The organism is Gordonia sp. KTR9 (assembly GCF_000143885.2).
Classification (GTDB): domain Bacteria; phylum Actinomycetota; class Actinomycetes; order Mycobacteriales; family Mycobacteriaceae; genus Gordonia.
The window spans coordinates 1,380,835-1,609,640 of the sequence record NC_018581.1 but is presented as its reverse complement, the minus strand read 5'-3'; the positions used below and the strand labels follow the sequence as shown (position 1 = coordinate 1,609,640).

Here is a 228,806-nt window from a genome sequence, read left to right as displayed (position 1 = left end):
GCGGCACATACGCAGGTGCATCACATCGTGCCGTGGGTGGACGGCGGCCCCACCGACCTCGACAACGGATGCCTGCTCTGCCAACGCTGTCACACCCAGGTACATCACCACGGTTGGCAAGTGATCATGGGCCACGACCGCCACCCCTGGCTGATCCCGCCTGTAGACATCGAGCCCGACCGCCGGCCACGGCCCGCCTACAACCGACGCACCATGCGGCTCGACGACGTGCTTGTGTAGGTCGCTCAAGCCCGAGCTGTCGGACTCGCATTCCGAGTGAGACGACGACGTACCCGTACGCAGAAACCCGGCGACCCGATCGTCACAACAGTTCTTTGACAACTCCACAGTGTGAGAGCGCGGCGCAGTGGCGCTCGTTGCGGCCCATTCTCGCGGGATCTCCCCCCAGCGCGGAATCTCCCCTGGTGTGGGCCGCAACGACGCCGATGCAGAGGCCGGGCACCTCGGACGCCGCATGGCTCACCGCATTCGTCGACTCATCGGCGACGTAGCGGGCGACGTACCCGGCGCGGTATCCGGCAACGCACCCGGCTGCAGGATCGGACGCAGCACGGGTCCGAGGTCGGTCAGCGCATTGGTCCCCTAGCTGTACGCGCGGTGCCGACCCGGGCGCGTCGTCCGCAGCCTTCACCGCGGCGGTGTTCGGTGTCGTTCCCATCGCTGCCCCTCCGAACGCCCTCGAGGGCGGAGGCGCGGCCCTCGTCGTCGATGGTGACCAGACTGTGCGCACCCGCAAGATCGACCAGGGCCGGTCAGGAATCGTGCGGACCGCAATTGGGTGTCGTCTCCACCGATCGGTAGTCTGTTGGGCACTATGGCACCCGATCTGACCAGCCCTGATCCGTCCGGTACCTCCCACGGCGGCGGACGCCCGTACTACATCACCACCGCGATCGCCTACCCCAACGGCGCTCCGCACATCGGGCACGCCTACGAGTACATCTCGGCCGACGCCCTGGCACGGTTCAAGCGACTCGACGGCTTCGACGTCCGGTTCCTGACCGGCACCGACGTCCACGGGCAGAAGATGCAGCAGACCGCGAACGCCGAGGGCATCCCCACCGCAGAGCTCGCCAACCGGAACTCCGACCGGTTCCAGGCGCTGCAGGAGCGGCTGGGGTCCAGCTTCGATCGCTTCATCCGGACCTCAGACGAGGACCACAAGCGGGCATCGGAAGAGATCTGGCGGCGCATGAGCGACCGCGGCGACATCTACCTCGACAAGTACTCCGGCTGGTACGACGTCCGCGACGAGACCTTCTACGGCGAGGGCGACACCGAGCTCAACGAGGCCGGCGACCGGGTGGCCGCCGACACCGGGCACGTGCTGACCTGGACCGAGGAGGAGACCTACTTCTTCCGGCTTTCCGCCTACCAGGACAAACTGCTCGAGCTGTACGAGTCGCGACCCGACTTCATCGGCCCCGACGTCCGGCGCAACGAGGTCATCAGCTTCGTCAAGGGCGGCCTGACCGACCTGTCGGTGTCGCGCACCACCTTCGACTGGGGCGTGCCGGTCCCCGACCATCCCGAACACGTCATGTACGTGTGGGTCGACGCGCTCACCAACTACCTCACCGGCGTCGGGTTCGTCGACGACCCGGAGACGTTCGCCCGCTACTGGCCCGCCGACCTGCACATCATCGGCAAGGACATCATCCGGTTCCACTGCGTGTACTGGCCTGCCTTCCTCATGAGCGCGGGTATCGACCTGCCCGAGCGGGTCTTCGCGCACGGATTCCTGTTCAACAAGGGCGAGAAGATGAGCAAATCGGTCGGCAACGTCGTCGACCCGGAGAACCTCATCGACGAGTTCGGCCTCGATCCGGTGCGCTACTTCTTCCTCCGCGAGGTGTCCTACGGTCAGGACGGTTCGTATTCCGCCGAGGCGATCGTGTCCCGCATCAACGCCGACCTCGCCAACGAGTTCGGCAATCTGACCCAGCGCACGCTGTCGATGGTCGGCAAGTACTTCGACGGCACCCTGCCGGCGCCGGGCGAGCTCACCGAGACCGACGCCGCGCTGCTGGCGCGTGCCGACTCGCTGCTCGACACCGTGCGAACCCACATCGACAACCAGGCGATCCACCTGGCACTCGAGGCCCTGTGGTCGACGCTGGCCGAGACCAACCGGTACATCTCCGCGCAGGAACCGTGGAAACTGGCGAAGGCCGATCTCGAGCGCACCGGCACGGTGCTCTACGTCTGCGCCGAGGTCGTGCGCATCGTCGCACTCCTGAGCCAGCCGGTCATGCCGGAGTCGTCCGGCAAGATCCTCGACCTCCTCGTCGTCGGCGAGGACCGTCGATTCACCGCCGTGGGCACCCGCCTGGAGCCCGGCACCGCGCTGCCGAAGCCGTCTCCGGTGTTCCCTCGGTACGAGAACTGATCCCGCACTCCGAGCATGATCTCGTCGGACGGGGTGGGGTCTGGCTCGCTCGGCCCGAGCGCGGCAGCACCGGCGCTCGACGTGCTGCGCGCCCTGCACGCCGAGACTGCCGCGCGTCGGCTGCCGCCGCCCGCCGCGCTGATCGGTGACTGGTACGACGCCGACGCCGTCATCGCGCCCTCGATCGAACTGACGCCCGGCTGTCTCCCGCCGGATGACCCCGATCGATTCTGGTTCGGCTACCTCGGTTTCCCGGTGCGGCCGCACGACGCGTCGCTGCCACCGAATGTCGGCGGGCACACCGATGGCGTGCTCGTACTCCGCGACGGTCGCTGGAGCTGCGCCGGTACCGGTGTACCCGACTGGGCGGAGGCGGTGGTGCACGCCGCAGGGGCGGCTCGCACCTCTGTCACTCATCGTCGGACCGACACCGTCCCGACGGCGCAATGGCATCCCCCGCAACGTGTTCCGCACCTGGACGCCATCGCGGAGTGCCTCGAGGCGATCCGCGCGGGCGAGGTGTACCAGGCATGCGTGTGCACCCGCTTCACCGGGACACTGACCGGCCGCCCGGTCGACTACTTCACTGATCTCGCCGGAGCCACCGCGCCGGTGAAAGCCGCTTTCCTGCAGGGAGATTGGGGGTCGGTGGCGAGCCTCTCACCGGAGACCTACCTGCGCCGGACCGGCAACATCATCTCGTCGTCGCCGATCAAGGGCACCCTGCCGGCCTCCGCCGACCCCGATGCGCTGGCCGCCTCCGCCAAGGACATCGCCGAGAACATCATGATCGTCGACCTGGTGCGCAACGATCTGGGACGCATCGCGGTGACCGGCAGCGTGCGCGTCCCCGAGCTCCTGACGGTGGTGCCCGCGCCCGGTGTCTGGCACCTCGTGTCGCGCGTGGAGGCGATCCTGGCACCGGGCACGGGCAACGACGCCGTCCTCGCGGCGACGTTCCCCCCGGCGTCGGTCACCGGCACTCCGAAGCTGCGGGCGATGGAGCTGATCGACGGCTGGGAGGCAGACGCGCGCGGCGTGTACTGCGGGGCGATCGGCATGGCCGGCCCCGACCGCGCGCTCGACCTGAACGTCGCCATCCGGACCGTTGAGATCACCCCCGACGGGACCCTCGCCCTCGGCGTCGGCGGTGGGATCACCATCGATTCCGACCCCGCCCGGGAATGGCAGGAATGCCTCGACAAGGCCTCGAGCATCGTGAGGCCGCGCGGTTGGGCATGATCGGCGGCCGCTTTGGGTACGATTCCGCACATGACTGTGCCCATCCGGTCGTCCACCGATCTCACGGTGCTCGATCGTGATCTGCGCCGTGACCACGATGCCTTCATGTCGGGCGGCACGCCACGCTCCGACGTGCCGGGGGATGTCGTCGAATCGTGGGGTCGTGTCCGGTCGGGCCGGCACCGCTCCACCGTCGACGCGCACAACCCGGGTCACATCTCGGACGACGAACTCGAGACCCGCCGCGCCACGCACCCACTGCGCGACGCGGTGCAACCACTCCAGCGTCTGTTCGCCCAGTCCGCGGACGACGCGTCGATGACCTTGGGCGTGTTCGACGCCGACGGCGTGCTGCTGTGGCGTGGCGGTTCGGCCTCGGTGCTCCCGGAGGCCGACCGGCTCGAGCTCGTCGAGGGCAGCCGGTGGGACGAGGACTCCACGGCGACCACGGCGGTGGGCCTCGCGGTTCGCCTGCAGCGCCCGACACGGCTGTTCGGGGCCGAGCACTACTACAGCTCACTGCACGGACTGTTCTGCACCGCCGTGCCGGTGCACGACCACCGCACCGGCGACATGATCGCCATCGCGGGCCTGGCCGGACCTGCGATGGAGATGCAGCCCGCGGCCTCGGCCTTCACCTCCGCACTGGCCGCCCTCGGCGAACACGAGATCACCCTCACCCATCAGCGCGAGCTCGCCGACCTGCGATTCGCCGGTCAGGCCCAGCTCGCCGGCCTGCACGGGCCGGGATTGCTCATCGACGACGACGGGTGGGTGGCCGAGGGGCGCGGCTGCACGCCGCCCGTCCGCGTCGCCGCGCCGACGGACAACATGCGTCAGTTCGTGGCGGGTCTGGGCATCTGTGTGGTCGAGCGCCTCGGCCAGGGCTGGCTGGTGCGTCCGGCCGGCCCATCCGGCCCGGTCCTGGCCGAGCTCTCCCTCGACGGAGAACCGACCGTTACGGTCACCGGCGACGGCGAGCCGTGGCGCACCGTGCTCACCCGTCGGCATGCCCAGATCCTGTTGCTCCTCGCCGATGCCGGCGAGCAGGGCCTCACCTCACAGCGATTGAGCCAGTTGCTCTTCGGCGACGACGGGCACACCGTGAGTGTGCGCGCCGAGCTGTCGCGGCTGCGCCGGGTGGTCGGGGCGCTCGTCTCGAGCCGGCCGTACCGTCTCGCACCGCGCGTGGAACTGCGGGTCAGCCCGGATCAGCTCGACGTCTTTCGAGCACCTGTTGGTAGACGTCGCGTCGAGAGGCACCGGAACCCTGCGTGACCTCCGCGCACGCGTCCTTGAGTCGCATGCCGCCGGCCACGAGTTCTTCGGCCTGGTCAGCGAGGTCGTCGATGTCGGGTTCGGCGGCGACGGCTCCCGCGATCACGACGGTGATCTCGCCGCGTACGCCGGTGCCCGCCCACTCCGCGAGTTCGGCCAATCCGCCGCGCCGTACCTCTTCATAGGTCTTGGTCATCTCGCGGCACACCGCGCCGCGACGGTCCGGACCGAGGATCTCTGCCGCGGCGCTCAGCGTGTCGGCGAGCCGGTGGGGTGATTCGAAGAACACGGCGGTCCGGGGCTGGGAGACCAGTTCGCGCAGCCACGCGGCTCGCGCGCCGGGCTTGCGGGGGGCGAAACCCTCGAAACAGAACCGCTCCGAGGGCAGTGCCGACACCGCGAGGGCCGTCGTGACCGCCGACGGCCCGGGCAGCGCCGTGACCGGGAGTCCGGCGTCGGCGCACGCCACCACCACGCGATACCCGGGGTCGCTGACCGAGGGCATGCCGGCGTCGGTGATGAGCAGCACGGTCTGTCCCTCGGCGATCGCGCTGACCAGACCCGGGGTGCGGGCGGCCTCGACCTGGTCGTAGTAGCTGACCAGCCGGCCACCGATCTCGACCTGGAGGGCCGCGGCAAGCGCACGGGCTCGCCGGGTGTCCTCGGCGGCCACGATGTCCGCGGTCTGCAGCGCCGCACGCAGACGCGGCGAGGCGTCGTCGACCTGGCCCATCGGCGTGGCCGCCAGGACCAGCCGACCTCGACCGTCCGAGGCGCGCTCGGGGTCGGGACCGGGATCGGCGATCACGGCGGGGTCGTCGGGCACGTTCGCATCGTCGTCGAGATCGGGTGTGTCGGACTGGGCGGCGTTCATCGACAGCCAGCTTACGAGGGACCACTAGGATCGATCGGGTGACCATCACCGCCGTGCACGACACCCCGGTGTCCGGCGGCGGCGCACGGCGTCCGATCCCGCCACCTCGCCTGGGCCCGGACGTGCCCGCACCGCTGTTCGGTGCCCCCGACCGCGGTCGTGGACTCGTCGTCGGTGTGGTCATCGCGCTCCTGGCCACCGTCACCCGGTTCTGGGCCCTGACCCATCCCACCGACAAGGGCACACCGGTCTTCGACGAGAAGCACTACGTCCCGCAGGGCTGGCAGGTGCTGTCCGGCGGCAACTGGATCGAGGACAACCCGGCGTACGGGCTGGTCGTGCATCCGCCGGTCGGCAAATGGATGCTGGCCGCGTCCGAGGCGATCTTCGGTTACGGCCCGCTCGGATGGCGCGTGGCGCCGGCCGTCTCGGGCGTCCTGGTCGTCGTGCTGATCTACTGCGCGGTGCGCCGGCTCACGCGGTCGACGCTGGTGGGTGCGATCGCGGGGGTCTTCGCGATCTGCGACGGCGTGCTGTTCGTGCAGTCCCGGATGGGCATGCTCGACATCTTCCAGACCCTGTTCATCGTGGCCACTTTCGCCGCGCTCGTCGCCGACCGCGACCAGGTCCGGGAGCGGATGTACCGCGTCTACCTCGAGGGCCGGATCGCCGACAGTCCCTTCGGACCCCGTCTCGGCTTCCGCTGGTACCGGTTCACCGCCGGTGTGATGGTGGGACTGAACTGCGGCACCAAGTGGTCGGGCATCTACTACGTCATCTTCTTCACCGCCCTGGCGATCGGTTTCGACGTGGCCGCCCGCCGCGCGTATCGCGTCCCGCGTCCGTGGGTGGGCACCCTCGTGCGCGACGTCGTCCCGAGCGGCGCGAGTCTCGCCGTGATGCCGGTCGTCATCTACTTCCTGACCTACATCCCGTGGTTCACCAGCGAGACGGCGGTCTACCGCTACCAGGTGGGCAACACGATCGGTACCGACGGCCCGTTCGCCTGGGTTCCCGGTGCCTGGCGATCGCTGTGGTACTACGAATCCGGCATCCTCGAATTCCATTCGGGACTCACCAATTCCGCGGGAAACCATCATCCGTGGGAGTCCAAGCCGTGGACGTGGCCGATGAGCCTCCGGCCAATGCTCTACGCGCTCGAGAACGGTCCCGACCAGTGCGGCGGGGGCGAATGCGTGCGCGCGCAGATGCTGATCGGTTCGCCCGCCCTCTGGTGGCTGGCGTTGCCGATGCTGCTGTGGGGGCTGTGGTCGTGGATCGTGCGCCGCGACTGGCGGTACGCAGCGGTTCTCGTCGGCTACCTCGCCGGCATCCTGCCGTGGTTCCTCGCCCTCGACCGGCAGATGTACTTCTTCTACGCGACCGTGCTCGCGCCGTTCCTGGTGATGGGCCTGGCGCTGTGCTGCGGTGACCTCCTGCGTTCGGCCGCCGCGACAGCGCGCGCCCGGCCCGAGCGCCGGGCGCTGGCGATCATGGTCGTCGCGATGTACGTGGGTCTGGTCGTCGCCAACTTCGTGTGGTTGTGGCCGATCCTCACCGGTTCCCCGATATCGCCGGGCCTCTGGCGGCAGCAGATCTGGCTGCCGAGCTGGGGCTGACACCGGCGGGAGCGGGCGGGTTCCCCGGACGGTCCTACCGGGAGACCGACGACGGCCGGGTGGACTTGTTGCGATATTTCCGGTGGTACTCGACATAGAGGTCGGCGTTCTTCGCGCGCTCGAGTGTGTTGATCAGCTCGGGGTCGAGTCCGTGCTGGACCAGCCGGTAGCGGCGGTAGACACGGTTCAGCGCGATGGAGAAGAACAGGTACGACAGCAGGATCGGCATGGTCATCGTGATCCGCACCCCCCACGGCCCCGGCACGAACAGCATCGGGAGCACGAGGAGGATGCACGGTATCGACCACCGTGTGACCATCCGCACCGCCGCACCTGGTCCGGTCAGATCGTTGATCACCCAATCCTGCACCGAGACAGGCAATCTGCCGCCGTACCAGTAGGCGACGTAACGCCACCAGACCGGGCTCGAGGATTCGTGTGGCTGGTTCATGGGCGCACTCCTGACTTCCGCGTGTACAGCCACGGTAGCATTTGTCCTAGGACAAAAATATCGAGCCGGAAGTACAGTGTGCGTCGTGATCACCGGGCAGACAGTGAACGCGATCGTTCAGAGCGCCCGCGACGCGATCGTCGCCGGTCGGTTACGGCCGGGCGATTCGTTGCCGCCGATCCGTGAACTCGCCGTCGAGCTGGGCGTCAATCGCAACACCGTGGCCACCGCGTACCGCCAGCTCGTCTCGCTGGGTGCGGCGGACACGCGCGGTCGGGGAGGCACGGTCGTCGCCGACCGACTGCAACCCGGCAGCGAACTCGCCGCTCCCGCAGACGCCGTCGACCTGGCCGGCGGCAATCCGGACCCCGATCTCCTCCCCGATCTGCGCGCCGCGATCGCTGCGGCGCCCTACCGCCCGACGATGTACGGAACCTCCGCCGTGGCACCGGCACTGCGGGCAGCGGCGCCGGTGTTGTTCGGCGATCATCCGCAGGAGGGAGAACTGATCGCGACCCACGGAGCCGTGGACGCGATGGAGAGACTCCTGAACACGCACCTCGTCCGGGGCGACTCCGTCGCCGTGGAGAACCCGTGCTTTCTCGCCAGCGTCGGCACGATCCGCGTCAACGGGTACCGCGCGCTGGCGGTGGAACTGGACGAGCACGGGATGCGTCCCGATCACCTGGCGCGAGTGCTGGACGAGGGTGCGCGAGCGGTCATCGTCACCTGCCGCGGCCACAACCCCGGAGGGATCGCCCTGTCCGAAGCGCGTGCGGGTGAACTCCGTGCGCTCCTGGAGCGATACCCCGAGGTGCTCGTCGTCGAAGACGACCACTTCTCGCTGTTGTCGGTCCACGACTACCACCGGGTGATCCCCGACAACAGCCGGCACTGGGCGGTCGTCCGGTCCGTCGCGAAGTTCCTGGGTCCGGACCTGCGGGTCGCCCTCGTCGATGCCGACCCGACGACCGCCGCCGCGCTCGACGCCCGACTACGCTCCGGCCGCCCCTGGGTCAGCCACCTGCTGCAGACCACCGCCGCTCACCTGCTGACCGATCCGGCGACAACCCGGCTCATCGCCACGGCGCGCGGCGAATATGCCCGTCGCGCGCGACTTCTCGTCGATCAGCTCACCACGCGGGGCGTCGCGTCGACCCTGGGGCCACCGGACGGGATCAACGCATGGGTCGACCTGCCCGACGAGAGTCCCGCGGAGAAGGTCAGCACCGAACTCGCACGCCGGGGTTGGGCGGTGCAACCCGGAACGATCTTCGCCGTCGACGACGCCACACAACGGAATGGTCTGCGGGTCACGACATCCCGGCTCGACCGGGCAACCGCAGAACAGTTCACGACTGCTCTCGCCGACGCGATCTCACAGGTCTGACGACGGTCCGCCGGCCGTCTCACCATACCCACCAGATACGCCGGTGGGCCGCGCATCACCGCGCGGCCCACCGGGATTCGTCGTGCTTGCGGGTCGAGGTCGCTACACCGCGGGACCGGTCAGCCGGTCGGTGCCGCGCTGACCCTCGTCACGTCCCCCGTCGGTCCGATCGGCATCGCCGACAGTCGATTCGGCGGGCGCCGATCCGTTGGTCGACCCGGCCGGCTCCGAACCGTTCGCCTGTTCGACCAGGTCGGGGTCGATCCTCTCGAGATGCCGGACCGCGTCGGCGTCGATCGATTCCAGTTCACCGGTCGCGATGGCGACGGCCTGCTCGCGGACGTGCTCGTCGACCTGGGCCGACAACACGTGACGCGAGACGATCAGCGGGTCGCGCCGGAGGTCGAGGAAGAGCGACAGGCACATGCCGATCATCACCACGACGAACGGCAACGCGGCGATGATCGCCATCGTCTTGATGCCGTCGAGCGCGCCATCGCCACTGATCGCCAGCAGCAGAGCGGCCACGACGCCCGTCAGCACACCCCAGAACACCGTCAGCGAACGCGACGGGTGTTCGACACCCCGTTGCGAGAGCGTGCCCATCACGAGCGACGCCGAGTCGGCGCCGGACACGAAGAAGATGCCGACCAGGATCATCACCAGGGCCGAGGCGACACCGGTCCACGGCAGGTGGGCGAGCACGTCGAACAGCGTGCTCTCGCTGGCCGCGGTGGCCGGATCGAATGCCAGGGTGCCCTCCATGTCCTGATGGATCGCGGTACCGCCGAAGATGCAGAACCAGACCAGCGACACCGTCGTCGGGACGACCATCACGCCGATCACGAACTCACGGATCGTGCGGCCGCGGCTGATCTTCGCGAGGAAGAGACCCACGAACGGGGTCCACGACACCCACCACGCCCAGTAGAAGATCGTCCAGTCAGCCAGCCACTGATGGCCCGCTTCGGTGGTCACCGTCGCGTCGGAGCGGGCCGCGAAGGTGGTGATGTCGGTGAGGTAGGCACCCAGGGTGGTGGGCAACAGGTTCAGGATGAAGATCGTCGGGCCGACGATGAAGACGAACAGTGCCAGCACGACGGCGAGCACCATGTTGATGTTCGAGAGCCACTGGATACCGCGGGCGATGCCCGACACCGCCGACGCGACGAACGCCGCGGTGAGGATCGCGATGATCGCGACGAGCAACATCTTGGTGGGTTCGTTGACCCAGCCGAGGGTGTCGAGTCCCGATCCGATCTGCAGCGCGCCGAGCCCGAGGGAGGCCACGGTGCCGAACAGGGTGGCGAAGATGGCCAGGATGTCGATGATCTTGCCGCCCGGCCCGTTGGCCACCCGCGGACCGAGAAGCCGCTCGAACACGGCGCTCATCAGCTGGGTCCGGCCCAGCCGGTACGTGCTGTAGGCCAGTGCGAGGCCGACGACCGCGTACATCGCCCACGGGTGGAAACCCCAGTGGAACATCGTCGTCGCCATGGCCGCGCGGATGTCGTCTTGACCGATTTCCGGTGGCGGACTTGCGAAATGGTAGAGCGGTTCGTACGCGCCGAAGAACATGAGCCCGATGCCCATGCCGGCGCTGAACATCATCGCGATCCAGCTCACGGTGCGGAACTGCGGCTTCTCCCCGGTCCGGCCGAGGGGAATCCGGCCGTACTTGGACACGGCGAGGAACACGGCGAAGATCACGAAGCCCGTCGCGGAGAGGATGAACAGCCAGCCGAGGTTGTTGGTGATCCAACTCAACACCTCGGTGGTGGTCGAGTTGAGACTCTCCTTGTCCCCGATCCCCCAGATCACGAAGGCGATGACGAGCACCGCGGTCACGGTGAAAACCACCGGGTCCAGTGTCTGCTTCGGACGCCCAGTGATCACATCCTGTTCACTTGTCATCGTTCAAGCCAATCAATCTCGGTGCATGTATTCAAGTTCGTCCGAGCACACGGTTGAGCATCTCAACGATCACGGAATCGTCGAGGCCCAGCTCACGGGCGGTTTCGACGTACGCCGTGGCGGCCGCGAAACCGGCGTCGAGCGCATCGTGGCGACCGGCCCTGATGAACGAACCCTGCCGCCCGCGGGTCTCGATGACGCCTGCCGCCTCGAGTTCCCGGTAGCTGCGCGCGACCGTGTTGGCCGCCACGCCGAGTCGCGATGCCAGGGCCCGCACGGTCGGGAGGCGTTCACCCGTGAGCAGCTCCCCGGATTCGATGAGGTCGATGACGCCGATCCGCACCTGTTCGAAGGGGGGACGGTCGGAGCCGGCGTCGATCCGCAGCGCGTCGAGCGCCGACGCGGTGCCGGTGCCGGCCGGGCCGGTGCTGCTCGGGTCGGGGGCCGACGGATCTCCGGTCATGACGCGAGCCTCACCGGGGATCACGCGCGAGCGGACACGACATGCACCGCGGCCCGCCGCGGCCCGACCCCAGTTCGCGACCCTCGATCTCGATGACCTCGATGCCCGAGTCGCGGAGTCGCCGATTGGTCTCGGAGTTCCGGTTGTAGGACACCACCACCCCGGGAGCGAGGGCCAGGGTGTTGTTGCCGTCGTCCCACTGTTCCCGCTCGGCGGTCACCGGGTCGAGTCCGGTGTCGATGACACGCAACTTGGAGATGCCCATCGCCTCGGCGGCCGCATCGAGGAAGTGCTGTTCGCCGGTGATCCGGACCGCGTCGGTCGCGGCGTCGTGGACGAGGGTGAACGCCGACATGGTGTCGCGGATGTTCGGGTACATCACCACGGCATCGGTGTCGACCATCGTGCAGACGGTGTCGAGGTGCATGAAAGCGCGCGACTGTTCGATCGGCACGGCGAGCACGGTGTGCGCCAGGTGGTCGTCGAACAGGCTGCGCGCCAGCGCTTCTGCTCCGGCGGGCGTGGTCCGTTCGCCGACCCCGACGGCCACCACGCCGGCGGCGAGCAGCAACACGTCGCCGCCCTCGACCGGCGCGACCTGCGACTCGTAGGCCCGCCGGGCGCCGGTGAACCGCGGGTGGTGTGCGTAGATCAGATCGGTCAGCGACGTCTCCCGCGCCCGGGCCGGCAGTGCGAGGGAGGTGATCGCGAACCGTCCGCCAATCCAGAACGAACTGTCTCGGGTGAACAGCAGATTGGGCAGGGGCTCGATCGCGAACTCGGGGCCGTGGTGCATTCGCCGCACCAGTGACGACCGTTCCGCCGAGGGAGTGATCGGCAGCTCGTCGAACGTCATCCCGGCCATCAGCACGTAGGCGAGGTCGGCCGGCGACAGTCCCCGTAGATGAGTGGCCAGATCGTCCGCGAGGTGCGTTCCCAGCCTGCGCGCGCTGACGGCCGCCGCGATGCCCTGGATCCGCGCGGCACCGCTGTGCGCGATGGTCTCGGCGAGCAGGTCGCCGAGGAGGTAGACGTCGACCCCCCGGTCGCGCAGCACCTCCGCGAACGCATCGTGTTCCTCCTGCGCGCGTCCGACCCACGGGAGCCCGTCGAACAGGAGCTGGTCGTTGTTGCGCGGGGTGAGGCGACGCAGTTCGTCGCCGGGCCGATGCAGCATGACCGCCCGCAGTGTGCCGACCTCCGAATCGGCCCCGAGCGCGTAGTCGTACCCGGGCGCGAGGCCCTCGCCGGACGTCACGGGCCCACGCACCCTGCGGTCCGCTGAGCGGGGTGATCGGACTGCCCTGCACCGGTCATCGCTCAACCGTAATTCGTCGTCCGCCCTCGCACAGCACTCATCGGCACCGCGGGGTGCCGTGTCGGCACGGACGGCCGGCTCGGAACGTCACCGATCCTCGGCCGCGTCGCGACGAACCGTTTCCGAGGCGCCGAGCGGATCGGTACCCGGGTCGGGTTCGGCCGGCGTGGCGGATCTCCCGGAATCCTCGGTCGGCGTCATCGTGGGGCCGTCGCCCACGATCGCCGGCGCGGTCTCGCGGGCGAAGACCCACAGGACCAGCGCGACCGCGGCCACCACACCGGTCAGCACGAAGGCGGGTCCGAAGCCGACCCGGTCGGCGACGAACCCCACGATCACGGGTCCGGTGACAGCGCCGAGGTCCGACGACATGCCGTAGGCGGCCAGCGCCGAACCGCCTTGCTGACGGTTGCCGAGGACGTCGGCGAGGGCGGCCTGATGGGTGGGCGCGAAGAGTCCCGAGCCCACGCCGGCGACCACCGACAACGCCAGCGCGACGCCGACGTTCGGGGAGAAGCCGAGCGCGATGGTCGCGACGACGGTGATGACGAGACCGGGCAGCATGATGGGCCGCCGCCCGAACCGGTCCGACAACCGGCCGGCGACCAGGATCGCCAGCACGTTGCCCGCGGCGTAGACCGCCAGCACGATCCCCGCCATTCCCGCGCCGGCACCGAGACTCTCGGTGATGAACAGCGGCACCACCGCGACCCGGACACCCATGGAGGCCCAGCCCTGGGTGAAGTTCGACGCGAGGATCGCGCGATAGGCGCTGTCGCGCAGGGCGGTCCGGAAACCGATCAGCGCACCCGTCGGGCCGTCGGCCTGGTCCGGGGCGATGACCTCTCGCAATTGGGTGGCCACCACCGTCGACGCGACCAGCAGCGCGACCGCGTACACGACGAACGGGACCCGTAGTCCGAAGCCGACGAGCGCCGCCCCGATGAGCGGTCCGGTGATGCTGCCGATGAGGAACCCCGCCGAGAAGAAGCCCGACACCCGCCCGCGAATGTCGCTCGGCGCCATCCGGATCAGCAGGGCCATCGCCGAGATGCTGAACATCGTCGAGCCGATTCCGCCGAGGCCGCGGAAGACCAGCAGCTGCCAGTAGGTCTGGGCGAACGCGCACGCCAGGGTGCTGGCCGCGACGATCAGCAGGCCGGTCAGATAGATGCGCCGCTCGCCGAAGACGGTGACCAGCCGGCCGGTCGCGGGCGCGAACATCAACCGCATGACCGCGAACGCCGACACGACCGCGGTCGCGGCGGTGAACGAGACGTTGAAGGTCCGGGCGAAGGTGGGCAGCGCGGGCGCGATGAAACCGTATCCGAGGGCGATGACGACGTTCGCCGACAGCAGGACCCAGATGCCGCGGGGGATCCGCCTCATGGCAGCTCGGGCAGGTCGTCGAGGGCCCGCGCGGTCAGGGTGCGGCCGAGTTCGATCATCTCGGAGGCCTTGTGGAAGTCGAGGGTGCGAACCGTTCGGCGGGGCACGCGGATCAACACGTCGGGCGGGTAGCCCGCGACCTGATAGCGGGTCAGGGCCTCCTGCATGATGTCGAGCGAGCGACTGAGCACCTCCACGCGTCCCATCCGGGCCGGTTCGTCGACGCCGAACCCGGCCTGCTCGGCGGTCGGGACGGAGGCCGGCTCGCCCGCGGCGTCGACCGCGTCGGCACCACCGTCGGTGGCGATCACCGCCCCGTCGGTGGCGGAGTGCTCGCCGCGCTCGGCCGTGGGCATCTCGTGACCGAGCCGGTCGCGGACCGCTCGGATGAACTCGTTGTCGAGGATCGGCGCCACGTTGCGGCGCAACAGTCCCCTGGCCTTCGGCTCCCGGATGGCTCCGGCCTCCGGCCCACCGTCGGAGCCGATGATGACGCCGATGGTCACATCGCTGGACACCGCCGAGGTGGGGGCCACCGGCAGCGGATCGAGGATGCCGCCGTCGGCGAGCAACCGGCCGCCGTGTTCGTGCGGGCTGATGACTCCCGGGATCGCGATCGAGGCGCGCAGGGCGTCGGCGAGGACACCGCGCTGGAACCAGACCGCGCGGCCGGCGTTCAGGTCGGTGGCGACCGCGGTGAACGGGACGGGCAGGTCCTCGATCGCGGTGTCGCCGAGGATCTCCCGCACCCGCAGCAGGATGCGCTCGGCACCGATCACACCGGGCTTGGTCAGCGAGACGTCGAGCAGTCGGACGACGTCGAGCTGGGACAGATCGGAGATCCAGTCGACATAGTCGTCGAGCTTGCCCGCGCAGTAGAGGCCGCCGACGAGCGCACCCATCGACGACCCGGCGACGGTGACGATCTCGAATCCCCGCGCCTCGAGTTCGGCGATCACCCCGATGTGCGCGTAGCCGCGGGCGCCGCCACTTCCCAGAGCCAGCGCCACGCGCGACGGTCGAGCCATGGGGCAACAGTACCGCCGCTGTTTTCCCTCGCCGAGACCGCAAGCGGCGGCGATCGCCTGCGGTCCGTGCCCACGTCCCCGGATGGTCCGGTCGCCGGGTTCGGGTCGCGGACGCTACTGATCGGTGAGGAGGCGGCGCGGGCCCGGACCCAGTTTGTTGAGTTCGTCCCCCGGGTTGAGGAGGTGGCACTCCCCCAGGGACAGGCACCCGCAACCGACGCACGACCCGATCATGTCCCGCATGTTCTCCAGCAGCGCGATGCGGTGGTTGATGTCGTCCATCCAGCGCTTCGACGCCGCTTCCCACATCGACTTGGGTGGCGATTCGTGGTCGCCGAGTTCGGCGAGCACCTCACCGATCACCGACAGCGGGATCCCGGCGACCTGCGACGCCCGGATGAACGCCACGCGCCGCAACATCGCCCGGTGGTAGCGGCGCTGGTTACCCGAGGTGCGCCGACTGAAGATGAGGCCCTGATCCTCGTAGAAGCGGACCGCCGACGGCGCGATGCCGGCTCGCTGGGCGAGCTCCCCGACCGAGAGCTCCAGCTTCTTCAGCGTCATGGCTCGATGGTAAGCGTCGCCGGCTCCTCGTCCCCGGTCCACGACCGGTAACGAGGAGCCGCCGTACCGCGCGGCTCCGTCAGGTGCGGACCACCATCACCGGGCACTCCGCGTGATGCATCACCTTCTGGCTGGTCGAGCCCAACAGAAGCCCGCGGAAACCGCCGCGCCCGCGACTGCCGACCACGAGGAGCGACGCCTTCGCGCCCGCTGCGTCGAGCAGCGCCTTGGCCGGCTCCTCGGGCAGAACGGACCGTTCGATGGTCACGTCCGGGTAGTCCTGCGCATATCCGGCAAGCCGCTTGGCGAGCACCTCCACCGCATCCTGCGTCATCCGCGCCACCTCGTCGGCGCCGATGCCGTATCCGTGGAGCGCATCCGCATCGAGAGGGGTCCACGTGTGCACCGCGCGGAGCGGGACATTGCGCAGCGACGCCTGCCGGAACGCCTCGGCGACGGCGGCATCGCTGACGGGCGAACCGTCCACACCGACCACCACGGGCCCGGCGTCGTCGCCCTCGGCGGCCACCACGGTGACCCGGCCGTGCGCGTGGGCGGCGACGCTGGTGCTCACCGATCCCAGGAACAAGCCCTTCACGCTGCCGAGCCGACGGGTGCCGACCACGATCATCGCCGCATCCTTGCCCAGTTCGAGCAGCACGCGTGTCGCGTCGCCGTCGACGATCGAGGTGGCCACCGTCACCCCGGGCGCCACATCCTTCGCCGCGTCGGCGGCCGCGTGCACCGCGTCGGACGCATCCTGGCGGATGGCGTCGACCACGTCCTGCGGGATGATGAGGCCGGGGGCGTAGTCACTCGTGCTGGCGTCATACGCACCGACGAGCTTGAGATCGAGACCTTCGGCCGCGGCCGTCCGGGCAGCCCAGCGCACCGCGCCCGTGGCCGCGTCCGATCCGTCCACGCCGACGAGTATCGCATTCATGTTGTGGCTCATCTCCTCTGATCTCGACGCCCCGTGTGGGGTCCTCGGGTTCGGCCGCGGGTCTGCTCGGGGTCGCCCCGCGCGGCCCGGTTTCGGCCCCGCCCCCCATCCTGCCCCGGCGTCGTGGCCGCGGCAATGAGTACGAAGTCCTGATCACGGTGGCTTTCTGCACGATTCGCCCGACGTGTAACCTGGTGGACACCATGACGTCACCGCTTCCGCAGAACGGCACCAACGACTTTCGCGCGATCCTGATCCACATCGGGATCACCGTCGTCCTCGGACTCGGTTTGCTGGTACTCGCTCACGCGTCGTCGGATCCACTGCAGACCGTGCTCATCATCGCCTCCCCCATCGTGGTCCTCCTCGGCGCGAGCGCGATGCTGTATCGCACATACCTGGCCTGGAAGCGCAACGGCCGCTGGCAGGTGTGGCAGGGCGGGGCATGGTTCCTGCTGATCTTCTTCATCGTGATGCTGTTCAATTCCGCACCCGTGCTCTTCGAGTGACCGTCGACGGCGACGGCGACGGCCTGGGCCTGTTCCACCCCGGGCGGGTGGGACCGGACCGGTAGAGTCAGGACTCACCCGAGGTGAGGGAGGCACCGTGTCTGTCGGTCCGGCTCACGACGAACCACTCCCTCCCGGCACTCTCGTCGGGCGTCATCGCGTCGATCGACTGCTCCGCCGGCGCCCGGTGGGTGACGACTATCTGGCAACGGTCCTCCACCCTGGGGCCGGGGACCCACGGACGGCGGGTTCACCTCCCGATCGGGTCATGCTCACCGTCGTCGACCGGAGGACCTCGGCCGGCCCCGGCTTTCGCAGCTGGTTCCCGCTGGCGGTCGAAAGGGCTTCGACGATGGGGCATCCCGCGATCGCGCAGGTCGCCGGTCACGGTTCCGCCGACGGTCGGGCCTGGGTGGCGATCGAACCCGTGCCCGCGTCCGACGCAGCACTGCTGATCCGCCGCCACCCCGACGGCATCGACGTCGATCTCGCGGTACGCATCATCACCGTCGTGGGCGACGCGCTCGATGCCGCACACCGCAGACGACTGGTCCACGGCAACGTCTCCCCGGCCGACATCCTGCTCGCCGAGCCCGGCGACCTGACCGGTTCCGCCGCGGCGACCCCTGGTGTCGTCACGCTCACCGGTTTCGGACTGACCGCCCCAGGACACGACGGCCAGATGCCGCATCCGGCAGGCGATGTCGCCGCACTGGGCCGCACGCTCGTCGAATTGCTCACCGGCACAGGATCGGTCGCGCGGCATCGGGTGTCGGGGGCGGTCTCGCCGGCCTTCTACGCCGTGCTGGCCCGCGCCCTCGACCCCGATTCCGACCACCGCTACCGCACCTGCGCGGAGTTCGTCCGCGCCGCCGAGCTCGCCCTGCATCTCACGCACACCGACGGCGAACCACCGACCGAGGTCATCGCCGCGGGCACGCCCGGGCCCGACCGCGGCGTCCCGCGGGTGTTCACGCCCGCCGGTCATCCGGACCGGCCGACAGAGGTCGACACCGAGCGGCGCCGGGCGGTCGCGACACCGCCGACACCGCCGCCGGTCTCCGCATCGCCGCGTCGACGTCGCTGGATCGCACCGATCCTCGTCGCCGCGGTGATCGTCGCCCTCGTCGTCGGAACGCTGATCCTGCTCGGTGCGAGCACCACCCGGCCGCCGTGGCCGTCGGCCGTCGCTCCCATCGCCACGACCTTCCCCCAACTCCTGCCCGAGACACCGGAGTCGACGGGATGGCGAGGTGCCCGCTGCGAGGCCGTCCTCCGCGACGGGGTGGACGGCATCTCGTGTACCGACGACGCGAACGTCGGGTTCGTGGTGTGGCGCACACCCACGCCTCCGACACGTGCCGCGGTCACCGCCGGCCTGAAAGGCTATCCGGGAGACGAGATCAGCTGGCGGGACGGACCGGCGTCGGCGAGCCGGGACAGCGTCGTGGACGGCTGGGTCGTCACGAATTTCACCGGGTCACCGCGTGCGGAATACACCCTGGTGACCACGTGGCCCGGACACACCGGCCGCGAGATCCTCGACGACTGGTGGCGCACCGCTCCGCTGGGCTGACCGAACCCGACGACCACCCCACCCGCACAGCGACCGGCACGAGCCCTGATCAGCGCCCCCGGAGCGCGTCGATGCGGACCGCGACCTCCATCGCGGTCGACGGCCTCGTTCCGGCGAGCGCCAGACAGTTCGCGATGAGGGTGCGCTCGTCGCGATCCAGGTTCTCCGACAGTGCCGGCGGGGTCGACAGCGCGGCCCGGATCGCCAGCAGCGGTTGGGTGTCCGGCACCTCCCCGTACACCCCGTCGCCGGTGAGGGCGCGATGCAGGCACGCACCGAGCGACCAGATGTCGGTCGCACGCGAGGGCACGTCACCCGCCAGCAGCGCCGGGTCCATGTACTGCACCGCACCGGGCTGGGCGAAGCTCGTGATGGGCTCGTCGGCGGCGAGGACCCGGGCCAGGCCGAGATCGGAGATCTTGCCGCCGGTCTCGGTGACCATGATGCTCGACGGTGTGATGTTGGCGTGTGCGATCCCGGCCTCGTGCAGTGCGTCGACGCCGCGTGCCGCGTCGGCGATCGCCGCCAGCTTCTCGTCCCGGCTGAGCTCGCGCGCCGGACTGCCCAGCGAACCGAGCGGGAAGTACTCCATCGCGTACATGAACTGCCCCTGCAGCACCGCGTCGTAGAGGCCCGCCAGGTACGGCGACACGACGGCGGCGAACGCCCGCAGTTCACGCACCCCTCGTCGGTAGGCGTCGTCGCTGCAGACGCCGCTGAAGACCTTCACCACCACGCGGTCGGTGCCCAGTCCCAGTCGCGCGGGCGGGACGGCGAGGTAGAACGTGCCGTTGCCGCCGATGCCGAGCTTCTCGAGCACCGTGAAATCCGCCAGCTGTTGCGGGATCTCGACTGTCGCCATGTCAGGGCCTCTCCGATGATGAACCGATGTTCGGGCTGGACGTGTCGGACGCCGCTCGCGACGGCGTGGGTTGCGCGGCCGGTGTCGACCGGTAGAGATCCGCGACGCGGTCACCGAGCGATTCCTCGCTTGTCCCGGTGTTGTCGACGACGGTGACCGGAACCGGTGCGCCCTGTCCACTCTCGTCGGCCGCGGCCACGGTGAAGGACACGGACTCGTCCCGATGCCGGCGAGGGTCCTGGATCGACACCGAAACCCCCTGCTCGGCAACGGTGTTGAGGTCGGCAAGCCACCGGCGTCGGGAACCGGAGGCCACGATGGTCAGCGACCGTGACCCGAAGAGCGCCAGCCCGGCGGCCATCAGCACAGCGGTGCGGCCGCTGCGACTGTCGGCGGCGACACAGGTGACGGTGCTGCGACTCGGAGCAACCGCGGCATCGGCGGTCTCGTCGATGACGGCGACCGGAGCCGACCGCAGTGACCCGCCGAGGGAGAGGTCCGCGCTGTCCACGACGATGATGTCGGCATTCGCGTTCTCCGACATCGCGTCGAGGTCGACGGCCGGGTCGGCGCTGAACCGGCACAGGACCGAGACCGAACCCGCGCCGGTCAGCGACGAGCCCAGCTCGTTGAGCTTCTCCACGGCCGAGGCGATCGCAGCGAAGTCCGGCACCACCGGGATCCCGACCTCGAGCGGGCGGGCGGAACGATCCGGCGCAGTGAGCAGACCGGCCAGCACGACGTCGAATCCGGTGACGCAGTCGAGCATTCGACGATGCCGTGCCCGTAGATCCGCGACCGTCCCGACGGGGTCGCGGATCAGCACCAGGACCCGCGGCGCGGTGGCGGTGGCCAGTGCGCGACGTTCGGCTGCCGCGATGTCGTTGGCCACCACCTTGTCCGGGTACACCACCCGCAGCAACGGCTCGGTCAGGATCGTGGTCACGAGCGCCATCACCACGAGCATCGCGAACAGCTCGTCGCTCAGTACGCCGAGCTCACGGCCGGCGGCGAGGATCACGAGTTCGGTGAGTCCTCGCGTGTTCATGAGCACCGCGATGGCCGCGCTCTGCCTGGTGGGTATGGCGCTCACCCGCGCGCCGGCATAGGCACCGACGAACTTGCCCGCGATCGCGACGAGGAGAACCAGGAGCAACTGCCCCAACCCGGCGAGCCCGATCTCGGTGAGGTCGACGTTGAGGCCGGTGACGACGAAGAACATCGGCAGCAGGAGCAGCACGCTCGCCTGCTCGAGTCGCTCGAGGATCTCCCGGTGCAGTTGCTCGGCCCCCACCTTGGGCATGACCCCGCCGAACACGAAGGCGCCGAAGATCTGGTGGATGCCGATGACATCGGTCGCCGCCGCCGAGAGGAACAGCCCGATCAGGATGACCGCCAGGATGTCCGGGGTCAGCCGGCCCGCGGCGTCGCGCCAGACGATCAGCTTCGCCAGCAATGGCCGCACCACGCCGAACATCACCGCCGCGTACACGAGCGTGAGTCCGACGATCTTCGCGACCTCCAGCGGACTGCCGCCCTGGATGATCGCGATGATGAAGGCCAGTAGAGTCCACGCCAGGATGTCGTCGATCGCGGCGGCGGCAAGGCTGAACACACCGGGGACGGTGCGCATCATCCCGCGATCGGTGAGGATGCGCGCGAGCACCGGGAAGGCGGTGATCGACATGGCGACGCCCATGAACAGCACCATCCCGAGCCGTTCGATCTCCATGCCCCCGACCATGTTGTGCGAGGGATAGAGCAGCAGTCCGAGCGCGGCACCGAGGCCGAACGGCAAGGCGATCGAGAACGCCGAGATGCTCGCGGCCGCACGTTCTCGTCCCTTGGTCAGCCGCATGTCCAGTTCGAGACCGACGATGAACATGAACAGCACGAGGCCGATCTGCGCGAGTGCACCCAACAACGGCCGGACGTCGTCGGGGAACAACCACTCGTCGGGGTTGCCGGGCAGGAGTCCCAGCAGGCTGGGACCCAGCGCGATCCCGGCGGCGATCTCGCCGACGACGGCCGGCTGACGGCACGCACGCGCGATCATCCCACCCACTCGTGCAGCGGCGATGACGATCGCGACGTCGAGCAGCAGGAAGGCGATCGTGTGTTTCTCCATGGCCTCGGATCCGTTCGCTCAGATGCGCGCGTGGTGTGACTCGAAGATGAAGTGCCGTCCGCCTATTCGGACGTGCGATCCGGGCACCAGCACGTGGGCACGATGCGGCAGCAGGCGGGTCTCGCGGTTGCCGTTGCTGGGATCGGCGACGAAGGTGCCGTTGGCCGACCCGAGGTCGACCAGCTGCACCGTCCACTCCACCAGCCGGATCTCCACGTGACGCCGCGAGAGCTGACCGGTTTCGTCCTGGACGCGAATGGGTTTGGGCGAGCCCGCCGGTCCGCCACCGGCCGACCCCGGCTCCCGGCCGATGACCAGGTCCTCGTCGAGCAGGAAGGTGAATCCGTTGTCGAGCAGCAACCAGCCCAGCGGCGGCCGCTCCCCCTCGACGAGGAAGGTCGTCAGCTGATCCATCCGGATCCCGCACACCCCGCACAGCCACGACTGCGGATGGTTCAGATGGCCTCGCGAACAACGTATCCCGTGCACCATGGCCCGTGACGCCTCGATCTTGACGACCTCGGTCGCGGGCTTCTGGTGCTCCTCCTTGGGCAGGGGCGCGCGCGGTTCGAGGGGTTCGGCGAACGGGTTCGGCGCGGGTGCGGGCTCGATGTGCGGCCGGCCACCCGGCGGTGTCGCGTCCCGCGGAGCCGGCTCCGGCTGACGAGGTCCGGGCGGCGACAACGGCTCGCGCTCGAAGGGACCGCCCAGCGGAGTCGAGGTGAACGGCAGTGGGTCCGATGCCGGCAGGCCGGCGCCGGGGGCCATCCGTTCGGTGGTACCCATGGGGTCCGGCTCCGGTGTCGCGGAGCGGTGGTCCCCGACGGGTTCGACGTCGAGGTCCGGGCTCGCCGGCCGGGGCGGCAGGTCGTCGAAGGGTGACCGCTTCCGGATCGGTTCGGGCGCAGGGGTTTCGGGAGCAGGAGGTTCGGGCGCAGGGAGTTCGGACACAGGGGGTTGGGGCTTCTCGTCTTCCGAATCGTCGAGATCCCGCAGCGCCTCGGTCGGCGGACCCGGGTCCGGATCGGGTCGGGACGGTTCGACCACCCTGTCCGGCCCCGGCTGTGCCGGTCGCTGGGGCGCCGATCGCTGGGGTACCGCATGGAACTCGGTGCCGCGCAGGCCCAGTGGGGTATGCAGCAGCGCGCCCGCGGCGGGCACCATTCCCTCGACGAGGTCGAATCGCTCCTCGCCGACTTCGGCGGGTTCCGTGCCGGCGAGATAGAGCCCGAGCCCCTCGTACGGCCACGGCACGGCGCGGTCGTAGGTGTCGCCGGCAGCCGGCTCCATCCGCTTGCCGTCGGTCTCCCCGTAGACCCGGCCGGACAGGAAGATCGCGATGCCGGCACTGTCGGGTGCGGCGAACGCGATGTCGACCGGTTCGTCGGCGGTGGCCACCAGTTGCGCCAGCGCCCGCACGAGGTGCCGGCCGCGTCGCGGCATCGAATCCGGCACGGACACCGCTGATTCGATGTCGAGGAGGTCGGTGGTGAACGACGTCGGCACCGTGTCGGCCATCAGACACAGGAACGCCGGCGTGCGGATCACGACCCCCGCGCCGGGGATCAGCGTCACGGTCGGTGTGACGCTGGGAATGTCACCCGGAATGGTCACAGGAACCGGCCTCCCTGGAATCGCCAGTGCGGGAAGACGGCGCGCAGTGGCCCGTTGACCGCCACCCAGACGAGGAGCCACGTGGTCACGAACTGGACCGAGAACACGAAGGGCGACGGTTTCAGCGACTCCGGGATCACTCCCGTGCCGTCGATCACGATCCACACGAGGATGCCCTCGTTGATCGCGGTGAGGAGTCCGAACAGCGTCGGCCAGTCCTTCTCCCAGCGGAACTGCTGCAGGAAGTGGTACAGGAACTCCCAGAGCACCCCGAGGACGATGACGGTGACGAGGACGGTGAAGGCGACTCGGTAGACGTCGGCGATCGACGGGTCCCCCGAGGAGATCAGCCACAGGAACGGGACGAGCACGATCGTCCACAGACCGCCGAGGATGCCGAGCACGAACACGCGGGTCTGGATTCGCCCCCACAGGGTGGGCAACATGTCAGTCGACTCCCTTGTTGTTCATCCAGCGCCACCACTGGGCCGTCGATCGCCAGGGCGTCAGTCGCTTGCAGAATCCCTGCCGGGCGAGGTCGTCCACGATCTCCAGGGCGGCGATCTGCAGACCGAGGAACGTGTCGACGCCGGGAAAGTAACCGCCGAGCGTCGCGCTGCCGGAGGCGTAGAGCTTGCCGTTGCCGCTACGGGTGCCCTTCAGCTCGAAGTCGCGTTCGACGTCCATGCGGCCGACCGGGTTGATGCCGGCACCGGTGTGGTCGAGCAGGTCGCGCAGCAGGCGGTGCTCGCGCACATCGGCTTCGAGTCCGGTGCAGTCGATCACGTAGTCGGCGTAGATCTCGAAGGTCCCGTCGGGTCGGTGTTCCTGCCGGATCGGTGCGTGCGGGTCGACCCGCACCGTGGTCACCACCCCCTGTCCGCCCGCGGCCGGCACCAGGCTCTCGGCCTTGCCGACGGCGACGCGGTACCAGCCCTCGCGGCGCCCGCGGGCCAGTTGTTCCTGCCAGTCGTCGCGGACGGGTGTGTTGGTGCCGCCCATCTGCTTGTACGCCTCGGCGCGCTCGTGCCCCTCGAGCTTGCGCATACGGGCCTTGAGTTGCCCGCCCCACACCGACTTCGGGTAGTTGAAGCCCTGGTAGGCCCAGCCGTCCTTGCCCTTGCGCCGCATGAAGATGTGCGGCCCGTGCGGCTTGTCGTAGTACGTGCGGAAGAGATGCACGATCTGCGTCTGCAGTCCGTATGCGTCGCGATCGTCGATGAGCCGCTGCAGGACCCGGGAGGCGACGATCCCCGCTCCGCGGATCACCACGGTGCCGGGCTTGCGTTGCAGGGACTGGTAGATGTGCTCGTGGGACTCGTAGGCGTTGACGACCTTGCTGGCGTCGCGGTAGGTCTCCCGGAAGGCCTGCAGATCGGGCAGGAGTTTGATGCCGGGGTATCCGATCGCGACATGGACCCACTGACTGCGGAAGGCCACCCGCTTCGTGGGCGAAGTCCCTTGTGGCGGTGTGAGAATAGTGAAGTACCCGCCACCGGCGCGGCGTCGGATCATGCGGACCTGACCGCGGTGCAGGCACTTCAGGTAACCGATGCGCTCGCACTCCTTCTCCATCGAGGCGAACGCCTGCCCGGCCTTCGGTGTGTAGAAGTTCGCGAAGACGGGTTCCACCAGCACATTCCAGAGTGGCTTGAACTTCTTGTCCGCCCACGCCTCCCGGACGGCATAGGAGGGGAAGCCCCAGATGTTGTCCGGGGTCGACGCCGAGTCGGAGCGCAAGCGCTCCCCGCGCGGGATCTGCGACACCCGCGTCAGGTACTCGTAGCTGTGCCACGGCACGTCCTGTGGTCCGAGTACGGCGATCCGATCGAGCGGCACCCCGCTGATCCGCAGATAGTCGACGGTCACGAACGACCCGATTCCGGACCCGACCGTCACGAACGGGACGTCGACGACCGGGATGCCCGCAGCCTCGACCATCGCGTCGGTCCAGACGTCGGTGCCGATGAGCTCCGGGGTCAGATCACCCACGATGCCGGCGGGTCCGGGCGCGCCCCGGTGAGGCGACTGCGGCGCCCGTCGCGGCATCGGGCCGGGTGGGGGCGGCGGGGTCGGCCGTCGTGGGCCGGGCGCCGGTTGCGCGGGACCGGGCTGCCGCGGGCCCGGCGGACCCGGCCGGGGCCCGCCCGGCTGGGGAACGACACGCGTGGGACCCTGCGGCGGCTGGTTCACGACCGGCTCCGGGCCCGGGTCACGTCCGCGGACAGCCCGCGGCGGCGGGCGCAGGCGGAATGCGTCGCGCCCCGCAAGCGCTGGGACGCGCGAACACAACGGGACATCGCTCCTCCAGGTGAGCAGGCACGGGCACGGATGGTGCGGTAACTCTAACCCGCGCACGGGGTCCCGACGGCCTTATATAACCCGAACGAATTACACCCGTCTCACCAGGTCAGCCGCCGAAGTCGCGCGTCGGCCGATGCGGCTGCCGGCACGTACACCGAGCCATTGTGCCGGTACCTAATGTGACATCGAGTGTTGACAAAGTAGGCGTCGCCGAAATACGTTCGGATCATCCGCTGTGGTCTGTTTCACCGACCGAGCCGCCCACCCCGAAGGGATGCGACGATGACGAAAGCACTGACCCCGACCGACCGGGAGCACGGGGCCCCCACCCGCTACGTGCCGCAGCACGACAAGTCCGGCAGCGACCACGACTACGGGCAGGTCCTCGACGATCTGTCCGCAGCCTCGGTCCATCGCAACTTCGATCCCTATGTCGACATCGACTGGGATGCGCCACACATGGCGATCGTCGAGAACGATCCCCGGTGGATCCTGTCCTACGAGGTCGATCCGATCGGCCGTCACCCCTGGTACCAGCAGCTGCCGCAGGACAAGCAGATCGAGATCGGCATGTGGCGTCAGGCCAATGTCGCGAAGGTCGGCCTACAGTTCGAGTCGGTGCTGATCCGCGGACTGATGCAGTACAGCTTCAAACTCCCCAACGGTGCGCGCGAATTTCGTTACACCACGCACGAATCCAAGGAGGAGTGCAACCACACCCTGATGTTCCAGGAGTTCATCAACCGCACCGGGGTGGACGTGCCGGGCGCCAAGATCGGCTACCGGCTGATCTCTCCGTTCGTCCCGCTCGTCTCGACTGTCTTCCCCACCCTGTTCTTCTTCGGGGTCCTCGGCGGCGAGGAGCCGATCGACCACATCCAGAAGGACTTCCTGCGCACCCGTGCGAGCCTGCACCCGACGATGGCCGCGGTCATGCAGTTGCATGTCGCCGAGGAGGCACGCCACATCTCCTTCGCCCATCACCTGATCCGCGAGCAGGTGCCACAGCGCGGACGCATCCAGCGGTTCCTGTTGTCGCTCATGCTCCCGCTGACGATGCGCATCCTCTGCGGCGCCATCGTGGTGCCCCCGCGGAGCTTCGCCAAGCGGTTCGACGTGCCCGACGAGGTCATGAAGGACATCTTCTGGCGCTCACCGGAATCAAAGCGGTTCCTGCGTAACGTGTTCGGCGACGTCCGCATGCTCGGTGAGCAGAGTGGGCTGATGAATCCCGTCTCGCGTCTGCTGTGGCGCGCGCTCGGTATCAGCGGCCGCCCCTCGCGGTTCCGCAGCGAACCCACCTACACCGCGGCCTGAGCCGAACTCCACGCGAGTAGAACCCGAGACCAATGCCTCACGTCGTCACCCAGGCGTGCTGCGGTGACGCGTCGTGCGTGTACGCATGCCCCGTCAACTGCATCCACCCCACCCCCGAAGAGCCCGATTTCGGCATCGCCGAGATGCTCTACATCGATCCCGCCACCTGCGTCGACTGCGGCGCCTGTGTCAGTGCGTGCCCGGTCGGCGCCATCGTCCCCGGACATCGCCTGCCGGCGGGCCAGGAACGGTTCGTCGAGGTCAACGCGACCCAGTACCACGATCCGGTCGACGGGGCCGCCCGCTTCCCCGTCGACCCCGCCCGTCGCCTGCCCCTCGCACCCATCGACCGCCCGCGGCAGCTGGCCGTCGACACCTCGATCTCCATCGGCATCGTGGGCTCCGGTCCCTCGGCTATGTACGCGGCCGACGAGCTGCTGCGGCAACCGCAGATCTCGGTCACCATGTACGAACGCCTCGACCGGCCGTTCGGGCTGGCGCGCTTCGGCGTCGCGCCCGATCACCTGCACACGCGCAAGGTGATGCAGTTGTTCGACGACATCGCGCGCAACCCGCGTCTGGAGATCCTGCTCAACACCGAGGTCGGGCGTGACCTCACGCTGGCCGACCTGCGGGGCCGGCACCAGGGCGTCATCTGGGCCGGCGGCGCCCCGACGGATCGCCAACTCGCGCTGCCCGGATTCGATCGACCGGGTGTGTCCAGCGCGACCTCCTTCGTGGGCTGGTACAACGGCCACCCCGACTTCACCGACCTCGACGTCGACCTGGACACCGAGCGTGTCGTGGTCGTGGGCAACGGCAACGTCGCCCTCGATGTCGCGCGCATCCTCGTCGCCGACCCGGACACTCTCGCCGCGACCGACATCTCCCGTCCGGCCCTGGCGACACTGCGGGCCTCGTCGGTGCACGAGGTGGTCGTGATGGGCCGCCGCGGGCCCGCCCACGCGGCGTTCACCCTGCCCGAGCTCATCGGCCTGGTGGATTCGGGTGTCCCGGTCACCGTCGACGCCGCCGACCTCGCGTTGCCCGCACCTGCCGACCTCGACGCCACCGTCCGCGCCAAACTCGAGATTCTCGCCGAGTGCGCCGCGCGCCCCGAACCCGACGGCCGCCGAATCCGGTTGGCGTTCTTCACCTCGCCAGTGGAGGTGGCCGTCGGCCCGGACGGTCGCGCGAGCTCGCTGATCGTCGGTCGTAACCGTCCCGTCCTCGACGACTCCGGAGTCGCGGTGGGCATCGAACCCACCGGCGACACCACCGCGCTCGGGACCGGACTGGTCCTCACCTCGGTCGGCTACCGCGGTGTCGCGGTCCCCGGTCTGCCGTTCGACGACGCTGCCGGGGTCATCCCGCACATCGACGGGCGTGTCCTCGACGGGACCGAACCCGTGCCGGGCATGTACGTGACGGGGTGGATCAAGCGCGGCCCGTCGGGGTTCATCGGCACCAACAAGACCGACTCCGCGCAGACCGTCGCGTCGTTGCTCGACGACCTCGAAGCGAGCGACCCAGACGTCTCGGCACCGCGCCGGCGTCGGCTCTTCGGCCGACGCCCGGGTGCCGCCTCGCCGTTGCCGGAGTCGACGGCGGGACCGCTGCACTAGATTGCAGCCATGGGGCCCGCGTATCAGCGCACCACCGTGCGCGCCGATCTGTCCGACCTACCCGCCGATGTCGCCGCCACGCTGCGCGACCACGCCGACTCCAAGCAGCTCACCGTCACCGATGACCTGCCGGCGTGGATCACCCGAAGCATCAACCCGCCGTCGACCTCGTTCCTCGGCAAGATCTTCGGACGACGCAGCAATCCGGTCGACCCCGACTCCGAACACCAGACACTGATCGTGCTGCACCCGACCCACCTGATCGTCGTCGTGTCCGGTGCGAAGCGCGGGGTCGCGGCGTTGTCGTGTCCGCTGGCCGTCGCCTCGATGTCGTCGACCCCCTCGGTTCCGGAATCGGACGGATTCTCGGTGACCGGGTTCGCCGGTGACGGCGGGCGTCCGGGCAGCTTCTACCTCGGGACCGGGGAGCCGGCCGGGCCGGAATGCCGCGACGCCGTGCACGCGGCCATCGTCGCCGCGAAGAATCCGTGACCGCCGCGAACACCGCCGTCTCGCGACCCGCCCTCGGTATCACGCTCGCCCTGATCTCGTCGGCGTGCTTCGGTATCTCCGGCGTGCTGGCCCGGGCCATGATCGAGGCCGGCTGGTCGGCCGGCGCGACCGTCACGGTTCGCATCGCGCTCGGTGGTCTGGTGCTGGCCGTACCCGGCCTGCTCGCCTTCCGCGACCGTCGACAGCCCATCCCCGACCGGCCCAGCCGCCGGTCGTGGGCGGTGCTCGTCAGCTACGGGCTCCTCGCGGTGGCGGGCTGTCAGCTCGCCTACTTCTATGCGGTGACCTACCTGCAGGTCGGCGTCGCGTTGCTCATCGAGTACACCGCACCGGTCGCGGTGCTGGTGTGGATGTGGTTGCGGCACGGTCAGCGTCCGGGACGTGTCACCGTCCTCGGCGCGGCGCTCGCCATCGGTGGACTGGCCCTCGTCCTCGACCTGACCGGGGACGTCCCGATCAGTGCTGTCGGGGTGCTGTGGGCGCTCGCGGCGATGGTGGGGGCAGCGGCCTACTTCGTGATCTCGGCCGATGACCGCACGGGCTGGCCCCCGCTCAGCCTCGCCGCCGGCGGCCTGCTGATCGGGGCGCTGGCCCTGGTCGGCGCCGGACTGACCGGGCTCCTGCCGATGAGCACGACGACCGTTCCGGTTCGCGTCGGTGAGCTCGAGGTGGCCTGGTGGGTGCCGCTGGTCTTGCTCGGTGTGGTCTCGGCAGCCATGGCCTACGGGTTCGGCATCGCGGGTGGCCGTCTTCTCGGCGCCCGCGTGATGTCCTTCGTCGCGCTGTCCGAGGTGCTGTTCGCGGTGGTCTTCGCCTGGCTGGTTCTCGACGAGTTGCCGGCACCGATCCAACTCGCCGGCGGCCTGCTCATCGTGCTCGGCGTCATCTGCGTCCGACTCGGCGAAGCCGTCCCGGCGCGGTCACGCGAGTGAGAATCATTGTGCGCATTTGTGAATAATGTTGCGCACGTTGCACATCTGTCCACAGTTCGGCGTGTTGGAAGGGAATGTGTCGCACGTCGCAACGGGCCGGGGTAGTCTCGTGGCCCATGTGGGGGGAGGAACCACGCGCGACGGGGATGTTCTCGAGGTTTGACTACATCGACGCCGCGCTCACAACCGGGGATCGCTTCATCGATCTCGTGCTCGGGGTCGACGACCCCGACACCCGGCTCGCCGATGTCCCCGGCTGGACACTGACCGATTGCGTCGGCCATGTCGCGGTGGCACCGTCGCGCTTCCTCGAACTCGCCCGCGGCGAGGGTGAATGGTGCTCGTCCGCGGTCGACCTGCCCGACTTCAACGCCAAACAGATCGCCAACCTGCCCACCCGGGACGTGCGGCAGCTGTGCCGTCGACTGACCGACGACCTGCATGAACTCGTCGACGAGGTGTCGCACTTTCACGCCCAGGTCCCCAAGATGCACTTCGACGGCGACCGCCTCATCCGGGCCGACGCCGCCCTGGGGCTGCTGATCGGCGAGTTCGTGGTGCACGCCCACGACATCGCCCGAGCGGTCGGCGCCCGCTGGTGGGTCGAGCCCGAGGTGGTCATGATGGTCATTCGTGCCCGCCAGCACATCCTGCCGAGCTGGGTCGATCCCGTGAACGCCGCCGGGCACTCCGGCACCTACGACATCCGGCTGCGCGGGTGCGGCGAACGCCACGTCTACGAGTTCACCGACGGTGAGCTGCAGATCGATCCGCCGGATCCACGCCGGCCCGACGTCCACATCAGCGTCGACCCCGCCACGGCCCTGCTCGCCGGCTACGGCCGCGTGTCACCGGGCTGGATAGGCCTCACCGGCAAGGGGATCGCCTGGGGCGCCCGCCCGTGGCTCGCCTCGCGGCTGGCCCAGCGGTTCCTGCCGGCCTGATCGGCCGGCCCGAACAAGCGACGAGCCCTCCCCGCTCCCTGAGGTGCGAGGAGCGAAAGCGACGAGACCTCCCCGCTCCCTGAGGTGCGAGGAGAGAAAGCGACGAGCCTCGAAGGGCGGCAACCGAAGTCACCGCCCCTCGAGGCTCGCTGCGCTCGCACCTCGGGGGACACAGAGGGCTCGCTGCGCTCGCACCTCGGGGGACACAGAGGGCTCGCTGCGCTCGCACCTCGGGGGACACAGAGGGCTCGCTCCGCTCGCCCTACGGCGAGCATTGTTGTTCGATTGTCGCGGTTGACGCCCCGGTCAGCGACCGGCAGGCGAACCGGCCGGGCGGCTCACGCGGCGTCCCTGCCCGCGGCCGGTTGCTCGCGGCTGGTCGGCGGCACGCGAGTGTCCCGCGCCTCGACCCTGTCCGCCTGTCCGTGCTTCCGACGAGCGCGAACCGCCCGCGCGTGAGTCACTCCGGACCGGGCGGCCGCGGCCCTCGCCGCGTGTGCCGCGTGAGTCACTGCCACCGGCGCTCCGGTTCTCACCGCGGGCGCCGCCGTTACCGCCCTGGCCTCGGCCACGGCCACCGCGTCGACTCCCCTGTGACCGGCCACCCTGCGAGCGACCGCCCTGTGAGCCGCCACCCCGAGCGGAGCCGCCACGAGCGGCCTCTGCCGCGGCGCGTGCTGCAGCGGACACGCGGGGCGCGCGCTCGCCGACGAGTTCGTCGACGGCAGCCGATGTGGCGGCCACGGAGACGGGGGTCACCTTGATCTTGGCCTTGCGCAGCAGCTGCGCGACCTCGCGACGCTGCTCGTGCAGACAGACGGTGACCACGTCGCCGGCCGACCCGGCGCGAGCCGTACGGCCCGAGCGATGCAGGTACGCCTTGTGCTCGGCCGGCGGGTCGACGTGCACGACGAGTTCGATGCCGTCGACGTGTACGCCGCGGGCGGCGACGTCGGTGGCGACGAGGACCCGGATGTCACCCTGACCGAAAGCGGCGAGGTTGCGGTCACGCTGCGCCTGGCTGAGGTTGCCGTGCAGGTCGACGGCGGGGATGCCGGACTCGGTCAGCTTCTTGGCGAGCTTCTTGGCCTGGTGCTTGGTGCGCATGAACAGGATGCGGCGACCGGTGCCGGAGGCGAGTTCGGTGACGAGATCCTGCTTGTCCGACGAGGAGACCTCGAAGACGTGGTGGGTCATCGCGGCGACCGGCGACTCCGCCGAATCGACCGAATGCAACACCGGGTTGTCGAGGAAGCGCTTGGCGAGCTTGTCGACGCCGTTGTCCAGCGTGGCCGAGAACAGCATCCGCTGGCCGCCTGCGGGAGTCGCGGCCAGGATCTTGGTCACGACCGGCAGGAAGCCGAGGTCGGCCATGTGGTCGGCCTCGTCGATCACGGTGATCTCGACCTCGTCCAGACGGACGATGCCCTGGCGCATCAGGTCCTCGAGGCGTCCGGGGCAGGCGACGACGATGTCGACACCGCGGCGGAACGCCTGCTCCTGGCGGGTCTGCTTGACCCCGCCGAAGACGGTGGTGACGGTGAGCCCCACGGACGCGGCGAGAGGTTCGACGACGGCGGCGATCTGGGTCGCGAGTTCACGCGTCGGCGCCAGGATCAGGCCGGTGGGTGCTCCCACGTAACGCTTGACCTGCATCTCGGCCAGACCGGCGACGAGAGGGATGGAGAAGGCGAGGGTCTTGCCGGAGCCGGTCTTGCCGCGGCCCAGGACATCCTTGCCGTCGAGGGTGTCCGGCAGGGTGTCTGCCTGGATCGGAAAGGCGTCGGTCTTGCCCTGCGAGGCGAGAACCTTGACGAGTTCGGCTGGAACACCGAGCGATTCGAACGACACTCCCGGAGACACCGCAGCGGCGTCGGAAGAGGTGGTCGTCGGGTTTTCGAGTACAGCAGTCATGTGGTGTGCAGGTGTCTTCCTGTGCTTGGCACGCGAACAGCACGACTGACGTGCGAGGGCGGTGCCGGTGGCGAACACGCGGGTGCGCGAGCTCGTTCGCCGTATGAAGTCAATGGCAGGTGGCCGACCGGTGTCGGAATCTCCAACCTGCGAGAGAGGCGTTCTACGACGCTAGACGCGGCCGGTACGGGCGCATCACTTTCAGCAACAGTACGCGTCGGTAATCGATACCGCGAATCGCTGTGATGCAGGTCGCGTGTGGAACCGTGGGCGACGGCCCCGGACTGCGCGACCACGGCACGCCATCGAAACCCCTACACGACAACACAGTTGTCAGAACGCCTCGTTCAGCATGACCGCGACGGTGCCGGGTTCGAGTGCGTCGAAGACGTGCTCGACGTCGCCGGGGTAAGAGATGTAGTCGCCGGCCGATAGAACCTGGGCGGCGGCGGTGGGGCCGAGACGCGCACGGCCGCAACTGATCACGACGTGCTCGATCATTCCACGCGCGTGCGGTGCCGACACCCTGGGTTTGCCCGGCTCCGCCCGGATGACGTACAAGTCGCGCCTCGATCCCGGCGCCGCGGTGGACAGCAGTGTGGCCGAGTAGTCGGCATCCGCGGCCGGGATCACCGGCCCCTCGCCGAAACGGATGACCTCGACGGTCGGCGTCGGCGAGTCCAGCAGCGCCGAGAACTGCACCCCCAACGCCGTCGAGAGGGCCCACAGCGTCTCCACGCTCGGGTTCCCCTCCCCCGATTCGAGCTGGGACAGCGTCGACTTCCCGATGCCGGCACGACGCGCGAGTTCGGTCAGGGACAGGCCGGCCCGTGTGCGTTCCCGTTTCAACGACGCGGCGACGAGTTCTTTCGGGTTCACCGATCGTGCTTCGTTCATCAAACCGTCCGATCGTCCATCTTGACGAACACACAACTACTGTTCACTATGATAGTCATGCGTTCGGCTTGGAGAACACTCGACACGGCGACCCTGCGCGCCGTCGTGGTGATGTCTCTGTCGGTCCTCGTCATCGGCACGTCGTACGGGGTGGCTGCGCACGGCGCGGGTCTTGCTCTCTGGCAGATCGTGCTGGTCGCCACGGTGGTGCTCGCCGGGTCGTCGGAGTTCGTCTTCGTCGGCATCCTGGCCGCCGGCGGGGTGCCGATCCTGGCGGCGCTGGCGGGCTTGCTGGTCAACACCCGCAACTTCGGATACGGCCTCGCCGTCGGAAAGCACCTGCGCGGCACCCCCGAGATCCTCCTGGGCGCCCACCTCATCAACGACGAGACGGCCGCACTGGCGACCGCCGAATCCGACCCGCGTCGTGCACGCGCCGCCTTCCTGTTGTGCGGACTGGGGGTTCTCGTCGCGTGGCCGGCCGGTGCGGCCTTGGGCGCCACCCTCGGCGGCGTGGTGGCCGATCCGGGGAAGCTCGGCCTCGACGCCGCGTTCCCCGCCCTGCTCGCCGCACTGGCCATCCCGGCCCTTCGCGACGGCGCGACCTGGGCGGCGGTGACCGTCGGCGCCGCGGTGGCCGTGGCGTCGACGCCTTTTCTTCCCGCAGGATTGCCGATCATCGGTGCGCTCGGAGGGTTCGCCGCCCTGGAGACAGTCCGCCGGTCTCGCGAAGCGTCTCTGCGCGCACCGGAAACCGCCTGCACGGGAACCGACGCCGCCGAGGAAGGCGCCTCGGCCCGGGACATGCTCGGGCACAACAATGTTCGGAGTAGGCGATGAACGCCGGGATCTCGCTGGCCGTCGGCATCACGCTGCTCGCGGTCGGCACCTACGCGATGCGCGCGGCCGGACCTGTTCTGCGGAACCGGATCTCGGTGTCGGAGGCGACCGAGAAGCTGATGGACCGGGCGACGGTCGTCCTGCTCGTCGCCGTCGCGCTGACCGGTACGTTCTTCATCGACCACGACTTCGCCGGATGGGCGCGGCCCGCGGGCGTGACGGTCGGGGTGATCGCGGCGCTGCTGAAAGCGCCCCTCGCCGTCGTGGTCATCCTCGCCGCCGCCACCGCGGCGGGATTGCGAGCACTCGGCGTCGCCTGACGTCCGGGGTCGGGAAACGTCACCGGACGATGGCCGGGCTCGTACAGCTGTCCGGCACGGCGACCAGCGAACACGCCACCGGCAGCCGCGTCGGGCGATAACCGCTGCGCACGCCGCTGTCGCGGGTGATCTCACGGTAGGCGGCGACCGCGTCGGTCGGGTGACGGGTCAGACTCGGATCGCGTTGCGCGTCGACGGTGTACAGGCCGAAACGTGAATCGAAGTCGCCCCACTCGTAGTTGTCGGTGAGACTCCAGTAGTTGTAGGACACCACGTCGATTCCGTCCTGACGCGCGCGCTGCAGCCAGTACACGGTGTCGCGCAGGTGGTCGGCGCGGCGATAACCGTCTGGCCGCCGACCCCGCGGGTCGGTGGCCAGACCGTTCTCGATCACCCGGATCTGCTCACCCGGGAACTGTTCAGCCACATGACGAAGCACGTAGTAGATGCTCTCCGGCGCCTGCGAACTCTTCCAGAACTCGCCCGCCGCACCGTTGGCGACCGAAGCGTCGGTGACCGAGAAGAAGTAGTAGTGGTCGACACCCACGAAATCGAGGGTGTCCCGCATACGTTGCGGGAACACCGATTCGAGCCACGTCTGGACGCCGGCGATCGGGTAGTAGGCCATGTTCGACGACACCTGGGCGCCTGGCTGGACACGATGGATGTGACGGTAGATCGCCCGGTGCGCCGTCACGATCCCGTCCGCCATGAGCCCCACGTTCCGTGGTGCCACTCCCCCGTACATCAGTTCGCGCCGAACGTATTCGGTGGGTTCGTTGAAGGTGATCCACAGCGGATCGGCCCACGAGTACCGGTCCACCACACGCTCGGCGAACCGCACGAGGTCGGCATACATCTGCGGGCGGTTCCAGCCGCCGAGATCGACCGCCCAGCCCGGATGCACCCAGTGGTTGAGGGTGATCATGGGTCGCATCCCGGCGTCGACGACCGCCTGGATCACCCGGTCGTAGAACGCCCAGCCGGCCGGATCGTCCCGGCCTCGCGACGGCTCCACCCGCGACCACTCGACCGAGGTCCGGTAGACACCCACCCCGAGACTCTCGGCGCGGGCGATGTCCTCGGCGTAGCGATGAGTGAAGTCGACGGCATTGCCGACGCGGTGGGCGACCCGGCCCTGATCGCCATAACGCACCCAGTTCGAGTCCAGGTTGTACCCTTCGGACTGGAAACCCGATTGGGCGACCCCGAATTCGAAGGCAGAACCGAGCGACGGCACGCTCGCCGACGCCGCCCCGACGCCGCCGAGTCCGCAGATCGCGATGAGCGTCGCGGCCGCCGCGATGGCCACGACACGCACTCGCCTGGGCCCACCACCGGAACGTCGCCGGTGCGTGCTCAGAACGGACTCCCGGTGATGGGTGCGGCACGATCACACGGAACCGGTCGCGGATTCTCCGGGTCGAGCGCGTTGAGTACGAAGAATGCCGCGCGGCGCGACCCCGCGATCCCCGCGTGCTCGGTGTAGTCGGCCGAACACCCGTCCTGCACAACGATGTTGCGCACGTTCGGCCCGCCCGGCGGCAACCCGAGAGTGTATGGCACGACGAGCTCGTCGTACCGCGTGGCGATGTTGGTGTACCGGATCGACGGCAGGTAGAAGCCACCGGCGGCGATCTTGCGCAGCACCTGGGCACCGGGGTCCAGCTGGGCACATGCCTGGCAGAACGGCACCTGCTCGGGCCGTAGTCCGAGGGACCGGACGATCGGCATGATCACGTCGTTTCCGCCGACGCCGGAACCCCGCCACGCCGGCGCCAGCGACACGTAGTTGTCGATGGCATTCCGTCCGCCGAGGTACTTCGCGTAGTACGCGGGCACCACGGTGCCCTGGGAGTGGCCCACGATGTCGACCTGGGTCGCCCCGGTGGCCCGGCGAACTCTGTCCACGAAGGCACCGAACTGGGCAGCACTCCGCGTCATCTCGCCCATACCGCCGATCGCGCTGATCGGCCACGGCGCACCTGTGACCGCACCATAGGTCAGCGCGAACACGCAGTAGCCCTCGTTCTTCAGCAGGGGGACATAGGTTCCCCAGTTGGTCTGCTGCGACCCGCCCGTCCCGTGGACCAGGATGACCGGATTGGGATGGCGTGCGGACGGCCGGCAGTCCCAGTCATTCGAGCCGGGTAACGAGCCGCCCGGGTCGGTCAGTTCATTCGGGATGCCGGCCAGGAAGTTGTACGTGACCGGCAGCGTGTCGGCACGGGCCGGTGCCACGGACACCACCAGCACCCCGATGACGGCGACGACCAGGCCCCACAGGATCCTCGGCGATCTCATGGACGAAAGCTAACAAACCGTCTCAGGCCGGGACGTGCGTTTGGGTGGACCCGTCGGGGCAGTTCGATCGTGGTGCGGGGAGGGGCACACCCGCGGCTCGCCACTCAGCTCACGACGAGGGTTCTTCGTCGCGATGCCGGACGTCGCGGATGGTCGCGACCGCCGAGGCGAACACGAGTACGAAACCCAGCACGAGAAGCGTGACCGCGGCATAGTGCATGATCTGCTCGTAGTGCCCGACGTCGAACTGCTCGGCCGCTATGCGCAGGCCGACCACCACGAGCCAGGCGAGAAATGCCATCGTCAGAGCCCGACGCTGGAAGACCGCGCTCCGCCGTCGGTGCTCGTACTCACCGAGTTCGTCGATGGCGTCGACGACGATGCCGCTCATCCGTGCGTGTGCCGGTGAGTCATGCGGCAACTTGGCCAAAATATCGACCTTCTGCGCGAGCTTCTGATGCCGGTCGTTGGCGTCGAGTCGTGCGATGACCGCACCGATCACCGCCACGAGCAACGTCCCGGCGAACGTCAGCATCGCGGCGGTCATGAGCGAAATTTACACCGGGCCGCTCGGCAGCGGTGTCGAAGTCAGCGCGACGGGCGTTGCCTTCGACGCGGTTCAGCGGACGGCTGGGGCCGCGTGGCTACCCGCACGGACCAGGATGCGCTCGGCACGTCGATATTCGAGCGAGTGGCACTGACCGCCCGGCGCGGCGGTGTCGCTTGCCTGCCGTAAGAGGATGGCCGCCAGCGACGACGCCGTCCGCGGCGGGATGACCAGGAGCATCACGGTATTGCTTCCGCACGTGAGTGTCATCAGTGGCGGCATCTCCGGCGAGTCCGGTGAATCGAGGCCCGGAAGCCGGCGGAAGCTGCTCCAGTTCACGTCGATTCCGCTGACCTCGCCGATCTGAGGGCGAGCGGCCGCGAGCATGCCCGGCAGTTCCTCGGCGAGGCGCAAGGTGTACGGGTACCAAGCCCCGTTGATCGCGGCGGCGGGATCCAGCCCGAACCGGACCCGGGGCGGGCCGAGCAGCGGCTTCATCGCCGATCTCCGGTGTACGCGAGCCCTTGCGGGCGGATGCTCACGACACGTGAACCGATCATCACCGTTGCCACCTGACTTGGTCACGCGAAGAGTGACCATTCGACACCGGCGACGCCGACAGGGGTCTGTCAGATGTTCGATCCAGTTGCCTGAAGTGTACTCCCGGCACCCGTCACGGGCGCACCGCCGCGACGACGAGTCCGTGTCGTGCGGACCGGCCTGGTCAGCGCGCGTCGCTGACCTCGCGGGCGATACGCAGCGCCGCCGGCACGTGCCCGACGGCGAGGACCACAACCGACGCCCCGAGCCACGGATTGCGCAGCCAGCCGGCCGCGGCGACGAACACCAGCACCGGCAGGACGGCCATCGGAACCGGCACACCCCAGACCGGTCGATACAGAGCCGCCACCGGCCGTCCCGTCCGGAGATAACGAACCCACAGCGTGTAGTAACCGGCCAGGCCGGCGACCGTCGGCACCTGCGCCGAAGCCTCAGTGGCCAGCCGCACACAACGAAACACCCTGCCGGCCGATGGGCCCGCAGGGTGCGTCGTCGTCGAAACTTGTGGAGCTATGGGGAATCGAACCCCAGACCTACTCGATGCGCACCGCCGTTCGAGGCAGTTCTTCTAGTACCGCTCAGAACGTTCTGTCCAGCTCAAGTGGTTGTGATCGTCCGCCTGAGTCTGGGCCTTCGCATCTATTCCACCCATTTGCGGTGGGTAAGCGGTGGGTCGTGTGGGGTCAGCTGTCGCGGTGCAGCTGCCCGGCGAGTTCGGCGACGGCAATTGCCAGCTCGCCTACCGCCTGCGCCAGGGTGGCATGATCTCCCTGATCGTGGCCGAACCCTCTCTGCGCTTCCCCTGCCAGTTCCTTGGCTCGGATCGCGTGACGTTCTACATCGCCGTATGACATGGGTCGACCCTAGGGAATGTCGGCCCCAAAATCCGTCATTTGCGGCGACGTTCGTCTACCCAGTGCACAATCACTGATCGACGACGAAGGAGGCTGTCAATGACGACGACGACCTACAAGGGTTTCGGCTGCGAAGCCGTGCTGGACACCGAAGCGGGGACTGTGACGCTCACGCATGCCGGAATGACGGTGGCGAAGCACAAGAAGGAGTCGTCGCCCTGGGTGATCCCACTCGGGGCGATCACTGAAGTCGAGTTCAAGGAGAAGACCGTCCTCGCGCGCGGATGGGTCCGCTTCATCCTCGCCGATCGCGTCGGCTGGGCGAAGAACGAAATCGAGGATGTCAACGCGTTCCTGTCCGGCAAGGAGAAGGTGGGTGAGTTCGTCGAAGCGGTGAACGCCGCGCGTCAGTTCGTGAAGCCGGCTGCGATGACGGCTCAACCCGCACCCTCGATGGTCCAGCGAATGCAGGCCCGTGGCGACGAACTCAGCGCAAAGGCGGACGCCTTCAACGCGCAGCGCGCTGAGATCCGGGCGGAACAGAGCGGCTTGCGGCCGGACATCCACGAGGCCCGCGAGCGGATGTTCGGAACCATGGGCGTCAGCCGGGAACTGAAGAACCTCGAGTCCCACCTCTGGGGAGCCGAAACGGTCTCGATGATGTGTGCTGGCCAGTACGGCCGCGGTCAAGGACTCCTCGTGCTGACGAACACTCGGCTACTGTTCGTCTTCCACGGCATCATGGGCCAGACCACCGAGGACTTCCCGCTGGACAAGATCTCGTCGATCCAGTGGTCGGCGGGAGTTGTGATGGGCACGATCACGATTTTCGCTAGCGGCAACAAGGCCGAGATCTCGAATGTCGTCAAGGCTGATGGAAAGGCGATCGTCGATCGCGTTCGAGCAATCATGAGCGGGCACGTTCCGGGTCCGTCGGCAACCACGACGACGCCGGCCCCAACTCCAGCACCCACGCCTGCACCAGCCCCCGCGCCAGCCGCACCGACGCCCCCGCCACCACCCTCGGTACCGGCCGATTGGTACCCTGACGCCAACAACCCTGCGCTCCTGCGTTACTGGGACGGCACGCAGTGGACCGAGCACACCGCGCCTCGGGCTGGGTGACCTGACGTTTCGGGGATCATGAGGGTTGGACGCAGCCGACAGGGAGACGGTTCCGGTGGGATGCGAAGATGGCCGTATGCGAACGCGATTGTTGCTCAGTTCCCTTGCCGCAGCGGCCATGGCGGTGCTCGCCGGCCAAGGTGTCGCCTCGGCTGCACCAACCGATGTCTACATCTCGGCCAGTTCGGCCGGGTCGACCGTGACCGTGACCCTGCACAACAACTCAGGGGCTCCGATCGATTGCGGCGTCTTCGGCACCAGGACGGATTGGAACCCAGAGGTCGACCCCTCGTTCGTCTTCTCGAAGGGCATGGGCAACGCGCTCGAGGAGGGCGGCAGTCCTGACTTCTTTCCTGTTTCCACCGGTGACACAGAAGTGCGGTTCCAGCGGGTGCCAGACGGTAATTACAACGTCGACTGGGGCTGCTACCCGAAAGGCGGAGGTCGTGTCTGGGGAACAAAGGCGGCCTTCAGTACCAGTGCCACTACTGAACCGACGCCGGTGACGGTTCAGTCACCGCCACCGCTGTTCGGCAGCCTCGGCTAGATCACTCAACGACGGCCGTCGGCCCGCCCTCCGATTTGGAGGACGGGCCGTCGTCATTCGGTGCGGGAGGCCAGGAGCCAGCCAGCGGTTGCGACGCAGACGATGATCGCGAGGATGTCGACAAGCATGGGGATTGGACGCAGCGCAGGGGCGTTCGGTTCCCCGGGCGACAATTGATCCGTGACCGATCGCGAGACCCTGCGCGCCGCTGCCCATGCCGTGCTGTCGCTGATGCGGCGACAGCAGGCCGCGCACCAGCTGGTGTCTGACGGTGGGTGGGCGGAGCCCGATGCTGAACTACTCGCGCTCGCGGTCGAGTGCGAGGACGTGCTCTACAGCCGTCGCCCCGAAACACCCGATCTGGCTGACCGGCTGGCCGCGGTGCTCGGCGACGACTGGGAGCCGTGACGCTTCCCGCCGCACATCGCGGGTACACCCTAGAATCGCGAGATGCTGCTAACTGGCCTGCTGATTGCTGAACATGCCGAAACGGTCAACAAGAAGATCAACATCTATGGCGGAATCCTGGACACATGGGGCATCCACCCCGAGTCGATGACCGGCCAGTTTGAGCTCATCATGCTGCTGCAGGCGTCCATCGAGGATGAGGGCCGCGATTACGAGTTGAGCATCGAGATCATCGATCCCGACGGTGAAGTCTTGGGTCGGAGCGACCAGACGATCACGGCGGACCTCGGCGACGGGGAAAACCGCGGCCTGCATCAGACGATTCGTACAACGTTCCGCAGGCCCGGGCGCCACGTCTTCATCGTCACTGCGGATGGCACCACCGCCACAGTTCCGCTGACCATTCACATCGACCCGACGGTCTCTCCGTAGCGCCGGAGCCTCAGTCGGGCGTGCCGTCGTCTTCCGCGTGTTCGTGGTGCGCCCCGGATTTTGGGAAGTGATTGACGGACGGGCCAGATGGCCAGGCGTAAACGGGTCTGTTCACTGCTACAGCTGGAACCGGTGAGCGGCCAGTTCGCGTTATGCCCGGGCGAGTGGTCCGAAAGCCGACTCCGCGTGCTGAAGACTCCTCGCGGGGATATGTTGCACCGCAGCGAGGTGCCTCGTCCTCAGCCGTTTGGACAACCCGAGTCTCGAGCGAAGCGGTGTCCAAACGAGTCCGGCGATCTCGTTAGCCTCGTCTCGAACTGCGTCCGCGAACTCAGCATCGATGCCGCCTGACGTGTCGGGATCGAAAAACCCATCGTCTCTGTCGTCCTCAACGTTCGCTCTACTGCGCGAATTCGCAGCGAAAGCGTAGAAGATGTACTGGCGCACGGCCTCACGGGGGATTCGCGCGATCAGTGCAGCCGTCTCAAACCGGTGGATGGCGGCAATGAAATCTTCGAGCCGAACGCCACCGTCGCCTGCCCATCGCTTCGTCTCGACCTCTTCCAGACGGTCGAGCACCTCCGCGCGGACCTGTCGGCGGTCCCGGCCACTCGCGAAGTGCTGCGTGAGAATTGATCCGACACCAAGTGCACCGATGATAGACACGAACGTCGCCCAGTCCATCGGTCGATTGTGACACTCCACCCTGGGATGGCTACCCATGTCGTACGAACGAGCGAATCGGAGTCGCAGGCCGCACCGTCCGCCTGGCTACGGGAAGGGCCCAATGTCGCCAGGGCTCACGCCCGACAAGGCCGCGATCATGCGTTCTAGACCCCAATTTGGATCCAGGAGTGGCAGAGGTGAGGCGCGGACCGAGAATGCGGGGACTCCATCGATCCACGCCCTGAAATCGCTGTGCCTCGCTGCTGGCGCGAGCACTGCGACAACATGAGTCGCATCAAAGTTGAGGTCGCCTACTCGACGCCACTCCCGCTCCCACCAAAACTCCTTGCGGCTCGTTGTCCACGTACCCATCTGTTCAACGAACGGTGTCACGCGATAGATCGATCGAGGGTCGTTCAGTGGTCGCGATTCTGTAGCGATCGCAGCGTTAAGCGCGTTCGTGGGCCAGTCGTATCCGGGTGTGTGGTTGACGTACCAGACTGGATTACATTCATTGCGTCGGGCAAACGTCTTGGTGAAAGCTAGTCCATACGGAGCAAATTTCATCGCGCGATCTTCCGCGAGTTCCTGCGTCATGGTCCACGAGTGCTCAAGTGGGGTTTCGGTGAAGCAGACCACGCGCTGCGTCGCAACGACGTCCGGATCAGCATGTCGCGCTGCCAGGCCATACGCGTTCCTCGCCTCGATTCGGCCGTTCGTTAGGATCGACCACAGCGCTTGTTCCGAAGTTTGCTGGGGCGGGATGTCCCGAACGAAGTGCACGAGAAAGGTACTCAAGTCATTCCGTCGGTGGAGCATTTGCTCGATCGATGTCATCGCCGAATTATGGCTGACGATCAACACAGCGTCCGCAGAACGTGTACAGGAACACGCGTGACGCATACGCACTTCCCGTAGTGGGCGGGTGCCGAGCGTCCCCTGCCCGGACAAACAGTGAGCCTTGGTCGCCTGGGTGGGGCATGATTGCGCAGTGCCTGTGCCTGACTGGATTTCATATGCAACGCTCGGGGTTTCGGCGGTCGCCGCGGGGGGTGCCAGCTGGGCGGCGTTCATAAACAGACGTGCCGTTCGCCTGGAAAATCAACGCGGGTGGGAGCGAGACCAAGTCACCGAGCGATACATCGACTTATTGCGGGCAGTCCAGGACTTCGACTCGGCCATTGTGGAAAACGTGGACCGGACTCTGCATCAGTCGCCGGTACCTGACCTGACGCCTGCGTGGCACGCCGTCGATTCGGCATACGGCAAGCTCATCCACAAGACGACAGAGACGCTCGTCGTGGCGAGAACCCACGTCGCTCCAGTCCTCATGCAGATCTTCACCCTCAAACCGACCGTGATCGTTCCGTTCACACGCAGTCACGGCGTTCCTGAGATCGCCCTGCGGCGTATCGCAGCTGAGCGCAAGTTCGTCGCGCAACTACTGACGGGCCTTACTCTCGCGATTCGGGCCGACCTGGGGTTGAGTACAAAGACACAGGTTGCGGACCTCGCGGAATGGTTGACACAGTTCGAGGAACTCGAAGAGAGATCCGTTGTTGTAGGCACCGCCTGGTCCGACTTCGCAAATGTGTTGGCTGAGTATCAAGTTGAGCCCGCAGCCGGCGCTTTGCCCGACTACACGATCTCAGCACAAGCCATGAGCGAATACAGCGCTCAGCTACCCGCGCTTGAGGACAAAACGTTGTCCGCGATCCTCTTGCGTGACGGCGACCGTCTCTATGCGGCCGTCAATGCATCGTTGCCCGAGGAACGGATGGCTGCGGCGCTCAGGCAGGCTGCTGTGTGTGTGGAAACTGGCCTGCGTGGTGGCAGCCCGGTTGGAGGTGGGTACAGGAATATGCCCGATGGCAGCACCCGCCTTTACGCTTGGATCTAACATCGCGGTCATCGACCCACAGCTTCGTGCGTCCATCCTCCGGGCACTGTCGACGACCGGAATACCGGGTGCACACGGAGTCAGAACGCGCGTAGCGCCTCGAACGAGACACTCGCGACGTCGAGGTATCCGAAGTCGGTGCCGTGGATGGCGTCGGCGTTGAGCATCCCGCCCGCGAGGTAGTCGTTGCCCGGCGCGGCGCGCGAGAAATAGTCAATCACCGGCACCCCCAGTCCCCTCACTGCGGCGACGTACTCGGCTTCGAGTGCGGCCGTGGCCGGGGCCACCGACGCGGCGGTCGGCATCATCGTCTTGAGGATGACGTCACCGGATACTTTCGCCGCGGTGATGATCTGCTGAAGCCGACTCACGTAGTCGGCGGCGGGCGAGGCCAATGCGTTCGCGTCGTTAATACCGAGATCGAGGATCGTCAGGTCGGGCGCGTAGGACTTAATCGCACCGAGCCCACCGAAGTCGTTGGCCGTGCTGTTGGAGCTGTAGGTCACCCAGTCGAGCGTCGTCGACCCACTGATGCCGGCGTTGCCGACGAGCACCTGAGACTTGGTCGAGAGGCGCGGCACGATGTGGGTGATCTCGACGTTCTTCGCTGCAGTCAGCCCGAGGATGGTGACGACGTTGGTCGCCGCGGCTGATCCTGCGGTGACGGTCACCTTGTCGAGGCGCGGCGCGCCTCCGACCGCGGCCGCGTCGGCGTTGACCACCGACCCGCCGGTCGCCTGAACGGAGAACGTACCCGCGGTGCCGCTCGACGGCGCGCGCCGGAAGTAGACATCGAAGGTGTCGGCCAGGACGCCGGGCTCTTGAAAGGTGAGCGCGCCGCCGGTAACACCGGTGCCGCGGTAGTTCGCACCCTTCCCACCGAACCCGCAGTAGGCGTTGGTCCAGCCGTTCATCGCCCACCCGGCACCCGCGGTCCACCGAGTGTCGGCGGAGATCGCCGTCGAGGTGCCGCGGGGCGTGACGAGCCCTGGCGCGGCGGGGATCATGTAGGTGTTGAGTAGTTCGGCGAGTCGCCGCGGGTAGGCCTTCTGCCCGACGTAGGTCGCGGCGGTCGAGGCTTTCGCCCCGGCGGTGGTGGAGTCGCCGACACAGAGTAGGCGCATGTCGCCGTCGCCGTTGCGGACTCGGGCGAGCGCGGCCGCGGTCTTCCGGAAGTTCTTCGCCGAAAAATTGTAGAGGTGGCTCTGCATCCCTCGAGTCGAGTGCGCGTACTTCTTCGCGGCGTCGGCCTTGGCCATGCCGAGGGTTACTGGGTCCATGGTCAGTCCTCCACCGTGATGCTCGTGAGATTGCCGTTGCCGTCGTAGCCGTAGGTGCGGGTGACGCCATCGCGGGTGTCGGTCGCGACCGTGCCGTCCGGGTTGTAGGTGTAGGTCGTCGTGACGCCGTTCTCGGTGACCGTCTGAACGTTCCCGCTGCCGTCGTAGGTGATCCCGGTGTCAGGCATCAGCGGGGCATAAGCCGCGTCGAGTGCTTCTTTCACTTCGGGTGAGTTGACCGCGGCCGCGACCACATCCGGGGCGTCGGCAATCGACAGTTTCCCGCCGAGCTCGGCGGCGACCAACTCCGAGATCGGCTTCTCCTCGTCGGAGGTGTTGTCGACCTTCGACAGGCCGAGGTCGGCCTTCGTGAGGTCGACCTGACCCGACCTCCCGTTGATCGTGAACACGAACCCCAGGCTCTCGTCGACATCTGGCGTCGCGGGGTCGTCGATGTACTCGGCGTCGCCGCGCATGACGAGTACAGCGGCGGATGCGGTGTCGACGCGTAGGTTCTTCCCGGGCGGATGCGGGCCCACCTGGTTGAGCAGGTTGATCCACTTCATCGGTCGCTCACGTCCTTTCGAGGAGTTCGGTCAGCACACGGTCAGCGGCGTGCTCGAGCATCGACAGCCCGCCGAGCGGCCGCCGGTTGTAAATGGCGTGCGTGGACCGGACACCGAGACCGAGGTAGCCGCGTGCGTCTTTCGCGGCCCGGTCGTAGCGTCCCCAGTTCCGCGGGTCCCACCACGCGCCGAGCTGTCGATCGATCTCGGCGCGGACCGTCGGGTTCCCGAGCTTCGCCAGGACGTCGCGCGCCCACGCCGACCGGTCGGCGAGCTGCATCCGCGGGGTGAGTGTCGCGATGACGCGCAGCGGCGACCGCGGCGGGCAGCAGCAAATAACGTCGCCCGGGTGGTTGACCGGGATGACGCGAGAGTCGACGTGCTGGCGGCCGCGTTCCGGCGCGGCGATCCCGTAGTCGGCCAGCCCATTCGAGCCGGGGTTCGACGGGTTCGCAACCGCCACGCACCGCTTCACCTGAGGGAACTCGGACATGATGCCCGAGACGGCGAGGTCGTCGACGATGTCGGCGCCGGCCGAGTATCCGGCGAGGACAACGGTCGCGTCCGGGTGCTCAGCCCTGATGATCGCCAGCTCGATCCGCACCTGCGCGCGGCCGAGCCGTTTCGTGGTGTCGTAGTCCGGGGCGAGCGGGTTGCGCTGCCCGTTGACGAACGCGTACGCCGCCGGATAGTCGACCTCGACGTGCGTCCATCCGGCGCCGAGCCGCTCCACGAACTGCGACAGCATGTTTCCGTCCATCGGCTCGCCGATACCGCGGACCGTGACCACATAGCAGGGCATGTCAGTCATTCATGCCCTCGACTTCCTCGGGTACGTCGACCTCGTTGTCGATGAGCCTCCGTCGCGCGCGAGCGACGTAGGTCCGCAGAGCCAACACCACCCGATCCAGGTGGCTGATCGTCTGGTCACGCTGCCGTAGCCGTTCTTTCAGCTCCGCCAGCTCGGCCTCGTAGTCCGCGATGACCCGAGAGTGCTTCGCCCGGGCCTGGTCGGCGTCGCGGTCGCGGGCCTCCCTCTCCTTGACCAGGTCGGCCTCGAGTTCCTCGATCCGGGCATGCAGCTTGGCGATGTCGTCGAGCTTTACCTTGGATCGCGTCGCCAGGATGCCGGTCACGAGGGCACCGATAGCGGCGAGGAGGCCTCCGAAGGAGGCGATCAGTTCTGGACTCACCGACAGTTCCTTTCAGCGTCACCACGGGCGATCGCGATGTGCAGAATCGCCATGAAGCCCGCGAACGTCCCGTGGACTACAGGAACCGGCGGTTCGGTCAAAACGGCAGAGAAGAGGATGCAGCCGGCGTAGGCCGCGAGGAACGTTGATGCGCCAACGTGAGCGAAGATAAATCCCCGCCTACGCACGACAGCCGCGAGGAGGAACAGGCCGGTCAGAACAAAGCCGAGGAACCACATCGGTCCGATGCTCTCGATCCACACCACCGCAGAGACTTGGCCTGGCTGCAACGGCCGGCGCACCAACTCCTCCGGAGAGATGTACAGCACGCCGACCGCCACCTGCATGCAGCCGGTGACCGCGGCCATCAGCCGCGCGCCCAGCATCAGCCGATGCTGTTGCCGTCGGCCGCGATCGGCTCGTCGCGGATAGAACCCGGCACCACCGCACCCTCGACCACGTTCACCTTCGGTGTGAGGTTCGGACGGGCCAGCAGGGCGATCAGGATCGCTGCGGCGGCGTAAATCTGTCCCTGCTCGTCGGTGGATAGGTCCGCGCCCGCGATGACCACCAATGGCAGCAGCGCCTGCACAACGGCGAGGATGCCGGGGACGACGTTCTCCCGGACCGCGATAAGCACCCAGAGTGCGAGCACCGCGCCGACGAATGTCTGGATGAGTGCCTGGGTGGTCGGCGAGATCGGCAGCCAGAAGCCGGAAACGAGTCCGATGATGGCCATGATCGCCGAGGAGATCATGGCCGGCTCACGGCCGACAATCAGGCGGGCGGGGGTGTGCGTGGGTACGGACATGGTCAGTTCTCCTTGCTGCCGGCGGGGTTCTTCACGACGCCGTGCGGGTCGTAGAAGCCTGGGATGCCAAGCGCGGCGCCGATCGCGGCGAGCGCGTCGACGACGGTGCGGTTTCCGAGCTGCGCCCAGCCCGGGAACGATTTCTCGATGTCGACGACCTTCCGGCCGTCGGGCGCGGTCTTGTAGACGAGGTCCCGCGCGCCGACGAGCTGCTCGCGAACGTCTTTCGTGTCCGAGCCGATCGCCGCGTTGAACGCCCGGGTGAACTCATTGATCTTGTCCACGTCTGTTGCCATGGTGGTGCCTCCAATTCCGAAGAGAGTTCTGAGTTGTGGGATGGACAGGTCGGTGTAGTTGGCGTCGCACGGCCCGAACGGGGCGCACGGCACGCGGTCGGAGTACTGGTGCGCGAACCGGTTCGGGTACGAGTACGACTCGCCCGGTCGGACGCCGTAATGCGGGACGACGAGCGGGACGTTCCCGCGCGACTGCCAGAGGGCGGGGTCGGCGCGGGGGTTGTAGTAGCCGATCACCCGGGATCCGCCGAGCCACTGACGTATGCGGCGGATTTCGTCGTTGATCTCGGCGGAGTGGTCCCGGTTCGGGATGGCTCCCTGCGAGGAGCCTGCACCGGATTCGACGTCGACCATGCACACGATGCGCGGGTCGATGCGGCCGTTGCGTATGACGACCTCGCGCCAGAGGTCGCAGTTCGCGGCGCCCGGGCGGAAGAAGTAGTACGGGATGACGATGTCGAGGTCGCCGCGGTTGAGCGCTGCCAGCGCCCAGTCGAGGTTCCAGGCGGCGTTCTTGTCGCGCTGGTCGCCGCTGTTGGTGCGGAACGAGAACACCCGATGCGGGTACTCGTCGTTCGCGAGACGCTGGAACTGCGAGACATCTGCCCAGAAGGTGCCCATCAGCGGTTCACCGCTTTATCTAGGACCGCGGCCAGTCCGTCGGTGAGCGTGCCGTCACCGAGCTGGCCCCACCCGTCGAACTCGCCGGCGTCGCGAGCCCCGGCGCCGCACAGCTGCTCTCGGTTGTCCTTCGCGTCGGAGCCGATCGGCGCCATGAACGCCTGAGTGAACGCGTTGACCTTCGCGGCATCGAGCGCGGTCTTGCCGACCGAGCCCTTCAGCTTCCCGTCCTCGATGCGGCGATGCACGAAGTCGATCAGCCGATCGGACGCGCCGTCCTTGAACGCGGTGCCGTGGTTGAGCTGGAAGTGCATCTCGTCCTTCCGCGACCAGTCCGCGCCCCAGAAGATGACTCCTTCGAACTCGGCGAGGCCCCGGCGGATTGCAGCCACGCGCTCGGGGAACACGCGGGCCATCCGGTCGCCGCCCCACGGGTACTGCGGGGCGTTGATGTCGAGCGCGGTGCCCGACAGGTGATTCGACGTCGACACGTCGTTCGTGTTCGACCAACCCCATGTCGACGAGACGATCTCGCCCGGGACGTTCGCGTCGTACCAGTGCGCGAAAGCCGACAACGCCTCGAAGGCGTACCCCTTCCGGACCGGCGCGGTGTCCATGAACGCGAGCCCCTGGATCAGCGCGCACTCGTCTCGGTTGACCATGCGCCAACCGTTCTCGGAGTGCGTATTGCCGTATGCAGTGCGGAAACTCATCGTGGGTCAGCCCCTCTCTATTCGGTGGTGGCAGATTCGGTGGGTGTTGCCGGAGGCGGCGGGGGTTCGGCGGGCAGACCGCTACCGGTTGGCCCGCCGAAGCCCAGCGCGCACACCTCGACGAGTGGGGTGTGGCGTTTCCATGGATCGGTGACCTCGGTGTAACCGTTCGGGTCGAGGCCGTAGTTGTATCCCGGTTCGTAGTAGGGGTTTTCGATGGTCCCGACGATGCGAACCCAGTTCGATGGGAGCCCGGTCTGGCCTCCGGATCCGTAGCTGGCGGTGAAGGTGACGCCGGGGATTTCGTCGAGCGCGAATGTGGTGTCGGCCATCAGGCGACCTTTCGTCCGGTGAACACTGGTGACGCTCCGCCTACGTGGGTGATCTGAGAGCGGGCCGGCATCGCGAAGTTTGAAGATCCCGTTGCCCCGTAGCTGTTGCTCGGGAAGACGGGCACCGTCGCCGATGCCCCAACGCGCACCTTCTGTCCCGCAGCGAGGTAGATCTCGGTGGGCACGCCGGACGGGAACGGACCCTCGAGCGGGCTGCCGTCGACGTAGAGCTGCCACGGCGTCAATCGGTAGGCGTTGCGGACGTCGTAGGCGTCGTCACCCGCGACGTCTTGGGAGTTGTCGCGGTTGCTGCTGGTCGCTTTGATGCTGTACCAACCGGATTCGATGATCGTGACTTCTCCGGCGCTCACGTCGACCGTCACGGCGCTTGCGAGATCGGCGATGGTGTAGAAGCCGGTGGGCATCAGCGCAGTGGCGCCGTGGGCGACGGATAGTGCCACTTCGGTGGCCGAGCCTCGCCGCAACCTCCATGCCGGCGTGGTCACTGCGCCTCCTGGCGGGAGCCAGTCTGCCATGGCGAAGGACGCGATGCGCCACGACGCGATCGGTAGGCCGAGGAAGTTCGTGTCTTTGCGCTGTGTGAACCCGGCGCGGCGGAATCCTGCGCCCTTGGAGGCGCTGGCGGGCGAGTCGGTCCAGTCGATGACCGCGGTCCCATTGACGAGCACATAGTAGTTGTCTCCCGAAGTTCGGAGCCGGAGGATGTCGCCCTGATTGTTGGTTCGCGATCGCGAGTACCACGGCGTCCACGTCCAGGCGGTGCCCGAACGGGTGAACCGGCCAATCTGGATCGTCGATCGGTTTGCGCGGGCGAAGACGCCTTGGGTCTTGCCGGGATCGCAGCGCACTTCGACGCTCGTCCACTGGTCGTCGCTGGTCCTGGTGCCCAGCACAATCGACGCCGACTGGGTGTCGGTCTCGTACTCGTACTGCGAGACCTTGTGGTAGTAGCCATCGGCCGATCCCTCAGCGACACCGGCGAATCCGCTGTCGCCACGGATGACGATCTCCGGTGACCCCGCCCAGTCGCTCGACGACAGCGGGTCGCCGTCGGCTCCAGAGAAGATCGTCGACCACGCGAATCCGTTGAAGTCGGGGTTCGATGTCTCGTTCTGCAGGTCCTGGATCTGCTGCTGGGCGGCCATTGCGATCTTCTGCGCGGAGTCGGCCAGTCCGAGCAAGTCCGCGATCTTCTGGCCTGCGTTTGCGATCGCCCCGGCTCCGGCCGCCACACCGCCCGCAATATTCTCGGCGAGTTGCTCGACGCCGGACGCGGCGGCGATCGACACATCCTCGAACCACGAGCCCGCAGTGCTCTCCCCCTTCAGCGTCTTCTGCATGTCGTCCCAGAACGAATCGACCTCGGCGGGAGCGGCATCGAGCCCGCCGGGACGGCCGGTGAAGACCTGCAGCACACGCCGCACGGGCGCGAACAGAGCCTCGATCGCGAGGAGGATTAGATTCTCGCCTTCGTACTCGCCTCGCAAAGCCGCCAACAGCTGGTCGAGGCTGGGCAGGCCGAGGTGGGTGTCGAGCCACGCGGCGAACTCGTCGACGCCGGTGAGATCGATGCCGACGGTGTCCTTCAACCACTGCACGAACGTCGCCCGAATGTGCTTGAGCGCGTCGGTGACCCGGTCGCCGGACGTCTCGATCGTCTTGTCGAGGTCGGTGAAGTCGAGGAGCCCCTGCAGGGGGTCCTTGTCTATGCGGCTGCGGGTCCGCTGGTCTACGACGCGAGGCATGTCAGCTCACCGGGTAGCAGCGAATCGCGAGCTGGGACCATGTCGCGTCGATCGTGTACGACCCCGACCCGCCGGTGCGGCGGGCGATCACCCACACGGTGACGGCCTGATTCGCCGGGATGCGGCCGACCTCCGACGTCGGTGACACAGCGCGACCCGGATCCGCGTCGGACGAGAAGTGCGGCGCGATGTGGCTGACTGTGGTCGTGTCGAGCGTCGACGGGTCGTAGGGGCCGAGCCCGACGATCGGCGCCGACCCCGGCACCGACGGCGAGCCAGTCACCGCCTCGATGCGGACCTCGATCTGCACCTGCGCCGATCCGATGTTGCTGCGACGCCACCGGACGTGACCCATCACGTCCGGGTACCACGCGACCGGCGCCGCAGGGATGACGAGCTGGGCGATGATCTGCTCCCCCGCCGAGTAGCTGCCGCCGGCGAACGCGTTCTGCGGGATCGTGTACATCGTCGCCGCATACGGGGACAGGTCACCGGGCTTGAATTTTGATGCGGCAGAGTCCCATACGATGCCCTGACCATCCAGCGGAGCCGCTGTGTTGTCGTAGTCCGATGCGCCGATGATCGTCGAGTTGTCGCCTTGCGGACCCTCTATGCCCGGGATCTTCAGATGGAAGTGCGGCGACGAGTCCGGGCCGGACACCTCGACCTCGACCTCCCCGTACGGGCCGGACTCTGCCGGCTCGACGAGCTCGGCGGTCATCGACACATCAGGGGTCGGCCCGGGCGGGCCGGCGAGCGAGCCCTGCTCCTGCCGCCAGGCGGTGCCGGTCCAGATGTACCAGAACCCGCCGATGTACCAGGCCCGGCCGGCATCCGGGGCGCCGAGCGTGTTCTCTCCTGCATACAGCGCCGACGAGGTGGAGTAGCCGTGCGCCCACTGCGGCCGGATGATCGGCGACGGGGTGCCCTTGTCTCCCTTCGCACCCTCCAGCGCGTCGAGGGTCAGCACGCCCTCGCTGTCCTCGAGGGTGAGTGTGCCGACGACGGTCTGCGGGTCGCCCGGTTTGCGGGGAATCGCGTAGAACCGTAGGCGGACGGTGCGGTCGCCGATGTGGACGGGCTCGTCGGGCAGAACAGTCATCAGTCCTCCTGATCGGTGTCGTTGACCGCTGTGAACGCGGTGCTGAACTGCTCGGCGACGCGCCGCTTCACCTCGGGCGACAGCCGTTCGGTGAGCGCGTTGACGATCTGACGGGCTTCGGCGTCAGCCTGGGTCTCGGAGTGATCCTCGGGAAGGTCCTCGCGCATCACCCATTCGACGGAGTCAGCGAACTGTCCAGCCTGGTCGGGGATTTTCACTGACACGATGTACGCGCGGTCGTCGTCGACGTAGACGCCGGCGAGAGCGGCGTGCACGGACCACAGCTGCAGCAACGATTCGTCGATGTAGAGGATCGCCCCGTTGGGTGCGACGCCGTCCCGCATCGCGTCGGCGATCTTCTCGGCACGCGCGGTGATTTCCGCGATCTCCTCTTTCGTGAACCGTCGATCATACGGAAAGTCTGCAAATACTCTGTCGCCCAATTGTTTTCGCCTTTCTAGAACATGTCGCCGGCGTTAATGATGGATGCGGCGAAGTTCGCGACGTCGCCGATGGTGCGGAACGCGCGAATCAGGCCGTCTTCTTCGCGGGTGTCGTCGCCGAGAGTGAGGATCGGGCGGGTGGTCTTGCCCTTCTCCCGGACCCGTTTGATGCCCTTGACCTGGTCGGTGTAGAGGATCCCGCGGCGCTCGATGTTGACGCGTTCGCCGAGCCCGAAGTCCTCGCCGAGGACGAACGGTGCGACGTCGCTGACCTCGTGCTCCCACGAGATGTACGCGCGGTTCTTGTAGTCCCCTGCCGCCAGGGCTTGCAGCGTCGACACCGAGAGTCCCGACGCCGCGCCGGACTCGAAGTGTTCGTTTCGGGCGTACGGTCCGGCGGCCGCCGACGCGAACGGGTTGTGGTACTGCGCGAACGCCATGAACACGTCGTCGAGCTGACCCTGGTACAGGTTGTCGAGACCTTCGGTGCCCGCGCTCGTCCCGACCGATGCGCCGACACCGTAGGAGATGACGGTCGCGAGCTGAGACAGCCCGTACCGGATGGCGAAAGTGATTGCCTGGTTGAGCCACTGGGGCGATTTGCCGCCGACCACCGTGGTGACCGCGCGCCGTTTGTGAATGTTCATCACCGACCGGCGGACGTTGCCGTGGTCTGCGTCGCGGTAGGTGAACGGCGACGGTTTCGGCGCGACCATGAGCAGCTTCCGGATGAACGGATCGGGCTCTGAATCGTTGTCTGCGTCGAGGTCGAGCGGCACGATCGTCGACGTGAGGAGGTCATCGAGCGTGGCGGCGACCAGGTTGAGCGCGCCGTCGATCGCGGTGCCGGTCGGACCGTCGACACCGGAGTGGTCTTCCCACGCGAGGATGACACACGCACGCCGCGGCTTCAGCCGCTCGGCGACCTCCGGACCGAAGATCGTGTACGGGGCAGGGTCACCGGGCAGCCACGTGTACGCGCGATTCGTGACGCCGGCGTCCTTCAGCAGCGGAGCCTGCGCCGTTTCGAGGTTGCCCCACCGCGACGACAGAGTGCCCCACCGCGTCTGATCGAGCAGCGGGTTCATCGGCATGACCTGGACCGGCCAGTTCAGGATGTGGGTGTTTTCGAGCCACGTCTTGGGGCTGAAAAGATTCCGCGGGATCGGCGAGAACCCGTTGAGCGTGTAGATGCGGAACAGGTTGATGAACGCCGTCGAGCAGCAGGTGAACGCGGTCGGCCCGCCGTTGAGGAAGATCTTCGGCGCCTGCACCTGCATCGGGCTGATCGGGTTGGCGGCGATCGAAATGAAGTTCGGGTGATCCCGGAAGCTGGTGCACTTCAGCGTTGTTCGGGTTGGCTGGCCCTGCTCGACAACGTCCTCGATGTCGTCGATCCATCCGCCCCACCGCGACTTCCAGTCGTGCGGTTTCGTGCGGTCGGGGTCGACGGTGATCATGAGGTTCTGGTCGTACGGGATGTCGTGGGTGACGAGCTTGCGCAGCCACGCGTACTCGTCGCCCACGATCACGGCTTCCGCGCCGCCGACCTTGTCGTCGAGCTCTTCCCACTCCGCGCGCTCCGGGTCCTCGATTCGGGCGAGGACCCGGAAGTCTTTGTCCCAGATCCGGATGAGCGGTTCGGTCGGAGGCCTCTGCAGGTAGGCGTAACGCCGCGCCTCGAGAGACGCGACCGTCGACGCGGTCACTTCAGAAGGCATGATCGAACCTCTGCGGCACCACGCACCAGATGCGTGCACCGACCCGCGAGTGCGCGACTTGCAGCGTCGCTTCGCTGCCTGCAGGGATCGGCACCGAGAATCCCTGGCCGGTGAGTCGTTCCAGGACGGTGAGTCCGCGCTCTCCCGCGTTGCCTGTGATGATCGACAGCAGTTCGGAGTTCCGGATGAACTGCAGCCACGGGTTGTCGACAGGGTCGGTGTCGGCGATCGCGATGCGGTGCGCCGGGTCGGTGTCGATGAGGGTGTGTTCGCCGTCGCCGAGTTCGATGTCGATGACGGTGGGTGGATCCCTGCGCAGCCGCCGGCCACGAGGGGTGAGTTCGCCGCGGCGGAACAGGCCGAGCACCCCGGGCAGGTCGACGTCGAGGTTGGAGTCCTTGGTGATGATCGCGTTCGGCCCGTCCGGCAGCTTCACGCGGCCGCCGCCCTCGCAGATGAAGTACGCCCACGCCGGGATGGAACCCCGGTTGACGACCTTGATCGGGCCGACGCCGGCGCCCTCGTTCTTCCACATGCCGACGACGTCGGGGCGCCGCCACCGCGGCTGACCGGACACGGCCAGCACCATGTCGTGCATCGACAGGTTGTCGCCGCCGTTGGTGGGGTCGTCCTCGTAGATGACGTTCTCGCTGTCGAGGAGTACCGGCACCCACACCTCGCCGTACCGGCGGGTCGACACCGACCACCACGACGGGTCTGTGTGCGACAACCCGTCGAGGAACCGGCGACGGGTCGAGTACCAGCCGAACGCCGAGTCTTCGACGAGCAGCGCCCGGAACGCAATCTCCGCGCGCTCGTCGACCCACCGCTCGAACCGCGGCGCCGAGTTCGCGGTCTCTGACCACACGCCCTTGCCGGGGATCGACCCGAGGCCGTCGATCGGTCCGTTGATCATCGCGCCCTCAGCGCCCGCATACGGGCCCGTGAGATGCCACACCCGGCCGTCGGGGTTGATGAGCTTGTTCGTGATGCCCTCCGCCCGCAGGCGGTACGGCAGGGCATCCCAGGCGGTGTTCTCCGGTAGCGTCACCCGGTCACCGACCCACCGGCACAGCAGCGTTCAGGCGGGTGCGCTGGTCTGGCATCGCCCGGCGGACACGCTTCGCGATCTCATCCGGGTCGCCCTGCGGGTTGTGGACGTGCAACGACGCGTCGATGGGACGCTGCCCGGAACCGACCAGCCCGGCGAACCCTCCTAGCCCGAACGCGTTCGCGGCCATACCCGGCGCCGTCGTGTTCGGGTCCTGCTGCGGCGGCAGCGGCTTCGTCGAGAACGGCACCGACCGCTTATCGATCCACGGCGGCGGCTCCCCCTGCCCCGACATCCACGGCGGCTCAGTGAACTTGATCCCGAGCAGAGCGTTCGTCATCTTCAGGATGCCCAGCTCCGCGGGGTTCGGCAGCCACGACCCGTCGAGGCCGATCGTCTCGAGGACACCGCCGGCGAGGATCTTGCTCAGCTCCTGCACCTCGGAGACGTCGACGTTCTGTCCGTCCAGGACGACGATGATCTGCGGCTTGTCCGACCCGGCTCCTGTCGACCCGCTCCCCCCAGTCGACGTCGTCGAACCGGGCGCCCCGGTGGTGGGAGCGTTCTTCAGCGCGGCCAGGTCGTCCTTGGCCTGCTTCGCCTCGCGTTCCAGACGCTCGAGGTTGTCGCGCGCGGTCTGCTTCGCCGACTCCTTCGCCTTCGGATTCGCCTCGATCTCGGCGAGTTTTGTGCGCGCGACCGCCGCCTTCTTCTCGGCGTCGTCGGCCTTGTCCTGCGCCTCACGCAGCTTCTTCGGGTCCACTGTGGCCGCCGAGTCCGGCACTGTCGGGCTCGGACCCGGACTCGGGTTCGCAGTGCCTCGACGCTGGATACCGGCACGGAGCTTGTCGTCACTCTCACGACCCGCGAGCCCCGACCCCCATGGGCGACCGCCCTCGGCGTTGAAGATCTTCGCCGCGATCTCGGCCTGCTGCTCCGGGGTGGCCTGCCCGGCCGTCGGTGCGTACTTCGTGCCGCCGTACCTGGCCCACGTGCCCTTGGCGATCTGAAACCCGCCCGACGCTTCGTTGCCGCCTGAGTTTGCGTCGATGACCTCCTGCTTGCGGTCCATTCGGCCGCCCGACTCACGCTTGAGCAGTCGATCCCACTCCGGGTCGGTCGACGAGTAGGTGCCATCGGGGTTCCGCTTCAGCGGGATCGTGTCCACCGTCGGCGCCGGCGGCGACGCTGGCGGTGGGCTCGTGCTCACCGACGTCGCCGCTGCGGGCGCACCCGACGTGAGCGACGTCCCAGCCGCCGAGGTCACCGATGCTCCGGACGACGCGCCCTCCGCGGCCGCGGCTCCATTCCAATTGCCGAAGATGCGTCGCGCGATCCACTCGCCGAGCGTCATCGCCTTCGGGCCCGACGCCGCCTCACCGCTGACCGTCTGCGCCGCAGTGCCCGTTCCGACGGTGACCTGGTCGATGACCGTCGGCTGCTGAGGCGCCGCAGACGAACCGAACGCGAAGCTCTGGCGAGTGTGCACGTGGTCGGTGTGGTCCGCCCAGTCCGCGCCGTAGTAACCCGGTTGCGACGTTCCGGGACCGACCATCTCGCCGTTGGCGACGCCGATCTTCTCCCCGGTCTCAGGGTTCATCCAGATGACCTGCTCGAGTTCACCGCGGATGCTGCGCAGGTACTCGGCGAACCGCTGCATGTTCGACGTCGGTCCGGACCAGTCGATGCCCTTGTTCTGGCCGTCCTTCTCCTGATGGCCCGCGTAGGTGGTCGCCTTCACGCCGAACTGTCGCTCAACGTCCTGGACCCACGGCACGTTGACCGGGCCACTGGACCCCACCGGCAGCCCGTACGGTTCGCGACCAGCGACGCCACCCGTGGCGAATGCCGGGACCACCGCCCGCAGGGCCTCGAGCAGCGGCACACCGCGGTTCAGCCGAGCGAACATCGGCCAGTACTTCGCCGTCGACTTCGCGGTGTTGACGGACTCGCTGTTCGACAACAGCGACGGAACCATGTCGTCGGTCGGCCCGCCGGCGCCGCGCACCATGCCGATCGCACGCTTGAAGAAGTCCGACGGCCGGCCGCCGTCGGCGAGGCGAGGGATATCGGGCAGGCCGAGGGTGAACCCGGCGAACTTCACCGGACCGAGCTCGAAGCCGGGGATCTTGAACTCGATCCTGTTCCAGCCGTCGATGATCCAGTTCACGGCGGCCTTGAACGCATTCTTGATGCCGTCCCACATGCCGGTCGCCTTCTCGGCGATCTTCGCCGGTAGCCCACCGACGAAGTTGACGACGGCCATGAACCCGTCTCGGATGCCGGTGCCGACGTTCTTCACCGTCTCGACCAGCCGGTTCCACACGCCCGAGATGAGGTCACCGGCGATCTGCACGCCGGTCTTGAACGCCTCGATCACCGGCTGGATGAGACCCCATGCGAAAGCGATCGCGTCCTTGATCCCGTTCCACACCGGGACGACGACGTTCTGCCACAGCCAGTTCAGCACTGTGCCGATGCCACGGAACACCGCGAGCCCTGCATCGATGTAGAACTTGATGCCGTCCCACGCGAACCCGATCGCCGCCTTGATTCCATCCCAGACGGGCTGAACCACGCTCTGCCACAGCCAGTTCAGGACATCGCCGATACCGCGGAACACGGCGAGTCCGGCGCCGACGATGGTCTTGATGCCCTCCCATGCGATGGAGAAGACGTTCTTAATCTGGTCCCAGTACTTGGTGACGAGCGCGACGACGAGACCGATCGGGCCGCCGATGATGGAGACGATCAAGCGCCAGTGGTCGCGGACGAAACCGATCATCTTCCCGACACCGTCGGCGATGCCGTCCCACACCTTCTGCAGCCACGGCCACGCGGTGTCGCGGAACCAGTTCACGACGGCCATCGCGGCGCCCTTGATGGCGTTCCACGCGCCAGTGACGATGTTGCGGAACGTCTCGGAGCGCTTGTAGAGCATCACGAGGCCTGCTGCGAGAGCGGTGAGCCCGGCGATGATGAGACCGATGGGGTTTGCGACTAGCGCGAGATTGAGAATTCTCATCGCGATCGCGGCCGCCTTGGTGGCGATCGCCCAGAGCTTGGTCGCTGCGGTGACGATCCGCAGGTTCTTGAGCATCCCGAGGATCTTCCCGCTGGCTCCGGCGAGGCCTGCGAGGATCGCGGGTCCGAACAGTCCGGCGAGACCCACTGCGAGCAGGCCGGCTTCGACCTTGTTTTCGCTGATCCAGCGGACCATCGACGACAATCCGTTCGCGACGGCAGTGACCGCGGTGACGAGGCCCGAGAAGATGCCGAGCAGGACCGGTCCGAGAATCGGGGTGAGCTTCTGCACTACGGCGACCGTGGTCTCGAAGCCGCTGGTGATCTTCGGCCACACCGCGACGAAGGTGTCGCGGATCTTCGTGATGAACCCCTGAATTTCCTCGGAGTTCCACGCCGCCTTGACCTTGTCGCCGAACTTCTGGATCGCCTCGACGCCCTCGGCGCGGAACCACTTGATGCCGGACTGCATCGAACCGAAGAGCTTCGTCACGATCGGTTCGAGCAGGATCAGAACGTTGTTCTTCATCATCTGCCAGGCACCGGACATGGTGGTGATCGCGCCACCGGCATCCAGGATGCCGCCCTCTTGCTCCTCGACCGACTTCTTCAGCTCGTCGACGTTCATCCGCCCGGACTTGATGGCCTGGATGAACTGGCCCGCCGACTTCGTGCCGAACAGGCCGCCGGCCTTCTCGAGCGCCGCGGACTCCTGGCCCGACCGGATGAGGCCCTGCAGTTCGGTAATCGCCTGTCCGAACTTCTCTTTGACGTTCCCGCCGCCCTTGGCGAGGTTGATCATGGCCTTGTTCAGACCGATTGTGACCTGCTCGCCGCGCACACCGGCTTTGTGCAGCGATCCGAGCATCAGCGCGGTGTCGTCGAGCGACATCCCCATCGCCTTGAACTGCGGTGCGCCCTTGCCCGCCATCGCGGCGAGCTCGCCGATGCCTATGCCGGTCGCGGTCGACACCTTGTACAACCGGTCGAGCTGGTTCGACATGTCGCCCGCGGGGACGCCGAAGGCGCGCATCGACTGTGTGAATGCACCGACGTCGACACCCCGTCCAAGGGTGTCGAGCTTCATCATCCGCTTGGTGAGGTCCTCGAGCGGCTGGCCGGTGAGGTCGGTCTTCTTCGCAACGTCGGCGATCGCGGATGCGATGTCGGTCATCGCTTTTGGCGATTCCTTCGCGATACTGCGGACCGACGCGTTCAGTTCGTCGAGGCGTTCCCCGGTGGCGCCGGTGGTGAACGCGATCGTCTTGTTGACGTTGGCGAAGGTGTCGCCCATCTCGATGAGCGATGAGGTGATGCCGGAGATGTTCATGCCGGCGCCGAACCCGATCCCGGCGGCGATGGTCTTGCCGAATCCCTTCGCCTTCGCGGTGAGGTCGTCGTACGCCTGGCCTGCTTTGCTCGCGGCGCGTTGGGCGAGCCCGTTGGCGTCGGCGGAGTTCTTCGACGCACGCGCAGCCTGGTTCTCGGCGTCGGCGGCCTGCTTGGCGGCGGCGGCGTGGTTCTTCTCGGCCTGCGTGAGTGAGCCGGCCGCGTTCTTGTGGCCGTTCTTCGCCTGCGTCAGATCACGTTCGGCTTTCGCCACCTTCTCCTGCGCGGCGGCCAGTCTTCCGGCGTCGGTGACACCGCGGTCGCGGAGCGCCTGCAACTGGGCCTCGGCGACGCGCAGTTTCCCGGCCTGGTCCTCGACCTTCTTGTACGCCTGGGCGACCTTGGTGGTGGCGGCGTCGACCTTCGACTTGGCACCAGCGACACCGTCGGCGATCGCCGACCCAGCGTCCTTGCCGGCCTTCGCGGCCGCGTTCTTCAGTGGAACACCGAGGTGACTCGCGATGTCCTTGGTGATCCCCTCGAACGCGAGGGTCACCGGCAGCATCGCGTAACCGACGTTCTCGCCACCACCACCTTCAGCCACTCAGATCACCACCTTCAGATCGCTTTCGCGTTCGCGCGGGCCTGGGCGACCTGCGCGGCGACGTCGCCGCCTTGCGCGTTGTTGTGTGCTCGAGCGCGCGCGAGTGCTGCCTCGCGCCGCTTCTCGCGGTTGGACTGTTTCTCTGCCCGGTCGTCCGGTGTGGACTCGTCGACGGGTGCGTGACGTTCGGGGTAGTCGATGCCGGCCATCGCCTTCACCAGTTCAGCGAGGAGATGGGCGTGCAGGTCCCACTTGCTGCGTCCGTCCGAGAAGTGCAGGGACAGTGCCGATTTAGCGGGAAGGAAGCGGACGCGGACGTAGATCATGCGCAAGGTGAGTCTGCGCATGCCGTCGGGGTGCCGACGCCATCGGTCGCGGTAGTCGATCGTGTGGAACGCCGACAGGTCCGCTTCGATGAGGTCTTCGTGTAGCTGGAGGAGCGCCAGGAATCCGCGCAGCACCGAGAAGGTCGGTACTGCGCGGACCACCGGCGCGACTATTTTCCCGTCTCGTTGAAACCGGAAGCGTTGGCGACCTTTTGAGACATCTCCTTGAGGTTGCGCACCTTCGGGTGACGGGTCTTGAACACCGCGTACTGGTCGTCACCGAGGACGCCGCGGAGCACACCGGTGGGCGCACCGTTCTCCGCGGCTTCGAGGGTGTCGATCGACCAATCTTCGACGGACGCCGGAACCGTGTACTGGTGGCCTTCGTAGGAGACCGTGATGGTGTCGGCGCCGATGGCCTCCGCCTCGACGGCCGAGGTTGCCGAGACCCCCGAGGGTGCCGAGGCCTTGATGTCGTCGAAGTTCTCCGCGACGAACTCGGAGACCGCCTGCATCTTCTCGACCGACCCCATCTCCTCTTTCTGCTTGGCCATCTACTTGCGACCGCCCTTCGGTGCCGGCGCGGTCTTCTCGACGGGCGCGGGCCCGGCTCCGTCGTCTGTCGGCGGTTCGGTCGGCGCGGCGGCCGCGGTGGTAGCGTCGCCCTGCGCATCGGTCGGAGCCGACTCGACAGCCGCGTCCGCTGCTGCCTTCTCCGTTGCATCGGCGGCGGCCGCGGCCTGGTTGAGTTCGCGGGCGCGCTCGCCGCCGGACTCGACGTCGGGTGTCTCCACCTCCTCGACGACCTTCGCGACCTTCCGCTCCTCGACGAGCACCTGTGCCGACAGACGATCGACGCGCAGTGTGTCGCCCTCCGCGTGGTCGCCGTGGTTCTCGGTGAATTCGATTTCGATCATGGTCAGGCCGCCTTCTGCACTCGGTAGAGCTCCTTGTTGGAGTCGGGGAAGATGCGCGAGTCGAACTCGTAGCCGTCGACCTGGCCCTCGACCTGGTTCCAGTTCGGCGCCCAGATGCGTGCCTTGCGCTTGGAGATGTAGCGCTCGACGCCGCCGTCCTCGTCGACGAGCTGGAACGCGATGTACCGGTTCGCGGGCTTCGGCACGACGATCTTGGTGTCGTCTGAACCCGGCCAGATGAGACCGAACGTGGTCTCGTTGTCCTCGAGTGCGGTGAACTTCCGGGTGTCCTTGAAGTCCTTGCTCGACACCTTCACGGTGCCGTAACCCCACGCGGGGATGTCGGTCTCCGACCACTCTCGCGAGTCCTGGAAACCGCTGTCACCCTTGAGGAGTCCGACGTACTTCCAGTCGGTGGGCCACGGATCGGTGATCGTGGCGGGCAGGGTGGCAGGGGTGGCGCTCGTCGACGGCACCCCGGTTCCGGTGAAGATCAGGACGTCTGCGCCGTCCCACAGCTTGACATTGTCGGCGTTGCCGGCCATGTGCATCTCCTTCTGTTGGTGCTCCGGGCGACGGCGCGCACGGAACGACACCCGGCCGCCGGGTGACGGTCGGGACGAATCTTGTTGGGCCTCAGGTGGTGACGTGGATGCCCGCGGCGTTGGCGCCGCGGGAGATGACGCCGTCGGCGGCCTGCGCGTAGGCCGGGACTACGACCGCAGCGACTCGACGGTCGGTCTGGTATTCCTCGACCTTTACGGAGTCGGGATCTCCGCCGGTCTCCGACATCTGGGCGCGTACGGCGTCCGCGACCTTCTCGGCCGCGGCGATGGCTATCCGCTGTGCCTCGGCGCTTTTCGCGATGCGAGCGATGGCGGCGTTGTTGATCTTGAGCGTCGGTTCGGCCATCAGAGCTCCTCGGTTCGGGCGTGGATGGTCATGAGCGCCGACGCGATGTAGGTGCTGGTCGCGGAGTCACGGCTACCGATGACCCCGCCGGATGATCGGCTGATGACGATGCCGGTCAGCTTCGCGGTGTGGAGCAGGCCGACGGCGGTGCGGACGACGGTCCGCGCGGAATCGGGACCGGCGGCGCGCGCGGTGACCCGAATCGTGTGGTCGGACTTGACCGGCCACTGCACTGGTCCGCTGTCGTCGGCGATGACGACGAGCGGTCGCCCGTCATACGACCAGTTCCGCGGCACACCGGTCGCGATGTCGGCCGACGGCATGGCAGTTTCGAGCCAGTCGGCGAGTCGCGGTGCCGGGTCGGCCTGTACGCGAACCACGCTCATCCCCTACCGCGGGTACAGGTGAGGTCGTAGCCGGACAGTTCAGGATCCTCTGCATCGACGTAGGCGATGGCGTCGCCGACGATCCGGTACCAGGAGCCGCGGACTTTCAGTTCGTGGTCACCGGTGAGTCCGCCGGTGATCGGTGCGAGGACGCGCACGGCCGAGGTGGCGCCGTCGCGGGTGGCGTCGAAAAGTTCGGTGCCGCCGAGCGGGAAGACGCTGCAGTTCTCGATGGGCCACTCAGGACCCGCCGGGACCTCGCGGCCGCGGGTGTCGATGCCTGCCGATGTGCGGGCGTGCACGGTCTCGTCGCCCAGCATCAGTAGTCGCCTGTTGGGAATGACCAGACGGGTTGCGCGCCGACGGGCAGGCCGAGCAGGGTGCGGTGCCAGTCGGACAGTTCGAGTGATCCGCCTGGCGTCGCGAAGGTGCCGGCGTCGGCCTTCGATCGCGGCCCTTCGGTCCGGGTGGTGCTGTAGCTGATGTGCCCGGGCCACCGTCCGGTGGAGAGAGCGGTCTTGACGATTTCGATGGACACGGTCTTCGCTGCGGCCAGTTTGTCGGCGGGGACGTCGTCCAGTCCGAGGGCGTCGTGGAATTCGTGACGGATGAGGCCCGCGACCGAATCGAGGTGTGATTCGGCCGCGGCGCCCTCCGCGGCTGACAACGCGCGCCACTGGCTCGCGATGTCGTCCTTCGTGGCGAAAGCCACCCGTCAAGCCTTCCCGTCCATGACGGCCTGACGGACCGCGCAGTCCTTCGATTCGAGCAGCTTCCGTAGCGCCACCGACAGCTCTGGACCCTCGTCCAGCGTGTCGACGAGACGGTTCGCGAGCTCACCGAACCCACGAGACACCTGCTGCAGATGAGGCGGGAGGTGCCCGTACTCGAACTGCAACAGCAGGTGCTCAGTTGCGGGGTGCGCCATCAGTCCTCGCCCCCGACCAGTTCGATGAGTTCGGCCTTGGTCATTCCCTCGGCCTTGTCGGCATCGACGCCCTTACTGACGGCGTACGCGCGCCAGTCGTCGACGGGTCCGGCCTTGCGGGGACGCTTCAGCTCGTCATCACCATCCGGGTCAGGATCCGAGCCGTCGCCGTCGCCAGAGCCGTCCGGGTCGTCGCCGTCGGGATCGTCCGCGGGTGGGTCTCCCGCGTCGACGGGCTCGACCTCGACGACCGGTACCACCGCGCCGGCCTTGACCAGCCGCTGTTCCTCGGAGCCGGTCAGCTCGATCGTGTCGCCCTGCCGGTACCGGTGGATCTTGGTCGGCTGCCCCTTCTCGTTGCGCGCGAGAACTTCGGTGAACTCGATCGCGACGAGCTGATACGCGGTCACGGGGTGACCAGCCCGGTCAGCCACAGACCGGCCTTCGGCTGGTCGAGTCCCATGGCCCGCTTGTGCGAGGCGTCCGAGCGCCACGTCTCACGCGGGCCACCGTTCGGGCCGTTGCCCTCCGGGTACAGCGCGGTGAACTGCAGCGGCCGCGTGTCGGAGTAGAAGCCGATCGTGCCGCGCTCGAGGATGAGCGCCCGGTCGGCCGGGAACGTCCGCGACTGGATGACGCTGAGTCCCATGAGCTCGGCCGGGATCGCGCCGGTGTAGGCGATCGACTCGCCGGCGACGTTGCCGTTGTAGACGCGAAGGATCTGCTCGTTGTCCATGAGGGTGGCGAGCAGGCCCGGGTGCAGGACGATGGTGTCGGGCTGGAAGCCGTACCACTCGTCTTCGGTGGCTTCGGCCGGCTTGGCCGTGGTCACCTTCTCGACACCGCGGGCGATGTCGGTGCGCGGCTTGCCGTCCGGGTCATCCCATGCGGCCGAGACCGGCATCGTCGGGACCGCCGCCGACTGCAGCAGCGCCTTGGCCTGTCGGTCGTTGGCGCGGATGAAGGTGTTCCGCAGCCCGTACATCTGCTTGTTGACGGCGTCGATGTTGTTCTCGTCCACCATCTCCTTCGACACCCGGATGCCGAGTGCCTTCTTGACGGCGTACGCGACGCGCGGCAGACCGAGCTGCCCGGACGACACCGGGATCTCGCCGAACTCGGCGACGTCCTGGACGTCCTGGTCGAGGAACGTCGGGTCGCCCTCGCGGAACGCGACGACGCTCGACGGGTTCGCTCCGCCGTTGCGGAACAGTGCCTCGGAGATGAACTGATTCTCGATCAGTTCCTTCATCTTCGTGGGGATGAAGAGCGGCTGCTTGATGAGGTCGGAGACGGTGAAACGCGACCCGTCCGAGACGCTCACGATGCTGTTGACCATGTCGTGTGTTCTCCTTCGTGGGCGTGGCTCAGGCGAGCCGGATCAGGCCGGTCGCGTTGAGTGCGACGCCGGCGGGTTCGGTGCACGTTCCGACGATCGTGCGGGCGTCCGGGGTGGCCCCGGCCGGGGTGACGGCACCGTTCGCGGCGGCGATCAGCTTGTCGCCGAAGTTCGCTGCGGCCGCGTACTTCACGCGCACCTCGGTGCCCGCGTACGCGACGGCGACGACGGTCGGGATCGGGACCGCAGACACGACGGTGCGACCGAGGGCGTCGGTGGTGTTGGCCGGCGGGAACTGTTCGGGCGCCAGCGCATCGGTCAGCGCGACGCCGAGCACCTTCGTCGATCCGGCGCCAGCGACACCGATTCGGCCGGCGGCGCGGGCTTCGACGAGCTGGCCGCCGAGGACGGTCTCACCGCTCGCGGGGGTGAAGGTCTTCGGGCCACCCTGGGTGACCTGGACGATTCCGGGCATGTCAGATGCTCCAATTCTGGTAGGTGGCGTCCTTCGAGACGTCGGTGGTGGGCTCGGCGTCGACGGAGTGGCCGACCTGGCCGACGGGGAACGCCGACGATGCGGCGAGCGAGTCGAGCACCTGCTTCGTACCGGCGAAGTCCTTGCGCGCCAGCGTCTTGTACGCGGCGACCGACGGGCGGGCGATCTTCCCGGCCGCGAACGCGGCGTCGACCATCTCGTCGGCGCGCTTCTCGGCCTGCTCACGCTCGAACTGCGCGAACCGGCCGACGGTCGCCTGCATCTCGGAGAAGGCCGCGGCGTCGACGGTGACCGTCTGCGGAGCGGCGGGGTTGGCCTTCGCGGACGCGGCGACGGCGACCTTCTTCTTCTCCGGGTCCTCTTCCTCGGTCTCGGCCGCCGTGTCGGTCTCCGAGGTGTCCTCGGTGGTCTCCTCCTCGCCGGTCTCGACGGAGTCGTCGGCCTTGACCTTCGTCACCACCGCCTCGAGTGCGGATGCCAGGACCGCGGGGTCGGCGTCGTCGGTGAGACCGACGGCCTCACGCAGCTTCGCCAGCTGGTCGTCGGTCAGGCCGCCCGGGTTCGCGTCGCCGCTTCCGGGAGCTGCGGCAGCAACACGCTTGCTTCCTGCCATGTCTCCTCCTTCGGAGTTGTTCCTTGCACGTACCTCGCGCAAGGAGTCGGCTCGCGACGCGAACCGAAGACTGGATGCCGCCACCGTGATCGGCACGGCTGCGGGGTCGGCACCTTGTTCGGGCGCCGGTGGCGGGGGGACGTCGTCGTAGCGGACGACGACGGGGACGGCCTCGCCGAAGACGATGGCGTCCTGCCCGTCGCGTTCGGGATCGACGGTCACCGGGACCCGCAGGCGGGAGCCGTCGATGTCGTTGACGACGATGAGTTGCAGTGGTGCGAGCTGGATTTCCTCGACCCAGAAGTCGTAGCTCGCGGTCTCGTTGTAGGCGCGGCGGATGTCTTCGACCGTCGCCGACGCTGCGATGTTCTTGGGCATCACGGTTCCCTTCTTGGCCGCGATCACTTCGGCAGCCTGCGTGGTGGTGTCGACGTCCCACCAGGCGGCGATGTCGTCGAGTGATGCGATGGCGGGGGCGGTCACGCCAAGCAGCGAGAGCCCGGTGAGGACGAACGGGTGGGTATGTCCGATCGAGCAACGGTGGTTCCATTCGGCCTCGATGGACCGCGACGGGTAGGCGGAGGCGATGACCTCGCCGAGCCAGCCGGGCATGCCCGCGAGGTCGCCGCGGATCGAATATCCGTCGATGACTTCGAGGTTCGTGACCCTGCCGACGGCGGGTTGTCCGTCGAATCGTGGGTCGGTGTGACCGAGCTTGATGATCGGGTCCCGTACGCCGGGGCATTCCAGCGCGGCAACGGCCTCGGCGAGGTCGCCGCGGGTGATCGTCGTGACCCCGGTCGATGCCGACCACTGTCCGGTGCGCGCCAGTTCAACGCCTGCGACGCAGGCAATCTCGACGGCCATCAGAACAGCGCTCCCTGGCCTGTCGGGGTGAGTACTCGGCGGCGCGCAGACGCGGCGACCTCGACCTCGCGCGGCTGCGGGGTCGGTGGCGGCGCAGCGGGAGCCGGCATGGTGCCACCGGCCACCGTCGGTGCGGCGCCGAACGGCGCTCCCGGGGCGGGGAGGCCGTGGGTTTGGCGGATCGCGCGCTCGAGGCTCGGGTCGGGGACGAGCACACCGGCCTGCACGAGCTGGAGCAGCGCTGCGGCGGTCGCATCCTGCTGAGAACCGATCGGATCGAACACCAGGCGGGGCGCGGGTTCCTCGCGGCCCCAGTTCACGTCGACGAGGTCCTCGATGACGTGGGCGTTGAAGATGTCGCGGAACGATTCGGCGAACGTCTGCACGGCCTGGGCGAACACATCGGCCTGCACCGACGCCAGGGCATACGACCCGCCACCAGACAGATTGAGGAAGTGCGCGAGACCGGCAATCGCGATCATCTGATCGTGGTATTCGATCGCTGCACCGATGTCGGGCAGGTTTCCCTGCACGCCAAGCAATTGCAGCGTCGCACCGAACGGCATCGCGCCGCCCGCGCGAGCTCCACCGGTGAAGGACTGCGCCATCTCGGCGAGCTTCTGCAGATCCTTCTGCGTCGCACCGTCGGCACCCGTCGCGATCGGCACACCCATGCCGTTGCGGCGAATCGCCATCGCCTGAATACGCAGCAGCTCGTCCTTCAACAGCCAGTGCTTGTACGACGGACGCAGCAGCGACTTGCCGATCCAGAATCCCGGCTCCATGTCATGCGGGTAGACGACGAGTCGATCGATGGGGATCTCGGAAGGCGCGCTGTGCGGGGAGTTCACGGCGACCACGGGGTTGCCGTACGACGGCGCCCACTGCTGAATCGACAGCAACGCACCCGATTCCGCAACGTTCCACTGCGAGATCGTGCGTTGAGGCCGCGGTGCCAACCGGTCAAGCCAGATCAGACCGTCATCGGCGGTGCGGTAAGCCTGCTCGAACACCGAATGGCCGTATTGGAGCTTCGTGAGCGCCAACACCAGGTGTTGCGGGAAGGAGAAGCGGCCGCGGGTGCGATCCATCGGGGTGGTGTCGTCCGACCCGAGGATCTGGACACCGATGTTCTGCGCGACGTGCTCGGTCACCTCGTCGCGGGCGCCAGCCGGGTCGATCCAGAACTTCGCGCGCCGGATCGGCAGCGTGATCGCCGACAGGAGTGACGACACTCGCGAGTCTTCGCGCTCCATCCGATTGAAGATCCGCACCGACTGAGGCCACTGCAGGTCGGGGACCTGCTCGAACATCTCCCACTGCGAGAATCCGTTCGACTGCTGCGCGAGGACCGCGCCTCGCTCACGGAAGGCGGGTTTCGCGGGCTTCACAGGCTTCGACTTCTGTGCCAAACTACCCACCTCCCTTCACTTTTCACGATCACTGTTGTCAGAACGCTGCGGCGAGCACGTCGAGGTCACCGCTGTACTGATCGGCCGTGTCCTCGCGGACAGCAGCGCCGGCCGACACCGGTGATGCCGGCGCGGTGCGCGGCTTCGAGTGCCGCAACGCCCCCGCGTACGCGCACGCGGCAGACACCAGCGGCGCTGATTCGAGGTCGCAAGCGAACACGAAGTCGCCCTGCGGCAGGTCACGAAGCTGGACGACGTCGGCGGCGAGGTCGAGTTCCGGCTGTCCCGAGTGCGTGAGCGTTCCGTCGTCGATGTCGTCGAGCACGCCACCGCATGCGGCCGCCATCTGCGGGGTGTTCAGCTCCTCGGCCTCGATACCGATCTCGGCGAGCTTCGGAACGATCACCTTTGCCAGGGATCGGCCGTCGACCATCACCGCACCTGGGTCCCAGTCGGTGACCACCGCCGCCACGAACCGCAGCAGCTCCGCATGGGTGAACGGCTGCCACTTCCCCACCTCGACGTGTACGCCGTCGACGGTGCGTTGGGCCGCCGTGACCGCCCAGTGCCGCCGATCAGGCGCCAACGACAACCCGATCACCGGCGGCGCAACGAATTCCGGGGTCCGGTCCTTCAGATCACCCCACCGGTCCATGTCGATGTGGTGGATCCGCTCGACGTCCGGCTCCGGCCAGTCGCCCCGGCCGAGCGCTTCGACGTCGAACGCCTTCCGCCCCGCCTCCGTCGACAGATCGGCCTTGATGTCGTTGATCTTCTCTTCGGTCTGGATGACCCCGAACGACGGATTGGCGTACTCGAGCGTCGCCAGGTCGTCGCGGTCCATCACCCCGGCCAGCTCACACATCTCGCAGCACTCGACATCGCACGGCGCCATCCACTCCGCGAAGTACAGGCGCGGTTCCCGCGACAGACCGCGTTTGCGGACTGCCGACAGCACCACACCGTTCGGGTGCTGGTCCTGGTTGACCGCCGACGATGCGTAGATGCGTTGCGGGTTCTGCGCGGCGAGCTGAGTGAACGCCATCGCCGACGTCTCCGACTCGGTCAGGTTGTACGCCTCGTCGTAGACGATGAGGTCGATGACCGTCAGACCTCGGCCGGCGTCAGCCGAGCGGGTACCGAACGCGATCAACGCGCCCGAGTCGAGTTCGATGATGCCCTCGCCCTGCGAGCACGTTGCTTTCACGACGTGTTTCCGCAGCCACGCACGCCGCTTGATCAGCTTCATCATGCGGCGCCACGCATCTCGCACGGTCTTCCACCGTTGCGCGGTGTACAGGATCGTCTCGTCGAGCTTGAACAGCCCGTACAGGCAGCGGTCGATCAGAATCTCCGACTTGCCGTTCTGCCGGGTGCAGATCAGACAGCACGTCGGGTGCGTCCACCGGCCCTCCGGCGTCATCGAGCAGATCGCGTACTGGGCGTCACGCTGCCACGGCATCGACGACACCCCGATCCGCCGCTTCAGCTCGATCGCCTTCTCGCCGTGCGTCGTGTCCCCAGCGAACACCGACAGATGATGCGGATCCTGACGGCCAGTCAGCGTCGGGAACTCGTCAGAGATCGTCGAGACCATCCGGCTCGTCGTCTCCCGGGACCGCGGCGCGACGCTTCGCGATGTCGGCGAGCAACCGCTGCAGCGCACCGGCCTGCTGGCGCGCCTCCGACAACGCATTGTCGACGCGAACCTCGACGACGGACTCGCCACGCTCCACGAGGTCGAACAGGCCACCCGACCGCAACGCCGAGTGCAACCGGTCGAGACGATCCACCGTCCGGCACGCCTCCACGACCAGCACCGTCAGGTCCGCATCGTCGGTGTCATCGTGCAACTCGGCCCACAACGTGGCACCGCTGGCCTCGAACTCGTCGACGATGATCACGCTATTGCCACCTCCGAAAGCGATTGCGCACGAATCACATTGCACTGCAATGTAATTCGCTGATTGCGGCGGGCAGGGGCCTGATTTGCGATCCCACGCGCGCGGCCCGCGTAAAAAAAGCGGGACTACCTCGGCAGTCTCGGTCTGGGTTGGCGTTGGATATTTCGGGCCGGGGTGGGTCAGTCGATGGGGATGCGGCGGAGGTCGGGTTCGTCGACGACGTCGTCGTCAGCGATCATGACGTCGCCGTCGGGTCCGATTGCGAAGACCTTGACGAGGAGGTCGCGTCCGGCGAGCCAGGCGTGTTCGTCGCGTACGCGGCAGATGTGGGGTCGTGCTGGGACGCGGAGTTTGGGGTAGCTCATGAGGATGCGACTGACCGCGTCGTACATCGGGTGGTCACGGGTGATTTGTTCGCCGAGTAGAGCGCTCATGGCTTGTCCTCCCAAGGCTGTCCGTATGGGTCGAGGGGTCGGCCGATCTCGTCGACGTCGCACTCGGGCGGCCGGTGGTGTTCACGGCATGGGTGGCACCATGGGTAGCCGAAGGCGAGGTAGTCGCAGTCGGTTTCGCCGCAGCCGCACTCGACGGGTGTCACCAGGGCCAGGCCATGATGCGGAGGTCGTCGCTGGCGGGCGCTGGTGTGGCGTCTGCGCCGACGAGTGTGGGCCGCTGGTCATCTCGGTCGCCGTTGCCGCGCCGCCGGTTGCAGGTGTGGTGCAGGAGTCGGTCGGCGTGGTTGCCCTGGGTGCCGAAGTGGTCGCGGCTGCGGGTGTGGTCGGCTTCGAGAGGTTTGCCGTCGAAGTTGTCGTCCGGGTTCTTGAACATCGGTTGGCCGCACCACCAGCAGGGTGCGCCGTCTCGGTGACGGTTGAGGAGCCGTTCGCGGGTCTTGCGGTGCTGGTAGCCGAGGCCGCGTTGGTGAGCGCTCTTGGTGGGTCGACTCATGTGGTGGGCCTCCGTGCTCGCGGATTTGATGATTCGTCGCGCGCACCGCGAGCTGAGCGTAAGGATTCGTTGTCCACGATGTCAAGCATCACTGAGCGGTGTGTCTGCTGGCTGCGGATACTGCGTGCCGTTTGCGTCGCCTGGGGCGGCGTGTGAGTGCGTCGAGGACGTCGCCGCAGAGGTACAGGTTGTCGCCGGTGCGGTTGGTTCCTCGGACGGTGATGGGGTTGCCGCGGCGGTAGGTGAGCGCGTAGACGGTCTTGGGTTTGATGGTCTGGCCGAGGCGGTCGGCAACGATGGTGACGAGTTCGCGTGCGGTGAACAGGCGTGAGCGGAGTTCGCGGTCGATGCGGGCGTCTTGGTCGATGCGTTGGACGGTGAGTCCGCATGCGCCGCAGGTGATTGTCTTGTCGTCGTCGAATCCCCAGAGGTCGCCTTTGCATCGGGTGCAGGAGCCGACGTAGTCGGGTTCGCGTGGTCGCTCGATGGCGTTGCGGGCTGCGCTGATGGCGCCGAGGATCGCGCTGTAGTGGGTGGTGGCGTTGTCGGTGAGGGTGAGCGCGATGAGGTGTCGCGGGCGGTGGAGCCAGGCGGCGGCGTCGTGGATGTCGAGCAGCCTCGTCGCGTCGAAGGTGCGGAACTCGGGTGCGTACGGCACTGGCGTCCACGAGGTGGTGAGCGTGGTGCGTCCCGGGTGTGGGAGGTGGCGTTGGTGGCAGGTGTCGATGATCGCCCGGTTGAGGTTGTCGCGGAGTCGGCGTGCAACTTTCGCGGCGCGCGAGTTGTACGGCAGGGGTTGTTCTTTCCCTCGTCCGGTGGTGACGCGGGGGCCGCTGCCGGTGCGTGTCTGCTGGGTGAGGGTGTCGGTGAGTGCCTCTGCGAGCCAGTCGATGAGGGCGACGAGTTCCCGGTCGAGTTTGTCTCGTTCGGCGTGGGTGATGTGGAGGTGGTCGGTGTTCCGGCCGGTCACGCGATCTCCTCGATGGTGATGTCGATGCGGGGGTTGGTGGGGTCGTAGTCGATGGCGGTGGCGACGTTGAGGACGTGGGTCCAGGAGTCGTCGGGGATGAGTCCGGCGTGGACGATGGCGTCGAGCGCGGCCTTGGCGAAGGGGCCGAGGCCGTCGGCGTCGCGGGGTCTGAGGTCTGGGGCGTGCCAGGTGAATTGCACGCGGATGGGGGTCGTGAGCTTGGGGATGCGCGCCTTCTTGGCGTAGGCCCACACCTCGTGTTGCATGTCGGATTTGGCCTGTCGCACTCGTGTCCAGTGCCAGCGGCGCTGGTCGTTGGCGAGCATGATCGGCCGGCGGATGGGGATGGTGATCGTGTGGGTGGTCACTGGCTCGCCTTCGTCGTCGAGAGCTGGGCACGGACGAGCGCGAGACCTCGGGCGGCGCGTTCTTCGGTGTCGGGGTCGTGGTTGCAGACGCGAGATCCGCGGTACCCGCTGTCGTCGCACAGGGCGCAGGAGGCGATCGCTTCGCGGGCGAGCTCGGCGAGGGCGTGGCGTTCGGACCGCTGAGCTTCGACGCGGGCGCGAGTCTGCTCTGCGTCCCAGTCCTCGCGGGCGCGGCGGGCGTCGGCGCACGCGCCGCAAGCAGGTGGCTTCGCGTCGCCGATGTGCTTGGGGCAGCGAGGGGGTGGGGGTTCGTCGCTGTCGCGTTCGGAAGGTAACCCCTCCCCCTCTACGTAACCAATAGATAGGTCGGGTCGGGTCGGGTCGGGTCGGGGGTAAGAAACTTCTTGCGAACTCACATCCTCTGTCACGCGTGACATACGTTGTGACTTCGCTTGTGACTCACGCTGTTTGTTCGTGCGAGCTTCGCGTGATCTTCGCTGTCTTTCCTTCGCCTCCTCCCGCCGTTTACGCACGTCTGTACTGGTCTCCTGATACTCAGACCAGTCATGAAACTCCCACCCACCATCGACTTCTAACCACAGTCCCGCTGACACGAGTTCACGAGCCGATTTGCGAGTGCCCAACAGCCGCAGAACTTGCGGAGTAATTCGTCCGTCGGTCAGGTGTTGGCACGAATACGCACCGGATTTCACCCAGAGTGCGACCGCCGCGGCGGACAGAGTGGACGTCTTCGGATGCGACCAGAAGCCGTCATCGACCTTGAACCAAGTCATCGGCTGCGTGGTCCTTTCGCTGATCCGGCGCGGCCGGAGTGGTTGCGGACCGTGCCGTCGGCACGGAGGGTGTAGCGGCCGCCGCACACCCGGCAGTAGCCGCGGGTGCGGGACGGCAGGGTCGCGGGTTCGGCTTGGCTGCCGTGACAGTGGTCGGAGCGGGGCTCGACCGAGTGCGGCATGCCGCGTCGGATGGTGCTGCGGTCGAATCCCATCGCGGCGAGGTCGGCGTCGACGGTGTGGAAGTGCACGCCCACGTCCTCGGCGATCGCGGCGACGGTGTGTCCTGCGGCCGCGAGCTCGCCGACGCGGAGTTGTCTTCGGGCGACGCCCATCTCGTCGTCGGTCGGTTCAATCACGGTCACGTCGGATCCCCGCGCTCCGCGATCTCGGCGAACCCCTTGTCGATCGTGTCGGCGTCCAGGCCGAACGCGTCGCAGATCATCGCGAACGTTCGGGCGAGTGCCACGTTCGCGATCGCGACCATGTCGACCTCGGGCATGCGTCGCTGCCAGTACGCGACGACGTCGGCGAACGGAGCGTCCGGGGGTAGCGGCCGGTGCAACGACGTCACCCGATTCACCACACGCATCAGCGATCACCGCCTGTGCCGTTCGGGCCGCCCGGGTAAGGGTGGGTGCAGTTGGGACAGCACATCCGTTCGGCGCACACGGTGAGCAGCGTTTGGCAGTACCCGCACACGACGGGCCGTTCATCCTCGGCGGTATCGAGATACGCGCAGGGGCATCCGATGCCGTCCCAGTTGAAGCACAGCTCTTGCTCGGAGCTCATCGGCGACCCACCTCCTCGTCGTACAGGCGGTCGACCACATCGATCGAAATGGAGACGATCAGGATCATCATCGCCACAAACCACAACCAGTCAGGGACTGTCCCCACGACGCTCGAGACGCAGACGCCCCCCGCGAATCCCAAGAACCACGGCCGAGTTGACCGGGTCGGCGTAGCAGTGTTGGGCATCAGAACAGTCCTTCCGTGTGGCGTTCGCCGACGACTGAGAGCCAGCCCGGGACGAAGGCGCCGGGCAGTCCGCACGTGGCGAGTTGCTGGGCGTCTTCGCGGCCGTAGGCGATCAGCACCGATGGGGCACCCGCGTTTCCGACAGCGGCCGCGCCGTCTTCGCGGTGGAACGTGAGGCGTCCGTGGAGAAACAGCAGGCCGGTGGCTCGTTCCCACACGTGGCGGCGGAACGCGGCGGTCTCGGTGCGGGCGAACAGCAGCGCGGTTCCGGTGCCGTGGTCGGCGAGGCGGTCGATCCATCGCCATGCCTGCGAGTAGGGAGGGTTGCACCAGACGCGGCCGTACCAGGGTTGGGAGAGGCCGTCGTCGCGGTAGGTGAAGTGCTGGGCCGCGGTCGGCCAGCGGTCGGGATTCGGTGCGGCGCAGGGGTCGAGGTCGAACGGTCCGAGTGCGTCGAGGATGTGCCGCGGCGTCAGCCAGGTGTCGGTACCGGTTGCGTTGCTTTCGTGCGCACCCATCGCGCGAGTGAGTGTCATCTTCCGCGTGCCTTCCGTTTCGCGTCTCTGCATGCGTCGCAGGGTTTCTCGCCGAATTTGTGGTGCTGGCGGTATCCGTGGGTGCTGCCGCACTGTCGGTGGTGTCGAGTAGGCAGCTCGAATCCCATCGCTTCCAGGTCGCTGCGGACGATGCGCAGCGGCGCGCCGAGACGGCTAGCGATGGCCTGCGGTGGGAGGCCCTGCACGGCGAGGTCGCCCACCCGGATTTGCCGTTTCGCGATGGCGTCCTGGACGCCGGTGCGGCCCGTCATGACGCCACCTGTGCGTTCTGCGATGCCCGGGCTGATCGGGCTGCCGCAGCGATGACCGCGGAGAGCGCTGCGGGCGCGCGCCGGTGTGCGCGTTCGTAGCGTTTCACCATCGCCGAGACGGTTACGCCCACGCGTCGGCACGCGCTCGTACCGTCGACGCCGGCGGCGAGCAGGTATTCGAACTCGTCGAGGTCGTCGTCGATGCTGCGTGTCACCACAGTCGGTTCGGGGTGGTGGTTCGGGTCGTCGATCGTGTCCTCGTCCCAGTCCAGCGGAGCGGGCCACCCGTTGGCTCGGCCTCGGTTGCGGGCGCGTGCGTCGTTCCCTGGCACCAGCTGAAGCTGGATGAAGAGGTCTGCGACCTCGCGGGCGCGGCGGGCGACCACGTACTCGGCGCGGCCGAGAAACAGTGCGGTGGCGTTGCCCTGCCAGGCCCAACCGAGTCGCCGGCATAGTTCGCGTTGGCTGTACCCGTTGGCGACGAGCGCCTGAAGGCGTCGGGTGGTGCCGAAGGCGGGCACGATCCGTCCGGGTGATGCGACGGGAAATGCAAGCTCGGGAACCGGCACCGCGAGGATCCGGTCGGCTGTGCGTCGGAGCACCTTCTTGGTCGGCCCATACCCGCGTTCAGGGCGCCCAGTCATCAACACCTGGATGGTGTTCGTGGAGACACCGGTCAGTTCGCCTAGGCGTTTGTTGCTGATTCCGGCGTTGCGGAGGGTATGGACGTGGTCGCGAACTGGTTGGGCGTCGACGTGTTGTGATTCCCACCGGCCGTACGCTTTCTGCCGGGTCCGGTCGCGCTCATAGCAGGCGGGACACATCCCGCGTGTGCGCGCGGGCTGCTGCTGGCACGTGACGCACTGGGGCTTTGTCTGTCGGTGGTCGACGCTACGGTCGGCCGCAGCTCCGCCCGCCACATCCGCGGTGGCGGGATTGGGGTGAGGCCCTGGCCGTCGTTGGGAAGCGTCGACCAGGGCCGCGTTCGTAGTGAGGGTCATGACGCTCCACCGTTCGCACGCTCGAAGACTGGACACGATTTCGCTCGTCGATCGTGGGACGGCGCCGATAGAGTTCGTCCTTCAACATCACGAAGGGAACGCAAAGAGTGGCAACACCGAACCCCGAGATCACCCAGGCCGCCACGGAGATCACGGTCTTCAACTGGGTCACCGCAATCGGCAGCGTCAGCGGAGCCCTCATTACTGCTACGTCCGTCGTCGTAGCGGTGGTCTTCGGTATCAAGACGCTGAACCAGACGCGCCGCGATAGCCGCGACCGCTCGCGGCCAATGGTCGCCGCCTACCTCGAGCGTGATCCCCACCCAAGCGGGCTCGGCGCCTACCTCGTGATCGAGAATCTCGGGCAGTCGGTCGCGTACAACGTCCGTGTCACGTTCAGCCCAGCCATCGAAGACACTGGAACTCGTTCTGGTGCGGAGAGCTTCGTGCCTACGCTCCTGCGCCGATACGCTGAACCAATCCCCAACTTGATCCCTGGCGTCGCTCTCCGAAACTTGTGGTACATGCCAGACAGATCCACCACCAACGAGCACAAGGGCTACGTCAATGACGAACCGATCCCGGATCGCGTTACTGCGCGAGTGCGCTACTCCGATGATCCATTGATAAACGCCCGTACCACACACCGATACGACGAGTGCTTCGTACTCGACGTGCAAACGCTTCGCGGCGAATCGATCACCACGCACAGCGACGACCACCTCGGCCTTCATGAGCGCTCCACCAAGGCCATCGAAGCGATGAAGAAAGACGTCAACGCCGTCGCCCAGCGCTGGCTTCGTAAGAACGCTCAGCAGTGACTCGCTGGTTGCGAGATCTGAGTTCATTTCTCCCCGACCCCCAGGCTCTCGGCGACGACCCCCACGAGGTCTCGCGCGGCGGGCGGGGTGACGGCGTTGCCGGCCATGCGGACCTGCTCGCGCCGGTTGCCGAGAACGACGTAGTCGCCGGGGAAGTCCATCGCGGCGATGATCTCGCGGGGCTCGAGCATCCGGAATCGGACGTCGTCGATGTCGACGGTCGGGCGGTCGGCATCGAGAAGTGACTGGTGGCCGCTCGTGGTGATGGTCCGGGCGGGCTCGGCAACCGGGGTTGAATGCTCAGCGCCTGATCCGTTAGAGCTGTTGTTGCGCATCAGGAGTGCGTGCTTCTCCACAGTCGTGACGGTTGGCAGCGGAGCGTCCGTCGACTGCGCGCCACCCTTCCCGTAGTAGGTCGTGACCACGCCATGGTGGTTGCCCGACGCGGTGACAGTGCTGAGCGGATCAGAGACGGGCCGGTGCTTCGATCCGCCGCCGCGCAGCTCGGCCATGAAGGCGAGGCCGGTCTCGCTGCGGGTGGTCATGGTGCGCATCGGCGCCTCGACGGGCGCGGCCTGTTTGCCGTCGCGGCCCTCGACCGGGACGGCGAGCCCGAAATGGTTGCCGCTCGCGCGGATGGTCTGGATCGGTGCCGCGACGTCGCGCACGCGGTACTCGTGGGTGTGTTCGGTGATGAACGGCCCCCAGTACCGGTCGATGCCGGCCTGGATGCGCGCCATGGTCTTGTCGGCGAGCGGGCGGGCGCGGTCGCCGATGCGCTGGCCTTCGAGGGTCCAGTCGATTATGTCGGCGGCCGGCCGGTAGAGCGGTTCGACGATGCTGTTGCGGCACCGCACGTTCGGGCAGCGGTAGACGTACTGGGCGCGGTAGCGGCCCCACGAGCTGTCGGACTTCTTGAACGCCTGCATCGCGGCGACCGGGCCGCAGTCCGCGCAGATGGCGTTCGGGCGGACGACGCGGCCAAGGTCCGGGCGCGGGTTGCCTTTGTGCCAGAACACGACGTACATGCGGTCGCGGGACTGCGGCGCGCCGGGCCCGAACGTCTGGGCGTGCATCGAGTTGAGCATGACGATGTGGTGGTCGTAGCCGAGGCAGTCCATCGCCATCAGCCAGGCGCGGAACGGAACCCAGTGGAAGGCGTCGACGACGTTCTCGACGATGACGGCGCGGTACTGGTGAACCTCGGCGAACCGCGGGACGTCCCACATGGTCGCTCTCGATCTCTCGGCCGCGGCGTCGGGCAGAACTTCGCCGAACAGGTCCGGCTGTGCACCGATCCGTTTGCGGCCCTTCGCAACCGAGTGGTTCGTGCACTCCGGGCTGGCCCACAGGATGTCTGTCGTCGGGAAGTATCGGGGATCGATCTGCGACAGGTCCGCGCATAGATGGTCTGCGTCGGGGTGGTTGTTGTTGTGGGTCTCGACGGCCAGGTCCCAGTGGTTCGAGGCGATCCGGACGGTGACGCCAGGGATGCCGACCGCTCCGGTGGACGAGCCGCCGGCGCCGCAGAAGAGGTCAGTGAGGGTCAGGGTCATGTGTTGGCTCCTGCGGTCGCGGGGGCGGGAGATGTGAGGGTGATCGGTTCGCATCCGGTCCAGTGGAACCAGTTGGCTCCGTCGTGCCCTTTCGGGAGCTGGCAGGGATGGCAGTTGAAGCCCTCACCGACCGTGATGGCGTTGTCGTCGTGCCAGGTGTTGTCACAGGGCTGCCCGCACACTTCGGCGTCAGGATCGAGGAACCGGGCTTCGAGTGTCTCGGGGTCGAACGCGAGATGGCAGTCGTAGCAAACGAAATCGTCGCCGTCGTGCGTGGTTTCGCCGTGGCACGCGCCGCACGCCGGTGCCTGATGATCGGCAGAGGGCAGGGTCATCGGCGCCTCTTCTGCTGGGTGGGGTTGTTCGCCCACATCGGTGGTGTGGTGGTGGGTTTCGGCAGGGCACGCTGCCCGCTCTGTTCGACGGGTTCAGCGGTGTCCTGGACGGTGGTGGTGATCGAGCGGAAGGTGTCGGACATTGCAGCGAACGCCACCTTCAGCCGACGGGCAACCTCGTTGAGTTCAGCGATCGCGGCGACGGCGTTCTGGTGCTTGATGTGGATGTCGTCGCCGTAGGTGAGTCGGTCGGCGCCGTACCCGCATTCGCAGCACATGACGTATCCGTCGGCGGCGTGGACGGGCTGGTGTTCGGCGAGGACCGCGGCCCGGCGGTCGTGCTCGCCGGTCACCGAGCACCCCTCAGTTCTCGAACCTCGCGCGTGAGCCGCGTGATCGTTCCGCGCAGAGGCGCATTCGACGCCTCAGCTCGCCGCGCCCGCTCTTCGACTTCGGCGAGCTTGCCGCCGTCATCGAGGGAGAGGGCGACGTACCCGTGGCCAATGCCGTCGGCGAGCCCCGCGGGCAACACATGGGTGATCCGTCGTTCGACGCGCAGCCACCCCTTCTCCGGCACGGTCATCAGCAACGTGTCGCCGGCCTGGTAGTCACGGTCATGAACGCGGATCTCGACGTTCTTCGTGAGGTCGCGGACGTGGTAATACCAGCGCTCATTGATCTTGAGTTCGTGGATCATTTAGCAGTCCTGTGTCCTCGAGCGGGGTGCGGAGTAGGCGTTGCGGCCGGCGGGGTCGACGATCTGCCAGCGCCGTGAAGCCCAGAGGGGATGTGAGGTGCGTCCGAGCGCGGCGCCGATCGTGGAGGCCGATTCGGGTTCGAGGACGCCGTCGAGATCGTGGAGGGTGAACACCCCCGACGTCATGCCCGCTCCCGGAGCAGCTCGACGACGGCCTGGATCGCGCGGGGGTGGACCTCGGTCATGGTGGCGTCCGGGGCGGCGAGGATGACCCGCTCGTACGCGTCGAGCGCTCGAGCCAGGACAGCGCCGTGTTGTCGGTCGTGGGCTTCGATCTGGTCCGCGCGCTTTCGGAGTGTGGCCGCGTTGGTGAACCACTCGTGGGGATCGGGTGCTCCGTCGTCCATACCGACGCCCTCGAGGACTCCGGCGGCACGACGGAGCTGGTCGGGGTCGGCGTGGTCGATGACCCCGGCGTCGACCACGTCGTCGGGTGACCGCAGCATCCCGGCCGAGTCGAGCGCGATTGCGTGTCTCCGGTAGGTCTCCTTGCCGTTGTCGGTCAAGCTCTCCCACTGCGCGAACCCCGGACCGGGGGGTGTCTCGTCGTCGCAGATGACCTTCGCCGCCTGGTCGATCAGGCGTGTCTGCTCACTCACTGACCTGCTCCTCCTGCGCGGTGGTCTCGTCGAGGATGCTGGCGACGGTGTCGGTGAGCACCTTCTCTCCGTCGTCTTCGTTGGCGAGCTGTTCGAGCATGCCGATCACCGTGGTGGCTTCGTCGGCTGTCAGCGGGGTGTCGTCGCCGATCGTGCGTGAGATCAGAGCCTCGGTGACGGCCTTCCGCTTGGCCTTGAATGTTGCTGCTGTGCCGCCGATCCCGGCGCGCGAAAACAACTGATTGAGACGACGCATGTCGTCCTTCGACGGGGCCGCAGTCTCGGACTCGGTCGACTCCCCCACCGCTTCGGCCGCCTCGGTGGCCGGCGCGTCAGGCTCAGGCGCAGGCTTCGGCGCGGCGATGCCCAGTCGTGCACGCAGCTCGTCGACACCGGGCGCGGCCGCCTCGTTCCGGACCCGACGTGGCCCGTTCTCGGGGGTCTCGGATTCGAGGTCTTCGCGGGTGTAGGCGATGCCGAGGAGCACGTCCGGTGCGAGTCGTCGGCACACCTCGGCCGCGGCCTTCGCGTACAGCATGGCCTGCGGATCGGTCAGGTACTTCTCGTTCCCGATCAGATTTCCCTTGGCGTTGACCTTGAACTTGCCGGTCTGTTCGTCGATCGTCGGGACATACCCGGCCTTCTCAGCGCGCTCGATCGTCCACGTCGATCCCTCCGCCGTGCCGTCCGGTGCCTGGCCGAGAACGGTCACCGACTCGTCGGTCGATGACTCGGTCCAGATCTTGAAGCCTCTCGACTTCAGCAGCGCGACCATCGTTCTCGCGTAGATCGCCGGTGTGCCGTGCACAACGAAGATCTGCTGCAACGACTGAATGGGAGTGAGGCCGAGTTCGGCGCCGTAGAGGATCGCTGCGGTGCCGTCCTGCGGCTTCCCGCGGTAAGTCGACGGGACGAGCGCGGTCCCACACATCGCTTCGGCAAGCTCGTACGCGGTCTGCATCGCCTTCGCGTGCTCCATCAGCTGGGCGACGGACTGCGACTGCATCGGCTGGGATGGCGGCAGGACCGACAGCGAATCGGCGGCGGGAGTGTGGGCGACATCGGTGGTGGTGGTGGTCATGCGTGCTGCCTTTCGTGCTGGCGGATGGTGTACTCAGCGGCCCGGTAGGACCACTCGGGAAGATCGATGCGGTGGATGATCTCGGGGTATCCGGGCCACCGGTCGTTGGTGACGCAGTCGGCGTAGAGGTCGACTGCGACGCGGTTGAGGGATCGGCCGACGGCGACCGCCTCGGCGGGGAGTTCGATGACCGAGCACAGGAACGGGCGGGTCTTCTCGATCGCGAAGAACAGGAACTGGGCGTCGATTCCCTGCGCGGCGAGGCCGTCGCGGTAGAACGCCTCTTGCTGGTGGTAGCCGTAGTCGGCGCACGACTTCGCGAAGTCTCGGGGCGCGGCCGATTTCGTCGTCTTGACGTCGACGACCATCGGCCCGGTCATCCAGTCCGGCCGGCACCGCAGCCGCATGCCGGTCTGCTCGTCGTGCCAGTACGCGGATTTCTCGGGCACGCCTTCGGCGAACAGCAGCTCGCCGAGCGGGTGTGATTTTGCGGCCACGGCGAGCTGCTCGCCTTGCGCGTACGTGTCGGCGAGGACCGGGACCTGCCCGTCCGCGCGCGCCTGGTCGCGGGCCTCCTTCGCGGCCTTCGTGCGCCAGTCCTTCGCGTCGATGATCGCGATGCTCGACCCCTCCCCCAGGATCAGGGCGTGGGCGACGTGTCCGAAGTCGTAGTCCGCCTTCTCCACCCGCGGGGCGTACTTGAACTTCGCGGGACCGCCGGCCTCGAGGAGCGTGCGTGCCCCGGATGACGAGAGTGAGTCGGGATCGCCGTGGTAGTCGAGGTCCGAGATGCCCTCGTAGATGCCGTCTTCGGCGGGGATTGTCACAGCGCCGACACCTCCAGCAGTACGTCGGACATCTGCGCGATGCGGCGGCCACACATGCACGTCCCGGGCCCGCATCGCAGTCCGTCGGCGATGATGTCGCGGAGGTCTTCGAGGTGGGATTCGCAGATCGGGCGGGAGAAGGTGGAGCATCGGCCCGCTCGGAGCTCGTCGATGTTGCGGGCACAATGCGTCGTGACCCGCCACACCGCGGGCGCCTCGCACTGGCATTGCGGGTGGTCGCACAGCGCGTACTCGCACGCCACCTCGGCGTCGAGGTCGGGTAGCGCGTCGGTGATCGCGTCGGGGTGGATCGCGGGAGACGTCATGGACATTCTCCTTTGTGGATGAGGTGGCAATGGGGGCAGACGGTTTCGCGTTTGCGTCGTTCGATGTCTTCGGCTCGGAGTCCGGCGATGCCGCGGGCGCAGTCGGCGTGCATGAGGACTGCGCGCCGGTCGCGGGGTTCGATGCGGGTGAACGCGACGTCGTCGCCCTGACCGAACCAGCGCCCGCACTCGGGGTGCTTGCACTTCGCCGGGAACTTGGCGGGAAACACACCACTCATGGCTCGGACCTTTCGAGGGTGGTGGCCGGCCGCACCGACGACGTCGCGTCGACACGAACGGTCGTCGGTGCGGCCGCGGTCATCGGGTCTCGCTCACTCGCAGGCTGTACGTCGGCAATTCCCCTGGGCGGTCACCGTGCTGCTGGTGGAACGTGACCGACGCGTCCGGGGTCCACCCCTCGCCCTCGCACTCTCGTATAAACGCGCCGAGATCACCGAGGGTCAGGCTTCGCGTGGTTGTGAGCTCGGTCGTTCGGGTCGTGCGAGCGCGAGCCGCAGCGGCGTCCTTCACCGGTCGAACCTGGTGGCGAGGACGGGCTTGCCGCCGAGATGCGTTTCGATCTGCTCGACGACGTCCGCCCACGCGGCGCGCAGCACGTTGCGAGTGGGCTTCAGCTTGATCGTCAGCAGCAGCCGCCCGTGGTCTGTGTTGAACCGGAACCAGCCCTCGACCTTGTAGGTGTCGAGCCCCTCCCACGGACGGATCGCCAGGGTGACGGTCTGCGGGATTTCCAGGCGCGACGCTCGGCCAGCCGCGCCGGCGGTCGCGGTGGTCTCAGTGCGGTACTCGAGCGCCTGCGAGCCGTTCGACCGGTCGACTGCGGACTCGAAGACGCCCTTGCTGGTGGCGCGGATCGAGTTGATGACCTCGACGAGGTCGGCCTGGTCCGGGTCGACGACCGTGTGGAGGAGTTCCTCGACGGCGTCGCCGAACTCGATCTGCGGGAAGTACTTTCCGGACAGTCGGTGCCACGCGACCCAGTCGTCGTCGGCGCGCAGCTCCAAGCGCAACCGGTTGTCGCGGAGGCCCGCGCCGTCGGCGTTGTGGTCGTTGTAGATGGCTTCGATGCGGCCCTTCGTCTCGTCACCCCACAACGTCGAAAGTTCGGGTGCGATCGGGTACCGGTCGAGTTCCGCGAGGAACGACGGCACGTCGGTGACGAGGCGAGTTCCTTCCTCGGCCGACCGGGTGACGCCGGGGATGAACTCGCGGAGATCGACGGTTTCGACCTGGAGCCCCTTGTCCTTCGTGGTGGCCGCGATGATCCCGATGCCCTGCTGGATCCCGGGTGTCTCGGAGGGGTCGACGAGTAGGAGCTTCTGCGCGTCGTCGTCCTGCACCAGCTGTTCCTTGAAGTTGATCGTCATGTGTCAGTTGCCTTTCGGGGCTTGGATTTTCTCGACGGGTGCGTCGAAGAGGGGTTCCTGTTTCGGGTCGTTGCGGTGGAGGGTGTTGTCGTCGCCGGGGAACCACATCGACCGGCGCGGCTCGATGGGGACCTTCGCGGTGACGGCGTCGGCGACCTTCACCATCGACTTGATCTCCTTGTCCCGGGAGACGGTGAGTTTCACCGTCACCGACCCGGGTTTGCCGGTCTCCATCACGGCCTCGACGACCTCGGCAAGCTTCTTGCTCGCTTCGGTGTGGGCGCGGCCCTTCGCGTGGCCAAGGAGTACGGCTGCGAAGTCCTGTTCTTCGGTGTCGCTCACTGAGATTCCCTTCCTGGGTTGATAATTCGGAAACAGGTGACGCACACTTCGTCGCGGAACGGGTCGCCGCACGACTTGCACTGGTTCACGCGATGCGGCCGTGGTCGACGCGGAGGAAGTCGAGGTCGTCGTCCTCGTCGTCGAGGTCGGCGTCGGTGAGCCAGCTGTTGACGCGCGGCACGTAGCTCGCGACACAAACGAGGACCGCTCCCCAGAAGGTCGCGGCGAATTGCAGCGACGCGACGGAGGGAGCCGTTCGGACGAGGACGATGTCGAGGAAGGTGTTCATGCTGAAGCTCCTGAGGTGTTGAGAGCGAGGACGCGGAGGATGCGGACGATTTCGTCGTTCGATTCGGCGATGCGGTCGAGGCGGGCGAGGACCGCGTCGGCGGGCGGAGGGGTCTCCCCGATCAGGACTTCCCGGAGGCCGGCGGTCGGGACGCTGTATCGGCCGCCGATCAAGATGACTCGCACAGGGAACTCGTCGTCGGCGGCGAGCTTGTACGCCAGCGCTTTCGAGATCCCGAGCGCCTCGGCGGCGGTGCGCAGGTCTGTGGCGACCCCGAGGGAGTCGAGTTGCGCGCGGGTGAAGGTCACGCAGCATCACCCTTGCTGTGGTCAGACAAGATGCGCTGCAACCCTTTCGGCGTGACTCTTGGCTGTGGCGGGTCGAGGACGAGGACACCGGTCTTCGGGTGGTAGTGCGACTGGGGAATGACCGACATCCATCCGGTTTCGATGGCGGACTGGCGGACGCGCCAACGACCGTCGGAGGCGCGGTAGATCCAGCCGTACTCGCGGTCGAGGAGGTTGAACAGGCGGTTCTGTCCGACCTTCACGCCTGCGCGAGTGAGCGACTTGGCGGCGTCGGCGACGGACAGGTCACCGTCTGCGGTGAGAAGTTTGTCGGCGACCTTGGCTCTCGGTTCGAGTTCCCGCACCTGCGCCTCGGCCCGGTCGGCCCGCTCGGCTTCGTCTGCGGCGGCGCGCAGAGCCGCGGCGTAGGTCTGCGGAATGGCCGGCGCGGCGGACGTGGTCTCTGCTTCGCGGGTCTTGATGACGAAGTAGGTCTGCGCGGCGGCAATCTCAGTCTTACGGGGATCGCCGTTGAGCGCGACGAGGTAACAGGCATAGCGGGAGAGGTGGAAGTTCTCGGCAGCGGGGCCACTGGGTGCGACTTTGCGGGCGCCCGCAAAGTGGTGGACCGGATCGGTTCCGGAGTTGCTGCAGGCGACACGGGCGCGGTGGATGGCGTTGGCGAAGTCGCGCCACACGCTGTAGCCGAGCAAGGGCATGAGCTCGCGGGCTGACCAGTACTCGCGGCCCTCGGGTGTGAAATTGCGGATTGCATCGAACGGTGACGTCTCGGACACCTGGTCTAGTTGTCTATGCTCGTGCTGCACGGCAACTCCTTTCCAGTTGCTTGCGGAGACCCGTCGAGCTGCAACTCGGCGGGTTCGTGCGTTCAGCGGCGGGTGGTGCCCGACCCGGCGACCCCGCGGGCGGCCGATGACGCGTCCGATTCCGGGTCGGGCTGCGCGTGGCCGACGGCGCCGCGCGCTCTCCCACACCCGCACCGGCGGACGTCGGAGTGATCTGTGAAGTTCGGGTTCGTGTCGTGGCCGGTGATCCAATCCAGCGCGCCGGCGATGAGCACCCGACCGTTCGCGTGGTTCTCGGCCCTTCGCCGGTCCTGTCGTGCCGCTGCGGACTCGAACTGCGCCATGTGGAACGACCCGAAGCTCATCAGGCACTGACCTTCTGAGCGTTTCGTCCGCTGGCTGCGGATTGATTGACCACAAAGAGGAGCGACAAGGGGACCTCGAGTGCCTCCGCGATGCGCTCGGCGAGCTGCGGGGTGCAGGTGGTCTTTCGTTCGAGGCAGAGCGCACTGATGAACGACTTCGAACATCCTGCGTATCGCGCCAGGCGAGCCATGGACATCTTGCGTTGCTCCATGATCGCCCGCAGTGTCGCTGCGGATTCGAGTTTCATCCAACTCCCCTTGGGCCATCGTCTGTGTGCCATGTCATCCTCTCTTGGTGTACGTCTCGGTGTCAAGTGACTGCGGATAATTAGCTCACCTATGGTGTACCCCTGTCAAGAACTTACATCGATGTATTTCCGCTAGCTGCGGATATGCGGCACCATGGGAAGGGATTTGTGGTGTACGCGCAATCGGCACATTCGTCGAAATCGAGGTGTCCGGTTCAGTGCACGGGGGGATTGCTCGATCGACTTGTGGAGGAAACCGTGGGCGATGTGAAAACGCCAGCACTGTGGAGCCTGATTCAGGCCCACCTCGACGAGTACGGAGTTACCGATGCCGAGTTCGCCCGACGCATGGGCGTCAGCCCGCAAACCCTCAACTCCTGGAAGAAGCGGGGCGTCCGGCAACTGCCCTCACGCGACAAGCTCGAGTCAGTCGCAGAGCTCACCCGGAACACCTACGCCCACGTGCTCGACGCCGCGCTTGTTGACGCCGGATACCGCAACGAACTGCGAGCCGAAGTCGTCGAAGTCGCCCAACGGATCCGAGACCTCGGCGCCGAATACTGGGATGCCCTCGACGACCTCATCGAAGAGCTGCGCCAGGAGCATTATGCCCGCATCGCAGCTCAGCGTCCCAAGCTCAGCGAGCTCATCGGCGACGGCACTCCGCCGACCACGGCCACGCGACCGACGGGCGAAGCCAAGTCGCGCGAGAAGAACCGCGGCGGGGGGAGCCTGCCGGACAAGATTCGTGACGCCGGCAAACGCGTGACGAACACTCGACTGGGTCTCGCGGCCGAATCCGATCAATCCAGCGACAACACGTTGCCTGCCTCTTACGACACCGACCCGCTTTCTGCGGACTCAACATCCAACGTCTCGGAAGAGGTTGAAGATCTCTCAGTCGCTGCACGTCGCGGCCGGGGCAAGACGAAGGGCGAGCAGCTTCGCGACCGCGATGCGCAACTGGGTGAGGAGTCGCAGGTGGCTCCGGACGAGGAGAACTAAGTCGTGCCGAAGCGGACAATGACGATCAGCAGACTGTGGTTTCACGAGTTCCGAAAGCCCTCGATGGTCCAGGACCTCCCCCTCCTCCCCGACGGGCGAGACCTCATCGACGTGTTCGAAGCCCACGCGAACTTGGCGAAGTCGAGCAGTCTCGTCCGAAACCGCAACGAGACGTATGCAGTCGTGACAAACGTCGATCGGGATGACCGAGCGCTCACGGTCACTTTCCGGTCCGGCAGGTTTGGCGAAGACGGAGAGATCACGGACGTCGGTTCCGGCGCCAGTAGAGGGACCTTCAGGCGAACGGACGCGACGACGGTTATCACACACGGCGTGTTGCTAGTACCCAGGAGTGGTACCAGCGCACTCGCCTTCACCGAACGTTCCGGTGGCTTCGGGGGGATGTCACATCTCGTCGAGACCTTCAACGAGTGGTTCGATGGCGTGTTCCACGATCACCGGATGAAGCGTGACACCGTGGTTCAGTCTGACGCGTGGCTGAAACGTGCCGACCTGATGAAGGTTACGGGGACGATCCGCAAGCACAAATCGGACATTGCGACCGATGGTCAGGACGAGGTGCTGGGCACGCTGAAACACGTGATCGAGCCGGGCGGCCGGGAGAAGTACTTTCCCAGACGTCTGCGAGATCGCCTGATGGAGAACAAGATCAACCGAAACAAGTTTCTTGCCTTCGATGAGAGCGACGTGGTTGACGAGATCGACATCACCCTCGGTGACGGCGACCAGGAGAAGACGTTCGAGATCGACGACGAGAAGACCCCGACCTTACGGCTCGTCCTCACGAAGAGCGGGGAATCTCCGCTATCCGCGGAGAAGGTGAAGAAGCGGGCGATGTCGGAGGCGGCCGATATCTTCGCTCACTACGACGTAGAGTGGGTGTCCTCGTAGGTGTCCGGAAGGTGGTGACCTGCTGTGGATAGCAAGTTCAGTGTCCTGCCGACGATCCGCGCGCATTACCGGACGTTCGTAAACGACGCCACAGGCGAACCGCACAAGACGGACTACATGATCGCACTCGGGGCCCCCGCGGTGACTGGACTTATCGTGTCCGCGACGATGGGCGCCAAGGGCCTCGTAATGAACGAGATCGGCGCCTATATCAGCGGCGTCGCGATTTTCACCGCGCTCCTCTTCGCTCTCGTCATCTACGTCTTCCAACTACGCATGCAGCTCGATGTGGATCAACGGGTGTCGCCGACGGGCAGACTCATCCGACTCGTTGACCAACTGTTCTCGAACGTGAACTACGCGGTCGTGATCGGAGTCGCGACAACCGTCACGGCCATGATCGCCGCCGCGTTCGCCAAAGACGGCGCGGTGAACTACGTGTGGGGCGGCATACTCGCTACGCTCGGGCTGCACCTGGTCCTGGTCGTGCTCATGTGCATTAAACGGGTTCAGTCAGCGTTCGGCCAGATTCGGCGTTTGCCCCGAACGACATCGGTGTAATTCCTGGTCAGAGCGTTTCTTGTCGGTGGTCATACCTACCGTCCTAACGCATGACGACCTACCACCCATGGCGAGACGCTCGCCGCCGACGCCATCTCGCGATCGAGTTCGTCGACAATCTGCCCGCCGGTGTGAGGGGCCGGATCACCGGCGACACGATCGAGGTGAACCGGCACATGTTGGGCGACGAGCGCCGGTGCACTATCGCGCACGAGCTCGTCCACGATGAGCGTCGCGTCTTCCCTACCGACCGCGTCCTACGGGCACGGGAGGAGCTGCGGGTAGAGCGGATAGCCGCACGCCGGCTGATCGCACTCGAGCGGCTCATCGACGCGCTGGTGTGGACTCGGCGCACCGAGGAGGTTGCCGAGGAGCTGTGGGTGGACGTCCCGATGCTCGTCGCGCTGGTGCAGTCGCTCACCGACCGGGAGCGCGACTGGATCGACGCCCAGTTACGCGAGCGGGGCGTCGCGTGACCGACGACGACCGGAGAATCCTCGACTTCGCTGGCCTCCGCTGGCATCACAGCGGCAACCAGGCCGACGCCATCCGGGCACAGTTCGACATGACCGTCACCCGGTTCCATCAGCGCGTGAACACCCTGCTCGACGACCCAGAAGCGCTAGCGTATGCACCACAGCTCGTGAATCGCCTGCGCCGCATCCGATCCACCCGAGCCCAACGGAGATCCCGACCATGAATCGACCAGCCTGATGGCGCGCCCACCACTCCCCCTCGGCACCTGGGGCAAGATCGGCCGCACCCAGATAGCGCCGGGCCGGTGGCGGGCCCGCGCCCGCTACCGCGACCACGACGGCAAGACACGCACCGTGGAGCGCTTCGGCACCTCAGGCGCCAGGGCTGAGCGCGCGCTCCTCGACGCGCTCGCCCAGCGGCGGCGCCCCGGCGGCTCGGTCGTCGACATCACCCGGGCCACCCGCATCTCGGAACTGGCCGCGCTCTGGCTCGCCAAGCGGGTCGAGTCGGGCGACTACGCCGCCGGCACACTCGACAACGACCGCGAGCTCATCGCTCTGCACATCGTGCCCGGGCTCGGTGACATACGAGTCTGCGAGGCCTCCGTCGGCGTGCTCGACGCGTTCATCCGCGCCGTACCGACCGACTCGCGGTCTCGGCAGTGCCGAACCGTGCTCTCGGGAATGCTGACCCTCGCGGCGCAGCACGACGCGATCGAGCGCAACCCGATGGTCGACACCACCCGCCGGTCCTCGACGCCGGCCGAAGCGCGCGCGCTGAGCGTCGATGAGCTACAGCAGCTGCGGATCCGGATCGCGACGTGGTCCGGCACCAACCAGTTCGGCCCGAAGCGCGGCGTCGACTTCCCCGATCTCGCCGACTGCCTCATCGGGTCGGGCGGCCGCATCAGTGAGGTCCTGGCGTTCCAGTGGAAGCACGTCCAGTGGGCCACTGATCTCGCCCCGGCGATGGTGTACCTCGCTGGAGCGATCAACAAGCGCGGCGAGTACCAGCCACGGCCGAAGACGGCGACGAGCCAGCATTGGCTGATCCTGCCGGACTTCATGGTCTCCGCGCTCGAGCGTCAGCGCGAACGGAATCTCCCGTCGAACGAGCTCGGGCTGGTGTTCCCCTCGCGCGACGGCGGCCCACGCACTACCGCGAACACCCGGCGCCAGTTCCGTGATGCGCGCCGCACGATCGTCGTCGACCAGGACGGCCGCCCGGACGGTCCCGCGGACATGTTCGAGTGGGTGACGCCGAAGACGTTCCGCAAGACTGTGGCGACGATCCTCGCTGACGAGGTCGGTATGGAAGCTGCGGCCGAGCAGCTCGGGCACACATCGCCGGAGATCACGCGCCGGCACTACGTGCAGCGAAAGAGGGTGACCGGCGATGTGCGGCACGTCCTCGATCGCCTCGCGCCGGTTTCCGGTGGGTTTTCGGTGGGCAACGAAAAAAGCGGCCCCACCCGGGTTGCGGGTGAGGCCGTCTGAACTGCTGTTTTCTGTGGAGCTATGGGGAATCGAACCCCAGACCTACTCGATGCGAACGAGTCGCGCTACCAACTGCGCCATAGCCCCGGGAGGTCTCGCGACCAACCGCGAGCCACTTTATCAGCCCGGGGTCGTCGAATCCCAAACGGCCGGTCCACCACTAGGCTGGACGCGTGCCCAAGATGTCTGATCAGCAGTTGGCCGGAGTTCTCGACAACGTGGTGGGGGTGATCAACCCCGTCCTCGATGCCCTCGCCGAGCGGGATCCGCTCGGGCTGAAGGGCCACACCTTCCACGACGACGACCATCCCGAGTCGCGCCTGCAGCAAGCCCAGCACGCCGCGGCGAAGGTGCTCGACGTCGCGGAATGGCCCGGCACCAAGGGCTGGTCCGAGCGGTCGATGCACAAGCGCGCGAGCTGGTGGGTGACGCGTATCGGCACCCTGAACACCGGTGCCGTGGCGTTCCCGGGGGTCTTCGGGGTGTGGGCGAAACGGTTGCCGATCACCCCGTATCTCGGCTTCGCCAATCAGGCCATGGTGCTGGTCGCGATCGCCCGCGAGTACGAGGTCACCGACCGCAAGCGACAGGTCCAGCTGCTCGCGTCGGTGCTGTGCAAGCGCGACCTCACGAACCCGGACGTCACCGCCGGGTCCGGGAAGTCCCTGCCGTCCGAACCCAAGGAACGCGAGAGGTCGCTGTTCGCGGCGATCTGGGATGCGGCGAAGTTGCTCCGCGCGGTCGACGACGAATTCGAGAAGCGCCCGCAGCCGATGGCGCTGTTCCGCATGCTCGCCTACATCCCCGTCATCGGCGCTCCGGCGACCTATCTCGGTGAACGATTCGCGCTGTCGAAGGCGGCGAAAGCCGGTCAGGCGTGGCTGGATTCGCACGGCAAGCCGGCGCTGACCACCTAACCCGAACCCTCGGCCCAGCAACAGTTCAGCAGTAGGTATCGGTGAGCGACACCTACTGCTGAACGAGGTTGTTGCGGAGTGCGTCTGCGCTGATCAGCCGACGCGGCGGTACTGCAGGTCTTCGCGGTCCATGCGACGACGCTGGAACGGCGGGATGTGGTCGAACACCGGATCCTCGTCGTCGATCTCGAGAACCGTTGCGCCACCGGGTCGCCGAAGTCGCGGAGGGGGCGGTGCGGCGGCGAACTCCGGGACCGAGGCTGCGCGTCGTCGCCGTTCCTCCTCGGCACGCGCCGACCGCTTGGCGCGGGCCAGGCGCTGGGCCCGGATCTGCTGCTCGGTCTTCACCGCACGACGCAGGTAGGCGAGGTAGCCCACCAGGAGCAGGCCGAGCACGCCGGTGGCCACCCAGCCGGGCGTTCCCACGACGAAACCTGCCGCGATCGCCAGCAGCACCAGAACGAACAACCCCAGCGTGACCCGCTGACGTTCCCGATACTTGAGCGCGCGCTCCGTCTCCGACGAGTAGATGCTGCGCCCGGAACGCCGGCCGCTCGACGAACGTGCCGCCGGGCGGCTGTCCTCGATCTCGTCGAGCTCGGTCTCGTCGGCATCGTCCTCGTCGACCGACGGCGCCTCGGTGTGCCGCGAGCCACGGGCGTAGTCGTCGTACTCGTCTTCGTCGAGTTCGTCTGTCGCGTCCTCGTATTCGGAGTCGTCCGAGTCGTCCTCGTACTCGGCCTCCTCGGAATCGTCGTACTCGGCGGCGTCCTCGTCTTCGCTGTCGTCGGCGTCCTCGTACTCGGCATCCTCGACGTCCACGAACTCGTCCGCGTCGTCGTGCTCGTCGGCGGCCGAGATGCTGTCCGCCTCATCGTCGGCGATGTCCCCGTCGGCCGCGGCGTCGATGTCCCCGTCGGCATCCACGGAGGCGTCGCCGTTCACCGATTCGTCGTCGGCGACCTCGACCGCTGCGTCAACGGTGTCGGTGTCGGTGTCCACGGCTTCGACCGTCGGCTTTTCGACCTTCGCACTGCCGGACCGACGCACTCGGGTCGTGGACTTGGACTCGTCCGCGTCGTCCTCGTTCTCGACGTCGGCGTCCTTCTCGAGGGTCGCGGTGGCGCTGCGGCGCGAGGACTTCCACGACGGGTCATGTGGGTGTCGCGCGGACGACCGGCGTCGGCTCCCCGATGCGGTCGTGGCCCGCGACCCACCGCGATGCAGCAGTCGTGTCTTGCGCGCCGCGTCGGTCGACTTCAGGATCTGCGGACGCCCTTTGATGACCATCGGGACCAGCACGAAGAGCCAAACCGCGACGAGACAGACCCACAATACTGAGTTGGGCATGCGACTCTCCCTTCATTCACTCTGGTCACACGAGGCCAGTTCACAATCTAGGGCGGCGGAACGTCACCCCCGGGTAGACGCGCCGGAGCGGGAGCGAATCGGCTCTGTTTCACACGCGCCTCTCAGCAACACCGGCGCCGACGCGGTCAGTGCGCTCGAAAACGGGCGTCCACCGCGACGGCGATCTCGATGTCGTCGGTCCGCAGTTCGAGCGACGGCGACGGCGTCGGACCCGCGGCAACCGCCATCGGCATGGCCCGCCGCGGTGACGGCGGCACCCTCGAGGCCATGTCCGGATCGGAGAGGAGCACCGGGGTGACCGGCCCCCGCCCTACCGCGTCGGAATAGGCCTGCGCCTTGAGGATCGCGTCGTCGACGGCGGCACGTCGCAACTCTCGCTCGCGGTCACGCCGGGTCTCGTCGCGCAAATCCCAGTCGATGTCGCCGATCTCGACGGCGTCGACCGACGCCCAGACATCGATGAACTCCGACAGTTTCTCGAAGTCGACGAACTCGGCTTCGATCCGGATACGGGTGTTGTATACCGGTTCTCGCCGCTCACCGGTCTCGGAGTACGGACGGTATGAGTACACCCGTACCGAATCGGCGGACCAGCGGGCAACCCCGCCGGCCGACTCGTGGTCGGTGAGCGCCCTCGTCAGGTCGGCGTGGACCTCGACCGCCCGCGTGTAGACGGCCGGTTTGTCCGCACCCGCCACTCGGACCACGAGATGGATGATCCCGCGCTCGGGCCGGTAGCGCCCGCGAGCTTGGCCGCGGACCACGATCTCCAGGTCGTCGATGTGCTCGGTCATGGACGAGAGCCTAGGCGCCGACGTGTCGGCTCCGGTCTACTGACCGACCAGCGCGGGCAGATCGCCGGATCGTCACTGGAACGACGCGCGGCCGGCCCGGACCAGCGCCTCGGCCGCGCTGCCGGCCACTTCCTCGGCCGTGAGCGCGAACAGCATGTGGTCACGCCAACGCTTGTTGACGTCCATGTAGCGGAGCAACAGGCCCTCTTGCCGGAATCCGATGTTGGTCAACACCTTCTGCGACGCCTCATTGGCCGGCTGTACCGTCGCGTCGAGCCGATGCAGGCCGACGGCACCGAAGCAGTGGTCGACCCCGAGGGCCACCGCGGCGGTCGCGATGCCGTTGCCGGCGAAGTCCGAGTCGACCCAATAGCCGATCCATGCGGTGCGCACCGCGCCGCGCTGGATGTTCCCCACGGTCAGCTGTCCGACGTAGCGGCCGTCGAGTTCGATGACGAACGGCAGCAGCGCCCCACGCTTCGCCTCGGACTTCAGCACCGCGAACAGCGGCGGCCATGACCCCGGCTGATGGCGTTCGGCCCAGCTCCCCACGCCGGTCGGTTCCCACGGCAGCAGCGCGTTCTGGTTGCGGATCCGCAACTCACTCCACGTCTTGGCGTCGCGCATCTTCACGGGCCGCAGGGTGACCATGCCGGTTCGGGTGCGCAGCGGCCCGAGAGTTGCCGGCCAGCCCGGGCTTCCCTGATTGCCGCTCAACCACCTGAACACGAGGAGAAGTTTATGCGCTGTCACACCGGCGCCGACATGAGACCTGCATCTCGTGCCGGGTGGCTTCGACTCGACTCAACCAGCGGGGAGTGAGCGCACACGACGTCCGGCCTCACCCGCGTTGCGCGAGGAAGGCAACCTCCACCTCGTCGCCGGTCCCCATCTCCTCGACATCGGGGTCGACCATGATCAGACAGTTGGCCTCGGCCAGTTCGGCGAGCAGGTGCGACGACCCGGTCGGTGACGCCCCGAGCACCTGCACCAAGTAGTCGCCCGACCGTTCGTCGCGCATCAGCTGCCCCCGCAGATAACCCTTGCGACCGCGGACCGACGCGATCGGTCCGATGGTGCGCGCCTTGATGATCCGCCGCATCGGTTGCCGCTTGCCCAGCGCGATCCGGATGAGCGGGCGGACCATCACCTCGAAGGTCACCAGTGCGCTCACCGGATTGGCGGGGAGAAGGAACGTCGGAACCTCGTCGCGTCCCAGGCGGCCGAAACCCTGGACCGATCCGGGATGCATCGCCACCCGCACGATCTCGAGGTCGCCGAGATCGGCGAGTGCGTCGGCGACGGCGGTCGACGCACTGCCCCCGACGGCACCGCAGATCACCACGATCTCGGAGCGGATGAGCTGCGCTTCCACGACTTCCCGCATCCGCGACGCATCGCGCTCGGCGATGCCGACGCGGTTGACGTCGGCGCCCGCGTCGCGCGCGGCCGCGGCCAGTGCATAACTGTTGACGTCGTAGATCTGGCCGGGTCCGGGTGTGCGGTCGATGTCGACGAGCTCGCTGCCCACCGAGATGACCGACAACCGAGGCCGGGGGTGGACCATCACCCGCGCCTGGCCGACGGCGGCGAGGAGCCCGACCTGGGCCGGGCCGATGATCGATCCGGCGCGGACCGCGACGTCGCCCGGCTGCACGTCGTCGCCGACCCGCCGGACATAGTTGCCACTCTCCACGCCGTGTCCGATCTTGACCTTCTGATCGCCCCCGTCGGTCCAGCGCAGCGGAACCACCGCATCGGCGAGCGTCGGCATCGGGGCCCCGGTCTCGACGCGCACCGCCTGACGAGGCTGCAGTCGCGTCGGCGTACGGGAGCCCGGGCCGACCTCCCCGACCACCGGGAGCGACACGATCATCGGCTTGCCGGCTTCGAGGTCGACCAGCTCCGCGCCGTTGGCGTCGAAATCCTCGAGGTCCTCGGGAGCGAGCACCCCCGCCAGTCCCACGTCGACCGCACGCACCGCGTAGCCGTCGATCGCCGCCTGATCGAATCCGGGCATCGGGTGCTCGGTGACGACCTCTTCGGCGCACATCAGGCCCTGCGCCTCGGAGATCGCGACGCGCACCGGTCGCGGCGCCACTGCCGCCGCGGTCACCAGCGTCAGATGATCCTCGACAGACCGCATCTCACCGCTCTTCCCGTCTCAACCGGTCAGCACACCGGAGCGCGCGGACGACAGCCGTCGGCACGTCGTGCACTCGATACAACACGTCGGAAACGTTATCGAGCAGTCCCGGCTAGGCGTGCGAGGCGCGCGGATGCACTCCTCGATCGCGGCGCGGACTCAGCTGTCGGCGAGGCGCTTCTCGAGCCACTCGCGCAGATCGGGACCGTAATCGTCGCGATCGAGCGCGAAGTCGACCGCAGCCTTCAGGTAACCGCCGGGGTTGCCGAGATCGTGCCGGGTGCCGTGGTGGACGACGACGTGAACCGGCTCGCCCTCCTCGATGAGAAGCGCGATGGCGTCGGTGAGCTGGAGTTCACCGCCGGCCCCGGGTTCGATACGCCGCAGCGCGTCGAAGATCTTGCGGTCCAGGATGTAGCGGCCCGCAGCGGCGAGGTTCGACGGCGCGTCCTCGGGTTCAGGCTTCTCGACCATGCCCTTGAGGCGCATGACGTTGGGGTTGTTGGCATCGGGCAGCGGCTCGACGTCGAAGACGCCGTAGGCGCTGATCCGCTCCTCGGGGACCTCGATGGCACACAGCACCGACCCACCCCGGCGCTGACGTGTGCGGGCCATGACCTCGAGGACGCCGCCGGGGAGCACCAGGTCGTCGGGCAGCAGGACCGCGATCGCGTCCTCGTCGTCGTCGAGATAGCTCTCGACGCAACCCACCGCGTGTCCCAGGCCGAGCGGCTTCTCCTGCACGACCGAGGCGACTTCGAGCAGGTTCGGCGCCTTGCGCACCTTCGCGAGCATCGACTCCTTGCCGCGCGTGGCGAGCGTGTTCTCCAGGACGAGGTCCTCGACGAAGTGGGCGACCACACCGTCCTTGCCCGGCGAGGTCACGATGAGCAGACGGTCGGCGCCGGCCGCCTTGGCCTCTTCGGCGACGAGCTCGATGCCGGGGGTGTCGACGACCGGCAACAGCTCTTTGGGAACCGTCTTGGTCGCCGGCAGGAACCTCGTGCCCAACCCGGCTGCCGGAACGACCGCGGTACGCGGGATCGGCGGAGTGTTGGGTACACCGTCGTACTCACTGAAACCAGATTTATCCGTCGCACTCATGAATCCACCCTAGGACAGGAGCCGATTGTCGGCCGGACAGACGGCGGTGACCGGGACCTCATCGCACGTGATCCGACGGTCGGATACAGTGCGGGCGTCCCGGCTGTCACCGCCGGGGCGCACACGACACCGGTGTCGAGACGACGCGAAGGACGGTCGGGTCTTGCCAACGCTGAAACAGCAACTGCGACAAGAGATCGAAGAGCGACGCTCGCGCCGCTCCGAGGCCGAGCGAGACCGGTCCGCGGCGGCACTCGCCGAGTGGATGTATGCCTGTCCGTTTCGTCTGGAGTACGACGTCACGGTTGCCGCCCATGTCCCGGTGGGCAACGAACCCGGCTCGAATTCGATGCTCGACGCACTCGTCGACCGCGGCGTCTCGGTGCTCGTCCCGGTGGTTCCCGAGGGCGGTCCCGCACCGTTGGACTGGGCCCCCTACACGGGACCGGACTCGCTGACCTCCGGGCGCTGGGGGCTTCTCGAACCGTCGACCGACCGGGTCGGCGTGACCGCGATCCGCGCGGCGTCGGTGATCCTCGTACCTGCGCTCGCCATCGACAAGAGCGGGGTGCGGCTCGGACGTGGCGCCGGGTACTACGACCGCACCCTCCACGGGCTCTCGGCCGACCTCGTCGGTGTGGTCTACGACGACGAGGTCGTCGACTCACTGCCGTCCGGCGACCACGACGTGCCGGTCGGCTGGACGCTCACACCCGGAGACGGATTCCGCCGGCTCGGTTGATCGACGGGTACAGCAGAACCCGGGCGGTGTCGTGGCGACCCGGCCCGGGTTCTGCTTGCCGATGTTGGTGCGGCGCCCTCAGGCGGGCGTCGCCGCCTTGGTCTCGCTCTTGGTCGACGACGAGCTCGACGTGTCCGATTTCGTGCTGCTCGACGAGCTGTCCGACGAGGAACTCGACGACGAGCTGTCCGACGAGGACGACGACGTCGAGGTGTCCGACGACGATCCCGGACGCGAGTCCGTGCGGTAGAAGCCGCTTCCCTTGAACACGATGCCGACCGAGTTGAACAGCTTGCGCAGTCGACCCGCGCACTGCGGGCACTCGGTCAACGAGTCGTCGGAGAAGGACTGGACGATGTCGAACTTGTTGTCGCACTCCGTGCAGGCATACGAGTAGGTGGGCACCGAAACCTCCGAAAAGTCAGTAAACGCTGACCAGTGTAACCGACTTTGGCACTCACTCATTCCGAGTGCTAAGCGAGGCTCCCGCCTGATTTCTGTCGTCCGGATTCCCGGCTTGTCGCGCACCTCCGCGTGGCGTCGTGCAAAGTGTTTGCCTAGCCGAAGCAAACGGTTCAAACGGTTCACCGCACAATGTCCGCGACGTGCTGCCCGAACAGCAGCACCCACCATCGCTGGAGCCCTACATGACCGACTTTCTGAACGACCTCAACAGCATCATCTGGAGCAATCCGCTGGTGTACCTGTGCCTCGGTGTGGGGGTGTACTTCTCCATCCGATCGAGGTTCCTGCAGATCCGGCACGTGCCCGAGATGATCCGGGTCATGCGCCACGGCCAGAGTTCACCCGACGGCGTCTCGTCCTTCCAGGCGCTGATGATCTCGCTTGCCGGCCGGGTGGGTACCGGGAACATCGCCGGCGTCGCGACAGCGATCGCCTTCGGCGGACCGGGCGCATTGTTCTGGATGTGGGCGATGGCCTTCCTCGGGGCGTCGACCTCGTTCGTCGAGTGCACGCTCGGCCAGATCTACAAGACCCGAGACCCGCTCACCGACGAGTACCGCGGTGGCCCGGCCTACTACTTCAGCAAAGCGCTCGCCCACACGAAGGCAGCGCCGTTCTTCAAGGTCTACGGACTGGTGTTCGCCGCGGTGACCGTCCTCGCCTGCGGCCTGCTCCTGCCGAGCGTCCAGTCGAACTCCATGGCGATCGCGATGAGCCAGGCATGGGGCGTCGCGGACTGGGCCGTCGCGGTCGGCGTGGTCATCGTGCTCGCATTCGTCATCATCGGCGGGGTCAAGCGCATCGCGACCTTCGCGACGATCGTCGTCCCGTTCATGGCCGTTCTCTACATCCTGTTCGCGCTCGTGGTCGTCTTCACCAACGCGTCGCAGATCCCCGACGTTCTCCGCTTGATCTTCGCGAGTGCCTTCGGTGTCGATTCCGTGTTCGGTTCGGTGGTCGGCGCTGCCGTGATGTGGGGCGTCAAGCGCGGCATCTATTCCAACGAGGCCGGTCAGGGCACCGGACCGCACGCCGCCGCGGCCGCCGAGGTCTCACATCCCGCCAAGCAGGGCTTCGTGCAGGCCTTCGCCGTCTACATCGACACGCTGTTCGTCTGCTCGGCCACCGGCTTCCTCATCATCTCGACCGGCGCGTACCGGGTGTTCGAGGGCGAGAGCGCCGACGGCGCGGTGATCGCCGAGGGAGGCCTGCTCCCCGCCGGCACCGACGTGGGGCCGACCTTCGTCCAGATCGGCTTCGACAGCATGTGGACCGGTGCCGGTTCGACTTTCGTCGCGGTGTCTCTCGCCTTCTTCTGCCTCACGACCATCATCGCGTACTACTACATGGCCGAGACCAACCTGCGCTTCCTGATGGGCAAGGCCTCCACGATCTACATCGCCCCGCTGCGCAGCACTCTCGGCGCGAATCTGACGATGCTGCTGCAGGCGCTCATCCTGGTGTCGGTGGCGATCGGCTGCGTCTCCACCGCGAGCGAGGCGTGGACACTCGGCGACATCGGTGTCGGCCTCATGGCCTGGCTGAACATCGTCGGCATCCTGATCCTGCAACAGCCCGCGTTCAAGGCCCTGCGCGATTACGAGAAGCAGAAGAAGGAGGGCAAGGATCCCATCTTCGACCCGGTCGCCCTCGGCATCGTCGGAGCGACGTTCTGGGAGTCCTACGGTCGGGCCGACGAGACCAGGGAGGCCGCGCCGCTGTCGAAGTGACAGCACGGCCTTCCCCGGCCCCAGGCCAGGACCTGTGGGGTCATCCCCCGATGACGTCCTTGTCGATGTCGGGGATGTTGTCGCGGTTCATGTCCGGATCACGGGCCTGGCGGGCGTCCCACCGGAGCAGGATCGCGGCCAGTATCGCCGAGACCACGGAGCCGACGAGGATGGCCGCCTTGGCCGCGGCGGCGTGATCGTCGGAGCCGGCCTCGAAGCTCAGTTCGGCGATGAGCAACGCGACCGTGAACCCGACGCCCGTCAGCAGACCCACCGGCAGCAGGTCTCGGATGCCGATCGAGTCGGGCAACCGAAGCGGCGTGAACGTCGTCATCAGCCACGTCGAACCGAGAACACCCACGAGCTTGCCGACGACAAGACCGACGACGATGCCGATCGACACCGGCTGCACGATCGACCCCTCGCTGCCGACGACGGTCACCCCTGCGGCGGCGAACGCGAACACCGGCAGGGCGAGCGCGGCCGAGTACGGGCGGACCGCGTCATCGAGCCGCTCGGTGCGCGGTTGCTCCTCGCCGCGGATCGCGACGGCCGGCACGACGAAGCCGAGCAGCACGCCGGCAACGGTCGCGTGCACCCCGGAGGCGTGCATCAGGGCCCACGCGACGACGGCGACCGGGATGAGAACCGGCCACCACCGCCACGCCTGCCGCACCAGCACGGCGAAGAGGGCCACCGCGGCAAGGGCGGCCGCCAGCATGACGAAGTCGATCTCATCGGTGTAGAAGGTCGCGATGACGATGATGCCGAGGAGATCGTCGACGACGGCAAGCGTCAGCAAGAACGTCCGGAGAGCAAGTGGCAGGCCGCGGCCGAAGATCGCGAGAACCGCCAGGGCGAAGGCGATGTCGGTGGCGGTCGGGATCGCCCAGCCGCGCAACCCCTCGGGGTCGCCGATCGCGACCACGACGACGTAGCAGAGCGCGGGGATGACCATCCCGCCCACCGCCGCCGCGATCGGCACGCCGGCGAGTTTCAGGTCCCGGAGGCTCCCGGCGACGAACTCGTGTTTCAGTTCGACTCCGACGACGAAGAAGAAGATCGCCAGCAATCCGTCCGACGCCCAGTGCGCCAGCGAGAGGTGCAGGTGGAGCGACTCGGGTCCCACCTCGACGTGTAACAGGGCGTCGTAGGTCTCCCGCCACGGGGAGTTGGCCCAAACGACGGCGACCGTAGCGGCCACGAGAAGCAATGCCCCGCTGGTCGTGTCGAGCGCGGCCCAGCGCCGCGCGCGGGTCGCCCGGCTGATGCCGCCACCTGGTGTCTCGTCGGTCATCCTGCTCCTCTGGTCGGACAGACAGATCATCTCGACGCCGCCCGCACCGGGCAACGGCCGACCAGACTTCCCGGCACACCGCCACCGATTCTCCCACGCAACACCCCGGCCCGCCGCGCCGCTGCCGGCGGCGAACGCATCCCCAGGAGAGCCACCGAACCCGGCGGTTGTCCACAGCCCCGCACCGAGAGCCGACGACCACCGGGCACGGACCTACCGTCGCCCCATGCCTCCCGCGTCGACGCATCCATCCCGTGCCTCGCTGGCCCCCCGCCTTCGCGACCGGCTGGGGTCCGCACTGCGACCGGGCTGGACCCGCAACCTCCTGGTCCGTCGCGTCGCCGCGGCGGCCCTGGTCGTCGCCGCGGTCGTGGTCGGGGTTGCCGGCACCCGCACCGACGGCGATGTCGAGGTCCTCGTCGCCGCTCACGACCTGTTGCCCGGTCAGGTCGTCGAGTCCGGTGACGTGCAACCGCGGAGGGTCGCGGGCACGAGCGTCCCCGACGGGGTCCTGACCGATGCGGCGCCGGCGGTCGGGCGGACGGTGACCGGACGTGTCCGCGCCGGCGAGATGCTGACCGACACGCGGTTGCTCTCCTCGCATCTGCCTGCCGACCTGACCGGGATGCGCGATGCCCGCCTCGTGCCGATCCGGCTGTCGGACGACGCGGTGACGTCGCTGCTCCGTCCCGGCGATGTGGTGGATGTGTTGACCGAGGAGGCAGAAGTACTGGCGCGGCGGGCGGTGGTCGCCCTCCACGGCGCCGATTCGCCGTCGGGCGGCCTCGCCCCCAGCCGCACGACAGCCGCCCCGGTGCTGCTCGCCATGGACGTCGCATCTGCTCACCGGGTCGCGGCGGCCGGGCTCGACACGTCGCTCGCGGTCGTCCTGCACTGAGCGCACACGCCGATCGCGGCGTGACGACACAGCCGCGCGAATCAACTCAAATGGATCGGTTCCTTCACGATCGTGGATAGGGTAGTACGAGCTCGCACAGCGCATGTCGGATTTGCTCCGATCGTGCACAGAATCGCCGGACAAGAGCAGGACATCACCGAAAAGAGGCCGCACACCGTGCTCAAGGGATTCAGGGACTTCATACTCAAGGGCAATGTCGTCGAGCTGGCAACAGCGGTCATCATCGGCGCGGCGTTCACCGCGATCGTCACCGCCTTCACCGACGGCATCGTCCAGCCGATCATCAACTCGATCCCCGTCGGCTCCGACGCCGCGCAGGGACTCGGATTCCAGATCACGGACAACCCATCGACATTCGTCGACCTCGGCAGCGTCATCACGGCCGTGATCAACTTCCTGATCATCGCCGCAGTGGTGTATTTCATCATCATCCTGCCGTACAACAAGCTCGCCGAGCTGGGCGGCTTCGGCAAGAAAGCGGAGGTCACCGAGATCGCGCTGCTCTCGGAGATCCGCGATCTACTCGACCCCGAGGGCACCTCGAAAGCCAAGGCGGAGGCCGAGAGTGACCTGCCTGCGCATCTCACCGATCCGGCCGGACCGGTCGGCGACTCCTACGGTCCGCCATCGGGTTCCTTCGCGCCGTACGAGGCACCTGCCGGAGCCGGTACCACACAACGCATCTCGACTCCCCCGTCACCCCAGGGTCCGCCCTCGCGCCCGAATCCCCCGCAATCCGCTCCGCCCCAGTCCGCTCCCCCCCAGAATCGCCCTCCGCAGGGACCGCCGCCGGGAGGCCCGTCCGGACAGCCGTATCCCACACCGCAGCCCGCGCCCGGTAGCTATCCGCCGCCCGGGAACTATCCCGGTGCCGGCAACTACCCGCCCCCCGGCCCCAGCACGGGCTACCCCGGTGAGCAGTACCCGGGCGACTTCCCGGGTGAGGGCCCGGATGCGCCGGGCCGCCACTCGCGCTGACAGCGGGCGCGGGCTCCCAGGAAGCTGACAGCCGGAACCATTCGAACCCGAAGGTTGGCTCCCTACTTTGGGATTCGTCGCCGGAACGTGCGACCGCACCGGCTCCCTGACCGGTGCGACCGAACGAGAACAGGATGAACGAATGCCCAACAAACCCGCGCAGAACCGCCGGCCGCAGTCCCAGAACCGGCGTCAGGCGCGCCCGCAGCAGCGCAATCAGGCGCGCCCGCAGGCCCGCCCCAAGACGTTCCCGTGGTTCTTCGGTAGCTGACCCGCCCGACCACGAGCCCCTGTCGCACCCCGCGGCAGGGGCTCGGCTCGTTCTCGCTCAGGCAGGCGGATCGACGCGCTGGACCCACACCGTCGGCCCGCCGGTCAGGGTGAACTGCGCGCGCACCAACGCATTCCACTTGCGCGCGTACAGTTCCGACAGCTGCGGATCGCTCGTGCTCGCCGTCACCGGCAACCGTTCCCGCCGACCGCGCTCGATGACCGGATCGACCAGCCCGGCGAGGGTGCCGCCTCGGCGATGATCGGGCCGGACGAGCGCGAAGATCACCCGGATCGGATTCTCGGCCACCTGCGCGTCCTCGGACTTCCGCTGCAATTCGGTGAAGCGGTTGATGAAGCCGTCGATCGCCTTCACCTGACGCTTGGTGCGTTCCTTGAGATCGTCGTCGATCCGCCCGGCCTCATCGTCGGTGGCCGACACGGCGATCAGCGCGATCAGGTCACCGTCGGAGTCGAACACCCCGTGCAGCCCGTGGAGGTACTCGATGAAGAGGATCTCCCCGTACCAGCGGTAGGCCTCCGGCGGGGCATCGTCGCCGATGAGCCACCGGTAGACCGGCACCTCACGCAGACCGTCCTCGAGCAGGTCGAGGGCTGCCTCCCGGTCGGATTCGACGAGCTGCCGAGTCGTCGTGCCGGCAGCTTCCAGGCGTTGCGTCACCGGTTCATACCAGCACATTTCCGATGCCGACGGCCAACCGCCGGGTGTCGTTTCGCGGGCCCGGCCCCGGATATGCGGACGGAATGAGTTCACACAGAATTCAACCGACTCTGGTCAGGACAGCCCGGGAATTGTCCGGTATCGTCAGCTGCGTTGCCGTCTTCGCGACGGAACGACCGTGCTAGACAATGAGATCGTCGACACCCATTAGGAGATTCGCATGTCCGACGCGATCAGCATTTCGTGGATTCGCCTGTACCTCGAGGAAATCGTCACCGATTCCGATGGCGACGACGGCTTCGGCTCGTACGCTGCGGAATAAGACGCACACAGCGATTCTCACCGCCATCGATCGCTTCCGAGCGTGACATGCGCAGACTTTCTTCCGGCCGATAGTTTCCGGACACCGATCAACACCTAGGAGAACATGATGGGCGAGATTTACGGCGGCAGCATCGAAGAAGCAATCGCGGCGCTGTTCAGCGGCTCCGACGACAACTACGGCGAACCTGTCGAGATCGACTGACCTAGTCGCTACTCGTCACCCACCTCCACACCAGCACATTCCAAGGAGAACCCAGATGGCCACCGGGATCGAGATCAACCTCAACGAGCTTTTCAAGGACGTCTTCAGCGGCTCGCTGGAAGAGGACGCGGCTCCCGCCACGTCCTAGTGGCAAGCCGACAAGGCGGCCCCCGCGGTCTATCCGCGGGGGCCGCCTTGCATCGTCGTGCTGTGACTCCTGACGCACACATGGTCAACGAATTCTCCATTGTGTGTTCACGGAAAATCTACGTCCTGTTGACCGCCGCATTATCGAATATCGTATTGTCTGCGTCGTGATCGTCGTTCGCATGCGATCGACGCCCACGTCCGGCAGTCCATCATCGACGAAGGAGATCACATGGCCGACATCATCCAGGGCGCAATCACCGACGCAATCGTCGAATTGGTCACGGGTTCGATCGAATCGGGTTCCGAAGAAGCTCCCGTGTAGATCTCGATCCGAGACGAACCGCCCCGAGCTCCGGCCCGGGGCGGTTTTTGTCGGTCCCGATCTCGCGGATGAGTCGACGCATTTAAGTGTTCTTCATTCACCATTGACGATCAGCGGAGGAATCGGCCACCGGGAAATCCGGTGCGGTCCCGGGCGAAACGGTCGCATGTAGACTTCGGAACACTCACGACCGCGTCCCCCGAAGCCGGACGTCGGGGCGCAATCCCCCTTCGCGCGGTACGCCAGCGTCACCACGACCCGGAGTAGCCTCACCAGATGCCCGTCACCCGCTCACTGAGCAAGGATGAGGTACGCGCGTTGCTCGCGCTCCTGTTCGACGCCCTCCGGACAACCCGCTGGGCCTGTGTCGGCTTCCTCGTCTTCCAGCTCGCGTCGGTGTTCACCACACTCGCCCAGCCGGCACTCAACGCCGCGATCATCGACGACGGGATCCTGCGCGGCGACGTGGCGACGATCAAACGCGTCGGCATCCTCATGGTCGTGGTGGCCGTCGTCAACCTGGTGGTGTCGATCGGCGCCACTTTCCTCGCGTCCCACATCTCGGCGACCTCCGCGCGCGACCTCCGCGTCCGCCTGCACAGCCGGATCAGTGCCTTCAGCGACCCGCAGGTCCACTCCATCGGCCTGTCGAGCCTGCTGACGCGTTCCACCGGAGACGTCGGTCAGATCCAGGGGTTCGTCTTCATCAGTCTCACCGTCGTGGTCACCGCACCGCTGATGCTGTTCGGCGCCCTGGTGCTGTCGCTGGCGCAGGGGTGGCGCATGGCTCCGGTGCTCGTGGTCGCGGGGGCGGTGCTGGTCGTGCTGGTCGCCGTCCTCGTCCGGCGCCTGGTGCCGTGGGCGGCCCAGCTGCAGCGTCGCCTGGACGTCGTGAACAGGGTGCTGCGTGAGCAGTTGCGCGGGATCGCGATCATCCGGACCTTCCGGCGCGAGGACCGCGAGCGGGACCGGTTCGCGGTGGAGAACGACGAACTCACCCACGTGGCCCTGCGTCTGGGTCGTCTGCAGGTCCTGATGCTCCCCACGGTCACCGTCGTGTCGAACCTTGCCGTGGTCGCGGTGACCGCATTGGGTGCGGTCTTCGTCGACCGCGGGCAGATGCAGATCGGCCAGATCACGGCAACCGTCGGCTACCTCGCGCAGATCCTGCTGGCGGTGTCGTTGCTGACCATGATCGCCGGGGTCATCCCGCGCGCCGTGACCAGCGCGGGACGCATCACCGAGGTGCTCGACACCGAATCCCTCGACCCCGGCGACCCCGAGACCGGCGGGGCGTCGACGCCGCCCGCGATCGTCTTCGACGCGGTGTCCGTCTCCTACCCGGGTGCCGAGGCCCCCACCGTCGACCAGGTGTCCCTCTTCTGCGCACCCGGCACGGTCACCGGAATCCTCGGCGGAACCGGCAGCGGCAAGTCGACGCTGCTGTCCCTCCCCCTGCGGTTCGCCGACCCGACGTCGGGATTCCTCCGCTGGGGTGACGACGACGTGACCGGCCTTGCGCCCGCATGGGTTCGGGCACGCAGCGCCTTCGTGGGGCAGGGCGCCGAGCTCATCACCGGGACGATCGCGGACAACCTGCGGATCGCGCGCCCCGACGCGACCGACGCGGAACTGTGGTCCGCCCTCGAGGTTGCCGCGGCCGCCGACTTCGTCTCGACGCGCCCCGGTGCTCTCGAGGCCACCGTGGCTCAAGAGGGCCGCAACTTCTCCGGCGGTCAGCGCCAGCGACTCGCGCTGGCCCGCGCGGTGCTCCGCCGCCCGTCGCTGTACGTCCTCGACGACCCCTTCAGCGCCCTCGACGTCGACACCGAGGCCACGATCATCGACCGCCTGCGCAGGGCCGATCCGGCCGCGACGGTCCTGCTCGCCGCTCAGCGGGTGTCGTCGGTGCGGCGCGCGGACGTCATCGCCGTCCTCGACGCCGGACGGATCGTCGACATCGGCAACGACGCCCTGTTGCGGGAGCGGAGTGAGATCTATCGCGAGATCGCCTACGCACAGGCGGTGACCAATGCTTGACCAGCGGTCGCAGGCACGGGCCGTCGCACCCGCCAGGGGTCGGACGCGCACCGGTGCGCAGAAGCCCGCCGGCCGGGACGGGTCGCTGCGCTGGATCATCCGGCAGCTCGACCTGAGCAGGGGTCGTGGTGCTGCCATCTCCCTCTTCGCCATCCTGGCTGCCGTCGCGGGTGTGGTCGCGCCGATCCTGTTCGGGGCGATCACCAACGTCATCGTCGATGGCACCGTCGGCGACGCGACGATGAACTGGGGACTGCTCTGGACCCTGCTGGCCGTCCAGGTCGGGGTCTTCGTGGCCGCGGCGGCCTTCGGTCTCGCCCAGGGCCAGCTGCTGACCGTCGCCGTGCAGCGGTCGGTGGCCGGACTCCGCGCGCGCATCGAGGACAAGATCCACCGACTACCGCTGCGCTATTTCGAGAACACCAAACGCGGCTCGCTGGTCAGCAAACTGACCGCCCACACCGACAACGCGGCAACCGTGATCGCGCCGGTGCTGGTGACCGTCCCGACGAACGCCCTGACGCTCGTCGTCGTCACCGCCGTGCTGTTCGTCATCTCACCTGTTCTGGCCTGCGTCGCCCTCGTCGCGGCACCGGTGTCGGCGCTGGCCGCGGTCCTGCTCGCCCGCCGGGCCCGGCCGCACCTCGAGGCCCGGTGGACGACCACGGCCGCGTTGACGGGTCACATCGAAGAGGAGCTCAGCGCGCGCCGCATGCTGCAGGCGTACAACGCCGAAGCGACCGCGGCACGCCGGTTCGACGACCTGAACGGCCGACTCTTCTCCTCCATCCGTTCTGCCCAGTGGATCGGCGGTTCGTTGCCGTCGGTGCTGACCGCGGTTAACGCCCTGGTGTTCCTGGTGCTCGCGGTCCTCGGCGGAATCATGGTGGTCGACCGGCACCTGAGTCTGGGCGCGGCCCAGGTCGTGGTGGTGTTCGCGCAGCAGCTGACGAGCGCGGTCCGCGAACTCGCCGGCTTCGTCACCAAGGTGCAGTCCGGAACGGTGTCGGCGAGCAAGGTCCGCGAGGTGCTCGAGGCCCCCGAAGACGCCGGTGTGGACACCGGCGTGCCCGTGCCCACCTCGTCCGGGCGCCATCAACTCCCACCCGAAGTCGTCTTCGACGACGTGGGTTTCGCCTACGAGGAGGACAACCCCGTCCTCGACTCGGTGAGCTTCCGGATGGCACCCGGCACGACCACCGCCGTGGTCGGGACCACCGGGTCGGGCAAGACCACCCTCACCAACCTCCTGCAGGCGTTCTACATACCCAGCCACGGATCTATCACCATCGACGGCGTCGACCTCGCCGAACTCGGGCCGCAACAGGTACGAGCCGACATGGCCGTCGTCACCCAGGAGCCCTGGCTGTTCACCGGTACCGTCCGCGAGAACATCGCTTTCGGCATCGACGACGGCCAGGCGGTGGACACCGCGCTCGACGACAGCCACGTGGCGCAGATCGTCGCCGCGCTGCCGAACGGCATCGACACCGTCATCGGCCAGGAATCCGAGAACCTCAGTGCCGGCGAGAAACAGCTGGTCACCGTGGCGCGAGCGATCGCGGCGTCGCCCAGGATCCTGATCCTCGACGAGGCCACGAGTGCCGCCGACCCTCGTACCGAACTGCTCGTCCAACGCGCCCTGCACCGGCTGCGCGCCGGGACCACCACCTTGCTGATCACCCACCGCATGGCCACCGCAGCGCTGGCCGACACGATCGTGGTGCTCGACGATAGGGTGATTGCCGAGGCAGGGACCCACCAGGAGCTGATCGCCGCGGGCGGGATCTATGCCCGGCGGTGCGGACTCGCGCCGGACGGCGGTCCGGGTGACGCGACCCGGGACGACGAGGGTGCGGACGGCAGCAGTCCGAACGGTCCGGACACGGGGTCGAACCCGTGACAGAAGGCAGGAGCCAGCGCGGGTCGGATCACCGGTCCGTCGTCTCCCGATCAGGAGGAAACGTGTACAGCAGTTTGCGCAGGCTCGGGATGGCCGCGGTGATCGCCGTCAGCGTCTCGCTCGTCGCCCCGCTGACCGGCGGGGCGAGCGCGGCACCACGACTGGTCGACGCCGGCTCGCCCGGCCGTGTCACCGACATCGTGGTGCACTCCGACGCCATGAACCGCGACGTCCCGCTCACGGTGATCAAGCCGGCCGACGAGTCCAAGCCCCGCGGGGTGCTCTACCTGCTCAACGGTGCAGGCGGTGGCGAGGACCGGGCCAACTGGCTGGAGAAGACAGACATCGTCGAGTTCACCCGCAACAAGAACCTCTACGTGGTGATCCCGAATGCCGGCCAGTACAGCTACTACACCGACTGGCAGAAGCGCGACCCGGTTCTCGGCGTGCACAAGTGGTCGACCTTCCTGGGCAAGGAGTTGCCCTCGGTCGTCGATGCCACCTACAACACCTCCGGCCGCAATGCCATCGGCGGGATCTCGTCGTCGGCGACGTCGGTGCTCAATCTCGCCATCGAACACCCTGATCTCTACGAGGCCGTCGGCTCCTACAGCGGCTGTCCGACGACGTCCGATCCGTTCGGACAGGAGTACATCCGCCTCGTCGTGGAGGTTCGCGGCGACGGCGACGCCACGAACATGTGGGGTCCCTACGGCGGCGCCGGCTGGCGCGCCCACGATCCCGTGGTCAACGCCGCCAAACTGCGTGGCCAGAACCTCTACATCAGCAACGCCGGTGGCCTGCCCGGACAGTACGACAATCCGCGCTACGTGAAGGACCTCGACACCCTGGCCGACCAGATCGTCGTCGGTGGTGTGATCGAGGGTGCCACGCTGGGGTGCACCGTCCAGCTTCTCAATCGTCTCGGTCAGCTGAACATCCCGGCGACCGTGGACCTCCCGCCGGCCGGGACCCACTCATGGCTCTACTGGCAGGACCAGTTGCACCGTTCGTGGCCGTTCTACGAGCGCGCGCTGCGATAGCTCTCGAGCCCGTCGATCCGGGTCGGTCCGACATCGGTGAAACGTCCGTCGCGCAGCTCGACTCGCCGGTCGGCGAGTTCGAGCACCCGACGGTCGTGGGTGATGAGAAGCGTCGTCCGGGTGGACGCGACCCCTGCAAGGGTTTCGAGGATCTCGTCCACGGTGTCGTCGTCGAGGCCCGTGGTCGGTTCGTCGAGGACGAGCAGCGGCCGGTTCCGGAGGACCGTGCGAGCCAGCGCGATCCGTTGTCGCTGACCGCCGGACAGGTTCTCTCCGCGTTCGACGACCTCGGCGTCGAGGCCACCGCTCATCCTCGCGATGAAGTCGGCCGCACCCGCGGTCCGCGCCGCGGCGGCGATGTCGGCCCGCGTGGCCGATCCGGAGCCGAAGCTGATGTTCTCGGCGATCGTGCCGCGCATGAGGGCCGGCCGCTGGTGCAGCACCGACATGTGCGCCCGCAATCCGGCCACGTCGAGCTCGCGGATGTCCTTATTGTTCAGCCGGATCGTGCCCGCATCGGGGTCGTACAGACGCAGCAGCAGGTAGGCCAGGGTGCTCTTGCCCGTCCCACTGGGACCGGTGATCGCCACGGTCTCCCCCGCGCGGATCTCCAAGTGGGCGTCCTCGAAGACCCGGGATCCGTTGTCCGGGTATGTGAAAGACACTCCGCTCAGCACCAGACTCGCCGGGCTGGATGACAAGCCTGAGCATCCCGCGGCGAGAGTCGGCTCGGTGACCCGGGTTTCGATCACACCGGCTTCGGCGGCCCCCACCGGTGCGTCGAGGACCTGGGCCACCCGTTCGGCGCTCGCGGTCGCGGAGGTGACCTCGACGGCCAGGCCACCCAGCGTCTGGATCTGCGGGTAGAGGTACCCGAGATAACCGGTCAGGGCGATGAGGGTGCCCAATTGCGCATCGCCGCCGGAGATCTGCCACGCCCCGAATGCGATGACCGCGATCATGCACAGCACCTCGACGACGGTGACCGCCTCCGCGAACGCCGCGTCCGCTCGCAACTCCGACATCCGGGCGTCCCGCCATCGTCGGCTCTGGTCCCCGACGCGGCGCCGATGACTCGATGTCTGATTGTCGGCCTGTAGCGCCAGCATGTTGCCGATCCCCTCGGCGACGAGCGAACTGATCTGCCCGGCGGCCTCTCGTTCCCGACGCGACGCACGTTTCACCGTGCCACCGAATCGTCGCGCGATCAGCCAGAGCAGCGGTGCGAGGATCGCCGCGATCAGTGCGAGCTGCCAGTTCGTCACGAACGCGGCGAGCCCGTACACGATCACGCTCACCGCGGCGACGACGCCGGCCACCACTCCTGACGACAACAGGCTGTCGATCGCCTCGACGTCGCCGGTGTTGCGCGACACCAGGTCCCCGCCTCCGAACCTGCTCCGCACATGCGGTGCGAGCCGCTGGGTGTGCGCATACAACTGATCGCGGAGGCGCAGGAGAACCGTCTCGGTCACGTCTCCGGTGAGAACTCCACCGACATACGACGAGACCGCACCGAGCAACGACACCCCGACCCAGGCCATCATCGGCGTTCCGAGCGCGCTCAGGTCGCCGGCCACGAGCACATCGTCGACGATGTGGCCGAACAGCGCGACGGTGATCACCGTGGTGCCGACCTGCACGAGGTGCGCGATGACGGCGACGGCCAGTCGCCACCGTAAGCCGGTGAGCAGGGGCGCGAACCGACGTATGGTCGCCGGCACGGACAGTGCGGATGGCCGGGCACCGGACGCCGGCACGCGCTCTCCCGACTCCTCCGCTGACAGATCGTCAGCGGTTCTCGATTCGGTCGCGGTGCACACTGCTCTCCTCGCTCCTCACCGGCGGATGGCACCGCCGCGACCGAGACTACGACCGATGACCGTTGAAAACCCAAGCGAGACGGCCGGTTACAGGAGACTCACAGCGACACCGCAGCGGCCTGACAACACAACACCGCGGGGCGGGAACCCGTTCGGATTCCCGCCCCGCGGTGTGGAAATGAGTTGATCAGCCGAGGCTGAAGTGCTTGCCGTTGAGGACAACGACACCCTTCACGGCGTCGGTGCTGACCGTCACCTGGACGAAGGCGCGAGCCGCGGCGTAGCCGGCGCAGCTCTCGACCTTGAACTGCTGCTGGCTGTAGGCCACGCCGCCCTTCTGTCCCTTGAAGGAGTAGGCGTTCAGCTCGTAGTCCTTGTAGGAGGTGTCCGAGCCGGAGGTCTCGTTGATGAGCCACACACGATTGACCTCGCCCGGGCCGAGCGAGACCCCGGCGCCGACCGAGTCGCCGTCGAGACCGCCGCCCGCGGTGATGTTCGACGGGTCGCTGTAGTCGACGCCGCCCGAGACACCGGGAACGCTGACGTCGGGTCCGCCGAAGTTGACCTGGCAACCGACGTCGTAGCCGACCTTGATCGAGCCGCCCTCGGCCTTACCGCCGACGGTGACCCGGACCTTGCCCGACAGCCACACCTCGCGGGTGGTGGGGACGTTGCTGATCGGACGCTGCACGTTGACGTACTCGTCGAACAGCTGGACGGTGACGGGGGTGCCGTCGACCAGGGTCTTGGTGATGGTGCCGCCCGGCAGCGGACCGGCGGTGGCGCCACCGGCACCCAGGCTGGTGAGGCCCATCGCGACGGCACCGGCAAGACCGGCCGCCGCAACCACGCGACGCGTGATGTTCTTCTTCATGATTCCCCTTCGTGGAATATCGATCTGCTCAGGGCAGATAAGTCAGGTAGAGCTTGTTATCTGCGCCCAGATCAACCGATGGTGAAGGGCTTGCCGTACAGGGTGGACTGGATGAGGGTGCCCTCGCCGCTCAGCGAACCGTCGTCGGTGCTGTAACCCTTGGCGCCGATGGTCTTCACGGCCGAACGAGCCGAGGCGTATCCGCCGCACTTGTTGAGGTTGAACGACAGCTGCGACAGCTGGATGGCTGCGACGCCCGAATCGGAGAAGTCCTTGTCGGTGATGTCGACGACCGCGACCTGGCCCGGAGCCAGCGGCAGGCCGAGCTCACCGGACAGCGTGGTGGCCGACAGGCTGATCGCGCCGCTCAGGTCCAGCGTGATGCCGCTGACGTCGACCTGGCAGCCGACGATGTACTTCACGGCCAGGTTTCCACCGACGCCGGCAGATGCCTTGGCGGTGTAGGTACCCGAGATCACGAAGCCACGCGACGCGGGGTTGTTCGCCACGGTCGGGATCGGGTAGGAGGCCTCACCGGTCCGCCACGTCTGGATGGACTCGCCGTCGATGCCGGTGGCGTTCTTGTAACCGTTCGGCAGCGGCGCACCTGCCGCTTCGCCGACGCCCATGCCGGCCAGGCCCACGACCGCGGCCGAGGCGATCGCGACCGCGCCCGCGGCGCGGCGCAGCCCAAGCTTGCTGAACTTGCTCATTCGTTCCCTCTCACAGGATTCGGCTGTTACCCCGCGGAATGCACTCACACCCGCAAGTCATGACCCTCGACGTTCGATGGGCTTCCACACAGTTACCACTAAGCGTGCTCTTACGCATGTCTTAGCTGTCGTTAAGAATCCATCGAATTCCTGGTCGTTGCTGCGTTGCCTTCGCAGACAGATCGCAGGACTACCCCCGGTCCCCGACTCTGGGGACCGGCGTGTCGTCGAGCCGAACGTTATCGGAGCGGTCTCAAGTGGGGCAACAGGAGGACTCGAGCGTGTCACGAACAGGCCACGCACCATAGTGAATGTTCAATCCGCCAGCGATAGAACACCGAAAGTTAACGACAGGAAAACACGCTGCTGTGCATACGTGCCAAGAGCCGCCCGTCAGCCGTGGTGAGGCGGCCGCTGGGCCTCGAACCATTCCTTAGAACGGCCTGTGTGATGTTCGTCACTCTCGTCTGAAGTCAGTTCAGGGAGGTCGTCTCCGAACACCGCATCGAGTCGACGACGCCGCGCAGCTCGGTGCTGCGCGGCGTCATCATCGCTGCTCATCGCGGATTTTTCGGGGCCTGAAGGCTCGGTCGTCATCGGGTCAGACGTCCAGAAGTAGGGGATTTGTCACGAGTTAACCTGGGATTTTCTTCGCATTGCTGAACAGATTTTTCAGCCAGAAACGGGCGCTTGAAAGCGACCTGCTCAGAACTCGCTGATCGCTTCGATCACGTGTTTGGCGAGGGGTGCCGCGGTCGCCATGCCGTCGCGCACGGCCGCTCGTGAGTTCGCCAGATTCACCACGAGCGTCTGTCCACTGATTCCAGCCAGCCCGCGCGAAAGTCCGCCGTCGGTGGCTCCCGCGGCGAGACCGGAGCTGCGGACTGCCTCTTCGATACCGCGCAGACGCCGATCCAGGAGGGGTTCGGTGGCCTCGGGCGTGACATCCCGGGCGCCGACGCCCACCCCGCCCACCGACACCACGAGGTCCACTCCACCGATCACCGCGGTGTTGAGCGCGTTGCGGATCTCCACCTCGTCCCCGGAGACGACCACGGCGGCGTCGACGTGGAACCCGGCCTCGGCCAGCAACTCGCTCACGAGGGGGCCGAGCAGACGCTGGTCTTCGCCATGAGCCGCCTCGTCGTCGACCACGACGACCAGCGCCCGGCCGATCTCCTCGCCTTGCGGGCGATGTGTGGCCTGCTCGTGCCGCGCGACGAATTCACGCGCCGCAGCGTCGGCGGCGACCACGTCCGCGGGGTCGACCGGACCCGGACCGCCCGCGAGACGGACGTTGAGTGCGTTCTCGTCGAGGTCGGTCTCGGCGGAGACGGCGGTGTTACCCGGTGTGCGCGAAGCGGCGTCGGACATGACAGGCCCTTTCTATGGGTGTGACCGTCGAAACGGTTGTTCGTGCTGCGCTGCGCCGCGCCCGGTGGACGTCGGTGCAGCCTCCTCGATGCAGTTGTTCGGGCCGGCGGACGCGATTCCGCCGGCTGTCGCCGGTCAGCCGACCTCGAGCGTCCCGAGCTTCACCTGTGCGGTCTTGGTCGCTCCGTTGTCCACGTAGGTGACGGTGACCGTATCGCCCGGGGCGTGCGACCGGACCGCGGCCACGAGGGCGTCCCCGGAGGAGATGACGCGGTCGTCCACCTTGGTGATGACCGCGTCATCGGGGATGCCCGCGCTTGCCGCCGGGCCGCCGGGAGTCACCGCGGTGACAACGGCACCCGGCGCGTCGGATGCTCCGCTCGGCCGCACCGACACCCCGATGTTGGCGTGGCTGGCCTTGCCGGTCGATTCGAGCTCCCTGGCCACTCGGATGGCCTGGTCGATCGGGATCGCGAACCCGAGTCCGATGCTGCCACCGGCCTGCTGCTCGGCACCGCCGAGGGTGGCGATGGCGGTGTTGATCCCGATCAGGGCGCCACGTGCGTTCACGAGTGCACCGCCGGAGTTGCCCGGGTTGATCGCCGCGTCGGTCTGGATGGCATCGATGACCGAGGTGGTGTTGGTTCCGGGGTCGCGCGAGGTCAGCACCGGCCGGTTGAGTGCGCTGATGATCCCGGTCGTGACGGTGCCGGCGAGGCCGAGCGGCGAGCCGATGGCGATCACGTCCTGTCCGACGGCGAGGTTGTTCGAGTTGCCGACGGTGATCGGTGTCAGGTCATCGCGGTCGACCTTGATGACCGCGATGTCGGAGATGGGGTCGGCGCCGAGGACTCGGGCCTCGGACCGGGAACCGTCGGCGAAGTTGACCGCGACCCTCGACGCCGGGCCGTCACCCCCTGCACTGACGACGTGGTTGTTCGTCATGATGACGCCGTCGTCGCTGAGGACGACACCCGAACCGGAGCCCATCGCGCCGCCGGACGCGACCTCGATGGAGACCACCGACGGGGTCACCCGCGCCGCGACCTCTTGGACGGAGCCGGCCGGCGCGGCGACCGGTGCGGTGTTGCTGTTTCCGGGATCGCCTCCCAGCGGGCCGCTGCTGGTGCTGGACCCGCCGTCGGAATCGGCCAGGTTGTATCCGGCGACACCACCCGCGCCGCCCGCGACCAACGCCAGGACGAGTGCGCCCACACCCAGGGCGACGAGGCGTCCGCCACCCTTCTTCTTGGCGGGTGCGGCGGGCGACCCGTCCGCGCCCTGGCCTCCGAAGCCGGGCTGGGAGCCGGGCTGTGCACCGAACGGGGTCGGACCCGATTGTCCGTATGCGGGGCCCGGGCCGTACTGACCCTGCGGCGGGAACGGACTCGTGCCGGGCCGGCCGTAGGGCGATGTCGGCGCAGTGCCGCCCGGGTACCCGTGCTGGCCGCCCGGCGCGGGGAAGGACCCGGACGGCGGACCGTAGGAACCGCCCGGTGACGACTCGTTCCCGGGCGCCGCGCGGTGGCCCCCGCCCGGCTGGCCCCCACCGTGTTGACCCCCACCGTGTTGACCACCGCCCTGTTGACCGCCCCCGTAGGAACCGTCACCATGCGAACCGCCAGTCGTCATCTTCGTCTCTTCCTCGTCGGTCCGGCCCCGGGCTCGTGCTCGCCTCGTGGCCGGTGCTGCTCTGTGTTCCGATGGACGGGCCGGGACCGATCACCTCGGCCGCTCACCCGAACTGCGCCTTCGGTCAACCCTAGTGGTCGCACCGGGTGAGTACATTGCCGTTCGCAGTCGCCTGCAGCTGCGCGTCGGCTCCGATGTCACCCGCTTCTCCTCTACTGACGAATCACCTGCGGGGATGGTTCCGCCGCAGTTGCCCGGCCCGGGAGGGTCATCCGGATCAGCGCTCCCCCGAGCGGGGAGGTGTCGGCCACCACGGTGCCGCCGTGTCGTTCGACCACGTGACGCACGATCGCCAGTCCCAGGCCCGATCCCGGCATCGACCGCGACTGGGTCGACCGATAGAACCGCTCGAAGACGAGACCGCGGTCCTCCTCGGGGATTCCGGGGCCGGCGTCGGCCACGGTGAGCTGTGCGCTCGACATGCCGACCTGCGTGAGACCGACACGGACGGTCCGGCCCGGTGGACTCCACTTGGCCGCGTTGTCGAGCACGTTCAGCACCGCACGCGACAGGCCGTGTGCCTCGCCGAACACGAACCACGAGGAGAGATCCACCTCGAACTCGACGTCGTTGCGGCGCCGCCGAACCCGTTCGAGGGCCTGTTCCACGACTTCGGCGAGATCGACCTCCTCGTAGACCACCTCGGGAGCGTCCTCACGGGCGAGGTCGACGAGATCGCCCACCAGCGTGGACAATTCCTCGATCTGCGCGACCACGTCGGCGCGCAACTCGATCATGTCGTCCTCGGGCACCGCCCGGGCACCCGGCCGGCTCGCGGCGATCAGCAGCTCCAGATTGGTCCGCAACGAGGTCAACGGTGTTCGCAGTTCGTGCCCGGCATCGGCGACGAGACGCGCCTGCCGGTCCCGCGATTCGTCGAGCGCACGCAGCATCGCGTTGAAGCTGGCGGTGAGCTTGGCCAATTCGTCGTTGCCGGTGACCGGGATCGGCGTCAGGTCGTTGGTTCGGGCGACCCGCTCGACGGCCCGGTTGAGCCGTGCCACCGGGCGTAACCCGGCGCGCGCCACGGTCGTGCCGGCCAGGGCCGCGAGCGCCACGCCGCCACAGCCGACCACGAAGAGCACCCAGGCCAGGCGTTTGAGCACCCGGTCGGTCTGGATGAGGCTCTGCGCCAGCACCAGGGTGTTGCCGTCGTCGAGCTTGCGTGTCAGGACGCGCTGGTTGCGCGTGGTGCGCAGACTCTGCTGTGTGGAACCGGGCACCGACGGCGATCGGACGATGCCGCGTTCCACGTCGTCGAACGGGACCTGGCCGATCAGGTACGTCTCGCCGCCGGGGGTCACCAGCGCGATGGAGATGTTCGTGGAGAACACAGTTCCGGCCACCAGCTGTTCGGGCTGCGAACGCAGCACCCCCGCCCGGGCGAGTGCCGCCATCCCGTCCGCGCGACTCTCCAGCTGCTGGTCGACGTCGTTGTACATCGCGCGGTAGACGACGAAGTAGGCAGCGGCCGCCATCAGGCTCACCGAGACCAGGACGACGGTCGCGGACAGGATCGTCACACGGGTGCGCAGCGACACCGCCCGCATCAGCGGCATCGGCGCCCGCATCTCCTTCTCATCGGATCCGTCACCGGCGCGGTGCCCCGTGAGCGCCCGGGTCAGACGGTCGCGGAGGAGATCCCACGCCTTCGGCGACGCGGAGTTCGACGACTTCCCCATCACTAGGGCGGCGTCTCCCGGAGGACATATCCGACACCGCGCACGGTGTGGATCAGTCGCGGCTCGCCGTCCGCCTCGGTCTTGCGCCGGAGATATCCGACGTAGACCTCGAGGGCGTTGCCCGACGTCGGGAAGTCGTATCCCCAGACCTCTTCGAGGATGCGGCTGCGCGACAGCACCCGACGCGGGTTGGCCATCAGCATCTCGAGGAGGGCGAACTCGGTGCGGGTCAGGCTGATCGACCGCTCGCCGCGGGTGACGTCGCGGGTGACGGGGTCGAGCGAGAGATCGGCGAAGGTCAGGGTCTCCGAATCCGCGTCGTCCTCGGGCGAGGCACGGCGCAGCAGCGCCCGCAACCGGGCGAGGAGTTCTTCGAGCGCGAACGGTTTGGGTAGGTAGTCGTCGGCCCCGGCGTCGAGACCGGACACCCGCTCGGACACCGAGTCGCGTGCGGTCAGCACCAGGATGGGAAGGTCGTCACCGGCGGAGCGGAGCCGGCGGCACACCTCGAGCCCGTCGAGCCGGGGCATCATGACGTCGAGGATCACCACGTCAGGCCGGTCGGCCAGGATCTTCTCGAGTGCCTCGATGCCGTCGCCTGCGGTCTCGACGCTGTAGCCGTTGAAGGTGAGCGACCGTCGCAACGACTCCCGGACGGCCCGATCGTCATCGACCACGAGGATGCGCATGGATACAGTCTTATCCACCCCGGCTGAGATCCGGCTGAGCAACGCCGAAACCCGTCCGTTCACGTGACGGTGTCGGCGCTCACCTGCGGTTCTCACGTCCTTTCACACTCGGGACCGAGTCCTGTGAGGTCAAGTTGATGGATGCGTAACGCCGGGCTACGGGTCGCGAAACATCGACCTCCGACGCTGGAACCCGTGACCATCCCCGCCCCGACTCGATCCGTCGTGTCCCGATCGGTGATGTCGCTGTGCGCCTATTGCGGCGTCGGCTGCGGCATGGAGATGAAGCTCGACGACGACTCCGACCGGGTCACCAAGACCGTCGGACGATCCGATCATCCGACGAACTTCGGGCGCCTGTGCACCAAGGGATCGACCACCGCGGACATGCTCGCGGCCGGTGGGCGGCTGTCGACTCCCCTCGTCCGGGACGACCGCGGCGGTCAGCTCCGGCCCGCCGAGCTCGACGCCGTCATCACCGACACCGCTCGGCGCCTGCGCACCATCGTCGACGAGCACGGGCCCGACGCGGTGGCCCTGTACGTCTCGGGTCAGATGTCCCTGGAGGCGCAGTACCTGGCGAACAAACTGGCCAAGGGGTTCCTGCGCACCAACCAGATCGAGTCCAACTCGCGGCTCTGCATGGCCAGCGCCGGGACGGGATACAAGCTGTCGCTGGGGTCCGACGGTCCGCCCGGGTCGTATCAGGACTTCGACCACGCCGACGTCTTCCTCGTCATCGGCGCCAACATGGCCGACTGTCACCCGATCCTGTTCCTGCGCATGATGGACCGGGTCAAGGCCGGGGCCAAGCTGATCGTCGTCGACCCGCGACGCACCGCGACCGCCGACAAAGCCGACCTGTTCCTGCAGATCCGGGCCGGTACCGATCTCGCCTTCCTCAACGGATTGCTGCATCTGCTCATCGAGAACGGCCACACCGACGAGGATTTCATCGCGTCCTTCACCGACGGCTTCGACCAGATACCCGAGTTCGCCGCGCAGTACCCGCCCGACGTCGTCGAGTCGATCACCGGCATCCCGGCATCGGACCTGCGGGCCGCCGCCGAGCTCATCGGGACCGCACCCAACTGGATGAGCTGCTGGACGATGGGCCTCAACCAGTCCACCCACGGGACGTGGAACACCAACGCGCTCATCAACCTCCACCTCGCCACCGGCGCGATCTGCCGCCTCGGCAGCGGGCCGTTCTCGCTGACCGGACAGCCGAATGCCATGGGCGGCCGCGAGATGGGTTACATGGGTCCTGGCCTACCCGGCCAGCGCGCCGTGGTGTCCGCGGCCGATCGTGAATACGTCGAGGACATCTGGGGCGTCCCGGCCGGGACGCTGCGCGCCGACGTCGGTGCCGGCACCATCGACATGTTCCGGCGAATGGCCGACGGCGAGATCAAGGCGTGCTGGATCATCTGCACCAATCCCGTTGCCTCGGTGGCCAATCGAAAGACGGTCATCGAGGGTCTCGAACGCGCCGACCTCGTGATCACCCAGGACACCTTCGTCGAGACCGAGACCAACCAGTACGCCGATGTCGTTCTCCCCGCGACGCTGTGGTCGGAATCGACCGGTGTGATGGTCAATTCCGAACGCAACCTCACCCTGTTCGAACCCGCGCTCGACGCACCCGGACAGGCGATCCCGGACTGGCAGATGATCGCACGCATCGCCGCCGAGATGGGATATGCCGACGCCTTCGACTATTCGAGCGCCGAGGAGGTGTTCGAGGAGATCAAGCGGTTCGCGAACCCGAACACCGGTTACGACCTGCGCGGGGTCACCTACGACCGGCTGCGCCGGACGCCCATGCAGTGGCCGTGCCCACCGGCGTCCGACGACGAACCCGATCCGGCCGACACCGGCGCCCGCAACCCGATCCGGTATCTCAACGACGGTCGCAGCCAGACCTTGCACCGCCTCGACGACGGAACGGTGCCGCGCCTGGCGTTCGCCACCGCCACCCGCCGAGCGCAGTTCTTCGCCCGTCCCCACATCGACGCGGCCGAGATGCCCGACGACGACTATCCGTTCCTGCTCAACACGGGCCGGTTGCCCCATCAGTGGCACACCATGACCAAGACCGGACGGGTGGCCAAGCTCAACAAACTGAATCCGGAACCCTTCGTCGAGATACACCCGGACGACGCCGCCCGGCTGAGCATCACGGCCGAGGACAAGGTCGAGGTCGCGTCCCGGCGGGGCCGGGCGGTACTCCCCGCACGGATCTCCGACCGCGTCCGGCCCGGCAACTGCTTCGTACCGTTCCACTGGAACGACGTCTTCGGTGAGCACCTCGCGATCAACGCCGTGACCTCCGATGCGGTGGACCCGCTGTCGCAGCAACCGGAGCTGAAGGTGTGCGCGGTGACCCTGATCCGGGTTCCGGGTGCGCGCGGGAACACCGACGTGGTGCCGGCCGCCGCCGCCGGGTCGACGGCACTCGCTCAGGCACTGGGGGTTTCCGACGTCTCGGCGCCCGCGATGACCCCGGCCGAGCGGCTCTACCTCGCCGGGTTGGCTGCCGGGGTGGGCGCGTCTCCCTCGGGCACTCCGGTCCTGCCGGCCGATGCGCCACTGGGCGCCGAGCTCCGCATCTGGGCGTCGGGCGTACTCGCAGGCCTGTACTCCCGCGGCACGGCGGCACCCGACGCGGGCCTCCCCCACGATAATTCGTCACCGGCCGAACCCGGCACCGACACCGTCACCGTGCTGTGGGCCTCCCAGATGGGCAACGCCGAAGAGCTCGCCGTGGAGACGGCCGAGCGGGTGAAGGCCAGTGGGCTCCGGGTGGATGCCCGGTCCATGGACGACGTCGAGGTCGGCGAACTGAAGGGCACCGCCCTGTTCGTCACCTCGACGACCGGGGACGGTGACCCACCGGACAACGGCACGTCCTTCTGGGACGCATTGAATTCCGAGGATGCACCCGACCTGTCAGGGGTGGACTACGCGGTGCTGGCACTCGGCGACTCCAACTACGACGACTTCTGCGGGCACGGACGCAAACTCGATACACGGATCGGTGAACTGGGAGGTCGGCGACTGCTCGAGCGTGTCGACTGCGAACCCGACTTCGAGGAGACGGCGGGCGGTTGGCTGACCGAGGTCATCCGCGCGATCAGCATGTCGAACCGGGCACCCACCTCCGGGATGACCGACGACCGCGTGACCGTGGTCAGCGAGCCGGCCGACTCCGCAGCGGCACCGTCGGTGCGTTCCGCGCCGGCCTACTCGCGAAAGAAGCCGCTGCTCACCTCGCTCGTGCGGAACGTCAAGCTCAACGCCGAGGGGTCCGGAAAAGACGTGCGCAACTTCGGGTTCCGACTCCCCGCGGACACCCTGTCCTATCAGGCCGGTGACGCACTGGGCGTGTGGCCGCGCAACGATCCGGCACTCGTGGTGGAGTTCCTCGAGCGCACCGGCCTCGACGCCGACGCGTCGGTGACCGTGGCGGGTGAGGACCTACCGCTGCACGCAGCCCTGGGCGAGCGGATCGAGTTCGCCCGCGTGACACCCGATCTCGTCCGCTTCGTCGCCGACCGTTCCGACTCCGCCGACCTCAAGACCCTCATCGCCGCCGGGAACAAGCAGCAGTTCAACGAGTGGGCATGGGGACGACAGTCGGTGGACGTCCTGGCCGATCATCCCGTCTCCGCCGACGTCGAGGAATGGATGCACGTCCTCAAGCCGATGGTGCCGCGGTCGTATTCGATCTCGTCGAGCCCGCTGGAGAGCCCCGACGAAGTGCAGCTGACGGTGTCGGCGGTGCGCTACAACCGGTTCGGGACGCCGCGAGGTGGTGTCTGTTCGACCTTCCTCGCCGACCGTGCCGACGACGAGGTCGGCGTCTTCGTCACCTCCACCACCCACTTCCGGCCACCGGCCGATCCCGACACACCGATGATCATGATCGGCCCCGGCACCGGCATCGCCCCGTTCCGCGGGTTCCTGCGCGAACGGGAGGCGCTGGGACACAACGGGAAGAACTGGTTGTTCTTCGGCGAGCAGTACTCGGCCACCGACTTCTACTATCGCGATGAGCTGACGACCATGCTCGGCGACGGACTGCTGACCCGCCTCGACGTCGCGTTCTCCCGCGACCAGGACCGCAAGATCTACGTCCAGGACCGCATGCGCGAACACGGCGAAGAGCTCTACCAGTGGTTGCACGACGGCGCGCACGTGTACGTCTGCGGGGACGCGACGCGGATGGCCAGGGACGTCGACGCCGCACTGAAAGGCATTGTCGCGCAGTATGGTCGGCGCTCCCCCGCGAGTGCCGAGTCGTACGTCAAGGCACTCGCGGCCGACAAGCGGTACGTGCGGGACGTGTACTGACGGCCGTCCCACCGCTCGCTGCACCCCACATTCTCCCTGAGGAGCGATAGCGACGAGCCCCCGCTCCCTGAGGAGGCCCGGAGCCTGCGGAGGGCCGTCACGAAGGGTCGACACCCCCGCCTCCTGAGGAGGCCCGGAGCCTGCGAAGGGCCGTCACGAAGGGTCGACACCCCCCGCTCCCTGAGGAGGCCCGGAGCCTGCGAAGGGCCGTCACGAAGGGTCGACACCCCCCCGCTCCCTGAGGAGGCCCGGAGCCTGCGGAGGGCCGTCACGAAGGGTCGACACCCCGCACAGACGACCCCAGGCCCCCTCCCGACCTGTGCACAAGTCTGAACTGCGGGGCTTCCTATACACAAGACCTGATCACGTAGGCCGTTGACGCGCATCGGTCCGAGGATGGGCGGATGGCATGGGTCTACCTACTCGAATGCGCTGACCGCTTGTACTACGTCGGGAGCACGCGCGATCTCGAGAAACGAATGGAACAGCACAGTTCCGCGCAGATCGGGTTCACGTCCCGACGACGCCCGGTGAAGCTCATGTGGGCAGCAGAGCTCGAATTGCAGGACGCATACGCCGTCGAGCGTCGCATACACGGATGGTCACTTGCGAAGAAACGTGCTCTGATCAACGGCGACGTCGAACTCCTTCGTCAGCTCTCGAGTCGCGCCCGCGGGAGCATCACGGTGAGCAGTCGCCAAGACCCTTCGTGACGCTCGCAAGCTCGCTCCTCAGGGATCGGAACAAGGGCGCAGCCTCGCTCGTCAGGGATCGGAACAGGGCGCAAGCTCGCTCCTCAGGGATCGGAACAGGCGCGAGCTCGCCCCACAGGACGATACTGACGCTCGCGCGCGCTCCGCGCCCTCGACGCTCCCTAGGGCCAGATCACGATCTCGCCGTCCCGGTCCTCGACCCGGTAGACACCGACCGAACCGACGTCGTCCGACGTGCACCGACCGTCGGCGAGGCCGAAGGCGTACTGGTGCAATGGACAGACGACCTTGCCGAGGTCGAATTGCCCGTCGGCGAGCGGCCCCCCGCGGTGAGGGCAGACGGCGTCGGTGGCTCGCAGCGTCCCGTCGGTCAACCGGAACACCGCGATCTGTTTGTCCTGCACCGCATATGCTCGACTCTCACCGAGCTGCAGATCCTCCATGGGGCCCACGACGACCCCGGCGCCCACCGACACGCTGGTCATCGAACCGGCACCTGGGGCAGCGGCAGCAACGGCAGCGCCGACGTGAACTGCGCGGGCGATTTCGGCTCGGCGCGATCGAGCCACGGATCGACATAGGCCTCGACCGCGGCGTCGATCCCCTCCTGCAGACCGGCGACGAGTCCGTCACGATCGTCGACGATGATCGCGCGGAGTTCCTCGATGCCGATGCGGGGGACGAACGCGTACGTCCGCTCCAGCCACTTGCCCTGCTCTCGGTAGTACTGGATGAAGATCCCGCACAACCGGATCACCTCATCAGCCGAGTCGACCGTCGCCAGGAGGTCACCCTTGCGGATGTGGGCGCCGGCGGCGCCACCGACGTAGATCTCCCACTTGCCGTCTCCGATCGCGACGACGCCGAAGTCCTTGCACAGCGCCTCGGCACAATTGCGCGGACATCCGGTCACCGCGAGTTTGAGCTTCGCCGGCGACTCCAGGCCCTGATAGCGCGTCTCGATGTCGATGCCGAGTTGCGTCGAATCGCCGAGCCCGAAACGGCAGTAGTCGGTACCCACACAGGTTTTCACGGTCCGGAAACTCTTGCCGTAGGCGTACCCCGACGGCATGCCGAGATCCTCCCAGACCTTGGGCAGGTCTTCCTTCTTCACACCGAGGAGGTCCAGTCGCTGCCCACCGGTCGCCTTGATCATCGGGATCGAGTACTTCTCGGCGACGTCGGCGATCTTGCGCAACTGATCGGGTGAGGTCACCCCGCCCTTCATCTGCGGCACCACCGAGAACGTGCCGTCGCGCTGGATGTTGGCGTGCACTCGGTCATTGACGAACAGGGCGCCGGGTTCACGCTTCCAGTCCGAACCCCAGATGATCCGCAACAGCGACGCGAGCGGCATCTTGGCCGTGGCGTCTTCGCCGCCGGGTGCGAGTTTGTCGAACACCTCACTGACCGACCGCAGGTTCTGCCGTCGGATGGCATCGATGAGTTCGGGTTTCGTCAACGGGATCGCCGGGACGTACCAGTCCGCGGACGCGTCGGCGGTGAGGGCGTCGCCCGCGGCCAGTTCGACGATGTCGGCGACGAGGCCCTTGCACGACCCACAACCCTTGCCGGCGCGGGTCTTCGCGCACACGTCGCCCACGCTCGTGCATCCCGAGGCCACACAGGCCACGATGTCACCCTTGGTGACGCCGTTGCAGTTGCACACCTGCACATCGTCGGAGAGCTCGGCCGCGCCGGTCTCGGCGCTCGGTGTCCCCATGTCGAACAGCATGGAGATGCGTTCGTCCGGAAGCGGAACCTTCTCGTCGAAGGCCTGGGTGAGGAAGTTGGCCTTCGAGATGTCACCCAGCAGCATGGCGCCGATCAGCTTGTTGTCGCGGACCACCACGCTCTTGTAGACACCGTTGCGCGGTTCGTAGAACTGGACGAACTCGTCGTCCTCGCGTTCGGGACCCTTGACACCCATCGCGGCGACGTCGACGCCGGCGACCTTCAGCTTCGTTGTCAACCGCGAACCATGGTACTCAGCACGAGGATTCGCCCCGGTCAACACGTCGGCGAGGACCACGGCCTGCTCCCAGAGCGGCGCCACGAGTCCGTACAGCTCACTGCGATGTTGCGCGCATTCGCCGACCGAATAGATGAATGCCTCGTCCTCGCATCGCATCTGGTCGTCGACCACGATACCGCGCTCGACGACCAACCCGGCACTGCGCGCGATCTCGACGTTCGGCCGGATGCCGGCGGTCACCACGATCATGTCCGCCGGCAACGACTCTCCGTCGGTGAACCCGACACCGGCCACCGTGCCGTCGTCGTTGCGCAGTACCGACGTCGTCCGCTTCCCGGTGTGCACGCCCACGCCGAGGGATTCGATCTTGTTGCGCAGCACCTTTCCACCACGCTCGTCGAGCTGCTGGTTCATGAGGTGCCCGGGTGAGTGGACCACGTCGACGGCCACCCCCTGCGTCTGCAGCCCGTACGCGGCCTCCAGTCCGAGCAGGCCACCGCCGATCACCACCGCACGCATGTGGTCACGCGACACCGCCATCTGCAGCATGCCGTTCGTGTCCTCGATGGTGCGGAACCCGAACACCCCCCGCGCCAGTTTGCCGTCGGGCTCCCGCAATCCATCCATGTTCGGGAAGAACGTATGGGATCCGGTCGCGATGATCAGCACGTCGAATTCGATGACCCGGCCGCTGGCACAGGTCACGGTCTTCGCGAACCGGTCGATCGTTTCGGCGCGGTCGCCCGAGTAGAGCGTGACGTCGTTCTCCCGATACCAGGCCATCGGATTGAGCATGAGGTCGTCGTCGTCGACCGCGGTCTCACCGGACAGCACGTGGCTGAGCATGATCCGGTTGTAGTTGCCGTACGGCTCGTCGCCGATCATGGTGATGGTGAACTGGTCCCGGCCTCCCCGGGAGATGATCTCCTCCACGGTGCGCGCGCCGGCCATGCCGTTGCCGACGACGACCAGGCGCCGCTTCGCCGTCGTGGTGTCGTCCGGCATCAGAAGAGAACCATTCCGAAGTCGACGACGACCTCGCCGCTCGCCCCGTCCGGCGCGGCCAGCACGAGTTCGAGCGTGGAATCGGGGTCGACGTCCTCGACGACCCGCAGTGGCACGTTCACCGACGATCGCGCGCCCATCGGGAACATCCGCATGGGTGCCCCGTCGCGCATCAAGGTGACGCAGATCAGTTCGTCGGAGCTGTTGCCGCCTCGAAAGTACAGAGGCTGAGCAGTCATTCCCGACGGAACGACGAAGGTCAGCGACGCGTCGATCGGTCCCGGCTTGGACAGCCCCGTCCCGGAGAACGCATGGACACCCTGCAGGAAGTGTGGAGTGCTCGACATTCCGCCACTATCCGCGAGGCGCATGAAATGCGACTTGCCTCGGTGTTACGGCGGCGTTGTCTGGTTCTCACCGAGCCCGCTCGACGAGGAGAGCGGACGACCCCGCACCCTGACCCGAGGCGAGCGCTCGGAGCTGGACCTCAGGTCCGACGCCACCCCGCTGCGCCCACCATCTCGGCGACCTGGGTGAACTTCACCCGGGGACGGCCCTGTTCGAGGCCACGGCGCCGTTCGTGACGGTCGATGGCACGCATCCCGCGATAGCCGATCACCGTCCGGACGCGCTTGCGCACCAAGGACCCGAACGCGCCGGGTGCACACTCGGTACGTCGGATACGTCCCGCCGCGGCGTCGGCGATGAAGTCCTCGACGGTCTGCGTCGCGCACATCTTGTTGGCGCCGATCCCACCGCTGGGTCCGCGCTTGGCCCAGCCGAGCACGTAGGCGCCCGGGATGATCGCGCCCGTCTCGTCGACGAGCCGCCCGTCGACGTTGCTGAAGACGCCGCGAGCGTCGTCGAAAGTGAGACCGGGGATCGGGGTGGAGCGGTAGCCGATCGAACGGACCACGAGATCGGTGGCGATGTGGTGGCGCCCTTCGCCGGTACGCACCGTGACGGACTCGACCTGCGAATCCCCGGTGATCTCTTCGGGCCTGCTGTGGAACAAGAACACGATCCGGCGACGATTGGGATCGGCTGGTGCACGGAACCTCGAGAGCTCGGCACTCGAGGCGCCGTCGACGTCGTCGATCACCTCGACCTCGACACCCGGGATCTCCGACAGTGCACGGTATTCGGCCGCGGTGTAGGCCGCGGACGCCTGATCCCGACGACCCAGCAGTACCACTTCGTGTACGTTCTGCTCGGCGAGCAGGTCCAGCGCGCGGTCGGCGATGTCGGTGGTGGCCAACAGTTCCGGCGGAGACACCAGGATTCGCGCGACGTCGAGAGCGACATTGCCCGTACCGACGACCACGGCACGTCCCATCGCGGGGTCTTCGGCCGTTCCGCGGCGCAGCGGCGGCCCCGCATCGACGCCGGGCACTCCGTTGTACCAGGCCACCAGATCGGTGGCCGATGTCGAACCCGGCAGGTCTTCGCCCGGAATACCCAGTCGCCGTGACTCACTCGCGCCGACCGCGTAGAACACGGCGTCGAAGTGCTCGGCGAGCTCGGCCGGCGTGATCTCATCCGGGCCGTCGCCGACGGTCACATTGGTGAGCATCGTGACGCGAGGGTCGCGGTAGAGCAGGTCGAATCCGCGGAGCACTCCCTTGGTGCCCGGATGGTCCGGGGCGACGCCGGCACGCACGAGCCCGCCCGGGGTCGGGAGTTTGTCGATCACGGTGACCCGCGCCTCGGTGCGGTCGAGCAGGGTGCGCAGCGCGTAGCCGCCGGAGGGACCGGTGCCGACCAGCGCGACGCGAAGTCCCGCATCGAGTTTCGGCACATCCGGATAGGTGACGGAGGACTCGGAGTCTTCGCCGATGGGCGCCCAGCCCGAACGGACATCCGGGTTGTTCTTGTAGAAGTCCGCGTTGATGTCGATGAAGACCTTGTCGCGGGTGCCGAGTTTGTCCGCCGGGTAGATGGCGTCGACGGGACACGCATCGGCGCAGGCGCCGCAGTCGATGCAGGCCTCCGGGTCGATGTGCAGGATGTCGGAGCTGCCGAAGCCGCGCTCCTCCGGTGTCGGATGGATGCAGTTGACCGGACACACCGACACGCATGCCGCGTCACTGCAACACGATTGGGTGATGACGAACATCAGAGCATGTGCGCTTTCCGGTAGTACCGCATGGCGGGCTTGGTGAGCAGTCCGACCTCGTCGAGGAACTCCATGAGGTGGGCGCAGCTGCTGCGGATCATCGAATGGAAGTGTGAGTTGCTCCGCATCTCGCGGACTGCACGGTCGGCGTCGAGCCCGGCGTCCTCGAATGCCTTGCGCTGCACCAGGCTCGTGACGATGTAGTAGGCCCCGACCGAGACGGCGAATGCGCTGAACTGGCGGCGGGCCCAGCTCACGCCCTGCAGCGAATCGCGAACCTCCTCGCGAGCGAACTTCATGTGGCGCGACTCTTCGAGGACGTGGATCTCGTTGACGGTGCGGATGAAGTCCAGCACCCGGTCGTCACGCATGCAGCCGCGCTGGAACACGTCCAGGACCTCTTCGGCCACCAGGATTCCGGCGTAGGCGACCTCGTTCTTCGCGGTCTGCATGAAGATCTTGCCGAGTCGCGAGACCTTCTTCGACGGCCGGTAGGAGGTGCCGACCATCTTCTCCGACGCCTTGGCGAACATCAGCGAGTGACGGCATTCGTCAGCGACCTCGGTGAGGGCGAACTGGAACTCCGAGCCGTGGTAGTCCCCGAGGTACTGGTCGCGGATCACCATCTCCTGGAGGATCATCTCGAACCAGATGCCGATGTTCATGATCGAGGCGAACTCGTGGCGCGTCACCGAGATGCGCTGTTCCTCGGTGAGCTCGTCCCAGTACTCGGTGCCGTACAGCGACGACCATTCCGGGCTGCAGCCGTACTTGGTCGGGTCCATCGGCCTGGACCAGTCGATCTCGGTCATCGCGTTACGTGAGAGCCGGGCAGCTGACGCCAGCAGTCGTGCGGACACCTCTTCGGTGCCCTCGTCACGCAGGCTGATGACATTCTCTGTGCGTTCCATCGCGGCGGTCATGGAGAACTCGCTTCCGGTCGTCGTCGATCGTGACAATGATCGATGTAATGACAATGCGTGTTGTCAAGATAGCACCGCTGTGTGACCGAGTAAACGAATCGGCGAATATACTCACCGGTAAGTTCGGCTCACAGGCCGATCGTCGCAGGTCATCGCGTCGGAGTTGTTCCGTTCATCGACTAGGAGTTCGCATGCCTTCCATCTTCATCACCGGCGGCGCCGCCGGGATCGGTCTCGCCACCGCGGAGCGTTTCGGCCGCGAGGGGTGGACAGTCGGCGTCTACGACGTCGACGCCGATGCGCTGGCGAAGGTGAAGGCAGATCATCCCGACTTCATCACCGGCACCATCGACGTCCGCGAGCCGGAGCAGTGGGCCGACGCCCTCGCGGAGTTCACCTCGCACACCGGCGGCACGCTCGACGTGCTCGACAACAACGCCGGCATCCTGCACGAGGGCCAGATCGACCACATCTCGCCGGATCAGATCAAGCGGCAGATCGACATCGATGCCCTCGGCGTCGCGCTCGGCGCCCAGGCCGCGTACCCCTACCTGAAGAAGACGCCGGGCGCGCACCTGGTGAACATCGGCTCGGCGTCGGCCATCTACGGCCAGCCCGGTATCGCGGTCTACTCGGCGACCAAGTTCTTCGTCGCCGGCCTCACCGAAGCGCTCGAGCTGGAGTGGGAGCATGACGACATCCGGGTGGTCAGCATCTGGCCGCTCTGGGCCAAGACCGCACTCGCGACCGGCGGCGCGAAGTCGACCAAGACCCTCGGCATCCGCATCACCCCCGAGCAGGTCGCCGACAAGATCTGGGAGTCGGTCCACCCGACCCGCCAGGACAAGCTGCTGCACCGCACCAGCTACTCCGTCGGCGCGCAGACCCTCGTCCTCCAGAACGCCGCCAAGTTCATCCCGAACTTCCTGAACCGGACCGTGAACAAGTACATCGCCCAGTAGACCCGAACCCTCAAACCCACCCTTTTTCTGTAAATTCACCTCGCTTGGATTCGGTGGGTTTGCGGAAAAAGGGTGGGTTTGTCGGTAGGTGGGTCCGGACGGGGCGTTTGTGCGTCTGACTCGTATGGACCTACCCACCGACCCGCACGGCCTGATCCTGCGCAGCGAAACCGCCGGCACCCTCATCAGCGACGAACAGCTGCGGCGCATGGTCAGCACCAAGACCCTCGCCCGGCTCTGGCCGGGCGCGATGGCCGACTTCACCGTGGTCAGCGAACTTCACGCCATCGAGAGGCACCGTCTGACCGTCATCGCTGCGGCAAGGGCGGGACGACCCGGTCGGATCTTCAGTCACGTGTCCTCGGCTGCCATGCACAGGTTGCCGATGCTGTGGCCCGACCTGTCGAAGGTTCATGTGACGTCGCCGAGAGTCGGGAAACGGGCCACGAACATCATCAGACATCAGGCCATCGTCGATCTGCCGGACATCGAGGTCGTCGACGGGGTCACGGTGACATCCATCGAGCGCACGGCGTGTGATGTCGCCCGCATGGGAACCAACCGGCAGGCCCTCGCGGTGCTCGATGCCGCGCTTCGACGCGACGCCGATCCCGACCGGATGAGACAGATCCTCGACTCGTGCCGAGGGTTCAAAGGGGTCGAGATGCTTCGCCGCGCGCTGGCGCACGCGAACGCATCGTCGGAAAGTGTCGGCGAGTCCCTCAGTCGTGCAGTCATGCTCGAGTTTCCCGACCTACCGGTACCGCGACAACTAGTGAAGATCGTCGACGACCACGGCAGGTTCATCGCTCGCGTCGACTTCTTGCTGGCGAACAGGGTGATCGGCGAGTTCGACGGCATGGTCAAGTACAGCGGCGGCCTGGGCACCGAGCCCGCCCGGCAGACGGTGGTCAAGGAGAAGGCGCGTGAGGACAAGCTGCGCGCGCAGGGGTACATCGTCGTGCGGTGGACATGGCCGGACCTCGCCGACAAGGCGCGCTTCTACGCGCAGATCAAGAAGGCGCTTCGATTCGGCGGCATCGAGTGACCGGCAAACCCACCCCTTTTCCGCAAATCCACCGCTCTCTGACCGGGTGGGTTCACGGAAAAGGGGTGGGTTTGCGGGGCGGTCAGCGGCGTGCGGTCGGGAGCCGCAAGGCGAACCGCAGACTCACCAGCCGCAGTCCGGTCGCGAGAACCGATCCGACGACGAGCCAGATCCAGTGCGGCGCGGACGTATAGGTGGCGCCGACCGCGACGATGGCGGCACCGAGCACCGCGGGCACGGCGTAGAGGTCGAACGGTTGGAGGAGGAGCGGGACCTCGTTGGCTATCACGTCGCGGAGCACGCCACCGCCGACCGCGGTGAGCAGACCGACGGTCGTCGCGGCAAAGGCGCTCGCCCCGACGTCGAGGGCGATGCTCGCGCCGGTCGCGGCGAAGAGCCCCATCCCGAACGCGTCGAGCACCAGGATCGACCGGTGCAGCGCGGTAAATGCGGGATGGAAGAAGAAGACGACGAGGCCGGCGACGGTCGCGGTGACGATGGGACCCCATCCGTTGATCGACGCGGGCGGGGTGATGCCGAGCAGCACGTCGCGCAAGACGCCACCGCCGACACCGGTGAGCACGCCGACGGTGACGATCCCCCACATGTCGAAGTCCTTGCGGACCCCGAGCATGGCACCCGACGCCGCGAATACCGCGATACCCGCGAAGTTGAGCACGTCGAGCAGCACGGATCACCTCAGGATCAGGGACGGGGAAGACCGCCGGCACACGAATGACCGCCCCCGGTCGGACCGGAGGCGGTCATCGGTACGTCAATGCGGTGCCGGAACGGCGACCGGACGAGGCTAGCGACGATCCAGATCGATGAGACCGGCGCGGGCCGCCTTGACCAGACGACGCGGAATCCGCACGGGGACGCCGTTCACCTTCTCTTCTTGCAGTGCGGGGTTTTCCGCCTTCCACTGCGAACGACGGCTACGGGTGTTCGCCCGCGACATCCGGCGCTTCGGTACAGCCATGGTTGAGCCCTTCTCCTACTGTGGTCTGCGTGGCCGATGGTGACGCCATGCATCACTGGGTCGGCCCCATCAGTGCACCCATCGACCCGACGCGGCCGTGGCACACAACCCGACCAGACTACCTGGCGGGGACGTCCAGCTCCAAAATGGCCGATCCGGCGACATCCGTGAGCGCACTTCTCAGAGGTAGCTCCACGGCGACTGCAGGTCGGTCAGCGCGATCGCCAGCCAGTACGCGACCCAGACGACGATGATGAACGCACCGATGATGATCGCGGTCAGCGCAACACCGTCCCCGGTCTGCCTGCCGCCCGACGCTGCTATCTGTTTGCGTGCGACGATCCCGAGCACCAGCCCGATGAGGCCGCCGATCCCACTGCACAGGAGACCCAGCAGCGAGGCGACGAGCGCTCCCACGGCCAGTGTGTTGGTCGACGAGCCGCCGGCGTCGTCGCCGGTGGTCTCGGCGGAGCGGGGTTCAGCGGATTCCGATCCAGGAGGGCGGCCCTCGCCGGGCGGCGTGAACTGCTGGCCTTGCCGGCCCGGGACCGGACCCTGAGGGGGTCGACCGTATCCCTGCGGTGGGCCGTACCCCGGTTGGCCGGAGCCCGGTTGCCCATGGCCCTGCGGTTGCCCGTAACCCTGCGCTTGCCCGTGACCCTGACGTTGCCCGGGGCCCTGCGGTTGCTGACCGTATCCCTGCGGTTGACCGAACCCCTGCTGCGGACCGTGGCCCTGCCGGGGAGGTGGTGGCGGCGCCTGCCCGGGCGGCGGTCCCGCTGCCGGCGGCCGCGTCGAGATCACGCGCGTGGAGTCGTAACCCGACGGGGGCGGGCCACCGGGGCCGCGGCCACCACCCGACCCGGGAGCGCCTGTCCCCGGCGGCGGCGAAACCCGCTGCGCAGAGGGGGGATCCGAGGCAGGTCCGGTACGGATGACACGGGTGACGCCGTCGGCCGGACTGTGCGACTCGGGAATCTCCGTGTCGTCGGGTCCGGCCCCTGGTGTCGACGTCACCGGTACGGAGTCCGGCTCGGCATCGGGGACGGCCGACTTCTGGGTCGGTTCCCACGGCGACGGGTCGGTTGCCGAGGCGTCCGACGGCGGGGTGGGTGATGAGGCCGGATCCGTCGGATCGCCACCTCCGGTCGGAGTGGTCATCAGGTGCCTTTCACGAGCTGTGCGCGCAGCGGGGCGACGCAGGGTGGATGCGTGCACGCACACCCGGCCGTGCATTCTGCACAGCCTAGTGAAAAGGGCTCCGAACTGGGCCGAAGTCGATGATCATGGCGCTCGATCGGCCCGATATTCGTTCAGTAGTAGTAGACGGAGTCCGTCGAATTGCCGGCCGCGATGATGACTATGAAGATGACCACCCACACGATCGCGCCCACGATGGCCAGCGCGCCGGTGATGATCCCGGCGAGCGCCATTCCCGATCCCGTCTGCGTATCACCGGTTTGTTCGACCTCGCGTCGGGCCATGAAGCCGAGGACCACCGCGGCGATGCCGACCGGGAACGAGATCAGGAAGCACGCGGCGAGCATGACCAGACCGACGATTCCCGAGATCAACGCCCCGATCGCCTTGCCGTTGGTGCTCTTCTGCGGCGCCGGGTATCCGTAACCGCCGCCGTAGGGTGCGGCTCCGTACGGATTCTGCGACCCGTAGGCGCTGCCGTAGGCAGGAGCCTGGCCGGCCTGGTACGGATCGTTGTACTGGCCGTAGGACCCGCCCGGGGGTTGCGCATAGGGATCCTGGCTCGGCGTCCCGTATCCCTGGTTGCCGGACGGCGATCCGTAGGGACTCTGGCCGTACTGGTCCTGGCCATAGGCACTCTGGCCGGAAGGACTCTGCCCGTACGGATTCTGACCGTAGGGATTCTGGCCGTAGGGGTCCGACGACGGGCCCGGCTGGTAGGTCTGGCCGTATTCGGTCGGCGCGTACTCCGGGGCGGCGCCCTGGCCCTGGTCACCCTTGCTGAGGTTGGGACCCGAGTTACCCGAAGGGCCCGAGCTCGGCACCGTCCCCCAGTCGTCCTGGCCCTGGCCTGAGCCCTGTCCCGGTGGATAACTCACGCACAACCCCCATGTAGATCCGACACGATGTGTTCACCAGCCTAACGACTAGACTCGACCGGTGTCTGGCGTCATCTCCGGCTTCACGGTGATCTTCATTGTAGTCGGGGTGGGTTACGTCCTCGGGCGCACGCGAGTCATCGGCGACCATGCCCACGAAGTCCTGTCCCGGCTGGTGTTCTTCGTCTTCACCCCGGCACTCCTGTTCCATTCGATGGTCACCTCCGACCTGTCGGTCATCTTCTCGGCGACGCTCGTGATCGCCGGTGGCAGCGCATTCCTCATGGGTGCCGTCTACGTGGTGATCGCCAGGCTCTGGCTCCGGCGCGCGGTCCCCGAACTCGTGATCGGCGGACTGTCGGCGTCGTACGTGAACAGCGTGAATCTCGGACTGCCGATCGCGATCTTCGTCCTCGACGACGCGTCGTTCATCGCTCCGCTGCTGCTGTTCCAGATCCTGATCTACTCACCGGTGGCACTGCTCGCGCTCGATCTCACCGCGCTCGACCGTGATTCGGGACGCTCACTGCTGAGGGACTCCCTCGTCGCCCCGATCACGAATCCGATCGTCGTCGGCGGACTCGCCGGTCTGGCGATCTCGCTGATCGGCTGGACGCCTCCGGCCGCGGTCATGTCTCCACTGAAGATGCTGGGTGATGCCTCGGTGCCGGCGGCCCTGCTCGCGTTCGGCTTGTCCCTGACCGGTGTGGCGGTGTTCAAGAAGGGACAGAGCCCGCGCCGCGACATCGCACTGGCGAGCATCCTGAAGATGGTCGCCATGCCGATCACCGTGTACGCCGTCGCCCGTTGGGGCTTCGGACAGACGGGCGAAGCGCTGTTCGCGCAGGTGGTCATCGCGGCGTTGCCCACCGCACAGAATGTCCTGGTGTACGCCACCCGTTATCGGCGCGGCCAGATCCTCGCCCGGGACACGGCATTGATCACGACGCTCGCGTCGATACCGACCATCATGGTCATCGCCCTCGTGCTGGCCTGAACGGTCAGACGTCCGGCTCGTCTCGGGACACGTGTTTGACGTCGACGCCACCCATCAGCGCCAGTCCCGTCACCCGCACGACCGGTGCGCCGGGCCGAGATGCCTTCTGCGACCTGCCGCTGAAACCGCCCATGATGCCCAGTCCGCCGATCTCGACGGTCACCCCGTCGGGCACCTTGATCTCGACGCCGCCCATGATCGCCATGCACTGGAGAGTCAGCACCGGCGCGATGAACTCCACCTCTCGCAGATCGAGTTCGACCCCGCCCATGATGGCGGTGGCGGTGAGCTGATCAGCGACCACCGCGGTCCCCGACAACTCGCTGCCGGACATGATCGCCAATCGGTGGCGAACGGCCACATCCCCGCTCCCGCCCGTGACGCGCGGCCCCGGGGACAGGCTGGCCGCGGGCATCGCGACGCCGAGCTGAGCCACCGGGAGGTCGTCGGTGAGGAGATCGAGGTCACCGAAAGTCTTGGCGAGCACCGCTTTTCCGGCACGCTCCTCATATTCGGTCGGAGAGAGGCTGCCGTGCGCCATGGCGGCGGAGAGAATCTCGTGGACCAGTTCGCGGTCCGCGTCCGCGGCACGGAGCCGGGCTCGACGGTCGTCGGGAGTCGATGGTTCACCGGGTTGGGTCACGTCTGCAGACCCTAGTTGGCCGAGTCCGGCTGAACCACCCTGATCTTTTCCCCCGGAGTCGACCCCGAGAGACGCTCATCTGCGATCTCGTTTCGACGACCCTCTGCGCAACTGCCCGACGAAAGATCCCGCCGAGCGGCATAATTCATCGCGTCCGGGCGGGACAGACAGCCGACCGGCGTACATCGGAGGCGAAGATGAACCAGCCCTACGATCCGGGCCAGCCCGGCGCCGGCCGGCCGGGACCGGAACCCTCGGGATACCAGCCGCCGTACGGCCAGCCGAATCCCCCGCAGTCGCCATTCCCGGACAGCGGGTACGCACCGTCGGGAGGCTTCGGACAACCCGGGTCATACGGCGGCTATCCACCGCCTCCTCCCCCGCGCAAGGACCGCGCCGGGATGCGACGGTGGGGCAAGATCCTGACCATGGTCGGCGTCCTGATCCTGGTCCTGTCGGTCGCGGTCGGAGTGGTCCTCGCAGTCGCCGGCATCGGCACTGTGGTCGACCAGGCGGACAAGGCGTTCGAGGTGAATCCGACCGCCGAGCAGTACTACGAAGCGGGCGACGAGTTCCAGTTGTTCAGTACCAGCGCCTCGAACGGCGTGCCGGGCTGTGAGATCACCGGCCCCGCCGCGCTGGCACCGGGAACGAACACGACGACCGAGTTCACCTTCGACGGTTCCGGAGTCGAGTCGTTCGACTCCTTCGAGGTCGTCGAATCCGGGACCTACTCGTTCCGATGCGATTCGCCCGCCGTCGTCGCATCGCTCGACGCGTCCGGCATCTTCAGCGGCGTCGGAGGTGTGCTGCTCGCGGTCCTCGGCGGCGGATTCGGCGGTCTGCTCGCGCTGGTGGGCATCGTGCTCTGGATCATCGCCGGCCGGAAACCGAAGACGGTCTTACGGCCTCGACCCCGCGACCTCTCCGCTGAGCCGAGATCAGCCGCGGCGACGCCCCTTTCGGGCCCGAAGATAGTCGCCGACCACGGCGGCACCGAGACCGTCGACGTCCGGTGCCACGACGCGCCCGCCGATGCGGCGGGCGATCTGGTCCATGAAGTGCGCCAGCCCGGGATCCTCGCCGAGCCGGAAGAACGTGACCTGTGCGCCGATTCGCGCGACATGATCGAGTTCGCGGACCGTGAGCGCGATGGTCTGCGGGTGCGGTGGATAGAAGAAGAACGGCTCTCCGCTGGGATCGAGATGCGCGGTGGGCTCTCCGTCGGTGACCACCAGGACCACCGGCTGAGCATTCGGGAACCGTCGGAGGTGCCGCTGCGCGAGCAGCAACGCGTGGTGCAGGTTGGTGCCCTGTTCCATGCGCGGCTGCAGACCCGTCAGCTCCGCGATGTCGATCGAACGCGCATACCTACCGAAGGCGATGAGGTGCAGTTCGTCGCTGCGGAAACGGGTGGAGATCAGGTGATTCAGGGCGATCGCGGTGCGCTTCATCGGCGTCCACCGCCCCTCCATCTCCATCGAGAACGAGGTGTCGACGAGAAGCACGACCGCCGCCTGTGTACGGCTCTCGGTCTCCGAGACCTCGACGTCGCGGACATCGATGCGCACACCCGACCGCGCCATCTCCGAGGTCGCCAGAGACGGCTCGGTGGTCTCGGAGACGGTGCGCAGCACCGCATTCGAGACCGTTCGAGTGACATCCCAGGGATCGGTGTCGCCGAACTCCCACTCACGCGAGGCGCCGGTCGGTTCGCCCAGTAGTCCGGTCTGGCGGGTCTGGCGGTCGCCTCGACGCCCCGACAGCTGTTCGGCGATGTCCCGGAAGATCGACTGGCCGAGCTGGCGCATCGCCTTGGGACTCAGCCGCAGCTGACCATCGGCGGTGCGATCGAAGAATCCCTGTTCGGACAACGCCTTCTCGAGTTCGGCCAGCATCCGGGCGTCGACCGCCGCGTCGTCGCCGAGCTGCCTGGCGAGCGCATCGAGGTCGATGTCGTCCATCTGCGCGCCCGCGTACTGCTGTGACAACTGCTCGGAGAGTGCGTCGAGTTCGGAGATGTCGCGCAGCGCGGCGGCACCCTCACCGAGTCCCATCGGCTGATCGCCGGAGAACGACTGCGCGTCGTCCCAGTCGAGACCCGGTCGTGCCGCCCGAAGCTGCGAATCCATCTGTGCTAGTTGATTCATGAGGTCGGGCGAACCGAAAGCCTGCTGGGCCAGCTGGTCCAGTTCGGCCCGTTGCTCCGGAGTCAGCGAGTTGTAGAACTGCTGCGCCGCGGCCGCCCGCTGCGCGAGGGAGTCGATCAGCTCCTCGGTGTTACGGGGGTTCTCCGGGAAGAACTCGCCGTGTGCGTCCATGAACTCGTCGAACGCCTCGGTGGTGTCCTCGCCCCGATTGTGCGCCTCGAGGAGCTTGTTCAGGTCCTTGAGCATCTCCGAGATGCGTTGTCGGTCCTGCTCGTTCGCGCCCTCGAGGGCTTCCTTCATCCCCGCGAAGCGCTGATCCAGCAGCTCCCGCCCGAGCAGGTCCTTGATCTTGTCGTAGTCCTCGCGCGCCTGCGGACTGCGCCAGTTGTACTCCGACAGTTCCTCGACGGCCTGCGCGGTCGACGGCGGGAGACTCCCGATCTGCATCTCGGCGAACCGGGCGTCGTCGTCGAGGTCACGCGCCAGTTGCTTGCGCTCCTCGAGTACCGCGCGGTCGAGGAGTTCGCGGATCTCGGCGAACGTGCCGTCGAGATTGCGCTTCTTGAGCAGCTCCTGCCGGCGGCGGTTGATCTGCTCGCGCAACTTGTCGAGCCCCCGCATGTCCGGCGTGCCGCGGCGCAGCAGTTCCCGCAGCGCCCGCTGCGGCGACGCTCCGGCCATGACGTCCTCGCCGATCGTCTCCAGCGCCTCGCGCAGGTCGACCGGAGGCGCGAGCGGATCGGGGCCGCCGGCGTAACGCTGGTAGCGCGAACGATGGAAGCTCTTGCGCGCCATGTGTTCTCCTAAACTTGTCGCGAAACCCTTCGTGGCTCGGGGAGCGGGGACGGTTTTTGCGCTCCTCGCACCTCAGGGAGCGGGGATGGTTCCTGCGCTCCTGACGCAGGGGCACTCAGCCGTAGACCGTTTGACCGCTCTCGTCGGCTTCCTTGCCGATCCGGCGGGCGAGGAAGAGCCCTTCGAGCGCGAGTTCGACGGCACTGGCGCGCTCCCCTTCGGTGTCGGCCTCGAGGCGCTCGGCGATCTGGTCGAGGACGCCGGCGGTGGCGTCCGGCGACGGGATGGAACCCAGCAGATCGGCGGCGCGCACCCGGTCACCGGTGACCACCGGCTCACCGTTCTCGAGGGCATCGACGAGCGGAGCCATGTCGATGCCACCGAGGTGGGCACGCACCGCGTCGGCGATGGACTTGCGCATCAGGTGCTCGAGGATCTCCAGTTCACGCCCCTCCTCGCCGGACTCGAACTCGATCTTGCCGCGGAGCACCTCGATCACCGACTCGAGATCGACCACTCGGGCCACCGCCTGATCCTCGCCCGTCACCGTCGCCCGGTGGAGCGCCGCGGCCGCGACGGTCTCGGCACCGGCGATGGAGAAGCGGGCCGACACACCGGACCGCTGGTCGATGGACGGGTGATCGCGGGCGTAACGGGTGAAGCGCGCCAGGATCTCGGTGATGAACGTCGGCACGCTGGCGGTGAGATCCGCCTCCTGCTCGATGACCGACACCTCGTCGTCGAGCTCGAGTGGGTAATGGGTGCGGATCTCGGCGCCGAAGCGGTCCTTGAGCGGGGTGATGATCCGTCCGCGGTTGGTGTAGTCCTCCGGGTTGGCGCTCGCCATCACCAGGACGTCGAGCGGCAGTCGCAGGGTGTAACCGCGGACCTGGATGTCGCGCTCCTCCATCACGTTGAGCATGGACACCTGGATTCGCTCGGCGAGGTCGGGCAGCTCGTTGATGGCGACGATGCCGCGGTGCGAACGCGGGATGAGTCCGAAGTGGATGGTCTCCGGGTCGCCGAGGCTGCGGCCCTCGGCGACCTTCATCGGGTCGATGTCGCCGACGAGGTCGGCGACGGACGTGTCCGGCGTGGCCAGCTTCTCGCTGTAACGCTGCGAACGGTGCCGCCACTCGATCGGCAGATCGTCGAGGAGGTTGGCGGCCTTCCGGATCGACCCCGGGGTGATGGGTTCGTACGGGTGCTCACCGAGTTCGGAACCGGCGATGACCGGCGTCCACTCGTCGAGGAGCCCGACCAGGGTGCGCAGGATTCGCGTCTTGCCCTGACCGCGTTCCCCGAGCATGACGACGTCGTGGCCGGCGATCAGCGCCCGCTCGAGCTGCGGGATGACCGTGGCCTCGAAGCCCACGATGCCCGGCCACGGATCACGTCCCTCGCGGAGTGCGGACAGGAGGTTGTTGCGGATCTCGTCGCGCACACTGCGTTGGACATGACCGCTGGCACGCAGTTCACCCAAGGTGCGGGGTGACGGATGCCGGGTTTCGGTCGACTGGGAGCCATGTGTGGTGAAGTTGTCCTCTGGCACCTCATCGAGGCTACTCCGCGTTGCGGAGCGCGTGCGCGTCGTCACTGTCCGCCGCCGCCGGCGTCCAGGTCGGGTCGCGGCCGATGAATCCCATGAGGCGACTCACCGCGTCGGCGTCGGCGCCCACCTCGACCTTCGGACCGTACTGACCCGAGCTGCGGAGGATGTCGTCGATCGGCGCCATGCCCGCGAGCAGTTGCTCGGCGAATACGGGGTCGAGGTCGGGGGTCGCGCCCTGGGATCGGGCCAGATCCCAGGTGTGCATGTACACGTCGGCCGTGTAGAACCGGTCGATCGCATCGGCGAGACGGTGCTCCCCGGCCATGGGATGGCTGAAGGCGTCTTCGGCCGGCGGCCCGTCGAGCAGGGCCTGCACCCCCGCCGTGTGCGCCGACCACGCCGCGCCCGGGTCGTCGGCGACGGCCGGACCGGCCGGGAGTTCGACGCCACCGGCGGCGAGGAAGCCGGTGAACCAGTCGACGAGATGGGCGACGACATCGCGCGCCACCCACCCGTCGACCGGCGTCGGGGCGTTCCAGTCGGAGACGTCGGCGATCACGTCGGCGAAGCCTGCAGTGACTTCGCGATGCCGTGCGCCGGCACTCAGATCTGCGATGGTCATGTCCGACGGCTCAGACCGTGCCGTCGGACAGCATGCGGTCAAGGGCGGCGTAGCCCTCGTTGACGCCGACCTCCATGCCGGAGGCGAGCCAACCGTCGCGCGCTTCGAAACTGTCGCACAGGGATTGGGCGTGGAGCCGCGTCGTGCCGTCGCCCAGGTCCTCGAACCAGAGGGTTTCCAGCGACACCGCGTCCGGCATGCCGAGGAAGGTGAACGTCTGCACGATCTTGTCCTCGCCCACGGTGTGGAAGCAGCCACGGAATCCGAACTCCTGCCCATCGTGGGTGGAGACATAGCTCCAGCTGCCACCGTCGCGGACGTCCCACTCGACGATCCGGCTGCTGATGGCGTCCGGCCCGATCCACCGGACGAAGAGCTCGGGGTCGGTGTGGGCTTTCATCAGTTGCGCGGGCGTCCCGCGGAAGTCCCGCGTGATACGGATGACGGGCACCTCCTTGTCGGCCTCGATGGCAGCCTCGGGATAGCGGGTCTGGGTTGCGGTCATGACGCCTTTCCTTCCTGGTGGAGTGGTTGTTCGGCCTCGGGTTCCGACGGATGCTGGGCCTCAGGGCCGTCGTTCATCTCGGCGAGCAGCGTGTCGAGGCGCTGGTAGCGCTCCTCCGCCCGCTTGCGATACCGCTCGATCCACTTGGTCATGAGGTCGAACACCTCTGCTTCCAGGTGGACCGGACGGGTTTGGGCCTCCCGGGTTCGGGTCACCAGACCGGCATCCTGGAGCACCTTCAGATGCTTCGAGACGGCCTGGATGCTGACGTCGTACGGTTCGGCGAGTTGACTGACCGTCGCATCCGAGACCGCAAGCCGCGCAACCATGTCGCGCCGCGTGGGGTCCGCGAGTGCGGCGAACACCTTGGACAACTCGTCTGCCATTCGAACTCCTCAACCGATTGGTTGAATACGATCGTGCGCCCTGCCGAGGCCGTTGTCAACCCCTTGGTTGAATACGCTGGTTCCGCAACTTGGCAGGGTGGAACGGCCCCACGACGACGACTCCCACCGTCGGCGGATGAGCCGAGGTGGGAGTCGGGTGGGAGTCCAGGAGTCGGGTGGGGGTCCGGGCGTCGCCGGGGCGGGGGTCAGGCCGGCCCGATGGGTGCCTCACCGCGCAGGGTGATCCGGTGCATCACACGGCGGGCGTCACCGTAGTCGCGGTTCGCGTAGTGCAGCGTGTTCCGGTTGTCCCACAGCACCAGGTCGCCGAGGCGCCAGCGGTGCCGGACGATGTGTTCGGGCTTGGTGAGATGCGCGTAGAGCAGATCCAGGATGCCGCGGCTCTCCGCGTCGGAGACACCGTCGATGTGCGAGGTGAATCCGGGATTGACGAACAACGACTTGCGGCCGGTCTCCGGGTGGATGCGCACCACCGGGTGGGTGACCGGCACCAGCTCGGTGACCTCTTCGCCGTCCCAGGTGTTGCCACGGCCGTTGCGTCGCTGCTTGAGGTAGTAACCGAACTCCCGGTTACCGTCGTGCACCGCACTGAGTCCGTCGATCATCCGGCGGACCGGCTCCGACAGCGACCGGTACGCGAGTTCGGCGTCCGCCCAGTTGGTGTCACCGCCGTTGCGCGGCAACACAACCGGACGCAGGATCGATCCCATCGGCGGGCGCGGCATGAACGTGACGTCGGTGTGCCAGACATCGGCGAATCCGTTGTCGGCGCTGTCGAGTGAGTAGACCTCACCGGGGACGTCGCCGCTGTTCCACACCGGATGCCCGAAGGTCAGGTCGCCCAGCCGGTTTCCGAATCGGATGTGCGCCTCGTCGTCGAGGTGCTGATCGCGGAGGACGATGACCTTGTAGTCGATCAGCGCCCGGCGCAGCGCGGCGATCTGGGCGTCGGATGCCGTGGCCACGTCGACGCCGCGGATCTCGGCACCGAAGTGCGGACCGAACTCGTCGACATCGAATTCGACTCCACCGGAGATGGTTCCGGTGTCCGGACGAAGTGCCGTGTCAGGACGGGGTGTGGAGCCGACGGATTGCGAGGTGGTTGTCATGAGGGTTGTTCTCCAGGTCGAAGCAGGCGGGGGCGGGAGCGGGGCGCGCCGGCGGCGAACCGTGATGCGATCCGTCCGCCCAGTTCATCGAGTGGAGAGTGCCCGTGGTCCCGCTGTCGCGCCTGGCGACGAGCCCGGCTTTCCCGCTGGTCGAGCCGGTGAGGCTCGCAGGCGCCGGGCCGAGCACGCGACGTAGGAGCGTGTCGAGGTCGACGAGCCGAGTCGAAGCCGCCATCGTGGCGGGAGACGCGGGAACGGAATACACCCCTACTGTCTAACCGTCCACCGGGGTCACCGGACAGGGTTGAGCCCACGCTGAGGAAAAGACCCGCTGCGTCATGCCACCGCGGCTTCCTTGACCGCGGCGCCGATCTCGGCACGCAGCGCCGCGTACTCCGGGGAGCCGCGTAGTTCGTCGGGTTCGACGCCGGTACGCGGCAAGGTCGAGGAGAGGTCCAGCGCGATCCGTCCCGGCCGTTTGGTGAGCACGATGATCCGACTGCCCAGGAACGCGGCCTCGTCGGCGCTGTGCGTGACGAAGACATTGGTGCGTCCACTGCCCGCACTCACCGCCCGCACATCCTCCTGCAACCGTTCCCGGGTCAGCGCGTCGAGCGCGGCGAACGGCTCGTCGAGCAGCAGCAGGGATGTCTCGGCGGCCAGCGCCCGGGCGATCGCCACGCGTTGCTGCTGCCCACCCGAGATCTCCCAGATGCGCCGATGGGCGGTGTCGTCCAACCCGACTCGTTCGAGGAGTTCGTTCCGGCGTGCCGCCCGTTCGGACCTGGGGACCTTCGCATATTTGAGTGCGAGATCGACGTTGCCGCCCACGGTCTTCCACGGGAACAGGCGCGGTTGCTGGAAGACCACACCGGAGGTCACCCCCGGCACCGGCGCACCGCCCGACACCTCCACGTCGCCCACCGTCGCGGGTTCGAAGCCGGCGATGAGTCGCAAGAGTGTGGACTTGCCACACCCGGATGCGCCCACCAGCACCAGGAACTCCCCCGGCGGGACGTCCAGGTCGACCGGACCGACCGCGGTCACCGTGCCCGCACCCGTCCCGTATCTCTGGGACACGTTGCGCAGCCGGATCGAGCCGCGTTGCCCCGCGGGTCGGACCTCGGTCGTCGCAGCGGCGCGGCCCGCGGCCGGCGGACTACTGCTGTTCGAGGACACCCGGCAATCCCTCTGTGTAGATGGCCTCGCGGAACGTCTCGATCGGCGGGGCGGCGGGAATCTGCTGCTGCTCGGCGAGGAACACCGCTGCGCTGTGCAGATTCTCGGATAGATTCCCCGGGTTGCCCTGTGTGCCGAGCCAGGTCGGACTGGTCAGCTCCGCGACGGTGAGGAAGGTGCCCTGCTTCAGCTGGTTGGCCGCATCCTCCGGCGTCGTACCCAGCTGTGCGGCGACGGCGTCGGCCGCGGCCTGCGGGTCGTCCTTGATCAGGGTGAGCGCCCGGGCCTGGACCTGGCGCCAGGTGTTCACGACCTCGGGATTCGCCGCGGCGAACTCACTGGAGACCACACCGAGGTCCAGCGTCGGCTTGCCGGCCGTGGCCAACTGTCGACTGGCGATGAGAGTCTTTCCGTCCTTGCGCAATTCGTCGAGCGTGGGCAGCCAGGTGTACACCGCGTCGACGTCTCCTCGCTGCCAGGCAGCCAGGGAGGCCTGCGGCTGCAGATCGATGAGGTCCACGTCTTTCGGGTTCACCCCGGCCTGGTCGAGCGCGGCGAGCAGGCTGTAGTGGGCGGTGGAGGCGAACGCCGTCGCCACCCGCTTGCCCTTGAGATCGGCGACGGTGTCGATGCCGGTTCCGTTGCGCGCGACGAGTGCCTCATTGTCACCGGCGACGTCGAGGACGAAGGCCACCTGGTACGGGATGTTCAGCGGCGCGGACAGTCCACGGGCCACCGGGCTGGAACCGATGGCGGCGAAGTCGACCTCCTTGGCGACGAACGCGGTGTTGATGTCGGCACCGGAGTCGAACTTGGTCCACTTGATGTTGAAGTCCGGCAGGGCTTCCTCGAGCCAGCCGTTGTTCTTGACGATCAGGTCGCCGCTCGGGAAGGACTGGTAGGCGAGCCGGATCGTCGGCTTGCTGTCGTCTTCGGAGTTGTCGACCGAGCAGCCGGCGAGTACCAGCGTCGCTGCGGCGATCACCCCGAGCACCGCACCGAACCGCGAGCGGCGCAACCGGCCCGAACCGGGCACCCCACGTGTGATTCTCATGTCTGTCAGACCTTTCCGCGCCACGGCACCACTCGGTGCTCGATTGTTCGAAGGAGCCCGTCGATGATCAGTCCGGACAGACCGATGGCGATGATGCCGACCAGGACGACGGGTGTGTTGTTGTAGTTGCTGGCGTCCTTGACCACGCCACCGATTCCGGGGATGCCGTTGAACAACTCGGCCGCGACCACCGAGGAATAGGCGATGCCGACCGAAAGCCGTACACCGGTGAAGGTCTCGGGCAGGGCCGACGGTACGACGACATCGCGGATCAACTCCGACCGCGACGCCCCGAGCGCGCGCGCCGCCTCGATGAGACCCACCGGCGCGGCACTGACGGCGGCGGTGGTCGCCACGGCCGCGGGCGGAAGCGCGGCGAGTGCCAGCAGGGTGATCTTGGGAGCCTCGTCGATGCCGAGCCAGATGACCAGCAGGAAGAAGTAGGCCAGCGGCGGCAGTGCGCGCAGGAACGTGAGCCACGGTTCGAGCAGGCGTCGAAGCCACCCCACGGTTCCCATCGCCAATCCGAGCAGTACGCCGAGGATCACGCCGATCGCGACACCCGCGAAGACACGGCGCAGCGTCATGTACAGGTGTTCCCACCAGTAGTAGTCGGCGTAACCACGGACTCCGTCGTGCGTCGTGGACATGTCGACGAAGGCCTGCCACACGGTGCCCAGGCGCGGCACGAAGGTCTCACTCCAGATCCCGCTGACGGCGACGAGCTGCCACGCCGCGGCGAACACCACCACCGAGAGCAGCGGGAGGCCCACCCGTGTCAGCAGTGATCGCACGCGAGACGAACCGCCGGGCGACGTGCGCTCCGCCCCACCACCCGCTTCTTCCGGGGTGATGTCCACAAACAAGGTCACCGTGCATGTCTAGACATCGCGATCCCCCGCGACCAGAGTTTTCTTCGTCGAGAGGAAAACTCGCGCCGGATGCATGCGAATCGGGCCACATGTGCATGTCGCGTGCTGTTTTCCGGTCGCGGACCTAAAGGTAGCGGCTTTCAGGTCGCTGCGTTCAGGGAGCCGGCGGGCGTAGGAACTGCGCGGCGACTTCGGCTACTCCCGACAGCGCGGACTCGACCCGAGCGTGAAGCGCCAGGCCCGTGGCGGTCCAGCCGGGTTCGTCGTCGAGATCGGCATCGTGCGGGCGAGCGTTCCACACGTCGTTCCAGTCGGTGAGCGCTCCCGCCAATTCGGGGTCGAGTCCCAGACGTGCCGGATCGGCCGGGTAGTTCTCGGTGAAGCTCTCCCAGAGCGGCCCTGCGCCCCACTCGGGGAACATACGGATGAGCCGGAGACCATCGGGGAGGACGACCGGCCGGGAACGTGCGGCACGTGAGGCGAGATACCGCAGTTGCATTTCGGTTCGCCTTGTCTGCTCGGCCCACGTTCGAGCGCGCCGCCGATAGTCGTATCCGGACAGCCACATCAGTCGTTCACAGTCAGCCGAAGCGTCGACCACAGCGAGCGACCACAGCTTGCCCCGATCGGTGAAGAAGTAGTCCGCGTCCGAGATCACCGTGGTCACATCGCATCCGGAATAGTCGAGTACCTCCGCGTGGTAGCCGGCCCCGTCGTATTCGAACCCGAAGATTCTCAACCGTGTCTCGCAACCTGCATCGTCGGTGCCCGGCTGCGCTGTCCCGCTGTTCGTCAATTTTCACACCCCCGATCGAACAGGATCTCACACACGCCCGGCCGAGCGTAGCGACACAGAGGCCGGACGCTCGGGTCGCCGAGTGCCCCGACTCACGAGGCATCCCGCCGGTTCCCAAGCCACGTTCGGTGAGTTTCACGAAAGTCGTCGAATGCCATCAGATCACCCATTCTGAGACAGAATGCGAAACGGGTGTGACGGAAGTTGACCACTGTCAACGGTTTATGCATAGTCGACGAAATCGACTGCGCAGTCGAATATTTCGCGATCCCCGGCTTGTGGAAACTCCTCGAAATCGAACGCATGTTCCTGTACCTTGGAGTCATGCCAGAGCTCACCACCCTCCTCGATCAGCTCATCGAGACCGCACCGCCCGCCGACGACCCCACGGGCACAGCAACATTCGACGCGTTGAACGTGCTCCGGTTGATACGCAACACCGTCGATCACCAGATCGTCACCCACACAGCACAACTCGACGAACTCGAAGTCGCACACAAGGCCGGTGGCACCACCCGGCAGCTCTTGATCGAGATGGGACACGCACCCGCCATCGCCTGCCGCATCATGCGCAGTGTCGACGGCCTACCCACGCTGCCCGCCCTGGCACGTCACGCCGCCGACGGACGCCTGTCGTCCGAAGTCGTCGACGCCATCGTCCGCGGAATGAACCACATCGACAAACGCTGCCCCGACGGACTTTCCGACAGCGACAAGAGTTCCTACGAGATCGAACTCCTCGGCCAAGCACTCTCCGGTGCGACACCGGCACAGGTGCTTGTGCACGCCCGTACGATCGCCAACACACTGGCCGAAGCAACCGACAGCGGCATCCCCGCCGCGGACGACGCATCCCTCAACACAGTCAACGTCCACACCACCGACGACGGCCGCGTCGACCTCCGCGCCGACCTGACCCAGACGGTCGGCGAGAAGTTCCTGGCGATGATCGACGAACGCTCCTGCCCACGCCCCGAACCCGACGGCGCCGACGACCGACGCACCGCCGAGCAACGCCGCGCCGACGCGTTCGAACTCATCCTCGACCAGGCTGCATTGGGTGCGAGGATCGACAGCATCGGCAGTCCCCGTACCCAATTGATGGTTACCATCCCCGCCAGCGGCGCCGACCCGGCATCCCTGCCGTGGACAGGGCCGGTCAGTCAGGCCACCGCCAAGCAGCTCGCGTGCGACGGATCGCTGACCGAGATCGTCCTCGACGGTGAAGGTGTGCCGCTTCAGATGGGACACACCCGCCGACTGTTCCCAACACACCTGCGCAAAGCCGTGATCATCCGCGACCAATGCTGCATCAAATGCGGAGCGCCGCCGTTACATACGCAAGTCCACCACATCGAGCACTGGGCCGACGGCGGTCCCACCGACCTCGACAACGGGTGCCTGCTCTGCCAACGCTGCCACACCCAGGTGCACCACCACGGCTGGGACATCGTCATCGGCTACGACCGACACCCGTGGCTCGTCCCGCCCGCCACCATCGACCCACGGCGCCGTCCGTTGCCGGCTTACAACCGACGCACCATGCGACTCGACGACGCCGCCTGACACCCGCCGATCACACTTTCGCGTACACCTTCCGCACCCGAACACCTCGGGACCGCAACCGTCCTTTGACAATTCCACAGTGAACAGCAGCCGGCTCCGTTCCCGGTCGAATCGCGAGGCCGGGAACGGAGCGGCGCTGCGTGCAGTCGTCGCCGACGATCGGGCGCCCTGGGCCGGGACGATCCGCGCCTGAGTCGGGTTGCGAGCGACGTGAGCATCGAGGGATCCGTCATGTCCTGCGAGTGAACTGCATCGCCAGCCCCACATGGAAGCGCCGCTTTGTGTGACTTTCGCTGTTTGCAGCCGCCGCAGATCGCGTCAGGTAGCGCCTGTGTCGTGCCGCCTCACCGGAAAGCCGGCATTGCGCGCAACCGTCAGCTGAACGCCAGCCACAGTGCGAGCGCGAGCCCGCAGATCCCGACGACGATCCGAAGGGGGCCGGGCGGCAGGCGTTTCACGACGGGTGGGCCACACCACCCACCGGCCAGACATCCGACGGCCATGGCGAGTGCGGCCCACCACTCGACGGGGCCCCAGATCATGAAGCCGATGGCGGCGACCGTGTTGGCGATGCCGAGGAACAACGACTTGGACAGCGCCGCTCGCCACAACGGCTCACTGGTCACCACGAGCATCAGGGCCAGGATCATGATCCCGGCCCCCGCGCCGAAGTAACCGCCGTAGACCGAGATCAGCGTCAATCCCAGGATGAACACCCAGGGACGTTCGACGTGCGACGTCGCCCAGCGGCGCAGAACCGGTTGGACGAGTAACGCGATGGCGGCGATCGCCACGAGGAAGGGCACGACGGCCTCGAAGGCCTCGGCCGGCGTCGAGAGCAGCAACACCGCACCGACCGTGCCGCCGATCAGCGAGGCGACCGCGCCGACGATCAGGCGTCTACGGTCACCGTCGAGGAGGGAGCGCCCCGAATGTGCGGTGCTGCCCACCCCGACGGCGACCAGCGCGACCGTGTTCGTGACGTTGGCCGCGATCGGGCTGAGCCCGACCGCGAGCAGCGCGGGATAGCTGACGATCGAGGCCAGACCGGTGATGTAGCCGATCAGGCCGGCGCCGAAGCCGGCGACGACCAGTAGAGCGAGCTCAGTGAGCGAAATGACGTGCCCCGGTGAGGTAGAGCGTCACGCCCGCCTCGTCGGCCGCCTCGATCACCTCGTTGTCGCGGATCGATCCACCTGGTTGTGCAACGGCTTTCACCCCGGCCGACAGCAGCACCTGCAGTCCGTCCGGGAAGGGGAAGAACGCATCCGACGCCCCGACGCTCCCCGCCGCACGGTCACCGGCACGCTGCACCGCCAGGTGCGCGGAGTCGACGCGGTTGACCTGCCCCATGCCGACGCCGACCGACGCACCGTCGGAGGCAAGCAGAATGGCATTGGACTTGACCGAACGACATGCCCGCCAGGCGAATTCGAGGTCGGCGAGAGTCTCATTGTCGGCCGGCGGGCCGGCCACGAGGTTCCAGTTGGCCGGGTTGTCCCCATCGGCGTCGAGGACGTCGCGCTGCTGCATCAGCAATCCACCCGACACCGGCTTGGTCTCGATCCCCGTCGCCGACGGCGGGGTGGCCACCAGAACACGGATGTTCTTCTTGCGGGTCAGGACCGAGAGCGCGCCGTCGGCGAAACCGGGCGCGACGATGACCTCGGTGAAGATCTCGGCGACCTGCTCGGCCATCTCCACGGTGATCTCGCGATTGGCGGCGATGACACCGCCGTAGGCGCTGATCGGATCGCAGGCGTGCGCCTTACGATGCGCCTCCGCGATGTCGGTGCCGATGGCGATCCCACACGGATTGGCGTGCTTGATGATCGCGACGGCCGGAGCGTCGAAGTCGTACGCGGCCCGCCAGGCGGCATCGGCGTCGGTGTAGTTGTTGTAGCTCATCTCCTTGCCGTGGAGCTGTTCGGCGGTCGCCACCCCGCCGGCCCCGGCGTTCCCGACATACAGTGCTGCCGCCTGATGCGGGTTCTCGCCGTAACGCAGCACCGCGGATCGGGTCCAGGTCGCACCGGCCCAGGCCGGGAACTGCGAATCATCCTCGGGTGCAACCACGCTCGACATCCATGACGCGACCGCGACATCGTAATCGGCGGTGTGCCGGAACGCCTTGGCGGCGAGCTTCTTCCGGTCGGCGAGCGAGAAACCCTCCGCGGCGACGGCTTCGGTCACCCGCGAATAGTCGTCCGGGTCGACCACGACGGCGACCGACGGATGGTTCTTGGCAGCCCCGCGCACCATCGACGGACCGCCGATGTCGATCTGCTCGATGCACTCGTCCGGCGTGGCGCCGGAGGCCACCGTCGCGGTGAACGGATACAGGTTGACGACGACGAGATCGAATGCGGCGACACCCAACTCGTCGAGCTGTGCGACGTGGTCGGACTTACGGGTGTCGGCGAGGATGCCCGCGTGCACCTTCGGGTGCAGGGTCTTGACGCGCCCGTCGAGGCACTCGGGGAAGCCGGTCAGCGCCGACACCTCGACGACCGGCACCCCCGCGCCGGCGATGGTCTTCGCGGTCGATCCGGTGGACACGATCTCCACCCCGGCCGCGTGCAGCGCCGTGGCGAGATCGGTGAGACCGCTCTTGTCGTAGACACTCACCAGCGCGCGCCGAATCGGTCGACGAGAGCTGTCAGGGCTGTGTGCGTTCACGGGATGCGGGCCTTTCGTCCATCGATGACTACTCCTCTGGTGACCAGTGCGGTCACCACGTCGGCGAGCAACACGCGCTCGACCGTCTTGATGCGCTCGTGCAGGGTGTCGGCGGTGTCGTCGTCGACGACGGTGACCACCTCTTGCGCGAGGATCGGGCCGGTGTCCACGCCTTCGTCGACGAGGTGCACCGTCGCGCCGGTGACCTTGACGCCGTAGTCGAGTGCCTCGGCGACCCCGTGGGCGCCCGGGAAAGCGGGCAGCAGCGCCGGGTGGCTGTTGACGACGCGTCCGCCGAACCGGCCGAGGAAGGCCGGGCCGAGGATCTTCATGAATCCGGCGGTCACCACCCACTCCGGTTCGAACGCGGCGACCTCGCCGGTCAGCGCCCGGTCCCACGTCGCGCGGTCGTCGTGGTCGGCGACACGACAGGTGATGAGCGGGATGTCGTTGCGCTGCGCGACCTCCTGCGCGCGGCACGCACGGTCGACCACGATCGCGGCGACCCGAAACGGGGAATCCCCGGCACCGGCGCGCGCGATCAGCGACTCCAGCAGCGAACCGGTGCCCGACGCCATCACCACCAGCGGGGTGCGGCCGGGTGCCGTCGGGGAGGTCACGTCGTCGAGACTAATCGCCGTACGTTGGGCCACCCGCGCCGGGTGGCGCCGCAGACATCGTCGAGGGGCGCTCGGCCAGGGCGGTTCGCCTCAGCGTTGGCGGGACGTGCCGTGCGAACCCGGATACAGGTCGTAATCCGCGTCATCGACGAGATCCGTCTCATCGAGATCGTCGTCGTACACGCGGTTCACCGCCGGTTCGCGCCGGGACAGGGAGTCTGCGCCGGAGGGCTGCCAACCATCCGCGGAACCGAACCCGGCGTCGTCGGTGTCCGCGGACGCGTTGTCGCGCGATTCGACGCCGTCGTCGTACACGTAGTCCTCGCGTTCGTCGGCGCCGTGCTCGTCGTCCTCGAACTCAGCGCCGTCTTCGAACTCGGCGTCGTCGTACTCGCCGTCCTCGAACTCTGAGTACTCGTCGTCCTCGTCCAGATCGGTGACGATGACGTATTCGTCCTCGTAGCCGAGGTCCAGCGGGTCGTCGAAGTACTCGTCGCCGACGGCGAGGCGTGCCGCGCGCGTCGACGGCAGGAACGCATACACGAGCACGATCAGCAGGCCGACGACCGCGATCCAGCCCAGTGTGAACACCCCGGCCGCCGACACCGTGACGGCGACGTCGCCGAACTCCCCCAGCGTCCCGCCGGCCGCGACGGTCAGGAGGGCCACCGCCGACGCCGCCACCGCCGCGGCGACACCCACCGAACGCACATGGGCCATCGGATCGAGGTCGCGGCATCGCCAGCCGACGAAGGCCGCGACGCCGGCCGGAACGAGCAGGCCGACCAATCCCCACGCCCCGGCACCCGGCCCGTCGGGCAGAACCGCGAGCACCGGGACGGGCGGGACGTCGCCGCCACGGACGGTGAACAGGTCGACGGTCATCGCGCCGAGCCGGACGTCGGAACCCACGAGTACGGCCATTGCCGCGACCATCACATTCGGGAGGTACAGCACCGAGAGCAGGCTGAGTCCCAGGAACCCGTCGAAGTCGTAACCGGTCTCGATCAGCTCACCGATCTGCCCGTGCCGCATCAGCATGCGCAGGCACACGAGCACGGCGCCGGCGACCAGCAGCATCAGCGCCGCCACCAGTCCGTATCGGAATCCGCGACGATCGGCGTAGGTCACGCGTCCACGAGCCGCGAAGTCGCGTCGTCGGCTCCACACGACGCCGGCCAGGGCCGCGCCGCCGTGTATGCCCAGTGTGTACAGGAACGCGAGCAGCGCACTCGGCGTCTGGACCGGCAGGACCGATCCACCGTCCATCACGACCGCCAGCGACATCGCGGTGATGAGTACCGGGCCGATCACCGCCGAGAAGACGACGGCACCCAGATCGAACAGGTCGTGCCGATCGCGTTCGGCCGAGTTCGTGCCGCCCGCGACCGCCCGGGCCGTCAGCCAGGCCGTCCCGGCGGCGACGGTCAGCGTCGGCAGCAACGGCAGCACCCCGACAGTGACCCCGCTGATCGTGACCGGCACCTGGTGGATGGCCAACCAGCCCGAGGCGATCGCGCTCGGAAGTCCGGTCAGCCCACTGCCGGCGAGAAGCAGCACCGAGAGCATGACGACGATCAGCGTCACCAGCGCCAACGCGGGAACGGTGAACGCCACCACTGCGAGTTGCCGGGCCGAACCCTCGGCCGCCGTGCGTTGCGCACGACGGGATCGCCGCAGGTTACGAAGCTGCGACGCCAGATTGTCCGTACTCGGGTCCGGCTTGAGGGAGGGCATCGTCATGAGCCTGACACGGTCCCGGCCGAGGCCGTCGTAGACGCGCCGAGGGGGCTGCGAAAGGGAGGCAGCTCACCGGGTGGCTGCACACGAACAGTGCCCCGCCGACCGACGGGGCACCGAGTGGAACTGTGTCTGTCAGTTACCGCTGCCGGTGGGCGGCTCCGGCTTCTGGAACACGGTGGTGGAGTGGTCTCCGGCCGGGGTGTCGGTCCCCGTGGGAGTCGCGGATGCGCCGGGTGTGGAGGGCGATGCGCCCGAGGCGCCGGCGGAGTACTGGCCGGGACGATAGTCGCCGTAGCCCGACTCGCCGTAGCCCGATTCGCCGTGTCCGGACGCCGAACCGGCAGCCGACGCCGACGATTCGCTCGCCCCGCCGGAGTAACCGCTCTGCCCGGTCGCCGACGCGCCCGACGACTGCGAGTAGGCCGACGGATCGTAATTCGCCGAGGCCTGTTGGCCGTATTGTGCCTGCGAACCCCCGGTGCCATAGGCCGTGGTCTGCGCGTCGCCGTATCCGCTCGTCTGCTGATGCGCACCGGTGTCGGACTGCGACGCCGCGGACGAGCCGGGGGTCACGGCTGCGGTCGCAGCACCTGCCGCGGGCGCCACCTTGATGACGGCGGCGTCGACCAGCAACCACACGACGGCGAGCACCGCGGACAGAAGGGTGAAGATCAGCAGCACGATCGCCCCGGCACCGTTGTCGTCGATGTTGAGGAACTGGAACAGCGTGATCAGGAACGAGGTGATCGCCAGCGACGCCACGATGGGAGCCGCCGGGACCTTGATGCCCGGGATCAGCGAGATCAGCGCCAGGATTCCGGCGACGCTGATCAGCGTGTAGGGAGCGTTGTACTGCGTCTGGAACAGCTTGAGCGCGAAGTCGTAGGACTCGGCCGCGGACAGGAACCCGCTGAAGAGCACGATGAGGCCGAAGGCGCCGATCGCGGCGGCGAGGAGCACCGGGGTGATGGCCGGGAGCCCCTGGCTCGGCTGCTTGGCCGGCTGCGGGGAGTGGCCGTACTGGCCGTAGCCCTGCTGGCCCTGCTGGCCGTACTGACCCTGCTGGCCGTATCCGGGTTGGGCGTAACCCTGCTGGCCGTAGCCCTGAGCAGCGCCCTGTCCGTAGCCCGGTTGTCCCTGGCCGTAGGACTGTCCGGCCTGCCCGTACTGCTGGCCGTACCCCTGCTGGCCCCCGTACTCCTGGCCACCGTATTGCTGCCCTTGGCCGTACGGGTCGGAACCGGGGGCGGGGCTGGACTGCGGACCCGTGTTGTGGGCGCCGGACTGTGGGTATCCGGACTGATTGCCGTACTGGCCGTAGGACTGTCCGGACTCGGGCTGCTGCTGCCCGTAGCCGCCGGGTGGGTAGGTCATGACGATCTCCTGGTCGGGTCGGGTCGGTCGGTCGGGATCAGCGGGTCGCGTCGAGGTGACGGCGTCCGGCCGTCGCCCCCCCACGAGCGCAGAACTGATGACCACGCTAGTACACATGCATGCCGGGCCTCATGCCCCTTGCACAACGCGACCGCCGCGCCGGCGGCGTGGACCCGCTCACCAGCGATGCAGGCGCCCCTGCTCGGCGTACCAGTTGATCAGCGCATAGTCGTCGACGGCCTTGGGGTCGATGTTGACCTCGGATCGGCCTGCCAGAATCGCGGTGACCGGAACCTCGAGTTTCTTGCCGGTCCGGGTGTGCGGAATGCCCGGGGCCTCGATGACCTCATCGGGTACATGGCGTTTGGAAAGACGGTCGCGGACCGCGGCCGCGATCCGGTCGATCAGCGCGTCGTCGAGCGTCGCGCCGGGAACCAGAGTGACGAACAGCGGCATCCAGTAGGCACCGTCCGGCCCGTCGACGCCGAGCACGAAGGCCTCCGCGACCTCGTCGAGCGCCTCGACGACCTCGTAGATGTCGGCCGATCCCATGCGAATCCCGTGGCGGTTCAACGTCGCGTCGCTGCGTCCGTGGATCACCAGCGACCCGCGCTCGGTCACGGTCACCCAGTCGCCGTGACGCCAGACCGGCTTGTCGGGGTTCGACGCACCGCCCTCCCACTCGTGGGCGAAGTACGCGGCGCGGTACCGCGCACCGTCGGGGTCGTCCCGGAAACCCACGGGCATCGACGGCATCGGCGCGGTGACGACGAGCTCGCCGACCTCCCCCACCAGCGGGCGCGCGTCCGGCGACCAGCTCTCCAGCGCCACACCGAGGTAGCGGACCGACAGTTCGCCCGGCACGACCGGCACCCCCGACGACCCACCGGCGAACGCGGACACAATGTCGGTGCCGCCGCTGATCGACGAGATGGGCAGGCCGGCTCGGACGTGGTCATCGACCCAGGTGAAAAGATCTGCGGCGAGGGAGGATCCGGTGCTGCCGAGGGTCCGCAGCCGGCGCAGGTCGTGCCGGCGACCCGGCTCTAGGCCCGCCTTCCGCGAGGCCTGCAACTGCCCGGGACTCGTACCGAAGTAGGTGACCCGTTCGTCGTCGACGATCTGCCAGAGCCGGTCGGGGTCGGGATACAGGGGCGAACCGCTGTAGCAGACGATGCGCGAACCGCAGAGGAGTCCGGCGACCTGATAGTTCCACATCATCCAGCTCAGCGCGGTCTGCCAGAAGAACACGTCGTCCGCGCCCAGGTCGCCGTGCAGGGCACCGGCTTTCAGATGCTCCAGGAGGACTCCCCCGTGCCCGTGCACGATCCCTTTGGGCCGTCCGGTCGTCCCGGAACTGAAGAGCACCCACAGCGGATGGTCGAAGGCGACCGGCACCGGCCGCAAGTCGACGGGGTCACCGCCCACGGCCTCGGCGTAGTCGACGGTGGACGACGAGGCATCGGTGTCGCCGATCGTGATGTGCGCGAGGAGGTTCGGCAGCAGCGTCGCCAGTTCGGCACTGTCGGCGCGCTTGTCGACGACCTTGCCGTTGTAGCGATAGCCGGCCGCGGTGAACAGCACCTTCGGCGCGAGCTGGCCGAGGCGACCCGCCGCACCCAGGGGCGCATAATCCTGACCGCATCCGGACCAGACCGCCCCCAGGGATGCCGTGGCGAGGAAGGCGATGACGGCTTCGGGGATGTCGGGCAGGTAGGCGGCGACCACGTCACCGGGACCCACCCCGTGCGCACGGAGGGTCGAGGCCAGGCCTGCGACCTGCGACGGCAGATCAGCCCACGCGATCTCCGATCGTTCACCCGCCTCGTCGATGCCGACGATCGCGGCGCCGGGCAGGTGTGCGTGTCGCAGGATCTGGTCGACGTAGTTCAGGCGAACCCCGGGAAACCAGACGGCGCCGGGCATCCGGTCGTCGGCGAGTACCGCCTCGTCGGAGTCTCCGAGAGGTTCGGCGGCGAGGGCGTCGACGTCGAAGAACTCCCAGACCGCGCGCCAGAACTCTGCTGGCCGCCGCACCGACCACGACCACAGATCGTCGTAATCGCCTGTGTCGGGCCCGAATCGATCGTGGACGAACTGCGCGAAGCGGTTCATCCGAGTGTCTGCGGTCCGCGCCGCGTCATCGGTGGTCATCACCGCAGCTGCTCGAGGATCGAGACCGCCTCGTCCCGCATCGCCACCTTGCGGACCTTTCCGGTGACGGTCATCGGGAACTCCTCGACCACGTGGACATAGCGTGGGATCTTGTGCCGCGCGATCTTGCCGGTGGCGAACTCGCGCAGGTCGTCCGCCGTGAACCCGGAGGCGCTGTCGCGCAACCGCACCCACGCCATCAGTTCCTCACCGTACTTCTCGTCGGGCACCCCGATGACCTGGGCGTCGAGGATGTCGGGATGGGTGTAGAGGAATTCCTCGATCTCCCGGGGATAGATGTTCTCGCCACCGCGGATCACCATGTCCTTGATGCGTCCGGTGATCCGGACATAACCGTTGTCGTCCATGTCGGCGAGGTCGCCCGTGTGCATCCAGCCGTCGGCGTCGATGGCCTCGGCGGTCTTCTCCGGTTCGTTCCAGTAACCGGTCATCACCGAGTAACCGCGCGTGCACAATTCACCGGTCTCGCCACGTCCGGAGGTCTCTCCGGTACCGGGGTCGACGATCTTGATCTCCAGGTGCGGCCCGACCCGGCCGACGGTGGTGACACGCAGTTCGAGCGGATCGTCGACCCGCGTCTGCGTCGACACCGGCGACGTCTCGGTCATGCCGTAACAGATCGACACCTCGCGCATGTGCATGCGGTCGACGACCTGTCGCATGACGTACTCCGGACACGGCGATCCCGCCATGATGCCGGTGCGCAGGCTCGACAGGTCGACGTCGAGCCCGTCGTCGAGCAGGCCGAGCTCGGCGATGAACATGGTCGGCACGCCGTACAGACTCGTGCAGCGGTACTCCGCAACCGCTTCGAGGGTGGCCCGCGGGTCGAACGCCGGCGCCGGGATGACCATCGCCGCACCGTGACTCGTGGCCGCGAGGTTGCCCATCACCATGCCGAAGCAGTGGTAGAAGGGCACGGGCAGGCAGATCCGGTCGTCGGCGGTGTAGTTCAGCAGTTCGCCGACGAGGTACCCGTTGTTCCCGATGTTGCGGTGCGACAGCGTCGCACCCTTGGGGAATCCCGTGGTGCCCGAGGTGTATTGGATGTTGATCGGGTCGTCGGGCGACAGTGACGCGGCCACCTCGGAGACGCGTTCGAGCTCCTCGGCACTCGCTTCGACGCACAACGCGTCCCACTCGTCGGAACCGAACAGCACCACCTCACGCAGTTCGGGGCACCGGGGACGCGCCTGCGCCAACATCGATGCGTACGCGGAGTCCTTGAAACTGTCGGCGGCCAGCACCACACTCGTCCCGGACTGCTGCAGCGCGTACTCGATCTCGTTCTGGCGATAGGCGGGGTTGAGATTGACCAGCACGGCGCCGATCTCGGCGGCGGCGTACTGCGTCAGAACCCACTCGAACCGGTTCGGCGACCACAGCCCGACCCGGTCACCGACCGACACACCGAGTCGCAGGAGTCCCGCCGCGACCGCGCGCACGTCACGGTGGAACTCCGAATATCGCCATTCCCGTCGCGCCGCGGCGTCGATCAAGGCCGTCCGGTCACCGTAGGTCTCGACCGTGCGGGCCAGAGTGGCGCCGATGGTCTCGGTGAGCAGGGCCGGTGTCTCCTCGCCGCGCGTGTGTGCGGTCGTCGGGTGAGCCTCGGTGCTCATGTTCTGCTCCGGTCTGTCTTCGGGCGTCGACGCCCGGCTGGATTGGGGTGCGTGGGTCAGTTCTCGCCGGCGGGATCGGGACGCGTACCGCTGACGCGGGAGAGGACGACCTCGGCCTGGCGCAGGACGGGTCCGTCGATCATCTTGCCGTCGAGGCTGAACACCCCGCCGGCGTGTTCGGCGGCACCGTCGAGGATCTTGCGCGCCCAAGCGACCGCCTCATCGGACGGTCGGTATCCGTCCCGGATGTGGTCGACCTGGGACGGATGGATACACGCGGTGGCGGTGTAACCCAATGCCACCGCGTCACGGACCTCGGCCACGAGTCCGTCGACGTCGTCGATGTCTAGGTGCACGGAGTCGACGGCGAATTTTCCATGCGCCGCGGCCGCGATGCGGACCATCGAGCGCACCCAGCTCGCGACGTCCCGGTACTCACCGGGGCGGGATTCGCCGGGACCGAACCGGCTCGACGTGCCCCCGAGACCGGCGACGAGATCCTCTGCCCCCCACATCAGTCCGATGCAATTGGAGGTCGCGGCGATGTCGCGTGCCCGGGTCGCGCCGAGCGGCGTCTCGATCAGGGCGATCGTCTGGAACGCGGTGTCCAGTATCGAGGAGACGTCCTCGGCCTTGGCCTGCATCACCACCCGGTAGTTCGTCTCCGCCACGGCCGCGAGATCCCGTCGATAATCGCCGGTACCGGCCGGGTTGATCCGCACGATGGTGCGATCCGGATCCACGGGATGGGCGACGAGGGCCTCGCGGGCCACGACGCGGTTCGCCGGCGACACCGCGTCCTCGAGATCGATGATGACCACGTCGGCACGGTCGAGGGCCTTCTGGTATCGCTCGGGACGGTCGGCCGGGCAGAACAACAGGGCCGGCCCGGGCGGCAACCACGCGTTGGCGAGTTGCGGTCCCACCGGTCCGTGACCTGCCCGATTCTGACCTGCCCGGTTCTGACCTGCATTGACCGGGCCGCCGGGTGGGTCCTCGAAGAACATCGTCGTCACTCCGTCCGTTGCTTGCGCACCAGCGTTGCTCGTGCGGCGCGGGCGACGACCTCGCCGTGCTGGTTGCGTCCGATGTGGGTCAAGTTCACCACGCCTTCGCCCGGGCGCGACCGCGATTCGCGTTTACCCGTGCACTCGGTCTCCGCGTAGAGCGTGTCGCCCGCGAACAGCGGCGCCGGAAATGCGACCTCGCTGAATCCGAGGTTCGCGACGAGGGTGCCCTGGGTCAGTTGCGAGACCGACAGTCCCACGATCGTCGACAGGGTGAACATCGAATTGATCAGGCGCTGCCCGCCGAAACCCGGCTGTTCCGCCGACCAGGCGGCATCGAGATGCAGCGCTTGCGTGTTCATCGTCAACGTGGTGAAGAGCACGTTGTCGGCCTCGGTGACGGTGCGTCCGGGACGGTGTTCGTAGATCGTGCCCTCGTCGAATTCCTCGAACCACAGCCCCCGCTGGACGATTCTGCGTCCCTCGGACCCGCCGTTCTCCGCCGGGGCGGATACCTGCCGGCCGCTCATGCAAAACCCAGCTCACGGGCGATCAGCATGAGTTGCACCTCGGTGGTGCCCTCGCCGATCTCGAGGATCTTGGAATCGCGGTAGTGGCGGGCGACGGGGTATTCGTTCATGAAGCCGTATCCGCCGTGGATCTGGGTCGCCGTCCGCGCGTTGTCCATCGCCGCCTCACTGGCGATCATCTTGGCGATCGACGCCTCCTTCTTGAACGGCTTGCCCGCCAGCATCTTCGCCGCCGCGTCGTAGTAGGCGGTGCGGGCGACATGGGCGCGGGCCTCCATCCGGGCGATCGCGAACGACACCGACTGGTACTCGCCGATCGCCTTGCCGAAGGACTGACGTTCCTTGGCGTACTTCACGCTCTCGTCGACGCAGCCCTGCGCGACGCCGGTCGCGAGGGCCGCGATCGCGATGCGCCCCTCGTCGAGGATCGACAGGAAGTTGGCGTACCCGCGTCCGCGGACACCGAGCAGGTTCTCCTTGGGAACCCGTACGTCGGTGAAGGTCAACGGGTGTGTGTCCGAGGCGTTCCACCCGACCTTGTTGTACGCCGGCTCGGCGGTGAAACCCGGTGTGCCGGAGGGCACGATGATGGTCGAGATCTCCTTCTTGCCGTTCTCCTTCACCCCGGTCACCGCGGTCACGGTCACCAGCGAGGTGATGTCGGTGCCGGAGTTGGTGATGAACTGCTTGCCGCCGTTGATGATCCACGAGTCGCCGTCGTCACGGGCGGTGGTCGCGGTGGCGCCCGCGTCGGACCCGGCACCGGGTTCGGTGAGGCCGAAGCCCGCGAGAGCGGTGCCCGCGGTGAGTTCGGGCAGATACCGCTGCTTCTGCTCCTCGCTGCCGAAGCGGTAGATCGGCATGGCGCCCAGGCTCACACCGGCTTCCAGCGTGATGGCGACGGACTGGTCGACCTTGCCGAGCTCCTCCAGTGCCAGCGACAGGGCGAAGTAGTCGCCGCCCATGCCACCGTATTCCTCGTCGAACGGGAGGCCGAAGAGCCCCATCTTGCCCATCTGGGCCACGACGTCGTACGGAAAACTGTGCTCGGCATCGTGTTTCGCGGCCACCGGCGCCACCACGGTCTGCGCGAAGTCGCGGACCGTCGCGATGAGGTCGGTGTACTCCTGGGTGAGTTCCATGTGAATCCTTCTACTTCAGAGACGTTCGAGGTTGGTTCCGAGCCCTTCGTGGCTCGTCGCTTTCGCTCCTCGCACCTCAGGGATCAAGGGGTCCGGCGGGCGTGACGACAGCGAGGATCTGTCCCGCATCGACCTTGTCGCCGGCCTTCACCGAGATGTCCACGGAGCCGTCCACCGGCGCGGTGAGTGCGTGCTCCATCTTCATCGCCTCGACGACGACGATCGACTGGCCGGCGGACACGTCGTCGCCGGTCTCGGCGGCGACGGCGACCACGGTGCCCGGCATCGGGCTGGTGATCTCACCGGCGTGCTCGGCGGCCGCCTCGTCGAGGAGGGGTCGGGCGAGCTCGAGCACCCAGGTACCCGATGGTCCTGCCACCCACCAGCTCTCGCCGACGCGGACACTCGACCACGACTGTGACACCCCGTCGACGACCAGACGGTCGGACTCCCCGACGTCGCCGGGTTGCGCCGGCAGGTAGACCACGTGACCGGTCCACGACGCCTGCGCCTCGTCGTCGAAGGTGACGGTCGCGGTTCCCGAGATGGATCGGGCGTCGGCGGCGTCGACCTGGATCGAGACCGTCGAGTGGCGCCCACCGGCGACGAGGCGGGTGATCACCGGTGCGGGACGACCGACCCGCCAGCCGACCGCGGAGGACCAGACGTCACCGGCATCGCGCGTCCCGATCCGGGCCAGGCCGACGAGCACCTGGGCCTCGGGGATGGGCTCCGGCGCAGCGTAATCGGTGACGAGACGATCGAGCAGTTCGGTGTCGAGGTCGGCGTCCACGACGGCCTGCTGACGCAGGACGAAGCGGCAGAAGTCGATGTTGGTGACGACGCCCAGGACCCGAGTCTGGGCCAGCGCCTGATCGAGGCGTTCCAGCGCCTCCTCCCGGTCGGTTCCATGGGCGATGACCTTCGCGAGCAGGGGGTCGTAATCGCTGCCGACGCGCAGACCGTCGAGCATGGCCGAGTCGACACGGATGCCGCTGCCCGGCGTGGTGTCGGGATGGACGAGATGTTCGATCGTGCCGCCGGTGGGCAGGAAGCCACGAGCGGGGTCCTCGGCGTACACGCGAGCCTCGATCGCGTGGCCGCGCATGGTGATCGCCTCCTGCCGCAGACCCAGCACCTCACCGCGGGCGACGCGGATCTGCTGCTCTACGAGGTCGACTCCGGTGACCGACTCGGTCACCGGGTGCTCGACCTGCAGGCGCGTGTTCATCTCCATGAAGAAGAACTCGTCCGGCCGGTGCGCCGACACGATGAACTCGACCGTCCCCGCGCCGGTGTAGCCGACACTACGGGCGGCATCGCAGGCTGCCTCGCCGATGCGTGCCCGGGTCTCGGCGTCGAGCAGCGCCGACGGCGCCTCCTCGATCACCTTCTGGTGCCGTCGCTGCAGTGAGCACTCGCGTTCGCCCAGATGGATGACGTTCCCGTACTCGTCGGCGAGCACCTGCACCTCGATGTGACGCGGGGTGTCGACGAAGTGCTCGAGGAACAGCGCGTCGTCGCCGAACGCGGCGGCGGCCTCACGCCGGGCTCGTTGCAGGGCCGCCGGCAGTTCGGACGGTTCGGCGACGCGGTGCATGCCCTTGCCACCGCCACCCGCGCTGGGCTTGATCAGAACCGGGAAACCGATGTCCGGCGCCGCGGCGATCAGATCGCCGTCGGTCAGGCCGGGACGCGACAGACCCGGCACCACCGGCACGTCGCGTGCGGAAACGGCAGCCCGGGCGGTGATCTTGTCACCCATCGTCGCGATCGCCTCGGCGGGCGGCCCGATGAAGACGATGCCCGCCTCCGCGAGCGCCGCCGCGAACTTCTGATTCTCCGAGAGGAATCCGTACCCCGGGTGGACGGCGTCGGCACCGGTCTTGCGCGCCGCGTCGACCACGACCCCGATGTCGAGATAGCTCTGGGTCGCAGCGGCCGGACCGATGTGGACGGCGACGTCGGCCTCGCGGACGTGCCGGGCCTGCGCATCAGCATCGGAGTAGACGGCGATGCTGCGTATTCCCATGTGCCGCAACGTGGCGATCACCCGGCAGGCGATCTCACCACGGTTGGCCACCAGGACACTTCGGATGGGTCTGGTACTCACGGTCGGGGTCCTCGAGGTCGACGGGACGGGGCGGCGGTGCAGAACACGTTCGGGCTGAGCGGTTCCGGGCGGAGCTGATTCGGCATCGGCGATCACATCCGGAAGACGCCGTAGCGCGGCTCGGCGAGTGGCGCGTAACGGGCTGTCTCGAGGGCGAGGCCGAGGAGGGTCCGGGTCTGCGCGGGGTCGACGATGCCGTCGTCCCACAACCGCGCCGTCGAGTAATAGGCGTCGGACTGTCGCTCGAACTGCTCGCGGATCGGAGCCTTGAACGCTTCTTCGTCGTCGGCCGTCCAGTCGTCACCCGACCGCTCGATCTGGTTGCGCCGCACGGTTCCGAGGGTGTCGGCGGCCTGGGGCCCGCCCATGACCGAGATGCGGGCGTTGGGCCACATCCACAGGAACCTCGGCGAGTACGCGCGCCCGCACATCGAGTAGTTTCCCGCGCCGAACGAGCCGCCGACCATGACGGTGAACTTGGGGACACGCGCGCAGGCCACCGCGTTGACCATCTTGGCCCCGTTCTTGGCGATGCCGCCCTGCTCGTAGGCCTTGCCGACCATGAAACCGGTGATGTTCTGCAGGAACAGCAACGGGATTCGGCGCTGGTCGCACAGTTCGATGAAGTGCGCCCCCTTCAGCGCGGATTCGCTGAACAGCACGCCGTTGTTGGCGATGATCCCCACCGGGTGACCGTGCAGATGGGCGAAAGCGGTCACGAGACTGGTGCCGTAATTCGCCTTGAACTCGGTGTATTCACCTCCATCGCACAGGATCTCGATGACCGAACGCACGTCGTAGGGGGTTCGTGGGTCGGTGGGCACCACGTCGTAGATGTCGGTCTGCGGCCGCAGCGGCTCACGCACCGGGATGGTCTCCCACTGCGGGGCCTCGCGGGGCCCGAGGGTCGCGACGATCTCGCGGACCTTGGCGAGCGCCTGCTGGTCGTTGTCGACGAGATGATCGGTGACACCCGACACCGACGAGTGCATCGCGCCGCCGCCCAGGTCCTCCGCCGAGACGTCCTCACCGGTCGCGGCCTTCACCAGGGGCGGACCCGCGAGGAAGATGGTGCCCTGATTGCGCACGATCACCGTCTCGTCGCTCATCGCCGGGACGTAGGCCCCGCCGGCGGTCGAAGATCCGAGGACCGCGGCGATCTGTGGGATTCCCGCCGCGCTCATGGTCGCCTGGTTGTAGAAGATGCGGCCGAAATGATCGCGATCGGGGAACACCTCGTCCTGCTGGAGCAGCATCGCACCGCCCGAATCGACGAGGTAGATGCACGGCAGCCGATTGGCCGCGGCGATCTCCTGCGCGCGCAGGTGCTTCTTGACCGTGACCGGGTAGTACGTGCCACCGGACACCGTCGCGTCGTTGGCGACGATCATGCACTCACGACCCGCGACGCGACCGACGCCCGCGATGACCCCCGCGGCGGGCACCTTGTCGCCGTACATGCCGAAGGCCGCGAGCGGGGCGACCTCGATGAACGGCGATCCGACGTCGAGCAGACCGTCGACCCGATCCCGGGGCAGCAACTTGCCGCGAGCCACGTGGCGTTCGCGCGCCTTGGCGCCACCGCCGGCGGAGACGACTCGGAGGCGTTCGCCGAGCAGGTCGAGATTGCGCAGGTGTGCGGCCCGGAAGCCGTCGAGCGTGCTGGTCACCGTCGACCCTTCAGTTAGTTGGTATTAACTGAAAGTGATCGTACGCGATGCAGTGGCCTATGTCACGTGCGGATCTGTCCACGACACCCCTGCAGCCCGGGCAGCCGTGACGTGACGGGCGTCACGTCTTCTCGTAGTGTTGTGGCAGGCCCACCACCCCCGGGCCGCCACAACCGATGCGCCGACAAACCGGGAACCCCGGTCCGGCCACCGCACATAGAAGGCCAGGTGACCCCATGACCCTCGCAGACGATCGCGCTCGCTTCGAGCACGTCCCGACCCCCGACCAGCGGCCCACGGAGGCAGCAGTCGCCGGGTTCTCGCTCGACGACCGCTACACGCGCGACGCCGGCGACATCTACCTCACCGGAATCCAGGCCCTGGTGCGCATGGTCCGCGACCGCGCCCGCGTCGACCGCCGCTCCGGCCTCCAGACCGCGTCGTTCATCTCCGGCTACGAGGGCTCACCTCTCGCCGGTTACGACCTCGAGCTGGCTCGGCGCCGCGAGTATCTCGCCCCGTACGACATCATCCATCGGCCCGGCCTCAACGAAGAGCTCGCCGCGACTTCGGTGATGGGCTCCCAGCTCGCGGCCCAGGTCACCGCCGGCAGCGTGCTGTCACCGTCCGCCGACGGACTGCCCCGCGACGGCGTCGTCGGATACTGGTACGGCAAAGCCCCCGGTCTCGACCGCGCGACGGACGCACTGCGTCACGCCAACCTCATCGGAACCCATTCCGCCGGGGGCGCGGTCGCGCTCGTCGGCGACGACCCGGGCGCGAAGTCCTCCACGGTCCCGTGCGCGTCGGAGATGGCTCTGGCCGACCTGTACATCCCGATCCTCTATCCCGCCGACTCCCAGGACATCCTGGACCTCGGCGTCCATGCGGCGATCATGAGCCGCACCAGCGGACTGTGGACCTCGCTCAAGATCTCCGCGCATGTCGCCGACGGTGCGTCGACCGCGCACGTCGACCCCGACCGCATCGTGCCCGTCTTCGGCGAGCTCGGGACGAGCCCGCATGTGCCCAGCGGACGGCTGCTCGGCGCCAACCTCATGGAACTCGAACAGAATCAGCTCACCACCCGGCTTCCGCGTGCCCAGGAGTACGCCCGGCTCAACGGTCTCAACCGGATCGTGGTCTCGAGCCCCGATGATCGTATCGGCATCGTCGCCGCCGGGAAGACCTACCTCGACCTCCGGGAAGCACTGCGCCTCTTGCACATCGACGACGACGATCTGCGCCGGCTCGGCATCCGCATCCTCAAGCTCGGCATGGTCTACCCGATCGAACGAGAGATACTGAACCGGTTCATGTTCGACACGGCGACCGGCGATCTCGACGAGGTCATCGTGATCGAGGAGAAGCGGGACTTCATCGAGACGATGATGCGCGACATCCTGTTCCGTCACCCCCGCGCCCCGCGCATCGTCGGCAAGGTCCATGAGGACGGCTCGACCTTGTTCTCCCGCTTCGGCGAACTCGACGTCGACGCGGTGACACGCGGACTCGCCGACCGACTCGCCCGCCACGGGGTCGACGCCGCGCAGATCTGGCTCGACCGCAAGGCCGCACGCCGCACCCGGATCGAACTCCCACTGGCCGTGCGCACTCCGTACTTCTGCTCCGGCTGTCCGCACAACAGTTCCACGAAGGTCGCGGAGAACACCCTGGTCGGCGCGGGCATCGGCTGTCACGCGATGGTGCTGCTGATGGACCCGCGACAGGTCGGCGACATCGCCGGGGTGACCCAGATGGGCGGCGAGGGCGCGCAATGGATCGGCATGGCGCCGTTCGTCCCCGCGGACCACTTCGTCCAGAACGTCGGCGACGGAACCTTCATGCACTCCGGGTCCCTGGCGTTGCGGGCGGCCGTGGCGTCGGGCGAGAACATCACCTACAAGCTCCTCTACAACGGCACCGTGGCCATGACCGGCGGGCAGGACCCGGTGGGCGCGATGACCCTCCCCCGGTTGACGTCGTTGCTGCTCGACGAGGGTGTCGCCCGGATCGTGATCACCTCCGACGACCCCAAACACGCTCGCACACTTGGCCTCCCCGAGCAGATCCAGATCCGTCACCGCGATGACCTGCTCGAGGTGCAGACCGAACTCGCGGCCGTGCCAGGGGTCACGGTCCTCGTCCACGACCAGCACTGCGCCGCCGAGAAGCGCCGGAAGCGCAAGCGCGGCACCGTGCCCACCCCCACCCGTCGTGTGATGATCAACGAACGCATCTGCGAGGGGTGCGGTGACTGTGGCGAGAAGTCGAACTGCCTCTCTGTGCACCCGGTGCAGACCGAGTTCGGGCGCAAGACCACCATCGATCAGAGTTCCTGCAACCTCGACTTCTCGTGCCTGCAGGGCGACTGCCCGTCGTTCGTGACCGTCACCCCCGGCGCCGATCGCATCCGTACGCGCGCAGCCGATCTGGCGGAATCAGCGCTGCCGGCGCCGGCGGTCCCCACCCTGCGCGACACCTTCTCGTTGCGCATCACGGGCGTCGGCGGCACCGGGGTGGTGACCGTCTCCCAGGTCCTCGCCACCGCGGCCGTCCTCGACGGGCACTCGGCCCGGACCGTCGACATGACCGGACTCGCCCAGAAGGGCGGCGCGGTGGTCAGCGACATCAAGGTGGCCCCGCGTCCGCTGGAGCAGGCAGCCAAGGTGGCGTCCGAGGACTGCGACCTGTACCTCGTGTGCGATCCGCTGGTCGGGACCGACCCGGTCAACCTCAAGGTCGCCGCTCCCGAGAAGACGGTCGCGGTCGTGTCGACCACCCAGGTGCCGACCGGACTGATGGTCATCGACACCTCCGTCGGCTTCCCGTCCGACTCCGCGGTCCATTCCGCGATCGACGATCGGGTGACGCGCGCGGTGTACCTCGACTCCGGAGCGTTGTCCACGGCGCTGTTCGGCGACGAACAGTACGCCAACATGGTCATGGCGGGCGCCGCGTATCAGGCCGGGGCACTTGCGATCCCGGCGTCGTCGATCGAGCGCGCGATCGCGCTCAACGGTGTGGCGGTCGACGCCAACGTGCAGGCCTTCCGTCGCGGCCGGCAGATCGTGTCCGATCCCGACTCGGTGACCGCCACCATCGACGGCCTGCACGGCCGTGGCGTCGCCGAGATCGAACCGAGCGGCCACGCACTCGAGGTGGTCGCCGGACTGGGGAGCATCGACGACGAGCTCCGCCGCACCATCGCGATCCGGTACGACGAGCTCACCGCCCACTCCGACGAGCGGTACGCGCGCACCTACCTCGATGCGGTGGGCCGCGTGCATCGCACCGCGCCGGACGCCGCGCTCACCGGGGCGGTCGCGCGGAACCTGTACAAGTTGATGGCCTACAAGGACGAATACGAGGTCGCCCGGCTCACGCAGGACCCGTCGTTCGCCGCACGCATCGCCGACGAGTTCGGCGCCGACGCCGAAGTCGCCGTCCGGCTGCATCCGCCGACCCTGCGCAGCATGGGAATGCGCCAGAAGTTGGCGTTGGGGTCATGGGCCGACACCCCGCTGAAAGCACTCGCCACGATGAAGCGGCTCCGCGGGACCCGACTGGACCCGTTCGGCCGCAGCGAGATCCGACGAACCGAACGAGAGTTGATCGTCGAATACCGCGAACTCGTCGACGCCGTGGTGGATGCGTTCGCCAGCAGGCGGATCGGCGAAGCCCAGGTGCCCGCGGCGATCGAACTCGTGGAACTCCCGGACATGGTCCGCGGGTACGAGAGCATCAAGATGAGGAATGTCGAGCGCTATCGCGCGGAGCTCGGTCGACAGCGGGCCGCCCTCGAAGTCTGAGGACGGACGGCCCCACACCGGGGGCGCCGGTCCGGACGCGTCTAGTCCGGACGCGCCGAATCCGAACGGGCCGACATCCCGTGGTACATCCTGGTGAGATGGACTCGGCTGCTGATGTCGAGCTTCCCGTAGATGTTCTTCACGTGCTGGCGCACTGTGTGCTGACTGAGCACCAGTTCGTCGGCGATCTCCTTGTCCGTGAATCCCGCCGCGACGAGTCCGGCGACGTCGTACTCGCGCGACGAGAGCACCTCGAGGTGTGCGGCGCCACGATCCCTCGACGACTCGAGGTCGAGTTCGAAGAGCTGGGCGCCGGGCTCACCGGGAACAGGCCGCGACGTGCATTCGAGTACGTCCTTGGCCCCGTTGCGCATCCGGACGAGGTAGGACCGGTGAACCACTGCGGTGGCGCCACCGACATCACGCAGGAGTCTGTAGAGAATGTCGGCGCCCTCGTGGAGCTCCTGCAGCAGCTCGGCCGCACCGCGGGTGATCGAGGGTTCGACGGAGTCGGCGCCGAAAAAGACCACCGCTGCCGAACTCGTCTCCAGCGCATGGCGGTACGCGTTGAGATGCCGGTGCACCTCGTCGCGTTGACGCATCGAGGTGACGACCGCGCCCACCACCTGTGCGACCGCCGACGAGAGCAGGATGTCATCCGCGTCGACGACGCCGCGTACCGCATCCGACGCGAAGTCCACGGTCCCGATGATCCTGCCGCGCTCCACAATCGGCGCCTTGAGAACATGCACCATGTTCTCCATGCGGACGACGCGCTGGTACAACTCCGACTGTCGCCATTCGGCCAGCGTCTGATCGGCGAGGTTGTACACCGGTCGAGCATGGGCAAGAACCGCCCGCAGGCCCTCGTCGACCTGTCGCCCCCACCTCTCGTAGGTCGTCATGAACCGTGAACTCACATTGTGGAAGCAGTACCACTCGGCGGTCCGGCCGCCGTCGTCGAACAGATAGATCGCGCTCATCGGCAGGTTCATGACCGCAGAGATGTGTTGGATGTACACCTCACCGAGCTCGTCGAGGTCGCCGGCCTCGGTCAGCGACACGTGCAGCCGCGTCAGGGCGGCGATCCGTGAAGCCAGATCCGGCGAATAGCGCTCCATGACGTCATGTCCCGACAGGTCCGTCGGACGCAATGATGGTGATCTCACTCGACAAGGACTCCATACTCGACTGCCGACCCAGGGGCCGCGCTCTCACGAAAACGACCACACGCATTGATCAGTCGACGCCGAGCCGAGGTGCCGGGGGACGGACCGTGCCAGGCAACGCTGCGTGGCCATGAAACATGCGGGCTTCCCCGACCCTGACTGATGATGGTAGTTCGAGAACGAGCGCGCCGCTGTCCACAAGTGTCGGATCACGCGTGTGATCTGAGCGACGACGGGGACCGTGACCGCTCGGACACCGCGAGGTGCGACCGCACGGCGTCGACGAATGCATCGGGCCGCTCGAACGGTGGCCAGTGCCCGCACCGTCCGAGCAGACGGATGTCGGCATGCCGGATGTAGGAGCCGATGGCCAGTGCCTGTTCGAAGGGCACCATCCGGTCATCGCGTCCGTGGATCACGGTGACCGGCAGCTCGAGACCGCCCAGTGCTGCCATGTTGCTGTGCGGAACGCTCACCGAGGCCCGGTCGACGAGCCCGTGCGCGCTCCTCAGCCGACGGATCTCGACCATGTTGGACACGAGTTCATCGGTGACCAGGTTCTCGTCGAACCACAGCGCCCGGAGCATCCGTCGCAGACGGTCGGCGTCCTCGGGCTTCTCGTCGAGTTCGACCGACAACCGCCAGACCTCCGACGGAAAGGGCGCCAGAAGATACGGATCCCCGCCTGTGGACGCATGGCACGCACCGATCACCAAGGACTCGACCCGTTCCGGGTGCGCCAGCGCGAGGTCGATGGCGGTCGTCGCGCCCATCGACGTCCCGATGACTGGGACTCGCTCGATCCCGAGGTCATCGAGCACGGCAAGCACCGCGCGAGAGGCCACGTCGTGGACGGGTTCGTGGTATTCGACGGGACCCGTGAGTCCGTAGTTGGGCAACTCCACCACCACGCAGCGGTAGCTCCGCGACAGGACGTCGCACACCGCACGGTATGCCAGCGACGCGGTGGCACCGGGTCGCGGGCCCCACGCACCGATCATCACCAGTACCGGCCCGCTACCCCGATCGTGGTAGGCGACCTCCATCTCGTCCGTCGTCAACGTGTGCAGCCAGGTCGGATCGACCAAGCCGACGGGCAGGTCTGCCGCAGCTGCACTCACGCGGCCACCTTCTTCGCCAGCGCACGCAGATCCACAGCGGCGTCGGCCACCTCGGCCTCGGTCACAGCGACACCGCGCTCCATGAGGAGCATCGCGGCCCGGACGTCGCGCGGTACGTCGACGCCCACCGCACCGACCACGCGGTCGTCACGGAGGTAGAACCAGCTCGCAGAACCGTCCGAGTGTTCACGCGAGACGATCGAGGCGGTCTCGTCGATGTGGCCGGCGATCTGCACGTTCAATCCCAGGTGATCCGACCAGTACCAGGGGACCTCACGATAGGCCGCGGCCTCGCCCATCATGGTGGCCGCCACGTGCTGCCCCTGGCTCTGGGCGTTGAGCCACGTGCCGTACCGGACACGGCCGCCGACGAACGGGTCGACGAAGTTCGCGACGTCACCGGCAGCGAACACGCCCGGCACCTCCGTCTCCAACCTCTTGTCGACCTGCAGTCCGTGCCGGGTGTCGAATCCGCTCGTATCGAGGAAGTCGAGGGCCGGTCGCTGACCGATCGCCGCCAGGACGATGTCGGCAGGCAGAGTCCGCCCGTCGCTCAGTGTCACGCCCCGGACGCGGTCGACGCCCTCGAACCCCACCACCGAGGCGCCGGGAATCAGATCGAAGTCGGCCTGGCGGTAGTACGACCCGAGGTGAGCAGCGGCGTGGCCGCCCACCGCGCCGGTCAGCGGGTGACGCGACCGGCACAGCCACACGACCTCGTTCCCGAGCGCTGCCGCGGCGGCAGCCGTCTCCACCGCCAGCAGCCCGCCACCGACCACAGCGACCGTCGAATTCCCCCTGCGCAGACGATCGCCGAGGTGATCGCAGTCGTCGGCCGTACGCAGGGAATGGATACCCGGCAGGTCCCCGCCCGGAACGTCCAGATCCCGGCACACACCGCCGGTGGCGATGAGCACCTTGTCGGCCGCGATGTCGATTCCACTGCTCAACCGAACCGTCCCCGACGACGTGTCCAGCCCGGTGACCGGGTCGTCCAACACGAGGTGGACGGCCAGTTCCATCCAGGAATCCCATTCTCGAAGCGTCGTCGAGAACAGGGACCTCGATCCCTGTAGGCACTCCTTGGACAGGGGTGGCCGTTCGTACGGCAGCCTGCCCTCGTCGCCGACCAGAAAGATCCGATCATCGAATCCGCGCGCCCGCAACGTTTCTGCTGTCCGAGCGCCGGACATTCCAGCACCGACGATCACGTACGATCGTTTGTTCATCACGTCGCCTCGCCCTCCGATCTCAGAAGAAGACACTCAGATTCTTGGCAAGAATCAGGTTCTGATCGAGCAGGATGATGCGGTCGGCGATCCGGAGGTTCCCGTCCACCAACCGCAGTACGTCTCGGCGTTCCCCGGCCCACAGGTCGACCTCGGCTTCCAACCGATTGCGATAGATGAAGAAGTTGGACCGGACGAAGTACTCTCCGTCGACATCCGACCGCTGCACCCGCACGTTGGTCACCAGATGACGCGAACGCGACGGCGGGTCCTCGGCCCAGTGCATACCGCTCTCGAGCTGCTCGATGCGCATCTCGAGCGAGGCCTTGTCGTCGTCGAAATGCGCGACCTCCAGACCGTTGAGATCATCCGCCTCGTCGGCTTTGCGCTGCCGCCGCAATCTGTTGCGCCGGATCGGCATCCGATAATGTGCGTCGTCGGTGAACAGCTCGAACCAGGTCCGCCACTGCCATTCGTCGATCAACTCGGCCTCGGCGAAGAGGAACTGCTCCACGGCGTGCTGCTCCTCGAGGCTGACCGACTCCATCCCCAGAGAGCGGAACATGGGCGCCGAGCGCCCCCTTCTCGTCTGCTCACCGGTTGTCAGCATTGACGACTCCCTTCATGATCGCGGCCGCGCGCGGGCCGATGCCCGCGCCCATCGTGGTGGCCTCGTGCTCATGCCTTTCCGGCTCCACCGCCGGCGCGACCGGCCAATCCTCGCTGGTCATGAACTCCAGCCAGCGGCGATAGAACGTGCGCTGCGGACCCTCACCGAAGTAGTTGCGCAGCACACGACCGGGGTACACGGGGTCGTCGTCGGTCTCGTGTCCGTGGCCCATCTGGTAGTTCCACGCCATCTTCCGCGTCTGGGTGCCGCGCTCCAGCATCTGGCCGATCAGGTCCCAGTTCTCGCCGTCGTCGGTCTCCACCACACCGGCTGCGCCTTCGGTGAACGCGGCCGATGTCCGCTGGGCCCGCTTGACGTCGTCCGGCGCGTCGGCGTCCACGATCGTCCACGACCAGATCTCGAACTCGTTCGGTCCCTTTGGATGCCAGACACGCAGGTTGGCCGAGCCGGGGAGTCCGGACAGGTTGGGGAACACGGTGAAGTTGCCCACGGTATTGGCCCGGTCCTCGCCCAGTCTGTCCTGCCGCGAGTCGAACTGCTCGTGGTTGTAGCGCCCGAGTGGGTCGTCGGCGAATCGTGTCATCCGATCGAAGATCATCGAGTACCCGTGACCCTGCCGTGAGGCGAACTCAATGCCCTTGATGTCACGCAGGAAGCCGGGGTCGAAGGTACCCAACGACGAGGCGTGGGTGATGATGGCGTGGTAGCCGTCTCCGCCGAATTGCTCGGCGCCGAGTTTCCAATTGCCGTGGATCGTCCACTTGATGACTCCGGGCAACATCTCGATGCCACCCGGTGTCCGGTCCACCCAGCTGTCGATGTAGTACGTCATGTCGCCGAGGAAATCGATCAGTGGCACTGCAGCGGGATCGAAGGTGGCGAACCACATTCCCTTGTACTGATCGATCTGCGCCACTTCGACCAGTCCCCAACGCTTCTGGTCGAGATCGTTGAAGTAGGCCGTGTCCAGGTTGGGCACGTTGATCAGCTCTCCGGCCGTGTTGTAGGTCCAGCCATGGTAGGTGCACATGAAGTTGCGTGCGTTGCCGTCCTCGGCCCGACAGATCTTCATGCCGCGATGACGGCAGGCGTTCAGGAACACCCGGACACTGCCATCCTTCTGGCGGATGGCGAGCACGGGGTCTCCGCCCATGTAGGTGTTCACGAAGTCACCCGGTTTCGGCAGCATCGAATCGTGTGCGATGAACAGCCAGGCGCGTCCGAAGACCTGCTCGAGTTCACGCTGATAGATCTCGTCGTTGATGAAGATCTCCGGACCGATGAGCCCGTTCTCCCAGTCGACGAGTTCTTGCAGTTGTTCGTTGATGTCACGTGTCATGTTGTGTCCCTGCTTTTCTGGTCTGTTCAGGAATCGAGGAAGGCGGTCGCGATCGCCGCGAACTCCTCGGGCCGTTGCTCTTCCATGTGGTGTGCGCCACCGGCCATGACGTAGAGGTGGCCCTCGTGGACCTGCCGGCTGAGCGCGAGCGCGTACTCGGGAACCGCGAAGGCGTCGGAGTCGCCCCACAAGAACAACGTCGGCGCCGTCACCAGCGGCAGATGGTCGCTCAGGTCCTGCGGTATCCCGCGACCACCGCCGGCCGTCCAGTCCGGTCCGAGTTCGAGAAGATCGGGCATGAGGCTGAGTTCCCAGCGGAGATCGAAGGTCCATTGCGGGATGTCCTCGCCGCCGCACCACTCGAGTTCGGCCATGATGTCGTAGAGCTTCTCCTTCGTCGGCCCGCCGTCGGAGTAGTACATTCCCCACGCCTCGCGCCCGTAGCGGCCGAGTTCGGGTGTCAGCGGCTGGGCACCGGGTACCGGTTCGCTGCCGGTGACGATGAGCCGGCCCACGAGCTCGGGCCGTTCGGCGGCCAGGGCGATGGCCGTGGAACCGCCCACGGAGTTGCAGACGAAGTCGGCCTCGTCGATGCCGATCGCGTCGAGCGCGCGGCCGATCACCTCGGCGTGATAGCTCCAGCGCGGGGCTCGAAAAGGTTCCTTGCTGGAGCGGCCGTAATGCAGCATGTCCATCAGCAGGATGCGCCGGGTCTCGGCGAAGGTCCCGGCAACGGTGCCGAAGTCGGTCCAGCTGGAACAGCCCGGCCCACCCCCGTGCAGGAACACCGTCGGTCGCCCACTGCCCATGTCGATGTAGTGGATGAGGTGGTCGCCCACCTGTACCTGCTTGCCCTCGGGCTCGCGTAGTTCGATGTCGCGCACGATGTCTTCTCCTGTCAGTTCTCGGTGTCGGTCTCGACGAGAGGGAGATCGTCGAGAGAGCATTGGCGCTCGGCGGGGGCGATGTAGTCGACGACGGTCGCACCGTCCACGATGGTTCCCGCGATCACGTACTCCGGTTGTGCGTTGCCTTCGAGTGCATCCCGGGCAGCGGCCACCAGTGCCCACCCGGTGCACATGGGGTCGGTGTCGATGGTTCCGCTGATGGTGCCGTTGCGAATGGCGGCGATGGCCGCGTCGTCACCGTTGTTGCCCGTCACCACAACACCATTCGGATTGGTCGGCGAGTACGCGCTCATCCCGCGCGCCTGGAGCGCCGAGCCGATGCCGATCGCCGATCCGTCGTTGTACGCCCAATAGCCGTCGATGTCCGGATTGGCCGAGAGAACGTCTTGCGCCAGCGCCGAAGCGCTTGCCGACGTGTCGGCGGTGTTGTCCTGCCGCACAACGATTCTGAGTCCTTTGCTCTCGGCCGCCTGTGTGAAACAGTCGGTCATGGCAACGATCGAGGGCGCCGGCGGGCCCGACATGATCGCTATCGTGCCGTTCGGCTTGGCCTCGGCGTAGTAGTCGGCGAGCCTGTCGATGATGCCGCCCGGTTCGCACGTCGTGCTCTCCGTCCAGACAGACGTGTCGACCCCTGTACCGCCCGAATTGACCCCGATGACCGGGATGCCGGCCGCATCTGCCCGCGCGTACGCACCAGAGATCGCACCTTCATCCAGTGCCCATGACGCGATCGCCGACGCGGGGCGATCGACCATGGTCTGGATGTTGGACACCTGGGTGTCCGGCGACAGGTTCGCGTCGTAGACCTGCGACTCCCAGCCGAGGTTGTCCGAGGCGGCCTCGACACCCTGCGCGGTGAACTTCTGTCCCTCCTGGGATAGCACCGGAGACGAGAAGCCGAAGAACTCGGTGCCTGGGTCGTTGTTGCCACCGCAGGCGACCATGCCGAGTCCGAGCGTGGTGGCCAGGGCTGCCGTCGCCAGCGGCTTGGTGATGTTCATCGTTCTGTGATTCCTTCTGTAGATCATGATCAGATCCGTGCTCTCGCGATGACGCAACGTTGCATCGTGGCGACCTGGATCTGGTTGTCTTGCACTCGAACTGGGTAAGTTCCCAACGGGTCAGTCGCGGGGGCGGTCAGCGCCTCCCCGGTGCGGATCGAAAAGGTCGCGTAGTGCAGTTCACATTCCACGGAGTCTCCGTCGACATATCCTTCGGACAGCGAGTACTCGGCGTGCGAGCATGTGTCGTCCACTGCGAAGTACTCACCGCCCACGTTGAAGAGGGCGATCGGGGGGCACGTGCCGGGGACCTTGATCCCGGTGCCGACCGGGAGGTCATCGGCGCCACAGGCCGCGACCCAGATGTCTGTCTCAGCCATGAGGCATCGCTTCCCGGCGTGGGGTGAGAACCCGCACCACCTTGTCGAACCCACCGGACGTGCGCACCACCCCGAGCCCCACTGCGGCGATGAGTAGTACACCGTTGACCGCCTGGCGCCAGAAACTCGAGATGTCGGCGAGCGTCATCGCGTTCTGCACGACGCCCAGGAAGAGAACGCCGATCACGGTCCCCCAGATGCTTCCCTTGCCGCCGGTGAACGAAGTGCCGCCGATCAGCACCGCGGCCAGGACCCCGTTGAGCAGGGCGGGGTCGATCTGTGGGGACGCCCCGGTCAGTCGACCCACCTGAACGATGGCCGCGACGCCGGCGGACAGACCCGCCAGTGCGTAGACACCGGTCTTGATGTTCCTGACGTTGATGCCGTTGAGGCGGGCGGCATCCGCGTTGGAACCGACGGCGAAGACCGACCGGCCGAATCTGGTGTAGCCGAGGACTCCCGCCGCGAGCAGGACCAGGACGACGTCGAAGACGAGGATGATCGGAATCGATCCGACCTGACCGGTCGCGAATGTGCTGATGGCACCGAAGGCCGGCACGTCGAAGACGTTGATCGTGGCACCGTCGTCGGCGAGCAACGCGATGCTGGCCGCGATCGACGCCATACCGAGAGTGACCACGAGGAACGAGATCTTCGCCCGAGCCACGAGGATCCCGTTGATGATCCCGAGTACGGCACCGCACGCCAGCGCGCCCACGACGCAGATCACCGCAGGGGCACCGGCCTGCAGCAACAAGCCGAATCCCATTCCGGCGGCGGCGCTCATGGACACGACCGACAGGTCGATACCGCCCGCGATGATGACGAACGTCGATCCGAGGGCCAGCGCGAGCGCAACGCTGTTGGCGCCCACGATGTTCATGAGATTCGACCATGTGAAGAAGCTCGGCTGGCTCACGGCCGCCACCAGGATGAGAAGGCCGAAAGCGACCAGGACACCGCCGGTGTCGCCGAACCACTGCATGGTCGGTCGTTTGCGGGGAATACCCGGAACGGTCGCGGACACATCCGGGGTGTGCTCGATTGTGGTCACATCATTCTCCTCAGGAGTTCATTTCGATTGCACGGGAACCGGCAGCGACGCCGACGTCGCGATCACGCGGAGATCTGAGGTCTGCGGCCGGTCACCATGGCGGTGTTGAGGTTGTCCTCGGTCACGTCACGGCCGACGAACTCCGCGACCACCCGACCCCGATGCATGGTCAGGACCCGGTCACACATCCCGCACAGTTCGTTGAGTTCGGACGAGATGAGCACGATCGCGGCACCACGGGCAGCCTGCTCACGGAGCATCGCGTAGATGGCACTTCGAGCCCCGACGTCTATCCCCCGTGTCGGTTCACACATCACGTACACGGGCAACTCGAGCTCGAACAGTCTGCCGATGATGATCTTCTGCTGGTTGCCGCCCGACAGGTGACTCACCGCCAGCTGCGTCGAGGCGGTGCGAACATCGAACCGCGCGACAGCATCGGCCACCAGGCGTCCTTCGAGCGAGAATCGCCGGACACCGTTGCGAAAGAGTTTCGACCGCCAGGCGAGCGCGAAGTTCTCGGCGACCGACCTGTTCAGCAGGAGGCCCATGGACTTGCGGTCCTCGGGAACGAAGCCTATTCCGCCGTCCAGCACGCGATCCGGTCGCCCGATCAGAACCTTTGCGCCACCTACGCTGAGGTCGCCGGTGGCCGGCACCGCGCCGCCCAGGGCGTGCCCGAGCGTCTCCTTGCCCGAACCCGCCAGACCGGCGACGCCGACGATCTCCCCTCGACCCACGGACAGTTCGACCGGATGTAATCCTTTGTCGGGCACGGCGAGCGCGGACGCGTGCAGCACCCGGTCGTGGACATCCGCAGTGTGGTTCGCAGTTCCGTAGTAGTCACCCAGTTCCCGACCCACCATCTGCCGGACGATCTCGTCCTCGGTCGTCGATGCCACCGCGAGCTCGGCGACGATGCGGCCGTCCCGCAGAACCGCAGCAGTGTCGGCGACACGGAAGATCTCGTTCATCCGGTGGGTGATCATGACGATGCTCGTCCCGGCTGCGCGCTGGGCGCGCACCAGCTCGAGGAGGCGATCGGCGGCCCTCTCCGACAACGAGCTGGTGGCCTCGTCGAGGATCAAGACGTCGGGGTCCGTCGACAGCGCCCGCGCGATCTCGATCTGTTGTTGCGTTTCGATGGGCAGGTCACCGACCCGCGCACGCGGATCGACGTCGACTCCACACGCATCCAGCACTTCGACCGCTGCGGCGCGCATCCGCCGCCAGGAGATGACCGCCGGCCCGCCGGAGGGAAGGCGTCCCATGAAGATGTTCTCGGCAACGGTGAGATCCGCTGCGAGAGTCAGCTCCTGACTGATCAGCGCGATTCCGTGACGGCGTGCGGCATTCGGGTCGTGCAATCGGCGGACCGCCCCGCCGACGACCACTGTGCCGGCGTCGGGAGTGAGCAGGCCCCCGATGATCCTGGCGATCGTCGACTTTCCGGACCCGTTCTCTCCGGTCAACGCAGTGACACTCCCGCGCCGAAAGGCCAACGAGACATCCTCCAGCGCAATGGAATTACCGAAACGCTTGGCGATCCCGGTCAAACGCAGAATCGTCTGATCGGTGTCGACGGGCTGTGGACTGGTCATGAACGAAGAGTCAAACAGCAACTCGTACTCACCGGAATACCGCCTGGCAGTGAATCTTTCGGCTACCTCATTTGCGTCACCCCGCGCAGACTCCGCCGAGAGTGTGAGGTGCTCGCTGCGCCCGCGTTACCATCCTGTGTCGGATCACGGGCTGCGTTACGTCGTGATGAAACCCTTGCCCGTCCAGCGCCTCGTGCACGCCGCAAGGCCGCAGATGACGACGGCCAACGCCGTTCCGATGGTGAAGAGGGCGCAGTAGGCGCTCTCCGCCGGAACCCCGGGTACCGGCCCGTCTCCGAATGCGTCCAGCACCGCGACGACGAGAGCCGAGGCCACCGCGGTGCCGCCGAACCTGGCCACCACGTTGAGAGCCTGCGCCGCCGCCATCCGGCCGGCCGCAGTGGACGACGAGATCATGACCGGTGTAGCCGTCATGGCCATACCGACGCCGGCGGACACCACCGTCATCGCCGCCGAGACCTGCCAGGCCGCGGCGTGCCACAGGAGCAGCAGCACAAACCCCGTACCGGCGACCACGGCTGCGGCCATCAGCGTCGCCGACACGTTCGTCAGCCGGATCAGCCGGGCGGCCAGTGGTGTGCTCACGAGCATCGACAGTCCCCCCGGGGTCAGGAGCACACCGGCGGTCAGAGTCGACTGGCCCATTCCCGAGAAAGGCGGAACCGCGGAGGTCTGCAGGAGATGGGAAGCAGTCAAGGTGCCGAGCATGTACATGACCCCGACGAGTGCCGAGCAGAGGTTCGCCACCACGATGACAGGCATTCGTGCCGCCCGGATGTCGACGAGCGGCCAGCGACGACGCAACTCGTAGGGAACCCAGATCACCGCCGTCAGGGCACCCGCCCCGAGTAGCCCCAGCACCGGCGGGGACGTCCAACCCCATCGCGCGCCCTGTGCCACCGGGATCAGCCCACACAGCAGCAACACGACCACACCCACGGCGCCGATGGCGTCGAACGATTCACGCGGCCGGGATGCATCGGGCGCGAGGGCCACCCGGAATGCGACGCCCAGCAGGAGCGCCACGCAACCGGCACCCCAGAACAGCATCGACAGCCCGAAGTCCTCGATGACCCAGGCAGCCAATGGCAGACCGGCCCCGCCGCCGAGTCCGACCGCGACCGACATCGTCGATGCACCGGTCGCCATCCGTTCCGGGCCCAGAACCCGGCGGATCACACTCATGCCGACCGGGATCACGCCTGCGCCACACCCCTGCAGGGTGCGGCCGGCGACCATCGGTGCGAGGTCGTCGGAGACGGCGCTGATGATCGAACCGGCGGCCATGATCAACACCAGGGCGGTGAGCACCCTGCGCTCCCCGACGAGATCCGCCGCACGTCCCGCGATGGGGGTGCTGGCCGCGGCTGCGAGAAATGTGGACGTCAGGGCCCAGGCGCCGCTCGTCGCGCTGACGCCGAGTTGATCGCCGATCGAGCCGGCCACCGGGACCAGTGCTGTGGCCAGGAACGAGGCGAGCAACCCACCGCAGCACAGGACGAGGATGACCGATGCGTGCGAGCCAACTGGCTCGACGAATCCCGTTGTCGGGGTGGTGTCTGAGGGGCGTCGGGTCGCTTCATCCGGACGAAGTCGGGGATCGGGCATCAGGTCAGTCCATCAGCGCGGTTGGCGAGTCGCCATCACCAGGACGCGGTATCCGGTCGGGTACCGCATCCACGGTATGGACGAGATCAACCGGTGCTCATACCATTTCGCTCACCTGTATGCGTGGGTCCGAGATCTACTCGGTGAGATCCGCACCGAGGACGGTCGCACCACACTCCCGATGAAAGCGAGGGCGACCCCCATGACTCCGACTCCGGACTCCCCGGCAAAGGTCATTCTCGGTACCGCGACCTTCGGGGTCTCACCCCTCGCCGACGACGCCCCAGCTCTCATACGCGGCGCACTCGACCGGGGTGTCGAATTCTTCGACACCGCCAACTCATACGGAAATCAACCGGACTATGACCGGCCATCGGTCCCGGACCATACCGAACGCCTGTCGTCGGAAGAAATTCTCGGGCGGGCGCTCGCCGGAATCCGCGACCGGGTTCAGTTGGCGTCGAAGGTCGGCGAACCCCTCGGTCGCGATCGTGTGAATGGACCGTTCGTCGGGCAGTTGACCCGCGGTCACATCTTCGAGCAGGTCGACCTGAGCCTCCGGCGCCTCCGGACCGACTACCTCGATCTGTACTACGCCCACCAACCGGACCCGCACACGCCGGCCGGTGAGACGGTGGCGGCCTTCGACGATCTGGTCACAGCCGGGAAGATCCGTGCATGGGGTATCTCCAACTTCTCGGCCGCGGAGACCGAGGCGGTGGTCCGGACGGCAGTGGAGCTCGGTGCTCGACCCCCCTCTGCGCACCAGGTGCGCTACAACCTCGCCGAACGCCGGATCGAGCGCACCGGAGTGGTTGCGGCGGCCTGCTCCACCGGCACACCGTTGCATGCCTACGCGCCCGTTGCGGGTGGCCTGCTGGCCGGTCGCCGTGCGCTCGACCGTGACTACATCGGACACCGACGATGGGGTGGAGTCGGATTCTCCGAAGCGCAGCGTTCCGCCGGACGCCGGTTCGCCGGACTGGCGGCCGAATGGGGCGTGCATCCATCCTCGCTCGCGCTCGCCTGGCTCATGAACCGGCCGGGGGTGACGGGCGTCGTAATGGGGACGAGCTCGATGGCCAACCTCGATCACGCTTGCACGGCAGGCGAACTGACCCTGAGCCGTGATCAACTCGTCATCCTCGACTCACTGCGATTCGGTGATCCGGTGAACTGAACCGAGTCACAGCCGAGAAAATTCCCTACGGCTCAGTTGGCTGTGGAGGCAATCGGTCGTCTCCGGTACCGGGCGACCACGGTCTGCCCGTCGGCACCGGGGATCGCGTCGAGATCGTCGTGACCGATGTGCTCGACACGGTCGGTGACGACTTCGAACTGTTCGGAGTTCATCTCCACCAGGAGAATCCCGCCGACGCACAGCCAGTCCCGGGCGGCTCTGATCAGCTCCAGGATGTGGTCGAGTCCGTCGGGGCCACCGACCAGTGCGTTGCGCGGTTCGTGGTCACACGCTTCGTGAGGAAGGAACCCGACCGAGGCGTCGGGGACGTACGGCGGGACCGCGGCGATCACGTCGACGTGTCCCCGCAACCCCGGCGGTAGTGGACTCAGCCCGTCGCCCAGATGAACCCCGCTGCCGCGCGGTAGGTTCTGTCGAGCGCAGGCCAGCGCAGTGGGGTCGATATCGATCACGTGCAAGCGTGCGTCGAGGCCCGCGGCCGCAACCGTCGCGGCGATGGGCGCGACGCCGCAGAATGCCTCTAGCACGAGCGGAGACCGTCGCGCCCGCACCGCGGCGACCGCGATGCGCGCCAACAGCAGTGAGCGTTGACGCGGCACGAAGACGCCCGGGCCGACGCACAACCGCAGGTCGCCGAATCGCACCCATCCCACCAGATGCTCGAGCGGCTCGCCGGCCGCGCGACGGGCACAGAGCTCATCGAGTTCGGCTGCGCCGGCGGCATGCTCGCGCAGAACTGCGGCTTCCTCCTCGGCGAAGACACAGCCGGCACGACGCAGGAGACCGACGACCGGATCGTCGGTTCCGTGGTCAGAAGTGTTGCGGGTCATCCTTCTTCAGACCGTACAAGAATGCTGCCGCGATGAGCAGGGCCACCTGTAGGAAGCCGAGGATGAGGCCGACGATCGCACCGGCACCCAGGTCGAGGAACGGCGGCGTGATCAGGGCCGCCGCGAACAGCGCCAGCCACGCGGCGATTCCGACGACCGCCAAGAAGGGCAGCGCCCTGCGATAGCGCGGAACGAGCACGAACGTCGCCGCGATGCCGACCACCCCGAGCACGATGAAGAACTTCCCGGGGTTGAGGACGACCTCATAGGAGAAGAATGCGGGTATCCCGCCCTGGCCCTCCTCGAAGTCGGCTCCCCAGCGATTGAGTTCCTCCTCGGCGCCCGCCGACACCGAGATCCAACTGAGGAAGCCCATGAAGTACGTGACGATCCCGGCGACCGCCGAGGCGAGCGCGAAGATCACCGACAGGTCGGCGCCGGGACCACGGGGCGGTTGTTGACCCCATCCGCTCCCGGGATTCGGGTAGTGCTGATCGGGTCCCCACTGCTGACCGGGCAGGCCGCCGGTACCGGGGTGTTGGACGTGGGCCGTCTGGTCCTGGTTGCCGGCGAACCCCCCGGTCTGAGGTGGTCCCTGCGGGACGCCTGACCACTGACCGCCCGGATGCTGGGGTTCGCCTGGATTCACGATCCGCTCCTTGTCGCCTGCCGCGGGACCGGCCCGCCGCCTTCGCATTGCCTGCGCCCGCCGTTCCGGCGTGCGACCTTGCGCAAGACTAGGCCGTACCCGGGCCGGGACGCACCGGTCAGCCCACTTTTCATTCGACCGGGTCACCACGGCAGTTCTCCGGCGCTTCGACGCCGTCGGGGTGCGGCCCGTCCGCACGCCTGGACGCGTAGAGTGCGGGATCGATGTCCGCGACGCAGGAACCGCGCGAGGACGAATCGGAAGCCACGAATCGTCCGCCGACGCGCCGAACCCAGGCCAAGGCGGCCCGTCGTGCCGAATTGCTGTCCGCCGCCGCCCGTCAGATGGCCGAGCGCGGATTCGCCGGGGTGCGGCTGGAGGACATCGGACGGGCGGTCGGAGTGAGCGGACCGGCGATGTACCGCCATTTCTCGTCGAAGACCGAACTTCTTGACGAGATGCTCATCGACATCAGTCAGCGACTGCACGACGGCGGCAGCGAGGTCGCCGACCGCGGCGGTTCACCGTCGGAAACCCTGGCCGCGCTCATCGGCTTTCACATCGACGTCCTCGTCACCCGCCCCGATCTCATCACGGTGCAGGATCGCGACCTGTCCTCGATGACCCCGGCCGCGAACCACCGGGTCCGACTGCTGCAGCGCCGCTATGTGGAACGGTGGGTGGATGTGCTCCTCGCCGTGACCGACGAGAACGGCATGACCCTCGATCGCGACGAGGCGCGCGTGCGCGTCCACGCCATGTTCGGGCTGCTCAATTCCTCACCTCGCCTGCCCGACTTCGACCAGCATGGATTGCGCCGTCTGCTCACCGCGATGGCACTGGCGGCCCTGCGGTGCGAGGTGCCGGATCAGGGGTGACCCGGCACCCCGTCCTCACCATCCGTCGATGTGGAGGACGGAATCGAGGGACTTCCGCGGTGCCGGCTTGAAATCGGTGCCCTTGGTGTAGGCCACCGGCAACAGCACACCCTGATGGATGTTGGCCGGGATGCCGAGGAGCTCGGCGATCTCCTTCTCGTAATTCAGATGCAGGGTCGTCCACGCCGACCCGAGTCCGCGGGCGCGCAGAGCCAGTTGCAGGCTCCAGGCGCCGGGCAACAACGAGCCCCACACGCCGGCCTGGTTTCCCGCGGGCAGGTCTCCGCCGGTGTAGATGGCGCCGATGACCAGCACCGGGACCTGTCCCATCGTGTCGGCGAGGTACTGCGCGCTGGACGCGACGCGCTTACCGGTGTCGTCGCGCGGCGCCTGCCCGGCGTAGTACTTGGCGAACGACTTCGCGTAGTAATCCGCGACCTTCTGCTTCAGCTCGGGGTCGGTGAGCACGATCCAGTGCCAGGTCTGGCTGTTGCTGCCGGTCGGCGCCTGCAACGCCACCTCGAGCGCCTCCTTGACCACATCGAGCGGCACGGGACGATCGAAGTCGAGACGTTTGCGCACCGAGCGCGTCGTGGTGAGGAGTTGGTCGGGGTCCAGGGGCAGTAGGTCGGTCATTTCTCCATCCTGCACAAAACCACTCCCGTTCACCACGTCGACCCCGGCCCGCGAGAGCCGGTGACACCTGACGGCCGCGAAGACTCAGGGCACCTCCGGCGGCAGGGCGCCGGCCTGCTCGAGGTACTCCACCAACCGGCTGGTGACCTTGGCCGTGCGCACCTCGGCCGGGGTGAAGTATGCCGCGTCGGCGGCGTCGTCACCGGGACACAGCTCCCCCGAACGGATCTCGGCACGGAAGTCGTGTACCTCGTAGACGCGCCCGTCGCCCACCCGGATGTCCAGCTGGATGGCCGGTTCGCCGACCTCGACGACCAGGCCGGTCTCCTCCTCCACCTCGCGGATGACCGCCTGCCGCAACGACTCCCCGGGCTCGACTTTGCCACCGGGGAGACTCCAGTGTCCGGCCGACGGCTCGTTCCGACGCAGTATCAGCAGGATTCGACCGTCCTCATCGGTGATGAGGGCGCCGACGGCCACGATGCGCTCGCCCATCACGCGTCCACCGCCGGCACGCGGGTCCGCGCGCCGGCGTCCGGTTCCGGCGATGCCGAGAGATACCGTCCGATCACGCCGCGGATCGCCGACAGCGTGGCCGCGTCCGACTCCTCGTCGACAACCGCGTCGATCATGCCCTCCGCAGCCATGCCCCCGGCGAGAATGCCCTGCCGTGAGGCCATCTCGCCGGCGTGGTCGAGGTCGCGGTGCACGATGAGGCTGGCACCCTCGGGCGGCAGCGGTGACAGCCAGGCGTCTGCGCGCGCGACCCGGAAGTCGGCGGGGAAGAGCGCGAGCGCCGCACCGCCCGCACCCTGGCCGAGCAGCACGGAGACCGTCGGAACCGGAGCGCTGATCAATTCGACTGTGCAGCGGGCTATCTGCGCCGCGAGACCACCCTCCTCGGCGACGACGGACAGCTCCGCACCCGGGGTGTCGATCACGGTGACCACCGGCAGTCCGAGGTCGCTCGCCGCCAGGATCGCCCGGCGCGCCTCGCGCAGGTGCCTCGGACCCGGCAGGTCGCCGTCCGCCTGTGACCTCCGGTCGTATCCGACGACCAGGGCGACGTGTCCGCCGAAGTCGCTGAGCGAGAATCGAAGTGGCCCGGCATCTGACAGCGGCGCCGACTCGCCCTGAGCCAGGAACTCGACCAGGCCCGCACGCCCGCGCTCGCGCGTTGCGCGCACACACGCCCACGCGTCGTCCGGCTCGAGCGGGCGGGCGCTCTGGGGCCACACCCGGATCGGGTCCGCCGGCGCCAACGGCTCATCCCGGCGGGCGAGGAGACGCACCACCGCCGACAGGCGGGCGGGGAGGTCCGCCGGCTCGACCACGTCATCGACAACCGTTGTGCGGACGAGGTTCTCGGCGGTCTGGACATCCGCGGGAAAGGGCTCACCGTAGATGCCTTCGTAGACACGCGGCCCGAGGAAGCCGATGAGCGCTCCGGGTTGCGCCCAGGTGATGTGCCCGAGTGAACCCCACGAGGCGAACACACCGCCCGTCGTCGGATGTCGCAGGTACACCAGGTAGGGCAGTCCGGCGGCCTTGTGGTCGGTCACGGCACCGGTGATCGCGACCATCTGCAGGAATGCCGCAGTCCCCTCCTGCATCCGGGTGCCGCCCGACGCGGGAAAGGCCAGCAACGGAAGCCGCTCGCGCGTCGCGCGTCGCACCGCGGCGACGATCCGTGCCCCGGCGGCCCGGCCGATCGACCCGGCGAGGAACTCGAACTCACTCAGGACCATCGCCACTCGTCGCCCACCGATCGAGCCCGCGCCGGTGCTCACCGATTCGTCCGACCCGCTGGTGCGGCGGGCCCGTTCGAGCTCAGCGGCGTAGGTGTCATCGGCGCCGTCGGATGTCGCGGCCGGTGCGCCGACCGGTACATCCCACGATTCCCACGTCCCGTCGTCGACGAGCATCGCCCGCAATTCCGACGCCGTGAGCCGTGCCCGTTCACCCATGCCTCACACCGTATCCCGCCGGGCCCGGGCCACCCGTGCGCGTCGCCGACCGTTCGTCGCGGGGATGTCATGTCGGCCCTCGGTGTCATACTCTCGTCAGCTCGACGACCACGTCCGAACTCCGACCGACCGATCTCTTCCGGAGGCCCTCATGTCCGACACGTTCCGCATCACCCGCTCCCTGACCGTCGACGCGCCACCCGACGCGGTGCTGCCGTACCTGACCGACTTCCGGCAGTGGGTGCATTGGTCCCCATGGGAGGGCGTCAATCCGGACATGGCCCGCGAGTATTCGGGTGCGGAGTCCGGAGTGGGGGCGAAATACGCGTGGTCGGGCAACCGGAAGGCCGGTCGAGGGGCCATGGAGATCACGCGTGTCGACGAGCCTCGTGAGGTGGAGGTGCGCCTGGAGTTCGAGAAGCCCATGAAGACCACCAACACGGTCACCTTCGAACTCGTGCCCCAGGGTCAGGCGACGCGGGTGTCCTGGACGATGGTGGGCGCGCAGACGATGTTCAGCCGGGTGGCCGGATTCTTCGGCATCTTCGACCGGATGCTGGGCAAGGACTTCGAGAAGGGGCTGAGTCAGCTCAAGGCGGTCACCGAGAGTAGATGACCCGGGTGCGCAGAAGGACGTCGGCCACCGATCGGCGACGCCGATCGATCACCACCCACACGAGACCTATCGCGAAGAAGGTGCACAGCAGTGCGCGCAGCACCGCGATGGTCGGCCGGATTCGCGCACCCTCCGAATTGACCACGCGCAGGCCCATCACGACCGACCCGAGCGTGCGCCCGGAGACCTCCCAGCACGTCGCGAGGTAGAGCACCGCGACCAGCACGAAGCCGGTCGTCGTGAAGACGAGATCGACCTGCGGCAGCGAGAATTCACTCACCGAGACGACGAACTTCATCAGCGACAGGCCCGCGTAGGCGGCGCCGAGGATCGTCCACACGACGAGCAGGTCGAGGAACGAGGCCACACCCCGGCTCACGATGCCGGCGTTCTTGTCCCGGTCCTGCACCGCGTGCGCCTTGTGCACCAGCGGGTGGCCCGGTCCGCCGGGAGTGGTCTCGGCGCTCATCGGGGCCCCTCGGCGTCGGGGGCGGCCTCGACGGCCGCGGCACCGCGTCGACGCAGAAACCGGTTGACCGCGTTGGCCACTGCGTCGTCGGCTCGCTCACTGGTGCTGCGCACGTCGGTCATGACATCGGCGGTCACCGAGGTACTCGCCTCGCGGATGATGTCGGGGAGGTCGACGCCGTCGATGATCTCCTCGGCGAGTCCGATCAGGTCGACCCGCCCGAGGATGGCGTCGATGTCGATGCGGGCGGCGATCACGTCGATGTCGATCCCGGTGGCGATGGAGTCGAGATCGACCTTCCGGATCACCGCGTCGAGGTCCACCAGATCGATCGCCGCCATCAGATCCACTTGCGCCACAGCGCGATCGAGATCGACACCGGTGATCACCTCGTCGATGTCGATGAGCGCGAGCACCTCGGAGATCAGCCGCTTGAGATCGACATGGGTGAGCACGAGGTCGGTGAGGTCGACCTCCTCGACCAGAGCGTCGACCACCTCCCGGATGACGACGCCCAGAACGGTTCGCGTCGTCGAGACCACCACGGTGACAGCGGTGTCGGCGGCTTCGGCCAGCCGCACGCGTACGGACCCGATGAGCCCGCCCGCGAGGGGCATCCGTTCGGCGACGTCGGCCATCACCCCGGCGAATCGCAGCGACTCCCCCGCGAGCTGGGAGATCGCGCCGCGTCGCGCCCGGGAGTCCACCGACGAATTATCGCATGCGGGATCAGGGCCGGTCGGGCCACGAAAAAACCCGAGCGGGCAGACCCGCTCGGGTTCTTCGGTTCTCGTCTGCCCTACAGGGCCTGGTAGAGCTCTCGGGCCAGCGAAGCGGTCTCGGACGGCGTCTTGCCGACCTTGACGCCCGCGGCCTCGAGGGCCTCCTTCTTGCCCTGGGCGGTGCCCGCACCGTCGGAGACGATGGCTCCCGCGTGGCCCATGGTCTTGCCCTCGGGAGCGGTGAAGCCCGCGACGTAACCGACGACCGGCTTGGTCACGTTGGCCTTGATGTACTCGCCGGCCTTCTCCTCGGCGTCGCCACCGATCTCACCGATCATGACGATCAGCTTGGTCTCGGGATCCTTCTCGAACGCCTCGATGGCGTCGATGTGGGTGGTCCCGATGACCGGGTCTCCGCCGATGCCGATGGCGGTCGAGAAGCCGAGATCGCGCAGCTCGTACATCATCTGGTAGGTCAGGGTGCCCGACTTGGAGACCAGACCGATCGGACCCTTGCCGGTGATGTTGTTCGGCGTGATGCCCACCAGCGCCTCACCCGGGGTGATGATGCCGGGGCAGTTGGGGCCGATGATGCGGGTCTTCTCGCCCTTCTCCACGTTGTAGGCCCATGCGTAGGCGGAGTCCTGCACCGGGATGCCCTCGGTGATGACCACAAGCAGCGGGATCTCCGCGTCGATGGCCTCGATGATGGCGTCCTTGGAGAACTTCGGCGGCACGAATGCGATCGAGGTGTCGGCCCCGGTCTCCTTCATGGCCTCGGCGACCGATGCGAACACCGGGAGCTCGACGTTGTTGCCGTCTGCGTCGACGTGCGACACGGTGGTGCCGGCCTTGCGTGCGTTGACACCGCCGACGACGTTGGTGCCGGCCTTGAGCATCAGAGCGGTGTGCTTGGTGCCCTCACCGCCGGTGATGCCCTGGACGATGACCTTGTTGTCTTTGTTCAGAAAGATCGACATATTCCGTGGCTCCCTTACTTGCTCGCCAGCTCGGCGGCCTTGTCGGCGCCCGAGTCCATGGTTTCGGCGAGCGTGACCAACGGGTGGTTCGCATCGGCCAGGATCTTGCGGCCTTCGTCGACCTTGTTGCCGTCGAGGCGGACGACCAGCGGCTTGTTGGCGTCCGACCCCAGCTTCTCCAGGGCCCCGACGATGCCGTTGGCGACGGCGTCACACGCGGTGATGCCGCCGAAGACGTTGACGAAGACGCTCTTGACCTGCTCGTCGCCGAGGATGACGTCGAGACCGGCAGCCATGACCTCGGCCGAGGCGCCGCCGCCGATGTCGAGGAAGTTCGCGGGCTTCACGTTGTTGTGCTTCTCACCGGCGTAGGCAACCACGTCGAGGGTCGACATGACCAGGCCCGCGCCGTTGCCGATGATGCCGACCTCACCGTCGAGCTTGACGTAGTTGAGGTCGTTTTCCTTGGCCTTGAGCTCCAGGGGATCGGTGGCGTCGCGATCCTCGAACTCCTCGTGGCCGGGCTGACGGAAGTCGGCGTTGGCATCGAGGGTGACCTTGCCGTCGAGGGCGAGGATCTGATCGTCCGGCGTGCGGACGAGCGGATTGACCTCGACCAGGGTGGCGTCCTCCTTGACGAACACCTCCCAGAGCTTGGCGATGGTGACCGCTGCGGCGTCGAGCACCTCGGCGGGCAGATGGCCCTGCTCGGCGATCGAGCGCGCGGTTTCCAGATCGACACCCTTCACGGCGTCGACGGCGACCCTCGCGAGGCGCTCGGGCTTGGTTGCGGCGACCTCTTCGATCTCCATACCGCCCTCGACCGAGCACATGGCCAGGTACGAGCGGTTGGTGCGATCGAGCAGGAAGGAGATGTAGTACTCCTCCGCGATGTCGCTGGCCTCGGCGACCAGCAGCTTCTTGACGACATGGCCCTTGATGTCGAGGCCAAGGATGTTGGAAGCGTGGGACTGCGCGTCGTCCGGGGTCGCGGCGTACTTGACGCCGCCTGCCTTGCCACGCCCGCCGGTCTTGACCTGCGCCTTGATCATCACAGGCTTGCCGATTTCCTCGGCGATCGCCCGCGCGTCGGCGGCATCATCGGTCACCCGACCGGGTGTGGTGGGAACCCCGTGCTTGGCGAACAGTTCCTTCGCCTGGTATTCGAAGAGATCCATTCAGCTCACCATCTCGTAGATTTGCCCGCGCAAGGGTGTAATGCGGGCCATATCGGACTTTAAACCTGCCGTGAATCGCCACCCCGCGCGCACCCTGCGCTTGTGCGACAGATCACTCGCTCGGCCGGTCTCACAGTATTGGCACCGCCTTGTGAGGGGTACACCGCATCCCGTGCGCCCATGAACTGCACTTACACCGCCGTGCGGCGTCGGGCGGGGTTCACAGGTTGAATTTACTGTATTGAACAGCGTATTCGCCACTTTCGAGCAGTGCCGCAAAGTCATGTGACTCAGCTCACAATATGCCGGTTTGTCGCTTTCTACGGTTGGACTTGCCGCAATCATTTCGTTACCGTCGGCTGTCAGCGGTGGTCACAGAAGCATTACGAACGGTGACTTCGAATCCGCCAACGACGAGATGCGGCAGCAAGAGATGAGGTGGACGATTTGGCGGGACTCGGTGTCTCACGCGGATCGGGCCGCGTCCGATCGGGCGGGTTGATCGATGACGTCACAGCGGAAGAGATGACCACGATCATCCCCATCGTCGACACCGACGAGGCCGCCGGGTACGACCTCAGCGAGTACGACTTCGATTTCGCCGACTCCGACGTCACCACGCGGGAGTCCTCGGACGCCGGCTGGACCCCGTCGTCGTGGGAGGGCTACTACCGTCCCACCCGCTCGGAGATCACTCAGGACATCCTGATTCCCGAGCACGAATTCGACCAGTACGCGCACGACGAGCCGTTCGACGTCGACGGTGCCGAACTCGACCTCTTCGACGGCGGCGAACTCGACCTCGTCACCGATGACGATCTCGACGCCGACACCGAACACCGCCCCTTCCGGACCAATCCGGCCGGACAGCGCGTCCGCCGCGGCGGCAAGCATCGCATCGCTGCCCCTCCGAACGCCCTCAAGGGCGGGCGCGCGGCCCTCATCGCCATGGCAGCGGGAGCGGCCGTCGCCGCCGTCGCCCAGGTCGGTACCAACGACGAGGCGCCCGCACCGGTGAATGCCGCCGCCGTCAACGACGCGTCGGCGCAGGGAGCCGCACCGGTCGAACTGGGCCCCGGAGTGGCCGCTGCGACGCCGCAGACCGACCAGATGAACGTCTTCACCAATCAGCTGGGTGTCGGCGCCAAGATGGCCGCGGACGCGGACCGCCGCGAGGCCCTGGCCCGGCGCCCGCTCTTCACCTCGCCGATCCCGCTGGGCAGCTACGACTTCACCTCCGCCTTCGCGATGCGCTGGGGCACCATGCACGGCGGCATCGACATGGCCGCGCCGCTCGGGACCCCGATCCACGCGGCCACCGACGGCGTCGTGATCAAGGCCGAGCCCGCCTCGGGCTACGGCCACTGGGTCCAGATCCAGGCGGCCGACGGGACCGTCACCATGTACGGCCACATGTCCTCCTCCGGCGTCCTGGTCCAGGAAGGCCAGCGCGTCACGGCCGGCGACGTCATCGCCCTGGTCGGCAACGAGGGCTTCTCGTTCGGCCCGCACCTGCACTTCGAGGTGTGGAAGAACGGCAACACGAAGATCGATCCCGTGCCGTGGCTCGCCGCCAAGGGCGTGAAGCTCTCCGGTTACACCGGATAGCAGCCTCTCTGCCCCCTGAGGTGCGAGGAGCGATAGCCGCCGGGCCGAGCAAGCGACGAAGGAGCGCGTCGAGGTCGACGAGCCTCTAGGGCCCGCCGCGCGCTCCCTCTAGAGCTTGTCCCCGGGAATCCCGCCTGCGGTGAGAAGCGTGACGCGTCCCGCGCTGCCGCCGTAGTCGATCGTGACGCGTTCGGTGGCGCCGCTGCCCTCCTTGGCCACGACCTTGCCCATCCCGTACTTCGGGTGGTTGTGTCGATCGCCGATGTCGAGCTGGACCTGCTTGTTGCGTCCGCGTGCCGGATCCGGCGAGTACGACGACCGCCCGCGGCCCATCGACGAACCGCCCGAACCGGAGAACGCGCCGTCGCGGCCGAACACTCCGCCCGACGACCCGCCGAAGCCGCGCGCCGAGCGCCGCGGTTCGGTGCGCCGCCAGTCGAGCAGATGCTGCGGGATCTCTTGCAAGAAGCGGGATTCCGGGTTGGACACCGGCTGTCCCCACGACGCGCGGGTGATCGACCGGGTGAGGTACAGACGTTGCTTCGCGCGGGTGATGCCGACGTAGGCGAGGCGTCGTTCCTCGCTCAACTCGGCCGGATCGCCGAGTGCCCGCATGTGCGGGAAATGTCCGTCTTCCCAACCGGTCACGAAGACGACCGGGAACTCGAGCCCCTTGGCGGTGTGCAGGGTCATCATCGTGACGACACCCTCGCCTTCGTCGGGCACCTGATCGGCGTCGGCGACCAGCGAGACACGCTCGAGAAACGCTGCGAGCGAACCGGGTTCGGCCTCACCCTCGCGATCGACCTCGACGTCGTCGTCCGGCGCGTCGACATCGACCTGCGCGGCATCGGCGCTGAATTCCCTTGCCACGGCGACGAGTTCGTTGATGTTGTCGAGACGCGCACCATCCTGCGGATCGTTGGAGGCCTCGAGTTCGGCGCGGTAACCGGTCCGCTCGACGATCGCGTCGACGAGCTCGCCGATGTCGGCCGACTCCTCGGTGGCGTCGAGGAAGGCCACGTCGGCGTCTTCGGTACCCGCCTCGCCGAAGTGGGTGAGGAAGTCCGATCGCAGTCCCTCGATGAGGTCGACGAACCCGCCGATCTGCTTGACGGCCCGCGTGTTCAGCAGTGCCACCTTGCCCTCGGCCGCGTCCATCAGCGACTCGTAGAAGCTCCGGCCGGTGTTCTCCGAATGGACGGCGACGCAGGCCTCCGCGCGGTCGCCGATGCCGCGCCGAGGGGTGTTGAGGATGCGGCGCAGGCTGACCGAGTCGTCGGGGTTGGCGACCACCCGCAGGTAGGCGACCACATCCCGGACTTCCTTGCGTTCGTAGAACTTGGTGCCGCCGACGACCTTGTACGGAATCCCGTGCCGGACGAACACTTCCTCGATGGCACGCGAACCGGTGTTGGTGCGGTAGAACACCGCGACGTCGGAGTACTTGAAGCTCGACGAACCGCCGATCGAGTAGTCGGTGAGTTCCTCGATCTCCTTGGCGATGAACGTCGACTCGTCGCGGTCGGAGTCGGCGACGTATCCGACGATCAGTTCGCCGTCGCCGGAGTCGGTCCACAACCGCTTCTCGCGCCGGTTCGAGTTGCGTGCGATGACGGCGTTGGCCGCCGACAGGATCGTCTGCGTCGACCGGTAGTTCTGTTCGAGCAGAACGGTTTCGGCGGACGGGAAGTCGCGCTCGAACTCCTCGATGTTGCGGATCGTGGCACCGCGGAAGGCGTAGATGCACTGGTCGGCATCGCCGACGACGCACAGTTCCGAGGGCTCCAGACCGCTCGCCGTGGTCTGCTCCCCGACCAGTTCGCGGATGAGCACGTACTGCGCGTGGTTGGTGTCCTGGTACTCGTCGACGAGGACGTGACGGAACCGGCGCCGGTAGTACTCGGCGACCTGCGGGTGCCGGTGCAGCAGTGCCACGGTCTCGCCGATCAGGTCGTCGAAGTCGAAGGCGTTGGCGGCACGCAGGCGACGCTGGTACTCGGCGTAGATCCGCGCGATCGTCGTCGACGTCGGGTCGTCCTCGGGCGCCGAGGCCAGCGCCTCGTCGGGCGAGATCAGCTCGTTCTTGAAGTTCGACACGGCCACCGACACCCCACGCGGGCTGAACTTCTTGGGGTCGAGGTCGAGGTCGCGGATGACCATCCCGAACAGCCGTTTCGAGTCGTCGGAGTCGTAGATGGAGAAGTTCGAGTTCATCGACTCCAGCAGCCCGGACTGCGCCCGCAGGATGCGCACACACGTCGAGTGGAACGTCGAGACCCACATGTACGCGGCACGCGGGCCGACGAGATCGATGACGCGCTCACGCATCTCCGCGGCGGCCTTGTTGGTGAACGTGATGGCCAGGATCTGCCCGGGCGTGACATCCCGCGCGGCCAGCAGGTAGGCGATCCGGCGGGTCAGCACCGCCGTCTTGCCCGAGCCCGCGCCCGCCACGATCAGCAACGGCGCGCCGGCGTGCAGGACCGCGGCGCGCTGTTGCGGGTTGAGACCTTCGAGCAGGCGCGCGACCCGGTCGTCGGCGGCCGCACCCGAGGATGCGCCGCCCGCGCGACCGGCGAGAAGAGGGGCAGAAGAAGAGCTGTTCATCGGTTGTCCAGGCTACTCGCCGCCGCCGACAGACCCTCGTCGGCCGGTCCGCTCCGCCCCGCCGGGAGGTCCACCGAACAGTCGACCGACCCCGTGAGTTGAGGCCCCGATCGTCGTGCCCCGCGGCTAATATGACGCGGTACCACCGGCTCGGGGTGCCCTGTCTGCGAACACCCGCATGCGGCGACGACGCCCCGGCGAGCAGGAAGAGGCGCCCATGAAGAGACCGTCCATCGTCCCCGCCGCCATCGTCCTCGGTGTCGGAGCGCTGGCCCTCATCATCGCGCTCGTCCTGTCGTTCGTACCGTTCAGCAGCGCGGGCACCGTCGAGCCCACGCCCGCGTTCCGGGCGCAGAAGAGCCTCGACGAGGTGCTTTTCAAGTTGGCGACCAGTCCGGCGGCCGAGTTCACCGGCAAGGTCACCTACAAATACGACGACGAGCGCGGCGAGGGAACGGTCGAATTCGACGACCTGATCGTCACCACGTCGAACACCGCCGAGGGCACGATCACGCTCGGCTCGCAGCAGGGCGAATATCGGCAGATCGGCAACAACCCGTTCATCAGTGCGCCCGGCGCCCTGTGGACCGAACTGCTCGTCGACGCCGAGAAGACGAACCTCGACACCGGCCCCCTGGACAACAAGTGGGCCTCGACCCGCTTCACCAGCATGCCGCGCCTGGGCACCATCCTCGGCCCGGACAACCTCGCCGGCGACATCGGCAACATCGAGTCCGGCGACCCACCCGCGCTCGGAGCCGAGCTCCCGACGCCCAACAAGGGCACACCCGACGCCCGCCGCTGGCCGACCACCGACCCGCCCATCGAGTTCGTCGGTGACGACAAGGTGAAGATCGGGGCGTGGGAGGTCACGTTCGATCCGGAGACGAAGAACGTGACCAACGTCAAGGGTCAGAGCGTGCAGGGCCCGGTCACCTACGACATCGACGCCGCGGTCAGTCTGCAGCCGGCCGACCAGGCCCAGAAGGTGTTCGCCAACCAGCGCGCACTCGTACCGGACCTGGTCTCGGTGCCCGCTCCCGGGCTGTGGATGGAGCAACCGGTGGTGTCCTCGCGCCAGACCGGTGCATGCACCACCTCGTCGTGCGCCTTCGACTACACGGTGCAGGGCAGCCCCTACGCCGACGACGTCCGCGGCCACTTCAACTACGGCCTGACGCTGAACTTCGCGGTCGGCAACCGTCCGCCCGGCGCGGTGGGCGGTGAGTGCAAGGTGGTCCTGCGCGTGGACTTCGGACGAGACGGCACCACCCGGTGTGCCGCCACCAACCTCCCGCCGGACACCAACATCGCCTCGCGGTACACCTTCACCTACCTCGCGTTCATCGACTCGACCGAGACCGAGCTGAACGATCTCATCGACAACAACGAGAAGCAGACCAACACCGAGATCGTCTATGTCCGGACCGGGAACAAGGAACCCGAGCAGGCCCGCTTCGGGGCGAGCGTGACCGGTCTGCCCAGCTACTACGCGATCAAGCGCGGCGACTACATCTTCGACGGCATCGGCACCGACGGCAACATGCACATCACCTTCGGTGAGGGGTATCGGGAGCACATCGTCGGCGGCACCTTCGATCCGTCCTGGGAGGGCACCGAGGTGCTCCGCAAGCAGATGGAACAGCAGGTCACCGCGGCCGGCGACGCACAGGTCGTCTACTTCGTCGCCGAGGAGGAGACAGCGTCGGCTCTGCGGGCCCTGATCGCCGCGGAGAACCAGAGCGACAACATCTCCGCCTTCTACTACGACTAGACGACCACGTCGACCAGTCCTCAGCCCCCGGCGAAGCGCGCCTCGGCGGCCTCGCCGACCCGCCCGGCGCCGGTGTGCAACCGCAGTCCCGGCGTCAGGGGACGGACGTCGACATGGTCGCCGCCGCCGTCGATCCGGACATACACCGAACCCAGGCCCGCCCGGACCGGCGCGCGGACGGCATCCCCGTCCTCGAGGGCGATCTCGATCTCGCCGTCCCGGGTCGCGCAGTAGCTCAGCGCGATCGTCCAGGGCCAGGAGAACAGCGGGCCGTCGAGTCGCAGTCGGGAGGGTCCGGAGACCTCGGGCGCGCGACAGGTCCCCTCGCCCGCGTAGATGATGCGTCGTTGCGTCACGCCGCCGGGCACGAGATTCCCCGCGGTATCGAGCACGAACAGCCGGTCGGTCGCCACCCCGAAGTCGGGCCGGGGATCCACCCGGCCGAAGATCCGGCTGACCTGATTGTCGGGATAGACGAACGGCTGCAGGATCTCCAGCGGCACGGACTGGTCGAGCAGGGTCCGGCCGCCCGGGCCCTCCGCCGCGGCGTCGTGCAGCGACGCGGTCGCGCTCTCGAGATAGTCGCCGGTCGGGTTGTCCCGCCACGACGACGAGAACGAGACCAGTGACACCAGGGCGGAGACCACGACGAGCGCACCCACCACGGAGGCGAACGCGGGCAGCGCCGACCGTTCCTCCTCTCGTCCGGTCTCGTCGTCGGAGGTCCGTGCGTGTCGTCCGCCCACCTCCCCGGTCCGGGACGGCGCCGCGCACAGCAGGGCCAGCGCGATGCTGAACACCAGTGCCGTGTCCGGCAGATAGCGCATGTGCTGGGCGAGTTCGATCGCGGTCTGCGGGCTCGATCGATTCCACATCACCGGGATCTGCGCCGCGACGGCGTAGATCGCCGCGGCCGCGACGATCCCGGCGCCGCCACGTCTGCGGGCCACCGCCCACCACGTCACCGCGGCCAGCACCAGCCAGCCGCCGACGATCATCCACATCTGCGGGAAGCCCGTCGGCGGACTCGGCGTCCACCGCTCCCACTCCCACGGCCCGCCGACGAGCGACGGTACGACGGCGTCGGTCACCGATCGCCAGACCAGGCGGGCGGTCTGCGCCACCGAGTGCTCACCCGATGTCGGGTCCGTGGTGACGAAGTACACGACCACCCACAGCGCGGCGGAGACGGTCAGCGCGACCCACAACTCCCGGGCCGCCCGGAGCGTCGGCATCGTCGCGCGCGCACCGCCGTTCGCGAGGATCGCCGCGACGAGCGCCACCGGCAGGATGAACAGCGACTTCTCGAAGAACGCCAACGCGATCACGAAGACGATCGTCGAGCGGATCCACACCAGCCGGCGTCGCGAATCGTCGATGTCACCGCGACCGAGACGCACCGCGTCCGCGACGATCCACGCCATCGCCGCCTGCATGGGCAGTGTGTTGAGGCCGGCCGCCCACCAGGCGAACGCGGGCACCGTCATCGGACTGAAGAGATAGAACGCCAACGCGACCAGTGCACCGATGCGGGCGCGCGGCGCGATCGTCCGCACCATCCGCCACACCGCCACCGATGCGAGGGCCTGCATCACGACCAGCATCAGCGCCGGCAGCGCCCAGTTCAACGGCGCCAGCCAGGTGGCCACACCGGCGAGCAGGAAGGCCGCGGGCATGAAGTGGCCGTCGTGACTGTGCCCCAGGTACTCCCAGGACAGGATCGGATTCGACGACGCCCGTGCGACGAGCACAAGATCGTCCCAGTAGAAGTTGCCGGTCGCGACGAGCCAGCCCCTGATGATCAGCTGGCCCACGATGAGGGACACGGCAACAAGGGACACCATCCGCGCGTTGGGCATGCGCTCCAGTTTCCATGTGCGGCGCGCGCCGTCGTGGCCGGGTCGGGTGACTCGGCCACGTGCGGGTCGTCGCGGGGCGTCGTGGCAAAATCGGGCGCGTGACCGATCGCAGCCCCAGCCCCGGCGCTCAGGACCCCCGCCCGTCCGGCGGAACGTCCTTCGAGCACTCGATCGACCTCGACAAGTACCAGCTCTCGTCCGAGGTCGGCGACCTGCCCGACGACATCGACCAGCTGCGACTCGAGATCGACCGGCTCGATGCCGTGATCCTCGCGGCGATCAAACGCAGGTCGGCGGTGTCGAAGAAGATCGGCGCCGCGCGGATGGCCTCCGGCGGCCCGCGCCTGGTCCACAGCCGCGAGGTGAAGGTACTGGAGCGCTTCCAGGACCTCGGCCAGGAAGGCCACACTCTCGCGATGCTGCTGCTACGCCTGGGACGCGGACCGCTGGGCCGCTGATCGCCGGGCCGTGTGACGACCGTCGCGGCCGGGTCCCCGACCACATAGGGTTAGTGGTCATGAGCACCCAGGCCCCCGGCAGCGACTTCACCGGCACCGATCACGGCGACATCACCGCGACGCAATCCTGGCAGGCGCTAGCGGCTCATCAACCGCACGTGTACGCCATGCACCTGCGTGAGGTGTTCGCGATCGATCCCGCGCGCGGCCGCGAACTCACTGTCGACGTCGGCGACCTGCACATCGATTACTCGAAGCACCGGGTCCTGCGCGAGACCCTCGAACTGCTGATGAGCCTCGCCCGCGAGATCGGTCTCGAGGAGATCCGCGACGACATGTTCGCCGGAACCCACATCAACACCTCCGAGGACCGCGCGGTCCTGCACACCGCCCTGCGCCTCCCGGCCGACGCGACGCTGACCGTCGACGGTCAGGACGTCGTCGCCGACGTCCACGAGGTCCTGACCCGCATGGGTGAGTTCACCGACCGGCTCCGAAGCGGAGAGTGGAAGGGACACACCGGCAAAGCCATCACCGACGTGGTCAACATCGGCATCGGCGGCTCCGACCTCGGGCCTGTGATGGTCTACCAGGCGCTGCGCCACTACGTCGACGCCGGGATCCGCTGTCACTTCGTCTCCAACGTCGACCCCGCGGACATGGTCGGCACGCTCGCCGACCTCGACGCCGAGACCACGCTGTTCATCATCGCCTCGAAGACCTTCACCACCCTCGAGACGCTGACCAACGCCGCCGCCGCGCGCACGTGGCTCCTGCAGGCCCTCGACGCCGACTCCGACGCCGTGGCAAAACATTTCGTGGCCGTGAGCACCAACGCCGCCGAGGTCGCGGAGTTCGGCATCGACACCGACAACATGTTCGGATTCTGGGACTGGGTCGGGGGCCGCTACTCGGTGGACTCGGCCATCGGGCTGTCGGTGATGGCCGCCATCGGCAAGGAACGCTTCGCCGAGTTCCTCGACGGCTTCCACATCGTCGACGAGCACTTCCGCACCCAGCCGCTGGAACACAACGCGCCGGTCATCCTCGGCCTGATCGGCCTCTGGTACAACAACTTCTGGGATGTCGGCACCCGCGCGGTCCTCCCCTACAGCAACGACATGGCCCGCTTCGCCGCGTATCTGCAGCAGCTCACCATGGAGTCGAACGGGAAGTCGGTCACCGCGAGCGGACACCACGTCACCACCGACACCGGCGAGATCTTCTGGGGCGAACCGGGAACCAACGGTCAGCACGCGTTTTACCAACTGCTGCATCAAGGTACGCGGATGGTACCGGCGGACTTCATCGGTTTCGCCGAAGCGACCGACGACCTACCGACCTCTCCCGACGGCTCGGGCTCCATGCAGGACCTGCTGATGAGCAACTTCTTCGCCCAGACCAAGGTGCTCGCCTTCGGCAAGACCGCCGACGAGATCGCCGCCGAGGGCGTGCCCGCACATGTCGTGGCCCACAAGGTGATGCCGGGCAACCGTCCCACCACCTCGATCCTCGCCCCCCGGCTCACCCCGTCGGTGATCGGCCAGCTCGTCGCGCTCTACGAGCACCAGGTCTTCGTCGAGGGCGCCATCTGGGGCATCAACCCCTTCGACCAGTGGGGCGTCGAACTGGGCAAGACCCAGGCCAAGGAGCTACTCGGCACCATCACCCAGACGGAGGCACCGGACACCCACGACGATTCGTCGACCGATGCCCTCGTGACCTGGTACCGGGAGCGACGGGGCCGCGCGGTCTGAGGGGTTTCGACAAGCTCAACCGGCGGGAGGGCGGCTCAACCGGCGGGAGGGCAGCTCAACCGGCAAAATCACTTCCAGTAGTCCTCGTCGAAGACTTCGTCGGGGATCTCGTCCCCGGGCTCGACGCCGAGAGACTGGATGCGTCCCATGATCGCGGCCGCGGTAGCCACGTAGGTCACGAGATCCGTTGGCTCCACGTCACGTTCGGCGGGATCTCCGCCGAGGAACTCGTACAGGGCCGGTGGCACGCAGGCACCCATGTCCAGTGCCCGGGTCGCGGTTGCCGCCCGCCAGGCGTCGAAGCTCGCCACGTCGACGGCCTCGGCGACTTCGCCGGTGCGGATGGCCTCGGACACCTCGTCGAGGGTGGCCAGTTCGCCCGATGTCCCGCTCGACGGGTCGAAGCCGAGAACCGTGTCGGCGGAGGTCGACTCGTCGTCGGTGAGGGTGAAGTAGACGATGCCCCGCCAGTCGGAGCCCATGGCCGCGATGTCCGTCCGGTCGAAGATCTCGCCGAGCAGCTCGCCGACCTGCTCCCGCTGCCGCGCGCCGAACACCTGAAACGCGCCCGACGCCACCACTTGTCCGTGCTTGTTCGCCACGACGGCCACCTTACGCAGGTCAGTCGTCGATGCCGAGGACGACCACGCGCCCCGACGCCGGAGACAGATAGACCCTCGCCCGCCACTGCGTGGACGAGAAGGCCCGGTCGAGTTCCGGGCTGCCGAGCAGCTCGCCGGCCGGGACGAGATCGTGCAACGCGCTCACCGGCGGGTCGGGATGGGGGATGGGCGTCGCGTCGTACTCCTGTACCCACTCGGCGACCTGATCGGCACCGGCCGTGACCACGGCGTCGAACCAGTAGGTGCTCGGCCCGGGGACGCGACCGGTCGAGGCATCCCCGAGAGTGCCCGCCGCCCAGCCGTCGACAGTCGAATCGGCCAGAGCCGGAAATCGCGCGGCGACCGGCTCGATGTCGCGGCGTGGGCCGGTCGTGAGGACCTTCGTCGGCTGCGACGGGGACGACGAATCCGCCGACGAGGAGACGGGGACCCGTTCGGTCGGTGCCGGAGTCCCGCAAGCGAGCAACCCGGCGAGTCCGAGTACGGCGGCGACTCCGGCCCACCAGGTCCGCCACCGATTGCGCAGCATTCCGCCACGCTAATTCGTCACGGGCGCCTGCACGTCAAAGGTCTACTGCGTGAATGAGTTCCGGCAGACACGCGGAACAGCTCAGACGAGTCGTCGACTGATCGACGCCGGCAGGAACTTCAGCGCCGCCGCGATCGGCGTCCACGGCCACGCCGGCACCGGCGCCCAGTCCTTCTCCGCCTCGATCGCCTTGACCAGGGCGTCGACGCCCTTGTCCGTGTCGACCATCAGGGAGGTCTTCACTCCCCGGTTGATGTCGGTCTCGATGTAGCCCGGCGCGACGATCGACACGGTGATGGGCGATGAGGCGAACTCGGCCTGGAGTCCCTGCCCCAGCGCTGTCAGTCCGGCTTTCGACGCCGAGTACGCGGCCTGCGCCTTGGGCATGCCGCGGACGCCCGAGATGGAGCTGACCAGCACCAGATGCCCCGCGTTCTGCGCGCGGAAGATCTCGAGCGCGGCCTCGGCCTGGGCCAGCGCGCCGACCAGATTGGTCTGCACCGTCTCGATGTTCGCCGCGGCCTTACCGGTACCGAGGGGCGCCCCCTTGCCGAGTCCGGCGTTGACGACGACCCGGTCGAGACCGCCCAGACCGTCGGCGAGTCTCCGGAACACCTGGGGAACGGCCTCCACATCGGTGACGTCGAGCGTCGCGACCTCGACACGCTCGGCGGAGGGCCGCAACTCCTCGGCCAGCGCCTCCAGCTTCTCGCGCCGGCGCGCCGCGAGCGCGAGCGAACGCCCCTGCGCGGCGAAGCGTCGGGCCATGCCCTCCCCGAGTCCCGAACTGGCCCCCGTGATGAGAATTCTCTGCCGTGTCGTCACGACGTCCAGGCTACCGGCCGGTAAGTTCCGGGCTCCCGGCCGGCCGGACACCTACTTCAGCAACCGCGACATCCGCCGATCAGCCAGCACCTTCCCACCCGTCTGACACGTGGCGCAGTACTGGAAGGACCGATCGGCGAAAGACACCTCGCGGACGGTGTCGCCGCACACCGGACACGGCAGGCCGGTGCGGGCGTGCACGCGCAGACCGGTGCGCTTCTCGGACTTCAGCCGCGCCACGGCCTGGCCTTCCAGCCGTCCGGTCGCATCGGTGAGAACGCCACGCATGGCGTCGTAGAGCGTGGCGACCTGGTCGGGTTTCAGCGTCTTCGACGACGCGAAGGGCGACAGGCGTGCGGTGTGCAGGATCTCGTCGGAATACGCGTTGCCGATCCCGGCGATGGTGTGCTGGTCGGTGAGTACGTTCTTGATCCGGCCGGTCGTCCCGGACAGGATCTCCGCGAACTGTTCGGCAGTCAGTTCGAGCGCGTCGGGTCCCAGACCCGCGATCCGTTCGACCTCGGTGAGCTCACGGACCAGCCACACGGCAAGCCGCTTCTGGGTGCCGGCCTCGGTGACGTCGAATCCCTCACCGGGCAACCCGCAGTGCACCCGCAGGGCGATCGGGCTCTTCCCGCCCGGACGCAGGGGCTTGGGCGACAGGTCCTCGCTCCATCGCACCCACCCCGCCCGCGACAGATGGATGACCAGCTGCAGCAACGGCTCTGACGCGGTGGCCGCCGAACCCGGAATGGTACGGATGACCAGGTACTTCCCCACACGTCCGACGGATTCGACGATCCGGTCCATCAGCGCCGTGTAGGGCGGGTCGGCGGTCTTCAGCACCGACAGCGACGCGACGTCGACCCGTCGGATCGGGAGTCCGGCCGCACGGCCGTCGACGTAGTCGGCGATCGCGGCCACCTCTGGAAGCTCAGGCATGCCACCAGTGTGCTCTAGTTGTGGGATGAACTCCCGACTTTCCGACGCCGAACTGGCTGCCCGGATCGCGCAGGGAGCCGGAGAGGTACTTCTCGGAATCCGGTCCGGTGATCTGCTCGGCGGGGCGATGCTCGGCGACGTGGGCGATGCGCTTGCGCAGGCGTGGATCTCGACGGTGCTGCGCAAACACCGGCCACGCGATGCGGTGCTGTCCGAGGAAGCGGCCGACGTCGGCGACCGGGCCACCGCGGCTCGGGTGTGGATCATCGACCCCTTGGACGGCACAAGGGAATTCGCCGCGGGTTCAGCGGACTGGGCCGTACACGTGGCCCTGACCGAGAGCGGGATCGTCACCGAGGCGTCGGTGTCCCTGCCCGCGACGGGTGAACTGTTTCGTTCGGACACGGTCGCACGGACCGCGGGCGAGCTGACCCGCCGCCTGGTCACCTCCCGGTGGGGCGGCTCCTACGAGACCAGCTACGTGGCGAACCGTCTGGGTCTGCAGATGGTGCCGGTCGGTTCGGCCGGGGCCAAGGCGATGGCCGTCGTCCGCGGCGATGCCGACGCCTACGTCCACGCCGGCGGCCAATACGAGTGGGACAACGCGGCGCCGGTGGGAGTCGCCCTGGCGGCCGGCCTGCACTGCAGTCGACTCGACGGGTCGGAGATCGTCTACAACAACCGGCATCCGTACATGCCGGACTTCGTCATCTGCCGCAGCGAGATCCGCGACGAGATGCTCGCCGCGTTGCAGCAGATCTGGTGACCTGGAGACCGTGAACGGAGTCGGCGACGCGGTCGTACAGATCGGTCCGGCGCTGATTGTCGTCGTCGTACTGCTGGCGGTGGCCGCGGTGGTGGTCAACCGCCGGTCCGGCCTGGCCACCGAGACGATGGTGGCGGTGCTACGTGCCGTCGCACAACTCGCCGCGCTGGCCGCGGTGCTGGCGGCGGTCATCCCCCATCTGTGGGCATCCGCCCTGTTCGTTCTGCTCATGGCGTCGGCGGCAGCGTGGACGTCGGCCCGGCGCGTGAACCCGGACCGCTCCGGCCTCGTCGGGATCGCGTGGTGTGCGGGTCCCGTTGCGGTTCCGACGATCGTCATCGTCACCGCACTCCTCGTCATCGGAGTGCTTCCCGCCCGCGGGATCGCCGTGATCCCGACGGCCGGAATCCTGATCGGCGGTGCGATGGTGACCACCTCGCTCGCCGGGCGCCGAGCGCACGACGAGTTGCGGGTTCGGCGCGGCGAGGTGGACGCGGCGTTGTCGCTGGGTCTGCTCTCGCGGGACGCGCGCATGGAGATCTGCGGGCCCGCCGCTGCGAGCGCCCTCATCCCCGGACTCGACCAGACCAAGTCGGTGGGGATCGTCACCATTCCCGGTGCGTTCGACATATGCAGATGTCGCGTGTCGTGGCGTCCAGCGCAACGAAGTGCGGCATCTGGCGGACAGGTGCGGAGGGTGTCCACCTCGATGAGCGGGGTCAGACTCCTCAGTGCGCCTTGCGCAGCAGATAGATGTCCATGATCCAGCCGATCCGTTCCCGGGCCGCGGCGCGCTCTCGGACGATCCGGTCCGTGACCTCGCTGACTCTGCCGCTGATCAGGATCTCGTCGTCGGTGCCCACATAGGCGCCCCACCAGATGTGATCGTCCGGGTCGGCGGTGTGCCGGAAACTGAGGTCGGCGTCGAGCATCACGATCTGGTTGGCGTCGGCACCCGCAGGAGTGTCGGCGAGGCGTCGACCGGTGGTCGTGTGGATCGGTTCGCCGACACGGTTGGCCACGATGCCGTGCGCCGCGGTGAGTGCGCTGGCGCTTGTCACACCCGGAATGACCTCGACAACGAGGTCGAGATCGTCACGGGCGGCGAGATCGTCGACGATCCGCAGCGTGCTGTCGTAGAGTGCGGGGTCACCCCAGACGAGGAAGGCGGCCACACCGCCGTCGCCGACCTCGTCGCGCAGCGCGGTGGCGATCAGATCGGCACGCGCGGCATGCCAGCGCCGGACCTCCGCGTCGTAGTCCGCGGGCTCACGGTCGCGCGGCGGATCGGGAATCTCCACCAGCGAATGGCCCTCCCGCGCATGCTCGGTGAGGATCGCGCGACGGGCGTCGAGCAGACCGCTCTTCGCGGTGCCCTTCTCGAGGGTGAGGAAGGTGTCCACGTCGGCCATCGCATCGATGGCCTGCAGCGTGATCTGACGTGGCCCACCGGGTCCGATCCCGATGACGCGCAGCGTGATTCGCACGGTCAGATCTTCACCTTCGGAAGCCCGTGCTTCCGGGCGGTCATGTCCAGGATGAGCTGCCTCGGCGCGAGCCGTCGGAGCAGGAAGACCACGCCGGCCTGATTACCCTTGGCATAGAACGGCTTCGGGTGTTCGGCGAGTGCGGCGTCGACGATCTGGGTGGCCATGCTCTGCGCGCTGATGCCCGCATCCTCGTTGCGCCTGGTCGCGGCGGCGAGCGTCTCGTATTCGGCCCGGTACGGCGAGTCGTCACCGATGAAGATGCTCCGACGGTCTCCGATGCCGGTGGCGATCGTGCCCGGCTCGACACTGATCATCCGTATCCCGTACGGCGCCAGCTCACGTCGCGACGCGAGGGCGAACGCCTTGAGCGCCGACTTCGTGGCGGCGTAGTTGGACCGGAAGGCGACGGGGAAGCTGGACAACATCGACCCCACCATGACGACCGTGCCACGACGCCGCCGGCGCATGCCGGGCAACACCGCCTTGGTCAGCGCGATCGGCCCGAAGACGTTGACGCGGAACAGATCCTCGACCGCCGACATCGGGGTGTCCTCGAGCGACCCGGCCTGGGACTCGCCGGCGTTGTTGACCAGGATGTCGACCTCGCCGACCAGGGCCGCACACGACTCGGCGGACTCGTAGTCGGCGTTGTCGAGACGGACATAGGTGACGCCCGGCAATGGGTTGCGCACGGCGTCCGGGTTGCGGGTGGTGCCGTAGACCCGATGCCCCCGTGCGACGAACTGACGAGCGACCTCGGCACCGATGCCACTGGTCGCGCCGGTCACGAGGACAGTCTGTGAACTCACGACCGCAACGGTAGCGCAACGGCCGAGGCGTCAGACGAGCTTATCGTACCGGCGGGTGAGGATGCTGAGTTCCGCGGCGACCCGTTCGGAGTCGGGGCCGTAGGGGCGCCTGGAATCGCGGGTGAACCAGTCGGAGATCCGCTGGCCCGGCGTCCGCTGGCCGGCCGGGGTCCGACGCGCGGTGAGAGTCAGCACCCCGGCGGTGCCGGCGACCGAGGCGATGACGACGAGTGCGAGAACGAAGATGAGTGTCATGGCAGTTATCCTGCGCCCACCACATTTCCGCCAACAGTGGCAGCAAAGCCATTGTTCGCAAATTATCTGCCATACTGGGTTGGTGTTGAAATCCGTCGGCGTCCTCCTCTACGGACGCGTCGCACTGTTCGAGTTCGGAGTGGTCCACGAGGTGTTCGGCCTCGATCGCACCGACGACGGCGTCCCGGCCTTCGATTTCCGGGTCGCGTCGCCGGAACCGGGATCGTCACTCGGCGTGGGCAACGGGGTCTCGCTCCAGGTGTCGCACACCCTCGCCGAGTGCCGTGACGTCGATCTCGTTGTGATCCCCGGGGGAAGCATCAGCGGCGACTACCCCGACGAGATCCTGGACACCATCCGCACGGTCGTCGACGGCGGCGGCCGAGTGCTCACCGTCTGTTCGGGCGCCTTCGTCGCGGGCGCGGCCGGCCTCCTGGACGACCGCCGGTGCACGACCCACTGGCGTTACGGCACCGACCTCGCGCGCATGTTCCCGCGCGCCCAGGTCGACACCGACGTCCTCTTCGTCGACGACGGCCCCGTCACCACGAGCGCGGGCACCGCCGCGGGGATAGACGCGTCGCTGCATCTGGTCCGGGAGGCCTGGGGACCCGCGGTCGCCAACCGGATCGCGCGGCGGATGGTCGTGCCACCGCATCGCGACGGCGGTCAGCGTCAGTTCGTCGAGGCACCCGTACCGGCATGCACCGACGAGGGGTTCGGCACGCTGCTCGCCTGGATGACGGCGAACCTCGACCGAGACATCAGCATCGACGACATGGCGACCCGCATGCACATGTCGGGACGGACCTTCGCGCGACGGTTCGTCGACGAGGTCGGGATCTCGCCTCGCCGCTGGCTGACCGAGCAGCGCGTGCTGTCGGCGAAGAACCTGCTGGAGTCGACCACCGCGAGCGTCGACGAGGTGGCACGGCGGGTCGGCTTCACGTCGGCGACGCTGCTCCGTCACCACTTCGCCGCGAGCGTCGGTGTCTCGCCGCTGGTCTACCGCCGGAGGTTCGCGAAGTCCGCTGCGGAGACATAGCCCGATACCGCGGCCACGAGCTACGAAACCGGCCTGGTTGGTGCCCTCGGTAGGATTCGAACCTACGACCTACCCTTTAGGAGAGGGTTGCTCTATCCCCTGAGCTACGAAGGCGCGCCGCGCAAGGCTTGTCGGCGCGGCTCCCGACAGCCGGAGTCTACGCGAGCGGCATCCGCCGTCGACGACGTGCCTCAGATGGTGAAGATCGTGTAGTTGGTCCCCTGCCGCCGATTCTGCGCGCGCACCCGCCCCACCAGCACGACGGCCACACCCCCTGCCACGACGGCGCACACCCCCGCGGCGAGCGCCGACGGCCCGCTGTTCCAGGTGAGGGCCAGCCCGGCTCCGAGAATGCAGCCGAGTGAACAGAGCGCTGCACAGATCATGAGTATCGCCATTTTTCGCATGTGATCACCCTCGAGCACACCGGACCACGAGTCATGATCAATAATTGATCAACCGGAAATCAGTCATGGAAACGCCACCGGAGGTGAGCCCCGACCATGATCACCGATCGTCGAGCGGTGGCGTACACAACCTCTCCCGTTGTGGCGCTGCTCGACGCCGACGGTCACCCGATCCCGATGCGCCCCACCGCACAACGCGCCCTCACGCTGCTGCTCCGACACCGCCACACTGGGCTGAGCCCCGAGGACCTCGCCGCCGGGATCTGGCCTCTGGACATGCCGGAGCACCCGGACGCCGCAGTGCGGACCGTCCTCAGCCGTCTGCGCCGCCACCTCCCCGCGGACTGTCTCCGCCGGACCCCCGCCGGCATCTGCCTCACCGGCCTGTCCGGGCCCGGCCACGTTCCACCACCGTTCGTCGGCCGCGATGCCGAAGTCCACGAGCTCACCCGGATGCTCGACACCCACGACGGGGTGTTGGTCACCGGGCCGTTCGGTGTCGGCAAGTCCCGACTTCTCGCGGAACTGTCCTCTCCTGACTCCGGTCGACGCTCGTGGCGCCGCGAGGTCGTGACCCTCCCGTCGTCACTCCCCGCGCTGCACGCCCGCTTCGGTGCCGAGGACCCCGTCGACGCCCTCCGGCATGCCCTGACCGCAGGAGGAGACCTCCCGACCCTCGTGGTCGTCGACGACATCCATCGCGCAGACCCGGCCGTCCTGGAGTTCCTGATGGCGCTGACCGACCTGGGACCGACCCGACTGCTCGGTGCCGCCATCACAGAAAACGCTGTGCCGGAATCGATCACCAAACTGCTGCGGACAAACCGGTGGGCCGGGTTCACGCTCGGGCCGCTGGACGACGCGGCATCGGCCGTGCTGGGTCACCTCGTCGGCGCACGAGCCGACGTCGGTCAAGCGGGCGGAAACCCGGAGCTGATCTGTTCGCTCGCACGCGCGGACGACCCCGGGGACGGAATCGCCGAAACCGTTCGGCGCCGACTGTCCGGTCTACCCCGAGAGTGCTCGGAGGCTCTCGCGCTCGTCGTGGTCGCCGGAATGCTCGATTGGGAGTGCGTCGCCCGACTCGGCAGTCACGAGGCGATCATCACCCTGGAGGATCACGAGTTCGTGACCACCGACGCGACCGGCGCCCGGGCCGCGTCCGCACTGGTCGCCGCTGCGGTCGAGCGGTCGATGACCCCCGCGCGTCGTCGCCGGCTGGCCGAACTGCTCCACGCGGCCGCGACGACGCCCGTGATGCGCGCGTCGTGGGGCCTCGACCTCGGACAACCGGTGAGCACCGCCGACCTGCTGGCCGCCGGCGCTTTTCACCTGCGGTCTGGTGATCCCGACTCCGCCGAACGGTTCGCCGCCACCGCCTGGAAGTCGGATCCGAGCGCCGAGGCCGGGTTCGCCTGGGCCCGAGCTCTCGCGCTGGGCACTCGATCCAGCCCTGAGATCACTTCCCGGCTCGCGCAAGTGCGAGCCCAGCTTCCGTTCGACACACCCGCGATCGCCGTCGCTGCGGCTGTCTCGACCTTCCTGAAGGGCGCCGACCCCGACGCCGCGCGGCAGGAGCTACGAACGATCCCGGGACCGCACCAACCGCTCGGACGAGTTGTCGAAGCCCTGATCGACACGTACACAGGCCGGCCCGACGCCGAGACACCCTGGCGTGTGTTGCAGGACAACGACGACCCGATCGTTCGCGGCGCCGCGTGGGCGACGTGGTTCCTCGCTTCTGACCTGGCAGCGGACCCGAACATCGGCGCCCTCCTCCCGGACTCCGACCGAGCAGAGGACGAAGGGTTGTCGGTCGCGCAACTCCACGCGATGCGGGCCCGCGCACTGCTCTCGAAGGACGATCCGGGGGCCGCGAAGCGCGAACTCGGACTCGCCGCGTCGACGACGCCGCTGGGCGACCTGCGGATGCGTGCATGGCTGGCGACCATCCGTTCCGAGATCCATTTTCGCGCGGCCGATTTCGACGCGGCCGCGACGTCGGGCACCCGCGCGGCCGAGCTTCTCGCCCGAAGCGGACACCGCAGCGACGAACGTATCGCCAAGCACTGGCTGGCGATGACCCTCGCCGCTTCGGGTGACCTCGACGGCGCCGGCGTCATGCTGGCCGACGCCGAGCGCTTGCCCTCGGCCGCGGTGATCGGCGACCATCACGGCGACGCGGCCCGCGCACTCATCGAGTGGGATCGTGGACGGGCCGAGGCTGCCGCCGCGTGCATCGCGACCGGATACGACCGGATCGCGCGACACTCCGTGGCGGACGATCTGTCGCTGTCGGTGGTCGCCGCGCTGGTGTCTGGGGACGACAACCCTTTCCGCACGGCCACCCCCGCCGCGGTCCGCGAGCGGATCGTGCGACAGCTACGCGAAGCGAGAAGTCCGGAACCGTCGGCCGCCGGTCTGACCGGTCGCGAACTCGAGATCTTGCGTCTGTACGCCCGACGCCGCACGGCAGCGGAGATAGCCGCCGAACTCGGCCTCGCCCCCACGACGGTGCGCAACCACGTGGCGCGCGGATTCCGGAAGCTCGGCATCGGCAGTCGGCGGGACATCCCCGATGGCTTGTGACGTCGGTGGCGGAACCACAGGCGAGCATCGGGGGGTCGGATCGAGAACCGGACATTGCTGCCTGTGATCGTCGCCACTCGAGACACCCCGGCGCTGGGGTTGATGCCCGTTCCTGTCCGTACACTGCTTACCGCATACGTTCCACCGTTTCACCCGGGGAGGTCTTTTCGTTGGTGCACGCGGCATCAGGGTCGGCGCGCACCGCCGACGACGACGAGACCACAGCCACCGCTGCCGAGACGCCGGGCCCCGCCGCCGCACCCCGTCCCGCCGAGTCGGGTCCTCCCCCGGCTGCGACCAAGCCGCGTGGACGAGCGCACACCGCCGACTTCGTCCGGGTCGTGCTGTTCACCTTCGTGGTCGTGGCACACAGCGTCAACGCCATCAACGGCGGGGTCGACGAGATCCGCGGAGCGAATCTGGTGGGCACCCTGTGCCACCTGACGCGATACGGCTTCGTGGCGGTGACGCTGTATGTCCTCGTGCTGAGCATGCAGGGCCGGCAGATGTCGCCGTGGCAGTTCTGGCGGCGCCGCTTCGGGCTGGTCGTCGGCCCCTACCTCGCCTGGACGCTGATCTACACGGTCACCGACCACCTCATCCTCGTGGACAACCCGTTCCCACCCGCCCGTGAGGTGCTGCCCCGGCTCGCGCACGACCTCCTCGTGGGCGAGGGCAAGTATCAGCTGTACTTCCTGCTGATCTCGATGCAGATCTACCTGTTCTTCCCGCTGATCTCCTGGATCTTCGAGCGCGGCCGCAAACGCCCGTGGTTGTTGCTGGCCGGCGGGACCGCAATCCAGCTCCTGGTGTTCGTCGTCTACCAGTACCTCCCGAGACCTTCCGGCCACGCGTGGGACGTCGCCTATCAGCACATGTGGAAGACGCTCCCGATGTATGCGCTCTTCGTCGCCATGGGCGTACTGGCCGCGCAGCACCGTGAGGCCGTCGACCGCTGGCTCCGCGAGCACATGGCCACGGTCGTTCTGGTCGCGGCGGGCTGCGCGGCGTTCAGCATCGCGGGTTACCTGCTGGCCACGTCGCCGGGCAATGTGCCGTGGAAGGCCAACACGGCCTGGAACCCCGTGTCGCTGCCCTGGTACATCGGCGGCTTCGCCCTGTTGTGGCTGATCGGCCTGGTCTGGGACGACCGACGCGCCGCCGGCCGACCGGCCGGCGGACGGCTGGTGTCGCAGGCCACCTTGCGCGCCTTCGGCGTCTTCGCGGTTCACCCGCTGATCCTCGACATCCTGGGCCGCGTCGGATTCCTCAGCGGACTCTTCGACTGGTTCCCGCACTCGGCGGTCCTGCGCTCGATCATCTTGATCGCCCTGGTGCTCGCGGCATCACTTGCGCTCGTCGACCTCCTCCTGCGCCTGCCGTTCAGCAAATGGCTGACCGCCCGGCCCCGCATCCCCCTGTTGCCGAAGCGGAACAAGAAGGAGCAGGACCGGGCGGTGGAAGTCGGTGAGTCGGCGGGGGCTGAGAAGGTGTCCGCCGACTAGGTGTGGGCTACTTGTACTTCGGGTTGTTGATCACCGGGATCTCGATGTTGATCGGCATCCGCAGTTCGGACATGTAGAAGAGGACGAACTGGCGGAGGAACTCGTCGAACAGCCAGTACGCCTCGCGCGGCATGCCGACGTTGAGCAGGCCCTCGCGGATCTGCACGTACGGACCCCACGCCGTCTCGAGCAGCGGGCTCCACACGGGCTCGCGCGGGATCTGGTACCAGTTCGCCACCTGGTCGCCGAGCACGAACCTCGTGAGGGCTCCCAGGACGCCGCGCGAGATCAGCGAGAGATCGAGGTTCATGCCGAGATCGAGCAGCATGTCCGCGAGCTTGCGACCCTCGGGGGTCGGGGCCAGGATCGGATCGAGCACCTGTTGCGCCTGCGAGTCGGCGGCGGACCATGACGCCGGGATGTACTCGTCCGAGACGCCCAGCAGACGAGCGGTGATCTGCCACGAGTGCAGGAATCCGGCGGATTCGTCGGCGGCGATGGGGACGTTCCACTTGTCGAAGTTGCGCATGACCGTCGTCGGCAGACTGTGCCAGGTGACCATGATGTCGGCCTGGCTGATCGGCTTCTTCTCCGTCGCCCCGTGCACCCAGTGGGGCGACTGCGGCAGGAGGTGCCGCACTCCCGCGTGGGCCATACGCGTCTTGACGCACGTCACGATCATCTCGCCGCCGGGCTGGTAGGCGTTGAGCGAACCGATGTCGTAACCGAGCTTCGCGGTCTTGGTGATGCGGTCCTTGAGGTCCCACCCACCTTTCGAGTAGTAGACCGACCGGGCCTCACGCGGGATGACGGTGCTCATCATGCCGCTGGCGAAGCCGTACAGGACACCGAGGTAGGTTCCGCGCTTCTGGTTGAAGCGGACCGCGTCGGCCAGCTTGGCCTGGTCCGTCCACGACGGCAGCTGCCGCGCGTGCTCCATGAAGTCGCGCAGTTCCGAGGGCAGGCCGGCCGGCAGTGGCTGCGAGTTACGATGCCACGTGCGCAGCAGCCGGTTGACCTTCTGCACCTGCCCGCTGTCGATGACCTTGGCGATGACCGGATCCGCCTCGTCGTCCCACAGCTGGCGAGGATCGGCGCCACGACCGCGACCGGGCACCGAATTCGCCGGTGACCACGTCCACGGCGTCGTCTGTGAGAGCGCCGCCACCGCTCCGGCAGCACCGACGGCACCTCCGGCGCGTATCAGATTTCGTCTGTTCAGATCTTCCATGACCCCGTCCCATCACTTCCATGTATCAATGTGACAAACAACGTATCCTTGTATCATTGTTACCACCAGGTGGTCCAGGACACACCTGTTTCGCCGATTTTGCGATCATGGAAGCTCATGCCGTCATCATGAGTAGAAGGGGGTGACCAGGTGACCACGCAGTCGTCCGGGGCTTCGCTGTCGAGCTCACTCCTCCAGCGCGCATTCCTCGAGTCCTCGACACCGTCGGAGGAGGCGGCCGATCCCACCGCCGAGCGCCTCCTCGACGCGGCCTTCGAACTGTTCTGCCGACTGGGCGTCCAACGCACGCCGATGGAGAAGGTCGCGAAGAGCGCGGGCGTCACCAGAGTCACCCTGTACCGCAAGTTCGCCACCAAGGACGCGCTCGTCGACCAGGTGGTGCTGCGCGAGTTCCGGCGCTACTTCGACCGCTTCCGTGCGGAGATCCCCCGTGCCGACACCGTCGCCGACCGCGTGGTCCTCGGATTCGTCGGCTCGTTGCGTGCCATCTCCGGCAACCCGCTGATCGGTGAGATCAACGACGCCGAACCGAGCATGCTCATCGAATCGATGATCGGCGGGGACGGCAAGCTGCTCGCGACGGTCCAGCACTTCGTCGCCGCACAGCTGCGTCGAGAGCAGTTGGCGGGCAACATCTCCGACCTGCTCGACGTCGACCTCGTGGCCGAGATGATGGTCCGCGTGTCGGCGTCGTTCCTGACCGTGCCCAGCCGCGTCGTCGACATCACCGACGATGCCCAGCTCGCCACGGTGGCGCGCCAGTTCCTCGTGCCGATGCTCAATCCCGCGCAGTGACGGGCCGAAGCTGCAAAGATCAGAGCGCTCACCACATCTGAGGAGACTGCCGTGCGCTCATGGTCTGTGATCATCATCCTGGCTGTCTCACAGTTCGTCATGGTGCTCGACAGCACCGTGATGAACGTGTCGATCTCGGTGGTGGCCGACGACCTCGGGACCTCGATCACCGGCATGCAGGCCGCGATCACCTTCTACGCGCTGACGATGGCCGCCTTCATGCTGACCGGCGGCAAGCTCGGCGACCTGATGGGCCGGGCACGAGCTTTCAAGATCGGTGCCGTCATCTACGGCATCGGCTCGCTGACCACGGCGCTGAGCCCCAACCTGACCGTCCTGCTGATCGGCTGGTCACTGGTCGAGGGGCTGGGTGCGGTCCTCGTCATCCCCGCGATCGCCTCGCTGGCCGCCATCAACTACACCGGCAAGGCGCGTGTCACCGCATTCTCGATCCTGGGCGCGGTCACCGGGCTCGCCGCCGCGGTCGGCCCGCTGCTCGGCGGGGTGATGACCACCTACCTGTCGTGGCGCTACGTGTTCGTCGCCGAGACCGTCGTGATGGTGGCGGTCCTGTTCGCGGCCAAACTGATTCGTGATGGACCCCGTGACCCGAGCGTGCGTATCGACCCGCTGAGCGTCCTGGCATCCGCCGGTGGCCTGGCGCTCGTCGTCTACGGCGTCCTGCAGTCGAAGACGTGGGGTTGGCTGAAGCCGCAGCATCCACCTGAGTTCGGCGGCAACGAGATCGCTCCCCTCGGTGTCTCGCCCGTCGCATACCTGCTCTTGCTCGGGGTCGTCGTCCTCTGGCTGTTCGTCCTGCGCCAACGTGCCCTCGCCGACTCCGGCAGGCAACCGCTGCTGCGCGTCGAATTGTTCCGGATCGCCGCACTGCGCAGCGGGCTCGGCGGCTTCCTCGCGCAGTACTTCGCGATCGCCGCGCTCTTCTTCGTGGTCCCGGTGTACCTGCAGACGATGCTCGGACGCGACGCCCTGCAGACCGGGGTGAAGATCCTGCCGCTCTCGGTGGGCCTCGTCATCTTCTCGATACTCGGATCCTGGCTCACCGCACGACGATCCGCCCGGTTCATCGCGCGCGGCGGGCAGATCACGATGGCTCTCGGGACACTTCTGGTCATCGCCTCGGTGGGCACCGACCTGCGCAGCGCCGCCTTCGCCGCGGGCATGTTCGTCGTGGGCGCGGGCTTCGGATTGCTCGCCTCACAACTGGGCAACGTCAACATGTCCGCCGTCGAGGAGAAGGACACCTCCGAAGTCGGGGGCCTGCAGGGCACCTTCCAGAACCTGGGTTCGTCGTTCGGCACCGCGGTCGCGGGTTCGGTCTTCCTGCTCATGCTCTCGTCGGGCTTCGTGTCGGCGGTGAGCGAGTCCGAGACCCTCTCACCCGATGACCAGCAACGTGTGGTCGCGGCCGTGGACGATGCGGGCGTACCCATCATCTCCGCCGACGAGGCCCGCACCATCGTCCTCGACGCGGGTGGCTCGCCGGATGCCGCGCAAACGGTGTCCCAGGTGTACGCGGAGTCGCAGATCGCAGCGCTGCAGCAGGCCTTGTTCGTCGTGTTCGGCCTTCTCGTCCTGGCCTTGCTGTTCTCGCGCCACCTGCCCAACCGGATACCCGAGCCCGCCGACGTGGAGGCGGGCTGAACCGGCGAGATCAGCCGGTGGCGCGGACCTTCTTGCCGATGGTGGCCTCGGTCTGCCGGACCGCCTGTGCGGCAAACGGTCCCACGACCTTGCCGAGGAGTTTGCCCGCCATCCCGCCCGGCAACGTGTACGTGACCTCCACGTCCATGTCGGTCGCCGAGCCGCCATCGGCGTCGGCGAAGCGCCACGTGGTGTTCGCCGCGAATCCGTCGATCGCCTCCAGCGTGATGAGTTCGTTCTCGACATACTCGGTGCACTCGACAACCGACTTCAGCGTCTTGGGACCGACGTCGATCGACACCGCGAACGTCGCGCCCAGGCCGCTCGTCTGATCGGTCGTGGGTTCGAAGCGGGTGACGCCGAAGAGGTATTCGCTGACGTTCTGATAGCCGTCGACGTAGCTGAACACCTTCTCGCGCGGCCCGTCGATCCTCGCCTGATGCCGTACCACTCCCACGATTCTCCCCGTTCGTCTCGTTCGGCCGACCGTGTCGGCGCGGCCCTCCCGTCGACCCTATGCGTGGCCGTACTCTCCTGAACACCTCGACCCGGTTCTCGTCACGAGCGGTCGACCGGCCAGTACGCTTGGTCGATGACGCCACGTCGCGGAATCTCACTGGTGGTGCGCGCTCTGGCCGTGGTGACGGCCACCGCTCTGCTGACGACCGCCTGCGGCGGCGATCCGGCCGAACCGGGAGCGAGTCCGGTGACCTGCGCCGAGATCCCCAACGGGGAGATGATCGAAGCCGAGGCCGTGTCCGCCGCACCGACCGACATCGCCACCAGACCCGAGGTGGCCTCGGGGTTTCGCACGGGGATGAGACCCGTCGTCACCGAAACCTACGCGGCGGCAACCGCGAATCCGCTCGCCACCCGTGCGGCCTGCGAGGTCCTGCGCGACGGAGGCACCGCCGCCGACGCCCTGGTCACCGCGCAGCTGGTGCTCGGCCTCGTCGAGCCGCAGTCCTCCGGCATCGGTGGTGGCGCCTTCGCGCTCTACTACGACGCGGCGTCGAAGAGTGTGCGGGCCTTCGACGGTCGCGAGACGGCGCCGGCCGCCGCCACCGAGACCTATCTGGCCCGGATCAGCCCGGACGATCCCGCACCGCCGGTGCCGAGTGCCCGCGCGTCGGGTCGGTCCATCGGCGTGCCGGGCGTGCTGCGGATGCTCGAGATGGTCCACGGTGAATTCGGCGGCCACGCATGGCGAGACCTGTTCGATCCCGCAGTACAGCTGGCCGACAACGGTTTCGACATCAGTCCGCGGCTCGCGACCGCGATCGCCGCGTCGGCGGCCGAGCTCGCCGTCAACGCGGATACACGCGCGTACTTCCTGTCCGCCGACGGCACGGCCAAGCCGGCCGGCACCCGGCTCGTCAACCCGGCGTACTCGAAGACGCTCGGTGCGCTGGCGACCGACGGCGCCGGAGCCATGTACGACGGGCCGCTCGCCCAGGCCATCGTCGCCGAGGCCGGCAGCACCGAGGGCGGCATGACACCGAGCCTCATGACCGTGCAAGACCTTCGCGACTACCGTGCGATCGTGCGGGAGCCGGTCGTCACGACGTATCGCGGACGAGAGATCGTCGCGATGCCCGGACCGTCGTCGGGCGGGATCGCCGTGGCGTCGGCGCTGGGCATCCTGGCGAACTTCGACCTCCCGTCGATGCCGCCGACCGATGTCGACACCGACGGCGGACGTCCCGACCCGGCCGCGGTACACCTCGTCACCGAGGCCGAGCGCCTCGCCTACGCCGATCGCGACAAGTACGTCGCCGACCCCGATTTCGTCCCGCTGCCCGGGCGCGGGGTGGCGACCATCCTCGACCCGGCCTATCTGCGGTCGCGAGCGGCGCTCATCAAGCCCGAGTCCTCACTCGGCGAGGCGCCGGCGGGCGACCTCGGCCCGGTACCCCTCGGGTCGTATGCCGGCCCCGAACACGGGACCAGCCACATCACCGTCGCCGACCGCTACGGCAACGTCGCCACGATGACCACCACGATCGAATCCGCTTTCGGCAGTTACCACATGGTCGACGGCTTCCTCCTCAACAACCAGCTGACCGACTTCTCCGCAGAGCCCCGGGACGACGACGGCGCATTGCTCGCCAACCGGGTGTCGCCCGGCAAGCGGCCGCGGTCGTCGATGGCGCCGACGCTCGTCCTGCAGCCCGGCACCGACGGGGCCCCGGCCGAGGTGGTCGCGGCGCTCGGCTCCCCCGGCGGGTCGGTGATCATCCAGTTCGTGATCAAGACGATCGTCGGGATGCTGGACTGGGGCCTCGATCCCCAGCAGGCCGTGTCGATGATCGACTTCGGCTCGGCCAACACCCCGACGTCGAACGTCGGCGGCGAGCACCCGCTCGTAGACACCGCCGACGACGGCGCCGACGATCCGCTCGTCCGAGGCCTACGCGAACGCGGCGCCGAGGTCTCGGTGGAAGAGCAGTCGAGCGGACTCAGCGCGTTGCTCCGCCAGGACGGCGGCTGGATCGGCGGCGCGGATCCGCGTCGCGAGGGTGCCGTGATGGGCGACGACGCGACGCTGCGATAGCCCGTACCGGCCGCGGACGCCGGGACCGACGCTGCCTCAACCGGTTTCCGACCACTAGTTTTCCTCAGCGTCACATGGGTGCAATCGGACGCATACACCCAGCTCATAGCGTCGAGTCGCTCGCATCTGCGACACCGGCGTAGCGACGTCGTCGTGCGACCCCCGCGCACGTGGGGGCCGAGATCATCCAGGAGTATCCATGAGTGGCAGCATGTCCCGCCGGCAGGCGATCGAGGCCGTGACGACCTACGACGTGTCGGCGCCCGGTTTCGCCGAACCGCTGGCAGACACGTTCGGGCGCAACGTGTTCAGCTTGTCGGTGATGAAGAAGCGGCTGCCCAAGCACGTCTTCAAGGCGGTCGCCGCGACCATCGACACCGGCTGCGCACTCGACCCCACCCTCGCCGACTACGTCGCGGTGGCGATGAAGGACTGGGCCATCGAGAGGGGCGCCACCCACTACGCCCACGTCTTCTATCCGCTCACCGGGTTCACGGCCGAGAAGCACGACTCGTTCCTCGAACCCGACTCCACCGGCGCGTCCCTCGCCGAGTTCGCGGGCAAGACCTTGATGCAGGGCGAGCCCGACGCGTCGAGCTTCCCCAACGGCGGCCTGCGCGGGACCTTCGAAGCCCGCGGCTACACCGGCTGGGACGTCACAAGTCCCGCCTACCTCCTGGAGAACCCGAACGGCAACACCCTCTGCATCCCGACGATCTTCATCTCGTGGACCGGTGAGGCCCTCGACAAGAAGACCCCGCTGCTGCGCAGCCAGCAGGCCATGAGCAAGCAGGCGATGAGGTTGCTCCGGCTGTTCGGGCACGACGATGTCGACACCGTGGTGTCCTATGCCGGCGCCGAGCAGGAGTACTTCCTGATCGACGAGCACTTCTTCTATGCGCGCCCGGATCTCATGACCTGCAACCGGACCCTGTTCGGCGCCCCGCCGTCGAAGGGTCAGGAGTTCGACGACCACTACTTCGGCGCCATCCCGGAACGCGTGCTGTCCTTCATGATCGAACTCGACCGCGAGTTGTTCAAACAGGGGATCCCGGCGAAGACGCGACACAACGAGGTCGCGCCAGGCCAGTTCGAGATCGCGCCGGTGTTCGAACGGTCGGTTCTCGCGCACGACCATCAGCAACTGATGATGACCACGATGAAGGCCGTCGCCGAGAAGTACGGCATGAAGTGTCTGCTGCACGAGAAGCCGTTCTCCGGCGTCAACGGTTCGGGCAAGCACGTCAACTTCTCGCTCGGCAACAGCAATCAGGGCAACCTGCTCAACCCGGGCGACACCCCGCACGAGAACATGCAGTTCCTGACCTTCTGCGGCGCGATCATCCGCTCGGTACATCTCTACGGCGGACTCCTGCGGGCCGCGGTCGCCTCGGCGTCGAACGACCACCGGCTCGGCGCCAACGAGGCTCCGCCGGCGATCATCTCGATCTTCCTCGGCGAACAGCTGATGGACGTGTTCGAGCAGATCGCCAAGGGCGGCGCCACCGGCTCCAAGGCCGCGGGCGTCATCGAGCTGGGCGTCGACACGCTCCCGCCCCTCAAGGCCGATCCGGGTGATCGCAACCGCACCAGTCCGTTCGCGTTCACCGGCAACCGGTTCGAGTACCGCGCACCGGGTTCCAACCAGTCGATCTCCGATCCGATGGTCGCCATCAACACGATCCTCGCCGACTCCCTCGACGTCATCGCCGCGGACCTCGAGAAGCTCCTCGCCGACGGACTCGACCTCGCCGACGCCGTCCAGAAGGTGTTGCAGGAGATCGTGAACTCGCACGGAGCCGTCATCTTCAACGGCAACGGCTACTCCGACGAATGGCAGGAGGAGGCGGCCGCCCGCGGGCTGAAGAACCTGCGGACGACGGTCGACGCGGTCACGGAGTACACCTCACCGGAGGTGATCGAGATCTTCCAGAAGTACGGCGTGCTGTCGGCCCGCGAGCTCGAGGCCCGTGAGGACGTCATCTTCGAGTACTACGCGCTGACGCTGCTCGTCGAGGCCAAGGAGACCGCGGAGATCGCCAAGACCATGATCATGCCGGCGGCGATCCGCTACCAGGGTGAGCTGGCCGGCACCGCGGCATCACTCAAGATGGCCGGGATCGAAGCTCCCACACCGCTACTCGAGGAACTGACCGGGCTGATCAGCTCCCTCCACGACGGGTTGGCGGCGCTCGATGCCGGCATCGCCGGGATGCATGGCGAGTCCACCTTCGACGAGTCGAAGTACGCGCTGGAGACGCTGATCCCGGCCATGGCCACGGTCCGCGAGGTCGCCGACACACTCGAATCCATCGTGGCCGACGATCTGTGGCCGCTGCCGACCTACAACGAGATGCTCACGATCCTCTAGATCACGCGACCGACCACACGTCCCCCGCCGCACGTCACCGGGGGACGTGTCGTCGCGCCCGTCGTGCCCGTTTGCATCTCTACCCTCCCGTAAGGGTAGAGTTGGCGCGTCCGCCGGAGCCGCCATCGGTCATCGTGATCGCCCACACCTCGCCGGGGTGTGGAACGTTCTGCGCGACAGCCGTTCTCGGCGCCCCACAGGTGTCGGCGCCGACGGCGAAACCAAACCACCGGAGCGCGACACCGCGCGCCGGATCTCGCGCGAAAGTTGAGACGCCGATGTCTGCCGAGGTGCTGACCCCTGCCCGACAACAGTCGGTGTTGGCGACCCTTCGCTCCCCACAACGGTTGCGCACCGAGGTTCTCGCCGGCCTCGTCGTCGCGCTCGCGCTCATCCCCGAGGCGATCTCGTTCTCGATCATCGCCGGGGTCGACCCGCGGGTCGGCCTGTTCGCGTCGTTCACGATGGCGGTGACGATCGCGATCGTCGGCGGCCGTCCGGCGATGATCTCCGCCGCCACCGGCGCGGTGGCGCTCGTCGTGGCTCCTCTGGTCGCCAGTCACGGCCTGGACCACCTCATCGCGGCTGTGCTCCTCGCCGGCGTCATCCAGGTCATCCTCGGCTCGCTCGGCGTCGCCCGACTGATGCGGTTCATCCCGCGCAGCGTGATGGTCGGATTCGTCAACGCGCTGGCCATCCTGATCTTCACCGCCCAGCTTCCGCACCTGCTGGGCGTGCCGTGGCTGGTGTATCCGCTCGTCGCGGCCGGGCTCGTGATCATCGTCGGCCTCCCGCGACTCACCTCGGCGATCCCGTCGCCGCTCGTCGCGATCGTGCTGCTCACCGCGGTCACCCTCGCGGCCGGGTTCTCCGTCCCCGATGTCGGCGACGAGGGCGAACTGCCCGACAGCCTGCCGACGTTGTTCTTCCCCGACGTCCCGCTGAACTGGGACACGCTGTCGGTCATCGCTCCCTACGCATTCACCATGGCACTCGTGGGGCTGCTCGAGTCGCTGATGACCGCCAAGTTCGTCGACGACCTCACCGACACCCATTCGGACAAGACACGTGAGGCCACCGGTCAGGGAATCGCGAACATCGTGACCGGCCTCTTCGGCGGGATGGGCGGGTGCGCGATGATCGGCCAGACGATGATCAACGTCAAGGAGTCCCGGGCCCGCACCCGCATCTCGACGTTCCTGGCCGGACTGTTCCTGCTCATCCTGGTCGTCGGACTGGGCGACATCGTCGCCCTGATCCCCATGGCCGCGCTCGTCGCCGTCATGATCATGGTGTCGGTGGGCACCCTGGACTGGCACAGCGTCAACCCGAAGACGTTGCGGCGCATGCCGAAGAGTGAGACCGCGGTGATGGTCGCGACCGTCGTCGTCACCGTGGCCACCCACAATCTCGCCTACGGCGTCATCGTGGGCGTCCTCACCGCCATGGTGCTGTTCGCACGCCGGGTCGCGCACTTCACGGACGTGGTCGATGTCGCCGATCCCGATCCGGACACTCGCGTCTATGCGGTTCGGGGTGAACTGTTCTTCGCGTCGAGTAACGACCTCGTCTACCAGTTCGACTATGTCGACGACCCGGACAACGTCGTGATCGACATGAGTGGCGCACACATCTGGGACGCGTCGACGGTGGCCACCCTCGACGCCGTCACCACCAAGTACGCAGCCAAGGGCAAGACCGCAACCATAGTCGGCCTCGACGACCACAGCGCCGAACGTCACAGACGTCTGAGCGGACAGCTCGGCGGCGAAAGCTGACGGGGCAGGGAGGACGGGTCGTGACCGACGATGGCGCAGACACCACCGGACATCTGCAGATCGGCGCGGTGGCAACGGAAACCGGGTTGTCCATCAAGACGATCCGCCACTACGACGAGGTCGGTCTCGTCATCCCGTCGGCCCGCTCCGCCGGGGGCTTCCGCCTGTACACACGTGCCGACGTCGATCGGTTGTTCGTCATCCGACGGATGAAACCGCTCGGGTTCACCCTCGACGACATGCGCAAGCTCCTGAACGCCGAGGGCGTCCTCGACGACGCCGACGCCTCTTCGGCGGATCGCGGGGCCGCACTGGAGACACTTGCGGACTTCCGGGAACGCGCGCGACATGCCGGCGCCAGGCTGGAACGCCAGCTCGACTACGCGCGTGAGCTCACCACCCAGCTGTCGAACCGGCTCGGCGACCGGCCTTCCGGTCTGACGACGTGATCAGACGGTTCGGCGCCATCGAGCGCCACACCGGCCGGGTCGACGTAGAACATCGACACTCCTCCGCTCACCCCAGTGGCCACCGGGTGCCGGTGAGGGTCTCGGCCTCGGTCCAGAGACGGCCCGCCAGATCGTAGTCGCACGCGGTGCGGGCCCGGCCCGACAGCACCGGCCGGCCGCGCAGTCCCCACAGCCCGTCGACCCCCACATAGCTGCCCGGCGGGACCGGTTCGGTCAGGCAGTGCAGCGTGGGCGCCGCACCGGCGTCGAGGTCGTTGCCGACCACCCCCGCGAGCCCCTGGGCCACCCGGTGCAGAGCTCCCAGCCCCGGCTTGTTCGAGATGTTCGACGCGGCCCAGCCCGGGTCGGTGAGCATCGAGGTCACCGGTGACCCGACGTCGCGCAACCGTCGGTCGAGTTCCAGACCCCAGAGCATGACCGCGAGCTTGGAACCGGTGTAAGCCCGCGGCGCCGACCAGCGAGTGCGCCGATAATCGAGATCGGCGGGGTCGATGCGCGCGCGACGATGACCTTCGGAACCCACGGACACTACGTGTCTGCTGATGCGCGGCAGCAGGAGGTTGGTCAGGGCGAACGGTCCGAGGAAGTTGGTGCCCATACCCAGTTCGAACCCGTCCGGTGTCGTCCTGCGCTGGTGGGGAAACATCCCGGCGTTGTTGACGAGCGCATCGACGGGACCGTCGAGTTCCGCGACGAACGCCCGGACCGAGGCGAGGTCGGCGAGATCGAGCCGCAGCACCTCGCAGTCGCCACCGAATTCCCGTGCGCGCCGGGCGCCGAGGTCGGTGTCGCGCACGGCCAGCACCACCCGCACACCGGCCCGGGCGAGCGCGCCGGCGGTGGCCATCCCGATGCCGTTGGTGGCACCGGTGACGACGACCCGCGAACCGGCCAGGTCGGACAGGGACTTCGACGAGGAGGGCATGGACGCCACGGTACCCATCGGATGTCCGGTGCCGGGGCGGTCCGGAGTCCCTCGTGCGTCCCGGCTCTCACCGGACACGCAGCGACAGCGCCACGACGAGACGTGTCGACGGGTCGTCGAGATCCATCCCGGTGAGCGCCTGTATTCGACGTATGCGGTAGCGCAACGTGTTCGGGTGGACGTGCAGTGCTGCTGCCGCCGCACGGACGTCTCCGAAATGGTCGAGGTAGGCGCGCAGCGAAGCCGTGAAATCGCTGCCGCTGCGGGCGTCGAGATCGGCGAGGCCGGTGACCCGACTGTCGACGAGATCGGGGTTCTCCGAGAGCAATCCGATGATCTCGCCCAACAGCACACCGGTGCGGGATCGCTCGACGGTGGTGACAGCGTCGATCAGGTCGGCTTCCCGGTCCGCGGCGTCGAGAACGCGGTCGATCGAGAGCCTCAGATCGGTTGCGCCGGAGATGTTGTCGGGTCCCGCGACCACGGCACGCGCCGCCAGATTGAACTGACGGTCGGCGGCGTCGACGGCGACCCGGGCCCAGGAGACGGCGTCGTCGAGCGCGACGCCGGGCAGCACGACATAGGCGCGGTCCCCGATGGTGACCGTCACCGAGGGCGGACTGAATGCGCTGGCGTGCAACATGAGTGCCGACACCTGGCCCCCGCGGACGCCGTCGGGAGTCGTGAAACCCACGATCGTCGCCGCGGCCGTCGGGTCGATGCCGAGCTGGGCGGCGAGATGATCTGTGTCGACCGGTTCTCCGCCCACGCCGAGGAGTCGCCGGACCCGCTCATCGTGGTCGGAGCCGGCGGAACGACGCCGCGCGATCACCCGGGCAGCCACCGCTCCGGCGCCGATGAGGACCTCGTCGGTGTCGCGAGCAAGCGGACGCGACCCCTCCTGCAACCAGACGACGCCCAGCATGACGTCGGCAGATCCGGTCTGCCGGCCCGATGCCGGACGGATGGCGATCGCGCGACGCGGCCGTAGTCCCAGGTCGGCGCGTGCGTCGACCCTCACGACGCCGGCGGACTTCCGCAGCGCGTCCATCACGCCCCAGTCCCGCAGCCAGGCCAGCATCTCCGGTGGTCCCTCGCGCCCCAGGATCGACAGCCGGCGCAACTCGTCGGCCTCCTCGCCCGCCGAGCTGTAGGCCAGGACGTGAGCGTGCTCGTCCTCGATGCTCACCAGACCACCGGTCCGCCGGGCGACCTCTCCCGCGAGCTGGAACAGGTCACCGGTGTTCCCGGACTCCATGGACTCGCCGTCGACGGTCGAGGCGCGACCGGCGTCGAGCACGCGGGTGACCAGGTTGTAGATGCGTTCCCAGCGTGCGTGCGGGTCGATGGCGATGACCGCGACCCCCAGGCGTTCGGCGAGACCGATCAGGGTGCGACTCGGGTTCTTGGTCAGGACGGCGACCGGCCGGTGTGCGCCGAGCCCGGCGAGCCATTCGACACCGACCTCGTCGGCGAGCCCGACGAGCAGGAACACCTCGGCCGAACGCGCGGCGCGCCCCAGTCCGTAGTGGATGTCGTCGGTGTCGACCATGGCCAGCGTCGTCACCGTGGCATCCAGTCCGCGCGGAGACGAGACCAAGGTCGCCACGGTCTGGTCGAGGGCGAGGACCAGCCGTCCGAGCGCAATACCGACCTTGTCCATGTGGACAAGACTACGACGCGGAGCTTTGCCGATCGGCCATATCGCGACGTCGCGTTGGACGGTGGACTGGACCCATGGATGCCATCACCACTCCCCCTCAACCGTCCAATGAACCCGTCCACAGCTATGCCCCCGGTTCGCCCGAGCGCGCGCGCATCGTCGACGAGCTGGCGCGGCAGTCCCATGCCGGCCGGCGCGAGTTTCCCCACATCATCGGTGGTCACCTGAGCCTCGGTGCGGGCGAACAAATCGACGTCGTCCAGCCTCATGCGCACCGCGAGGTCCTCGGTTTCATCACCAACGCCACGCACGACGACGCCCGCGCCGCGATG

At 67.5% G+C, this 228,806-nt stretch carries 227 protein-coding genes and 2 tRNA genes (2 of these 229 only partly in view); 63 read left to right on the top strand and 166 right to left on the bottom strand.

Going from position 1 to position 228,806, the window contains the following annotated elements:
- The 4 genes from KTR9_RS08135 to KTR9_RS08120 form a co-directional block, all read left to right on the top strand.
- On the top strand, positions 1-240 hold the 3' portion of the coding sequence (locus tag KTR9_RS08135; RefSeq protein ID WP_014925983.1) for an HNH endonuclease signature motif containing protein. Its footprint begins 1,002 nt before the window's first position; only the last 240 of its 1,242 coding nucleotides appear in the window; the start codon falls outside the window, past its left edge; it ends in the stop codon at positions 238-240.
- Positions 241-835: 595 nt separating this feature from the next.
- Positions 836-2,410 carry a methionine--tRNA ligase gene (metG, locus tag KTR9_RS08130; protein WP_044506264.1) on the top strand — a complete coding sequence of 525 codons (1,575 nt, stop codon included), beginning with the start codon at positions 836-838 and terminating at the stop codon, positions 2,408-2,410.
- A gap of 15 nt (positions 2,411-2,425) precedes the next feature.
- Complete coding sequence (locus KTR9_RS08125) at positions 2,426-3,652, top strand: aminodeoxychorismate synthase component I (protein ID WP_044506263.1); 1,227 nt, start codon at positions 2,426-2,428, stop codon at positions 3,650-3,652.
- A gap of 30 nt (positions 3,653-3,682) precedes the next feature.
- Positions 3,683-4,930 carry a helix-turn-helix domain-containing protein gene (locus KTR9_RS08120; protein WP_014925980.1) on the top strand — a complete coding sequence of 416 codons (1,248 nt, stop codon included), beginning with the start codon at positions 3,683-3,685 and terminating at the stop codon, positions 4,928-4,930.
- Here KTR9_RS08120 and rsmI read toward each other — a convergent pair.
- Positions 4,854-5,804 carry a 16S rRNA (cytidine(1402)-2'-O)-methyltransferase gene (gene rsmI / locus KTR9_RS08115; RefSeq protein ID WP_083888943.1) on the bottom strand — a complete coding sequence of 317 codons (951 nt, stop codon included), beginning with the start codon at positions 5,802-5,804 and terminating at the stop codon, positions 4,854-4,856. The genes KTR9_RS08120 and rsmI overlap by 77 nt on opposite strands.
- A gap of 38 nt (positions 5,805-5,842) precedes the next feature.
- Between rsmI and KTR9_RS08110 the strand changes: the two genes are divergently transcribed.
- Complete coding sequence (locus KTR9_RS08110; protein WP_014925978.1) at positions 5,843-7,423, top strand: dolichyl-phosphate-mannose--protein mannosyltransferase; 1,581 nt, start codon at positions 5,843-5,845, stop codon at positions 7,421-7,423.
- Between the two features lie 34 nt (positions 7,424-7,457).
- On the opposite strand, the gene KTR9_RS08105 is transcribed toward KTR9_RS08110, so the two are convergent.
- Complete coding sequence (locus KTR9_RS08105) at positions 7,458-7,874, bottom strand: DUF5313 domain-containing protein (protein ID WP_014925977.1); 417 nt, start codon at positions 7,872-7,874, stop codon at positions 7,458-7,460.
- A 76-nt stretch (positions 7,875-7,950) separates the two neighbouring features.
- Here KTR9_RS08105 and KTR9_RS08100 point away from each other — a divergent pair, with 76 nt between their 5' ends.
- A complete protein-coding gene (locus tag KTR9_RS08100; RefSeq protein WP_014925976.1) occupies positions 7,951-9,264 on the top strand; it encodes an aminotransferase class I/II-fold pyridoxal phosphate-dependent enzyme in 1,314 nt (437 codons plus the stop codon).
- Positions 9,265-9,366: 102 nt separating this feature from the next.
- Here the strand turns inward: KTR9_RS08100 and KTR9_RS08095 are convergent, their stop codons facing one another.
- The 7 genes from KTR9_RS08095 to KTR9_RS08065 form a co-directional block, all read right to left on the bottom strand.
- A complete protein-coding gene (locus KTR9_RS08095) occupies positions 9,367-11,178 on the bottom strand; it encodes a BCCT family transporter (protein WP_193363235.1) in 1,812 nt (603 codons plus the stop codon).
- A gap of 31 nt (positions 11,179-11,209) precedes the next feature.
- Positions 11,210-11,641, bottom strand: a complete 432-nt coding sequence (locus KTR9_RS08090; RefSeq protein WP_014925975.1) for a GntR family transcriptional regulator — start codon at positions 11,639-11,641, stop codon at positions 11,210-11,212.
- Positions 11,642-11,651: 10 nt separating this feature from the next.
- Positions 11,652-12,899, bottom strand: coding sequence for an arginine deiminase (locus KTR9_RS08085; RefSeq protein ID WP_148281167.1), 1,248 nt, complete (start codon positions 12,897-12,899; stop codon positions 11,652-11,654).
- Positions 12,900-13,046: 147 nt separating this feature from the next.
- Complete coding sequence (locus KTR9_RS08080; protein WP_014925973.1) at positions 13,047-14,348, bottom strand: MFS transporter; 1,302 nt, start codon at positions 14,346-14,348, stop codon at positions 13,047-13,049.
- Positions 14,345-15,376 carry a patatin-like phospholipase family protein gene (locus KTR9_RS08075; protein WP_014925972.1) on the bottom strand — a complete coding sequence of 344 codons (1,032 nt, stop codon included), beginning with the start codon at positions 15,374-15,376 and terminating at the stop codon, positions 14,345-14,347. Before KTR9_RS08075 ends, KTR9_RS08080 begins: the two co-directional genes overlap by 4 nt.
- 114 nt (positions 15,377-15,490) lie before the next feature.
- Positions 15,491-15,940: a redox-sensitive transcriptional activator SoxR gene (gene soxR, locus KTR9_RS08070; protein ID WP_004019988.1), complete on the bottom strand. Its 450-nt coding sequence runs from the start codon at positions 15,938-15,940 to the stop codon at positions 15,491-15,493.
- Between the two features lie 79 nt (positions 15,941-16,019).
- Complete coding sequence (locus KTR9_RS08065) at positions 16,020-16,883, bottom strand: universal stress protein (protein WP_044507755.1); 864 nt, start codon at positions 16,881-16,883, stop codon at positions 16,020-16,022.
- 203 nt (positions 16,884-17,086) lie between these two features.
- Here KTR9_RS08065 and KTR9_RS08060 point away from each other — a divergent pair, with 203 nt between their 5' ends.
- Both KTR9_RS08060 and KTR9_RS08055 read left to right on the top strand, forming a co-directional pair.
- Positions 17,087-17,392, top strand: coding sequence for a hypothetical protein (locus tag KTR9_RS08060; protein WP_014925970.1), 306 nt, complete (start codon positions 17,087-17,089; stop codon positions 17,390-17,392).
- A gap of 97 nt (positions 17,393-17,489) precedes the next feature.
- The gene (locus tag KTR9_RS08055) at positions 17,490-18,968 is read left to right on the top strand and encodes a serine/threonine protein kinase (protein WP_014925969.1); all 1,479 of its coding nucleotides are present in this window, start codon (positions 17,490-17,492) and stop codon (positions 18,966-18,968) included.
- A gap of 49 nt (positions 18,969-19,017) precedes the next feature.
- On the opposite strand, the gene KTR9_RS08050 is transcribed toward KTR9_RS08055, so the two are convergent.
- The 5 genes from KTR9_RS08050 to KTR9_RS08030 are packed head-to-tail and all read right to left on the bottom strand — an operon-like array spanning position 19,018 to position 25,621.
- Positions 19,018-19,830: a protein kinase domain-containing protein gene (locus tag KTR9_RS08050; protein WP_010844404.1), complete on the bottom strand. Its 813-nt coding sequence runs from the start codon at positions 19,828-19,830 to the stop codon at positions 19,018-19,020.
- Between the two features lies 1 nt (position 19,831).
- Positions 19,832-21,958 (bottom strand): cation:proton antiporter, encoded by a 2,127-nt coding sequence (locus tag KTR9_RS08045; RefSeq protein WP_014925968.1) that lies wholly within the window; start codon positions 21,956-21,958, stop codon positions 19,832-19,834.
- A gap of 18 nt (positions 21,959-21,976) precedes the next feature.
- Positions 21,977-23,572 (bottom strand): FHA domain-containing protein, encoded by a 1,596-nt coding sequence (locus KTR9_RS08040; RefSeq protein ID WP_014925967.1) that lies wholly within the window; start codon positions 23,570-23,572, stop codon positions 21,977-21,979.
- Positions 23,569-24,018 carry a hypothetical protein gene (locus KTR9_RS08035; RefSeq protein ID WP_010844407.1) on the bottom strand — a complete coding sequence of 150 codons (450 nt, stop codon included), beginning with the start codon at positions 24,016-24,018 and terminating at the stop codon, positions 23,569-23,571. Before KTR9_RS08035 ends, KTR9_RS08040 begins: the two co-directional genes overlap by 4 nt.
- Position 24,019: 1 nt before the next feature.
- On the bottom strand, positions 24,020-25,621 hold the full coding sequence (locus KTR9_RS08030; RefSeq protein WP_044506259.1) for a hypothetical protein: 1,602 nt from the start codon (positions 25,619-25,621) through the stop codon (positions 24,020-24,022).
- A gap of 537 nt (positions 25,622-26,158) precedes the next feature.
- On the opposite strand from KTR9_RS08030, the gene KTR9_RS08025 reads away from it, so the two are divergent.
- The 5 genes from KTR9_RS08025 to KTR9_RS08005 all read left to right on the top strand — a co-directional run bounded on the left by KTR9_RS08025 (position 26,159) and on the right by KTR9_RS08005 (position 31,207).
- A complete protein-coding gene (locus tag KTR9_RS08025) occupies positions 26,159-27,193 on the top strand; it encodes an AurF N-oxygenase family protein (RefSeq protein WP_014925965.1) in 1,035 nt (344 codons plus the stop codon).
- Between the two features lie 32 nt (positions 27,194-27,225).
- Complete coding sequence (locus KTR9_RS08020) at positions 27,226-28,818, top strand: 4Fe-4S binding protein (protein WP_010843467.1); 1,593 nt, start codon at positions 27,226-27,228, stop codon at positions 28,816-28,818.
- Positions 28,819-28,827: 9 nt separating this feature from the next.
- Positions 28,828-29,310, top strand: coding sequence for a hypothetical protein (locus KTR9_RS08015; protein WP_014925964.1), 483 nt, complete (start codon positions 28,828-28,830; stop codon positions 29,308-29,310).
- Positions 29,307-30,263: an EamA family transporter gene (locus tag KTR9_RS08010; RefSeq protein ID WP_010843469.1), complete on the top strand. Its 957-nt coding sequence runs from the start codon at positions 29,307-29,309 to the stop codon at positions 30,261-30,263. Before KTR9_RS08015 ends, KTR9_RS08010 begins: the two co-directional genes overlap by 4 nt.
- Before the next feature lie 116 nt (positions 30,264-30,379).
- Positions 30,380-31,207, top strand: a complete 828-nt coding sequence (locus KTR9_RS08005; protein WP_014925963.1) for a maleylpyruvate isomerase N-terminal domain-containing protein — start codon at positions 30,380-30,382, stop codon at positions 31,205-31,207.
- 306 nt (positions 31,208-31,513) lie between these two features.
- Here KTR9_RS08005 and KTR9_RS08000 read toward each other — a convergent pair whose 3' ends face one another.
- Positions 31,514-33,121 carry a DEAD/DEAH box helicase gene (locus KTR9_RS08000; RefSeq protein ID WP_014925962.1) on the bottom strand — a complete coding sequence of 536 codons (1,608 nt, stop codon included), beginning with the start codon at positions 33,119-33,121 and terminating at the stop codon, positions 31,514-31,516.
- A gap of 333 nt (positions 33,122-33,454) precedes the next feature.
- The gene (locus KTR9_RS07995; protein WP_044506257.1) at positions 33,455-34,018 is read right to left on the bottom strand and encodes a helix-turn-helix domain-containing protein; all 564 of its coding nucleotides are present in this window, start codon (positions 34,016-34,018) and stop codon (positions 33,455-33,457) included.
- A 57-nt stretch (positions 34,019-34,075) separates the two neighbouring features.
- On the opposite strand from KTR9_RS07995, the gene KTR9_RS07990 reads away from it, so the two are divergent.
- Positions 34,076-34,858, top strand: a complete 783-nt coding sequence (locus KTR9_RS07990) for an AzlC family ABC transporter permease (protein WP_044506256.1) — start codon at positions 34,076-34,078, stop codon at positions 34,856-34,858.
- Positions 34,855-35,178 (top strand): AzlD domain-containing protein, encoded by a 324-nt coding sequence (locus tag KTR9_RS07985; protein ID WP_010843474.1) that lies wholly within the window; start codon positions 34,855-34,857, stop codon positions 35,176-35,178. Before KTR9_RS07990 ends, KTR9_RS07985 begins: the two co-directional genes overlap by 4 nt.
- Positions 35,179-35,197: 19 nt before the next feature.
- Here the strand turns inward: KTR9_RS07985 and KTR9_RS07980 are convergent, their stop codons facing one another.
- The 5 genes from KTR9_RS07980 to KTR9_RS07960 all read right to left on the bottom strand — a co-directional run bounded on the left by KTR9_RS07980 (position 35,198) and on the right by KTR9_RS07960 (position 39,038).
- Complete coding sequence (locus tag KTR9_RS07980) at positions 35,198-36,499, bottom strand: family 1 glycosylhydrolase (protein ID WP_014925959.1); 1,302 nt, start codon at positions 36,497-36,499, stop codon at positions 35,198-35,200.
- A gap of 38 nt (positions 36,500-36,537) precedes the next feature.
- Positions 36,538-37,482, bottom strand: coding sequence for an esterase/lipase family protein (locus KTR9_RS07975; protein ID WP_014925958.1), 945 nt, complete (start codon positions 37,480-37,482; stop codon positions 36,538-36,540).
- Positions 37,483-37,591: 109 nt separating this feature from the next.
- The gene (locus KTR9_RS07970) at positions 37,592-38,029 is read right to left on the bottom strand and encodes a hypothetical protein (protein ID WP_044506254.1); all 438 of its coding nucleotides are present in this window, start codon (positions 38,027-38,029) and stop codon (positions 37,592-37,594) included.
- 72 nt (positions 38,030-38,101) lie between these two features.
- Complete coding sequence (locus KTR9_RS07965; protein WP_010843478.1) at positions 38,102-38,527, bottom strand: DUF5994 family protein; 426 nt, start codon at positions 38,525-38,527, stop codon at positions 38,102-38,104.
- A 226-nt stretch (positions 38,528-38,753) separates the two neighbouring features.
- Positions 38,754-39,038 carry a hypothetical protein gene (locus tag KTR9_RS07960; RefSeq protein WP_014925957.1) on the bottom strand — a complete coding sequence of 95 codons (285 nt, stop codon included), beginning with the start codon at positions 39,036-39,038 and terminating at the stop codon, positions 38,754-38,756.
- A 229-nt stretch (positions 39,039-39,267) separates the two neighbouring features.
- Between KTR9_RS07960 and KTR9_RS27600 the strand changes: the two genes are divergently transcribed.
- From KTR9_RS27600 to KTR9_RS07940, 5 genes are all read left to right on the top strand, one after another.
- Complete coding sequence (locus KTR9_RS27600; protein ID WP_158409750.1) at positions 39,268-39,441, top strand: hypothetical protein; 174 nt, start codon at positions 39,268-39,270, stop codon at positions 39,439-39,441.
- Positions 39,442-39,543: 102 nt separating this feature from the next.
- Complete coding sequence (locus KTR9_RS27930) at positions 39,544-40,569, top strand: PH domain-containing protein (protein ID WP_014925956.1); 1,026 nt, start codon at positions 39,544-39,546, stop codon at positions 40,567-40,569.
- A 118-nt stretch (positions 40,570-40,687) separates the two neighbouring features.
- Positions 40,688-41,116, top strand: coding sequence for a hypothetical protein (locus KTR9_RS07950; protein ID WP_049942583.1), 429 nt, complete (start codon positions 40,688-40,690; stop codon positions 41,114-41,116).
- A gap of 180 nt (positions 41,117-41,296) precedes the next feature.
- Positions 41,297-41,524: a hypothetical protein gene (locus KTR9_RS07945; protein WP_044506250.1), complete on the top strand. Its 228-nt coding sequence runs from the start codon at positions 41,297-41,299 to the stop codon at positions 41,522-41,524.
- Positions 41,525-41,566: 42 nt separating this feature from the next.
- Positions 41,567-41,956 carry a DUF6941 family protein gene (locus KTR9_RS07940; protein WP_014925954.1) on the top strand — a complete coding sequence of 130 codons (390 nt, stop codon included), beginning with the start codon at positions 41,567-41,569 and terminating at the stop codon, positions 41,954-41,956.
- 150 nt (positions 41,957-42,106) lie between these two features.
- Here KTR9_RS07940 and KTR9_RS07935 read toward each other — a convergent pair whose 3' ends face one another.
- Together KTR9_RS07935 and KTR9_RS27285 are read right to left on the bottom strand one after the other, a co-directional pair.
- Entirely contained in the window at positions 42,107-42,640 is a 534-nt protein-coding gene (locus KTR9_RS07935) for a hypothetical protein (protein WP_014925953.1), read from the bottom strand.
- Positions 42,641-42,727: 87 nt separating this feature from the next.
- Positions 42,728-43,459, bottom strand: coding sequence for an abortive infection system antitoxin AbiGi family protein (locus KTR9_RS27285; protein WP_158409749.1), 732 nt, complete (start codon positions 43,457-43,459; stop codon positions 42,728-42,730).
- 154 nt (positions 43,460-43,613) lie between these two features.
- Here KTR9_RS27285 and KTR9_RS07930 point away from each other — a divergent pair, with 154 nt between their 5' ends.
- Positions 43,614-44,522 carry a hypothetical protein gene (locus tag KTR9_RS07930; RefSeq protein ID WP_158409748.1) on the top strand — a complete coding sequence of 303 codons (909 nt, stop codon included), beginning with the start codon at positions 43,614-43,616 and terminating at the stop codon, positions 44,520-44,522.
- An 80-nt stretch (positions 44,523-44,602) separates the two neighbouring features.
- Here KTR9_RS07930 and KTR9_RS07925 read toward each other — a convergent pair whose 3' ends face one another.
- The 42 genes from KTR9_RS07925 to KTR9_RS07720 form a co-directional block, all read right to left on the bottom strand.
- A complete protein-coding gene (locus KTR9_RS07925) occupies positions 44,603-45,802 on the bottom strand; it encodes an SGNH/GDSL hydrolase family protein (RefSeq protein ID WP_014925951.1) in 1,200 nt (399 codons plus the stop codon).
- A gap of 2 nt (positions 45,803-45,804) precedes the next feature.
- Positions 45,805-46,368, bottom strand: a complete 564-nt coding sequence (locus KTR9_RS07920) for an RHS repeat domain-containing protein (protein ID WP_014925950.1) — start codon at positions 46,366-46,368, stop codon at positions 45,805-45,807.
- Between the two features lie 7 nt (positions 46,369-46,375).
- Positions 46,376-47,179: a cutinase family protein gene (locus KTR9_RS07915; RefSeq protein WP_014925949.1), complete on the bottom strand. Its 804-nt coding sequence runs from the start codon at positions 47,177-47,179 to the stop codon at positions 46,376-46,378.
- Complete coding sequence (locus KTR9_RS07910) at positions 47,172-47,561, bottom strand: hypothetical protein (protein WP_044506243.1); 390 nt, start codon at positions 47,559-47,561, stop codon at positions 47,172-47,174. The genes KTR9_RS07915 and KTR9_RS07910 overlap by 8 nt, the downstream gene beginning before the upstream one ends.
- Positions 47,558-47,947, bottom strand: a complete 390-nt coding sequence (locus KTR9_RS07905; protein WP_044506241.1) for a hypothetical protein — start codon at positions 47,945-47,947, stop codon at positions 47,558-47,560. The genes KTR9_RS07910 and KTR9_RS07905 overlap by 4 nt, the downstream gene beginning before the upstream one ends.
- Positions 47,947-48,372: a hypothetical protein gene (locus KTR9_RS07900; RefSeq protein WP_014925948.1), complete on the bottom strand. Its 426-nt coding sequence runs from the start codon at positions 48,370-48,372 to the stop codon at positions 47,947-47,949. The genes KTR9_RS07905 and KTR9_RS07900 overlap by 1 nt, the downstream gene beginning before the upstream one ends.
- Before the next feature lie 2 nt (positions 48,373-48,374).
- A complete protein-coding gene (locus tag KTR9_RS07895) occupies positions 48,375-49,289 on the bottom strand; it encodes a hypothetical protein (protein ID WP_014925947.1) in 915 nt (304 codons plus the stop codon).
- Positions 49,289-50,002 (bottom strand): M15 family metallopeptidase, encoded by a 714-nt coding sequence (locus KTR9_RS07890; RefSeq protein WP_014925946.1) that lies wholly within the window; start codon positions 50,000-50,002, stop codon positions 49,289-49,291. The genes KTR9_RS07895 and KTR9_RS07890 overlap by 1 nt, the downstream gene beginning before the upstream one ends.
- 17 nt (positions 50,003-50,019) lie before the next feature.
- Positions 50,020-50,334, bottom strand: coding sequence for a hypothetical protein (locus KTR9_RS07885; protein ID WP_044506239.1), 315 nt, complete (start codon positions 50,332-50,334; stop codon positions 50,020-50,022).
- The gene (locus tag KTR9_RS07880) at positions 50,334-52,100 is read right to left on the bottom strand and encodes a DUF7257 domain-containing protein (protein WP_044506237.1); all 1,767 of its coding nucleotides are present in this window, start codon (positions 52,098-52,100) and stop codon (positions 50,334-50,336) included. Before KTR9_RS07880 ends, KTR9_RS07885 begins: the two co-directional genes overlap by 1 nt.
- 1 nt (position 52,101) lies before the next feature.
- Positions 52,102-53,202 (bottom strand): hypothetical protein, encoded by a 1,101-nt coding sequence (locus KTR9_RS07875; RefSeq protein WP_014925944.1) that lies wholly within the window; start codon positions 53,200-53,202, stop codon positions 52,102-52,104.
- Complete coding sequence (locus tag KTR9_RS07870) at positions 53,202-53,645, bottom strand: phage gene 29 protein family protein (RefSeq protein WP_014925943.1); 444 nt, start codon at positions 53,643-53,645, stop codon at positions 53,202-53,204. Before KTR9_RS07870 ends, KTR9_RS07875 begins: the two co-directional genes overlap by 1 nt.
- Before the next feature lie 14 nt (positions 53,646-53,659).
- Complete coding sequence (locus tag KTR9_RS07865) at positions 53,660-55,366, bottom strand: Gp37-like protein (RefSeq protein ID WP_014925942.1); 1,707 nt, start codon at positions 55,364-55,366, stop codon at positions 53,660-53,662.
- Positions 55,356-56,417, bottom strand: a complete 1,062-nt coding sequence (locus tag KTR9_RS07860; protein WP_014925941.1) for a hypothetical protein — start codon at positions 56,415-56,417, stop codon at positions 55,356-55,358. Before KTR9_RS07860 ends, KTR9_RS07865 begins: the two co-directional genes overlap by 11 nt.
- 4 nt (positions 56,418-56,421) lie before the next feature.
- A complete protein-coding gene (locus KTR9_RS07855; RefSeq protein WP_014925940.1) occupies positions 56,422-61,374 on the bottom strand; it encodes a phage tail tape measure protein in 4,953 nt (1,650 codons plus the stop codon).
- Between the two features lie 14 nt (positions 61,375-61,388).
- Positions 61,389-61,862 carry a hypothetical protein gene (locus KTR9_RS07850; RefSeq protein ID WP_014925939.1) on the bottom strand — a complete coding sequence of 158 codons (474 nt, stop codon included), beginning with the start codon at positions 61,860-61,862 and terminating at the stop codon, positions 61,389-61,391.
- An 8-nt stretch (positions 61,863-61,870) separates the two neighbouring features.
- Positions 61,871-62,254: a hypothetical protein gene (locus KTR9_RS07845; RefSeq protein WP_014925938.1), complete on the bottom strand. Its 384-nt coding sequence runs from the start codon at positions 62,252-62,254 to the stop codon at positions 61,871-61,873.
- Complete coding sequence (locus tag KTR9_RS07840; RefSeq protein ID WP_044506230.1) at positions 62,255-62,617, bottom strand: hypothetical protein; 363 nt, start codon at positions 62,615-62,617, stop codon at positions 62,255-62,257. It lies immediately after the preceding gene.
- A gap of 2 nt (positions 62,618-62,619) precedes the next feature.
- Complete coding sequence (locus KTR9_RS07835; RefSeq protein ID WP_044507735.1) at positions 62,620-63,162, bottom strand: hypothetical protein; 543 nt, start codon at positions 63,160-63,162, stop codon at positions 62,620-62,622.
- 91 nt (positions 63,163-63,253) lie between these two features.
- Positions 63,254-63,529, bottom strand: coding sequence for a hypothetical protein (locus KTR9_RS07830; protein ID WP_044506228.1), 276 nt, complete (start codon positions 63,527-63,529; stop codon positions 63,254-63,256).
- Complete coding sequence (locus tag KTR9_RS07825; protein WP_049942581.1) at positions 63,529-63,909, bottom strand: hypothetical protein; 381 nt, start codon at positions 63,907-63,909, stop codon at positions 63,529-63,531. Before KTR9_RS07825 ends, KTR9_RS07830 begins: the two co-directional genes overlap by 1 nt.
- Positions 63,910-63,911: 2 nt before the next feature.
- Entirely contained in the window at positions 63,912-64,235 is a 324-nt protein-coding gene (locus tag KTR9_RS07820) for a hypothetical protein (RefSeq protein ID WP_044506226.1), read from the bottom strand.
- Positions 64,235-64,627 carry a hypothetical protein gene (locus KTR9_RS07815; protein ID WP_014925935.1) on the bottom strand — a complete coding sequence of 131 codons (393 nt, stop codon included), beginning with the start codon at positions 64,625-64,627 and terminating at the stop codon, positions 64,235-64,237. The genes KTR9_RS07820 and KTR9_RS07815 overlap by 1 nt, the downstream gene beginning before the upstream one ends.
- Before the next feature lie 3 nt (positions 64,628-64,630).
- Positions 64,631-64,843, bottom strand: a complete 213-nt coding sequence (locus KTR9_RS07810) for a hypothetical protein (protein WP_014925934.1) — start codon at positions 64,841-64,843, stop codon at positions 64,631-64,633.
- Positions 64,843-65,253 carry a hypothetical protein gene (locus KTR9_RS26515; protein WP_014925933.1) on the bottom strand — a complete coding sequence of 137 codons (411 nt, stop codon included), beginning with the start codon at positions 65,251-65,253 and terminating at the stop codon, positions 64,843-64,845. Before KTR9_RS26515 ends, KTR9_RS07810 begins: the two co-directional genes overlap by 1 nt.
- A complete protein-coding gene (locus tag KTR9_RS07800) occupies positions 65,250-66,182 on the bottom strand; it encodes a phage major capsid protein (protein ID WP_014925932.1) in 933 nt (310 codons plus the stop codon). Before KTR9_RS07800 ends, KTR9_RS26515 begins: the two co-directional genes overlap by 4 nt.
- 28 nt (positions 66,183-66,210) lie before the next feature.
- Positions 66,211-66,657, bottom strand: coding sequence for a hypothetical protein (locus KTR9_RS07795; protein ID WP_014925931.1), 447 nt, complete (start codon positions 66,655-66,657; stop codon positions 66,211-66,213).
- A 1-nt stretch (position 66,658) separates the two neighbouring features.
- Positions 66,659-68,158: a phage protease gene (locus tag KTR9_RS07790; protein ID WP_014925930.1), complete on the bottom strand. Its 1,500-nt coding sequence runs from the start codon at positions 68,156-68,158 to the stop codon at positions 66,659-66,661.
- Positions 68,158-69,579: a phage portal protein family protein gene (locus tag KTR9_RS07785; protein WP_014925929.1), complete on the bottom strand. Its 1,422-nt coding sequence runs from the start codon at positions 69,577-69,579 to the stop codon at positions 68,158-68,160. Before KTR9_RS07785 ends, KTR9_RS07790 begins: the two co-directional genes overlap by 1 nt.
- A gap of 28 nt (positions 69,580-69,607) precedes the next feature.
- The gene (locus KTR9_RS07780; protein ID WP_148281164.1) at positions 69,608-71,101 is read right to left on the bottom strand and encodes a hypothetical protein; all 1,494 of its coding nucleotides are present in this window, start codon (positions 71,099-71,101) and stop codon (positions 69,608-69,610) included.
- A 46-nt stretch (positions 71,102-71,147) separates the two neighbouring features.
- On the bottom strand, positions 71,148-71,474 hold the full coding sequence (locus KTR9_RS07775) for a hypothetical protein (protein ID WP_014925927.1): 327 nt from the start codon (positions 71,472-71,474) through the stop codon (positions 71,148-71,150).
- A gap of 179 nt (positions 71,475-71,653) precedes the next feature.
- Complete coding sequence (locus tag KTR9_RS07770) at positions 71,654-71,908, bottom strand: hypothetical protein (protein WP_044506223.1); 255 nt, start codon at positions 71,906-71,908, stop codon at positions 71,654-71,656.
- A 160-nt stretch (positions 71,909-72,068) separates the two neighbouring features.
- Positions 72,069-72,422: an HNH endonuclease gene (locus tag KTR9_RS07765; protein WP_014925926.1), complete on the bottom strand. Its 354-nt coding sequence runs from the start codon at positions 72,420-72,422 to the stop codon at positions 72,069-72,071.
- 88 nt (positions 72,423-72,510) lie between these two features.
- Entirely contained in the window at positions 72,511-73,392 is an 882-nt protein-coding gene (locus KTR9_RS07760; RefSeq protein WP_014925925.1) for a hypothetical protein, read from the bottom strand.
- Entirely contained in the window at positions 73,389-73,760 is a 372-nt protein-coding gene (locus tag KTR9_RS07755; protein WP_014925924.1) for a hypothetical protein, read from the bottom strand. The genes KTR9_RS07760 and KTR9_RS07755 overlap by 4 nt, the downstream gene beginning before the upstream one ends.
- The gene (locus KTR9_RS27280; RefSeq protein WP_014925923.1) at positions 73,757-74,554 is read right to left on the bottom strand and encodes a hypothetical protein; all 798 of its coding nucleotides are present in this window, start codon (positions 74,552-74,554) and stop codon (positions 73,757-73,759) included. The genes KTR9_RS07755 and KTR9_RS27280 overlap by 4 nt, the downstream gene beginning before the upstream one ends.
- The gene (locus KTR9_RS07745; protein WP_044506218.1) at positions 74,551-74,919 is read right to left on the bottom strand and encodes a hypothetical protein; all 369 of its coding nucleotides are present in this window, start codon (positions 74,917-74,919) and stop codon (positions 74,551-74,553) included. Before KTR9_RS07745 ends, KTR9_RS27280 begins: the two co-directional genes overlap by 4 nt.
- Positions 74,916-75,146: a hypothetical protein gene (locus KTR9_RS07740; protein ID WP_044506215.1), complete on the bottom strand. Its 231-nt coding sequence runs from the start codon at positions 75,144-75,146 to the stop codon at positions 74,916-74,918. Before KTR9_RS07740 ends, KTR9_RS07745 begins: the two co-directional genes overlap by 4 nt.
- Entirely contained in the window at positions 75,146-75,346 is a 201-nt protein-coding gene (locus KTR9_RS27275) for a hypothetical protein (RefSeq protein ID WP_148281163.1), read from the bottom strand. The genes KTR9_RS07740 and KTR9_RS27275 overlap by 1 nt, the downstream gene beginning before the upstream one ends.
- Positions 75,347-75,533: 187 nt before the next feature.
- Positions 75,534-76,070, bottom strand: coding sequence for a DNA N-6-adenine-methyltransferase (locus KTR9_RS07730; protein ID WP_044506211.1), 537 nt, complete (start codon positions 76,068-76,070; stop codon positions 75,534-75,536).
- A complete protein-coding gene (locus KTR9_RS27270) occupies positions 76,067-76,342 on the bottom strand; it encodes a hypothetical protein (protein ID WP_044506210.1) in 276 nt (91 codons plus the stop codon). Before KTR9_RS27270 ends, KTR9_RS07730 begins: the two co-directional genes overlap by 4 nt.
- Positions 76,339-76,986, bottom strand: a complete 648-nt coding sequence (locus tag KTR9_RS07720; protein WP_148281162.1) for a hypothetical protein — start codon at positions 76,984-76,986, stop codon at positions 76,339-76,341. The genes KTR9_RS27270 and KTR9_RS07720 overlap by 4 nt, the downstream gene beginning before the upstream one ends.
- Before the next feature lie 464 nt (positions 76,987-77,450).
- Between KTR9_RS07720 and KTR9_RS07715 the strand changes: the two genes are divergently transcribed.
- The gene (locus KTR9_RS07715; RefSeq protein WP_014925920.1) at positions 77,451-78,164 is read left to right on the top strand and encodes a hypothetical protein; all 714 of its coding nucleotides are present in this window, start codon (positions 77,451-77,453) and stop codon (positions 78,162-78,164) included.
- A 23-nt stretch (positions 78,165-78,187) separates the two neighbouring features.
- Here KTR9_RS07715 and KTR9_RS07710 read toward each other — a convergent pair whose 3' ends face one another.
- The 17 genes from KTR9_RS07710 to KTR9_RS07625 form a co-directional block, all read right to left on the bottom strand.
- A complete protein-coding gene (locus KTR9_RS07710) occupies positions 78,188-79,720 on the bottom strand; it encodes a DNA cytosine methyltransferase (RefSeq protein WP_049942580.1) in 1,533 nt (510 codons plus the stop codon).
- A complete protein-coding gene (locus tag KTR9_RS07705) occupies positions 79,717-80,055 on the bottom strand; it encodes a hypothetical protein (RefSeq protein ID WP_044506206.1) in 339 nt (112 codons plus the stop codon). The genes KTR9_RS07710 and KTR9_RS07705 overlap by 4 nt, the downstream gene beginning before the upstream one ends.
- Positions 80,052-80,408, bottom strand: a complete 357-nt coding sequence (locus KTR9_RS07700; RefSeq protein WP_044506204.1) for a hypothetical protein — start codon at positions 80,406-80,408, stop codon at positions 80,052-80,054. Before KTR9_RS07700 ends, KTR9_RS07705 begins: the two co-directional genes overlap by 4 nt.
- Positions 80,405-80,752 carry a DUF3850 domain-containing protein gene (locus tag KTR9_RS26510; RefSeq protein ID WP_014925918.1) on the bottom strand — a complete coding sequence of 116 codons (348 nt, stop codon included), beginning with the start codon at positions 80,750-80,752 and terminating at the stop codon, positions 80,405-80,407. Before KTR9_RS26510 ends, KTR9_RS07700 begins: the two co-directional genes overlap by 4 nt.
- Positions 80,753-80,938 carry a hypothetical protein gene (locus tag KTR9_RS07690; protein ID WP_044506202.1) on the bottom strand — a complete coding sequence of 62 codons (186 nt, stop codon included), beginning with the start codon at positions 80,936-80,938 and terminating at the stop codon, positions 80,753-80,755. It lies immediately after the preceding gene.
- On the bottom strand, positions 80,935-81,411 hold the full coding sequence (locus KTR9_RS07685) for a hypothetical protein (protein WP_044506200.1): 477 nt from the start codon (positions 81,409-81,411) through the stop codon (positions 80,935-80,937). The genes KTR9_RS07690 and KTR9_RS07685 overlap by 4 nt, the downstream gene beginning before the upstream one ends.
- A complete protein-coding gene (locus tag KTR9_RS26505) occupies positions 81,404-82,492 on the bottom strand; it encodes a hypothetical protein (RefSeq protein ID WP_014925916.1) in 1,089 nt (362 codons plus the stop codon). Before KTR9_RS26505 ends, KTR9_RS07685 begins: the two co-directional genes overlap by 8 nt.
- The gene (locus KTR9_RS07675) at positions 82,489-83,319 is read right to left on the bottom strand and encodes a PD-(D/E)XK nuclease-like domain-containing protein (RefSeq protein ID WP_044506198.1); all 831 of its coding nucleotides are present in this window, start codon (positions 83,317-83,319) and stop codon (positions 82,489-82,491) included. Before KTR9_RS07675 ends, KTR9_RS26505 begins: the two co-directional genes overlap by 4 nt.
- Positions 83,316-83,645, bottom strand: a complete 330-nt coding sequence (locus KTR9_RS07670; protein ID WP_148281161.1) for a hypothetical protein — start codon at positions 83,643-83,645, stop codon at positions 83,316-83,318. Before KTR9_RS07670 ends, KTR9_RS07675 begins: the two co-directional genes overlap by 4 nt.
- Positions 83,642-83,884, bottom strand: coding sequence for a hypothetical protein (locus tag KTR9_RS07665; protein ID WP_044506194.1), 243 nt, complete (start codon positions 83,882-83,884; stop codon positions 83,642-83,644). Before KTR9_RS07665 ends, KTR9_RS07670 begins: the two co-directional genes overlap by 4 nt.
- A gap of 288 nt (positions 83,885-84,172) precedes the next feature.
- Positions 84,173-85,033, bottom strand: coding sequence for a DUF2303 family protein (locus KTR9_RS07655; RefSeq protein WP_014925914.1), 861 nt, complete (start codon positions 85,031-85,033; stop codon positions 84,173-84,175).
- 3 nt (positions 85,034-85,036) lie between these two features.
- Positions 85,037-85,375, bottom strand: coding sequence for a hypothetical protein (locus KTR9_RS07650; RefSeq protein WP_014925913.1), 339 nt, complete (start codon positions 85,373-85,375; stop codon positions 85,037-85,039).
- An 85-nt stretch (positions 85,376-85,460) separates the two neighbouring features.
- On the bottom strand, positions 85,461-85,664 hold the full coding sequence (locus KTR9_RS07645) for a hypothetical protein (protein ID WP_044506190.1): 204 nt from the start codon (positions 85,662-85,664) through the stop codon (positions 85,461-85,463).
- Complete coding sequence (locus KTR9_RS27710) at positions 85,661-85,972, bottom strand: hypothetical protein (RefSeq protein ID WP_014925912.1); 312 nt, start codon at positions 85,970-85,972, stop codon at positions 85,661-85,663. Before KTR9_RS27710 ends, KTR9_RS07645 begins: the two co-directional genes overlap by 4 nt.
- Entirely contained in the window at positions 85,969-86,778 is an 810-nt protein-coding gene (locus KTR9_RS26500; protein ID WP_148281160.1) for a phage antirepressor KilAC domain-containing protein, read from the bottom strand. Before KTR9_RS26500 ends, KTR9_RS27710 begins: the two co-directional genes overlap by 4 nt.
- A 62-nt stretch (positions 86,779-86,840) precedes the next feature.
- On the bottom strand, positions 86,841-87,122 hold the full coding sequence (locus tag KTR9_RS07630; protein ID WP_044506188.1) for a hypothetical protein: 282 nt from the start codon (positions 87,120-87,122) through the stop codon (positions 86,841-86,843).
- Positions 87,122-87,370, bottom strand: a complete 249-nt coding sequence (locus KTR9_RS07625; protein ID WP_044506186.1) for a helix-turn-helix domain-containing protein — start codon at positions 87,368-87,370, stop codon at positions 87,122-87,124. Before KTR9_RS07625 ends, KTR9_RS07630 begins: the two co-directional genes overlap by 1 nt.
- A gap of 258 nt (positions 87,371-87,628) precedes the next feature.
- Between KTR9_RS07625 and KTR9_RS27705 the strand changes: the two genes are divergently transcribed.
- Genes KTR9_RS27705 through KTR9_RS07595 form a run of 6 tightly spaced genes read left to right on the top strand, consistent with a single transcriptional unit; the run spans position 87,629 to position 91,821 of the window.
- A complete protein-coding gene (locus tag KTR9_RS27705; protein WP_193363234.1) occupies positions 87,629-88,375 on the top strand; it encodes a helix-turn-helix domain-containing protein in 747 nt (248 codons plus the stop codon).
- Between the two features lie 3 nt (positions 88,376-88,378).
- Positions 88,379-89,287, top strand: a complete 909-nt coding sequence (locus KTR9_RS07615) for a hypothetical protein (RefSeq protein ID WP_148281159.1) — start codon at positions 88,379-88,381, stop codon at positions 89,285-89,287.
- A 24-nt stretch (positions 89,288-89,311) separates the two neighbouring features.
- Positions 89,312-89,848, top strand: coding sequence for a hypothetical protein (locus KTR9_RS07610; protein ID WP_014925907.1), 537 nt, complete (start codon positions 89,312-89,314; stop codon positions 89,846-89,848).
- 50 nt (positions 89,849-89,898) lie between these two features.
- A complete protein-coding gene (locus tag KTR9_RS27700; RefSeq protein ID WP_044506183.1) occupies positions 89,899-90,324 on the top strand; it encodes a hypothetical protein in 426 nt (141 codons plus the stop codon).
- The gene (locus KTR9_RS07600; RefSeq protein ID WP_014925905.1) at positions 90,321-90,548 is read left to right on the top strand and encodes a DUF3263 domain-containing protein; all 228 of its coding nucleotides are present in this window, start codon (positions 90,321-90,323) and stop codon (positions 90,546-90,548) included. The genes KTR9_RS27700 and KTR9_RS07600 overlap by 4 nt, the downstream gene beginning before the upstream one ends.
- A 13-nt stretch (positions 90,549-90,561) precedes the next feature.
- Positions 90,562-91,821 carry a tyrosine-type recombinase/integrase gene (locus KTR9_RS07595; RefSeq protein WP_014925904.1) on the top strand — a complete coding sequence of 420 codons (1,260 nt, stop codon included), beginning with the start codon at positions 90,562-90,564 and terminating at the stop codon, positions 91,819-91,821.
- Between the two features lie 14 nt (positions 91,822-91,835).
- On the opposite strand, the gene KTR9_RS07590 is transcribed toward KTR9_RS07595, so the two are convergent.
- Positions 91,836-91,908: transfer RNA gene (locus KTR9_RS07590), tRNA-Ala, on the bottom strand.
- 86 nt (positions 91,909-91,994) lie between these two features.
- On the opposite strand from KTR9_RS07590, the gene KTR9_RS07585 reads away from it, so the two are divergent.
- Positions 91,995-92,738, top strand: a complete 744-nt coding sequence (locus KTR9_RS07585) for a hypothetical protein (RefSeq protein ID WP_014925903.1) — start codon at positions 91,995-91,997, stop codon at positions 92,736-92,738.
- A gap of 93 nt (positions 92,739-92,831) precedes the next feature.
- On the opposite strand, the gene sepX is transcribed toward KTR9_RS07585, so the two are convergent.
- From sepX to KTR9_RS07560, 5 genes are all read right to left on the bottom strand, one after another.
- A complete protein-coding gene (gene sepX / locus KTR9_RS07580) occupies positions 92,832-94,088 on the bottom strand; it encodes a divisome protein SepX/GlpR (protein WP_014925902.1) in 1,257 nt (418 codons plus the stop codon).
- Between the two features lie 146 nt (positions 94,089-94,234).
- Positions 94,235-94,903 carry an SIMPL domain-containing protein gene (locus KTR9_RS07575; RefSeq protein WP_044506181.1) on the bottom strand — a complete coding sequence of 223 codons (669 nt, stop codon included), beginning with the start codon at positions 94,901-94,903 and terminating at the stop codon, positions 94,235-94,237.
- Positions 94,904-94,975: 72 nt separating this feature from the next.
- Positions 94,976-95,632, bottom strand: coding sequence for a GNAT family N-acetyltransferase (locus tag KTR9_RS07570; protein WP_044506179.1), 657 nt, complete (start codon positions 95,630-95,632; stop codon positions 94,976-94,978).
- Positions 95,633-95,744: 112 nt separating this feature from the next.
- Positions 95,745-97,049 carry a molybdotransferase-like divisome protein Glp gene (glp, locus tag KTR9_RS07565; protein WP_014925899.1) on the bottom strand — a complete coding sequence of 435 codons (1,305 nt, stop codon included), beginning with the start codon at positions 97,047-97,049 and terminating at the stop codon, positions 95,745-95,747.
- 159 nt (positions 97,050-97,208) lie between these two features.
- On the bottom strand, positions 97,209-98,153 hold the full coding sequence (locus KTR9_RS07560; RefSeq protein WP_010843485.1) for a UTP--glucose-1-phosphate uridylyltransferase: 945 nt from the start codon (positions 98,151-98,153) through the stop codon (positions 97,209-97,211).
- Between the two features lie 163 nt (positions 98,154-98,316).
- On the opposite strand from KTR9_RS07560, the gene KTR9_RS07555 reads away from it, so the two are divergent.
- Positions 98,317-98,895, top strand: a complete 579-nt coding sequence (locus KTR9_RS07555) for a 5-formyltetrahydrofolate cyclo-ligase (protein WP_010843486.1) — start codon at positions 98,317-98,319, stop codon at positions 98,893-98,895.
- A gap of 78 nt (positions 98,896-98,973) precedes the next feature.
- On the opposite strand, the gene KTR9_RS26855 is transcribed toward KTR9_RS07555, so the two are convergent.
- Positions 98,974-99,300 (bottom strand): FmdB family zinc ribbon protein, encoded by a 327-nt coding sequence (locus KTR9_RS26855; RefSeq protein WP_193363233.1) that lies wholly within the window; start codon positions 99,298-99,300, stop codon positions 98,974-98,976.
- 242 nt (positions 99,301-99,542) lie between these two features.
- Between KTR9_RS26855 and KTR9_RS07545 the strand changes: the two genes are divergently transcribed.
- Positions 99,543-101,090: an alanine/glycine:cation symporter family protein gene (locus KTR9_RS07545; protein WP_044506177.1), complete on the top strand. Its 1,548-nt coding sequence runs from the start codon at positions 99,543-99,545 to the stop codon at positions 101,088-101,090.
- A 40-nt stretch (positions 101,091-101,130) separates the two neighbouring features.
- On the opposite strand, the gene nhaA is transcribed toward KTR9_RS07545, so the two are convergent.
- Positions 101,131-102,387: a Na+/H+ antiporter NhaA gene (nhaA, locus tag KTR9_RS07540; RefSeq protein WP_044506175.1), complete on the bottom strand. Its 1,257-nt coding sequence runs from the start codon at positions 102,385-102,387 to the stop codon at positions 101,131-101,133.
- Positions 102,388-102,613: 226 nt separating this feature from the next.
- Here nhaA and KTR9_RS07535 point away from each other — a divergent pair, with 226 nt between their 5' ends.
- From KTR9_RS07535 to KTR9_RS28125, 3 genes are all read left to right on the top strand, one after another.
- Positions 102,614-103,285 (top strand): SAF domain-containing protein, encoded by a 672-nt coding sequence (locus tag KTR9_RS07535; protein ID WP_014925896.1) that lies wholly within the window; start codon positions 102,614-102,616, stop codon positions 103,283-103,285.
- Positions 103,286-103,462: 177 nt separating this feature from the next.
- Positions 103,463-104,284 (top strand): large conductance mechanosensitive channel protein MscL, encoded by an 822-nt coding sequence (gene mscL, locus KTR9_RS07530; RefSeq protein ID WP_014925895.1) that lies wholly within the window; start codon positions 103,463-103,465, stop codon positions 104,282-104,284.
- A 142-nt stretch (positions 104,285-104,426) separates the two neighbouring features.
- Complete coding sequence (locus KTR9_RS28125) at positions 104,427-104,555, top strand: hypothetical protein (protein ID WP_269432767.1); 129 nt, start codon at positions 104,427-104,429, stop codon at positions 104,553-104,555.
- Between the two features lie 57 nt (positions 104,556-104,612).
- Here KTR9_RS28125 and KTR9_RS07520 read toward each other — a convergent pair whose 3' ends face one another.
- Positions 104,613-105,236, bottom strand: a complete 624-nt coding sequence (locus tag KTR9_RS07520) for a hypothetical protein (RefSeq protein ID WP_014925894.1) — start codon at positions 105,234-105,236, stop codon at positions 104,613-104,615.
- A gap of 1,274 nt (positions 105,237-106,510) precedes the next feature.
- Between KTR9_RS07520 and KTR9_RS07515 the strand changes: the two genes are divergently transcribed.
- The 3 genes from KTR9_RS07515 to KTR9_RS07505 all read left to right on the top strand — a co-directional run bounded on the left by KTR9_RS07515 (position 106,511) and on the right by KTR9_RS07505 (position 111,220).
- Positions 106,511-108,274, top strand: coding sequence for an ABC transporter ATP-binding protein (locus KTR9_RS07515; RefSeq protein ID WP_010843493.1), 1,764 nt, complete (start codon positions 106,511-106,513; stop codon positions 108,272-108,274).
- Positions 108,267-110,177 carry an ABC transporter ATP-binding protein gene (locus KTR9_RS07510; protein ID WP_014925892.1) on the top strand — a complete coding sequence of 637 codons (1,911 nt, stop codon included), beginning with the start codon at positions 108,267-108,269 and terminating at the stop codon, positions 110,175-110,177. The genes KTR9_RS07515 and KTR9_RS07510 overlap by 8 nt, the downstream gene beginning before the upstream one ends.
- Before the next feature lie 62 nt (positions 110,178-110,239).
- The gene (locus tag KTR9_RS07505; RefSeq protein ID WP_014925891.1) at positions 110,240-111,220 is read left to right on the top strand and encodes an alpha/beta hydrolase; all 981 of its coding nucleotides are present in this window, start codon (positions 110,240-110,242) and stop codon (positions 111,218-111,220) included.
- On the opposite strand, the gene KTR9_RS07500 is transcribed toward KTR9_RS07505, so the two are convergent.
- The 7 genes from KTR9_RS07500 to KTR9_RS07470 all read right to left on the bottom strand — a co-directional run bounded on the left by KTR9_RS07500 (position 111,199) and on the right by KTR9_RS07470 (position 120,067).
- Positions 111,199-113,043 (bottom strand): ABC transporter ATP-binding protein, encoded by a 1,845-nt coding sequence (locus KTR9_RS07500; protein WP_014925890.1) that lies wholly within the window; start codon positions 113,041-113,043, stop codon positions 111,199-111,201. The genes KTR9_RS07505 and KTR9_RS07500 overlap by 22 nt on opposite strands.
- 187 nt (positions 113,044-113,230) lie before the next feature.
- Positions 113,231-113,917, bottom strand: coding sequence for an MspA family porin (locus KTR9_RS07495; protein WP_010843497.1), 687 nt, complete (start codon positions 113,915-113,917; stop codon positions 113,231-113,233).
- Between the two features lie 71 nt (positions 113,918-113,988).
- Positions 113,989-114,630, bottom strand: coding sequence for an MspA family porin (locus KTR9_RS07490; RefSeq protein WP_010843498.1), 642 nt, complete (start codon positions 114,628-114,630; stop codon positions 113,989-113,991).
- Positions 114,631-115,335: 705 nt separating this feature from the next.
- Complete coding sequence (locus KTR9_RS07485; protein ID WP_010843499.1) at positions 115,336-116,004, bottom strand: MogA/MoaB family molybdenum cofactor biosynthesis protein; 669 nt, start codon at positions 116,002-116,004, stop codon at positions 115,336-115,338.
- 135 nt (positions 116,005-116,139) lie between these two features.
- Entirely contained in the window at positions 116,140-117,636 is a 1,497-nt protein-coding gene (locus KTR9_RS07480) for a trypsin-like peptidase domain-containing protein (protein ID WP_014925889.1), read from the bottom strand.
- A gap of 212 nt (positions 117,637-117,848) precedes the next feature.
- On the bottom strand, positions 117,849-119,378 hold the full coding sequence (locus KTR9_RS07475; protein ID WP_238554065.1) for a sensor histidine kinase: 1,530 nt from the start codon (positions 119,376-119,378) through the stop codon (positions 117,849-117,851).
- A gap of 2 nt (positions 119,379-119,380) precedes the next feature.
- Positions 119,381-120,067 (bottom strand): response regulator transcription factor, encoded by a 687-nt coding sequence (locus KTR9_RS07470; RefSeq protein WP_010843502.1) that lies wholly within the window; start codon positions 120,065-120,067, stop codon positions 119,381-119,383.
- A 240-nt stretch (positions 120,068-120,307) separates the two neighbouring features.
- Between KTR9_RS07470 and KTR9_RS07465 the strand changes: the two genes are divergently transcribed.
- Complete coding sequence (locus KTR9_RS07465; RefSeq protein WP_044507713.1) at positions 120,308-124,423, top strand: bifunctional nitrate reductase/sulfite reductase flavoprotein subunit alpha; 4,116 nt, start codon at positions 120,308-120,310, stop codon at positions 124,421-124,423.
- A gap of 404 nt (positions 124,424-124,827) precedes the next feature.
- A complete protein-coding gene (locus tag KTR9_RS07460) occupies positions 124,828-125,136 on the top strand; it encodes a GIY-YIG nuclease family protein (protein ID WP_014925886.1) in 309 nt (102 codons plus the stop codon).
- Positions 125,137-125,297: 161 nt separating this feature from the next.
- Here the strand turns inward: KTR9_RS07460 and KTR9_RS07455 are convergent, their stop codons facing one another.
- The 5 genes from KTR9_RS07455 to KTR9_RS07435 form a co-directional block, all read right to left on the bottom strand.
- Positions 125,298-125,621: a Rieske (2Fe-2S) protein gene (locus KTR9_RS07455; protein WP_044506166.1), complete on the bottom strand. Its 324-nt coding sequence runs from the start codon at positions 125,619-125,621 to the stop codon at positions 125,298-125,300.
- Entirely contained in the window at positions 125,618-128,116 is a 2,499-nt protein-coding gene (nirB, locus tag KTR9_RS07450; protein ID WP_014925884.1) for a nitrite reductase large subunit NirB, read from the bottom strand. The genes KTR9_RS07455 and nirB overlap by 4 nt, the downstream gene beginning before the upstream one ends.
- Positions 128,116-128,463, bottom strand: a complete 348-nt coding sequence (locus KTR9_RS07445) for a hypothetical protein (protein WP_044506164.1) — start codon at positions 128,461-128,463, stop codon at positions 128,116-128,118. Before KTR9_RS07445 ends, nirB begins: the two co-directional genes overlap by 1 nt.
- 140 nt (positions 128,464-128,603) lie before the next feature.
- Entirely contained in the window at positions 128,604-130,232 is a 1,629-nt protein-coding gene (locus tag KTR9_RS07440) for an FAD-dependent oxidoreductase (protein WP_014925882.1), read from the bottom strand.
- Positions 130,232-131,155: an AurF N-oxygenase family protein gene (locus KTR9_RS07435; protein WP_010843509.1), complete on the bottom strand. Its 924-nt coding sequence runs from the start codon at positions 131,153-131,155 to the stop codon at positions 130,232-130,234. The genes KTR9_RS07440 and KTR9_RS07435 overlap by 1 nt, the downstream gene beginning before the upstream one ends.
- 191 nt (positions 131,156-131,346) lie before the next feature.
- Here KTR9_RS07435 and KTR9_RS07430 point away from each other — a divergent pair, with 191 nt between their 5' ends.
- On the top strand, positions 131,347-132,117 hold the full coding sequence (locus tag KTR9_RS07430; RefSeq protein ID WP_010843510.1) for an SDR family oxidoreductase: 771 nt from the start codon (positions 131,347-131,349) through the stop codon (positions 132,115-132,117).
- Positions 132,118-132,241: 124 nt separating this feature from the next.
- Complete coding sequence (locus KTR9_RS07425; RefSeq protein WP_044506162.1) at positions 132,242-133,165, top strand: type IV toxin-antitoxin system AbiEi family antitoxin domain-containing protein; 924 nt, start codon at positions 132,242-132,244, stop codon at positions 133,163-133,165.
- A gap of 82 nt (positions 133,166-133,247) precedes the next feature.
- Here the strand turns inward: KTR9_RS07425 and KTR9_RS07420 are convergent, their stop codons facing one another.
- From KTR9_RS07420 to KTR9_RS07405, 4 genes are all read right to left on the bottom strand, one after another.
- On the bottom strand, positions 133,248-133,856 hold the full coding sequence (locus KTR9_RS07420; RefSeq protein ID WP_014925880.1) for a trimeric intracellular cation channel family protein: 609 nt from the start codon (positions 133,854-133,856) through the stop codon (positions 133,248-133,250).
- A gap of 117 nt (positions 133,857-133,973) precedes the next feature.
- Positions 133,974-134,147 carry a 50S ribosomal protein L32 gene (gene rpmF / locus KTR9_RS07415; RefSeq protein WP_004020060.1) on the bottom strand — a complete coding sequence of 58 codons (174 nt, stop codon included), beginning with the start codon at positions 134,145-134,147 and terminating at the stop codon, positions 133,974-133,976.
- 180 nt (positions 134,148-134,327) lie between these two features.
- Positions 134,328-135,308: a DUF4190 domain-containing protein gene (locus tag KTR9_RS27925; protein WP_014925879.1), complete on the bottom strand. Its 981-nt coding sequence runs from the start codon at positions 135,306-135,308 to the stop codon at positions 134,328-134,330.
- Positions 135,309-135,460: 152 nt separating this feature from the next.
- Positions 135,461-136,225: a DUF4190 domain-containing protein gene (locus tag KTR9_RS07405; protein WP_014925878.1), complete on the bottom strand. Its 765-nt coding sequence runs from the start codon at positions 136,223-136,225 to the stop codon at positions 135,461-135,463.
- 61 nt (positions 136,226-136,286) lie between these two features.
- On the opposite strand from KTR9_RS07405, the gene KTR9_RS07400 reads away from it, so the two are divergent.
- Positions 136,287-137,222 (top strand): AEC family transporter, encoded by a 936-nt coding sequence (locus KTR9_RS07400; RefSeq protein WP_014925877.1) that lies wholly within the window; start codon positions 136,287-136,289, stop codon positions 137,220-137,222.
- Between the two features lie 4 nt (positions 137,223-137,226).
- Here KTR9_RS07400 and KTR9_RS07395 read toward each other — a convergent pair whose 3' ends face one another.
- The 12 genes from KTR9_RS07395 to KTR9_RS26495 form a co-directional block, all read right to left on the bottom strand.
- Positions 137,227-137,865 carry a DUF1707 domain-containing protein gene (locus KTR9_RS07395; RefSeq protein ID WP_014925876.1) on the bottom strand — a complete coding sequence of 213 codons (639 nt, stop codon included), beginning with the start codon at positions 137,863-137,865 and terminating at the stop codon, positions 137,227-137,229.
- Between the two features lie 941 nt (positions 137,866-138,806).
- Positions 138,807-140,810, bottom strand: a complete 2,004-nt coding sequence (locus KTR9_RS07390; RefSeq protein ID WP_014925875.1) for a vWA domain-containing protein — start codon at positions 140,808-140,810, stop codon at positions 138,807-138,809.
- 115 nt (positions 140,811-140,925) lie between these two features.
- Positions 140,926-142,362 carry a sigma 54-interacting transcriptional regulator gene (locus KTR9_RS07385; RefSeq protein ID WP_010843519.1) on the bottom strand — a complete coding sequence of 479 codons (1,437 nt, stop codon included), beginning with the start codon at positions 142,360-142,362 and terminating at the stop codon, positions 140,926-140,928.
- A 10-nt stretch (positions 142,363-142,372) separates the two neighbouring features.
- Positions 142,373-142,984: a maleylpyruvate isomerase family mycothiol-dependent enzyme gene (locus tag KTR9_RS07380; protein WP_044506155.1), complete on the bottom strand. Its 612-nt coding sequence runs from the start codon at positions 142,982-142,984 to the stop codon at positions 142,373-142,375.
- Positions 142,985-142,994: 10 nt separating this feature from the next.
- Positions 142,995-143,489, bottom strand: a complete 495-nt coding sequence (locus tag KTR9_RS07375; protein WP_010843521.1) for an SRPBCC domain-containing protein — start codon at positions 143,487-143,489, stop codon at positions 142,995-142,997.
- Positions 143,486-143,875 (bottom strand): ArsR/SmtB family transcription factor, encoded by a 390-nt coding sequence (locus tag KTR9_RS07370; protein ID WP_014925872.1) that lies wholly within the window; start codon positions 143,873-143,875, stop codon positions 143,486-143,488. Before KTR9_RS07370 ends, KTR9_RS07375 begins: the two co-directional genes overlap by 4 nt.
- A gap of 206 nt (positions 143,876-144,081) precedes the next feature.
- Positions 144,082-145,005 (bottom strand): TauD/TfdA dioxygenase family protein, encoded by a 924-nt coding sequence (locus KTR9_RS07365; RefSeq protein ID WP_014925871.1) that lies wholly within the window; start codon positions 145,003-145,005, stop codon positions 144,082-144,084.
- On the bottom strand, positions 144,962-145,270 hold the full coding sequence (locus KTR9_RS27250; protein ID WP_148281156.1) for a hypothetical protein: 309 nt from the start codon (positions 145,268-145,270) through the stop codon (positions 144,962-144,964). The genes KTR9_RS07365 and KTR9_RS27250 overlap by 44 nt, the downstream gene beginning before the upstream one ends.
- A gap of 71 nt (positions 145,271-145,341) precedes the next feature.
- Positions 145,342-146,184, bottom strand: a complete 843-nt coding sequence (locus KTR9_RS07360) for an ABC transporter ATP-binding protein (protein WP_014925870.1) — start codon at positions 146,182-146,184, stop codon at positions 145,342-145,344.
- Positions 146,165-147,238 (bottom strand): taurine ABC transporter substrate-binding protein, encoded by a 1,074-nt coding sequence (locus KTR9_RS07355; RefSeq protein WP_014925869.1) that lies wholly within the window; start codon positions 147,236-147,238, stop codon positions 146,165-146,167. Before KTR9_RS07355 ends, KTR9_RS07360 begins: the two co-directional genes overlap by 20 nt.
- Before the next feature lie 5 nt (positions 147,239-147,243).
- Positions 147,244-148,110 carry an ABC transporter permease gene (locus tag KTR9_RS07350; protein WP_014925868.1) on the bottom strand — a complete coding sequence of 289 codons (867 nt, stop codon included), beginning with the start codon at positions 148,108-148,110 and terminating at the stop codon, positions 147,244-147,246.
- A 154-nt stretch (positions 148,111-148,264) separates the two neighbouring features.
- Entirely contained in the window at positions 148,265-148,849 is a 585-nt protein-coding gene (locus KTR9_RS26495) for a hypothetical protein (RefSeq protein WP_049942578.1), read from the bottom strand.
- Between the two features lie 360 nt (positions 148,850-149,209).
- Between KTR9_RS26495 and KTR9_RS07340 the strand changes: the two genes are divergently transcribed.
- On the top strand, positions 149,210-150,472 hold the full coding sequence (locus KTR9_RS07340; protein WP_044507708.1) for an HNH endonuclease: 1,263 nt from the start codon (positions 149,210-149,212) through the stop codon (positions 150,470-150,472).
- Positions 150,473-150,846: 374 nt separating this feature from the next.
- Here KTR9_RS07340 and KTR9_RS07335 read toward each other — a convergent pair whose 3' ends face one another.
- The 12 genes from KTR9_RS07335 to KTR9_RS07280 all read right to left on the bottom strand — a co-directional run bounded on the left by KTR9_RS07335 (position 150,847) and on the right by KTR9_RS07280 (position 167,147).
- Positions 150,847-151,590, bottom strand: coding sequence for a sulfite exporter TauE/SafE family protein (locus tag KTR9_RS07335; protein ID WP_083888941.1), 744 nt, complete (start codon positions 151,588-151,590; stop codon positions 150,847-150,849).
- Entirely contained in the window at positions 151,577-153,151 is a 1,575-nt protein-coding gene (purH, locus tag KTR9_RS07330; RefSeq protein ID WP_014925864.1) for a bifunctional phosphoribosylaminoimidazolecarboxamide formyltransferase/IMP cyclohydrolase, read from the bottom strand. The genes KTR9_RS07335 and purH overlap by 14 nt, the downstream gene beginning before the upstream one ends.
- Positions 153,148-153,771 carry a phosphoribosylglycinamide formyltransferase gene (gene purN, locus KTR9_RS07325; protein WP_014925863.1) on the bottom strand — a complete coding sequence of 208 codons (624 nt, stop codon included), beginning with the start codon at positions 153,769-153,771 and terminating at the stop codon, positions 153,148-153,150. The genes purH and purN overlap by 4 nt, the downstream gene beginning before the upstream one ends.
- Before the next feature lie 90 nt (positions 153,772-153,861).
- On the bottom strand, positions 153,862-155,508 hold the full coding sequence (locus KTR9_RS07320) for a cell division protein PerM (protein WP_044507707.1): 1,647 nt from the start codon (positions 155,506-155,508) through the stop codon (positions 153,862-153,864).
- A gap of 138 nt (positions 155,509-155,646) precedes the next feature.
- Complete coding sequence (locus tag KTR9_RS07315; protein WP_044507706.1) at positions 155,647-156,888, bottom strand: DUF5336 domain-containing protein; 1,242 nt, start codon at positions 156,886-156,888, stop codon at positions 155,647-155,649.
- 177 nt (positions 156,889-157,065) lie between these two features.
- Positions 157,066-159,042, bottom strand: a complete 1,977-nt coding sequence (locus tag KTR9_RS07310) for an acetoacetate--CoA ligase (RefSeq protein WP_014925859.1) — start codon at positions 159,040-159,042, stop codon at positions 157,066-157,068.
- Complete coding sequence (locus KTR9_RS07305) at positions 159,042-160,685, bottom strand: AMP-binding protein (protein ID WP_014925858.1); 1,644 nt, start codon at positions 160,683-160,685, stop codon at positions 159,042-159,044. The genes KTR9_RS07310 and KTR9_RS07305 overlap by 1 nt, the downstream gene beginning before the upstream one ends.
- A gap of 56 nt (positions 160,686-160,741) precedes the next feature.
- On the bottom strand, positions 160,742-161,692 hold the full coding sequence (locus KTR9_RS07300) for an HpcH/HpaI aldolase/citrate lyase family protein (protein WP_014925857.1): 951 nt from the start codon (positions 161,690-161,692) through the stop codon (positions 160,742-160,744).
- A gap of 5 nt (positions 161,693-161,697) precedes the next feature.
- Positions 161,698-162,222: a MaoC family dehydratase gene (locus KTR9_RS07295; RefSeq protein ID WP_014925856.1), complete on the bottom strand. Its 525-nt coding sequence runs from the start codon at positions 162,220-162,222 to the stop codon at positions 161,698-161,700.
- Positions 162,219-163,364 carry an acyl-CoA dehydrogenase family protein gene (locus tag KTR9_RS07290; protein WP_014925855.1) on the bottom strand — a complete coding sequence of 382 codons (1,146 nt, stop codon included), beginning with the start codon at positions 163,362-163,364 and terminating at the stop codon, positions 162,219-162,221. The genes KTR9_RS07295 and KTR9_RS07290 overlap by 4 nt, the downstream gene beginning before the upstream one ends.
- 76 nt (positions 163,365-163,440) lie before the next feature.
- Positions 163,441-165,477 carry an acetyl/propionyl/methylcrotonyl-CoA carboxylase subunit alpha gene (locus KTR9_RS07285; RefSeq protein WP_014925854.1) on the bottom strand — a complete coding sequence of 679 codons (2,037 nt, stop codon included), beginning with the start codon at positions 165,475-165,477 and terminating at the stop codon, positions 163,441-163,443.
- Between the two features lie 92 nt (positions 165,478-165,569).
- Complete coding sequence (locus tag KTR9_RS07280; protein WP_014925853.1) at positions 165,570-167,147, bottom strand: carboxyl transferase domain-containing protein; 1,578 nt, start codon at positions 167,145-167,147, stop codon at positions 165,570-165,572.
- Positions 167,148-167,383: 236 nt separating this feature from the next.
- Here KTR9_RS07280 and KTR9_RS07275 point away from each other — a divergent pair, with 236 nt between their 5' ends.
- A complete protein-coding gene (locus tag KTR9_RS07275) occupies positions 167,384-170,959 on the top strand; it encodes an indolepyruvate ferredoxin oxidoreductase family protein (protein ID WP_014925852.1) in 3,576 nt (1,191 codons plus the stop codon).
- 41 nt (positions 170,960-171,000) lie between these two features.
- Here the strand turns inward: KTR9_RS07275 and KTR9_RS26490 are convergent, their stop codons facing one another.
- The 11 genes from KTR9_RS26490 to KTR9_RS07220 all read right to left on the bottom strand — a co-directional run bounded on the left by KTR9_RS26490 (position 171,001) and on the right by KTR9_RS07220 (position 183,024).
- Positions 171,001-172,128: a helix-turn-helix transcriptional regulator gene (locus KTR9_RS26490; protein ID WP_014925851.1), complete on the bottom strand. Its 1,128-nt coding sequence runs from the start codon at positions 172,126-172,128 to the stop codon at positions 171,001-171,003.
- Between the two features lie 209 nt (positions 172,129-172,337).
- Complete coding sequence (locus tag KTR9_RS07265; protein WP_014925850.1) at positions 172,338-173,249, bottom strand: alpha/beta fold hydrolase; 912 nt, start codon at positions 173,247-173,249, stop codon at positions 172,338-172,340.
- Positions 173,246-174,478 (bottom strand): NAD(P)/FAD-dependent oxidoreductase, encoded by a 1,233-nt coding sequence (locus tag KTR9_RS07260; RefSeq protein WP_044506146.1) that lies wholly within the window; start codon positions 174,476-174,478, stop codon positions 173,246-173,248. The genes KTR9_RS07265 and KTR9_RS07260 overlap by 4 nt, the downstream gene beginning before the upstream one ends.
- A 22-nt stretch (positions 174,479-174,500) precedes the next feature.
- Positions 174,501-175,043 (bottom strand): 3-phenylpropionate/cinnamic acid dioxygenase subunit beta, encoded by a 543-nt coding sequence (locus KTR9_RS07255; protein WP_044506144.1) that lies wholly within the window; start codon positions 175,041-175,043, stop codon positions 174,501-174,503.
- Between the two features lie 28 nt (positions 175,044-175,071).
- A complete protein-coding gene (locus tag KTR9_RS07250; protein ID WP_014925847.1) occupies positions 175,072-176,448 on the bottom strand; it encodes an aromatic ring-hydroxylating dioxygenase subunit alpha in 1,377 nt (458 codons plus the stop codon).
- A 26-nt stretch (positions 176,449-176,474) separates the two neighbouring features.
- A complete protein-coding gene (locus KTR9_RS07245; RefSeq protein WP_014925846.1) occupies positions 176,475-177,332 on the bottom strand; it encodes an alpha/beta fold hydrolase in 858 nt (285 codons plus the stop codon).
- Between the two features lie 14 nt (positions 177,333-177,346).
- A complete protein-coding gene (locus KTR9_RS07240; RefSeq protein ID WP_049942575.1) occupies positions 177,347-178,360 on the bottom strand; it encodes a sugar ABC transporter substrate-binding protein in 1,014 nt (337 codons plus the stop codon).
- Positions 178,361-178,389: 29 nt separating this feature from the next.
- Positions 178,390-178,740: a bifunctional 3-phenylpropionate/cinnamic acid dioxygenase ferredoxin subunit gene (locus KTR9_RS07235; RefSeq protein ID WP_014925844.1), complete on the bottom strand. Its 351-nt coding sequence runs from the start codon at positions 178,738-178,740 to the stop codon at positions 178,390-178,392.
- Positions 178,733-179,794 (bottom strand): ABC transporter permease, encoded by a 1,062-nt coding sequence (locus tag KTR9_RS07230; RefSeq protein ID WP_014925843.1) that lies wholly within the window; start codon positions 179,792-179,794, stop codon positions 178,733-178,735. The genes KTR9_RS07235 and KTR9_RS07230 overlap by 8 nt, the downstream gene beginning before the upstream one ends.
- A 62-nt stretch (positions 179,795-179,856) precedes the next feature.
- The gene (locus KTR9_RS07225; protein ID WP_044506142.1) at positions 179,857-181,395 is read right to left on the bottom strand and encodes a sugar ABC transporter ATP-binding protein; all 1,539 of its coding nucleotides are present in this window, start codon (positions 181,393-181,395) and stop codon (positions 179,857-179,859) included.
- A 156-nt stretch (positions 181,396-181,551) separates the two neighbouring features.
- Positions 181,552-183,024 carry an MFS transporter gene (locus tag KTR9_RS07220; protein WP_014925841.1) on the bottom strand — a complete coding sequence of 491 codons (1,473 nt, stop codon included), beginning with the start codon at positions 183,022-183,024 and terminating at the stop codon, positions 181,552-181,554.
- Between the two features lie 202 nt (positions 183,025-183,226).
- Between KTR9_RS07220 and KTR9_RS07215 the strand changes: the two genes are divergently transcribed.
- Positions 183,227-184,204, top strand: a complete 978-nt coding sequence (locus KTR9_RS07215) for an aldo/keto reductase (RefSeq protein ID WP_014925840.1) — start codon at positions 183,227-183,229, stop codon at positions 184,202-184,204.
- Positions 184,205-184,236: 32 nt separating this feature from the next.
- Here KTR9_RS07215 and KTR9_RS07210 read toward each other — a convergent pair whose 3' ends face one another.
- Together KTR9_RS07210 and KTR9_RS07205 are read right to left on the bottom strand one after the other, a co-directional pair.
- Complete coding sequence (locus KTR9_RS07210; RefSeq protein WP_014925839.1) at positions 184,237-185,055, bottom strand: methyltransferase; 819 nt, start codon at positions 185,053-185,055, stop codon at positions 184,237-184,239.
- Positions 185,036-185,704 carry a DUF5336 domain-containing protein gene (locus KTR9_RS07205; RefSeq protein WP_044507691.1) on the bottom strand — a complete coding sequence of 223 codons (669 nt, stop codon included), beginning with the start codon at positions 185,702-185,704 and terminating at the stop codon, positions 185,036-185,038. The genes KTR9_RS07210 and KTR9_RS07205 overlap by 20 nt, the downstream gene beginning before the upstream one ends.
- 224 nt (positions 185,705-185,928) lie before the next feature.
- Here KTR9_RS07205 and KTR9_RS07200 point away from each other — a divergent pair, with 224 nt between their 5' ends.
- On the top strand, positions 185,929-186,582 hold the full coding sequence (locus tag KTR9_RS07200) for a TetR/AcrR family transcriptional regulator (protein ID WP_014925837.1): 654 nt from the start codon (positions 185,929-185,931) through the stop codon (positions 186,580-186,582).
- 15 nt (positions 186,583-186,597) lie between these two features.
- Here the strand turns inward: KTR9_RS07200 and KTR9_RS07195 are convergent, their stop codons facing one another.
- The 3 genes from KTR9_RS07195 to KTR9_RS07185 all read right to left on the bottom strand — a co-directional run bounded on the left by KTR9_RS07195 (position 186,598) and on the right by KTR9_RS07185 (position 189,185).
- Positions 186,598-187,218, bottom strand: coding sequence for a nitroreductase family protein (locus tag KTR9_RS07195; RefSeq protein ID WP_044506138.1), 621 nt, complete (start codon positions 187,216-187,218; stop codon positions 186,598-186,600).
- 84 nt (positions 187,219-187,302) lie between these two features.
- Entirely contained in the window at positions 187,303-187,713 is a 411-nt protein-coding gene (locus KTR9_RS07190; protein WP_044506136.1) for an NUDIX hydrolase, read from the bottom strand.
- Positions 187,713-189,185 carry a carboxyl transferase domain-containing protein gene (locus KTR9_RS07185; RefSeq protein ID WP_044506134.1) on the bottom strand — a complete coding sequence of 491 codons (1,473 nt, stop codon included), beginning with the start codon at positions 189,183-189,185 and terminating at the stop codon, positions 187,713-187,715. The genes KTR9_RS07190 and KTR9_RS07185 overlap by 1 nt, the downstream gene beginning before the upstream one ends.
- A gap of 151 nt (positions 189,186-189,336) precedes the next feature.
- Here KTR9_RS07185 and KTR9_RS07180 point away from each other — a divergent pair, with 151 nt between their 5' ends.
- Positions 189,337-189,801, top strand: coding sequence for an SRPBCC family protein (locus KTR9_RS07180; protein ID WP_014925833.1), 465 nt, complete (start codon positions 189,337-189,339; stop codon positions 189,799-189,801).
- Here KTR9_RS07180 and KTR9_RS07175 read toward each other — a convergent pair.
- The 4 genes from KTR9_RS07175 to sucC all read right to left on the bottom strand — a co-directional run bounded on the left by KTR9_RS07175 (position 189,785) and on the right by sucC (position 193,150).
- Positions 189,785-190,270, bottom strand: a complete 486-nt coding sequence (locus KTR9_RS07175; RefSeq protein WP_010843611.1) for an RDD family protein — start codon at positions 190,268-190,270, stop codon at positions 189,785-189,787. The two genes, KTR9_RS07180 and KTR9_RS07175, sit on opposite strands and share 17 nt — an antisense overlap.
- Entirely contained in the window at positions 190,267-190,977 is a 711-nt protein-coding gene (locus KTR9_RS07170; protein WP_044506132.1) for a hypothetical protein, read from the bottom strand. The genes KTR9_RS07175 and KTR9_RS07170 overlap by 4 nt, the downstream gene beginning before the upstream one ends.
- Before the next feature lie 92 nt (positions 190,978-191,069).
- Entirely contained in the window at positions 191,070-191,972 is a 903-nt protein-coding gene (gene sucD, locus KTR9_RS07165) for a succinate--CoA ligase subunit alpha (RefSeq protein ID WP_004020100.1), read from the bottom strand.
- A 14-nt stretch (positions 191,973-191,986) separates the two neighbouring features.
- Entirely contained in the window at positions 191,987-193,150 is a 1,164-nt protein-coding gene (sucC, locus tag KTR9_RS07160) for an ADP-forming succinate--CoA ligase subunit beta (RefSeq protein ID WP_010843609.1), read from the bottom strand.
- A gap of 438 nt (positions 193,151-193,588) precedes the next feature.
- On the opposite strand from sucC, the gene KTR9_RS07155 reads away from it, so the two are divergent.
- Positions 193,589-194,758 carry a M23 family metallopeptidase gene (locus tag KTR9_RS07155; protein ID WP_014925831.1) on the top strand — a complete coding sequence of 390 codons (1,170 nt, stop codon included), beginning with the start codon at positions 193,589-193,591 and terminating at the stop codon, positions 194,756-194,758.
- 108 nt (positions 194,759-194,866) lie between these two features.
- Here the strand turns inward: KTR9_RS07155 and KTR9_RS07150 are convergent, their stop codons facing one another.
- Complete coding sequence (locus KTR9_RS07150) at positions 194,867-197,368, bottom strand: UvrD-helicase domain-containing protein (RefSeq protein WP_014925830.1); 2,502 nt, start codon at positions 197,366-197,368, stop codon at positions 194,867-194,869.
- A gap of 217 nt (positions 197,369-197,585) precedes the next feature.
- Here KTR9_RS07150 and KTR9_RS07145 point away from each other — a divergent pair, with 217 nt between their 5' ends.
- Positions 197,586-199,142 carry a hypothetical protein gene (locus KTR9_RS07145; protein WP_014925829.1) on the top strand — a complete coding sequence of 519 codons (1,557 nt, stop codon included), beginning with the start codon at positions 197,586-197,588 and terminating at the stop codon, positions 199,140-199,142.
- Positions 199,143-199,162: 20 nt separating this feature from the next.
- Here the strand turns inward: KTR9_RS07145 and KTR9_RS07140 are convergent, their stop codons facing one another.
- Positions 199,163-201,001 (bottom strand): hypothetical protein, encoded by a 1,839-nt coding sequence (locus tag KTR9_RS07140; protein WP_014925828.1) that lies wholly within the window; start codon positions 200,999-201,001, stop codon positions 199,163-199,165.
- A gap of 98 nt (positions 201,002-201,099) precedes the next feature.
- Between KTR9_RS07140 and KTR9_RS07135 the strand changes: the two genes are divergently transcribed.
- Together KTR9_RS07135 and pgi are read left to right on the top strand one after the other, a co-directional pair.
- Positions 201,100-201,459, top strand: coding sequence for a chorismate mutase (locus tag KTR9_RS07135; RefSeq protein ID WP_010843604.1), 360 nt, complete (start codon positions 201,100-201,102; stop codon positions 201,457-201,459).
- A 59-nt stretch (positions 201,460-201,518) separates the two neighbouring features.
- Positions 201,519-203,216, top strand: a complete 1,698-nt coding sequence (gene pgi, locus KTR9_RS07130; protein WP_044507689.1) for a glucose-6-phosphate isomerase — start codon at positions 201,519-201,521, stop codon at positions 203,214-203,216.
- A 68-nt stretch (positions 203,217-203,284) separates the two neighbouring features.
- On the opposite strand, the gene KTR9_RS07125 is transcribed toward pgi, so the two are convergent.
- The 4 genes from KTR9_RS07125 to KTR9_RS07110 form a co-directional block, all read right to left on the bottom strand.
- Entirely contained in the window at positions 203,285-203,818 is a 534-nt protein-coding gene (locus tag KTR9_RS07125) for a hypothetical protein (protein ID WP_014925826.1), read from the bottom strand.
- 19 nt (positions 203,819-203,837) lie between these two features.
- A complete protein-coding gene (locus KTR9_RS07120) occupies positions 203,838-204,368 on the bottom strand; it encodes a hypothetical protein (RefSeq protein WP_014925825.1) in 531 nt (176 codons plus the stop codon).
- An 81-nt stretch (positions 204,369-204,449) separates the two neighbouring features.
- Positions 204,450-205,193 (bottom strand): SDR family oxidoreductase, encoded by a 744-nt coding sequence (locus tag KTR9_RS07115; protein ID WP_044507688.1) that lies wholly within the window; start codon positions 205,191-205,193, stop codon positions 204,450-204,452.
- A gap of 51 nt (positions 205,194-205,244) precedes the next feature.
- On the bottom strand, positions 205,245-206,135 hold the full coding sequence (locus tag KTR9_RS07110; protein ID WP_010843599.1) for a DNA-formamidopyrimidine glycosylase family protein: 891 nt from the start codon (positions 206,133-206,135) through the stop codon (positions 205,245-205,247).
- Positions 206,136-206,160: 25 nt separating this feature from the next.
- Between KTR9_RS07110 and KTR9_RS07105 the strand changes: the two genes are divergently transcribed.
- Together KTR9_RS07105 and KTR9_RS07100 are read left to right on the top strand one after the other, a co-directional pair.
- A complete protein-coding gene (locus tag KTR9_RS07105) occupies positions 206,161-206,901 on the top strand; it encodes a 3'(2'),5'-bisphosphate nucleotidase CysQ (RefSeq protein ID WP_010843598.1) in 741 nt (246 codons plus the stop codon).
- A gap of 10 nt (positions 206,902-206,911) precedes the next feature.
- Entirely contained in the window at positions 206,912-207,664 is a 753-nt protein-coding gene (locus tag KTR9_RS07100; protein ID WP_014925822.1) for an ABC transporter permease, read from the top strand.
- Here KTR9_RS07100 and cobF read toward each other — a convergent pair.
- Genes cobF through KTR9_RS07085 form a run of 3 tightly spaced genes read right to left on the bottom strand, consistent with a single transcriptional unit; the run spans position 207,630 to position 209,455 of the window.
- Positions 207,630-208,388 (bottom strand): precorrin-6A synthase (deacetylating), encoded by a 759-nt coding sequence (cobF, locus tag KTR9_RS07095; protein ID WP_014925821.1) that lies wholly within the window; start codon positions 208,386-208,388, stop codon positions 207,630-207,632. The two genes, KTR9_RS07100 and cobF, sit on opposite strands and share 35 nt — an antisense overlap.
- Before the next feature lie 2 nt (positions 208,389-208,390).
- On the bottom strand, positions 208,391-209,200 hold the full coding sequence (locus KTR9_RS07090) for an SDR family oxidoreductase (protein WP_014925820.1): 810 nt from the start codon (positions 209,198-209,200) through the stop codon (positions 208,391-208,393).
- Between the two features lie 30 nt (positions 209,201-209,230).
- On the bottom strand, positions 209,231-209,455 hold the full coding sequence (locus KTR9_RS07085; protein ID WP_044506128.1) for a hypothetical protein: 225 nt from the start codon (positions 209,453-209,455) through the stop codon (positions 209,231-209,233).
- An 82-nt stretch (positions 209,456-209,537) separates the two neighbouring features.
- On the opposite strand from KTR9_RS07085, the gene KTR9_RS07080 reads away from it, so the two are divergent.
- Positions 209,538-210,500 (top strand): GlxA family transcriptional regulator, encoded by a 963-nt coding sequence (locus KTR9_RS07080; RefSeq protein WP_014925819.1) that lies wholly within the window; start codon positions 209,538-209,540, stop codon positions 210,498-210,500.
- Positions 210,501-210,538: 38 nt separating this feature from the next.
- Here KTR9_RS07080 and KTR9_RS07075 read toward each other — a convergent pair.
- Together KTR9_RS07075 and KTR9_RS07070 are read right to left on the bottom strand one after the other, a co-directional pair.
- Positions 210,539-210,614, bottom strand: a tRNA-Arg gene (locus KTR9_RS07075).
- Between the two features lie 77 nt (positions 210,615-210,691).
- Complete coding sequence (locus KTR9_RS07070) at positions 210,692-210,898, bottom strand: hypothetical protein (RefSeq protein WP_148281155.1); 207 nt, start codon at positions 210,896-210,898, stop codon at positions 210,692-210,694.
- Positions 210,899-211,003: 105 nt separating this feature from the next.
- Between KTR9_RS07070 and KTR9_RS07065 the strand changes: the two genes are divergently transcribed.
- Both KTR9_RS07065 and KTR9_RS07060 read left to right on the top strand, forming a co-directional pair.
- Positions 211,004-213,496, top strand: a complete 2,493-nt coding sequence (locus tag KTR9_RS07065; RefSeq protein WP_014925818.1) for a LuxR C-terminal-related transcriptional regulator — start codon at positions 211,004-211,006, stop codon at positions 213,494-213,496.
- A gap of 173 nt (positions 213,497-213,669) precedes the next feature.
- Entirely contained in the window at positions 213,670-215,001 is a 1,332-nt protein-coding gene (locus KTR9_RS07060) for an acyltransferase (RefSeq protein WP_014925817.1), read from the top strand.
- A gap of 7 nt (positions 215,002-215,008) precedes the next feature.
- Here KTR9_RS07060 and KTR9_RS07055 read toward each other — a convergent pair whose 3' ends face one another.
- The gene (locus tag KTR9_RS07055) at positions 215,009-216,232 is read right to left on the bottom strand and encodes an oxygenase MpaB family protein (RefSeq protein ID WP_014925816.1); all 1,224 of its coding nucleotides are present in this window, start codon (positions 216,230-216,232) and stop codon (positions 215,009-215,011) included.
- Positions 216,233-216,382: 150 nt separating this feature from the next.
- Here KTR9_RS07055 and KTR9_RS07050 point away from each other — a divergent pair, with 150 nt between their 5' ends.
- Together KTR9_RS07050 and KTR9_RS07045 are read left to right on the top strand one after the other, a co-directional pair.
- A complete protein-coding gene (locus KTR9_RS07050) occupies positions 216,383-217,048 on the top strand; it encodes a TetR/AcrR family transcriptional regulator (protein WP_014925815.1) in 666 nt (221 codons plus the stop codon).
- Between the two features lie 51 nt (positions 217,049-217,099).
- Positions 217,100-218,713, top strand: a complete 1,614-nt coding sequence (locus tag KTR9_RS07045) for an MFS transporter (protein WP_014925814.1) — start codon at positions 217,100-217,102, stop codon at positions 218,711-218,713.
- Between the two features lie 10 nt (positions 218,714-218,723).
- Here KTR9_RS07045 and KTR9_RS07040 read toward each other — a convergent pair whose 3' ends face one another.
- The gene (locus KTR9_RS07040; RefSeq protein WP_014925813.1) at positions 218,724-219,170 is read right to left on the bottom strand and encodes an SRPBCC family protein; all 447 of its coding nucleotides are present in this window, start codon (positions 219,168-219,170) and stop codon (positions 218,724-218,726) included.
- 135 nt (positions 219,171-219,305) lie between these two features.
- Here KTR9_RS07040 and KTR9_RS07035 point away from each other — a divergent pair, with 135 nt between their 5' ends.
- The 4 genes from KTR9_RS07035 (at position 219,306) to KTR9_RS07020 (ending at position 225,865) form a co-directional block, all read left to right on the top strand.
- Complete coding sequence (locus tag KTR9_RS07035) at positions 219,306-221,267, top strand: gamma-glutamyltransferase family protein (RefSeq protein WP_044506123.1); 1,962 nt, start codon at positions 219,306-219,308, stop codon at positions 221,265-221,267.
- 199 nt (positions 221,268-221,466) lie between these two features.
- Positions 221,467-223,638 (top strand): glutamine synthetase III family protein, encoded by a 2,172-nt coding sequence (locus tag KTR9_RS07030; RefSeq protein WP_014925811.1) that lies wholly within the window; start codon positions 221,467-221,469, stop codon positions 223,636-223,638.
- Between the two features lie 278 nt (positions 223,639-223,916).
- Complete coding sequence (locus KTR9_RS07025; RefSeq protein WP_014925810.1) at positions 223,917-225,416, top strand: SulP family inorganic anion transporter; 1,500 nt, start codon at positions 223,917-223,919, stop codon at positions 225,414-225,416.
- Between the two features lie 20 nt (positions 225,417-225,436).
- A complete protein-coding gene (locus KTR9_RS07020) occupies positions 225,437-225,865 on the top strand; it encodes a MerR family transcriptional regulator (RefSeq protein ID WP_014925809.1) in 429 nt (142 codons plus the stop codon).
- A gap of 67 nt (positions 225,866-225,932) precedes the next feature.
- Here KTR9_RS07020 and KTR9_RS07015 read toward each other — a convergent pair whose 3' ends face one another.
- Together KTR9_RS07015 and KTR9_RS07010 are read right to left on the bottom strand one after the other, a co-directional pair.
- Positions 225,933-226,829 carry an SDR family NAD(P)-dependent oxidoreductase gene (locus KTR9_RS07015; protein ID WP_014925808.1) on the bottom strand — a complete coding sequence of 299 codons (897 nt, stop codon included), beginning with the start codon at positions 226,827-226,829 and terminating at the stop codon, positions 225,933-225,935.
- Positions 226,830-226,878: 49 nt separating this feature from the next.
- A complete protein-coding gene (locus tag KTR9_RS07010) occupies positions 226,879-228,474 on the bottom strand; it encodes a PucR family transcriptional regulator (protein ID WP_014925807.1) in 1,596 nt (531 codons plus the stop codon).
- A 74-nt stretch (positions 228,475-228,548) separates the two neighbouring features.
- Between KTR9_RS07010 and pruA the strand changes: the two genes are divergently transcribed.
- Positions 228,549-228,806, top strand: partial view of an L-glutamate gamma-semialdehyde dehydrogenase gene (pruA, locus tag KTR9_RS07005; RefSeq protein ID WP_014925806.1) — the start only. It continues 1,389 nt past the right edge of the window; only the first 258 of its 1,647 coding nucleotides appear in the window; the start codon lies at positions 228,549-228,551; its stop codon lies off the right edge, out of view.

What these genes read in the sequence shown, in the direction of transcription:
- KTR9_RS07655 (WP_014925914.1), bottom strand. Translation starts at nt 85,033, where the DNA reads ATGACGATCAACTTCAAGGAACAGCTGGTGCAGGACGACGACGCGCAG.
- KTR9_RS07645 (WP_044506190.1), bottom strand. Translation starts at nt 85,664, where the DNA reads ATGAACACCTTCCTCGACATCGTCCTCGTCCGAACGGCTCCCTCCGTC.
- KTR9_RS27925 (WP_014925879.1), bottom strand. Translation starts at nt 135,308, where the DNA reads ATGACCACTCCGACCGGAGGTGGCGATCCGACGGATCCGGCCTCATCA.
- KTR9_RS07175 (WP_010843611.1), bottom strand. Translation starts at nt 190,270, where the DNA reads ATGAGCGCCGAGACCACTCCCGGCGGACCGGGCCACCCGCTGGTGCAC.
- KTR9_RS07845 (WP_014925938.1), bottom strand. Translation starts at nt 62,254, where the DNA reads ATGGCCAAGCAGAAAGAGGAGATGGGGTCGGTCGAGAAGATGCAGGCG.
- KTR9_RS07535 (WP_014925896.1), top strand. Translation starts at nt 102,614, where the DNA reads ATGCCTCCCGCGTCGACGCATCCATCCCGTGCCTCGCTGGCCCCCCGC.
- KTR9_RS07485 (WP_010843499.1), bottom strand. Translation starts at nt 116,004, where the DNA reads ATGTCCGACGCCGCTTCGCGCACACCGGGTAACACCGCCGTCTCCGCC.
- KTR9_RS07720 (WP_148281162.1), bottom strand. Translation starts at nt 76,986, where the DNA reads ATGACTGGGCGCCCTGAACGCGGGTATGGGCCGACCAAGAAGGTGCTC.
- KTR9_RS07255 (WP_044506144.1), bottom strand. Translation starts at nt 175,043, where the DNA reads ATGTTCCGCTCTCTGGGGATGGAGTCGGTCAGCCTCGAGGAGCAGCAC.
- KTR9_RS27280 (WP_014925923.1), bottom strand. Translation starts at nt 74,554, where the DNA reads ATGACTTGGTTCAAGGTCGATGACGGCTTCTGGTCGCATCCGAAGACG.
- KTR9_RS07875 (WP_014925944.1), bottom strand. Translation starts at nt 53,202, where the DNA reads ATGACTGTTCTGCCCGACGAGCCCGTCCACATCGGCGACCGCACCGTC.
- KTR9_RS07885 (WP_044506239.1), bottom strand. Translation starts at nt 50,334, where the DNA reads ATGGCCGACACCACATTCGCGCTCGACGAAATCCCCGGCGTCACCTTC.
- KTR9_RS07190 (WP_044506136.1), bottom strand. Translation starts at nt 187,713, where the DNA reads ATGGGCGAGCGCATCGTGGCCGTCGGCGCCCTCATCACCGATGAGGAC.
- KTR9_RS07440 (WP_014925882.1), bottom strand. Translation starts at nt 130,232, where the DNA reads ATGTTCGTCATCACCCAATCGTGTTGCAGTGACGCGGCATGCGTGTCG.
- KTR9_RS07305 (WP_014925858.1), bottom strand. Translation starts at nt 160,685, where the DNA reads ATGAGCACCGAGGCTCACCCGACGACCGCACACACGCGCGGCGAGGAG.
- KTR9_RS07480 (WP_014925889.1), bottom strand. Translation starts at nt 117,636, where the DNA reads ATGACGACTGGCGGTTCGCATGGTGACGGTTCCTACGGGGGCGGTCAA.
- KTR9_RS07560 (WP_010843485.1), bottom strand. Translation starts at nt 98,153, where the DNA reads ATGAGTGCGACGGATAAATCTGGTTTCAGTGAGTACGACGGTGTACCC.
- KTR9_RS08095 (WP_193363235.1), bottom strand. Translation starts at nt 11,178, where the DNA reads ATGACAAGTGAACAGGATGTGATCACTGGGCGTCCGAAGCAGACACTG.
- KTR9_RS07740 (WP_044506215.1), bottom strand. Translation starts at nt 75,146, where the DNA reads ATGCGTGTGGTGAATCGGGTGACGTCGTTGCACCGGCCGCTACCCCCG.
- KTR9_RS07705 (WP_044506206.1), bottom strand. Translation starts at nt 80,055, where the DNA reads ATGACCCTGCCCTCTGCCGATCATCAGGCACCGGCGTGCGGCGCGTGC.
- KTR9_RS07010 (WP_014925807.1), bottom strand. Translation starts at nt 228,474, where the DNA reads ATGGACAAGGTCGGTATTGCGCTCGGACGGCTGGTCCTCGCCCTCGAC.
- KTR9_RS07180 (WP_014925833.1), top strand. Translation starts at nt 189,337, where the DNA reads ATGTCCGACACGTTCCGCATCACCCGCTCCCTGACCGTCGACGCGCCA.
- KTR9_RS07975 (WP_014925958.1), bottom strand. Translation starts at nt 37,482, where the DNA reads ATGAGATCGCCGAGGATCCTGTGGGGCCTGGTCGTCGCCGTCATCGGG.
- KTR9_RS07730 (WP_044506211.1), bottom strand. Translation starts at nt 76,070, where the DNA reads ATGACACTCACTCGCGCGATGGGTGCGCACGAAAGCAACGCAACCGGT.
- KTR9_RS07065 (WP_014925818.1), top strand. Translation starts at nt 211,004, where the DNA reads ATGATCACCGATCGTCGAGCGGTGGCGTACACAACCTCTCCCGTTGTG.
- KTR9_RS07055 (WP_014925816.1), bottom strand. Translation starts at nt 216,232, where the DNA reads ATGGAAGATCTGAACAGACGAAATCTGATACGCGCCGGAGGTGCCGTC.
- KTR9_RS08125 (WP_044506263.1), top strand. Translation starts at nt 2,426, where the DNA reads ATGATCTCGTCGGACGGGGTGGGGTCTGGCTCGCTCGGCCCGAGCGCG.
- KTR9_RS08035 (WP_010844407.1), bottom strand. Translation starts at nt 24,018, where the DNA reads ATGTTGCCCACCCTGTGGGGGCGAATCCAGACCCGCGTGTTCGTGCTC.
- KTR9_RS07665 (WP_044506194.1), bottom strand. Translation starts at nt 83,884, where the DNA reads ATGAGTGGTGTGTTTCCCGCCAAGTTCCCGGCGAAGTGCAAGCACCCC.
- KTR9_RS07225 (WP_044506142.1), bottom strand. Translation starts at nt 181,395, where the DNA reads ATGACCAGTCCACAGCCCGTCGACACCGATCAGACGATTCTGCGTTTG.
- KTR9_RS07495 (WP_010843497.1), bottom strand. Translation starts at nt 113,917, where the DNA reads ATGAAGAAGAACATCACGCGTCGCGTGGTTGCGGCGGCCGGTCTTGCC.
- KTR9_RS07470 (WP_010843502.1), bottom strand. Translation starts at nt 120,067, where the DNA reads ATGCGCATCCTCGTGGTCGATGACGATCGGGCCGTCCGGGAGTCGTTG.
- KTR9_RS26510 (WP_014925918.1), bottom strand. Translation starts at nt 80,752, where the DNA reads ATGATCCACGAACTCAAGATCAATGAGCGCTGGTATTACCACGTCCGC.
- KTR9_RS08045 (WP_014925968.1), bottom strand. Translation starts at nt 21,958, where the DNA reads ATGGAGAAACACACGATCGCCTTCCTGCTGCTCGACGTCGCGATCGTC.
- KTR9_RS07995 (WP_044506257.1), bottom strand. Translation starts at nt 34,018, where the DNA reads ATGAACGAAGCACGATCGGTGAACCCGAAAGAACTCGTCGCCGCGTCG.
- KTR9_RS07985 (WP_010843474.1), top strand. Translation starts at nt 34,855, where the DNA reads ATGAACGCCGGGATCTCGCTGGCCGTCGGCATCACGCTGCTCGCGGTC.
- metG (WP_044506264.1), top strand. Translation starts at nt 836, where the DNA reads ATGGCACCCGATCTGACCAGCCCTGATCCGTCCGGTACCTCCCACGGC.
- KTR9_RS07380 (WP_044506155.1), bottom strand. Translation starts at nt 142,984, where the DNA reads ATGACCATCGCAGATCTGAGTGCCGGCGCACGGCATCGCGAAGTCACT.
- KTR9_RS07765 (WP_014925926.1), bottom strand. Translation starts at nt 72,422, where the DNA reads ATGAGTCGACCCACCAAGAGCGCTCACCAACGCGGCCTCGGCTACCAG.
- KTR9_RS07120 (WP_014925825.1), bottom strand. Translation starts at nt 204,368, where the DNA reads ATGCTGCGCAATCGGTGGCGGACCTGGTGGGCCGGAGTCGCCGCCGTA.
- KTR9_RS07200 (WP_014925837.1), top strand. Translation starts at nt 185,929, where the DNA reads ATGTCCGCGACGCAGGAACCGCGCGAGGACGAATCGGAAGCCACGAAT.
- KTR9_RS08105 (WP_014925977.1), bottom strand. Translation starts at nt 7,874, where the DNA reads ATGAACCAGCCACACGAATCCTCGAGCCCGGTCTGGTGGCGTTACGTC.
- KTR9_RS08050 (WP_010844404.1), bottom strand. Translation starts at nt 19,830, where the DNA reads ATGGCGACAGTCGAGATCCCGCAACAGCTGGCGGATTTCACGGTGCTC.
- KTR9_RS07710 (WP_049942580.1), bottom strand. Translation starts at nt 79,720, where the DNA reads ATGACCCTGACCCTCACTGACCTCTTCTGCGGCGCCGGCGGCTCGTCC.
- KTR9_RS07915 (WP_014925949.1), bottom strand. Translation starts at nt 47,179, where the DNA reads ATGACTGACATGCCCTGCTATGTGGTCACGGTCCGCGGTATCGGCGAG.
- KTR9_RS07185 (WP_044506134.1), bottom strand. Translation starts at nt 189,185, where the DNA reads ATGGGTGAACGGGCACGGCTCACGGCGTCGGAATTGCGGGCGATGCTC.
- KTR9_RS27930 (WP_014925956.1), top strand. Translation starts at nt 39,544, where the DNA reads ATGACGACGACGACCTACAAGGGTTTCGGCTGCGAAGCCGTGCTGGAC.
- KTR9_RS07435 (WP_010843509.1), bottom strand. Translation starts at nt 131,155, where the DNA reads ATGACCGCCGCGATGGAACGCACAGAGAATGTCATCAGCCTGCGTGAC.
- KTR9_RS07035 (WP_044506123.1), top strand. Translation starts at nt 219,306, where the DNA reads ATGACGCCACGTCGCGGAATCTCACTGGTGGTGCGCGCTCTGGCCGTG.
- KTR9_RS07195 (WP_044506138.1), bottom strand. Translation starts at nt 187,218, where the DNA reads ATGACCGACCTACTGCCCCTGGACCCCGACCAACTCCTCACCACGACG.
- KTR9_RS07220 (WP_014925841.1), bottom strand. Translation starts at nt 183,024, where the DNA reads ATGCCCGATCCCCGACTTCGTCCGGATGAAGCGACCCGACGCCCCTCA.
- KTR9_RS07015 (WP_014925808.1), bottom strand. Translation starts at nt 226,829, where the DNA reads ATGGGTACCGTGGCGTCCATGCCCTCCTCGTCGAAGTCCCTGTCCGAC.
- KTR9_RS07895 (WP_014925947.1), bottom strand. Translation starts at nt 49,289, where the DNA reads ATGGGCACCTTCTGGGCAGATGTCTCGCAGTTCCAGCGTCTCGCGAAC.
- KTR9_RS07890 (WP_014925946.1), bottom strand. Translation starts at nt 50,002, where the DNA reads ATGAGTTTCCGCACTGCATACGGCAATACGCACTCCGAGAACGGTTGG.
- KTR9_RS07250 (WP_014925847.1), bottom strand. Translation starts at nt 176,448, where the DNA reads ATGACACGTGACATCAACGAACAACTGCAAGAACTCGTCGACTGGGAG.
- KTR9_RS07920 (WP_014925950.1), bottom strand. Translation starts at nt 46,368, where the DNA reads ATGAAGTGGATCAACCTGCTCAACCAGGTGGGCCCGCATCCGCCCGGG.
- KTR9_RS07625 (WP_044506186.1), bottom strand. Translation starts at nt 87,370, where the DNA reads ATGAAACTCGAATCCGCAGCGACACTGCGGGCGATCATGGAGCAACGC.
- KTR9_RS07965 (WP_010843478.1), bottom strand. Translation starts at nt 38,527, where the DNA reads ATGAAGCCGCTGCTCGGCCCGCCCCGGGTCCGGTTCGGGCTGGATCCC.
- KTR9_RS07340 (WP_044507708.1), top strand. Translation starts at nt 149,210, where the DNA reads ATGTTCCTGTACCTTGGAGTCATGCCAGAGCTCACCACCCTCCTCGAT.
- rsmI (WP_083888943.1), bottom strand. Translation starts at nt 5,804, where the DNA reads ATGAACGCCGCCCAGTCCGACACACCCGATCTCGACGACGATGCGAAC.
- KTR9_RS07215 (WP_014925840.1), top strand. Translation starts at nt 183,227, where the DNA reads ATGACTCCGACTCCGGACTCCCCGGCAAAGGTCATTCTCGGTACCGCG.
- KTR9_RS07375 (WP_010843521.1), bottom strand. Translation starts at nt 143,489, where the DNA reads ATGACCGCAACCCAGACCCGCTATCCCGAGGCTGCCATCGAGGCCGAC.
- KTR9_RS07820 (WP_044506226.1), bottom strand. Translation starts at nt 64,235, where the DNA reads ATGCTGGGCGACGAGACCGTGCACGCCCGCACATCGGCAGGCATCGAC.
- sucD (WP_004020100.1), bottom strand. Translation starts at nt 191,972, where the DNA reads ATGTCGATCTTTCTGAACAAAGACAACAAGGTCATCGTCCAGGGCATC.
- KTR9_RS08025 (WP_014925965.1), top strand. Translation starts at nt 26,159, where the DNA reads ATGACGAAAGCACTGACCCCGACCGACCGGGAGCACGGGGCCCCCACC.
- KTR9_RS28125 (WP_269432767.1), top strand. Translation starts at nt 104,427, where the DNA reads ATGCCCAACAAACCCGCGCAGAACCGCCGGCCGCAGTCCCAGAACCGG.
- KTR9_RS07275 (WP_014925852.1), top strand. Translation starts at nt 167,384, where the DNA reads ATGACCCTCGCAGACGATCGCGCTCGCTTCGAGCACGTCCCGACCCCC.
- KTR9_RS07900 (WP_014925948.1), bottom strand. Translation starts at nt 48,372, where the DNA reads ATGTCCGTACCCACGCACACCCCCGCCCGCCTGATTGTCGGCCGTGAG.
- KTR9_RS08020 (WP_010843467.1), top strand. Translation starts at nt 27,226, where the DNA reads ATGCCTCACGTCGTCACCCAGGCGTGCTGCGGTGACGCGTCGTGCGTG.
- KTR9_RS07880 (WP_044506237.1), bottom strand. Translation starts at nt 52,100, where the DNA reads ATGCCTCGCGTCGTAGACCAGCGGACCCGCAGCCGCATAGACAAGGAC.
- KTR9_RS07235 (WP_014925844.1), bottom strand. Translation starts at nt 178,740, where the DNA reads ATGGCTGAGACAGACATCTGGGTCGCGGCCTGTGGCGCCGATGACCTC.
- KTR9_RS08060 (WP_014925970.1), top strand. Translation starts at nt 17,087, where the DNA reads ATGACGTCACCGCTTCCGCAGAACGGCACCAACGACTTTCGCGCGATC.
- KTR9_RS27285 (WP_158409749.1), bottom strand. Translation starts at nt 43,459, where the DNA reads ATGACATCGATCGAGCAAATGCTCCACCGACGGAATGACTTGAGTACC.
- KTR9_RS07140 (WP_014925828.1), bottom strand. Translation starts at nt 201,001, where the DNA reads ATGCCCAACGCGCGGATGGTGTCCCTTGTTGCCGTGTCCCTCATCGTG.
- KTR9_RS07690 (WP_044506202.1), bottom strand. Translation starts at nt 80,938, where the DNA reads ATGACGTCGGGGGTGTTCACCCTCCACGATCTCGACGGCGTCCTCGAA.
- KTR9_RS08120 (WP_014925980.1), top strand. Translation starts at nt 3,683, where the DNA reads ATGACTGTGCCCATCCGGTCGTCCACCGATCTCACGGTGCTCGATCGT.
- KTR9_RS07840 (WP_044506230.1), bottom strand. Translation starts at nt 62,617, where the DNA reads ATGATCGAAATCGAATTCACCGAGAACCACGGCGACCACGCGGAGGGC.
- glp (WP_014925899.1), bottom strand. Translation starts at nt 97,049, where the DNA reads ATGCGGTCTGTCGAGGATCATCTGACGCTGGTGACCGCGGCGGCAGTG.
- pgi (WP_044507689.1), top strand. Translation starts at nt 201,519, where the DNA reads ATGAGCACCCAGGCCCCCGGCAGCGACTTCACCGGCACCGATCACGGC.
- KTR9_RS07510 (WP_014925892.1), top strand. Translation starts at nt 108,267, where the DNA reads ATGCTTGACCAGCGGTCGCAGGCACGGGCCGTCGCACCCGCCAGGGGT.
- KTR9_RS07295 (WP_014925856.1), bottom strand. Translation starts at nt 162,222, where the DNA reads ATGAGCGGCCGGCAGGTATCCGCCCCGGCGGAGAACGGCGGGTCCGAG.
- KTR9_RS08015 (WP_014925964.1), top strand. Translation starts at nt 28,828, where the DNA reads ATGGGGCCCGCGTATCAGCGCACCACCGTGCGCGCCGATCTGTCCGAC.
- KTR9_RS07315 (WP_044507706.1), bottom strand. Translation starts at nt 156,888, where the DNA reads ATGACCTACCCACCCGGCGGCTACGGGCAGCAGCAGCCCGAGTCCGGA.
- KTR9_RS07370 (WP_014925872.1), bottom strand. Translation starts at nt 143,875, where the DNA reads ATGGCAGACGAGTTGTCCAAGGTGTTCGCCGCACTCGCGGACCCCACG.
- KTR9_RS07310 (WP_014925859.1), bottom strand. Translation starts at nt 159,042, where the DNA reads ATGACCACCGATGACGCGGCGCGGACCGCAGACACTCGGATGAACCGC.
- KTR9_RS07770 (WP_044506223.1), bottom strand. Translation starts at nt 71,908, where the DNA reads ATGAGCGCTCTACTCGGCGAACAAATCACCCGTGACCACCCGATGTAC.
- KTR9_RS07145 (WP_014925829.1), top strand. Translation starts at nt 197,586, where the DNA reads ATGAAGAGACCGTCCATCGTCCCCGCCGCCATCGTCCTCGGTGTCGGA.
- KTR9_RS07865 (WP_014925942.1), bottom strand. Translation starts at nt 55,366, where the DNA reads ATGCCTTCTGAAGTGACCGCGTCGACGGTCGCGTCTCTCGAGGCGCGG.
- KTR9_RS08075 (WP_014925972.1), bottom strand. Translation starts at nt 15,376, where the DNA reads ATGGCTCGACCGTCGCGCGTGGCGCTGGCTCTGGGAAGTGGCGGCGCC.
- sucC (WP_010843609.1), bottom strand. Translation starts at nt 193,150, where the DNA reads ATGGATCTCTTCGAATACCAGGCGAAGGAACTGTTCGCCAAGCACGGG.
- KTR9_RS07465 (WP_044507713.1), top strand. Translation starts at nt 120,308, where the DNA reads ATGTCGCTGTGCGCCTATTGCGGCGTCGGCTGCGGCATGGAGATGAAG.
- KTR9_RS07445 (WP_044506164.1), bottom strand. Translation starts at nt 128,463, where the DNA reads ATGTCGAGCACTCCACACTTCCTGCAGGGTGTCCATGCGTTCTCCGGG.
- nhaA (WP_044506175.1), bottom strand. Translation starts at nt 102,387, where the DNA reads ATGACCGACGAGACACCAGGTGGCGGCATCAGCCGGGCGACCCGCGCG.
- KTR9_RS07240 (WP_049942575.1), bottom strand. Translation starts at nt 178,360, where the DNA reads ATGAACATCACCAAGCCGCTGGCGACGGCAGCCCTGGCCACCACGCTC.
- KTR9_RS07455 (WP_044506166.1), bottom strand. Translation starts at nt 125,621, where the DNA reads ATGACCAGCGTGTCGGTGGGCGCCGGGGTCGTCGTGGGCCCCATGGAG.
- KTR9_RS07830 (WP_044506228.1), bottom strand. Translation starts at nt 63,529, where the DNA reads ATGGCCGAACCGACGCTCAAGATCAACAACGCCGCCATCGCTCGCATC.
- KTR9_RS07390 (WP_014925875.1), bottom strand. Translation starts at nt 140,810, where the DNA reads ATGGCGCGCAAGAGCTTCCATCGTTCGCGCTACCAGCGTTACGCCGGC.
- KTR9_RS07935 (WP_014925953.1), bottom strand. Translation starts at nt 42,640, where the DNA reads ATGGACTGGGCGACGTTCGTGTCTATCATCGGTGCACTTGGTGTCGGA.
- KTR9_RS07365 (WP_014925871.1), bottom strand. Translation starts at nt 145,005, where the DNA reads ATGACAACCACCTCGCAATCCGTCGGCTCCACACCCCGTCCTGACACG.
- rpmF (WP_004020060.1), bottom strand. Translation starts at nt 134,147, where the DNA reads ATGGCTGTACCGAAGCGCCGGATGTCGCGGGCGAACACCCGTAGCCGT.
- KTR9_RS07355 (WP_014925869.1), bottom strand. Translation starts at nt 147,238, where the DNA reads ATGAGAATCACACGTGGGGTGCCCGGTTCGGGCCGGTTGCGCCGCTCG.
- KTR9_RS07950 (WP_049942583.1), top strand. Translation starts at nt 40,688, where the DNA reads ATGGCGGTGCTCGCCGGCCAAGGTGTCGCCTCGGCTGCACCAACCGAT.
- KTR9_RS07320 (WP_044507707.1), bottom strand. Translation starts at nt 155,508, where the DNA reads ATGCCCTCCCTCAAGCCGGACCCGAGTACGGACAATCTGGCGTCGCAG.
- KTR9_RS07670 (WP_148281161.1), bottom strand. Translation starts at nt 83,645, where the DNA reads ATGACGTCTCCCGCGATCCACCCCGACGCGATCACCGACGCGCTACCC.
- KTR9_RS07835 (WP_044507735.1), bottom strand. Translation starts at nt 63,162, where the DNA reads ATGGCCGGCAACGCCGACAATGTCAAGCTGTGGGACGGCGCAGACGTC.
- KTR9_RS07575 (WP_044506181.1), bottom strand. Translation starts at nt 94,903, where the DNA reads ATGACCGAGCACATCGACGACCTGGAGATCGTGGTCCGCGGCCAAGCT.
- KTR9_RS07150 (WP_014925830.1), bottom strand. Translation starts at nt 197,368, where the DNA reads ATGAACAGCTCTTCTTCTGCCCCTCTTCTCGCCGGTCGCGCGGGCGGC.
- KTR9_RS07990 (WP_044506256.1), top strand. Translation starts at nt 34,076, where the DNA reads ATGCGTTCGGCTTGGAGAACACTCGACACGGCGACCCTGCGCGCCGTC.
- KTR9_RS07260 (WP_044506146.1), bottom strand. Translation starts at nt 174,478, where the DNA reads ATGAACAAACGATCGTACGTGATCGTCGGTGCTGGAATGTCCGGCGCT.
- KTR9_RS08030 (WP_044506259.1), bottom strand. Translation starts at nt 25,621, where the DNA reads ATGCCGCGACGGGCGCCGCAGTCGCCTCACCGGGGCGCGCCCGGACCC.
- KTR9_RS08080 (WP_014925973.1), bottom strand. Translation starts at nt 14,348, where the DNA reads ATGAGGCGGATCCCCCGCGGCATCTGGGTCCTGCTGTCGGCGAACGTC.
- KTR9_RS07085 (WP_044506128.1), bottom strand. Translation starts at nt 209,455, where the DNA reads ATGACACTCATCTTCGTTCTCGCACTCGTCGTCATCGCCTCGGTCGCC.
- KTR9_RS07790 (WP_014925930.1), bottom strand. Translation starts at nt 68,158, where the DNA reads ATGGCCGTCGAGATTGCCTGCGTCGCAGGCGTTGAACTGGCGCGCACC.
- KTR9_RS07795 (WP_014925931.1), bottom strand. Translation starts at nt 66,657, where the DNA reads ATGCCCGGAATCGTCCAGGTCACCCAGGGTGGCCCGAAGACCTTCACC.
- KTR9_RS07800 (WP_014925932.1), bottom strand. Translation starts at nt 66,182, where the DNA reads ATGGTCAACAGCATCGTGAGCGTCTCGGACGGGTCGCGTTTCACCGTC.
- soxR (WP_004019988.1), bottom strand. Translation starts at nt 15,940, where the DNA reads ATGACGCTGAAGAAGCTGGAGCTCTCGGTCGGGGAGCTCGCCCAGCGA.
- KTR9_RS27270 (WP_044506210.1), bottom strand. Translation starts at nt 76,342, where the DNA reads ATGACGGGCCGCACCGGCGTCCAGGACGCCATCGCGAAACGGCAAATC.
- KTR9_RS07290 (WP_014925855.1), bottom strand. Translation starts at nt 163,364, where the DNA reads ATGGAACTCACCCAGGAGTACACCGACCTCATCGCGACGGTCCGCGAC.
- KTR9_RS08000 (WP_014925962.1), bottom strand. Translation starts at nt 33,121, where the DNA reads ATGACTGCTGTACTCGAAAACCCGACGACCACCTCTTCCGACGCCGCT.
- KTR9_RS07105 (WP_010843598.1), top strand. Translation starts at nt 206,161, where the DNA reads ATGAACTCCCGACTTTCCGACGCCGAACTGGCTGCCCGGATCGCGCAG.
- sepX (WP_014925902.1), bottom strand. Translation starts at nt 94,088, where the DNA reads ATGCCCAACTCAGTATTGTGGGTCTGTCTCGTCGCGGTTTGGCTCTTC.
- KTR9_RS07300 (WP_014925857.1), bottom strand. Translation starts at nt 161,692, where the DNA reads ATGTTCTTCGAGGACCCACCCGGCGGCCCGGTCAATGCAGGTCAGAAC.
- KTR9_RS08005 (WP_014925963.1), top strand. Translation starts at nt 30,380, where the DNA reads ATGTGGGGGGAGGAACCACGCGCGACGGGGATGTTCTCGAGGTTTGAC.
- KTR9_RS07925 (WP_014925951.1), bottom strand. Translation starts at nt 45,802, where the DNA reads ATGGACCCAGTAACCCTCGGCATGGCCAAGGCCGACGCCGCGAAGAAG.
- KTR9_RS27700 (WP_044506183.1), top strand. Translation starts at nt 89,899, where the DNA reads ATGACGACCTACCACCCATGGCGAGACGCTCGCCGCCGACGCCATCTC.
- KTR9_RS07810 (WP_014925934.1), bottom strand. Translation starts at nt 64,843, where the DNA reads ATGGCGCACCCCGCAACTGAGCACCTGCTGTTGCAGTTCGAGTACGGG.
- KTR9_RS07970 (WP_044506254.1), bottom strand. Translation starts at nt 38,029, where the DNA reads ATGACCGCCGCGATGCTGACGTTCGCCGGGACGTTGCTCGTGGCGGTG.
- KTR9_RS07475 (WP_238554065.1), bottom strand. Translation starts at nt 119,378, where the DNA reads ATGGGGAAGTCGTCGAACTCCGCGTCGCCGAAGGCGTGGGATCTCCTC.
- KTR9_RS08090 (WP_014925975.1), bottom strand. Translation starts at nt 11,641, where the DNA reads ATGACCGGAGATCCGTCGGCCCCCGACCCGAGCAGCACCGGCCCGGCC.
- KTR9_RS26505 (WP_014925916.1), bottom strand. Translation starts at nt 82,492, where the DNA reads ATGACCACCACCACCACCGATGTCGCCCACACTCCCGCCGCCGATTCG.
- KTR9_RS07545 (WP_044506177.1), top strand. Translation starts at nt 99,543, where the DNA reads ATGACCGACTTTCTGAACGACCTCAACAGCATCATCTGGAGCAATCCG.
- KTR9_RS07595 (WP_014925904.1), top strand. Translation starts at nt 90,562, where the DNA reads ATGGCGCGCCCACCACTCCCCCTCGGCACCTGGGGCAAGATCGGCCGC.
- KTR9_RS27275 (WP_148281163.1), bottom strand. Translation starts at nt 75,346, where the DNA reads ATGAGCTCCGAGCAAGAGCTGTGCTTCAACTGGGACGGCATCGGATGC.
- KTR9_RS07460 (WP_014925886.1), top strand. Translation starts at nt 124,828, where the DNA reads ATGGCATGGGTCTACCTACTCGAATGCGCTGACCGCTTGTACTACGTC.
- KTR9_RS07030 (WP_014925811.1), top strand. Translation starts at nt 221,467, where the DNA reads ATGAGTGGCAGCATGTCCCGCCGGCAGGCGATCGAGGCCGTGACGACC.
- KTR9_RS07630 (WP_044506188.1), bottom strand. Translation starts at nt 87,122, where the DNA reads ATGAGCTTCGGGTCGTTCCACATGGCGCAGTTCGAGTCCGCAGCGGCA.
- KTR9_RS07070 (WP_148281155.1), bottom strand. Translation starts at nt 210,898, where the DNA reads ATGGCGATACTCATGATCTGTGCAGCGCTCTGTTCACTCGGCTGCATT.
- KTR9_RS07025 (WP_014925810.1), top strand. Translation starts at nt 223,917, where the DNA reads ATGTCTGCCGAGGTGCTGACCCCTGCCCGACAACAGTCGGTGTTGGCG.
- KTR9_RS07425 (WP_044506162.1), top strand. Translation starts at nt 132,242, where the DNA reads ATGGACCTACCCACCGACCCGCACGGCCTGATCCTGCGCAGCGAAACC.
- KTR9_RS07515 (WP_010843493.1), top strand. Translation starts at nt 106,511, where the DNA reads ATGCCCGTCACCCGCTCACTGAGCAAGGATGAGGTACGCGCGTTGCTC.
- KTR9_RS07430 (WP_010843510.1), top strand. Translation starts at nt 131,347, where the DNA reads ATGCCTTCCATCTTCATCACCGGCGGCGCCGCCGGGATCGGTCTCGCC.
- KTR9_RS07210 (WP_014925839.1), bottom strand. Translation starts at nt 185,055, where the DNA reads ATGACCCGCAACACTTCTGACCACGGAACCGACGATCCGGTCGTCGGT.
- KTR9_RS07490 (WP_010843498.1), bottom strand. Translation starts at nt 114,630, where the DNA reads ATGAGCAAGTTCAGCAAGCTTGGGCTGCGCCGCGCCGCGGGCGCGGTC.
- KTR9_RS07110 (WP_010843599.1), bottom strand. Translation starts at nt 206,135, where the DNA reads ATGCCTGAGCTTCCAGAGGTGGCCGCGATCGCCGACTACGTCGACGGC.
- KTR9_RS07940 (WP_014925954.1), top strand. Translation starts at nt 41,567, where the DNA reads ATGCTGCTAACTGGCCTGCTGATTGCTGAACATGCCGAAACGGTCAAC.
- KTR9_RS08065 (WP_044507755.1), bottom strand. Translation starts at nt 16,883, where the DNA reads ATGAATGCGATACTCGTCGGCGTGGACGGATCGGACGCGGCCACGGGC.
- KTR9_RS07905 (WP_044506241.1), bottom strand. Translation starts at nt 47,947, where the DNA reads ATGCTGGGCGCGCGGCTGATGGCCGCGGTCACCGGCTGCATGCAGGTG.
- nirB (WP_014925884.1), bottom strand. Translation starts at nt 128,116, where the DNA reads ATGCCGGACGACACCACGACGGCGAAGCGGCGCCTGGTCGTCGTCGGC.